We start from the raw sequence: 229,697 nt of genomic DNA, 5'->3' as shown, positions 1-229,697 counted from the left end.
GACGTGGTGCTCGCCGGCACCGACACCGTCGCCATCGGCCCGGCCGACCTGAACCTGAAGGAGGGCACCGCCACCATCGTCTACGCGATCGGCTCGGCCGAGGCGAAGAACCTGAGCGTGGTCGCCCAGACCGTCAACGGCCTGCACTCGGCGCCGGGCGGCGTGCCCAGCGGCACCGGCGGCCAGGCCGGCACCGGCGTGGACACCTGGTGGTACGTGCTGGCCGGAGCCGGCGTGCTGCTCCTGGTCGGCGGCGGGGCGCGGGTGGCGGCAACCGCCCGGGCCGGTCGCCGATGACGGTGCGCAACCGCGGGGCGCTGGCGGCGATGGCCGCCGGCGCCGCCGCGCTCACCCTGGCGACAGTGGTGGCGTGCGGCTCCGACAGCGCCGAGGACGTCGGCGGCGACGAGGTGACGGCCCTGGCCAGTGCCACGCCCACGCCGGCCCCGGTGGCGACCGGCGGCGGCTCGGTCCCGGTGAACCCGGGGACGCTGCCGGCCGACAGCGAGATCGTGCCGCCGGTGAAGCTGAGCATCCCGCCGATCCGGGTCACGGCGACCGTCAACCCGGTGGGCGTCAACGAGCGCACCGACGAGTTCGAGGTGCCGCCCAGCGTGGACCAGGTGGGCTGGTACCGCTACGGGCCCGGCCTGGAGGCCGGCGCCGGCTCGGTGGTGATCGCCGGGCACGTGGACAGCGCCGAGCAGGGCAAGGGGGCGTTCTTCCGGCTGCGTGAACTGGGCCAGGGGGACGAGCTGACCGCCACCGGCTCGGACGGCCGCGAGCGCTCCTACCGGGTGGTGGCCCGGGAGGAGTACCGGAAGTCGAAGATCCCGCTGGAGCGGTACTTCGCGCGCGACGGCAAGCCCCGTCTCACGCTGATCACCTGCGGCGGGCCGTTCGACGCGAAGACCCGCAGCTACCGGGACAACATCGTGATCACGGCGGTTCCCGCGTGATCACGGCCGTTCCCGCGTGAGCGGGCCGGACCGCCCCGGGTGGGACGGGGCGGTCCGGCCCCCGGCACCGGGTACGCAGGCCGTTAGGCTGAACCGTGATGGCATACCTTGATCACGCGGCGACGACCCCGATGCTGGACGAGGCACTCGAGGCGTACGTCGCTGTCGCCCGCGAGGTCGGCAACGCCTCGTCGCTGCACGCGGCGGGTCGCCGGGCCCGGCGACGGGTGGAGGAGTCCCGCGAGCGGGTGGCCGCCGCGCTCGGCGCCCGCCCCTCCGAGGTGATCTTCACCGGCGGTGGCACGGAGAGCGACAACCTCGCCGTGAAGGGCGTCTTCTGGGCCCGCCGCGCCGCCCGCGCCGACCGGGTCCGGGTGGTCTCCAGCGCGGTCGAGCACCACGCCGTCCTCGACGCGGTGGACTGGCTGGTCGAGCACGAGGGCGCGCAGGCCGGCTGGCTTCCGGTCGACGCGGCCGGGCGGCTCGACCCGGCGCGGCTGCGTGCCGAGCTGGCCGAGCACGGCGAGCGCGTCGCGGTGGTCACCGCCATGTGGGCCAACAACGAGGTGGGCACCGTCCAGCCGGTCGCCGAGCTGGCCGCAGTCGCCGCCGAACACGGGGTGCCGTTCCACACCGACGCCATCCAGGCGGTCGGGCAGGTGCCAGTCGACTTCGCCGCCAGCGGCGTGTCGGCGCTCACCGTGACCGGGCACAAGCTCGGCGGCCCGGCCGGTGTGGGCGCGTTGCTGCTGGCCCGCGACGTGGCGGCCACCCCGCTGCTGCACGGCGGCGGCCAGGAGCGCGACGTACGCTCCGGGACACTGGACACCGCGGGCATCGTCGCGTTCGCGGTCGCCGTCGAGAGCGCGGTCAAGGGCCAGCAGGAGTACGCCGCCCGCGTCGCCGCGCTCCGCGACGAGCTGGTCGAGCGGGTCCGGCAGGCCGTCCCCGAGGTGATCTTCAACGGCGACCCGGCCGACCGGCTCCCGGGCAACGCGCACTTCTCCTTCCCCGGCTGCGAGGGGGACGCGCTGCTGCTGCTCCTGGACGCCCAGGGCATCGCCTGCTCGACCGGGTCGGCCTGCTCCGCCGGGGTGGCCCAGCCCTCCCACGTGCTGCTGGCGATGGGCGCCGACGACGACCGCGCCCGGTCCTCGCTGCGCTTCACGCTCGGGCACACGAGCACCGGCGCGGACGTGGACGCGCTGATCGCGGCGCTGCCGGCCGCCGTGGAACGGGCCCGCCGCGCGGCCGCCCTCCGTACGCCCCGCTGACCCGGATACGCTCGGTGAGGACGAGGGGAGTGGGCCGGTGAGGGTTCTGGCGGCGATGTCGGGCGGGGTGGACTCCGCCGTCGCGGCGGCACGGACGGTGGAGGCCGGGCACGACGTGACGGGCGTGCACCTGGCGCTGGCGCGTAACCCGCAGACGTACCGCACCGGCGCTCGGGGCTGCTGCACACTGGAGGACTCCCGGGACGCCCGGCGCGCCGCCGACGTGCTCGGCATCCCGTTCTACGTGTGGGACATGGCCGACCGGTTCCACGACGACGTGGTGGACGACTTCGTGGCCGAGTACGCCGCGGGGCGTACCCCGAATCCCTGCCTGCGCTGCAACGAGAAGATCAAGTTTGCCGCGGTGCTGGACCGGGCCGTGGCCCTGGGCTTCGACGCGGTGGTCACCGGCCACCACGCCCGGCTCGGCGCCGACGGCCTGCTGCGGCGCAGCGTCGACGCGGCCAAGGACCAGTCGTACGTGCTGGCGGTGCTGACCCGCGCCCAGCTCGACCGGTCGATCTTCCCGCTGGGCGACTCGACGAAGGCCGAGGTGCGCGCGGAGGCCGCCCGGCGTGGCCTCGCGGTGGCCGACAAGCCGGACTCGCACGACATCTGCTTCATCGCCGACGGCGACACCCGCGGCTTCCTGGCCGAGCGGCTCGGCGAGGCGCCGGGGCAGGTGGTGGACGCGCTCACCGGCGCGGTGGTGGGCAGCCACAGCGGCGCCTACCAGTACACCGTGGGGCAGCGGCGCGGCCTGCACCTGGACCGTCCCGCACCGGACGGCCGCCCCCGCTACGTGCTGTCCATCACCCCGACCACGAACACCGTGACAGTCGGCCCGGCCGAGGCGCTGGAGGTCTCCGACGTGCGCGCCACCCGCCCGGTGTGGACCGGCGGGCCACGCCCGGACGGCCCGGTCGAGTGCGAGGTGCAGCTCCGGGCGCACGGCGACGTGGTGCCGGCCGCCGTCGAGGTCGACGCCGACGGACTGCGCGCGTCGCTGCGCCGCCCGGTCCGTGGGGTCGCCGCCGGCCAGGCGATCGTGGCCTACCGGCCGGACCCGGCCGGAGACGTGGTCCTCGGCTCCGCCACCATCACCGCCGCCTGACCGGCGACGGGCAGCGGATAGGCTGCGGCCGTGACTGAGCAGGCATGGCCCTGGCCCACCGGCGCGGCGACCGGAATCGGGTCGCTGCCCGGCACCGACATCGCCGAGGCGCAGCGGATCGTGCTCGGCGAGCTGCCCGCATTGCCGCACCTGCCCGAGCTGCCCGCCCGGGGGCCGGGCGCGGACATCGTCGGCCGCACCGCCGGTCTGCTCGTCGAACTCCCGGTCGAGCTGTACGCGGCCCGCTGGCGGATCGCCCCGCGCCCCGGCCGCGACCTGCGCCGCGCCCGCGACCTGATGGAACGCGACCTCGACCAGCTCGCCGAGCAGGCCGAGGAGTACGCCGGCCCGGTCAAGGTCCAGGCCGCCGGCCCGTTCACCCTCGCCGCCGCGCTGGAGCTGCCGATCGGCGGCCGGATGCTGCGCGACCCCGGAGCGGTACGCGACCTCGCCGGCTCGCTCGGCGAAGGGCTGCGCGGGCACGTCGAGGCGGTGGCCCGGCGGCTGCCTCGCGCCTCGGTGCTGCTCCAGCTCGACGAGCCGTCGCTGCCGGCGGTGCTGGCGGGCCGGGTGCCCACCGAGAGCGGCTTCGGCACCCACCGGCCGGTGGAGACCGAGGTCGCGCGGGCGCTGCTGCGCGACGTGATCGAGGCGGCCGGCGTCCCGGCGCTCGTGCACTGCTGCGCGCCGGACGCGCCGCTGGAGCTGATCCGCTCCACCGGCGCGGTGGGCGTCGCGCTCGACCTGTCGCTGGTCACCGACCTCGACCCGCTCGGCGAGGCGATCGACGCCGGGCTCGGCCTGCTCGCCGGCGCCGCGCCGACGCTGCCGCCGGCCTCCGGCCGGGCGCCGACGTCGGCCGAGGTCGCCGACCGCATCCGGCGCGTCTGGGACCAGCTCGGCTTCCCCCGCCGCCGGCTGGCCGAGCAGGTGGTGGTCACCCCCGCGTGCGGCCTGGCCGGCGCCACCCCGGGGTACGCCCGCGCGGTGCTCGCCGCCTGCCGCGACGCCGGCCGGCGGCTCGCCGAGGACTGACGTTTTTCCGTCGTACCCGCCGGGCACGATGACCGGCATGATTGGACGACTGCGTTCCACAGTGATCGACTGCCCCGATCCGCACGCGCTCGCCGCCTTCTACTCCGAGCTGCTCGGCCTGCCCCTGGTGGAGGAGGACTCCGACGGCGACGAGTGGGTGGTGCTCGGCGGCCCGCCCGGGCACCAGCCGCGGGTGGCCTTCCAGCGGGCGCCCGGCCTGCGCACCCCCGACTGGCCCGACCCGGCCCGGCCGCAGCAGTTCCACCTCGACGTGACTGTCGACGACATCGAGGCGGCCGAGAAGGCGGCGCTGGCGCTCGGCGCGCGACGGCTGCCGGGTGAGGGGGAGGGCTTCCGGGTCTACGCCGACCCGGTCGGCCACCCGTTCTGCCTCTGCTGGGACTGATCTTCCGCAAGTTGCGCGGCGGAGGCATGATCGCCACCGTGACCGCCTCCACCGCCACCGGCCGCGCCGCCGGTTCGCTGTTCGGCCTGGCCTTCGGCGACGCCCTGGGCAAGCCGACCGAGTTCCTCACCGTCACCGAGATCGTCCGGCGCTACGGCCCGGCCGGTCCGCGTGAGCTGACCGGCGATCCGGCCCTGGTCACCGACGACACTCAGATGGCGCTGGCCGTGGCGTGGGCGCTGCACGACGCGCCCGCGTACACGGCCGGTGCGGTGGAGCCGCTGCTGCGGCAGCGCTTCGTCGACTGGTCGGTCAGCCCGGAGAACAACCGTGCCCCCGGCATGACCTGCCTGCGGGCCTGCGCCGAGCTGGCCCGGGGCGCCCGCTGGCAGGAGGCCACGGTCGCCGATTCCAAGGGCTGCGGCGCGAACATGCGCGTCACCCCGGTCGGGCTGCTCGACGTCGACCTGGACACGATGGCCGGGCTGGCCCAGCTCCAGGCCGGTCTCACCCACGGCCATCCGACCGGGCTGGCGGCCAGCGAGCTGACCGCGTACGCGGTCCGGCTGCTGCGCGACGGCGCGGCGCTGCCGGAGCTGCCCGGTCTGCTCACCGAGCGGGCCCGGGAGCAGCGCACCGTCTACCGGGACGACTGGCTCGGTGACCTGTGGCGGCGGCCCGGCGACAGCGGCGTGGCCGAGTTCGTCGCCCGGGGCTGGGACGACTGCCTGCGCGTACTCGCCCGGCTGGAGGCGGCGCTGGCCCGCCCGGACGACGGCGGCGACCTGTGCCGGCTCACCGGCGAGGGGTGGATCGCCGAGGAGGCGCTCGCCACGGCGCTGCTCTGCGCGCTGCGCCACACCGACGACCCGGTCGGCGCGCTGGCCCGTGGCGCCACCACCGCCGGCGACTCGGACTCCATCGCCGCGCTGGCCGGCGCGTTCGTTGGCGCCGCGTACGGCACGGCCGCCTGGCCCGCCGGGTGGGCCGGCCGGATCGAGTACGCCGACCAGCTCACCGCGCTCGCCGCCGCGTTCGACCCGGAGGCGTCCGGCGCCGGCTCAGACGGTGGTCGGGGATCGTCGGCGTGACGTCGGCCCGGGTGAGGCGGGACGGCGGCGGCCCGCTCAGCCGGCGAGGTGGCTCAGCCGGCGCACGCCCCGCCACAGGTCGGGGTCGCAGGTGCCGGCCCGGTCGGCGAACGCGCTCAGCGGCACCGGGATCGGCTCGCTGACGTCCAGGTAGCTGTCGTGGTCGGCGCCCGGATCCCAGTCGCGGGTGGGGATCGGCAGGTGGTCGTCCCGGTCCGACTTGTCCTGGCTGGTGATCTTCAGCACCTCGGCGTCCCGGCCGTCGACCCGCAGCACCAGGCAGGGGCGCACCTTCGAACCGCTCCCGTCGGCGTAGGGCACGTCGGCCCACCAGATATCCCCGGGCCAGGGCTCGTCCCGATCGGCCCGTCCGGCGCCGCGCGGCCTCGGCGGCGTCGCGGTGCGGTCACCCCGCGGACCGGTGCCCGCCCGGTCACCGCGGCGTCCACCGCCGGGCCGGTCGGTGCCGGACCGGTCGCCGTCCGGTCCGCCGGTGCGGCTGCCACGTCCGGTGCCCGGCCGCCGTCCGTCGGCCCGGTCGCGTCTCCCGTCGGCCCGGTCGCGCGTCCCGGCGCGTTCGGCCGCGCGGCGGCGCCAGTCGTTCCACAGCCAGCCGGCCGCGACGCAGGCCACGATCACCAGCGCCCAGATCAGCCCGTCGCGCATCCGCCGCCCGCCTTCCGACAGTTGTCGCCCAGCACCGCCGACGCGATCGTCGCACGGCCGGGCCGCACCCGCCCGGGTGGCGCGACGAGCGCCGGTTCGCCCTGCTCGGCGCGGGTGGCCGGACGACTGTCACAGCCGACCGTTACGGTTCTCGGGTAGCACGAACACGGGAGGTCGACAGCGGTGTCCGAAGGCGGCGGCGTGTCCGAAGAAGCGGTTCCCCCAGCGGTCGACGCGGCCCAGGACGCGGCGGCGGGTGCCGAGCCGACCCCGGCGGCCCGGGAGCGGCACGCCACGCTCAGCCAGGAGCTGACCGAGCACCAGTACCGCTACTACGTGCTCGACGCGCCGACCGTCACCGACGCGGAGTTCGACAGGCAGCTGCGGGAGCTGGAGGCGCTGGAGGCCGAGTATCCGGCGCTGCGCACCCCCGACTCGCCCACCCAGCGGGTCGGCGGCACCTTCTCCACCGACTTCACGCCGGTCGCGCACGCCGAGCGGATGCTCTCGCTCGACAACGCCTTCGCCGACGAGGAGCTGGCGGCCTGGTCCGAGCGGGTCGAGCGCGACGCGGGCGGCCCGGTGCCCTACCTGTGCGAGCTGAAGGTCGACGGGCTCGCCATCAACCTGACCTACGAGAAGGGCCGGCTGGTGCGCGCCGCGACCCGGGGCGACGGCCGCACCGGCGAGGACGTCACCGCCAACGTGCGCAGCATCAAGGGTGTGCCGGCCCGGCTGACCCCGGCCGACGACTTCCCCGACGTGCCGGATCTGATCGAGGTGCGCGGCGAGATCTACTTCCCGGTGGCGGCGTTCGCCGACCTGAACGCGAGCCTGGTCGAGCAGGGCAAGGCGCCGTTCGCCAACCCGCGCAACGCCGCCGCCGGCAGCCTGCGGCAGAAGGACCCCCGGGTGACCGCCTCCCGCCCGCTGCGCCTGGTGGTGCACGGCATCGGCGCGCGCACCGGGTTCCGGCCGGCCGCGCAGTCCGAGTCGTACGCCGCGCTCAAGGCGTGGGGGCTGCCCACCAGCGACCGGTGGCGGGTGGTGGACGACCTGGCCGGGGTCGCGGAATACATCGCCTACTACGGCAAACACCGGCACGACGTCGAGCACGAGATCGACGGCGTGGTGGTCAAGGTCGACCCGGTCTCGATCCAGGGCCGCCTCGGCTCGACCAGCCGGGCGCCCCGCTGGGCGATCGCCTTCAAATACCCGCCGGAAGAGGTGAACACCAAGCTGCTCGACATCGACGTCAACGTCGGGCGCACCGGCCGGGTCACCCCGTTCGCCGTCCTGGAACCGGTCCGGGTGGCCGGTTCCACTGTCGCGCTGGCGACGCTGCACAACGCCCGCGAGGTGGAGCGCAAGGGTGTGCTCATCGGCGACACGGTGGTGCTGCGCAAGGCCGGCGACGTGATCCCCGAGGTGCTCGGTCCGGTGGTCGAGCTGCGCCCGGCCGACGCCCGCCCGTTCGTCATGCCGACCACCTGCCCGGCCTGCGGCACGCCGCTCGCGCCGGCGAAGGAGAGCGACGTCGACATCCGCTGCCCCAACGGGCGGGCCTGCCCCGGTCAGATCCGCGAGCGGGTCTTCTACCTGGCCAGCCGCAAGGTGCTCGACATCGAGGTGCTCGGCGAGAAGGGCGCGGCGGCGCTGCTGGACGCCCAGATCATCACAAACGAGGGTGACCTGTTCCAGCTCGACGCCGAGCAGCTGAGCCGGTCGCCGTTCTTCGTCAACAAGGACGGCAGCCTGGGCAGCAACGCCACCAAGCTGCTCGACAACCTCGCCGAGGCCAAGGAACGCGACCTGTGGCGGGTGCTGGTGGCGCTGTCCATCCGGCACGTCGGCCCGACTGCCGCCCAGGCGCTCGCCCGGCACTTCCGCTCGGTCGCCGCGATCGAGGCCGCCGGTGAGGAGGAGCTGTCCTCGGTGGACGGCGTCGGCCCGACGATCGCGGCGAGCGTGAAGGAGTGGTTCGCCGTCGACTGGCACCGCGACGTGGTGCGCAAGTGGGCCGAGGCGGGCGTACGGATGGCCGAGGAGGCCGCCGACGAGGGGCCGCGACCGCTCGACGGCGTGACAGTGGTGGTCACCGGCACGCTCAGCGGGTTCAGCCGCGACCAGGCGGCCGAGGCGATCCAGGTCCGGGGCGGCAAGGTGACCGGCTCGGTCTCCAAGAAGACCGGCTTCGTGGTGGTCGGCGACAATCCCGGCTCCAAGGCCGACAAGGCCGCCACCCTGAAACTGCCGATCCTCGACGAGGACGGCTTCCGCGTCCTGCTGGACTCCGGCCCGGAGGCGGCCCGCGAGGTGGCCCGGGTGGAGGACTGACAGGCTGGTCACAGCGATCGGCCGGCGGATACCAAGTTAATTACGACTACGACCGATTCGTGACTGTCGTGTCGGGGAAATCGCCTCGGAGGGCGTTTCATTGGCGTACGACGCGTGACGGTGCGCGCCAGGACGTTCCCCGGGAGGTGCGATGGAGACCGGCGATCCGCGTAACTCCGTCCCGCCCGGCCGGAGCGGGCCGTTCTTCGGCTTCGTCGGCGCGATCGGCGTGGTCGCCCTGGCGGTCTCGGCCGGGCCGCTCGTCGCGCTCGCCGACAGGTGGAGCGAGCTGCCGGCCGCGTTCTGGACCATGGCGGCGCTCGCCGTCGCGTGCGACGCGCGCCCGTTCGTCCCGCCCGGCCGGCGGCAGACGTCGGCGGTGTTCCCGTCGACCTGCTTCACCTTCGCCATCCTGCTCGGCTGGGGCTTCGGTCCGGCCGTGGCGGTGCAGGCCGTGGCGGTGGCGGTCAGCGGCTGGCGGCTCGGGTACGCGCCCTGGCGCACCGGCTTCAACGCGGCGCAGTACGCCTGCGCGCTCGCCGCCGCGTACGCGGCCACCCGGCTCGGCCCGGGTGAGCTGTTCGACGGCGGCCGGCTGCACTGGACCGACGTGGCGGCGGTGGGCGGCGCGACGATCGCCTGGTTCGTGGTCAACTACGGGCTGGTCAGCTCAGCGGTCCGGTTGCGTTTCGGCGACCGGTGGTGGCCCAGCGTCCGCAGTGGCCTGGCCTACGAGCTGCTCGCCACCGGCTCGCTGCTGCTGCTCGCGCCGGTGCTGGTGGCCGCCGCCCGGGCCAGCGCGGCGCTGATCCCGCTGGTGCTGGTGCCGCTGTTCGCGGTCTACCGGATGGCCCGGCTCTCCGCGGAACGGGAACAGCTCGCCGACGTGGATCCGCTCACCGGGCTGCCCAACCGCAAGGCGCTGCTGACCGAGGTGGCCGAGCAGGTGCACCTGCACGGCGACCGGGCCGCCCGGGGCGCGCCGGACGCGCATCTGGCGCTGCTGCTGCTCGACCTCGACCGGTTCAAGCACGTCAACGACGCGCTCGGGCACGCTGTGGGTGACCGCCTGCTGGTCGAGGTGAGCGCCCGGCTGATGGGCGCCGTGGACGGCGGTGACATGGTGGCGCGGCTCGGCGGCGACGAGTTCGCCATCGTCGTACCCCGGCTCACCGACATCGACCAGGCCCGCGAGCGGGCGGACCGGGTGGTCGCGGCGCTCGCCGAGCCGGTGCCGCTGGACGGGCTGCCGCTGGACGTGGGCGGCGCCATCGGCATCGCGCTCTACCCCGAGCACGGCGAGGACTTCGCCACCCTGATGCGTCACGCCGACGTGGCCATGTACGACGCGAAGCACCGCAACGACACGGTGGCGGTCTACGCGCCGGAGTCCGACCACAACTCGGCCGAGCGGCTGAGCCTGCTGGCCGACCTGCGCCGGGTGCTGGAGTCCGGCCCGTCCGCGCGGGGCGGGGAGACGGTCGGCGTACGCGGGGGTGACGGCGCCGCCCTGCAGCCGGCGCTGCCGGTCCGGGCCGACCGTCCGGCCCGCAACCAGCGCCCGGCGCGCGACGGCGGTCGCGGGCGGTCCGGCGACGGGCCGAACCGGTGGCTGCGGCGCCGCCGGGACCGGGCGGAGGAGCGGCACGACGACGACCTGATCGAGCGGATCCTCACCGGCGCCGACCCGATCCGCCGCCGGGCCGCCAACGCCGGGGCCGGACCGGCTGCGGGCCCGCTCGTGGTGGACGACGCGGATTTCACGCCGGCCACCGGGACCGCCGGCGGGGAGGTCACGCGCGACGCGGAGGCGGCGGTCAGCACCGGCGCGCCGGGTGTGATCGGGCCGACCGCCGACGGGAGCACGACGACCGCCCCGGACGACCAGGCGGGGGACCCGGGCGAGATCACCATGTACTACCAGCCGCAGATCGCCATCGCCACCGGCGAGGTGGTGGGCGTCGAGGCGCTGCTGCGCTGGCGGCACCCGCGCCGGGGCATGGTCGACCCGGGCGAGCTGATCCAGGTCGCCGAGCAGAGCGCGGTGATGCGGCTGCTCACCCGCCGCGTGGTGGACGACGTCGTGGAGCAGCTCGCCAAGTGGTCGGCGGCCGGGCTCACGCTGCGGGCCGCGCTCAACGTCAGCGTGCGTGACCTGCACACCGGCGAGATCGCCGACCAGATCGCCGACCGGCTGACCCGGTACGGCGTGCCGCCCGAGCGCCTCCAGGTGGAGATCACCGAGGGCGCGTTGATGGCCGACCCCCGGCGGGTGCTCGCCAGCATCACCCAGTTGCACCGGATCGGCGTCGGCATCGCGCTGGACGACTTCGGCACCGGCTACTCGTCGCTGCAGCACCTGCGCCGGCTCCCGCTGTCCGAGGTGAAGGTGGACCGGTCGTTCGTCCTCGGGATGGCCGACGACCCGGACGACGCGGCGATCGTCCGCTCGATGATCGAGCTGGCCGGCGCGCTCGGGCTGCGGGTGGTGGCCGAGGGCGTGGAGGACGAGCGCACCTGGCGGCTGCTGCACGCCGCCGGGTGCGACGTGGCGCAGGGCTGGTTCCACGCCCGGCCGATGCCGGCCGAGGACCTGGTGGCCTGGCTGTCCCGCTACCGTCCGGTGCGCCCGGCGGAGGTGGGGAGCCGCAGCGGTCCGGCGCCGGAGGGGGAGTCGAAGGCGTCGTCGTGACGGCGGGACAATAGACTCGCTCCGGTCACCGCGCGTCATGGAGCACGCCCGTACGCGCGGCCGGCCCACCGCAGACGTCTCAGGACAGCCACGAAGGGGGCACTGATGGCCGCCATCTCCCGCGAGGAGGTCGCGCACCTCGCGCGACTGTCGCGGCTCGCCGTCACGGAGGAGGAGCTGGACACCTTCGCCGGCCAGCTGGATGTGATCCTCCAGTCGGTCGCGCAGGTCGGCGAGGTCGCCGCGGCGGACATCCCGCCGACGTCCCACTCCGTGCCGCTGACGAACGTGCTCCGCGAGGACGTGGTGCGGCCGGGCCTGACCCCGCAGGAGGCGCTGTCGGGTGCCCCCGACGCCGAGGAGCAGCGGTTCCGCGTCCCGCGGATCCTGGACGAGGATGTGGCCTCATGAGCGAGCGCAGCGGGAGTGCCGGCATGACCGACCTGACCAAGTTGAGCGCCGTCGAACTCGCCGGGCTGGTGGCGAGCGGCGAGACCTCCGCGGTCGAGGTCACCCAGGCCCACCTGGACCGTATCGGCGCCGTCGACGACCGGGTGCACGCGTTCCTGCACGTCGACACCGAGGGCGCGCTGGCCGCCGCTCGTGCGGTGGACGAGCGCCGCGCCGCCGGCGAGGAACTGGGCCCGCTGGCCGGGGTGCCGGTCGCGGTGAAGGACGTCCTGACCACCAAGGGCGTGCCGACCACAGTCGGGTCGAAGATCCTGGAGGGCTGGCGCCCGCCGTACGACTCGACGATCGTCGAGCGGCTGCGCGCCGCCGGCACGGTGATGCTCGGCAAGACGAACATGGACGAGTTCGCCATGGGCTCCTCCACCGAATACTCGGCGTACGGGCCGACCCGTAACCCGTGGGACACCGACCGGATCCCGGGCGGCTCCGGCGGCGGCAGCGCGGCGGCGCTGGCCGCGTACGAGGCGCCGCTGTCGATCGGCTCGGACACGGGCGGCTCGATCCGCCAGCCCGGCGCGGTCACCGGCACCGTCGGCGCGAAGCCCACCTACGGCGGCACCTCCCGCTACGGCCTTGTCGCGTTCTCCTCGTCGCTGGACACACCCGGCCCGTGCGCGCGTACCGTGCTCGACGCCGCGTTGCTGCACCAGGTGATCGGCGGTCACGACCCGCGCGACTCCACCTCGATCCCGGCCCCGGTGCCGGACGTGGTGGCCGCGGCGCGGCGCGGCGCCGGCGGCGACCTGACCGGCGTGAAGCTCGGCGTGGTCACCGAGTTCACCGGCGAGGGCGCCGAGCCGGGCGTGATGGCCGCGTTCCGCGAGTCGGTCGAGGCGCTGGCGAAGCTGGGCGCCGAGATCGTCGAGATCTCCTGCCCGCACTTCAAGTACGCGCTGCCGGCCTACTACCTGATCGCGCCGAGCGAGTGCTCCTCCAACCTGGCCCGGTTCGACGGCGTCCGGTTCGGCCTGCGGGTCGGCGACGACGGCAACCGGTCGCTGGAGGAGGTCATGTCGCTCACCCGCGAGGCCGGCTTCGGCCCCGAGGTCAAGCGCCGGATCATGATCGGCACGTACGCGCTCTCGTCGGGCTACTACGACGCCTACTACGGCCAGGCGCAGAAGGTCCGCACCCTGATCACGCGGGACTTCACCAGTGCGTTCGAGCAGGTCGACGCGCTGATCTCGCCGACCACGCCGTTCGTGGCGTTCCCGATCGGGTCGCGTACCGCCGACCCGTACCAGATGTACCTGGCCGACCTGTTCACCATCCCGACGAACCTGTACGGCGGCCCGGCCATCTCGGTGCCGTGCGGCCTGTCCGACGGGCTCCCGGTCGGTTTCCAGATCATGGCGCCGACCATGGCCGACGACCGGATGTACCGCGTCGCCGCCGCGCTGGAGAGCGCCGTCGGCACGCTCACCCCGCCGGCGCTCTGAACGCCGGGGTACGGAGGCGGGCCGCCCGCCCCCGTACCCGGAAGTCGTCCCGCGCCCGGTGCGGTCACCACGACCGCGCCGGGCGCGGCTGTCGTCGCAGCGACACGGTGATCACCGATCAGTGGATTGTCCGGGGCCGCTGGCACTGGTCGAATAAACTCCGAGTCTGCTGGATCGACTGGACTGTGGCCCGCTGGCGGACGCGAGCGGTTCCGACCGAGAGCTGGATGTGCGATGGGGACACTTCGCCCGGTCATGGCCCTGACGATGGTTGCCGCTCTGCTGCTGGGCGCCGGTCAACCGGCCGCCGCGCAACCGGCCACCGCCGTCACGGAGGCCGTCACCATCACCTCGGGCAAGCCCCCGTCCGTCATGGTCATCGGGCAGGTCTACGCGATCCACACCGTCGAGGCGACAGGCGGCACCGGGCCGTACCGGTTGTCGGTGGTGTCGGGCGCTCTGCCGCCGGGGATGCTGGTGGTGGGGACGTCGCTCGGTGGCGCGCCGACGACGCCCGGCACGTACACGTTCACGTTGCGGATGACCGACCAGAACGACCTCTTCGACGAGCAGACGGCGACGATCGAGGTACGCGAGCCCAAGGTCGTCATCACGTCGGGCAAGCCCCGGTCGCCCATGTACCTCGGCCGGGTGTACGCGATCCACACGGTCGAGGCGACAGGTGGCACCGAGCCGTACCGGTTGTCGGTGGTCTCGGGCGCTCTGCCGCCGGGGATGCTGGTGGTGGGGACGTCGCTCGGTGGCGCGCCGACCACGCCTGGGACGTACACGTTCACGCTGCGGATGACCGACAAGAACGACCGCTTCGACGAGCAGAACGCCACGATCGTCGTCGCCGAGGCCGCGACCGCCTTCACCTCCGGCGAACCGCCCGCCGCCACCGTCGGTAAGCCCTACTCCTTCGGGTTCACCGCCGACGGCGACTCGGACATCACGTTCGCCCTGGCCGCGGGCGCCCTGCCCGGCGGTCTCACCCTCGACGAGGAGGGCCGGCTGCGCGGCACCCCGACCAGCGCCGGCACGTTCGCCTTCACCGTCGCGGCGAAGGGGTACAGCACCAGCGCCACGAAGCAGGTGTCGCTGACCGTCGCCGCCCGGACCCCGGGCACCGCCACGGCGACCCCGGCGGACCCGACCGCCACGCCCGTCCCGGCGGACCCGACGGCGACGCCGACGCCGGGCGATCCGGCCGCCACGCCGTCGGAGAGCAGCACTTCGACGCCCCGGCCGACGCCCTCGCCGTCGAAGGTGAGTGGCGCGTGGCTGCCGATCACCGGACCGGGCTCGCCGCTCGTACTCCTGCTGTTGAGCGTCGTGGCCTTCTCCGTCGGCGGCATCCTGCTCGTGCTGGCCTACAACCGTCGGCGGAGCTTCACCACGCCCGAGTGACGCCCGGCCGAGGCCGGGTAGACGGAGCGGTAGGCTTGGCGGCGTTGTGTCCGGATGCCGCCGTGGGCCGGCTACCGCCTGCAAAGCTGGAGTTCTCATGACCACGACGCTGCCCGCGTACGACGAGGTCGTCGCGCGCTTCGAACCGGTGATCGGCCTGGAGACCCACGTCGAGCTGGGCACGAACACCAAGATGTGGTGCGGCTGCCCGACCGACTTCGGCGGCGAGCCGAACACCCGGGTCTGCCCGGTCTGCCTCGGCCTGCCCGGCTCGCTGCCGGTGGCGAACAAGGCCGCCATCGAGGCGACCATCCGGATCGGGCTGGCGCTGAACTGCTCGATCGCGGAATGGTGCCGGTTCGCCCGGAAGAACTACTTCTACCCGGACATGCCGAAGAACTTCCAGATCAGCCAGTACGACGAGCCGCTGTGCTTCGACGGCTACCTGGACGTCGAGGTGAACGGCGAGCTGGTGCGCATCGGCATCGAGCGGGTGCACCTGGAGGAGGACACCGGCAAGACGCTGCACGTCGGTGGCGCCACCGGCCGCATCCACGGCGCCACCGAGTCGCTCGTCGACTACAACCGGGCCGGCATCCCTCTGGTCGAGATCGTCACCAAGCCCATCCCCGGCACCGGCGCGCTCGCGCCCGAGGTCGCCCGCGCGTACGTCGCCGAGCTGCGTGACGTGATCCGCTCGCTCGGCGTCTCCGACGTGCGGATGGAGGAGGGCTCGCTGCGCTGCGACGTCAACACGTCGCTGAACCGGCCGGGCGAGGAGTGGGGCACCCGCACCGAGACCAAGAACGTCAACTCGCTGCGCTCGGTCGAGCGGGCGGTGCGCTCGGAGATGCTGCGCCAGGCGTCGGTGCTGGAGGCGGGCGGCCGGATCACCCAGGAGACCCGGCACTTCCACGAGGACACGGGCGACACCACGCCGGGCCGGTCCAAGGAGACCGCCACCGACTACCGGTACTTCCCGGAGCCGGACCTGGTGCCGCTGGCCCCGGACACCGCGTGGGTGGCCGAGCTGAAGGCCGCCCTGCCGGAGCTGCCGCGGCTGCGTCGCAAGCGGATCCAGCAGGAGTGGGGCCTGTCCGACCTCGACATGCAGTCGGTCGTCAACGCCGGCGCGGTCGAGCTGATCGAGGCGACAGTGGCCGCCGGCGCCACCCCGGCCGCCGCCCGGAAGTGGTGGCTGGGCGAGCTGTCCCGCCGCGCCAACGAGACCGGCGTGGAGCTGGCCGACGTGGGCGCAACCCCGGCCCAGGTCGCCGAGCTGCAGGGCCTGGTCGACGCCGGCAAGCTCAACGACAAGCTGGCCCGTACCGTGCTGGAGGGCGTGGTGGCCGGCGAGGGCTCGCCGACCGAGATCATGACCAACCGCAACCTGGAGGTCGTCTCGGACACGGGCGCGCTCACCGCCGCCGTGGACGAGGCGATCGCGGCCAACCCGGACGTCGCCGACAAGGTCCGCAGCGGCAAGGTCGCGGCGGCCGGCGCGCTGGTCGGCGCGGTCATGAAGACCACCCGCGGCCAGGCGGACGCGAAGACCGTCCGCGAGCTGATCCTGGCGCGCCTCGGCGCCTGACGTACGTAAGGAAGGGCCCCTTCTTAACGCCTGGTGCATGGGAAGGGGCCCTTCCTAACGCCTCGCCACCCCTCCCCGGACAGGGCGTCAACGGCGACGCCCGGATGGAGTCACCGTGAACCAGCACGACCTCGACGTCCTCGACGAGATCCAGCGCCGGGTGCTCTGGCTCGCCACCCGCATCGTCGACGCGGCCAACCACGACCGCGACACCGGTGACGGGGTGAAGGTCGGCGGCCACCAGGCGTCAAGCGCCTCGCTGGTCACCGCGATGACAGCGCTCTGGTTCCACCACCTGGACGCCGAGGACCGGGTCGCGGTGAAGCCGCACGCCTCGCCGGTGTTCCACGCGATCCAGTACCTGCTGGGAAACCTCGACAAGTCGTACCTGCCGAAGCTGCGGGCGCGCGGCGGGCTCCAGTCGTACCCGTCGCGCACCAAGGACCCGGACGAGGTGGACTTCTCGACCGGGTCGGTCGGCCTGGGCGCCGCCGCGCCGCTGTTCGCCGCCGTCACCCGCCGCTACGTCGACGCGCACTTCGGCCCGCGCCCGCACTCCCGGTTCGTCGCCATCATCGGCGACGCCGAGCTGGACGAGGGCAACATCTGGGAGGCGGTCGCCGACCCGGCCACCACCGGGCTCGGCAACGTGATGTGGCTGGTCGACTTCAACCGCCAGTCGCTGGACCGGGTGGTACCCGGCATCCGGATCAACCAGTGGCGCGGCCAGTTCGAGGCGGCCGGCTGGCACGTCGTGGAGGTCAAGTACGGCCGGAAGCTCGCCGAGGCGTACGCCCGGCCGGGCGGCGCGGCGCTGCGCGACTGGATCGACCGGATGCCCAACGAGCAGTACCAGTCGCTGTTCGGGCTGGCCGGGCCGGCGCTGCGCAAGCAGTTCCTGGACGGCGCGCCGGCCGAGGTGGCCGCGTTCGTCGCCGACATCGGCGACGACGAGCTGGGCCCGCTCGTCACCGACCTGGGCGGGCACGACGCGCAGGCCATGCTCGACGCGTACGCCCAGTGCGACGCGGTCACCGACCGGCCCAGCGTCGTGTTCGCGTACACGGTCAAGGGCTGGGGCCTGCCGATCGCCGGAAACCCGCGCAACCACTCGGCGCTGCTCACCACCGAGCAGGTCGACGCGTTGCGCGCCGCGAACGGCCTGACCCCGGAGACCGAGTGGGACCGCCTCGACCCGGCGTCCCCGGCCGGCATCCGGGCCGGCGAGCGCCGGGAGGCGCTGTCCCGCCCGCCGCGCGAGCGTGCGCTGGGCGTCACCGTTCCGGAGACCACGCGGGTACGCGCGAACAAGCCGGTCTCCACCCAGGAGGTCTTCGGCCGGGTGCTCGTCGACCTGGCTCGCGATCCGCAGGTCGCGCCCTACCTGGTGACCACCGCGCCGGACGTCGCCACCTCGACGAACCTCGCCGGATTCATCAACAAGACCGGCGTCTTCGCCCCGACCGAGCAGCGTTCCTGGACCGAGGACCGGATGCTGCGCTGGACCGAGAGCCCCGCCGGGCAGCACATCGAGCTGGGCATCTCGGAGATGAACCTGTTCCTGCTGCTGGGCCAGCTCGGCCTGTCGTGGGACCTGTCCGGCCAGCCGCTGCTGCCGGTGGGCACGGTCTACGACCCGTTCGTGCTGCGCGGCCTCGACGCGTTCCTCTACGGCACGTACTCCGGCTCCCGGTTCGTGGTGGCCGGCACCCCGTCGGGCATCACGTTGGCGCCCGAGGGCGGGGCGCACCAGTCCACCATCACCGCCTCGGTCGGCCTGGAGCTGCCGGGGGTGACGTTCCTGGAGCCCGCGTACGCCGGCAGTCTCGACTGGCTGCTCTGCGACGCGCTCGGGCAGATCGCCGGTGGCTCCGCGCCGGCCGCGACCGCCGCGCCGGCCGAGGACGGGGCGTACTACTTCCGGCTCAGCACCCGGCCGATCGACCAGGCGCCGTTCGAGGCGGCGCGGGCGCGGCTCGGGGACGCGGTGCTGCGACGGCAGGTGGTGGCCGGCGCGTACCGGCTCGTCGACGCGCACCAGGCGTACCCCGATCTGGTTGACGCCCCGGTCGTGCAGATCGCCGCCTCCGGTGCGGTGCTGCCGGAGGTGCTCGCGGCCGCCGCGGAGCTGGCGGAGGAGGGCGTGGCCGCGCACGTGGTGGACGTGACCAGCCTGGACCGGCTCTACCGGGCGTGGCAGCGGACGCTGCGCCAGGGTGTGCGGACCGCGACCGTGCCGAGTGTGCCGGGCGCGCTGCGGTCGGCGTTCGCCGACCGGGTGCCGGTGGTGACCGTGCACGACGCGGCGTCGCACGCGATGGCCTGGCTGGGCTCGGCGGTCGGTGCCCCGGCGGTGCCGCTCGGCGTGGACGAGTTCGGTCAGTCCGGCAGCGTCCGGGAGCTGTACGAGCTGCACGATCTCCTGCCGGGCAGCATCGTCAACGCCGCGCTGGCCGCGATCGCGCTGCGCTGAGGCGCCTGTCTCGACCACGGGCGCTCGGCCCGGTGGCTCCTCGCGACCGGGCTCGTCCGGCTCGACTCCGGCACGGCGGTCCGCGTCGTGGTCGAGCCGGGTGGCGCGCGGTAGACGAGGTCCCTCACCGAACGTGATCGCCGACGTGGGTGCGGTGAGTAACCGCCGCTGAGGGTCGGAGGTGTTGCCTCTCGCGCCCTTTGCTCTGCAGCCATATCCGCAGCACCGCTCTGAGCTGGGGTGGAGCGGTACGCGCCGCCGCTCTGCAGCCACCCGCGCGGTGACTCTCGGTGCCTGCCGCGCCGATGGGTGCAGAGCAAAGGCGGCGGCGAGGCATCCCGGTGCCGAGCGGCTTCACAACGCCGAGTGACCGGGTTCCAGCGTGGGCGAGCCGCCGGGCGCGACGTGAGGGACCGGGAGAAGCAGGGGGACGGTCAGCTCGTGGGGGTGGGGCTCAGGGTGGTCGTACCCGGTGACGGCGACTCGGACGGGCCGCGGGTCGGCGTCGGGGTGACCGGCACCTGGTCGCCCTTGGCCGGGTCGCGGATGACGTGCCGTTCCAGGTTGACCTGCGACTGCCCGGTGCCGCCCACGGTGATCTCGTCGTACGCCTGGAGCAGCTTCTGCTGGTCGAAGTAGAGCACCGTCATGGTCAGCGGGGTCGGCTTCTCGCCCTCCAGGCCGCGCAGCCCGGCCCCACCGGTGGAGCCCTGCACCATCAGCGTGGTCGGCTGTTCGCCCTCGACCTGCGGCAGCTTCGACACCTGCCGGGAGTGGGTGTGCCCGGAGAGCACGAGCGGGCAGGTGCCGGACAGCGGACCGGCCGAGGCGGGGTCGTGGATGAGCGCGATGTCGACCTTGCGCGGTGACTTCTCGATCGTGCCGGCGAGCTGTTCGCCGGTGCCGATCACCTGGTCGGCGACGGCTGAGGTGAGGCCGCTGCCGGCCGGTGAGGTCTCCTTGTCCGGGGTGAAGCGGGGGTCGCCGATGCCGGCGATGGTCAGCCCACCCACCGTCGTGACCGAGTTGTTCAGCACGATCGCGTTCGGCTGCTGCGCCACGGCGGCGGCGGTGCGCGGCGAGTCGTGGTTGCCGCGGATGAACACGTACGGCTTCTTGAGCAGGCCGATCGAGCCGACGAACGATGCCTCCGGCTCGCTGCCCCAGTCGGTCATGTCGCCGGTGTCGACCACCACGTCGATGCCGAACTGCTCGACCACGGTACGGATCAGCTGCCACCCGGTCGGGTTGAGGTGGATGTCCGACACGTGCAGCACCCGGGTGGTGCCGGGCGACGGCTGCACCACGGGCAGGGCGGAGACCGTGGTGTAGAGCTTGCTGACGTTGCCGACCAGCCGTTGGAGCTGCTCGGCGTACTTGGTGTAGTCGTTCGCGATCCGCCGCGCGTCACCGACGATCGCGGGCGCGTTGACCAGCAGCCCCTCGTACCGCGGCTCCTCGATCGCCTGCGGGCGCAGGGTGCTCGCGGCGGCGCCGAGGCTGCCCGCGGTCACGACGAGCGCCAGGCCACCGGCCCAGGCGGTACGCCGGACGTCCCGGAAGACCAGCGCGGCAAGTAGCAGTGTGGCCAGCACGGCCGAGGCGAGCGTACGCAGCCCGAGCCGCATCACACCGTCGCGGACGTCCTGGACCGCCGACTGGCTGGCCCGGCTGATGCTGGCCGGGTCGTCGATGAGCGCCTCGGTGCGCCCCTGGTCCAGCGAACCCACCTCGACCGTGAGGTACGCCGGGCCGTCGTGGCTGTCCAGCAGCAGCGCGCCCAGCGGCGGGATGTCGACGGTGGTGCCGCCGGACAGCGACGGGCTGAGCTTCAGCTCCGCCCGGAACGGTCCGATGTCGGTGCCGACGTGACCGCCCGCGTACGTGCCGACCACGATGCCGCCGAGCGTGACCGCGAGCACAGCCAGCACGACACCCAGCCGGCGCAGCCAGTGACCGGGCCGCCACGCCGCCCAGCGGCGGGCGCGCCCGCGCTCCGGAGACGTCTCGTCCCCGGAGCGGTGCTGTTCGTTCTCGTGGCCGTCCATGCTGAGATCCTGACCTGCCCCTTGAGCGATCTTGACAAACCCGGTGGGCCGGATCAGCTCCGGCCGGCGCCCCCGTCGGCGAAGACGAGCCGCAGGATGCGGTCGTCCTCGGCGGTGGGCGTACCCCGCCCGTCGCGGTTCGAGGTGCTCACCCAGAGCGAGCCGTCCGGTGCCGCCGCGACGGCCCGTAGCCGACCGTACCGGCCGGTGAGCAGGTCGCGGGGCTGACCGAGGACGGTGCCGTTACCGGTCAGCTCCACCAGCCAGAGCCGCTGGCCGCGCAGGCAGGCGGCGACGAGCAGGCGGTCCGCCGCCGCCAGGCCGGAACAGGAGGCGTCACCGGTGGGCCACTGCGTGATCGGGTTCACGTAGCGCTTGTCGTCGCCGCGCCCCTCGACCCGGGGCCACCCGTAGTTGCCGCCCTTGTTGATCTGGTTGATCTCGTCCCAGGTGTTCTGGCCGAACTCCACCGCGTACATCTTCTTGTCCGGCGTCCAGGCGAAGCCCTGGACGTTGCGGTGACCGGTCGACCAGACCGGCGACCCGGCGGTGGGGTTGCCCGGCGCCGGTTTGCCGTCCGGGGTGAGCCGCAGGATCTTGCCGCCGAGGCTCTTGGCGTCCTGGGCGTTCTCGGTGCGCCCGGCGTCGCCGGTGCTCGCGTAGAGGTTGCCGTCCGGGCCGAAGCCCAGCCCGCCGCCGTTGTGCGTGCCGGACTTCGGGATGCCGGTGAGGATCGGCTTCGGCGCCTGCCCGAGCTGCATCTTCGCGATCCGGTTGTCGTCCTCGGTGGTGTAGTAGACGAAGACCGTGCGGTCCTGGGCGTACGCGGGGGAGACCGCGATGCCCAGCAGGCCGCCCTCCCCGCCGGCCGCCACGTCCGGCACGGTCTGCACCGGCCGGACGGCCAGCCCGTCCGGGCCGGACTCCGGGCCGACCTGGAGGATCCGTCCCTTGTCCCGCTCGGTCACCAGCGCCCCGCCGTCGGGCAGGAACGCGATGCCCCACGGCACCTCCAGCCCCTTGGCCAGCACGGTGGCCACGACCTGCTGGCCGGCCCCGCCGGGACTCGCGGTGGAAGACGGCGTCGGCAGGTTGGGCGGGGCGCCGGCCGGGTCCGGCTCGGGCTCGCCGAGGGCGCAGCCGGCGGTGCCCAGCAACAGCGCCGCGCAGGACGCCGCCAGCGCCGTCCGGAGGCGGCGCACACGGGGGTACGCAAGACGCGGGCTCACCCGCCCCAGCCTAGCCGGGCGGACCGGCGAACCTGGCGCGTCGCGCGTACGCCTGCCCGCGTCCGGCCGTTCGGGGGAGTGCCGGTTCAACCGGCCCGCAGCGCCAGCAGGGCCACATCGTCCTCCCACTGGTGCGCGGCGGCGAGCAGCCGGTCGCAGAGCAGGTCCAGCGGTACGCCCGGTCCGCCGGCCCGGAGGTGGGCGAGCAGGTCGGCCTGGCCCACGTCGATCGGCTGGTCCCGGCGCTCGATCAGCCCGTCGGTGTGCAGCAGCAGCGTGTCGCCGGGGGCGAGGGTCAGCGTGCGGCCGGTGCGCCGGGGCGGCCGGGCCAGGCCGAGCAGCGGTCCGCGGCCGTCCGCCACCGAGACCGTGCCGTCGGCCCGCACCAGCAACGGCGGCGGGTGTCCGGCGTTGCACCAGGAGACCGCCAGCCCGCCGGCGGCCGGGCGGGCCCGGGCCAGCACGGCGGTGGCGACAGTGGGCACCCGCAGCCCGCCCATGGCCCGGTCGAGGTGGGCCATCAGATCCTCCACCGGGTCGTCCCGCCCGTACGCGTTGCCCCGCACCAGGTTGCGCAGCTGGCCCATGGTGGCCGCCGCCTCGATGTCGTGCCCGGCGACGTCGCCGATCGCGGCGATCAGCTCGCCGTCGGGCTGGACGAAGGCGTCGTACCAGTCGCCGCCCACCTCCACCCGGTCGGCGGCCGGCAGGTAGCGGGCGGCCAGCTCGATCCCCGGCACAGCCGGCAGGGCGGGCAGCATGCTGTGCTGGAGGACCTCGGCGACGTGGCGCTGCTCGCCGTAGAGGCGACTGTTGCCGACCGCCTGTCCGGCGCGTACCCCGATGTCCTGCGCGGTGCGCAGGTCGCTCGCGTCGAAACCGCGCCGCCCCTGACGGTTGACCAGGGTGACGGCCCCGATCACCCGGTCCCCGGCGGCGGTGATCGGCACGGTCAGGTGGGAACCGACGCCGAGCCGGTCGGCGAGCGGCACCAGCTCCGGGTGCGTGGTGCCGCGCGCGACGTCGTCCAGGCCGGCCACGGCGCGCACCGCCGGCCGCCCGGTACGCAGCACCGCCCGGATCTGCGACTCCGTGCTGAGCCCGGTGGTCAGCAGCTCGGCGAAGCGCGCCAGGTCGGCCTCGCGCTCGGCGTCCCGGTGTACGCCGGTGACGGTGCGTGGCCGGCCGGCCGGGTCGACGAGCGTGATCAGGCACCAGTCGGCGAGCAGCGGCACCATCGCGTGCCCGAGCCGGTCGACGGCCGTGGCCACGTCGAGCGTGCCGCCGAGCATCTCGCTCATCCCGGCCAGCATGGCGAGCCGGTCGTGCGCCTCCTCCGCGCGGCGGCGGGCCTGCTCGGCGCCGCGGACCGCGATGCGCAGCCGCAGCTCCGAGGAGCAGGCGGCGGCCAGGTCGGCGAGCGTCCGCAGCTGTTCCTTCGTCCAGGCCCGGGGCTTGCTGTCGATGGCGCAGAGCGAGCCGAGCACCCGCCCGTCCAGGTCGGTCAGCGGCATGCCCGCGTACGCGACCACGCCCAGGTCCTCGACGGCCAGGTTGAGGCGTACCCGGGGGTAGAGGCGGGCGTCGGGCAGCACCAGCGGCATCTCGACGTCGACGACGTGCTGGCAGAACGAGTGGCTCAGTGGCGTCTCCCGGCGGGCCGCCCACGGTTCCGGGAGCCCTGTCGCGCCGGGGAAGAACTGACGGTCGGCGTCCACCAGGGAGACGAGCGCGACGGGCACGTCCAGCAGGTCTCCGACCAGACGCGCGAACCTGTCGAACGCCTCGTCCGGTACGGCGTCGAGCCGCGTCTCGTCGAGTGAACGCAACCGGTCGGGATCGGCGAGCGCCGGAATCGGCACGGACACCCGTCCCCGGCCGTGCTCGCTCATCGATATCGCCCCCCGGGAAACGGGAACGCCCGGCCGACGTTCCGCCCCCGGTTATACCCCGCTGGGGCGCCACTTCATTCCCGGCGCGGTGTTCGTCACGGGTCACGCCGCGCCGGCCGGTCCGGGACCGATATCGTCGGCGGTCGTGAAGGTGTGGATTCCGCATTCGGAGGGCCGCCGGTTGCTCGGTGAGCTACCGACCGGCGTAACCGTGGAGCTGCTGGACGACCCGCGTCGGCTCCCGTCGTCCCCGTCCGGGGTGCGGTTCTGGGTGCCACCGTTCCTGTCCGGCCCGGACGCCGGAGCGCTGCTGGCCGAGCTGCCCGACGTCGAGGTGGTGCAACTGCTCTCCGCCGGGGCGGACGCCTGGGTGGGACGGATCCCCGACGGCGTGACGCTCTGCGACGCCCGGGGCGTGCACGACTCGCCCACCGCCGAATGGGTGGTCGCCGCGATCCTCGCCTCGCTGCGCGGGTTCGCGCCACTGGCCCGCGCCCAGGCGCGGCGCGAGTGGGCGTACGACGAGGTGGCACCCACCGACGAGCTGGCCGGCAAGCGGGTGCTGATCGTCGGCGCCGGCTCGATCGGCACCGCGGTACGCGACCGGCTCGCCCCGTTCGAGGTGACCTTCACGCTCGTGGCCCGTACGCCGCGCCCCGACCAGGGCGTGCACGGGGTCGACGAGCTGCCCGCGCTGCTGCCGGAGGCGGACGTGGTGGTGCTGCTGGTGCCGCTGACCGAGCAGACCCGGGGCATGGTCGACGAGCGTTTCCTCGCCGCGATGCCTGACGGCGCGCTGCTCGTCAACGCCGCCCGGGGGCCGGTCGCCAGCACCTCGGCGCTGGTCGCCGAGCTGACCTCGGGCCGCCTGCGCGCGGCGATGGACGTCACCGACCCGGAGCCGCTGCCCGCCGACCATCCCCTGTGGGAGCTGCCGAACGTGCTTCTCACCCCGCATGTCGCGGGCTCGGTACGCGGGCTGCTGCCCCGCGCGTACCGCCTGGTGGGCGAGCAGTTGCGCCGGTACGCGGCCGGGGAGGAGCTGACGAACCGGGTGGTCGACGGCTACTGATCGCCGGTCTGCGGACCGCTGCCGGCGTCCGGTAGCTCCTGGCCGGTGACGGCGATCAGCCGGGGCAGTTCGGTGGCGCGTACCGCCGGCAGCACCAGCACCTCGCCGTCGTCGAGCCGGGCGACCGCGCGGCCCCGGGCGTCACCGGCGAGTTCGGCGACCCGGTTCCACGGCACCCGGCGCTGCCCGACGAGCGCCCGCAGCCGCAGCTCCCGGGCGTCGGCGTCGGTGCCGGCCCGCCACGCCCAGACCGCGACGGCGAGCGGCACGAGCAGCACCCAGAGCAGCCACCATCGAGCGGAGGCCAGGGGCAGCGCCCCGATGGTGGCGACGATTGCGGCGACCAGGATGGCCTGGTTGTGGCGGAAACGGACGGTATCGGCGCGGCTCACCCCCCGATGATCCCATCCGGCCAGTTCACGCCACCCCGCGGGCGTCCCCACACCCCGGTCGGGCCCTTCCGCGCCCGGCCACTGCGCCGCAGGCCGCCCCCTGGAGGCGAGCACGGGTGGGAGGTAGGGCTTGGGTGTGACGGACGTCACTGATGCGGTGACGTCACCGGGCGCTTCCGGGATCGTTTCTAGGCGTGGCCGCAGCGGTCCCCGCCGATGCGTCCCCGCCCGCTCCGACCCCGCACCGCGTACCGCAACCGCACCGCCCCGTGCCCCCTCACGAAGGCGACCGCCGTGCCCGTCCCCCCTCCCGCCGCTCCCCGCCGGCGATCAGTCCTGCCCGATGTCGCCGTGTCGCTCGCCGGCGCGGCCTTCCTCCTCGCCGGTGTCGCCGGTGCCCTGCCCGGCCCCGCCGCCGCCGCGCTCGCCGTAGCCGGCGGCTTCGCCCTCGCCTGCGTCCGGCTCGCCTGGCTGGCCGGAGCCGCCGCACCGACCAGCATTCCCGCAGCCATCGGTCGCCCCGCACCGACCGACATGCCTGCACCCGGGCGGCGAGCCGCCGAACCCGGACCGCAGCAGCCCGGACCGCAGCAGGCGGTCACGTTGCGGTGGCACGCCGGCGAGGCCACGGACACCGCCCCGGCGCACGGCGCAACGACGACCGGGCGGCGGGCGCGACGCGCTGCCCTGTCCCGTCGGGTCGCCGCCATCCTCGACAGCGCCGTCCTGGTCGCCGGGCTCACCGTCGCGGTGCTGCCGCTGAGCGACGTCGCCCACCGGCTGCCGATCGCGCTGGCCGGGCTGTGCCTCACCGGGGCGCTGCACGTGACGGCCCTGCTGCGCCTGCCCGGCCGGTCCCGGCTGTCCGGGCCGGAGCTGGTCCGTCGTACCGTCGACGTGCTGGCGCTCGGCGTCAGCCTGGTCTTCGCGGGCTGGATGCTGCTGCCGGGCGGCCCGGTCCCGGCCGTCGCCGGGATCGTCGCGGCTGGTGGCGCGGTGGTGCTCGCCGTGCTCGTGGTGGCGTCCGTCGCCGAACGCCGCCGCCGGCCCGGCGCCGCGCGCTGCCACGCCGGGGCCGCGCTGACGCTCGGCGGGCTGACGCTCCTCGTGGTGCTGCTGGCCTACGACGCGCCGGACCGGGCGCTGCCGCTCGTCGCGGCGCCACTGGTGGCCGGGGCGCTGCTCACCGCCGCCGGCGCCCGGCGTACCTCGGGCGGTGAACGACCGGGCCGGGACGTGGCACCGGCCGCCTGGCCCCGCCTCACCGCGCCGGCCGGGATCGCCGCGCTGGCCGCCGGGATCCACCTGGGTACGGCGGGGGAGTTCAGCACCGGCGCGATGGCTCTTGGCCTGGCGGTCATACCGCCGATCATGGCGGGTGAGCTGCTCGCCGCCGCCGACCAGCGCCGCCGGGTGCAACGGCTCGCGGCCCGTGAGGCGTGGTTGCGGCGCCGGCTCGGACCGGACGGCCGGAGGGTCGAGCCGCTGACGCGCGCGGAGCTGGTCACGACGATGGCGGAACGCAGTGGCGGCGCGCTGCTCGTCGTCGACCTGCACGGGGTGGGTGGCGCCGTGCCGGAGTCAGCGGTGCTCTGCGAGGCCGCGCGCCGGCTGCGGGCGGGCTCCGAGACGCACGATCTGGTGGCCCGGCTCGGCGACACGGAGTACGCCGTCCTCACCGATGCCGGGCCGGTGCTCGCGTACGCGCTCGGCCTGCGGCTGCTGGCGGCGCTGGGTGAGCCGTACCCCCGGCCCGGCGGTGCCGTCCGGCTGGGGGTGAGCGTCGGGCTGGCCGAGACCAACGGCGGTGATCCGGAGGACGTGCTGCGCCAGGCGGACCTGGCCCGTCGCCGGGCGGTGCAGCTCGGCCGGGACCGGGTGGAGTGGTACGACGCCTACCTGGAGGAGCAGCTGGTCCGGCGCCTGGATCTGGAGCGGGAGCTGCCCGGTGCGGTGGCGCGCGGTGAGCTGGACCTGGTCTACCAGCCGGTGGTGGCGCTCGCCGACCGGGTGCCGGTGGGCACCGAGGCGCTGTTGCGCTGGCGCAGCCCGGCGCTGGGCACCGTGCTCCCGGCCGAGTTGCTGCCGGTGGCGGCCGACCTCGACCTGACCGGCGAGATCGGGCGGTGGGTGCTGGACCGGGCCTGCCGGCAGCTCGCCGCGTGGTCGGAGGGCGGCCGTGAGCTGTGGATGGCGGTCAACGTGACACCGCGCGAGCTGGCCGCGCCGGACTTCGTGGCGCGTACCGCGACCGCGTTGGCCGCGTACGACGTGGTGCCGGAACGGCTGGTGGTGGAGGTGGCCGAGCCGGTGGTGGGCGCTGAGCTGTCCACTGTGGTGGCGCGGCTGGCCGGTCTGCGGTCGATCGGCGTGCGGATCGCGCTCGACGACTTCCGGGCCGAGCACGCCTCGCTCGCTCAGCTCCGCCGGTTGCCGATCGACCTGCTGAAGGTGGCGCCGCACCTGGTCGGTCCGGGCGGGGACGGGCAGCGTCCGCTGATCGACGTGGTGGCGAACCTGGCCGACCGGCTGGGCGTGGAGCTGGTGGTCGAGGAGTTGGAGTCGGAGGGGCAGGTGGCCGGCGCGCGGCGGGCCGGCTGCCGGTACGGCCAGGGCTTCGCGCTGGCCCGGCCGGCGACCGCCGAGCGGGTCGAGGCGTGGTTCGAGGACCACCCGTCGACCGCCCGGTGAGCTGAACCGGTTCAGCGAGCTGTCGTACGAGGTGGGGCGGTGCTGCCGCGCGGCGTCAGGTGCGCGGTCTCGTCCTGCACGACGGCGGCCGGTTCGCCCGCGATCACGGCCAGGAGCTGCCGGGCGGCGTGCGCGCCGTACGCCGGGATGTCCCGGCCCAGCGCCGTCAGCGGCGGGTGTACCAGCCGGCAGAGCGGTGAGTCGTCCCAGGCCACTATGGACAGGTCACCGGGCACTGTGAGGCCCATCTCCTGGGCCACGGAGAGCCCGGCGATCGCCATCACGTCGTTGTCGTAGATCACCGCTGTCGGCCGCCCGGCGGAGCTGAGCAGCCGGCGGGTGGCGCGCGCGCCCTCCTCGCCGGTGTAGTCGGACCAGACGGTGGTCGCCTCGTCCAGCCCGAGCCGCCGGCACACGCCGGTGAACGCCTCGGTGCGGATCTCGGTGTGCAGCAGCGAGGGCAGCCCGCCGACCCGGGCGATGCGCCGGTGGCCGAGCGCGACCAGGTACTCCACGGTCTCGACCAGGGCCGCCGCGTCGTCGGACCAGACGCTCGCCAGGCCCCCGGTGTGCCCGGGGCCGCCGATCACCACCGCCGGCAGTTGCAGTTCCTCCAGCGCCGGCACCCGCCGGTCGTCGGTGCGCAGGTCGCAGACGAGCACGCCGTCCACCCGGCGCTCGGCCCACCACCGCCGGTAGACGGCGATCTCGGCCTCCTGGTCGCTGACCACCTGGAGCATGAGCGCGTACGAACGGGCCGACAACTCGGCCTCGACGCCGCTGATCAGCTCCATGAAGAACGGCTCGATGCCGAGTATCCGGGCGGGGCGGCACAGCGCCAGCCCGACCGCCTTGGCGGTGGCGCCGGACAGCGCGCGGGCGGCGCTGCTCGGACGGAACCCGATCTCGGCGGCGATGGCGAGGATCCGCTGCCGGGTCGCCTCGGAGACGCCCGGCTGCCCGTTGAGCGCGTACGACACCGCGCCCTTGGAGACCCCGGCGCGCCGGGCGACGTCGGCGATGGTCGGCCGCTTCACCGCAGCGTTCCTCCACTGTGTCCGGCCCTCGCGGGCGTTCCGGTCCGCCGGATCACCGGCGTCTGGTGACGCTACTGCACGCCCCGCCGGGGCCGGGGGCCGCGGCAGCACCGGCGGACGGCATCCGGCGGGCCGTCGCTTGTGCGGTTCAGCTTAGAGCGCCGGCTACCCGGCACCTGCCCTGGACGGCGCGAACGACGGTCGTGAGCGGCGGCAAGGTTGCCGGACGGGCACTTCGGTAACCGGCCGTTGACAGTCATGAATGGGAACCGTACGGTGGCGTCACTTATCCGGTTCAGTCAACGTTCCTCGATATCGGGAGCGTTCCCATTCGGCGCGGAGGATGAGATGAGACGGTCCTGGACGCACCTGGCGCGGGTGGCCGCCGTCGGTGCCGTCAGCCTGGTCATGGTCGCCGCCTGCAGCGGCAGGAGCACCACCGGCGGCTCGGACTCGGCCGGTGGTCAGGTCACGCTGAAAATCAACTTCTGGGGCGACTTCGGCCTCCAGGACCTGAAGGCCAAGTACGAGGCCGAACACCCGAACGTCAGGATCCAGCTCAACTCGGGCGAGTACAACGCGCAGCACGAGGACCTGCAGAAGAAGCTCGTCGCGGGCAACGGCGCGCCGGACATCGCGGCGATCGACGAGGGCTTCATGGTCCAGTTCCGCAGCCAGTCCGACAAGTTCGTCAACCTGCTCGACAAGGGCGCCGGCTCGTACGAGAGCAAGTACCTGCAGTGGAAGTGGAAGCAGTCGCTGTCGGCCGACGGCAAGACGCAGATCGGGCTCGGCACCGACGTCGGGGGCCTGGCCATGTGCTACCGCACCGACCTGTTCAAGGCCGCCGGCCTGCCCACCGAACGCGACCAGGTGTCGGCGCTGTGGCCCACCTGGGACAGGTTCATCGAGGTCGGCCAGCAGTACACGGCGAAGACGAAGAAGAAGTTCATCGACGCCGGCACCAACCTGTTCAACCCGATCCTCGGCCAGCAGCCGGTCGGCTTCTACGACGAGCAGGACCAGCTCCGGATGGAGCAGGGCCCGAAGGTCGCGTTCGACTACACGGTCAGGGCGGTCGGGGCCGGGCTCTCGGCGAACCTGGTGAGCTTCCAGGCCGACTGGGACAAGGGCTTCACCAGCGGCGCGTTCGCGGTGCTCGCCTGCCCGGCCTGGATGCTCGGCCACATCAAGGACACCGCGCCGGGCACCGAGGGCAAGTGGGACGTCGCCGCGGTGCCGGGTGGCGGCGGCAACTGGGGTGGCTCCTTCCTGACGCTGCCCAAGCAGGGCAAGAACGTCGACGAGGCGTACAAGCTGCTGACCTGGCTGGTCGCGCCGGAGCAGCAGATCGAGATCTTCAAGAAGGTCGGCAACCTGCCGTCGCAGCCGGCGCTCTACACCGACCCGGCCATCGCCGACTTCAAGAACCCGTTCTTCAACGACGCCCCGGTCGGCCAGATCTTCCCGAAGATGGCGCAGGGCCTCACCCCGCAGTACCTGGGCCGCAAGAACGGTCCGACCCGGGTGGCCGTGGAGAACGTGATCCGGCGGGTGGAGAACAAGTCGCTCAAGTCCGACGCCGCCTGGTCCGAGGCGGTCAAGGAGGCCGAGAAGGCCGCCACGTCCTGATGTCCAGCACCCGTGCCGGGGCCGGCGACCGGCGGATGACCTGGCGCGACCGGCTGTACCGCTTCGACATGCGGTACATGCCGTACCTGATGATCGCGCCGTTCTTCCTGCTCTTCGTCGTGTTCGGGCTGTTCCCGCTGCTGTTCAACGCGGTCGTGTCGCTGCGCAACTACCGGCTGGACGACCCGACGCTGCCGTACTGGGCGGGCGTGGAGAACTTCAGCCGCCTGGTCGCCGACGAGGACTTCTGGAACGCCCTGGCCAACACGTTCGGCATCTTCCTGCTCTCCACGGTCCCGCAACTGCTGCTCGCGCTGCTCGTCGCGTCGCTGCTCAACCGCAAGCTGCGGGCGCAGACCTGGTGGCGGGTGGGCGTGCTGCTGCCGTACGTCACACCGATCGTGGCCTCGACGATGGTGTTCAGCGTCTTCTTCTCCCGCGACTTCGGCATGGCCAACTGGGCGCTCGGCCTGCTCGGCATCGGCGGCCCGGACGACCCGATCGACTGGCGGGCGGACAAGCTGCACGCCTGGATCGCCATCGCCACCATGGTCAACTGGAAGTGGATCGGCTACAACGCGCTGCTCTACCTGGCCGCCATGCAGTCCATCCCGCGTGACGTCTACGAGGCCGCCGCGATCGACGGCGCCGGGCAGTGGAAGCAGCTCTGGCGCATCACCGTGCCGATGATCCAGCCGGTGGTCCTGTTCACGGTCATCCTGTCCACCATCGGCGGGTTGCAGCTGTTCACCGAGCCGATGCTGTTCGACCCGAACGCGCAGGCCGCTACCGGCGGGCCGGACGGCGAGTGGCAGACCATCGCCCAGCTCATCTACAAGGTCGGCTGGAAGGACCTCAACCTGGGGTACGCCGCCGCGATGTCGTGGGCGCTGTTCCTGATCATCCTGGTCGTGGCCGGCGTCAACTACCTGCTGACCAACCGACTCTCCGGAGGCCGCCGGTGACGACGCGACGCGTGGTGGCCCGGGCGCCGCAGGACACCCCGGCCGGGCTCTGGACCTACCTGCTGCTCGCGGTGAGCATGCTGTTCGCCGCGTTCCCGCTCTACTGGATGTTCGTCATCGCCACCAGCGACGACGAGGCGCTGGCGAAGCTGCCACCCGCGGTTGTCCCCGGCGACCGCTTCCTGACCAACGTCGACGAGGTCTTCTCCCTCCAGGACGTCTACTTCGCCGCGTCTCTCGTCAACAGCGTCATCGTCTCCGCCGTGGTGACCGCCTCGGTGCTGTTCTTCTGCTCGCTGGCCGGCTTCGCCTTCGCCAAGCTGCGCTTCCGAGGCAGCCGCGCGCTGATGCTGTTCGTGGTGCTCACGCTCACCGTGCCCAACCAGCTCGGCATCGTCGCGCTCTACATCGTGATGGGCAAGCTCGGCTGGAACGGCACGCTGCTCGCCGTGATCGCGCCCGGCCTGGTCACCGCGTTCGGCGTGTTCTACATGCGGCAGTTCATCGTGAACACCGTCCCGGACGAGCTGATCGAGTCGGCCCGGGTCGACGGCGCCACGACCATGCGGGTGTACGCGACGATCGTGCTCCCGGCGATCCGCCCGGCCCTGGCGGTGCTCGGCCTGCTCACGTTCGTGGCCACCTGGAACGACTTCCAGTGGCCGCTGATCACGCTCAGCGGCACCGACTACCCGACGTCGATGGTGGCGGTCTCCGACCTGGCGAGCGGCAACTACGTGATCTACCGGCGGGTGCTCGCGGGGACGTTCATCGCCACCGTTCCCCTGCTGGTCATGCTGTTCATCGGTGGGCGTCAGATCGTCCGCGGAATCATGGAAGGCGCGGTGAAGTCGTGAGCCGTCGAACGCTGCTGCACGAGGGGTGGACGCTGCGGGCCGAGGCCGGCCCGGCGGTGCCGCCGGAGATCGCCGGGACGGCGGTGCCGGCGACGGTGCCCGGTTGCGTGCACACCGATCTGCTTGCGGCGGGCCTCATCCCCGACCCGTACCTGGACGACAACGAGAACCGCCTCACCTGGATCGGCCGCACCGACTGGGTCTACGAGACGACATTTCCCTGGCAGCGAGGCGACGGCGACCGGGTCGACCTGGTCTGCGCGGGCCTCGACACGGTCGCCACCGTCACGCTCAACGGCGTCGAGGTCGGCCGCACCGAGAACCAGCACCGCTCGTACCGCTTCGACGTCCGCGCGCTGCTGCGCCCGGACGGCAACACACTGGCCGTACGCTTCGACTCCCCCTACCGGTACGCCGAGGCGCACCGGGACCGGCTCGGCGACCGGCCGAACGCGTACCCGGAGCCGTTCCAGTTCATCAGGAAGACCGCCTGCAACTTCGGCTGGGACTGGGGACCGACGCTCGTCACCGCCGGCATCTGGCGCGAGATCGGCCTGCACGCCTGGTCCACCGCCCGGCTGGCCTCGGTCCGGCCGCTGGTCACAGTCGTCGACGGCACCGGCCGGGTGGAGCTGCACGTGGAGGTCGAGCGAGCCGCCGGCGAGCCGCTGACCGTACGCGCCGCCGCCGCCGGGGTCACCGCCGAGGTCGCCGTACCGGCGGGGGAGCGGACCGCCGTCGTGACGCTCACCGTCGCGGACCCCGCGCTGTGGTGGCCGATCGGGTACGGGGACCAGCCCCTGTACGACCTCGACGTGAGCCTGCACGGCGCCGACGGCCGGGAGCTGGACGCCGCGTCCCGCCGGATCGGCTTCCGTTCGGTCCGGCTGGACACCACGCCCGACGCGCACGGCACCCCGTTCGCGCTGGACGTCAACGACGTGCCGGTGTTCGTCAAGGGCGTCAACTGGATCCCCGACGACGCGTTCCCGAACCGGGTCACCCGGGAGCGCCTCGCGCAGCGGTTCGCCCAGGCAGCCGGCGCCAACGTCAACCTGCTGCGCGTGTGGGGCGGCGGCCGGTACGAGTCGGACGACTTCTACGAGCTGGCCGACGAGCTGGGCCTGTTGGTGCAGCAGGACTTCCTGTTCGCCTGCGCGGCGTACCCGGAGGAGGAACCGTTCCGCACCGAGGTCGAGGCGGAGGCGCGGGAGCAGGTGACGCGCCTCGCCGGGCACCCCTCGCTGGTGCTCTGGACCGGCAACAACGAGAACATCTGGGGCTGGCACGACTGGGACTGGCAGGAACCACTGGCCGGGCGCACCTGGGGACGCGGCTACTACCTGGAACTGCTCCCCGCTGTCGTCGGCGAGCTGGACCCGACGGTCCCGTACTGGCCGGGTAGCCCCTGGTCCGGCAGCGAGGACCTGCACCCCAACGACCCGGCACACGGCACCACGCACATCTGGGACGTGTGGAACACCGACGACTACACCCGCTACCGGGACTACGTGCCCCGCTTCGTGGCCGAGTTCGGCTACCAGGCGCCGCCCGCGTACGCGACGCTGCGCCGGGCCCTCTCCGACGACCCGCTCGCGCACGACTCGCCGGGCATGGCGCACCACCAGAAGGCGGCCGACGGGGACCGGAAGCTGCGGCGCGGGCTCGACGCCCACCTGCCGCCGCCCGCCGGCTTCGACGACTGGCACTACCTCACCCAGCTCAACCAGGCCCGCGCCATCCAGCTCGGCGTCGAGCACTTCCGCTCGCACCGGCCGGTCTGCACGGGCACCGTCGTGTGGCAGCTCAACGACTGCTGGCCGGTCACATCCTGGTCGGCCGTCGACGGCGACGGCCGGCGCAAACCCCTCTGGTACGCGCTGCGCCACGCCTACGCCGACCGGCTGCTGACGGTGCAGCCGCGCGACGGTGGGCTGGCCCTTGTCGCGGTGAACGAGACCGCCGACGCGTGGAGCGGGCCGGCCACCGTCACCCGGCTGACAGTCACCGGGGAGCCGAGGGCGAAGACCTCGGTCGACCTCCACGTCCCCGCGTACTCCTCGGTGGTGCTGGCGCTGCCGGCGGAGCTGGCGCGGCCGGACGACGGCCGCGCGGAACTGCTCGTCGCGGACGCCGGGGACGCCGCGGAGCGCGCGCTGTGGTTCTTCGCCGAGGACCGCGACGTGCGCTGGCCGGCGGCGGAGTGGGACGCGGCGGTCGAACCGGCGGACGGCGGCCGGCGGGTCCGGGTGACCGCACGGACGGTGCTGCGCGACCTGACGCTGTTCCCGGACCGCCTCGATCCGGCCGCGCAGGTGGATCGGGCCCTGGTGACGTTGCTGCCGGGGGAGAGCGTCGTCTTCACGGTGAGCACCACGCGCCCGCTCGATGCCGACGCGCTGACCTCCCGGCCGGTGCTGCGCTGCGTCAACGACCTGATCTGAGAGGCCCGGCCTCCATCTCCGTCGATTTGAAGATTTCTGCAAGTGCTAAAGTCTTCAGAGTCGTCGGAGGGGTGAGTCGTGTCGGTGCCGCTGTACCAGGCCAAGGCGGAGCTGTTCCGCACCCTCGGGCACCCCGTTCGCATCCGGGTGCTCGAACTGCTCCAGGACGGGCCCAAGCCGGTCCGCGACCTGCTCGCCGCCATCGACGTGGAGGCGTCCAACCTCTCCCAGCAACTCGCCGTGCTGCGCCGCGCCGGCATGGTCACCTCGTACCGCGACGGCCCCCTGGTCATGTACGCGCTCAGCACCCCCGACGTCGCCGACCTGCTCGCCGCCGGACGGCGCATCCTCGGCGCGGTCCTCACCGACCGGGACGCCCTGCTGGACGAACTAAGGGCCTCGGGGACGGACCGGTGAGCGCGGCGGCTGCCGCTCGCGCCGGTGACGTCGCACGGCAGGCGGGCCGGCTGTTCGGCGGACTGCTGCCCGGCCGGTCCGACTGGGCAGCAGTGCGCCGCTCGCCCCGGCGCGATCTGCTCGCCGGGCTCACCGTCGCGGTGGTGGCGCTGCCCCTGGCGCTCGCCTTCGGCGTCACCTCCGGGCTCGGCGCGCAGGCCGGCCTGGTCACCGCCGTCGTCGCCGGAGCCGTCGCGGCGGTCTTCGGCGGCTCCAACCTCCAGGTCTCCGGCCCCACCGGGGCCATGACAGTCGTGCTGGTGCCGGTGGTGCAGCAGTTCGGCGCCGGAGGCGTGCTGATGGTCGGCGCGCTGGCCGGGCTGATCCTGATCGCGCTGGCAGTGGCCCGCCTGGGCCGGTACGTCCGCTACCTGCCGGCCCCGGTGATCGAGGGCTTCACCGCCGGCATCGCCGTGGTCATCGCGCTGCAACAGGTACCGGCCGCGCTCGGCGTCACCGGCGCGCACGGCGAGAAGGTGTGGGCGGTGGCCGCCGACGCGGTCGCCCGGTTCGCCGCGCAGCCCCGGCCCGCCGCGATCGCCGTCGCGCTCGGCGTGGCAGCACTCATGCTGCTCGGCGGCCGGTGGCGGCCCGCCGTACCGTTCTCCCTGGTCGGAGTGGCCGCCGCGACTGTTCTCGCCGAGCTGGCCCCGATCGACCTGGCCCGGATCGGCGAGCTGCCGCAAGGGCTGCCCGCGCCGTCGCTGAGCTTCCTGGATCTCGGCGCGCTGGGCGTCCTGCTGCCGAGCGCCCTCGCCGTGGCCGCGCTCGCCGCCCTGGAGAGCCTGCTCTCCGCCACGGTGGCGGACGGCATGACGGTCGGCGAGCGGCACGACCCGGACCGGGAACTATTCGGCCAGGGCCTGGCCAACCTCGCCTCCCCGGTCTTCGGCGGCATCCCGGCGACCGCCGCCATCGCCCGTACCGCCGTCAACGTCCGCGCCGGTGCGTCCTCGAAGCTCGCCGCGCTCACCCACGCGGTAGCCCTCGCCGCGATCGTGCTCGCCGCCGCCCCGCTGGTCGGCCGCATCCCGCTGGCCGCGCTGGCCGGGGTGCTGCTCGCCACCACGGTCCGGATGGTGGAGGCGGCCTCCCTGCTCGCGCTGATGCGGGCCACCCGCGCCGACGCGGTGGTGCTGGTGCTGACGTTCGCCGTCACGGTGATCTGGGACCTGGTGACAGCCGTTGTCGTCGGGCTCGCCGTCGCTGCCGTGCTGGCGCTGCGCGCGGTGGCCCGCAGCGCCAAGCTGGAACAGGTGCCGCTGGACACCGGCGAGCACAGCGCCGAGGAGCACGCGCTGCTGGCCGAGCACATCGTGGCGTACCGCCTGGACGGTCCGCTCTTCTTCGCCGCCGCGCACACGTTCCTGCTGGAGCTGGCCGAGGTGGCCGACGTGCGGGTGGTGATCCTGCGGATGTCCCGCGTCTCCACCATCGACGCGACGGGCGCCCAGGTGCTCGGCGACGCGATCGCGCGGCTGCGGGCCCGGGGGATCACCGTGCTGCTCTCCGGCATCACCCCGGGCCACGACCAGGTGCTCAGCGCCCTCGGCGTCGCCGACGAGCTGCGCCGCGAGGGCCTGGTGTTCGGCGACACCCCGGCCGCGATCCGGTACGCCCGGGGTGTCGCCCTCGCCGCGAGCCCGGCCTAGGCTTCGGCCCCTTCGAGTGCCTGCCCGCGCACGCCCGCGTCCTCCGGCTGCCTGCGCACGCCGAGGACGATCAGGTAGCCGAGGATCCAGACCTCGCCCACGGTGGCCGGGACCACCAGCAGGTCCCCGACGATGCCGGCGCCGGGGGCGAGGTACGCGACGAACGTCATGAGCACGTAGCCGGCACCGCCGGCGACGAGGACCCAGCCCAGCGGCCGGGGCAGCCAGCCCGACCGGAGCACGCACCAGCCCATCGGCACCAGCCAGAGGCCGAAGAAGAGGCCGCCCACCTCCCACAGGTTCCCGCTGACCAGATAGAGCAGCTGGACGGTGCCGGCGTCGCCCGGCCCGGCGGTCGCGGCCTGCAGAGCCGTCGCGAGGACGGCGGCGCTGCCGAGGATCGCGACGGCGTTGACCAGCCCGAAGGCGGCGATGCTGCCCGCGGCGGTGCTGCCGACGGTACGGAACAGCCGGTAGAACCAGACGGCGGTGAGCGCCTGGGTGAGGACGACCAGCAGTTCGAGCGCGATGCCGGCGCGTGCCAGCGACTCGTGGGCCACCAGGTTGGCGAGCGTCGCGCCCGCGTCGTCCGCGTCGAAGATCATCGGGCGGACGGTGAGGAACCCCAGGGCACCGGTGACGGCGAGCCCGAGGTAGAACAGCCCGGTCACGCGGGCGGTACGGATCAGCTGGTGCATGGCGGCTCCTCGGGGGTGGGTCGACGTGCCGTGGCGGGGGTCGCCTTACGTAGTAAGGCCAACCGTACGTTGTAAGGTCAAGGGGAGATGGGAAGCCGGATGGGAGCGCGGAAACCTCGGGAGCCGCTGAGCCGCGAGCGAGCCCTGGCCAGCGCGATCGCCCTGGTCGACGCCGAAGGGATGGCCGCGCTCACGATGCGCCGGCTCGCCGCCGAACTCGGCGTCGAGGCCATGTCGCTCTACCACCACCTGCCCGGCAAGGCCGGACTGCTCGACGGCCTCGTGGACGCCGTCGCCGCGGAGATCACCTCAGCCGCCGAGCGGGCCGAGGCGGACGCGCCCGGCGCCGACTGGCGAACCCGGCTGCGGCTGCGCTTCCTCGCCGCGCGTGCCGTCATGCTGCGGCACCCGTGGGCCCCGGCGCTGCTCAGCTCCCGCCCCACCGTCCCCGCCGGGCTGTACGCCTACTACGACGGGATCCTCGCCACGCTCGTCGGCGGCGGCTTCTCGTACCGGATCGCCCACCGGGCGCTGCACGCCTTCGGCAGCCTGGCGCTCGGCTTCGCCCAGGAGGTGTTCCGGCCGGACGCGGGCGGGGAGGCGGACGCGGAGGCCGCGGAGGCCGAGATGGTGGCGCTGGCCGAACGGCTGCCGCACCTGGCCGCGATGGTCGCCGCCGAGACGCACGACATGGCGGATCCGACACTCGGGTGGTGCGACAGTCAGACCGAGTTCGAGTTCACCCTCGACCTGCTCTTCGACGGCCTGGAACGACACCTGCCGCGCGCCTGAGTCCGTCGGTGGAACGCATTCGCAGTCAGGTATCGGACTGATAAGCCGACCAGAGCCGAATTGATGACACCGGCTATCCGTCCGGCAGTCGGTTTCCACCGGGACGGATCGCTCGACATCCGACTGGTCAACTCTTTCCGTTCGTACGCGCCAGTTGTCGCGCCGCTTTCCGGCCGGGCTCGCGAGTAACTTCTCGTACCACCGCATTCACGAGGAGTCACTTTATGTCTGAGGAAACCTGGCTCGCGGCCCGCCTGATCCCCACTTCCGGGATCAACGGCGCGGAGGAGCAGGAACGCCGGGCGACCTCCGCCCTGCTGGCGGTGATGAGCGCGGTCCGGGAGTTCGGACGTGTCCTGACCCAGTCCGTCGGCGCGCCGGCCGGAGTGGTGCAGACCTTCATCGAGGTTCCCTTCAAACTCGGAAACCAGCAGCTATTCCCGGACGGTCTCATTCGCGTCACCAGGGGACAACGCCAGTGGACCGCACTCGTGGAGGTGAAGACCGGCAGTAACCCGCTGCGGTCCGAGCAGTTGGAGGCCTATCTGGACATCGCACGGGAGCAGGGATTCGACGCCCTCATCACGATCTCCAACGAGATCGCCCCCGTCCCGGGCCAGCACCCGACGACCGTCGACCGGCGGAAACTCCGCAAGGTCGCCCTGTACCACCTGCCATGGACGGAGATCCTCACCCAGGCGGTGATTCAGAAGGAATACCGCGGCGTCGCAGACCCGGATCAGGCATGGGTTCTGGGCGAGTTGATCCGATACCTCGAACACCCGCGCTCAGGCGCTCTTGAGTTCAGCGACATGGGGCCGGCGTGGGTACAGGTTCGGGATGGGGTGTCTGCCGGGACACTGCGGGCGGGTGACGGTGCGGCAGCGCAGGTCGCCGGACGCTTCGACGCCCTGATCCGTTACGCGTGCCTCCGACTCGGTCGACGGCTCGGTACCGACGTGACTCCCGCTCTGAGCCGCCGCGACCTCGCCGATCCGGCCGCGCGCACCCAGTCGCTCGCCAACCAGCTCGCCAGTGCAGGCACCCTGACCGGCAGCATCCGGATTCCGGGTGCGGTCGGCCACCTTCACGTCACCGCCGATCTGCGGGCAGGGCAGATCGTCTGCCACGTCGATGTCGACGCCCCACGCTCTGGCCGGCCGACAACCCGGGTGAACTGGCTGGTCCGTCAACTGAAGGACGCGCCGGACACGGTCCGGATCGAGGCATTCGTGATGCACGCCCGAGGCGGCGGCGCCACCGATCTCCTCCGCCAGATCCGCGCCGAGCCGACGACGCTCATCAGCGACCCCTCGCGCGAACTGCGGGCATTCCGCATCGCCCAGAGCACGACCGCGGGAACCAAGCGTGGCAGCGGTCGGGGCGCCTTCATCGACTCCGTGCTGCACGCCATCGACGACTTCTACGAGCAGATCATCCAGAACCTCAAGCCGTGGATGCCCGCGCCGCCCCGGTTGCGTACGTCGGAGGACGTAATTCCCGTACAGCCGGTCGCCTCCAGCCTCGTCTCCACCGCCATCTCCTCGCAGGACAGCCCTGAGTTCGACACCCGGGAAACGCCCGGCACCCCTGGATCGCCGGACCGCTCCGGCGAGTGACCCCACCGTTCCGCCCGTAGTGAGGTCGGTCGGCTGGACCCCTACCCGGCCGGGCCTGGTCGAGGCCTGGAAGACGGTCCGCCTCTGACGGACAGGCGCGGTCGACGGGCTGCGGCCGGGCGGGTTCGGGCGGCGGCCGGCGGGTACCAGGACGGCATGACTGATCCGGTTGAGCTGTCCGAACTGCACGCCGGAGGCGCCGACCCCGACGGCGTCACCCCGGACGAGCCGCACGCGGACCTGGACGGGACCGACGAGAACTCACCGGCGGAGTTCGGCCTGCCGACAGACGGCACCGCCCCCGCCGAGGAGAACCCCACCCAGTCCTGACGCGCGCCGCCGTCGTCGCCGCGCCGTGGGTGGAACGTCATGGGTGTCTACGGCCCCGTTTGACACCCATGACGTTCCACCGACGGTTGTGAGGGCTGAGAGCGCTAGTTGGGCAGGGCGGCGAGGCCGGCCAGCAGTTCCCACCGCTCGGCCTCGGTGAGCACCGCGTACGCCGGCTCGTCACGGCGGTCGGTGTCCGCCTCGATCGCCGTACGCTCCGGTCCGTCCGGCAGCGCCCGGATCTCGTCAGCGGTCAGTCCGGCGGCCCGCCACGCGGCACGGTGGGCGTCGGCCCGGTGGTGGCGCAGCGAGCCGAGCCGGGTGACCAGCAGCAGTGCCGGGGAGGCGCCCTTCGGCTCGTACGGCGGGGACATCGCCCGGAACACCGGCCCGCCGGTGGCCTGCGCGTGCGTCAGGACCCGGCCGACCAGGTCGGCGAGGCGGGGCACGATGTTGAGACCGGGCAGCACGCCGGGCAGCATCGTCCACAGTTCCTCGGCGGCCTCACCGGTGGCCCGCTGGGCGAACAGCGTCAGCTCGCGGCCGAGGTCGGTGAGGTGCCACGCGCCCTCGGCGTCCCGGACGACGATGCCCTGCTCCAGCTCCTCGTCCATGCTTCCGGAGGTGTAGATCAGGCCGTCGGCCAGCGCCTCGGCCGGCATCGGCCGGGCCAGCACCCCGGAGAAGAAGCTGTTCTCCGCGCCGAGTGTGCAGCCCCGCTCGGCGTAGAAGGCCTCCATCCGGGCGCGGGCGCCCAATCGGGTGCCCACATAGACCCGGTCGATCGCCGGCCGGACCAGTCGCGCGTAGCTCACCGTCGTCTCCACGCCGCCGGACCCTACCGGCGCGCGGGTGTTAAGAAGGGCCCCCTGCTCTACCGGAGGCGTTAAGAGGGGGCCCTTCCTTAACTCACTCCGGGACGCGGCGGTAGGCGCCGTCGCTGGCCGAGGTCGCCATCGACGCGTACGCGCGCAGCGCCGCCGACACCGGACGCTGCCTGTCGACCGGGGTGTACGGGCGGTCCCGCTTCTCCTCGGCCACCCGGCGCGCCTCCAGCTCGTCGGCGGGCACGTTCAGCTCGATCGACCGGCCCGGGATGTCGATGACGATCTCGTCGCCGTCGCGCACCAGCGCGATCAGCCCGCCCGAGGCGGCCTCCGGGGAGACGTGCCCGATGGACAGGCCGGAGGTGCCGCCGGAGAACCGGCCGTCGGTCAGCAGCGCGCAGGAACGGCCCAGCCCGCGGCCCTTGAGGAACGAGGTGGGGTAGAGCATCTCCTGCATGCCGGGGCCGCCCTTCGGGCCCTCGTACCGGATCACCACCACGTCGCCGGCGACGATCTCCTTGGCGAGGATCGCGGTCACCGCGTCGTCCTGCGACTCGTAGACCTTGGCCGGGCCGCGGAACGTCAGGCACTCCTCGGGCACACCGGCGGTCTTCACCACGCAGCCGGCCGGCGCGAGGTTGCCGTGCAGGATGGCCAGGCCGCCGTCCGCGCTGTACGCGTGCTCCAGGTCCCGGATGCAGCCGCCGGCCGCGTCGGTGTCCAGTGACGACCAGCGGTTGGTGGTGGAGAACGGCTCGGTGGTGCGCACCCCGCCCGGCGCGGCGTGGAACAGCTCGACCGCCTCTCGCGTGGCCGAGCCGCCCCGGACGTCCCAGTCGGCCAGCCACTTGTCGAGGTCGGGGGAGTGCACCGCGCGCACGTCGCGGTGCAGCAGCCCGGCGCGGTCCAGTTCGCCGAGGATGGCCGGGATGCCGCCGGCCCGGTGCACGTCCTCCATGTGGTAGTTCGGGGAGTTCGGGGCGACCTTGGCCAGGCACGGCACCCGGCGGGAGATCGCGTCGATGTCGGCGACGCCGAAGTCCAGCTCCGCCTCGCGGGCGGCGGCGAGCAGGTGCAGCACCGTGTTCGTGGAGCCGCCCATCGCCACGTCGAGGGCGATCGCGTTCTCGAACGCCTCCCGGCCGGCGATCGAGCGCGGCAGCACCGAGGCGTCGTCCTTCTCGTACCACTGCTTGGCGATCTCGACGACGGTGCGCCCGGCCTCGACGAACAGCGACCGCCGCGCGGCGTGGGTGGCGAGCGTCGACCCGTTGCCGGGCAGCGCCAGACCGATCGCCTCGGTGAGGCAGTTCATCGAGTTGGCGGTGAACATGCCGGAGCAGGAGCCGCAGGTGGGGCACGCGGAGCGCTCGATCTCGCCGAGCTGGTCGTCGGTGACCGCCTCGTTCGAGGAGGCGATCATGGCGTCGATCAGGTCGATCTTGGAGTGCACCACGCCCTCGATCGCCACCGTCTTGCCGGCCTCCATCGGGCCGCCGGAGACGAAGACGGTGGGGATGTTGAGCCGCAGCGCGGCCAGCAGCATGCCCGGGGTGATCTTGTCGCAGTTGGAGATGCAGACCAGGGCGTCCGCGCAGTGCGCGTTGACCATGTACTCCACCGCGTCGGCGATCAGCTCCCGGCTGGGCAGGGAGTAGAGCATGCCGCCGTGGCCCATGGCGATGCCGTCGTCCACGGCGATCGTGTTGAACTCCCGGCCGACGCCGCCGGCCTCCGCGACCGCGTCGGCGACCAGGCCGCCGAGGTCCTTGAGGTGGACGTGACCGGGTACGAACTGGGTGAAACTGTTCGCGATGGCGACGATCGGCTTGCCGAAGTCGTCGTCGGTCATCCCGGTGGCCCGCCAGAGGGCCCGGGCGCCGGCCATCGTCCGACCGTGGGTGGAGGTCCTCGACCGCAGCTCAGGCATGACAACCAGTCTGACACCATCCGCGCGGCGATCCCCCGGCGCGCACCCTGTGTCCCAACAGTTGCACACCCGGTGCCCCACGGGAGGCGCTCATCCGGCAGAGTTGACGCGTGCAGTCGTCCCCGGGGATGGTCACCGTCGCGGTGTTGAGCGGGATCGCCGCGGCCGGTGCCGCCGTGCTGCTCGCCGCGTCGGTGCGGCGCCCCACCGGCCCCCGCCGGCCGGCTCACCTGCTGCTCGCGGTCGCCGCCGGTGCCGCCCTGTTCAGCCTCCTGGTCGGTCTCGGCGGCCTGCTGGCCGCCGGTGACCACTGGGCGCACCGGCAGGGCCAGCGGACCGGGTGGGCGGTCCTCGTCGCCGTCGGTACGACGCTCGCCGCGCTCGGCCTCGGCGCCGCCGTCCTGCGGCTGCCCGGTGCCGCCGCGACCCGGGCCGCCACCGCCCGGCTGCTGCTCGACGGCCTGATCATGGGCAGCGCGCTCTGGTTCGTCGGCTGGGTGGCGTTCAGCGAACCGACCCGGCTGCTCGGCGACGCCACCCCCGTCGCCTGCCTGCCGATCGTGCTGGCCACCGTCAGCGCGGCGCTCACCACCGGGCTCACCGTGATCGTCGTGCTGCGGGTCGCGCCGCCGCGCGGGTGGCTGACGCTGCTCGCCGCCGGCGCGACAGCGGTGACGGCCGGCGGGCTGGCGGTGTCCGCCGGGCTCTGCCAGGCCGGCCCGGGCATGGTGCTCACCGGCGCGGTGCTGACCGCGGCCGGTCTGCTGGCCACCGCCGTGGCCGGGCGCCGGGCCGACCTGACGCAGCTCGACGTCGACTTCATCCGCCGCGACGGCGAGTACGCGTTCGTGCCGATGTTCGCCATGGCCGCCTCCGCGATGTACCACCTGGTGCAGGGCGGCGGGTTCGACGGCTACGCCATCGTCGCCGGCACCGTCGAGGGGTTCGCCCTGGTGACCCGGCAGTACCTCGCCCTCAACGACGTGCGCGGCTACGCGATCCGGCTGGCCGAGCGGGAGGCGCACTTCCGTGAGCTGGCGCACACCGACCCGCTGACCGGGCTGGCGAACCGGCGCGGGCTGCTGCGTGCCCTGCACCGCAGTGCCGAGGCGGGCGTGCCGTGCGTGCTGCTCGGGCTCGACCTCGACGGCTTCAAGAACGTCAACGACATGCGCGGGCACGACGTCGGCGACGCGGTGCTGGTCGAGGTGGGGCGGCGGCTGCGGGGCAACCTGCGCCCGGGTGACCTGGCCGCCCGGCTCGGCGGCGACGAGTTCGCGGTGCTGATGCACGGGTCGGCCGACCCCGGCCCGGTCGCCGACCGCCTGCTCGGGGTGCTCGGCCGCCCGTACGAGCAGGGGGACGGGCCGGTCTTCCTGTCGGTGAGCATCGGGGTGGCCGCCGGGCACGGTGAGCAGGACGTCGAGTTGCTGCTGCGCAACGCCGACCTGGCGCTGCGCTACGCCAAGCAGCGGGGCAAGAACCGGATCGAGCGCTACGACGCCACGTACGACCAGCTGCTGAGCCGGCGTACCCGGATGGAGCACGAGCTGCGCGGCGCGATCGAGCGCGACGAGCTGCGGCTGGTCTTCCAGCCGGTGGCGTCGCTGCCGTCGGTGCGGCCGGTCGGCGCGGAGGCGCTGCTGCGGTGGCGGCACCCGGAGCTGGGCAACGTCCGGCCGGACGAGTTCATCCCGCTCGCCGAGGAGTGCGGGATGATCGCCAAGCTCGGCGCGTGGGTGCTGCACCAGGCCTGCTACCAGCTCTCCCGCTGGCTGGCCGACGGCCACGACGTCTGGGTGTCGGTGAACGTGTCGCCGCGCGAGCTGCACGCCCCGGAGTACGTGGTCCAGGTCGCCGACGCGCTGCGCGCGCACCACGTGCCGCCGCAGCGGCTGGTGCTGGAGGTGACCGAGCACGCGGTCGCCACCGACCTGGACGAGCTGATCCGGCGGCTCACCGCGCTGCGGCTGACCGGAGTCCGGATCGCGCTCGACGACTTCGGCGCCGGTTACTCGTCGCTCGGCCAGCTCCGGCGGCTGCCGATCGACATTCTCAAGATCGACCACAGTCTGGTCGCCGAGCACGAGCCGGTGCGGCCGGTCGGGCGGGACGGCCCGGCGTTCGCCCCGATGGTCGACATCGTCATGCGCCTGGGTCACCAGCTGGGGCTGGAGGTGATCGCCGAGGGCGTCACCAACCCGACCGAGCTGGCCGCAGTGGTGGCCGCCGGCTGCCGGTTCGGCCAGGGCGCGCTGTTCGGCTGGGGCGTACCGGCGGAGCACCTGGAGGCGATGCTGGAGGCGGCCACCGCGCCCGGCAACCGGCACAGCGCGATGCCGGCGGTGCCGCCGCCCGCTCCGGCGCGCGCCCCGTCGCCGCTGCTGCCCCGGCTGCGCAACAATCCGCCCGCCGCGGTGCCCGCCCAGCGTCCCCCGTTTGAGGGATCTTCGCAGGCGGCACCGGTCGCGGAGGGGGTGCCGACGAGCGACACGCCCACGTCTGTGAACCAGAATGTGGGATCAGTTGACTCATCGCGTGAGATGCGTCAGGCTTAGCCGCATGTCGTCGAACCGGTCGCCGCGAGTACTTACCTGAGCGCACTCTCCCACCGAGAGTGCGCTGGCCCCGTGCATCCTGCACGTGGGCTTTTTTGTTGCCGTCGGACCATCGCCGGGACCCTGCCGTCCCATCCTGAGAAGCGCGTCACCCACTCACTTCCGAAGGCTTGAACCGCCATGACGAGACCCACGCCAGAGACCCTCGCCCACTCCGCCCGCCGTGCCCGCTCCGGCACCGGCGCGGCCGGTGACTCCGACCCCGCCGCCCGCCCCGGCCGTTCCGTCCCGGCGGCCGCCACCACCGAGACGCCCGTACGGGAGCCCGCCACCGCGCAGGTCTCGGGCGCCGGTTCGCTCGTGCGGTCGCTCGAGGCGCTCGGCGTCGACGTGGTCTTCGGCATTCCGGGCGGCGCGATCCTGCCCGCCTACGACCCGCTCTACGACTCCACGGTCCGGCACATCCTGGTCCGCCACGAGCAGGGCGCCGGGCACGCGGCCACCGGTTACGCGCAGGCCACCGGCCGGGTCGGCGTCTGCATCGCCACCTCCGGCCCGGGCGCGACGAACCTGGTGACGCCGATCGCGGACGCGTACATGGACTCGGTCCCGATGGTCGCGATCACCGGTCAGGTGGCCCGGCCGTCGATCGGCACCGACGCCTTCCAGGAGGCCGACATCCAGGGCATCACGCTGCCCATCACCAAGCACAACTTCCTGGTGCAGACCGCCGACGAGATCCCCCGCGTGCTGGCCGAGGCGTTCCACCTGGCCGCGACCGGCCGCCCGGGCCCGGTGCTCGTCGACATCCCGAAGGACGTGCTCCAGGCGCCGGCGACGTTCTCCTGGCCGCCCACGCTCGACCTGCCCGGCTACCGGCCGACGCTGCACCCGCACGGCAAGCAGATCCGCGAGGCGGCCCGGCTGATGACCTCGGCCCGTCGCCCGGTCCTCTACGTCGGCGGCGGCGTGCTCAAGGCCGGCGCCACCGAAGGGCTGCGCAAGCTGGCCGAGCAGACCGGCATCCCGGTGGTCACCACGCTGATGGCGCTGGGCGCGTTCCCCGACTCGCACCGCCAGCACCTGGGCATGCCCGGGATGCACGGCACCGTCGCCGCGGTCTACGGCCTGCAGAAGGCCGACCTGATCGTGGCGCTGGGCGCCCGCTTCGACGACCGGGTGACCGGCAAGCTGGACTCGTTCGCGCCGGACGCGGCAGTGGTGCACGCCGACATCGACCCGGCCGAGATCGGCAAGAACCGGCACGCCGACGTCCCGATCGTGGGTGACGCGCGGCACGTGATCGACGAGCTGATCGCCGCCGTCACCGCCGAGCAGGCCGCCCACCCGTCGGCCGACCTGACCGACTGGTGGACCCAGCTCGACGACCTGCGCGAGCGGTACCCGCTCGGCTTCGAGGAGCCGGCCGACGGCACGCTCTCCCCGCAGTACGTGATCAAGCGGCTGGGTGAGATCGCCGGCCCGGACGCGGTCTACGTGGCGGGCGTCGGCCAGCACCAGATGTGGGCCAGCCAGTTCATCTCGTACGAGAAGCCGCACACCTGGCTCAACTCCGGTGGCCTGGGCACGATGGGCTACGCGGTCCCGGCCGCGATGGGCGCCAAGGTCGGCAAGCCGGACACCACGGTGTGGGCGGTCGACGGCGACGGCTGCTTCCAGATGACCAACCAGGAGCTGGCCACCTGCGCGCTGGAGGGCATCCCGATCAAGGTCGCCGTGATCAACAACGGCAACCTCGGCATGGTGCGGCAGTGGCAGACCCTGTTCTACGGGGAGCGCTACTCCAACACCGAGCTGGGCACGCACAAGCACCGCATCCCGGACTTCGTCAAGCTCGCCGAGGCGCTCGGCTGCGTCGGGCTGCGCTGCGAGAACGCCGCCGACGTGGACAAGACCATCGAGGCGGCCATGGCGATCGACGACGCGCCGGTGGTCGTCGACTTCGTGGTCGGCAAGGACGCGATGGTCTGGCCGATGGTCGCCGCCGGCACCAGCAACGACGAGATCATGTTCGCCAGGGGTGTTCGCCCCGCGTTCGACGAGGACGAGTTGTAGTCATGACCGAATGCACCGAGCGCAGCGAGGGCCATGAGGGCATGACGAGGAAGGTGCCGGTCATGACCGAATGCACCGAGCGCAGCGAGGGCCATGAGGGCATGACGAGGAAGGCTCAGCAATGACCATGCACACGCTGTCCGTGCTGGTGGAGAACAAGCCGGGTGTCCTCGCCCGGGTCTCCGGGCTGTTCTCCCGGCGCGGGTTCAACATCGACAGCCTCGCCGTCGGCGAGACCGAGAACCCGGACGTCTCCCGCATCACCATCGTGGTCAACGCCGAGTCCTCGCCGCTGGAGCAGGTGACCAAGCAGCTCAACAAGCTGGTCAACGTACTCAAGATCGTGGAACTGGACCCGCAGGTGTCGGTGGCGCGGGAGTTGCTGCTGGTCAAGGTCCGCGCGGACCGCACGGCCCGCGCCCAGGTGCTGGAGACGGTCGGCCTGTTCCGCGCCCGGGTGGTCGACGTCGCGCCGGACACGCTGACCATCGAGGCGACCGGCACGCCGGACAAGCTCGACGCGCTGCTGCGCGACCTGGAGCCGTTCGGCATCAAGGAGATGGTCCAGTCCGGCACCGTGGCCATCGGGCGGGGTTCGCGGGCCATCACCGCCGGCCCGGCCCTGCGCGCCGCCTGATCCGTACCCACAAGTTTTTCGACGGGCCGACGGGCACCGCCGTACGAAAGGGAAGTCAATGAGCGTTGAGGTGTTCTACGACGACGACGCCGACCTGGGCCTGATCCAGGGCCGCAAGGTCGCCGTGATCGGGTACGGCAGCCAGGGCCACGCGCACGCGCTGTCGCTGCGCGACTCCGGCGTCGACGTGGTGATCGGCCTGCCCGCCGGGTCGAAGAGCCGGCCGAAGGCCGAGGAGCAGGGCCTGCGGGTGCTCACGCCCGCCGAGGCGGCGGCCGAGGCCGACGTGATCATGATCCTGGCGCCGGACACCGCCCAGCGGCACATCTACGCCGAGTCCATCGCGCCGAACCTGGCCGCGGGCAAGGCGCTGTTCTTCGGGCACGGCTTCAACATCCGGTACGGCCTGATCAAGCCGCCGGCCGACGTGGACGTGGCGATGGTCGCCCCGAAGGGCCCCGGTCACCTGGTCCGCCGCCAGTACGTCGACGGCAAGGGCGTGCCCTGCCTGGTGGCGGTCGAGCAGGACGCCAGCGGCAACGCGTTCGGCCTGGCCCTGGCGTACGCCAAGGCGATCGGCGGCACCCGGGCCGGCGCGATCCGGACCACGTTCACCGAGGAGACCGAGACCGACCTGTTCGGCGAGCAGGCGGTGCTGTGCGGCGGCGCGGCGGCGCTGGTGCAGACCGGTTTCGAGGTGCTCACCGAGGCCGGCTACGCGCCCGAGGTGGCCTACTTCGAGTGCCTGCACGAGCTGAAGCTGATCGTCGACCTGATGTACGAGGGCGGCATCGCCCGGATGCGCTACAGCATCTCCGACACCGCCGAGTACGGCGACCTGTCCCGCGGCCCGCGCGTGATCGACTCGCGGGTCAAGGAGGAGATGCGGAAGATCCTCGGTGAGATCCAGTCCGGCGAGTTCGCCCGCGAGTGGGTGGCCGAGGACGAGGCGGGCCGGCCGAACTTCGCCAAGTGGCGGGCCGAGGGCGCGGCGCACCCGATCGAGGAGACCGGGCAGAAGCTGCGCGCGATGATGAGCTGGGTCGACCGCCCGATCACCGAGACCGCCTGAGCTTCTCCCTCGTGCGGCCCGCGACCCGACGCTCTCCCCGGCGTCGGGCCGCGGGCCGCCGTTCGTTCACGTGCTGGGACACGGTGAGTAACGCCTCGTCCCGCACCGCCCCCGGTGAATCGGGGATGACAGGCGTGCGACAGGCCTGTGTGAGGGCGCTCACCCCGCAGTCCGGGACCCGGAGGGCGGACCGCCACCTACCATCCTTGGTGTGGTGCCCGAGCGCACCCGACGGCCGTGGCACGGATCGGCGCAGGGCGCAGCGCGGCGTCCCCGCGCCCCAGGCCGAACCATTACCGAGCGTCTACGAGGACCGATGAATCCTGTCGTACTGATCGCCGAAGAACTCGCCCCCGCCGCCATCGAGGTGCTCGCGCACGACTTCGACGTGCGCCACGTGGACGGCACCGACCGCCCCGCTCTGCTCTCCGCCCTCTCCGAGGCCGACGCGGTGATCGTACGCAGCGCCACCCAGATCGACGCCGAGGCGATCGCCGCCGCGCCGCGGCTGAAGGTGGTCGCCCGGGCCGGTGTCGGCCTGGACAACGTCGAGGTGCCGGCCGCCACCGCCCGTGGCGTCATGGTCGTCAACGCGCCCACCTCGAACATCGTCTCCGCCGCCGAGCAGGCCGTCGCGCTGCTGCTCGCGGTCGCCCGCAACACCGCCAGCGCCAGTGCCGCGCTCAAGGCGGGGGAGTGGAAGCGGTCCAAGTACACCGGCGTCGAGATCCAGGGCAAGACCGTGGGCGTGGTCGGCCTCGGCCGCATCGGCGTGCTCTTCGCGCAGCGCATCGCCGCGTTCGGCACCCGGCTGATCGCGTACGACCCGTACATCCAGCCGGCCCGTGCCGCGCAGCTCGGCGTCCGCCTGGTCGGGCTGGAGGAGCTGCTGCGGGAGAGCGACTTCATCTCGATCCACCTGCCGAAGACGCCGGAGACGGTCGGCCTGATCGGCGAGAAGGAGCTGGCGATCGTCAAGCCGGGCGTCCGGATCGTCAACGCCGCCCGCGGCGGGCTGGTCGACGAGCAGGCGCTCGCCGACGCGATCGCGGAGGGCCGGGTCGCCGGCGCCGGTGTCGACGTGTACGCGAAGGAGCCCTGCACCTCCTCGCCGCTGTTCGCCTTCGACAACGTGGTGGCCACCCCGCACCTGGGCGCCTCCACCAACGAGGCGCAGGACAAGGCCGGTCTCGCGGTGGCCAAGAGCGTCAAGCTCGCGCTCCAGGGCGAGTTCGTCCCGGACGCGGTGAACGTGCAGGCCGGCGGCGTGGTCGCCGAGGACGTCCGCCCGCTGCTGCCGCTGGCCGAGCGGCTGGGCCGGGCGTTCACCGCCCTGGCCGGCGGCGTGGCCGCCAGCGTCACCGTCGAGGTGCGCGGTGAGATCGCCGCCCACGACGTGTCGGTGCTCAAGCTCGCCGCGACCAAGGGGCTGTTCAGCTCCGTGGTGGAGGAGCAGGTCACCTACGTCAACGCGCCGCACCTGGCCGCTGAGCGGGGCGTCGAGGTCACGCTCGCCACGCCGGGCGAGACCGTCGACCACCCGAACCTGGTGACCGTACGCGGGGCGCTGCCGGACGGCCGTACCGTCCGCGTCTCGGGCACCGTGGCGCACGCCGGCACCCGGGACGTGTTCAAGCTGACCGAGGTGGACGGTTTCGACGTGGAGATCGGCGCGGAGGGCATCCTGGTCTTCCTGCGCTACGCCGACCGGCCCGGTGTGGTCGGCACCGTCGGCACGCTGCTCGGCGAGGCCGGCGTCAACATCGCCGCCATGCAGGTGGCCCGCCGTGAGGCCGGCGGCGAGACGCTGATGACGCTCACCGTCGACCAGGCGCTCGGCGCCGACCTGCTGACCTCCGCCGCCGACTCGATCGGCGCGGTCGCGGCCAGCGCGGCGGACCTGCGCGACGTGTAGTCCGAACAGGACACAGCGGGGCCCGGCCGGATCGGCCGGGCCCTTCGTCGTTCCGATGGGTCAGGAACGGACGCGGGCCGGTGGCGGGTAGACCGAGCCGTCCTGCGCGTCGAAGAGCATCAGGTCGTGCTCACCGGCCAGCCGCTCGATGTCCAGCAGGACCTGGTCCGGGCAGGTCGGATACAGGTTCATCTCGATGTGGTCGGCGGCCGTGTGCAGCGGCGCCACCTCCCACGGCGTACCGGGCCGGGCCGGCCGGTCCGGGTAGCTCGCCGTGATCGCCCGGTAGAAGGCGACGAGTCGCGGGTCGGGGTGCCGCTCGCCGTGCCGGCCCTCGCGGCACTGCCGCACGGCCGCCCGCACCTGCTCCGGTGTCGCCCCGTTCGGCAGGGCCCACACGCTCAGATCGAAACTCACGGCGGACAGCGTGCCATCCCGGGCCCGGCCCGTCACCTCTGCCCCACCGTGCGTTCACCGCTGATTGCCGACATCGTTCATCCGGCGTCCGCTGTGGAGACTCTTGCGTCGAGTTGCGTCGATTCGCTAGCGTACCGATGCGGTTTCCGCTGAGTCGATCCCCGGCCCGTCTTCGGGTGGCGCGGTCGGGCGCCCGGCCCCTCGGCCCGCACCCCTCGATTGCGCGAGCCACGCGCACTCGTCGCTGACCGGCCCTCACGGTCGTTGCCGAGACCGTGGGGGCCGATCGCGCTCCGCACCGAGTTGCGGGTCAGCGCCGGTGGTGGGCGAACAGCGGGCGGTAGTCCGCGTCGTGGCGGAACCAGGCCAGCCCGGCCGGTCCGGCGGCGTACAGGGCGGTGGCGTAGGCGTCCGCGACTGCGAGGTTCGGGCCGAGCACGGTGGCGGCCACCAGCCGGTCGGTCGGCTCGCCGGTGTGCGGGTCGACGACGTGGCCGCGCCGGCCGGTGACGCCGGACGTGCCGACCGCGCCGGTCGTCATCTCCAGCACGACCGGTGTCCGGCGGGTGTCGGTTGGGTGGTGCACCGCGACGCGCCACGGCCCGCCGTGCGCCGCGTGTCCGCGTACCGTCAGGTCGGCGCCGCTGAGCACGGCGTAGTCGTGGATGCCGGCGGCGCGCAACCGCGCCGCGGCCCGCTCCACCGCCCAGCCACCGAGCAGGCCGCCCGGGTCGAAGCCGCCGGGCACGGCCCAGGCGTCGAACCAGCCGTCGGTGGCTGCCCGCATCGCGGCGCAGAGGTCGATCAGGTCGGCCAGCGGGGGGTACGAGTCGGGGCTGATCTCGTCGCGGCGCAGCCGGGAGACGAGGCTGTCCGGCCGGTTCGGGCCGTAGGTGAGGTCGACGGCGCGCAGTTCGGCGACGGCGTCGCGCAGCGCCTCGCTCACCGCCCGGTGCCCGAACCACTCCGGCGCGTTGAGCAGCATGGTGTAGTCGGCGGTCGACGTGGTGACCGTGTGCCGGACGCTGATCCGGCCGGACGCCGCGGCGCCGGCCCGCTCCGCGCGGTGGTTCGTGGCGCCCAGGTGCAGGTCCGGGCGGGCCGGGCGGAACGCGGACTGGTCGACCCAGCGGGTGCGTGGCTGTTCGTCCGCCCAGCGGGCCCGCCGGTGCTCGATCCGCATGACACCTGCCCCCTCCGTGGTCGCCGCCGCGTCGCGGCGGTGCCGGATTCCGGGCCCCCGTCGACCCGGTGAACCGACCCTAAGCAGTGGAGATGACCGCACCATGAGTGCCGGCTGGGAGCCTGCTGTGATTCGTCGTCCCGGATGCTGGAAGATTCGTACCGGGGGGCGGGACGGCGACGTACGGTTGCGCCTAACGACAAGACGAGGAGCGTCAGGTGGCACACATCGCGGTGGTGGCCGGCGACGGCATCGGACCCGAGGTGGTCGCGCAGGCCCGCAAGGTCCTCGACGCGGTGGTGCCCGGGATCGAGGCCACCGAGTACGACCTGGGCGCGGCGCGCTACCACCGCACCGGCGAGGTGCTGCCCGACTCCGTCCTCGACGAGCTGGCCGGTCACGACGCCATCCTGCTGGGCGCGGTGGGCGACCCGACCGTGCCGCCGGGCGTGCTGGAGCGCGGTCTGCTGCTCAAGCTCCGGTTCGCCTTCGACCAGTACGTCAACCTGCGCCCGTCCCGGCTCTGGCCCGGCGTGGCCGGTCCGCTCGCCGCGGTCAAGCCCGGCGAGGTCGACCTCGTGGTGGTCCGCGAGGGCACCGAGGGGCTGTACGCGGGCGCCGGCGGCGCGCTGCACCGGGACACCCCGGCCGAGGTGGCCACCGAGGAGAGCCTGAACACCCGGCACGGCGTCGAGCGGGTGATCCGCGACGCGTTCGCCCGCGCCGCCCGCCGGGAGCGGCGCAAGGTCACGCTCGTGCACAAGACCAACGTGCTCACCCACGCCGGGTCGCTCTGGGCGCGCGCGTTCGCCGCGGTTGCCGCCGAGCACCCGGACGTGACCACCGAATACCAGCACATCGACGCCGCCGCGATGTTCCTGGTGACGAACCCGTCGCGCTACGACGTGGTGGTCACCGACAACCTGTTCGGCGACATCCTCACCGACATCGCCGCCGCCGTGACCGGTGGCATCGGGCTCGCGGCCAGCGGCTGCATCAACCCCGAGGGGCGCTACCCGTCGATGTTCGAGCCGGTGCACGGCTCGGCGCCGGACATCGCCGGCCAGGGCGTCGCCGACCCGGTCGCCGCTGTGCTGTCCGCCGCGCTGCTGCTGGACCAGCTCGGCCACGCCGACGCCGCCGCCCGGGTCACCGCCGCGGTCGGCACCGAGCTGGCCGGGCGTACGCCGGGAGCGCCGAGAAGCACCGAGGAGGTCGGCGACCGGCTCGCCGCGCTCTCCGTAGCCTGACCGGGCCGACCCTGCCGGCGGCCCGGTACCGGGCCGCCAGACCCGTCACCGGGCCCACCCGACCGTCCGACGCGTCGCTTCCGGCGCGTCGCTTCCGCCGGGGCGGAGCTATCCGCTGAACGACCGTTCGGGGTAAGTTTCTGGCACCAGTGACGTCGGCGTGCGATCCCGCATGCCGTGAACCCGCAGGGAGGTCAGCGCGATGAGCGGTGGTGACAAGCTCGATTTCGAGATCCGTCCGAATCCCGCGCCGGTAACCGCCGCCGACCGGGCCGCCCTGCTGGCGAACCCGGGCTTCGGCCGGGTCTTCACCGATCACATGGTCACCATCCGGTACGCCGAGGGCAAGGGCTGGTACGACGCCCGGCTGGAGGCGCGGGCGCCGATCCCGATGGACCCGGCCGCGGCGGTGCTGCACTACGCGCAGGAGATCTTCGAAGGGCTGAAGGCGTACCGCACCGGTGACGCGGTGACGATGTTCCGCCCGGAGGCCAACGCGGCCCGGTTCAACGCGTCCGCCCGCCGGCTGGCCATGCCGGAGCTGCCGGAGGAGACGTTCGTGGAGTCGCTGCGCCGGCTGGTCGAGATCGACCAGGCGTGGATTCCCGAGCACGAGGACGCCAGCCTCTACCTGCGTCCGTTCATGTTCGCCAGCGAGGTCTTCCTCGGCGTCCGCCCGGCGAACGAATACCTCTACTGTGTGATCGCCTCGCCGGCCGGGGCGTACTTCGCCGGTGGGGTGAAGCCGGTGACGGTGTGGGTCTCGCCGGACTACACCCGGGCCGCGCCCGGCGGCACCGGCGCGGCCAAGTGCGGCGGCAACTACGCCGCCTCGCTCGCGGCCCAGGCCGAGGCGATCGAGGCCGGCTGTGACCAGGTGGTGTTCCTGGACGCGGTCGAGCGGCGGTACGTCGACGAGCTGGGCGGGATGAACGTCTTCTTCGTCTACGACGACGGCAGCATCGTCACGCCGCCGCTGGGCGGCACGATCCTGCCGGGCATCACCCGCGACGCGATCCTCATGCTGGCCGCCGAGGCCGGGCACGAGGTGCGGGAGGCGCCGGTCAGCTTCGCCGACTGGCAGGCCGACGCGGCGAGCGGGCGGCTGCGCGAGGTCTTCGCCTGCGGCACCGCGGCCGTGATCACCCCGATCGGCGGCGTGCGCTTCCCGGACGGCGAGTTCCTCATCGGCGGCGGCGAGTCGGGCCGCGCCACCATGGCGCTGCGCCAGAAGCTCGTCGACATCCAGCGCGGCCGCGCCGCCGACCCCCACGGCTGGGTCACCCGAGTCCTCTGACCCCTGCGGTGATCAAGGAGTTCCCGTCCGGTTCCGGCGCGAACGAGGACACGAACTCCTTGATCACCGCTAGGTGGGGGTCAGTCCAGGAGGTGGGTGCGGAGGGACTCCAGCTGCGCCTCGGTGACGCCCGCGTGGGTCAGGTAGCCCTCGACCGACCCGTAGCCGGTGCGCAACTCGGCGAGGAACAGCTCCATCGTCTCGGCCGGTGACTCCAGGAACGGCGGTGGCGGTTCCTCCGCGTCCGGCAGCGTGGCCCGGACCCATTCCGTGAAGCGCCGCGACGCGGCGGTGCTGAGCGCGTAGTCGGCTACCACGTCCTCGTCGGGCACGCCGAGCACGGAGAGCGTGAGCGCGCAGACGATGCCGGTGCGGTCCTTGCCGGCGACGCAGTGCACCACCACTGGGGCGTTGGCGCTGTCCGCGATCAACCCGACCGCCGCGGCGAGCCCGGCGGTGCCGGTACGCGCCAGGTCGGCGTAGCGGTCGGCCAGGTAGCGGGCCAGGCTGACGCCGGAGGAGCCGAACGGGTTCGCGCCCCAGTCGGCGTGCTCGGGGTGGATGTGGCGGTAGGCCAGGCCGTCGTAGGCGGGCACCCGCCCGTCGCGTTCCACCTCGGACGGCCGGCGCAGGTCGATCACGGTGCGGATGCCGAGCGCCGTGAACGCGCTCCGGTCGGTCTCGTCGATGCGGTGCAGCGAGTCGGAGCGGTAGAGCCGGCCGCGGCGGACGGTGCGACCGTCCCGTGTGGCGTATCCGCCGACGTCGCGGAAGTTGAACAGGGCGGGGAAGGGGCTCTCCGGGGCGTCCACATCCGACACGGTAACGGCCGGCGGGGCGTTCCAGGTCCCCGCCGGCCGTCGACCGGGTGTCAGATGCGCGGCGGTACGTCCGGCGGCAGCGCGGAGTGGTTCTCGCCGTAGTAGCCGCCCAGCCGGTCCCGGTAGCCGGGGTCGGCGTGGCTGGACTCGTCGTACTCGGGGGCGGCCTTGATCTGGTCCTTCTCCCGGTCGACGTGCACGGTGCGGGCGTCGTGGTCGACGTGGTTCACGGTGCCGGCCGGGAGCATCACCTTCTTGCCGAAGATCCACGGCCCGGTGTCCACGACCAGGTAGCTGTCGTCCACCTCGTGGCTCGCCCGGTCGATCTTGCCGATGGCGCCGTCGGTGGCCTCGACCTTGTAGCCGGTCAGGTCGGCGCTCGCGACGCCCGCCTCGTCGCGGTAGCGCCACGGGTCGAAGGCGCCCGCCGGAGCGCCCCCGGCGACCGTGCCCCGGCCGTCGTCGAGGATCGGCTCGGTGCCGCCGTGCGTGGCGCGCGGGTCCAGTCCGTCCATGTGCCGCCTCCCGTCCCGTCGGCCGCGCCCGTCGCGGCACCGTCGTCCGTCGGGACGGTTACCCACACTGCCCGGACGCCAACCGCCGAAGGGCCGGCGGCCGACCCGCCGACGCCGAGGGGCCGGCGCCACGGTGGTGACGCCGACCCCTCGGTTCGTCGGCCCGGGCGGTGCCGGTCGGCGCGCGCGGGCCGGTGGATCAGGCCAGTGCGGCCTCCGCGTCCAGGGTCACCGCGGCGGCGTGCACGACGGCGGCGATCCGCAGCCCCTCGTGCACCTGCTCACGGCTGAACCCGGCGGCACGCAGCGTCTTCTCGTGCGACTCCAGGCAGACGCCGCAGCCGGTGATCGCCGAGACGGCGAGGCACCACAGCTCGAAGTCGGTCTTCTCCACGCCGGGGCGGGCGATGATCTGCATCCGCAGCCGGGCCGGCAGCGACGCGTACTGCTCGTCGCCGATCAGGTGCTTGGCCCGGTAGTAGACGTTGTTCATCGCCATGACCGCAGCCGCGCCCTTGGCCGCCTCGACCGCCTCGGGCGTGAGGTGACCGGCCGCCTCGGCGGCGATCTCCCGCAGCACCACCGGGTTGCGGGCCGCCACCGCGCAGGCCAGCGCGGTGCCCCACGCCTGCTCCGGCTTCAGCGTCGAGGTGGTGATGGTGGAGCCGAGGTTCAGCCGGATGTCCTTGGCGTACTCGGGCAGGCCCGCCTTGATCGCGTCCAGACCCATGTCAGGCCCCGGCGCCGGCGAGGAGCGCGTTGGCGTCGAGCGTCGCCCCGCCCTTGTTCCAGTTGCACGGGCACAGCTCGTCGGTCTGGAGCGCGTCGAGCACCCGCAGCACCTCGGAGACGTTGCGGCCGACCGAGCCGGCGGTCACCATGACGAACTGGATCTCGTTGTTCGGGTCCACGATGAAGGTGGCCCGCTGCGCCACACCGTCGGAGCCGAGCACGCCGCACGCCTCGGTCAGCTCACGCTTGATGTCGCTGAGCATCGGGAAGGGCAGCTCGCGCAGGTCCGGGTGGTCCTTGCGCCACGCGTAGTGGACGAACTCGTTGTCGACGGAGACGCCGAGCACCTGGGCGTCGCGGTCGGCGAACTCGCCGTTGAGGCGGCCGAACTCGGCGATCTCGGTGGGGCAGACGAAGGTGAAGTCCTTCGGCCAGAAGAACACGACGCGCCACTGGCCCTCGTGGGACTTGTGGTTGATCGTCTCGAACGCCTTGTCGGCGTCGAGCGACACGCAGGCGGTGAGTTCGTACTCGGGGAAGTGGTCACCGACAGTGAGCACGGGTCCTCCTTGGGCGTGACCCGGCAGCACCGCCGGGCCAGTAACTGGATCTGTTCAAGATCCTTCCGTAGTCCCGTTGGCGCTCGTGGCGGGCGTGCCCGCGTGTGAAGGCGATCACCGGTCGGGTCGTCGTCCCGGAATATGGGTTTCGCCTCCCAAAACCGAGGGCGGAGTGGCAGAGTACGGGTCGTGACCAGCTTCGTCCTGATCATTAGCAGCTAGCGCGCCGGCCCTTCCCTCGCCGAGCGCGCAGACCTCCCGCATCCGCGGGGGGTCTTTTTGTTTGCTCCCCCAGGGCACGAGAAGAGGACTCCGATGACGTTCCAGGTGTACGACACGACGCTGCGCGACGGCGCGCAGCGCGAAGGGCTCACGTACTCGGTGGTCGACAAGCTGGCGGTGGCCCGCCTGCTGGACGACCTCGGAGTCGGCTTCATCGAGGGCGGCTGGCCGGGCGCGGTGCCCAAGGACACCGAGTTCTTCCGCCGCGCCCGCACCGAGCTGGAGCTGCGGCACGCGATCCTGGTCGCCTTCGGGGCCACCCGCAAGGCCGGGCTCGCGGTCGAGGACGACCCGCAGGTGCGCGGCCTGCTCGACGCGCAGACCCCGGCCGTCGCGCTGGTCGCCAAGGCGGACCTGCGGCACGTGGAGCGGGCGCTGCGCACCACCGCCGAGGAGAACCTCGCCATGGTCCGGGACACCGTCTCGTACCTGGTGGCGCAGGGGCGGCGCGTCTTCGTCGACGGGGAGCACTGCTACGACGGGTTCCGGTTCGACCCGGGCTACACCGCCGCCGTCGCGGAGACCGCGCTCGCCGCGGGCGCCGAGCGCTTCGTGCTCTGCGACACCAACGGCGGCATGCTGCCCTCCCAGGTCACCGCCGTGATCGAGGGACTGGTGGCGCGGACCGGGATCGCGCCGGAACGGCTCGGCATGCACGCGCAGAACGACACCGCCTGCGCGGTCGCGAACACGATCGCCGCGGTCGAGGCGGGCGTCCGGCACGTGCAGGGCACCGCCAACGGGTACGGCGAGCGCCCCGGCAACGCCGACATCTTCGCGATCGTCGCCAACCTCCAGCTCAAGCTGGGCATGCCCGTCCTACCGGAGGGCTGCCTGGAACAGATGGTGCGGGTCTCGCACGCCATCGCCGAGATCGCCAACATCGCCCCCGACACCCACCAGGCCTACGTCGGGGCCGCCGCCTTCGCCCACAAGGCGGGGCTGCACGCGAGCGCGATCAAGGTCGACCCGTTGCTCTACAACCACGTGGAACCCACAGTGGTGGGCAACGACATGCGGATCCTGGTGACCGAGATGGCCGGCCGGGCCAGCATCGAGCTCAAGAGCCGCGAGCTCGGTCTGGACCTGGCCGGCCATCCGGACGCCCTGTCCCGGGTCACCGGGCGGGTCAAGGAGCTGGAGGCCGACGGCTGGTCGTTCGAGGCCGCCGACGCCTCGTTCGAGCTGCTGGTCCGCTCCGAACTGCCGGACGCCGCGCCGGCCCGGCCGTTCGCGCTGGAGTCGTACCGGGTGATCGTCGAGCACCGCGAGGACGGCGCCGTGGTCTCCGAGGCCACGGTGAAGATCCGGGTACGCGGCGAGCGGGTGATCGCCACCGCCGAGGGCAACGGCCCGGTCAACGCGCTGGACGAGGCGCTGCGGGTGGGCCTGGCCCGGCACTACCCGGAGCTGCGGGAGTTCGAGCTGGCCGACTACAAGGTCCGCATCCTGGAGGGCAGCCACGGCACCGGCGCGGTCACGCGCGTGCTCGTGGAGACCGCCGGCGCCGGCCGCGACTGGACCACTGTGGGCGTGCACCCGAACGTGGTCGAGGCGAGCTGGCACGCCCTGGTCGACGCGCTCACCTACGGCCTGGACCGGGCCCGGGTGCCGGGCGGGACGGCGGCCTGACTCACCCGGCCGGCAGGCGCAGCTCGGCCAGCAGCGCGCGGTGGTCGCTGCCCGGCACCGGGTGGGTGCCGGCGGCGCGCACCGCGATGCGCCGGTCCACCAGTACGTGGTCGATGGTGACCGGCGGGAGCGGGTCGCCGTCGTACGGGCCCCAGGTGCCGCCGAACCCGGCTCCGGCCGCGTCCGCCGCGTCGGTGTAGCCGGTGGCGACCAGGTCCCGCAGTGCCGCGTGGTCGAGCGTGGCGTTGAAGTCCCCGGCCAGCACGCTCAGCCCGCCGTCCGGGGTGGCCGGTGGCTGGGCGCGCTGGTCGGTCCACCAGTCCGGCACCACGTCCGGGGCGTACGGCGCGGCCGGGTGCGCCGACTCCACCCGCAGCGGCGGCGCGCCGGGCACAGTCACAGTGGCGTACGCCTGGGTGAAGAAGAAGCCCTTGTTGCGCCGGTGACCGGCGTCGCGCAGCGGGTGCCGGGCGTACACGCCGGAGCCGGTCGAGCCGACCTCGGGGGTCAGTGACCGGTGCGGCAGCAGCGCGGCCAGGCCGAGCCGGTCCAGCTCGGCCGCCAGCGGCGGGGTGAGTTCCTGCACCGTGAGCACGTCCACCCGCCGCGTCCGGACCAGGTCCACGAGCGCCGCCGGATCGGCCGAGCCGAGGCGCAGGTTGGCGGTGAGCAGCCGCAGCGTCGGCCCGTCGGCGACGGGCCGGTCGCCGGGGATCGCGCGTGGCGCCACCGCGCCGACCAGCGCCAGCGCGGCGAGGGCCGCGACCACCGCCGGGGCGCGGCGCCGCAGGGCGAGCGCCGCCACCGCCACGACCGGGGTCACGGCGGCGACGTACGGCGTGAACGCGATCGCCTGCACCAGCGGGCCGCGTTCCAGCCCGGCCAGGCGTACCAGTGCCCACGCGGCGACCGGCGCGGCAGCGAGCCAGCACGCGACGGTGGCCGGGCGGCCGCCGCGGGTGCCGGCCCGGGGCAGGCGCGGCAGGGTGATCATGACGGTGAGGCTACCCGGATCCGGGCCGGCGCGATGCCCTCCGAAACAATTTCGTGAATTGTTTCTCGCAATTTTCGGGCACCTTTGCGGATCGCTCGGACACGCAATAACACTATTGACCGCCCGCATTTTTCGGTGCTAGGTTCCACCTGGTTGAGACGTCGCGACTCTCTGTAGTAAGACCAGCTCACGAGCGGTGCGCTCCCGGCGGATACCCGATGATCCGCAATTTGACGCGCGCAGTCGCCGTATCACCACGGTCTACCAAGGGAGAACTCATGGCCACATTCTTCAAGCGCAAGGCGACGGTGGTGGCGCTCGCCGCGCTGTCGCTCAGCCTGGCCGGTGGCGGGATCGCCGCGGCCGCCCAGCCGGAGGCGAAGCCGCAGCCCGGCGCCCGGCATTCGACGGCGCAGCCGCCGGTGACCGCCGTCGAGCGGCAGGCCGCCCGGACCGCCATGCGGGCCACCCTCGCCCCACCGGCCCCGGGGCAGGTCGCCTGGGCCGTCGTGGCGGCCAACGGGACGCTGCTGCAGCACTCCGGCAACGTGGTGTCCTCGTTCCGGTTCACCCCCGGCACGGGCGTGACCGCCGGGCAGTACCAGGTGCTGCTGGACTACAACGTGTCCGCCAAGGCGTACGTGGCCACCATCGGCACGAACGACCCGGCGAACGTGCCGCCGGCCGGTGAGGTGTCGGTCGCGCCGCGCACGCTGACCCCGAACGCGGTCTTCGTGCAGACGCGCAACTCCACCGGGGGCGCCGCGGACCGGCCGTTCCACCTGGTCATCGCCAACTGACCCGTCCCGCCCCGCACCGGCCCCCGCTCCGGCGGGGGCCGGTGTCGTGTTCCGTACCGGTCCGGCCGGTGCCGCGCCGCTTCGCGCCGTTCCCGCCCGGCTGGGGAGAACCGGCACGTCCGGGCCGGTCACCACCCCCCAGGGGCCGATAATCCGACGTTTGTCGCCGGTCCGGCACGGGAAGCAAGCACCGTGACGGACATCTCGGACACCCCGGCCAGCGTGCTCACCCCGGTCGACGCCGACGCGAGCGGCGTCGAGCTGGAACAGACCCTCGCCGAGGTCAAACGCGTGATCGTCGGGCAGGATCGGCTCGTCGACCGCCTGCTCACCGCCCTGATCGCCGACGGGCACTGCCTGCTGGAGGGCGTACCGGGTGTGGCCAAGACGCTGGCCGCCCAGACACTCGCCACAGTGGTCGGTGGCACGTTCTCCCGGATCCAGTTCACCCCCGACCTGGTCCCCTCCGACATCGTCGGCACCCGCATCTACCGCGCCTCCACCGAGCAGTTCGACGTGGAGCTGGGGCCGATCATGGCGAACCTGGTGCTCGCCGACGAGATCAACCGGGCCCCGGCCAAGGTGCAGTCGGCGCTGCTCGAGGCGATGGCCGAGCGGCAGGTCTCGATCGCCGGCCGGAGCTGGCCGGTGCCGGACCCGTTCCTGGTCCTGGCCACCCAGAACCCGATCGAGTCCGAGGGCGTCTACCAGCTCCCCGAGGCGCAACGCGACCGCTTCCTGATGAAGGTCGTGGTCGACTACCCGAGCGACGCCGACGAGCTGGCCATCCTCTACCGGATGAGCACCGAGCGGCCCACCGCGCGTACCGTGCTCGACCCGGTCCGGCTGCGCGAACTCCAGCGCCGCGCCACCGACGTGTTCGTCCACCACGCGCTCGCCGAGTACGTGGTCCGCCTCATCCTCGCCACCCGCGACCCGGAGCGCTTCGGCCTGCCCGACGTCGCGCCCCTGCTGGCGTACGGGGCCAGCCCACGGGCCACGCTCGGCCTGGTGGCCGCCGCCCGCGCGCAGGCGCTCATCCACGGCCGGGACTACGTGCTCCCCGAGGACATCCGGGAACTGGCGGTGGACGTGCTGGCGCACCGGCTCGTGCTCTCGTTCGACGCGATCGCCGACGGCATCTCCGGCGAGGACGTGGTGCGCCGCGTGATCGAGGCGGTGCCGCCGCCCCGGCTGGTGAACGGGCCGACCGAGACGGTGAACGACCTGGCGGCGGCATGACCGGCGCGGCCGAACCCGGGCTCGCCGATCTCGCCCCGGACCAGCGGCTGCGCCGGCTGGAGCTGACGGTGACCCGGCGGCTCGACGGCCTGCTGCACGGCCGGTACCGCGGCCTGCTGCCGGGACCCGGCAGCGAGGCGGCCGGCAGCCGCGAGTACCGCCCCGGCGAGGACGAGGTACGCCGGATGGACTGGGCGGTCACCGCCCGGACCACGGTCCCGCACGTACGCGAGGTCGACGCGGACCGGGAACTGACCACCTGGCTGCTCGTCGACGCCAGCCCCAGCATGGAGTACGGGACGTCCACGCTGGACAAACGGGAACTCGCGGTAGCCGCCGTGGCGGCGATCGGCTTCCTCACCGCGGGAGTCGGCAACCGGCTCGGCGCCCAGGTTCTCACCCCGGCCGGGCTGCGCCGGTTCCCGGCCCGCAGCGGGCGTACCCATCTGCTCGGGCTGCTCCGCGCGCTGCTCGGCGCCCCGCGTACCGGAGACCGGCCGGACTCCGGCGGCGCGGGCGCGGCCGGCGCGGGCCGGATCGACGCACTGCCCGGCCTCGTCGACGGGCTGGACGGCCTCCAGCGCGTCGCCACCCGGCGCGGGCTCGTGGTGATCGTCTCCGACTTCCTCGACGAGCTGCCCGACGACCCGGACGCCGCGCCGCCGCCGTGGGCCGCGGCGCTGCGCCGCCTCGCGGTTCGGCACCAGGTGCTCGCGGTCGAGGTGACCGACCCGCGCGAGCTGGAACTGCCCGACGTCGGCCTGATCACGCTCGTCGACCCGGAGAGCGGCCGGCACCGCGAGGTGTGGACCGGCGACCCGGGCCTGCGTGAGCGGTACGCGCGTGCCGCCGCCGAGCAGCGCGACCAGGTACGCCGCACGCTGCGTCGGGCCGGCGCGACCCACCTGGCGCTGCGCACCGACCGGGACTGGTGCGCTGACGTCGTCCGGTACGTGCACGAGCAGCGCCGGCTGGCCATGGTGCCGGCCGCGGCTCGCGGAGGTGTCGCATGACCTGGCAGTCACCCGCCCGCCTCTGGCTGCTGCTCGTCGTCGTCGCGCTGGTCGCCGGCTATCTGGTGCTGCAACGGCGGCAGAGCCGGTACGCGGTGCGCTTCACCAACCTGCGCCTGCTCGACCGGGTCGCCCCGCGCCGTCCGGCCTGGCGGCGGCACGTCCCGGCGGGCCTGTTCCTCGCCATGCTCGCGCTGCTCGTGGTCGGGTTCGCCCGGCCCGAGGCGGAGGTGCGGGTGCCCCGGGAACGGGCGACGGTAATGGTCGCGGTGGACGTCTCCACCTCGATGCTCGCCGGTGACGTGGACCCGGACCGGTTGAGCGCGGCCAAGGAGGCGGGCCGGCGGTTCGTCGACGGGCTGCCGGACGAGTTCAACGTCGGCCTCGTCGCGTTCGCCGGCAGCGCGGCGGTGCTGGTGCCGCCGAGCACCGACCGGGAGGCGCTGCACGACGGCATCGGGCGGCTGGCCGAAGGCATCACCGGCGTGCAGGGCACCGCCATCGGCGAGGCGATCAGCACCTCGCTCGGCGCGGTCAAGAGCCTGGACGCCACCGCCGCCAAGGATCCGCCGCCGGCCCGGATCATCATCCTCTCCGACGGCGCGAACACCTCCGGCATGGACCCGATGGAGGCCGCCGACCAGGCGGTCGCCGCGAAGGTGCCGGTGCACACCATCTCCTTCGGCACCCCGGGCGGCTCGGTCGACCGGGGTGGCCGGGCGATCCAGGTGCCGGTGGACGGCCAGACGCTGCGGGCGGTCGCCGAGCAGACCGGTGGCGGGTTCCACGAGGCGTCCACCACCGCCGAGCTGAAGGACGTCTACGAGGACATCGGCACCTCGGTCGGCTACCGCACCGAGCGGCAGGACGTCTCGGCCCGCTTCATCGGCCTCGGGCTGGTCCTGGCGATGGGCGCCGCGGCCGGCTCGCTGCGGTGGTTCTCCCGGCTGCCCTGACCCGCACACCACTACCGCACGACATGTGAGGAGCCAGGCATGGCAGTGCAGACCGGACTCGGCGAGCCACGCGGACCGTGGTTCGTCTCGCCGGAGCTGGACCCGGACGGGCGCGGCCACCGGGACGTACCCGGGGGCGGGCCGGAGGCCGGGCGGCGCAGCCTGCGGCACCGGCTGCTGAGCGTGGCGGCGGTGGTGGCGCTGTCCACCGTCTCCGGCGCGGCGGCCGGCACCTGGGCAGCCGACCGGGGTGCGCCGGGACCGACGGCCGCGTCCGCCGCGCCGGTGCCGGCCGAGCTGGTCACCGCCGCCGGCAAGACGGTGCCCGGGGTGGTCTCGGTGATGGTCGGGGGCCGCTCCGGCGCGTCCGCGTCCGGCTCCGGTTTCGCCATCGACAACGAGCAGCACATCGTCACCAACGACCACATCCTGGCCCGGGGCGGCTCCGGCGCGGTGACCGTGGAGACCTCGGACGGGCGGCGCTTCCCGGCCGAGGTGGTGGGCCGGGAACCGGCCAGCGACCTGGCCGTGCTGAAGGTGCCCGCGTCGGCCGGATTGCCGCCGTTGCCGCTCGCAAAGGCGAACTCGACGCGGGTGGGGGAGCCGGTGCTCGCGGTCGGGTCGCCGCTCGGGCTCGCCGGGACGGTCACCGCGGGCATCGTCAGCGCGCTCAACCGGCAGGTACGCATCGGCAACGGCAGGCACACGGCGGTGCAGACCGACGCCTCCATCAACCCGGGCAACTCCGGCGGGCCGCTGGTGAACGCGCGCGGTGAGGTGGTCGGCGTGAACACCGCGATCGCCACCATCGACGGCAACGGGTCGATCGGCATCGGCTTCGCCATCCCGATCGACCAGGTCCAGCAGACCGCCGACACCATCATCGGCCGGGGCGGCTGAGGCGCGGTTGCCTGCGCGGGGCCGGCCCGGTGCGCCGCGCTGACCTGCACGAGCGCCGCAAGATCGGTGCGAAGTGTCGGATATCCGGCGTGGAATCATTGGGGCATAGAAATATTACGCTGAGTATGGATACTGGCGGAGGTGGAGCAAGCTGTCATTGCGGCCCTCCTCGTGGTGGGCCTGATCATCGGCGCCGGTGTCGGCGCGTCCTACGCGCGTGCCAAACGCGGCTGGACGGATTACCAGACGATCCGGACCAGCGTCCCCGGTGCCCGGCGCAACGCCTGGCTCGCGATCCGGGGCGTGGTCGTCAAGCTCGCGGTGGTCGCCCTGCTGCTCGTCGGCGCGGCCGCGTACGCGGCGTCCGGCGGCGGTGAGGAACGAGCCGATCCCACGCCGAGCGCCACCCCCACCCCGAGTCACCGGGCCGGGCGCTAGCCTCGGGGAGTGGACGACGGACTGCGGGTCACCGACCGGCTCGTGGTGCCCGCCGCCGAGCTGCGGGAACGGTTCTCCCGCTCGTCCGGCCCGGGCGGACAGGGGGTCAACACCACCGACTCCCGGGTGGAGCTGAGCTTCGACCTGGGCGGCTCGCCGAGCGTGCCGGAGGCGCTGCGGGAACGGGCGCTGGCCCGGCTCGCCGGCCGCCTGGTCGGTGGCGTGCTGACGGTCACCGCCAGTGAGCACCGCGCCCAGCTGGCGAACCGGGAGGCCGCCCGCGAGCGGATGGCCGCGCTGCTGCGCGAGGCCGTCGCGCCGCCGCCGAAGGCGCGCCGCCCGACGCGTCCCTCCCGCGGCGCGAAGGAACGTCGCCTGGCCGAGAAGAAGCGACAGTCCCAGCGCAAACGCGACCGCCGGGTGGACGGCGACTGACCGAAAATCCGTTGAGCCGCCACTCGCGCCGCCCGGAGAATTCCGCCACGTGATCGACTTCTCCGTCAAGCCCACGCTCACCGGCGAACTCGTGGTGCTGCGCCCGTTCCACGACGACGACCTGCCGGCGCTCGCCGAGATCCTGGCCGATCCGGAGGTGGCCCGGCTGACCGGCAGCCCGCCCGGCGAAGGCTTCGAGCCGACCCGGCTGCGGGCCTGGTACGGCACCCGCAACAGCCAGGACGACCGGCTCGACCTCGCGGTGGTCGACCGCGCAACCGGCGCGTGCGTCGGCGAGGTGGTCCTCAACGAGTGGGACCGGGTCAACGCGAGCTGCAACTTCCGCACGCTGATCGGCCCCGGCGGCCGCGACCGCGGCCTCGGCACCGAGGCGGTCCGGCTGATCGTCGGGTACGGCTTCGAACAGCTCGGCCTGCACCGCATCGGGCTGGAGGTGTTCGCGTTCAACCCGCGTGCCCGGCGCGCCTACGAGAAGGTGGGTTTCGTCGCCGAGGGGACGCTGCGGCAGGTGCTGCGCGACGGCGACGACTGGGTGGACGCCACAGTCATGTCGATCCTCGCCCCGGAGTGGAACCGCCACCGCGGGCACCCGGAGGGTTAGGCCTGCACGGCCCGGTCCAGCGCGGCCAGCAGCCGGGCCCGCAACCCGGCCGCACGCTCGGCGAAGCCGCGCTGGGCGGCGGCGTACTCGGCCCGGCCCTCCGGCGTCTCCACCCGCACCGGCGGATAGCCCAGGTCGGCCAGGTCGTACGGGCTGGCCCGCATGTCCAGCGCCCGGATCTCCCGCGCCAGCGCGAAACAGTCCGCCACCAGCTCCGACGGCACCAGCGGGGACAGCTTGTACGCCCACTTGTAGAGATCCATGTTCGCGTGCAGGCAGCCCGGCTGCTCCAGCGCGTGCTGACCCTCCCGGGTCGGCTGGAGCACGTTGAGCGGCCGGGCCGGCGCGGTGAAGAACCGGAACGCGTCGAAGTGGCTGCACCGCACGCCGCGCTCCTCGACCACAGCCGCCGTCGCCGCCGGGCTCAGCCGCAACGGCCAGGCGTTGTGCCGTACCTGCTCCTGGGTCTGCCGGTAGACCATCGCCCACTCGTGCATGCCGAAGCAGCCGAACTGCGCCGGGCGTCCGGCGGTCGCCGCGAGCAGCGTACGGATCCAGGCGATCGACTCGGCGCGGCGCGCGCGTACCCGATCGGTGTCGAGAGTGAGCCCGGCGGCGCCGGCGGTGTAGTCCGGGCCGAACCCGGCCGGGTCGGCGTCGCGCAGCACCACGCCCGCACCCGGGTGCCAGCGGCGCAACTGCGCCGGGCGGTGCGAGTAGTAGGTGAACAGAAAGTCCTCGACCGGGTGCTTCACCCCGGTGCGGCGGCGGGCCAGGTGCGGCGTCAGCCAGGCGTCCACCCGCGTCTCGTGGGCGTGCCGGCGCGCCTGCCAGTCGGCCAGGTCGAGCGCGGGGGCGAGGGCGGCGGTCACACACCCCAGGGTACGACCGCCGCCCGTGCCCGGATCACGCCACGTCCACCCGCACGCCCGCGGAGAAGACGCCGCTGCGCAGCTCCAACCGCTTCGGCGGCTCGTCGCCGCGCATGGTGAACACCAGCGGCAGCAGCACCCGCCGCCCGGCGGCCACCGGCTGGGAGAAGACGTCCCGGCCCAGGTTCGCCACCCGGGTCGCGTCCTCGTCGGCGGCCACCCAGTTGCCGCTCGGCAGGTACGCGCGCTGCAACTGTCCGTGCCAGGTCTGGTCCTCGTTTGTGAGGTTGCGCACCCCGACAGTGGCCAGGCACGGCCGGCCGCCCCCGGGCGACGGTGGCAGGACGTCGGCGCCACAGCTCACCCGGTAGACGGTGAACTCGAACGCGGTCTCGCGCAGCGGCTGGCCCAGCGCGCCGGTGACGCTGCTGCCCACCCACGCGCCGCTCGTCGGCTGCTTGGTGGTGTCCATCGCGGCCACCCGCTGCGTCGCCGACCAGGCCGCCGCGCCGACCACACCGGCGAGCACCGCCGCCGCCACGCCGACCACGAGCCAGACCGGCGGCCGCCGACGACGGCTCGCGGGCGACGGCACCGCCGTACGCGGATAGACGGTGCCGCGCTCGGGCGGTCCTTGGCCCGGTCCGGCTCCGCCCGGCATGCCTCCGCCGGGCACAACGCTTCCAAGGCCGCCGGTGTGCATGGTGCCGCCCACGGGCGTACCGGTGGGCGTCGCGCCGCCTCCGGGGGCGCCCGTCCCGCCGCGGGCCATGGTGCCCGGCGCGGCGCTTCCCGGCGCCGTGCGCCGACGGCGGCGCCACAGCGCCCACCACACCACACCGGCGGTGACCACCAGCAGCGCGGTGAACGCGGCCAGCAGCACCGGCGGCCGCCGCCAGGCCGGGGCGGCGGTGACCTGCGCCGCCGGGGCCGTCGCGGCGCCCACCCAGGTCGCCGTGGCGCAGTCGAACGGGCGGGTGCCGTCCGTGCCGTAGACGCAGGTGGGTGCGGTCACCGAGCGGCCCGGACCGGGGACCGACAGCGCGGTGTGCAGCGTGGTGGTGCTCTTGCCCGGCAGCCGCAGCCGCCAGGTCACCTCACCGGCGCTCATCCCCGCGGGCCGGCTGGTCCGGCCACCGCCGGTCACAGTGGTGGCCCGCGAACCGTTCGGCAGTTCCTGCCGGACCATCGTGTCGACGGGTGCCGAGCCGGCGTTGCGGACCTCGATCCGGTAACCCGGCGCCGGTGTGCCCGACGCGCCCACCGCCACGCTCACCGGGGGCATCGACGGCCGGACCGGGGCCGGCCCGGTGGTCGGCACCGCCGGGGGCACCGCCGGCACGCCGGTCGGGATCGGGGTGGCCGCGGCACCGGGGATGACCGCCGGTGCCGGGGCCGGATGGGCGGGGGCGGCGACCGCGTGTGGCGTCGCCGGGGACAGCGCCGGTACGGCGGCGATGACGCCGAGGCAGTTCACGAACACTGCCAGGGCCCTGTGGTGTCGTCTCGATGCAGGCATACCAACGAACCTCCGGACCCGAAGCTATGGTCCGGGGCCCGCCGGGCGGGTACGAAGCCGCCATTCCCGCCCCGTCCGGCGCGGTCGCGCGTACCCTGTCCGGCTCCGGCCGGTCCGGTGCCGCCGGCGGCACGGGAGGGTGGGGCCCGCTGCGGCCGGGGCGTGCCGACTGCCGGTGTCCGCCGGGCGGCCGGCGGACGGGGATAGATTGGCCGGGTGCGTATCGCTCGTTTCGCTCATGCCAAGGGAATGTCGTTCGGGGTCGTCGAGGGCGAGCCGGAGGCCGGGCCGCAGGGCCTGACCATCGCCGAGATCGAGGGCCACCCGTTCGGGCAGATCCAGTTCTCCGGCGCCCGCTGGGCGCTCTCCGACGTCCGGCTGCTGTCGCCGATCCTGCCCAGCAAGGTGGTCTGTGTCGGCCGTAACTACGCCGAGCACGCCGCCGAGCACGGCAGCGAGGTGCCGAAGGAGCCGTTGCTCTTCCTCAAGCCGTCCACCTCGGTGATCGGCCCGCGCGACGCCATCCGGCTGCCGATCTTCTCCAAGCAGGTCGAGCACGAGGCGGAACTCGCCGTCGTGATCGGCGCCCCGGGCGCCCGCCGGGCCGACCGGGCCGCCGCCGAACGGGCCATCTTCGGCTACACCTGCGCCAACGACGTCACCGCACGTGACCTCCAGCGCTCCGACGGGCAGTGGACCCGCGCCAAGGGCTTCGACTCGTTCTGCCCGATCGGGCCGTGGATCACCACCGGGCTCGACGTCAGCGACCTGGAGATCCGGTGTGAGGTGGGTCGCAACCCGGAGGAGATGGAGGTACGCCAGCTCGGCCGGACGAAGGACATGGTGTTCGACGTTCCGGGTCTCGTGTCGTACATCTCGCACGTGATGACGCTGCTGCCCGGCGACGTGGTCCTCACCGGCACGCCGGCGGGGGTTAGCCCGCTCACCGAGGGGGATACGGTCACCGTGCGGATCCAGGGGATCGGGGAGCTGAGCAACCCGGTCGTCCCTGTCGCCTGATCGCTCCGGTGCCTCGTTTCCGCTGGTCAGATGGGTTTCGAGGGATTGGATTTGGCCTGTCGGCACCGGGAGGGTAAAGTTCATTCCCGGCGCCGCAAGGGGCCAATGGGGTATGGGGTAATTGGCAGCCCGACTGATTCTGGTTCAGTTAGTCTAGGTTCGAGTCCTGGTACCCCAGCGCAACCGCGGGTTCGCGAGAACCCGCGGACGCTGGATTCCGGCAGTTCACGCTGGCGGAGTGCAATGAAGGTTCTGGCCCCGTCGTCTAGCGGCCCAGGACGCCGCCCTCTCAAGGCGGTAGCGCCGGTTCGAATCCGGTCGGGGCTACAGCACCGACAGCCCGTCCCGTCTTCCGGGGCGGGCTTTCTGCTGTCCGGTGCGCGTACGCAGGGGGTGACCCCCCTCCGTGGTGCCGGACGGGATGCCGCTAGACTACTGCCACGCCGCCCGGCAGGGTGGTGAAGCAGGAAAAGTGCCTGGCCCCGTCGTCTAGCGGCCCAGGACGCCGCCCTCTCAAGGCGGTAGCGCCGGTTCGAATCCGGTCGGGGCTACGTTCCACGAACGGCCCGTCTCGCTCCGCGAGGCGGGCCGTTCCGCATTCCCGCCTCCCCGCGCCTCCCCACCGCTGGCCGGCCCTGCCGCTCCGCCCCGTTGATCATGAAGTTGGCGGCAGTCGGGGAGATCAAAAATGCCGCCAACTTCATGATCAACGGGAGTGGTTGGGGTGGGTGAGGGTCGGGGGGTCAGAGGCCGGAGAGGCGCTGGCCGGCTCGGACCACTGCCATGGCGTGGCGTTCGCCGGGGCGGCGGCCGAGGCGCTCGATCGGGCCGGAGATGCTGATCGCGGCGATCACCCGCCCGGTCCGGTCGCGGATCGGCGCCGAGACGCTCGCCACACCCGCCTCCCGCTCCGCGACGCTCTGCGCCCAGCCGCGCCGGCGCACCTCGGCCAGCGTGCGGCCGGTGAACTTGGAGCGGGGGAGCAGCGGCATGACCGCCTCCGGCGGCTCCCAGGCGAGCAGGATCTGCGCCGCCGAACCGGCGGTCATCGGCAGCACCGAGCCGACCGGGACGGTGTCCCGCAGGCCGCTGGCACGCTCGGCGGCGGCCACACAGATCCGCTCGTCGGCGCGGCGCAGGTAGAGCTGGGCGCTTTCGCCGGTGGCGTCCCGTAGCGCGGCGAGCAGCGGCTCGGCGGCGGTCAGGAGCACGTCCGGGGCCGCGTTGGCCAGCTCGCCCAGGCGTGGACCCGGGCGCCAGCGCCCCTGGGTGTCCCGGACGAGCATCCGGTGGATCTCCAGCGCCTGTGCCAGCCGGTGCGCGGTGGCCCGGGGCAGCTTGGTGCGTTCAACGAGTTCGGCCAGGCTGGCGCCGTCGACACAGGCGGCCAGGATGACCACCGCCTTGTCGAGAACGCCGACACCGCTCATACTGTGTCCCACAAGCCGAAATTTACCTCCCAGAATTTAGGATGTCCAGATGGTGGGAGTCACTCAACCGAGGACCCTGGCCGAGAAGGTCTGGGACGCACACGTGGTCCGCTCCGCCGCGGGCGAGCCGGACCTGCTCTTCATCGACCTGCACCTGCTGCACGAGGTGACCAGCCCGCAGGCGTTCGACGGGCTGCGTCTGGCCGGGCGCGGGGTTCGCCGTACCGACCTGACGATCGCGACCGAGGACCACAACACCCCGACCGGGTACGACGACCCGGCGTTCCGCTCCCGGCGCGGCGACCTGCTCACGATCGCGGACCCCACCTCCCGCACCCAGATCGAGACGCTGCGCCGCAACTGCGCCGAGTTCGGCGTCCGCCTGCACCCGCTGGGCGACGAGAACCAGGGCATCGTGCACGTCATCGGCCCGCAGCTCGGCCTCACCCAGCCCGGCATGACGATCGTGTGCGGCGACTCGCACACCGCCACCCACGGCGCGTTCGGGGCTCTGGCGTTCGGCATCGGCACCAGTGAGGTCGAACACGTCCTGGCCACGCAGACGCTGCCGCAGGCCCGCCCGAAGACCATGGCCGTGAACGTCGTCGGCGAGCTGGCGCCCGGCGTCACCGCCAAGGACCTGGTGCTCGCGCTGATCGCGCAGGTCGGCACCGGTGGCGGGCGCGGTCACATCGTCGAGTACCGGGGCGAGGCGATCCGCGACCTCTCGATGGAGGGGCGGATGACGATCGCGAACATGTCCATCGAGTGGGGCGCCAAGGCCGGCATGATCGCGCCGGACGAGACCACGTTCGCGTACCTGAAGGGCCGGCCCAACGCGCCCCAGGGCGACGACTGGGACGCGGCGCTGGAGTACTGGCGGACGCTGCCCACCGACGAGGGCGCGACGTTCGACACCGAGGTCACGCTCGACGCGAGCCGGATCACGCCGTTCGTCACCTGGGGCACGAACCCCGGGCAGGGCGTGCCGCTGGGCGCCACCGTGCCGGACCCGGAGGACTTCGTCACCGAGCCGGAGCGGGTCGCCGCCCGGCGCGCGCTGGAGTACATGGACCTCACCCCGGGCACCCCGCTGCGCGACCTCGCCGTGGACGTGGTGTTCGTCGGCTCCTGCACAAACGGCCGCCTGGAGGACCTGCGCGCCGCCGCCGAGGTGCTGCGCGGGCGGCGGGTCGCCGACGGCGTACGCATGCTCGTGGTCCCCGGCTCCGCCGCGGTCCGCGAGGCGGCCGAGATCGAAGGGCTGGACAAGGTCTTCACCGACGCCGGCGCCGAGTGGCGCTTCGCCGGCTGCTCCATGTGCCTGGGCATGAACCCGGACACGCTGAAGCCGGGCGAGCGCTCCGCCTCGACCTCCAACCGCAACTTCGAGGGCCGCCAGGGCCGGGGCGGGCGTACCCACCTGGTGTCCCCGCCGGTCGCCGCCGCCACCGCCGTGGTCGGCCGGCTGGCCGCCCCCGCCGACCTGTAGAAGGGCAGCCGACAGATGGACAAGTTCACCACCCACACCGGCACCGCCGTGCCGCTGCGCCGATCCAACGTGGACACCGACCAGATCATCCCGGCCGTGTACCTCAAGCGGGTGACCCGGACCGGATTCGCAGATGGTCTGTTCAACGCGTGGCGGGAGGACCCGTCATTCGTCCTCAACGATCCCGTCCATTCGGGTGCGTCGATTCTGATCGCCGGCCCCGAGTTCGGTACGGGATCCTCCCGGGAGCACGCCGTCTGGGCGCTGCGGGACTGGGGCTTCCGGGCCGTCATCTCGCCTCGCTTCGGTGACATCTTCCGCGGCAACGCGCTCAAGGAAGGTCTCCTTCCGGTCGAGCTGGAATTGAAAGCCGTGGAAGAACTGTGGGATCTCGTGGAATCGGAGCCGACCACGCCGATCACTGTCGACCTCGCCGCCCGTCAGGTCCACGCCGGTGACGCCACCTGGGCGTTCCCGCTGGACGACCACAGCCGTTGGCGGCTGATGGAGGGCTTGGACGACATTGGACTCACCCTCCGGCACGAGGCCGAGATCAGCGCGTACGAGGCCACCCGGCCGGCGTTCCTGCCCTCGATCGCCTGACTTCCAGCGCTATTCGCCCCCACCGGTGCATCCGGTGGGGGCGAATCCGTTGCGACACAAGGGCTTTTTTCGACCGAATGTTTGTGTCCAGGCAGCACAGGGCATACCGTGCGCGCAGAATGGCTCGCGTCGAGTCAGTTGCACAATCGGGAGGAAGTCGTGAACAAGGCCGAGCTCATCGAGGCGCTCGCCGTTCGCCTGGGGGACCGGAAGACGGCGACGGCCGCGCTCGACGCGGTTCTCGCTGAGGTCCAGGCGGCGGTCACCAAGGGCGAGAAGGTGGCGATCACCGGTTTCGGAGCGTTCGAGAAGCGCGTCCGGGGAGCCCGAACAGCGCGCAATCCGCGGACCGGCGAGGCGGTGAAGGTCAAGAAGACCTCCGTCCCGACGTTCCGGGCGGGCGCGGGCTTCAAGGAGATGGTGGCCAGCGGCAAGGTGCCGAAGGACACCGCCGCCGCGAAGAAGACCACCGGGGCCGCCAAGGCCACCGGCGGCCGGACCACCGCCGCCGCCAAGAAGACCACGGCGGCGAAGGCCACCAAGACCACCGCGACCAAGAAGGCCGCGCCGGCGAAGAAGGCCGCCGCGACCAAGACCACGGCGGCGAAGAAGACGACCGCGGCGAAGTCCACCGCGGCGAAGAAGACCACCACCGCCAAGAAGACGACCGCGGCGAAGTCCGCCACGGCCAAGAAGACCACGGCGGCGAAGAAGGCGCCCGCGAAGAAGGCGCCGGCCAAGAAGGCCGCCACCCGGCGCTGACCGGACGGCCCACGAAAGGGCGCCCGCCGTTCGCGGTGGGCGCCCTTTCGCATGGGTACGCGTTGACCGCCCGCCGCCGTGCCCCGCAGAATCGCCGTGCCGAAAACCCCCGTCGGTCACGAGAAGAGGCGCCCGTGCGGCACCGTCACCTCTCCACCCTGGCGCTCGCGCTGGGCATCGCGATTCTGCTGGACGTGCTGCGGGTCTGGCTCCCGTCGATCATCACCTTGTTCGGCCGGGCCGCCGAGACACCGGCCGAACTGCTCGGCGCGTTCGCGCTCGGCTGGTTCCTGCTCGCCCTCGCCGCGCCCACGCTCGTTCGCCGCATGGGCGCCCGCCCGGTCGGGCTCGCCGCCGCGGGCGTGCTGGCGGTGGCCCGGCTGGCGTTGACCGCGCAACCCGGCGGCCCGGCCCAGCTCTGGCTGGCCTGCGCCGGGCTGTTCGCGGGCCTGGTCTGGCTCGCCGCCGTCGCCGCGTCCGTGCCCCGCCCCGTCGCCGGGCTGGCGCTCGGCCTGGCCGGGAACGCGGTCGGGCACGCCCTGCTCGGCACCGAGGATCTGGTGTGGCGCGGCGGTGTGCTCGCCTGGAGCCTGAGCGTCCTGCTCGTGTCGGCGTTCCTGGCCGCGTCCGTGGCGGTACGGCGGGAGCGGGCAGTCGCTCCGGCAGGCGGCGACGCGGCGCGGACGGCCGCGCCGGTGGCCGGCGTGGCGGACGGCGACGCCAGGGGGCGCGTGCCTACGCCGGGACGCCGGGCCTGGTTGCTGTGCGGGCCGGCGTTGTTGCTGGCCGGTCAGGTGGCGCTCGCCCCGGCGATCTGGAGCGCCGCCGCGGGCACCGGATCGCCTGACTTCCCCGGTCTCGCCCGCCCGGCCGGCGGATCGCTGTGGGGCGTGCTCGCGGTGCTGCTGTTCCTCGCGGCGGCACTGTTCCGGGCACCGGCGCGTGTGGCCCGAGGGCTGTGGCCGTTGGCGCTGCTCGCCGGGTCGGTGCTGTTCGTGACCGGGCGTCTCGTCCCGGCGTACCTGCTCACCGCCGCCGGTCTCGGCGGCTGCCTGGCGCTCACCGACGCGGCCGCCGACGGCGACCGGGCCGCCGCCACCGGCGGACGAGGCGCGGACGACGGACGGGCGGGGGCGCGGCGCGGGCGGGCGGCGGTGCTCGGGATGCTGGTGTTCGCGGTGGCCACGGTGGCCTACTACGCCGCCTACGACCTGGGGTACCCCAACGGTTGGGCACCGCTCGCCACGGCCGTCCTGGTGGCTCTGGTGGCGGCTACGGCACCTGTCCGCTCCGCTCCCACGGCACCTGGCGCGGCGTCACCCGGCCCGGTGTTGCCCGCCCCGGTCCGGGTCGCGGTCCTGGCGGGCCTGACCGCGCTGGCCGGGCTCGCCGCCGCGCTGCACGTGCCGCCCGGGCAGGCCCGGGCCACCACCGCACCGGCGGCGGTACGCGTGGCCGCGTACAACATCCGGATGGGGTTCGGCCTGGACGGCCGGCTGGACCTGGACGCGCTGGCCCGGGAGTTGCGCGGCGCGGACGTGGTGCTGCTCAGCGAGGTGGACCGGGGCTGGTGGCTCAACGGCGGCCACGACACGCTGGCGTTGCTGGCCGGGCGGCTGGGGATGCCGTACGTCTTCGCGCCCGCCGCCGACCCGGTCTGGGGCGACGCGGTGCTCAGCCGCTTCCCGATGCGCTCCGGGCAGACCCGGCGGCTGACCGCGCACGGCGCGCCGACCGGGGCACAGGCCCTCGGCGTCACACTCGACCTCGGCGGGCGGGAGCTGGCCGTTGTCGCCACGCACCTGCAACCGCCGCCCGGCCGGGATCCGGTCGAGCAGGCGGGCGAGGTGGCCGCGTTCTCCGGCCGGTACGCGAACGGCCGTCCACTGGTGCTCGGCGGTGACCTGAACACCGAACCGGACGACCTGGCGTTCGCCGAGTTCACCCGCGCCGGTCTGGTGGACGCGCTGGCCGCGGCCCGGCCGCTGCGGACCAGCCCGGCCGACGATCCGCGCACCCAGATCGACCACGTCTTCGTGTCGCCGGGTCTGACCGCCGGCGAGGTACGCGCGCCGCGCACCGAGGCCAGCGACCACCTCCCGGTGACGCTCACCGTCACGCTGCCCTGAACCGCCGCCGCGCGACCGGTACCCCGCCGCGCGGCCGCGGCCCGCCTCACAGCCGGTCCGGAAGGACCAGCCGGTCACCGGCGAACGGCAGCAGCCAGCCGCCGCCCTTGGCGGTGGTGAAGTCCTCGTCCACGCGGCCGGTGAGCCGTTCCAGCGCGCCCGGGATCACCTTGCCCTGACTGCACACCGCGACCGTCCCGACGGCCTGCGCCAGCGCGGTCAGCCGCGCCGCGGCGGCGAGCGCGCACTCCTCGGCCTGCTGGCCCGGCACGGGCTCGTCGAAGTCGCCGCAGACCTCGATCGGCAGGTCCAGCCGGGCCGCCGCCGGGTCCAGCGTCTGCACGCAGCGGCGGGCCGAGGCGGAGAACAGGCGGGCCGGGCGGACCAGCGCCACCAGCGGGACCAGCAGACGTGCCTGCGCCCACCCCTGCTCGTCCAGTGGGCGGCCGTGGTCCGGGCCGGTCCAGGTGCCGCGCTTGCCGGCGTGCGCGTGCCGGACCAGCAGCACCGTCGCGGTGACCGGCGGCAGCGCCGCGAACGCGGCGATCACCTCGGCGTCGTGCGGGTAGCTGACCCGGCGTACCGCGTCGTCGACCGGGAACCAGGCCACGTCGTCGACCTCGGTGCCGGGCTGGAACCCGCCGGTGCCGGCCGCCCGCATGGACCAGTAGTCGACCGCCTTGGCGAGGCCCTCGCTGCGGTAGCGGGCGGTGGGCAGGCGTACCTGCGGCACGGCGCGTACGTCGGTCTCCTCGGCGACCTCGCGGACGGCGGCCACGAGCGGATGCTCGCCGCGGTCCAGCTTGCCCTTCGGCAGCGACCAGTCGCCGTACCGGGGGCGGTGCACGAGACAGACCTCGACGCCGGCCGGACCCGGGCGCCACACCACGCCACCGGCGGCCCGGATCCGCACCGGTTCGTCGTCGCTCACCCGCTCACCGTATGCCCGCCCGGCACGCGCCACGGCCCGGTCAGTCCGCCCGCCCGCCGACCCGGCGCAGCAACAGATCCTGGAGGTGGGTCAGCGGCACGTCGCCGGTACGCCGGTGCCAGGTGCCGTCCGCGGCCAGCTCGAACGCGTCCACGTCGGGATCGAACGCGGCGGCGAGGACGTGGTCCAGCTCGGCCCGGGCCACCGGGTCGCTCACCTGCACCAGCGCCTCCACCCGGCGGTCCAGGTTGCGGTGCATCAGGTCGGCCGAGCCCATCCAGAACTCGGCGTCGCCGTTGTTGCCGAACCGGAAGATCCGCGAGTGTTCCAGGAACCGGCCGAGGATCGAGCGGACCCGGATGTTCTCCGACAGCCCCGGCACGCCCGGCCGCAGTGTGCACATGCCGCGGATCAGCAGGTCCACGTGCACGCCGGCCCGGGACGCCCGGTAGAGCGCGTCGGTGATCTCCTCGTCCACCAGGGAGTTCACCTTGAACTGCACGAGCCCCGGCATGCCCAGCCGGACGTGCTCGATCTCCCTGTCGATGCGTTCGATCAGGCCGCTGCGGATGCCCTGCGGCGCCACCAGCAGCCGCCGGTACGCGGTCTGCCGGCTGTAGCCGGTGAGCACGTTGAACAGGTCGGTCAGGTCGGCGCCGATCTCCGGGTCGGCGGTGAGCATGCCGAAGTCCTCGTAGAGCCGGGCCGTCTTCGGATGGTAGTTGCCGGTGCCGATGTGGCAGTAGCGCCGGATCTGGTTGCCCTCCTGGCGGACCACGAGCGCGGTCTTGCAGTGCGTCTTGAGTCCCACCAGGCCGTACACCACGTGACAGCCGGCCCGTTCCAGCGTGCGCGCCCAGCCGATGTTCGCCACCTCGTCGAAGCGCGCCTTCAGCTCGACCAGCACCACCACCTGCTTGCCGGCGGCGGCCGCGTCGACGAGCGCGTCCACGATCGGGGAGTCGCCGCTGGTGCGGTAGAGCGTCTGCTTGATGGCGAGCACGTTCGGGTCGGCCGCGGCCTGCTCGACGAAGCGCTGCACGCTGGTGGCGAACGAGTGGTACGGGTGGTGCACCAGCACGTCGCCGTCGCGCAGCGTGGCGAAGACGCTGCGCGGCACCTCGCCCTCGGCCAGGCGCGGATGGGTGGCCGGCACGAACGACGGGTCCTTCAGGTCGGGCCGGTCGGCCTCGCCGTAGACCTGCCAGAGCGCGGACAGGTCGAGCAGTCCGCGCACACGCAGCACGTCGTGGCCGTCCATGTCCAGCTCACGGACCAGCAGCTCCAGCATGTGGTCGGAGATGGAGGCGGCGACCTCCAGGCGTACCGGCGGGCCGAACCGGCGCCGGGCCAGCTCCCGCTCCAGCGCCTGGAGCAGGTCCTCGTCGCGGTCCTCGTCCACCTCCACCTCGGCGTTGCGGGTCACCCGGAACAGGTGGCACTCGACCACCTGCATGCCGGAGAACAGCTGGCCGAGGTGCACCGAGATGAGGTCCTCGACCGGAAGGAACCGCACGCCCGGCTGGTCACGATGGACCCGGACGAACCGGGGCACGTTGTTCGGCACCTTGACCCGCGCGAACAGCTCCGAGCCGCCGTCCGGGTCGCGTACCGAGACGGCCAGGTTCAACGACCGGCCGGAGATGTACGGGAACGGATGCGCCGGGTCGACCGCCAGCGGGGTGAGCACCGGGAAGATGTGCTCCCGGAACCAGGTGCGCAACCGCTCCCGCTCGGCGTCGTCCAGGTCGCTCCAGCGCAGTATGCGGATGTCCTCGGCGGCGAGCTTCGGCAGCACGTCGTCGACCAGGCAGGCGGCGTGCCGGGCGACCAGGCCGGCGGCCTTGGCGGTGACGAGGTCGAGCTGGGTGCGCAGCGGCAGCCGGTCACCGCCGCGTACCGGCAGGCCGGCGGAGAGCCGCCGCTTCAGCCCGGCGACCCGGACCATGTAGAACTCGTCCAGGTTGCTGGCGAAGATGGCCAGGAACTTCGCCCGTTCCAGCAGCGGGGTGCGCGGGTCCTCGGCGAGCGCCAGCACCCGGGCGTTGAAGTCGAGCCAGGACAGCTCCCGGTTGAGGAAGCGGTCCTCCGGCAGCGGCGGCGCAGTCGGCGGGGCGGCGTCCGCTGCGGTCTCGTCGGCCGGGCCGGGGCCCTCCACCGGGTCGAGCGGTTCGTCCAGCCCGGCCGCGCCGGCCGCGTCCGGATCGGCGCCGAGACGCTCCTCCGGCGGGCGGGGCTGGCGGAACCGCCCGTCCGGGCCGCGGGTGGGGCGGCCGTTGCGGGGCGTGCCGGGGTCGAGGATCGGCGGCGGGCCGTCGGGTTGCTCGCGAGGGGTGCTCACCACCTCATGATTCCCCGATAAGGGTGAACGGAAAATGAACTCGGGCCAGGTTGTTCACGCCATCGTCGGCAAGGTCACCCGGACCACCTCGCCGTCGGCGTCCCGCTCGATCCGGACACGCTGCCCCAACCGGAGCAGCCGCAGCCCGGAGGCGTCGAACGCGCGGGCCGGGAACGCCAGCTCGGTGCCGTCGTCGAGCAGCAGCACCCCGCTGCGGGTCGACGCGTCGTAGGTCGCCACCGTCCCCTGCATGCCAGCACCGTACTCCACCGCTGCGGCGACCCGGGCCAGCAGCGCGGCCGTGCGCGAACCCACGCCCAGCCCGGCGGCGTCGGCCAGATCCGCCGGGGTGTCCACGTCCCGGCGCAGGCTGGGCCACTCCCCGGCGAGCGGCAGCGCCCCGCTCGCCGCGTGCGCGGCGGCCGAGTCCGCCCCGAACCGCGGCGCCAGCGGCGTACCGGCCGGCGCGGCGAGCAGCACCGTGCCCGCGCCGGGGGCGTCCGCCACGAACCCGCGTACCCCCGCGGTGGCCCGCAGCGCGGCGGCCAGGTCGGCCGGTCGCAGCGCCGGCAGGTCGGCGGTCAGGCCGGCCACCTCGGCCCGCGGCCCGGCGACTGCCGCGCCGTGCCGGAACGCCGCGTTCAGCCCGCCGCCGGGGTCGGCGGTGACGCGGGCGCCGACCACGCCGGCCGCCGCGGCCACCCGCGGGTCGTCGGTCACCACGAGCACCCCGGCGACCGCCGGGCACGCCCGCACCGCGCGCAGCGTGTCGGCCACCAGGGCGAGCGCCAGCTCCTCATGGGGTACGCCGGGCAGCGCGCCCCGCAGACGGCTCTTCGCCGCCGCAAGGCGCTTCACCGGCATCACCACGGTCCAGCGGGCCTCAGACACGCCGACCATCCTGCCAGCGAGGGCGCCGGTACCCGCACTGGCCGCAGCGGGGGCGAACAGGCATGATTCTGTGCCGGGGCGCGAGGGCGGATCGAGGAGGCAGAGTGGCACGGCGGAGGCTGGGGTTCTGGCGACGGCTCGCCGTGGTGCTGGTGAAGCCGCTGATGACGGTCTGGACCCGGCGCACCTGGCGGGGCATGGAGCACCTGCGCCACGACGGCGGCGTGATCCTCGTGCCGAACCACATCTCGCACGCCGACCCGCTCGTGGTCGCGCACTACATCTACGACGCCGGGCGCTGGCCGCGCTTCCTCGGCAAGGCCAGCGTGTTCCGGGTGCCGGTGGTCGGCTGGATCCTGCACCGGTGCCAGCAGATCCCGGTCGAGCGGGGCACAGTCGAGGCGGTCAAGTCGCTGGACAAGCTGGTCGCCGCGCTGGCCGAGGGCGGCGCTGTGGTGATCTACCCGGAGGGCACCACCACCCGGGAGCCGGACCTGTGGCCGATGAAGGGCAAGACCGGCGCGGCCCGGCTGGCGCTGGCCACCGGCGCCCCGGTGGTCCCGATCGCCATGGTCGGCCCGGAACTGATGTTCGACCCGCGTACGGCCCGGTTCGGGCTGCGCCCGCGTACCCCGGTGACGGTGATCGCCGGTCCGCCGGTGGACCTGAGCCGCTGGGCCGGCGCCACGCCGACCCGGCCGATCCTGGAGGAGATGACGGACACCATCATGCTGCGCATCCGGGATCTGGTCGCGGAGATCCGCGGCGGCACACCACCGCCGCTCTGGGAGCGGCCCGCCCGCACCGGCACCCGGGAGGTCAGCGAATGAGCGGGCACGTGGCCGTGCTGGGCGCCGGATCCTGGGGGACCGCGTTCGCCAAGATCCTCGCCGACGCCGGCCGGGACGTCACGGTCCTGGCCCGCCGGTCGGCCGTGGCCGAGGCGATCCGGACCGGCCGGGGGAATCCGGAGTACCTGCCGGGCGTACGCCTGCCGGAGCGGGTCACCGCCACCGGCGACGCCGCCGAGGCGATCGAGGGCGCCGAGGTGGTGGTGCTGTCGGTGCCGTCCCAGACGCTGCGCGGCAACCTCGCCGACTGGACGCCGTACCTGGCGCCGGACGCCACGCTGGTGTCGCTGATGAAGGGCATCGAGCTGGGCACCACCAAGCGGATGAGCCAGGTGATCACGGAGACCGCCGGGGTGCCCGCCGACCGGGTGGTGGTCGTCTCCGGGCCCAACCTGGCGCCGGAGATCGCCGCCGAGCAGCCGGCCGCCACTGTCGTCGCGGGCACCGACAGCCGGCGTACGGCGCTGGTGCAGGCGTCCATCCGGACGCCGTACTTCCGTCCGTACACCAACGACGACGTGATCGGGTGCGAGCTGGGCGGCGCGGTGAAGAACGTGATCGCGCTGGCGTACGGCATCGCCACCGCGATGGGCTTCGGCGACAACACCCGGGCCATGCTGATGACCCGCGGCCTGGCCGAGACCGCCCGGCTGGGCGTGGCGCTCGGCGCCGACCCGATCACGTTCGCCGGGCTGGCCGGCATGGGCGACCTGGTCGCCTCCTGCTCGTCGCCGATGGCCCGCAACCGCACCTTCGGCGAGCACCTGGGCCGGGGGGAGACGCTGGAACAGGCCCAGGCGGCCACCCGGCAGACCGCCGAGGGCGTCAAGAGCTGCCTGGCCATCCGCGACCTGGCCCGGGCGCACGGGGTGGAGATGCCGATCACCGAGCAGATCGAGCGGATCTGCCACGAGGGGATGGATCCGCGCCTGGCGGTGGACGCGCTGATGAGCCGCACCGCCAAGCCCGAGTCGTACGAGTGAGCGGAGCCGAGATGACCGACGAGCACTGGGGTGACGGCACGCGCAGCGTGCACGCGGGCCTGCCGGACGCCGTACCGGGGCAGCCGTTCCTGCCCGGCCCGGTCTTCGCCGCGCCGTACCACCTGGACCCGGAGCACGGTCCGTCCGCGGCGACGAACGGGTACGGACGGCCGGACAACCCCACCCGGCGGCTGCTGGAGACCGCCGTCGGCGAGCTGGAGGGCGGCGACTGCCGGGTCTTCGCCAGCGGCCAGGCCGCCATCACCGGGCTGCTGCTGACACTGCTGCGCCCCGGCGACACGGTGCTGCTGCCCGCCGACGGCTACTACTCGGTGCGCTCGTTCGCCTCGGACACGCTGGAGCAGCTCGGCGTACGCGTGGTGCTCGTGCCGACGGCCGGGCCGTACCCGTCGTTCGAGGGGGTCCGGCTGGTGCTGCTGGAGACCCCGGCGAACCCCGGCCTGGACGTCGTCGACGTGCGGGCGGTGGCCGCCGCAGCGCACGCCGCGGGCGCGCTGGTGGCGGTGGACAACACCACGGCGACGCCGCTCGGGCAGCGCCCGCTGGACCTCGGCGCGGACGTGGTGGTCGCCTCCGGCACCAAGGCGCTGACCGGCCACTCCGACCTGCTGCTGGGCTACCTGGCCACCCGCGACGCCGGTCTGCGGGACGCGGCGACCACGTGGCGCAACGCCACCGGCGGGGTGCCCGGCGCGTTCGACTGCTGGCTGGCCCACCGTTCGCTGGCCACGCTCGACCTGCGGCTGGCCCGGCAGACCGCGAACGCGGGGGCGCTGGCCGAACTGCTCGCGGCCCGCCCGGACGTCACCGGGGTGCGCTGGCCCGGACGGCCGGAGGACCCGGCGTACCCGGTGGCGTCGGCCCAGATGCGGCGCGTACCGGGTGTGCTCTCGTTCGACCTGGGCGACGAGCGCCGGGTGGCCCGGTTCCTCGGCGCCTCCCGGCTGGTGGCCGCCGCCACCTCGTTCGGCGGCCTGCACACCACAGCCGACCGGCGGGCACAGTGGGGCGACGCCACGGCCCCGGGCTTCGTGCGCTTCTCCTGCGGCGTCGAGGACACCGCCGACCTGCTCGCCGACGTGACGTCGGCGCTCGACGCGGCGGGCTGACGGCGTATCGGCCGCTGGGCTATCGTGACGGGCAGCCACGGCCCGTGGGCCCCGACCCGAGGAGGTGAGTCCGATCCACAAGCAGAGGACCGGCGCTCCCTCCGAGTCCGCGTCGCCTCGGGGCTGAGGCGACGCCGGGGGCGCCGACGAGCGCTTCCCGAAAGGCTTGCCATGGCATCCACCGTGTTCACCCCCGACCGTCCCGCCCTCGTCCGGCGGCTGCGTGCCGCCGGTTGCGTCTTCGCCGAGGACGAGGCGGACCTGCTGATCGCCGCCGCCGACTCGGCGCAGTCGCTGACCCGGCTTGTCGACCGTCGCGTCGCCGGCCTGCCGCTGGAGCACCTGCTCGGCTGGGCCGAGTTCTGCGGCCTGCGGATCGCCGTGCACCCGGGGGTCTTCGTGCCGCGCGGGCGTACCGCCCTGCTCGTCGACACGGCGACGGCGCTCGCCGGGCCTGCGCCGGTGGTGCTCGACCTGTGCTGCGGGTCCGGCGCCGCCGCCGTGGTGCTGCACCAACGGCTGGCGCCCCGCTGGCTGGCCGCCGCCGACATCGACCCGGTGGCGGTGGCCTGCGCCCGGCGCAACCTCGAACCGCTCGGTGTCCCGGTCTACCAGGGTGATCTGTTCGACGCGCTGCCCGCCGGGCGGCGCGGGACGCTGGACCTGGTGGTGGCGAACGCGCCGTACGTGCCGACGGCCGCGGTGGCCTCGCTGCCGGCCGAGGCGCGCCTGTACGAGGCGCCGGTGGCGCTGGACGGTGGCACGGACGGCCTGGCCGTGCTGCGCCGGGTCGCCTCGGGCGCGGCGCAGTGGCTCGCCCCGGGCGGGCACGTCGTGGTCGAGGCGAGCGCCGCGCAGGCCCCGGAACTGTGCTGTGTGTTCACCGCCGCCGGGCTGGACCCGGCTGTGGTACGCGACGAGGAGCGGGAGGCCACAGCGGTGACCGCCCGCCGCCCCGGCTGACCGCGCGGGGGAGTCCGCGCCGGGGCGTGGCGGGTGGGCCGGGCGGGAACTAGCCTCGGGGCAGGCGCGGCGGGAGGCGGTGGCGGTGGGCAGCGCAGGTGTGCCGGTGGTGGTGGGGCTGGACAACGGGGGCACGAGCGACAACGCCACGGTGCTCACAGTCGACGGCCGGTTCCTGGTGGACGGGCTTTTGGAGATCCCGAGCGAGGTGGGCGCCGGGCCGGAGGCGGCGGTGGAGGCGCTGGCGCGGGCGTTCGACGGCGTACTGGCCCACACCGGCGTGCCGCGTGAACTGGTCCGCGCGGTCGGCCTGGACACGCCCGGCCCGGCCAGCGCCACCGGCGTCATCTCGTCGCGCGGCTCGACGAACTTCTCCCAGCCGGCCTGGCGGGGCTTCGACGTGCGTACCGCGTTGGAGCGGCGGCTGGGCCTGCCTGTGGTGTACGCCAACGACGGCAACGCCGCCGCGCTCTACGCCCACCACGTGCACTTCGGTGCCGAGGCGATGGCGCGGTCGTCGGTGTCCGCGATCGTCGGCACCGGGCTCGGCGGGGGAGTGGTGGAGTCGGGGCGGGTGGTCCGCGGCGCGGCCGGCATGGCGGGCGAGTTCGGGCACGTGCACATCCCGCTGGACGGCCTGGTCGAGCCGGACCAGGCGGCGCCGGTCTGCGCCTGCGGCTTCACCGGGGACGCGGAGAGCGTCGCCTCACTGACCGCGATCCGGCGCAACCTGCTGCCGTACTGGCTGGCCCGGCACCCGGAGCATCCGCTCGCGGCGGAGGAGCCGGACCGGGCGGCGAAGCTGCTGCGCGGCTACGCCGAACGCGGCGACCCGCTGGCCCGCCTGGTGTTCGGCCAGCAGGCCAAGGCGCTGGGCCGGCTGTTCACCATCGCGGCCAACTTCACCGACCCGCACGCGTACTTCGTCGGCGGGGGTGTGGTGGAGGCGGCGCCGGAGTTCCGGGACTGGTTCCTCGCCGCCGTCGCCGAGCACACGGTGCTCCGGGAGGAGCAGCGGGCGGTGGCCACCTTCGCGCTGGTGCCGGACCGGGACATGGCCGGGGCGCGCGGGGTGGCCATCGCGGCGCTGGAGGCGGTACGCGGCACCGTCACCGCCGCCGCCCCGCTCGGCTGACGGGCCGAGCGGGCGGCGTCACGCCAGGTGGGCGGCGGGCCGCTCAGGCGTGCGGCGGCGCGGCGGTGAACGCGGCCCAGGCGTGCGGCGGGAACACCAGCACCGGGCCGGCGGGGTCCTTGGAGTCGCGGACCGCCACCGCGCCGGGCAGCGGCGCCATCTCCACGCACGCGCCCTCGTCGCCACTGTGGCTGCTCTTGCGCCAGCGGGCCGGCGTGGGGTTCGTGCGGTTCGTGCCGTTCATCTGGTCACCTCTCGTTCAGCAGGCGGAGGAGCTGGTCCCGACTGGCCGCCGGGCTCAGCGCCACGGTCCGCAGGTGCTCCATGATCTTGCCGCAGGTCCGCAGTTCACCCGGCCGGTCGAGGACCATCTGCCCGGCGACTGTCTCCACCGAGGCGATGATCGGGTCCTCCGGGTCGGCGAACTCCAGGATGTGCAGCGATCCCCGGGTGCCCCGGTGGTAGCCGGCGGCCAGCGGGATGACCTGCACCGTGACGTTCGGCAGCTCGGCCATCTTCAGCAGGTGCTGGAGCTGGCCGGACATGACCGAGCGGTCACCGACCGGGCGCAGCAGCGCGCCCTCGTCGATGATGGCGTCGAGGATAGGCGGCTCGGCGCCGGAGAGCCGCTGCTGGCGGTCCAGCCGTAGCTGGACCCGCTGCTCCACCTGCTCGTCGGTGAGCGTGTGCGGCCCGCCGCGCATGACCCCGCGGATGTAGTCGGCGGTCTGGAGCAGACCGGGCACCACCGACGGCTCGAAGTTCGCGATGCCGGTGGCCTCGGCCTCCAGTGCGATGAAGTCGATGGTGCGCTGGTCCAGCAGGTACGAATAGGACACCCACCAGCCCGGCTTGCGGGCGTCCTTCGCGAGCTGCACCGCCGCGGCGATGTCCGCCGGGCCCACGCCGTAGCTGGTCAGCAACGCGCGCACGGTGGCGGGACTGACGAGCGTCTGCGCGTTCTCGTAGCGGGACAACGTGCTCCGGGTGCTGTTGATCTCGTCGGCCGCGGCCTCCAGGGTGAGGCCGGCGGCCTCCCGGTGGGTCCGCAGGGCGATGCCGAGCCGTCGGGCCCGGGCGGTCTTCGGCGCCATGCATCGATGGTTGCACATCCCGCGGGAGAACGGGCATGAGAGAACGCCGATGAGAGTTGCATTCATGGCGGTGAACCTGTCAGTGTGTGACGGCGTCCTCACCACCGGTTGTCGTGGCGACGGTGGTGGTGAGCGACCGGAGGGGATGGGGCGCGCGGTGGTCGGATTCTTCACTCCCCCACGATCCGACCGCCGCGTGCCGCTACCGGGCCACGAGACGGGGAGGGGTTCCGCGGTGACCAGGTTCCTGGTGGTCCTGACCGACGTGCGTCCACCGGACGGCACCCGGCGTGACGAACGGACCAGCCCGGAACGCCGCCGCCAGGTGGTCGGCGCGAGCAGCCGGGAGGCGGCCGACCGGATCGCCGGCGCGTTCATGGCGCTGGGCATGGTGCGGGCCGGCCGGCAACGGGTGAAGGTCATCGCGGTCGGCCGCCGGCCCCGCCACCCGGCCTCCTGAGGCACACCGTTCCGTTACTCCCTGTAGATGTCACCTTGACCGTTTGCCACACGACTCCGCGTCTCCCCGGGTAACGACCACCGCTTGCGGCAACGCACAGTAAGGTCAGTCGGGTGAGCGCCACCGGCGAGCACGGCCAGCCGCAGTCGCGAACGATGAGGTGACCATGACCACCCCAGGCAAGACCCGTGTGGCGATCGTCTTCGGCGGCCGCAGCCCCGAGCACGGCATCTCCTGCGTCAGCGCCGGCAGCGTGCTGGCCGCGCTCGACCCGGACGAGTTCGAGGTGGTCCCGGTCGGCATCACCCGGCAGGGCCAGTGGGTGCTCGCCAGCGGCGACCCGAGCCGGCTCGCGATCGCCGACCGCAAGCTTCCCGAGATCACCGCCGGCTCCGGCGCCGAACTGGTGCTGCGCGCCGACCCCGCCGTCGGCGGCCTGATGGTGCTCGACCCGGCCCAGGGGCCGGTCGCGCTGGCCGACGTGGACGTGGTCTTCCCGGTGTTGCACGGCGCCTACGGCGAGGACGGCACCATTCAGGGGATGCTGGAGATGGCCGACATCCCCTACGTCGGCGCGAACGTCTTCGCCTCCGCCGCGGCGATGGACAAGGAGTTCACCAAGAAGCTCTGCGCCGCCGAGGGCATCCCGGTCGGCCCGTACGCGGTGCTGCGCACCGGTATGTCGCTGAGCGAGGAGGACAAGGAGCGCCTCGGGCTGCCCGTCTTCGTCAAGCCGTCCCGGGCCGGCTCCTCGTTCGGCATCACGAAGGTCGACGACTGGGCGGACCTGGACGCCGCGCTCGTCACCGCCCGCGAGATCGACAGCAAGGTGCTCGTCGAAGGCGCGGTGGTCGGCCGCGAGATCGAGTGCGGCGTGCTGGAGGGGGAGGCCGGTGGCGCGCCCGAGGCCTCCGTGCTCGCCGAGGTCCGGATGATCGGCGACCGCGACTGGTACGACTTCGAGGCCAAGTACATCTTCGCCGACGAGGTCTGCGAGTACGACGTGCCGGCCGACCTGCCCGAGCCGGTGGCCCGGCAGGTGCGCGACTACGCCACCCGGGCCTTCACCGCGCTCGACTGCTCCGGCCTGGCCCGGGTCGACTTCTTCGTGACCCCGCAGATGGACGTCTACCTCAACGAGATCAACACGATGCCGGGCTTCACCCCGACGTCGATGTTCCCGCGGATGTGGTCGGCCAGTGGGCTGGAGTACCCGAAGCTGGTCAACCGCCTGATCCGTACCGCCCTGCACCGCCGCGCCGGCCGCTGACCGCCCGCACCGCCCGGCCGGCTGCCGAGCCGGCCGGGTGTCAGGCGGAGCAGCCGGAGGGGGCCTGCTTCGCCGAGGGGACCGAGCTGACGATCGTGTCGGAGATCGAGGTCACCCACTGAAGCGGCGTCTCGTACGACTTCGGCACCCGGACCCGGATCGGGGTCTCCCGATCGACTGTGGTCAGCACCGTGGCGTCGGCCTCCTCGGCGGCGTGCCAGCAGACCTTGTTGACCGTCCAGACCTCGTCGGTGGGCGGGAACTGCGCCGGGCTGCCGCCGCAGGCCACAGTCAGCGCCGGGTCGCCGTACGCGGCGTTCTGCTCCGGGCCCGCAGTGACCGGGCGCTGCGGCAGGTCACGCACGCTGTCCGGGAGCTGCGACATCAGGGCCCGGCAGAGCACGGTCGGGCGCTCGGCCAGCGCCGGGGCGGGCATCTCGACCGGCGCGCTGGACTGCGCCCGGGGACTCGCCGACGCGCTCGGCTCGGCGTCCGGCGACTCCGGGGCCAGCTTGGCGAACGTGAACCCGGCCACCGCCAGGGTCACCGGCACCGCGACGAGCGTCGCCCAGAGCGCGGCACGGCGGGTGGCGCCGTCCCGGCGGGGGGAGGTGTCCTTCTCGTCCACTTACAGCCGCACCACCGAACACGTGAGGGTCCGGGTGATGCCGGGCACCATCTGCACCTTGCTGACGATGAGTTTGCCGAGCTCGTCGACGGTGTTCGCCTCGGTGAGCACCACCACGTCGTACGGCCCGGTGACGGCGTCGACCCGTACCACGCCGGCCAGGTCCGCGATCAGACCGGCCACGTCACGCGCCCGGCCGACCTCGGTCTGGATGAGGATGTACGCCTGTACCACGACTCGACCTCCGTCCGTCGCCTCCGGGCGACCCGAAGGGTGAAACTACCGTACTGAGCGGCCGTGATCCCTATCGGTTGCCGGTCGGACGCGGTGAGCGAGCACACGCCGGTACGGACAGGGGTGGGACGTGCGGAACGACGCAGCGGAGCGAGGGGACGGAATGACTGTCACTGATGTCGGCGAGTTCGGCCTGATCGATCGGGTGACCGCCCGGCTGGCGCAGGGACAGAGCTGCCTGCTCGGCCCCGGCGACGACGGCGCAGTGGTGGCGGCGCCGGACCGGCGGGTGGTCGCCTCCACCGACGTGCTGGTGGAGGGGCGGCACTTCCGCCGGGACTGGTCGTCGGCGCGGGACGTGGGGCACCGGGCGGCGGCGGCGAACCTCGCCGACATCGCCGCCATGGGCGCCACCCCGACCGCGCTGCTCGTCGCGCTCTGCATGCCGGCCGAGCTGGACCCGGCCTGGGCCGAGGAGCTGGCCGACGGGCTGGGCGCGGAGGCGGCGCTCGTCGGCGCGAGCGTGGCCGGCGGGGACATGTCCGGCAGCCCGACGCTCACCGTCGCGGTGACGGCGCTCGGCGACCTGGCCGGCCGGGCCCCGGTGGTCCGCTCCGGCGCCCGCCCCGGCGACGTGGTGGCGCTGGCCGGTCGTACCGGGTGGTCGGCGGCCGGCTACACCGTGCTGTCCCGGGGTTTCCGCACGCCCCGGCTGCTGGTCGAGGCGTTCCGCCGCCCCGAGGTGCCGTACGCCGCCGGACCCGCTGCCGCCGCGGCGGGGGCCACCGCCATGATCGACGTGTCGGACGGGCTGCTGGCCGACCTCGGGCACGTGGCGACCGCCAGCGGCGTGGCGATCGACCTGAGCCGTGAGGCGTTCGAGGTGCCCCGGCAGATGCGGGACGCGGCGCAGGCGCTCGGCGTCGACCCGTACACCTGGATCCTGGGCGGCGGCGAGGACCACGCGCTGGCGGCGACGTTCCCGGCGGACGCCGCGCTGCCCGACGGGTGGCGGCCGGTCGGGCGGGTGGCGGCCGGCGCCGGGGTCACCGTCGACGGCGCCGCCTACACCGGCCCGCGCGGCTGGGACCACTTCCGCAGAGCGGAATAGCCGGCCCGGCCGGCGGACGGCGGAGTGATCTGCGTCCGACCCCGGGCGGCCGGGCCGGGCCGGGGCCGGCGGCGGTCGTAACCTGGCACGGTGAGCGAGATCGAGATCCGGGAGCGGCGCTTCGACGCGCCCGAGTCGCAGGCGTTGATCCGGGCGGCGCTGGCCGACCTCGGCGCCCGGTACGGCGGCAGCGGCGACGAGACCCCCGTCGACGCGGCCGAGTTCACCCCGCCGGACGGCGCGTTCCTCGTCGCCTACCTCGACGGGCGGCCGGTGGGCTGCGGCGGCTGGCGCAGCCACGGCGAGGACGGGGACACGGCCGAGCTGAAGCGGATGTACACCGACCCGGCGGCCCGGGGCCGGGGCGTGGCCCGCACGGTGCTCGCCGCGGTCGAGCGGTCCGCGCGTGACCACGGCCGCAAGCGGATCGTGCTGGAGTGCGGCGACAAGCAGCCCGAGGCGATCGCCATGTACACCTCGGCCGGCTACGAGCGGATCCCGAACTTCGGCTTCTACAAGGACGCCCCGGGCTGCCTGTCGTACGGCCGCACGCTCTAGCCGACCGTGATGCGGATCGCCCCGGCGGCGCGGCGCGCTGCGTCCGCGGCCTCGTCCGGGGTGGCGCCCCAGGCCATCAGGTGCCCGCTGCGGTGCGCCGAGGAGAGCAGCTCCGGCACGGTCTGACCGACCTTCGTCTCCACCTGAACGTCGAGCACACCCGGCACGCGCAGCGCGTCGCGCCTGCCGTCCACGGCGGTCACCCGGCCGGGCGGCGCGATCAGGAACTCGATCGCCGCCGCGCCGGTCGCCCGCGCCGGCAACGCCGGCCGTTCGCCGCGCAGGATCCGCAGGTACGCCTCGATGACGTCGCGCTCGTAGGCGATCGAGATGAGCGCGGTGATCATGTCGCCGGGCATCCGGGCGGCGCACTCCACGAGCGTCGGCACGCCGTCGGCCAGGATCCACTCGCTGTGCAGCATGCCGCTGCGGAAGCCGGCCGCCTCGGCGAGACGTACCGCGGCGGCGCGCAGCGCGTCGTGCGCGTCGGCGGGCAGCGCGGACGGCACCGTGTGGCCGGTCTCGACCGGATAGCGGCCACCGGCGATCCGCTTGTCGGTGACGTTCGCGAAGACCACATCGCCCTCGGCCACCAGCAGCTCCACGCTGTGCTCGGAGCCGACCAGCAGCTCCTCGACCAGCACGCCGGTGGGCAGGCCGCGCTCGGTGGCCTCGGCCGGGTCCGGCGGGGTGGCGCTCGCCGCCCAGCGGGCCGGCACCTCCGCCGGGTCGCTGATCAGCTGTACGCCCAGGCTGCCCGAGCGGCGGGTGGGCTTGAGCACGCACCGGCCGCCGTGCGCCTCCGCGAACTCCACCGCCCGCGCCGGGTCGTCGACCAGCTCGTACGCCGGGTTGGCCAGCCCGATCCGGTCGGCGAGCACCCGCATCCGGTGCTTGTCGGAGAAGACGTCGGCGGCCTCGACTCCGGCGCCGGGCAGCCCGAGGCGTTCGGCGAGCCGGGCGGTGGCGCCGACCGAGTACTCCAGGCCGGGCAGGACCAGCCGGGCGTCGGCGAGACCGGGCTCGCGGGCGAGCAGGGCGTCCGGGTCGAAGCCGGTCTGGTACTCGGCCGCGACGAGGCGCCCGATCATCGGCAGCCGCTCGGCGAACCCGGCCAGGCCGCGGCGGGCGATCACGTCCGGCTCCTCGACCAGCACCACGCTGCCGGCCGGCAGTTCCTGGTCGAACCAGCTCAGCGAGCCGAACGACGCGCCCACCACCACCAGTTGCTCGCGACCCAGATCGAGGTCCACCGGTCACCCTCCCCACGGCTCGCGCCGGAACCGGACGGCCGGCGCAGCAGCACCCTAACCGGCCGGTACCAGCCGGTCGCCGTACGGTCGGTCAGGGGTGCGGGGGCGGGTCGGCCGATACCGAGGGCGGGTCGGCCGGACACGACAGAAGCCGGCGGACCCCGAAGGGATCCGCCGGCGACCGACGATGTTCCGGTGGCGCTACCGCGTCAGGCGCGGGTGACCTTGCCGGCCTTGATGCACGAGGTGCAGACCTGCAACTTCTTGGTGGTGCCACCACCGGCCGGGGTACGCACCGACTGGATGTTCGGGTTCCAGCGGCGGTTGGTCCGCCGGTGCGAGTGGGACACGTTGTGGCCGAAGCCCGGCCCCTTGCCACAGACGTCGCACACGCTAGCCACGGGATACTCCTGGGATTGAAACGTTCATGAGGTCGCCGCCAGGCGCTGCCCGGGCAACCTGGTCAGGTTACCCGATGACAGTCGGTACGCCCAACCGGCCCTTTCGCGAGCCCACCCAGCGTACCGGCGTGCCGGCCGGGCCGTCGGCCGGGGCGGACACGCGGCGGACGACCCCGGCGCGTGTCGGTGCGCGCCAGTAGGCTTCCCGACGTGCTGGAGACCCTCGACGCCGCAGCGGTACGCCGCTGGTGCGCGAGCGGGCTGACCGCCCTCCGGGCCCACCAGGGCGAGATCGACGACCTGAACGTCTATCCGGTGCCCGACGGCGACACCGGCACCAACCTGGTGCTCACGCTCACCTCGGCCCAGCAGGCCCTGGCCATGGACCTCGGCACGCTCCCCGACGACGGGCACACCCCGCACGGGCACGCGTTGCGGCTGATGGCGCGGGGCGCGCTGCTCGGGGCGCGTGGCAACTCCGGCGTGATCCTCTCGCAGATCCTGCGCGGTCTCGCCGACACGCTCGCCGCCGCGCCCGCGGTGCGTGGGCGGCAGCTCGCCGACGCCCTGGCCGACGCCACCACCGCCGCGTACGCCGCTGTCGCCCGGCCGGTCGAGGGCACGCTGCTGAGCGTGGTGGCCGCCGCGGCGCAGGCGGCCCGCCGGGCGGACAGCGACGACCTGCGCGCCGTCGCGCGGGCCGCGTCCGAGGCGGCGGCGCACGCGCTGGCGCGTACCCCCGAGCAGTTGCCGGAGCTGGCCCGCGCGGGCGTGGTCGACGCCGGCGGGCGCGGCCTGTGCCTGCTGCTGGACGCGCTGGTCGAGGTGATCACCGGGGAGAGCCCGGGGCAGCCGGCGCCCGCGCCGCCCGCCCGCCGCGCGTCGGCCACCGCCGTGCGGGAGAGCGGCTCCGACGCGTACGCCTACGAGGTGCAATATCTGCTGGACGCCACCGACGAGGCGGTGGCGCGGCTGCGCGCCGAGCTGGACGCGCTCGGCGACTCCCTGGCCGTCGTCGGCGACGGCGACGGCACCTGGAACGTGCACGTGCACGTCAACGACATCGGAGCGGCCGTCGAGGCGGGCGTGGTGGCCGGCCGCCCGCACCGGATCAGCGTGACCCGCTTCGCCGACCAGACCGCCCCGGCGCTCGCGCCGCAGGTGGCGCGCCCGGACGGCCGGGCCGCCGTGGTGGTGGCCACCGGCGCGGGCATCGCGGAGCTGTTCGCCGCCGAGGGCGCCGTTGTGGTGCCCGCCAACCCGTCCACCGGTGAGCTGCTCGACGCGATCCGCGCCACCGGCGCCGCCCGGGTGGTGGTGCTGCCGAACGACCCGAACACCCAGTCGGTGGCGAGCGCGGCGGCCAGGGAGGCGCACGGCCTCGGCATCAAGGTGAGCGTGGTGCCGACCCGCTCGCCGGTGCAGGCGCTCGCGGCGCTCGCCGTCCGCGATCCGAAGCGGCGGTTCGAGGACGACGTGATCGCGATGGCCGAGGCGGCCGGCGCCTGCCGGTACGCCGAGGTCTGCCACGCCGCCCGGGAGGCGCTCACCGTCGCCGGCCCGGCCCGCCCGGGTGACGTGCTGGCCCTGGTCGAGGGCGAGGTGCACCTGATCGGGCAGGATCTGACCGACACCTGCACGGCGGTGGTGGACCGGATGCTCGGCGGTGGCGGCGAACTGGTCACGCTGCTCTGCGGCGCCGACGCGCCGGCCGGGCTGGCCGACCGGGTCCGCGCCCACGTCGAGCGGGCCTGGCCGTTCGTCGAGGTGCAGGCGTACGAGGGCGGGCAGCCGCACTATCCGCTCCTGCTGGGGGTCGAATGACGAGCGAGGCGGCCACTGTGGACACGCCGCTGAAGAAGCTGGTCGGCGAGCGCACCGCGAAGGCGCTGGCCGGGCACCTCGACCTGCACACCGCGGGCGACCTGATCTACCACTTCCCGCGCCGGTACGACGAGCGCGGCGAGCACACCGACATCCGCTCGCTCGACGTGGGGGAGCAGGTGACAGTGCTGGCCCAGGTGCAGCGCACCGCGGTCCGCCCGATGCGCCAGCGGCGCGGCAACCTGCTGGAGGTCACCGTCGGCGACGGCTCCGGCGGTGTGCTCACCTGCACGTTCTTCGGCAACCAGGCGTGGCGGGAGCGGGAACTGCGGCCCGGCCGGTGGGGGCTGTTCGCCGGCAAGGTGACCGAGTTCCGCGGCAAGCGCCAGCTCAACGGCCCGGAGTACGTCCTGCTGGGCGAGGGCGGCGAGGGCGAGGCGGCCGCAAACGAGGAGGTCGAGGAGTTCGCCGGGGCGCTGATCCCGGTCTACCCGGCCGCGGCGGCGGTGCCGACCTGGGTGATCGCCCGCTGCGTACGCGTCGTGCTCGACACGTTCACCCCGCCCGAGGATCCGCTGCCGGCCACCGTGCGGGCCGCCCGCAACCTGATCGACATCGGCACCGCGCTGCGCGAGATCCACCGCCCGACCAGCAAGGAGGCGCTCTACCGGGCCCGCCGCCGGCTGAAGTGGGACGAGGCGTTCGCCGTGCAGCTCACCCTGGTGCAGCGCAAGCACCGGGCGGCGGCGTCGCCGGGGCGGGCCCGGCCGGCGAAGGCGGGCGGCCTGCTGGACGCGTTCGACGCACGGCTGCCGTACGAGCTGACGTCCGGCCAGCAGGTCGTCGGGCGGGAGATCGCCGCCGACCTGGCCCGGGCACACCCGATGCACCGGCTGCTCCAGGGCGAGGTGGGTTCCGGCAAGACGGTGGTGGCGCTGCGCGCCATGCTCCAGGTGGTCGACGCCGGTGGGCAGGCCGCGCTGCTGGCCCCGACCGAGGTGCTCGCCGCCCAGCACCACAGGGGCATCCTCGATCTGCTCGGCCCGCTCGGCCGGGCCGGTGAGCTGGGCGCGGCCGAGGACGCCACGCGGGTGGAGCTGGTCACCGGCTCGCTCGGCGCGGCAGCCCGGCGCCGGGCACTGGCCGAGGTGGCCGAGGGTCGCGCCGGCATCGTGCTCGGCACGCACGCCCTGCTCTACGAGGGCGTCGACTTCCACGACCTCGGCCTGGTGGTGGTGGACGAGCAGCACCGCTTCGGCGTGGAGCAGCGCGACGCGCTGCGCGCCAAGGCCGAGCAGCCGCCGCACGTGCTGGTGATGACAGCCACGCCGATCCCGCGCACCGTCGCCATGACCGTCTACGGCGACCTGGAGACCTCCACGCTGTCCCAGCTTCCGCAGGGCCGCTCGCCGATCGCCTCGCACGTGGTCCCGGCCGCGGAGAAGCCGGCGTTCCTCGACCGGGCCTGGCGCCGGCTGCGCGAGGAGGTCGCGAAGGGCCACCAGGCGTACGTGGTGTGCCCGCGCATCGGTGAAGGCCCGGTGTCCGACGAGGAGGCGCCGCGGGAGGACGACAGCGGCCGGCGTCCGCCGCTGGCGGTGACCGAGGTGGCCCCGCTGCTGGCCGAGGGGCCGCTGCACGGGCTGCGGATCGGGGTGCTACACGGGCGGCTGCCGGCCGACGAGAAGGACGCGGTGATGCGCGCGTTCGCCGACGGTGAGCTGGACGTGCTGGTCGCGACCACTGTGGTCGAGGTCGGCGTGAACGTGCCGAACGCGACGGTGATGATCGTGCTGGACGCCGACCGGTTCGGCGTCTCCCAGCTGCACCAGCTGCGCGGCCGGGTCGGCCGGGGCTCCGCCGCCGGTCTGTGCCTGCTGGTCACCGAGGCGGCCGAGGGTTCGTCGGCGCGGGAGCGGCTGGACGCGGTCGCCTCCACCACCGACGGCTTCAAGCTCGCCGAGCTCGACCTGGAGCAGCGCCGGGAGGGTGACGTGCTGGGCGCGACCCAGTCCGGCCGGCGCTCGCACCTGCGGCTGCTGTCGCTGCTGCGCGACACCGAGCTGATCCGTGACGCGCGGGCCGAGGCGATCGAGCTGGTCGAGGACGATCCGGAACTGGCCCGGCATCCGGCGCTGGCGGCGTCGGTCGCCGCGCTGGTCGACGAGGAACGCGCCGAATACCTGGAGAAGGGCTGACCCCCCACCAGCTCGGCGGGGCGGTGACGGATCACGGGACTGCGGCGCGCGCGTCGCGTGCCTAGGCTCGCGCAGATGTCGACACCATTCCTCGAACGCGGTGTGCTGCTGCTGGCCCGAGGTGACGATCTCCTCGTGGACCGGGTCGTCGGCGCGGCCGACGAGACGTCAGGCCGGCCGTGCATCCCGGCGACCCGGTTCCAGATCGCCTCGATCAGCAAGCAGATGGCCGCAGTGGCGGTGTTGCTGCTCGCCGAACGTGGTGTGCTGCGCCTGACCGACCCCGTCACCCGATGGCTGCCCGGCACGCCGCCGCCGGAATGGTCCGGCATGACGCTGCACCACCTGCTCACTCACACCTCCGGGCTGGGCCACTCGGAGGAGTACCCGGCGATCGACCTGCACGGGCCGGCCGAGCCCGACGAGCTGCTCGACCGGTTCGCGGCGCTGCCACCGCTGTTCCCGGCCGGAGCCGGGTGGCACTACAGCAGCCCCGGCTACGTGCTGCTGGCCCGGGCCGTCGAGCGGGCGGCCGGTCGGCCGTACGCCAAGTTCCTCGCCGAGGAGGTCTTCGCGCCGCTGGGCATGACTGGCAGCTTCGCCGGTTCCGGCGACGGCCGGCCGGACCTGGCGGTCGGGCACGAGGGCGGCCGTCCGGTGCCGTCCTGGGACCTGGCGACCGTCAGCATGGGCGCGGGCGACGTCTGGTGCACCGCTGCGGACCTGCTGACCTGGTTGGACGTACCGCGCCGGGGCCGGCTTCTCGCCCCGGCCTCGGTGGCGGCGCTGACCGCACCGCACGCACCGACCGGGCGGCCGGACGAGGCGTACGGCTACGGCTTCTTCGTCGGCCCGCTGGCCGGGCGGCGGGCGGTGCACCACTCGGGGGACAACGGCGGCTACAAGGCGTTCGCCGCCTGGCTGCCCGACTCGGACGAGCGGCTCGTCCTGCTGGCCAACCAGGCCGAGGTGAACCCGGCCGCTGTCACGTCGGTGCTCGACGCGGTCTGACCGGCGGCGCACGCACGGCGAGGGCGCGCCGACCGGGTGGTCGACGCGCCCTCCTTGTGCATCAGCGGATCGGCGGATCAGCCAGATCGGCGGATCAGGCGGATCAGGCGGTGAAGCGGATCCGGCGGCGGCGGGCCAGTACGAACAGCACCGCGCCGGCGGCCAGCAGCAGCGCCGCGCCACCGGCGATGGCACCCGCGGCCGGGCCGGTGACCGGCAGGCCACCACCCTGGCCGGAGCAGTCATCCGGCTGGGCGTACGGGATGGTCTCGGCGTCCTCGACCACGTCGTACTTCACAGTGACCTTGAGGCCCGGGTAGGCGTCGAACTCGGCGGAGCTGGTCCTGCCGGGCTCGGAGACGAGCTTCCTGGTGACGCCCTTCTCGCTGGTCAGCGTGGCGGTGAAGGGCACGCCGCCGGCCGGGTTCTCCACGACGAAGGTCATCGAGTCGCAGTCCTGGTCCAGCTTGAAGATCGGCTCCGCCGGCTCGGCGGGAGAGCTGGGCGTCGCGGGCGGGGCGGTCGGGCTCGGCGGCACGGACGCCGACGGGGTCGGGGTGGCCTGCGGCGGCGTGCTCGGCGAAGGGCTGGCGCTCGGCGGCGTGCTGGGCGACGGCGACGGGCTCTGGGTCCCGCAGTTGCCCCCCGGGCGGGCCGTCACGGTCCGCTCTCCGTCGTGCGACTTGCGGCCCCGCTCCCAGTGCGCCCCGACGGTCAGCTTCAGCTCCGGGATCGCGCCGGCGAACGTGTGGGTCTGGGTGCCGGTCAGCGGGCCCTGACCGGCCGGCTTCAGTTCCGCGCCGACCGCCAGCCCACCGCTGATCGCGCCCGGCACCGTGGATTCGATCTTGGTGATGCGGCCGGAGATGTCGGTCTCGCTGCTGATCACGGACCAGGTCACCGTGACGGTGCCGTTCCCGGCGGCGCAGTAGCTGCCGGACGGCTCGGGGTGGTGGGCGGCGGCCGGGCCGGCGACTGTGGCGACGCCCGCGAGGCCGAGGAGCGTGCCGGCGGTGAGGACGGCGGCACGCCGGAGGTGGAGACGCTTCACGCCTACTCCTGACGAGGGGGAGGATGGGAGACACCGGGCGGAGGGGCCGAAGCCGCGCGTCCGTCCGGCAATCGGGCCAGACCCTAGCGAGATCGACAGTGCGGGCGTCACCGTGATCGAAGGGTCGTAAAGGGTCCGTTATGCATCTGAGATCATTGATGTACGTCGAGTCACGGATCGTCGCGCCGGGTACTTCGTCCACGCCTCGGGGCGTCGCGTAGCGTCGGGGCATGCGCAGGGAGCGACGGTGACCCGGATCGTGGCCGGCACGCTCGGCGGGCGGCGGATCGCCGCGCCACCGGGTGCCGGCACCCGGCCCACCTCCGACCGGGTCCGCGAGGCGCTGTTCAGCGCCGTGCACTCCCACGCCGACCTGGACGGCGCGCGCTTCGCCGACCTGTACGCCGGTTCCGGCGCGGTCGGTCTGGAGGCGCTGTCCCGGGGCGCCGCCCACGTGCTGCTCGTCGAGTCCGACGCGCGGGCCGCCCGGGTGATCCGGGAGAACATCGCCGCACTCCGGGCCGCGCCGGCCGCGCGCCTGGTCACCGGCAAGGTCGCCACAGTGCTGGCGGCCGGGCCCACCGACGGGCCGTACGACGTGGTCTTCGCCGATCCGCCGTACGCGGTGCCGGACGCCGAGATCACCGCGATGCTGACGGCGCTGGTCGACGGCGGCTGGCTCGCCCCGGACGCCCTGGTGGTCGTCGAGCGGTCCAGCCGTACCGGACCGGTCACGTGGGTGGAAGGTGTCACTCCGGAGCGCAGCAGACGTTACGGCGAGACCACTCTTTGGTACGGTCGCCGATCATGAGACGTGCGGTCTGCCCGGGCTCGTTCGACCCGGTCACCAACGGACACCTCGACATCATCGGCCGGGCCAGCCGGCTGTTCGACGAGGTGATCGTCGGAGTGCTGGTCAACCAGTCCAAGCAGGGCCTGTTCACGGTCGAGGAGCGGATCGCCATGCTCCGCGAGGTGACCGCCTCGTACGACAACGTCCGGGTGGAGTCGTTCCGCGGCCTGCTCGTCGACTTCTGCCGTGCCCAGCAGGCGAGCGTGCTGATCAAGGGCCTGCGCGCGGTGAGCGACTTCGACTACGAGCTGCAGATGGCGCAGATGAACATCGGCCTGGCCGGCGTGGAGACGCTGTTCATGCCGACCAACCCGCTCTACTCGTTCATCTCGTCCAGCCTGATCAAGGACGTGGCGAAGTGGGGCGGCGACATCTCCGCCCACGTCCCCGACCTGGTCCGGGCCCAGCTCTCCGCCCGCCTCCGCCCCTGACCCCGCCCCTGCCCCTCGCCCTCTGACCCCCGCGATCTTGCACTTTCGGCCCGGCGTTCGTCCCCTACGGGAGGAATGTCCGGGCCGCAACTGCAAGATCGCCGGGGAGAGGGCGGGGGGCGGGGAGAGGGCGGGAGGGCGACGCGCCGGGTGGGGCGGGTGGGGTGTGGGTGGCCTTGGCGAGACATGATGTCTGCAGCGCCGAGAACGGGGCGCAGGCCGCATGATGGAGGGCGGCCGACGAAGACAGGAGTGAGGTACCGGTGGACCCGCTCGATCGCATCGACGAAATGATCGCCATGGTGGAGCAGGCCCGCTCCGTCCCGATGTCGCGCAACAACTGCATGGTCGACCGGGGCGAGATGATCGCCGCGCTCGACGAGCTGCGCGCGGAGCTTCCCGCGGACCTGCGCCGGGCCGCCGCGCTGCTGGAGGAGCGGGACAAGATCATGGAGGCCGGCAAGCGCGAGGCCGACCGGATCATCAGCGAGGGTGAGGCGGAACACGCCCGGCTGGTCTCGGTCAACGAGATCACCGTCTCGGCCGAGCACGAGGGCGCGCGGATCATCGCCGAGGCGCGGGCCGAGGCGCAGCGCCTCCGGGAGGAGGTGGACGACTACGTCGACACCGCGCTGGCGAACTTCGAGCAGTTCCTCACCCGGGCGCTGGCCTCGATAGAGCGCGGCCGCGACAAGATGCACGCGCTGCGCGAGATCGGCACCTTCGCCGGGGACGAGGCGGACCGCCCGCTACCCTTCTGAGCGGCGCGCAGGCCGGTCGCCGACAGCCGGCTGCCGTCGAGCCGGAGGTGAGCCCCGGTTCGACGGTCCGCCCACCTGGCAGGTAACCTTCTTTGTCGGCCTCTCAACGGCCGGAGTCTGACTATGCCCAAACACTCGCCAAGCACACTCGACCCCAGGTCGCCGCTGGTTCTCGACACGAGGGAACTGCCGCGCCGACCTGGCGCGTTGCGTACGCACAAGCGGGTCGTGCCGGCACCGGCGGACCTCGGCGTGGAGTTGATCGGCGTGCCGGAGGGCGCGGACCTCGACCTCGACCTGAGGTTGCAGTCGGTGTCCGAGGGCGTGCTCGTCTCCGGGACCGTCACCGGTCCCGTAAAGGGCGAGTGCGGGCGCTGCCTGCGCGAGATCGACGACTCGTTGGCCGTGACGATCCAGGAGCTGTACGCGTACGAGAACAGCACCACGGACGACACGACCGACGAGGACGAGGTGGGCCGGATGCAGGGCGATCTGATCGACCTGGAACCGGCGTTGCGGGACGCGGTGGTGCTGGCGCTGCCGACGAACCCGCTCTGCCGGGAGGACTGCCCAGGCCTGTGCCCCGACTGTGGGGTGCACTGGGACGATCTGCCGGCCGACCACAGCCATCAGCAGGTCGACCCGCGTTGGGCGAGCCTGACGCAACTGACCCGTACAGAGGAGTAAGAACCGTGGCCGTCCCCAAGCGCAAGATGTCGCGCAGCAACACCCGCGCCCGCCGGGCGAACTGGAAGGCCTCGGCGGTTGCGACCGTGGCCTGCCCGCAGTGCAAGTCGGCCAAGCTGCCGCACGCCGCCTGCTCCGTCTGCGGCACCTACAACGGCCGTCAGGTCCTTGAGGTCTGACCCGGCTGCCGAGTGACGTCCCCGACCACCGGTCGGGTGACGCGCGCACCAAGGCTCTCGCCCGGTGCCCCGGCTCCCGCCACCGCCGACCGGCTTCCGGCCGGCGGACCGTCGGAGCCGGGCACCGCGCGGATCGCCGTCGACCTCCTCGGCGGGGACGATGCTCCCGCCGTCGTGGTTGACGGCGCTCTGCGAGCGGTACGCACGGATCCCGCCCTGCACCTGCTGCTCGTCGGCCCGATCGAGGTGGCCGACGAGCTGATCGATGCGCTCGACCCGGCCCAGCGCGCCCGGGTCACGGTCCGCCCCGTGCGGACCGCCGTCGGCATGGCCGACCATCCCACCGCCGCCCGCGGCGAGAGCACGGTACGCACCGCCGTGCAGGCCGTCCGTGACGGACTCGCCGACGCGGTGGTCTCCGCCGGCTCGACCGGCGCCACAGTCACCGCCGCCGCGCTCGGCCTCGGCCGCTGGACCGGGATACGCCGGCCCGCGCTAGCCGCCACGCTGCCCGCCGTCGAGGGGCCGGTGGTGCTGCTCGACGTCGGCGGCACGCTCGAACCCGGCCCGGCCACGCTGGCCCGGCACGCCCTCCTCGGTGCCGCCTACGCGTCGGTGGCGCACGCCCTCACCGCACCCCGCGTCGGGTTGCTCTCCGTCGGCCTGGAGACGGGCAAGGGCGACCGGCTGCGCCGCGTCGCCGCGCCCGCACTCGCCGCCGCGCCGCTGCCCTGCGACGGCCGCTACGTCGGCCTGGTCGAGGGGTACGACATCTCGCTCGGCACCCGCGCCGACGTCGTGGTGACCGACGGCTTCACCGGAAACGTCCTGCTGAAGGCCATCGAGGGCGCGTACGCGATGGCCGGCGGCCCACCGTCACGCGGCGGCGCCCCGCGTGCCGCGGCCCTGCTCGGGGTGGGCGGCACAGTGGTCGTGTGCCACGGCGCGGCCGGATCCGAGGACGTCGCCTCCGGTATCGCGCTCGCGGCCCACCTGTGGCGCCGCGACGCCGCCGGGACGGTCCGCGCCCTGCTCGCCGACATTCCGCACGATCTCGTACCCGACCGACACGACACCGAGGTAGCACCATGACCAACGACAAGCGGCGGCGTGCTCCCGTCGGCCACCTGGAGGCGGCCTTCGGGGTGTCGCTCGACCCGGAACTGCTGGAGCGCGCACTGACCCACCGCTCGTACGCGTACGAGAACGGCGGCCTGCCCACGAACGAGCGGCTGGAGTTCCTGGGCGACTCGGTGCTCGGCGTGGTGATCACCACGGCGCTGTTCCACAACCACCCCGACCTGCCCGAGGGGCAGCTGGCGAAGCTGCGCGCCAGCGTGGTCAACATGCGGGCGCTCGCCGACGTGGCGCGTGGCCTCGGCCCGGACGGGCTGGGCGCGTACCTGCTGCTCGGCAAGGGCGAGGAGGCCACCGGCGGGCGGGACAAGGCGAGCATCCTGGCCGACACGCTGGAGGCGCTGCTGGGCGCCATCTACCTCCAGTACGGCCTGGACACCGCCGCCATCGTCATCCACCGGCTGTTCGACCCGCTGATGGCCGAGTCGGCGGGCCGGGGCGCGGCGCTGGACTGGAAGACCAGCCTCCAGGAGCTGACCGCCGCGCTCGGGCTCGGCGTGCCCGAGTACCGGATCGAGGGCACCGGGCCTGATCACCTCAAGACGTTCACCGCCTGGGTGGTGGTGGCCGGCAACCGCTACGGCGGCGCGGAGGGGCGCAGCAAGAAGGAGGCCGAGCAGCGCGCGGCCGAGTCGGCCTGGCGCACGCTCACCGAACAGGCCGAGGCGCAGGCGCAGGCCCAGGCGGACGCGGCGGCGCGCGCCCAGGACGCGACGACCCCGCAGGACGACACGACGGATGTCGAGGCGGGCGCCGGCCGTGCCTGAGCTGCCCGAGGTCGAGACCGTCCGGCTCGGACTCGCCCAGTGGGTGATCGGCCGGCGGATCGCCGCCGTCGAGGTACGCCACCCGCGGGCGGTACGCCGGCACGCGCCCGGTGGCGCGCACTTCGCCGACGTGCTCGCCGGACGGACGGTCACCGGCGTACGCCGCCGGGGCAAGTACCTGTGGCTGCCGCTGGACAGCGGCGACGCGGTGATCGGCCACCTCGGCATGTCCGGCCAGCTGCTGTTGCAGCCGGTCGGCGCGGCCGACGAACTGCACCTGCGGGTCCGGTTCCGGTTCGCCGACGACGGGCCGGAACTGCGCTTCGTCGACCAGCGCACGTTCGGCGGACTGTCCGTCTCCGAAGGTGGGGCGGAGCTGCCTGCCGAGATCGCCCACATCGCGCGCGACCCGATGGACCCGGAGTTCTCCGACGAGGCGTTCGTGGCGGCGCTGCGGCGCAAGCGTACGGAGATCAAACGCGCGCTGCTCGACCAGACGCTGATCTCCGGGGTGGGCAACATCTACGCCGACGAGGCACTGTGGCGGGCGAAGCTGCACGGCACCCGTCCGGCCGACGCGCTGACCCGCCCGGCCGCGCTGCGGCTGCTCGGGCACGTGCGGGACGTGCTCGCCGAGGCGATCAAGCAGGGCGGCACCAGCTTCGACGAGCTGTACGTGAACGTCAACGGCGAGAGCGGCTACTTCGACAGGTCGCTCAACGCGTACGGCCGGGAGGGCGAGCCCTGCCCGCGCTGTGGCGCCCCGATCCGGCGCGAGGCGTTCATGAACCGGTCCTCCTACAGTTGCCCGCGTTGTCAGCCGCGGCCCCGGGGCACCCTCCGGGGATGACCCCGAGCCGGTTCGGGGTTGCGCCGGTGTGCATCGCCCGGCCGTCCCCGGAGACGCGCCGGAGCGTACCCGGAGATGCCCTTTTCCACCCGGTCCGCGCGGCCGGTTCCGGCCGCGCGGACCCCGCCGCCCGGATCGGGGACGAGCGGGGGCCGTTCCCCGATGTCGGGGGCCCGCCTGCTGCCTAGCGTCATCTGGGGTCGGCACAGGGCCGGCATCAGGAGGGTGGAACCCGGGACATGGGCAGGCGACCGGTGACCGTGCGGCTGGCACGGTGGAGTGCGGAGCATCCGTGGCGCGCGATCGCGTTGTGGGTGGTCTTCGTGGCGGTGTGCTTCGTCGGCGGCAGCGCCGCCGGGCTGAACGAGGCCACCGACGAGGATCAGGCGATCGGCGAGTTCGGACGGGCGCAGCTCATCGTCGACAGTGGCGGGTTCGACCAGCCGGCGACGGAGAACGTGCTGATCACCGCCCGGTCGGGCTCGCTCGACCAGGCCGCGGCGGAGGCCGCAGCGCGGGACGCGGCGGACCGGCTGCGGCAGGTCGACGGCGTGGCGTCGATCGGTACGCCGATGCCGTCGCGCGACGGCAGCGCGCTGCTGGTGCCGATCACCATGTCGGGCGACCCGGGCACCGCCGGCGACCGGGTGCAGCCGCTGCGGGACACCACCGCGAAGGTGCAGGACGCGCACCCGCAGCTGCGGGTCGAGCAGGTCGGCGGCCCGTCCATCGACAAGGCGCTCGACGACACGCTCGGCAAGGACTTCAAGCGCGCCGAGCTGCTCAGCCTGCCGGTGACGCTGGCCATCCTGATCATCGCGTTCGGCGCGCTGATCGCCGCCGGGGTGCCGGTGCTGCTGGCGCTCTCCTCGGTGGCCGCCGCGATGGGCCTGTCCACGCTCGCCTCGCACCTGGTGCCGGCCACCGACACCACAGCGAGCGTCATCCTGCTGATCGGTATGGCGGTCGGCGTGGACTACTCACTGTTCTACGTGCGGCGGGAACGGGAGGAACGGGCGAAGGGCCGGTCCGGACTGGACGCGGTGGAGATCGCGGCGGAGACGTCCGGGCACGCCGTGGTGGTCTCCGGCACCGCCGTGATCATCTCGATGGGCGGCCTGCTGCTCGCCCAGGACGCGATCTTCTCCTCGCTGGCGGTCGGCTCGATCCTGGTGGTGGCGGTCGCCGTGATCGGCTCGCTCACAGTGCTGCCGGCGCTGCTGGCGAAGCTGGGCCGCTGGGTGGACCGGCCGCGGGTGCCGCTGCTGTGGCGCCTCACCGCGCCGCGCACCGGACAGGACGGCCGGCCGGCCCGGCCCCGGTTCTGGCCGGCGGTGCTCAAGCCGGCGCTGCGCGCACCCGTGGCCACGCTGCTGATCTCGGTCGCGCTGCTGCTCGCGCTCGCCGCGCCCGCGCTCGGCATGAAGCTGAAGTTCCCCGGCCCGGAGGACGTGCCGCGCAACACCGCGGCCATGCAGGCCTACGACCGGCTCACAGCGGCCTTCCCGAGCAACGGCACCAGCCACACCGTGGCCGTGCGGGCGCCCGCCGAGCAGGCCGACCGGGTACGCGCCGCGCTCACCGACCTGGCCGGCCGTACCGCCGCCGACCCGCTCTTCGCGCCGGCCGAGGGGGACGGCCCGGAGATCCAGGTGTCGGCGGACCGGCGGGTGTCGGTGCTGGAGGTGGCCACGCCGCATGCCAGCCGCTCCGACGAGGCGTCCCGGTCGCTGCACGAGCTGCGCGAGGACCTGGTCCCGGCCACGCTCGCCGGCATCCCGGGCGTGGAGTACGCGGTCGGCGGCGGCGTCGCCGCCAGCGAGGACTACGCCGCGCACATCTGGGCGAAGCTGCCGATCGTCGCGGCGTTCGTGCTGGCGCTGACGTTCCTGGTGATGGCGTGGACGTTCCGGTCGGTGGTGGTGGCGCTGACCTCGATCGTGCTGAACCTGCTCTCCGCCGGCGCCGCGTACGGGCTGCTGGTGCTGGTCTTCCAGAGCGACTGGGCCGAAGGGCTGCTCGGCTTCACCTCGATGGACGCGATCGTCACCTGGCTGCCGCTGTTCCTGTTCGTGGTGCTGTTCGGACTGTCGATGGACTACCACGTCTTCGTGGTCAGCCGGATCCGCGAGGCGGTCGACCGGGGGATGCCCAACCGGGAGGCGGTGGCGCACGGCATCACCTCCTCGGCCGGGGTGGTGACCAGCGCGGCGGTGGTGATGGTGGCGGTGTTCTCCATCTTCGCCACGCTCAGCATGATCGACTTCAAGCAGCTCGGCATCGGCCTGGCGGCGGCGATCCTGCTGGACGCCACGATCATCCGAGCGGTCGTGCTCCCCTCGGTGATGACGCTGCTGGGTGACGCGAACTGGTGGGCGCCGCGCTTCATGCGCCGCCGTACGGCCGCCCCGGCGGTCGAGCCGCCGCCCGCCCCGGCACCGGAGCTGGTCGGCGCCCGCTGACCGGGCCGCCCCGGCGGCGAGCGGTCTCCGCGACGTGCCCGAGAGCCACGGCTCTCGGGCACGTCGTTCTCCGGTTCTCCGCCGTGGATTAAGGGTCCTAGCTGCGGGGCATCTGGGCCGCCATGGACGAACAGCTATCGCCGGCGGCCCGTCGCGCCCCGGCCTCCGCATCCCACCGGCGGTCGTCGTGAGCACCGACGCCGCGACCGGCACCGTACGGACCAACGTCCCGGCCCGCCTCGACCGGCTGCCGTGGTCCCGCTGGCACTGGATGATCGTCATCGGTCTGGGCACGGTCTGGATCCTCGACGGCCTCGAGGTGACGATCGTCGGCAACCTCTCCGGCAAGCTCGCCGAGCCGGGCAGCGGCCTGGACATCACCCAGAGCCAGGTCACCGGCCTGGCCGCCGCGCTCTACGTCGCGGGCGCCTGTACCGGCGCGCTCCTGTTCGGGTGGCTCACCGACCGGTTCGGCCGCAAGAAGCTGTTCCTGCTGACGCTCGGGCTGTACCTGGTCGCCACCGCGCTCACCGCGCTGTCGTTCGACACCTGGTGGTTCTTCCTGTTCCGGTTCCTCACCGGCATGGGCATCGGCGGTGAGTACGCCGCCATCAACTCGGCGATCGACGAGCTGATCCCGGCCCGCCACCGCGGCCGCATCGACATCATCATCAACGGCACGTTCTGGCTCGGCGCGGCGCTCGGCGCGCTGCTGACCGTACCGCTGCTCAACGGCCTGCCGACGAACCTCGGCTGGCGGGTGGCGTTCGGGCTGGGCGCGGTGCTCGGCGTGGTGATCCTGCTGGTCCGCCGGCACGTACCGGAGAGCCCACGGTGGCTGTTCATCCACGGGCACGCCGACGAGGCGAACCACCTCGTGGACTCGGTCGAGGCCGAGGTGAGACGGGAGACCGGCAAGGACCTCCCCGAGGCGGACAACTACATCGAGATCCGGCAGCGCAGGAGCACGAACTTCCTGGAGATCGCCCGGACGCTGTTCCGCCGCTACCCGAAACGGGCCACCCTGGGCTTCGCGCTCTTCATCGGCCAGGCGTTCCTCTACAACGCGATCACGTTCGGCTTCGCGCAGATCCTGGAGACGTTCTTCGACGTCCCGACCGGCAACAGCGGCTACTACTTCGCGGTGATCGCCGTCGGCAACCTGCTCGGCCCGCTGCTGCTGGGCCGGCTGTTCGACACGGTGGGCCGGGTGCCGATGATCGCCGGGTCGTACATCGGCTCGGGTGTGCTGCTGCTCGGCACCGCCTGGCTGTTCCACTCCGGCGTGCTGAGCGCGGTGACCATGACCGCCTGCTGGTGCGCGGTGCTGTTCTTCGCCTCGGCCGGCGCGAGCGCGGCGTACCTGACGGTCAGCGAGATCTTCCCGATGGAGACCCGGGCCATGGCGATCGCGTTCTTCTACGCGATCGGCACCGCCGCCGGTGGCATCACCGGCCCGCTGCTCTTCGCCAAGCTGGTCGGCAGCGGCGAGGTCGGGCAGACAGTGCTGGCGTTCGTCATCGGCGCCACCGTCATGATCATCGGCGGGCTGGTGGAGCTCACGCTCGGCGTCAAGGCCGAGGGCAAGTCGCTGGAGGAGCTGGCCACCCCGCTGAGCGCGGAACACGCGGGGGTGCCGTCGCAGCGCGGCGGCGAGACCACCACCCCGGCCACCGGCGCGACCACCGGCTGAGCGCACCCCGGCGCCCCCGCTCCCCGACGGGCGGGGGCGCCGCGGTGTCAGGGCAGCACGCACGGCTCCCGCCAGGCGTCCAGTCGGCGGTCCTTGCGGATCGAGGCGAAGCCGTAACCGACCGAGGTGACGCAGAAGTCCGCCGGTTCGCCCGTGTACTCGACGTGGAAGACGGGCTTGCCGGCGTCGACGAACGGCAGCAGCTTCGCGCACCCGCGGCGGCGTACGCACTCCTGGTTGACCGCGAAGTCGAAGTCGGGTGCGAGCGCGGCCACCTGTGCCACGTCGTCGACCAGGCCGGGGGAGAGGTCGATCTTGCGGGCCAGCGCGGCCAGCCGGCGGTTGAACAACAGCTGGTCGTCGAAGTCCAGCGGGAAGCCGGAGCGGTGCCGGTAGCCGTCCGCGTCGGCGAACGCCACGGCGCCGAAGCCCTTGCCCCGACACAACCGGAACCGGTCGGCCAGCACCGGCGCGAGCGCGTCCCAGTTCCGTACGTCCAGGAATCGGCTTCCCGGCCGCCCCGGCGCCGCCGTGCCGCGGACGGCGGCGGGGAAGCGGGTGGCGTCCGGGTCGTCGGCGGCGTACGTGCCGACCCGGACGTGGCAGACCAGCCGGCGGCCCCGCTCGCGCAGCGCGGCGGTCTCGGCCGAGGTGGTCGCCACCGGGTCGAGGAGGAAGACGTCGGCGTCGACAGTGACGTCCACCGGGGTGGTGAGCTGCCACTGCCACCGCCAGCTGCCGGCCTGGGCGGCCGGCCAGGGTGTGGGCGCGCCGGGCGGCGTGATCGGCCGGCGGCAGGCCGGCACCGGGGCGAGCAGCAGCGCGGTCAGCGCGAGCGCCACGCCCCGGCGCGGGCCACGTCGGCGGACGTGGGCCGGCCGGGAGCGCGGCACGGCCCACACCGGCCGGATCCGCATCGACAGCTCCCCGGACGCGGGCGGCCCGACGCCGCCCCCGACCGGTCAACGAGCGCCGGGCCGGTCACGACGCGCGGTCAGCTCGGGGTGGCGAAGACCTGCGTCCAGTACGGCCCGTTGCTGCGCGCCACACCCACACCGATCTGGGTGTACGAGCAGTTGAGGATGTTCTTCCGGTGGCCTTCGGAGTTCATCCAGCCCTCCATGACCGCGGCCGGGGTCTGGTAGTTCCAGGCCACGTTCTCGCCCACCATGCGGTAGCTGTAACCGGCGGCCTTGACCCGGTCCCAGGGCTGGCTGCCGTCGCTGCCCGTGTGGTCCATCTTCTGGTGGTCGGCCTGGTCCTGGCTGTGCCGCTGGGCGGCCAGGTTCAGCTTGGCGTTGACGGTCAGCGCCTTGCAGCCCGCCTTCGCCCGCTCCTGGTTGACGATCGTGACGACCTTCTGGAGTTCGGCGCTGAGCCCGGTCGTGGCGGTGGCCTTGGTGCTCGTGGATCCGCCGCTGGATGCGCCACTGCTCGACCCGCCGCCGGGGGCGCTGCTGCGCTCCTGCTGCCGCGACGGGGCGGTGCTGCGGCTCGGCTTCGGGGTGGCCTTCTTCGGGCTCGGCGCGGCGGTGGTCGGTACGGCCGACGGGCTCGCCGACTCGGGAGTGAGCGCGTCGGCGGGCGCCTCCTCCGACCCCTCGGGCGCCTGCGGCGCGGCGGCCACCGGCGCGTCGGCCGAGGTGCGCTTCGTGCCCTGGTCGTCGCCCGGCAGCAGGACCGCGCCCACCCCGAGGCTCACCACGAGCGTCGCCGCGGCGGCGGCCCCGCCGATCACGAGCGGCCGGGACAGGCGCCGCTTCGGACGCCGCCGGTCGTCGGCCGGGGTGTCGGTCGCCGGCTGCCAGGTGGCGACGGGCTGCTCCCAGCCGCCGGCCGGCTGTTCCCGGCCCTGCCAGGCGGTCGGCTGGTCCTGGCCCTGCCACGCCGCCGGCTGCTCCTGGCCCTGCCAGGCGGTGGGCTGGTCCTGGCCCTGCCAGGCGGCCGCCTGCTCGTGGCCCTGCCACGCGGGCTCCTGGCCGTGCCAAGCTGCGGTCGGCTGCTCCTCGCCGTTCCACCGGTCCCGGGGCGGCGGGTAGGAGCCGGCGGGCGCCTGCTGCGCTCCGTCTCCGAACAGGTACGACGACCGCGGCTCGGGCCGGTCGCTGAGCCACGCCGGACCCTCGTCGGTCGGCGGCTCGGGACGCCGGCGGGCGCCCTCCGGTTCGATCGGGTCGTTCCAGCGGTACACGCCTGTCCCCTCCACGGGTCGGTTGCGGGCCCGGGTGACGCTACGGGCGCGCTCCAAGCTGCGGCAACGTGGCTAAGAAAGAGTTAAGGCGAAGCCGGTGGCAAGGACGAGTCGTTCACACATTTCCGGCGTACAGTAAAGGCGTCCGGACAGAGCGTGTCCGCGCCTTGTGGCAGCCCCCCGGCGAGTGGACCGGCCGACGTGGAGATGATCTACGGCCTTGGTCAACTTGACGAAGGAGGGGGTTTCGGCTCAATATATAGGTGTCGCCAGTCGCGCCCAGCCATGCCCCGATGCAGTGGGAATGGCAGCCGCGAACATCATGGGCGCGCGTTGGCCGGCCTTTCCGGCAGCGCACATCAAGGAGTCAGCATGGCGAAGGCCCTCTACGGCCACGTAAGTGCAGCGCCCGACCGGCGTCTGCTCGACGAGGTCACCCGACTGCGTGCCAGGGTTCAGGCACTGGAGTTCGAGATCACGCGTCTGCGCGCCGACAACGATCGGCTCGCGGCGGCAGCGGCGGAGGCGGACGACCTCCTCCGTCTGGCTGAGCCCGCACTGACCTGATCTCCAGTTGTCGGAAAACTGAATCGCACCACACCGAAAAGCGCGCCGACACTCAAGTGCCGGCGCGCAGCCATGTGCGTACCCCTTTTCGTCGCCGCCGCCGCAATTCTCGATCTTGCGGAACCGCCCGGAATTGCGCCCGGTAATTGTGATCATGCATTTCCGTTCCCTCCGCGACCACCGGGCGGAAAGCGGACAGCCGGGCCGGCGGGTGGGTCGCGTGGCGGCGGCGCCCCGGTCCCGGGTTAGTCTGCGGGTTCACCAGGTCCGCGCAGCCGGCGACGGTACGGCGGCCACCGGACGAGGATCGAGAAGGTGCATCTCAAGAGCCTGACGGTGAAGGGCTTCAAATCCTTCGCCTCCGCCACGACGTTGAAGCTGGAGCCCGGGATCACCTGCGTGGTGGGCCCGAACGGCTCCGGCAAGTCCAACGTCGTCGACGCCATCGCCTGGGTGCTCGGCGAGCAGGGCGCCAAGGCACTGCGCGGCGGCAAGATGGAGGACGTCATCTTCGCCGGCACCGCCGGACGGGCGCCGCTGGGCCGGGCCGAGGTCACCCTCACCATCGACAACACCGACGGCGCGCTGCCGATCGAGTACACCGAGGTCTCCATCACCCGCCGGATGTTCCGCTCCGGCGAGAGCGAGTACGAGATCAACGGCGACTCCTGCCGGCTGCTCGACATCCAGGAGCTGCTGTCCGACTCGGGCATCGGCCGCGAGATGCACATCATCGTCGGGCAGGGCCGGCTCGACGGCATGCTGCACGCCAAGCCGGAGGACCGGCGGGCGTTCATCGAGGAGGCGGCGGGCGTCCTCAAGCACCGCAAGCGCAAGGAGAAGGCGCTGCGGAAGCTCGACGCGATGCAGACCAACCTCAACCGCCTGACCGACCTCACCGCCGAGCTGCGCCGCCAGCTCAAGCCGCTGGGCCGGCAGGCCGAGGTGGCCCGCCGCGCCGCCGGGATCCAGGCCAACCTGCGTGACGCCCGGCTGCGGCTGCTCGCCGACGACCTGCACACGCTGCGGACCACACTGGACAAGGAGATCGCCGACGAGACCGCGTTGCGCGAGCGGCGCGAGCTGATCGAGGCCGAGCACGGCGAGGTGCAGGGCCGCCTCGGTGAGCTGGAGGCGGCGCTGGCCGAGGACGCTCCGCTGCTCGCCGCGGCGCAGGACACCTGGTACCGCCTCTCCGCGCTCCAGGAACGGTTCCGCTCGATCGAGCAACTGGCCCGGGAGCGGCTGCGTCACCTCAGCGCCGCCGGTGACGACGAGCGCCCCGGCCGAGACCCGGAGCAGCTGGAAGCGGAGTCGCGACGCGTACGCGAGCAGGAGGAGGAGCTGCGCGCCGCGCTCACCGAGGACCAGATCCGGCTGGCCGAGGCGGTCGAGCACCGCCAGGAGCTGGAACGGCAGCTCGCCGCCGCCGAACGGGAACTGGTCGCCGCCGCCAAGGCGATCGCCGACCGGCGGGAGGGGCTGGCCCGCCTGACCGGCCAGGTCAACTCCGCCCGGGCGCGGACCACGAGCGCCGGCGAGGAGATCGAACGGCTCGCCGCCGCGCACACCGACGCGATGGGTCGGGCCGAGAAGGCGCAGGCCGACCTGGACGCGGTCGCCGAACAGTCGACCGAGGCCGACCGGGACAACGCCGACCTGGACGCCCGGCACGACGAGGCGGTGGCCGTGCACGAGCGGGCTCAGGCGGCGGTGCGCAGCCTGGCCGACGGGGAGCGCGCCGCCGAGAAGGACGCCGCCACCTGGAAGGCCCGCGAGGAGGCGCTCGCGATGGGCCTGCGCCGCAAGGACGGCGCCGGGGAACTGCTCGCCCGCGCCGACCAGGTGCCCGGGCTGCTCGGCAGCCTCGCCGGACTGCTCACAGTCGCCCCCGGTGACGAGGCGGCACTCGCCGCCGCGCTGGGCGGCCTGGCCGACGCGGTGGCGGTCAGCGGCGTGGACGAAGCGGTCGAGGCGATGCGGCTGCTGAAGATCTCCGACGCCGGCCGGGCCGGGCTGCTCGTCGGCAGCCCCGCCGGACCGGGCATGGACGGCCCCGCCGACGCGCTGCGACCGAAGCTGCCCGAGGGTGCCCGCTGGGCCCCCGACCTGGTGGAGTGCTCGGCCGCGATCCGCCCGGCCGTGCACCGGGCGCTGCGCGACGTGGCGCTCGTCGACGACCTGGCCGCCGCGTCCGCGCTCGTCGCCGCGAACCCGGAGCTGCGCGCTGTCACCCCCGACGGCGACGTGGTCGGGGCGTACGCGGCGGCGGGCGGGTCGGCCAAGGCGCCGAGCTTCATCGAGGTGCAGGCCGCCGTCGAGGAGGCGCGGGCCAACCGGGCCACCGCCGAACGTACCGCCGCCGAGCTGCGGGAACAGCTCGCCGAGGCGCGCGCGGAGGTGGCCGCCGCCAAGGAGGCCGTACAGCACGCCGCCGCCGCCAAGCGGGAGGCGGAGAGCCACCGCAACGCCGCCGCGCGCCGCCTCGCCGAACTGGGCGCCGCTGCCCGCTCGGCGAAGGCGGAGACCGACCGGCTCGGCGAGTCCCGGGCACGCGCCGAGGCGGCCCGGGAACGGGACCTCGCCGCGCTCGCCGAACTGGAGGAACGGCTGCGGCTGGCCGAGGCCACCCCGATCGACGCCGAACCGTCCACCGAGGAGCGGGACCAGCTCGCCGCCATGGTGCCGCAGGCACGGCAGAACGAGATGGAGGTCCGGCTCGCGGTGCGTACCGCCGAGGAGCGGGTGGCCTCGATCGCCGGGCGGGCCGACTCGCTGGCCCGGCAGGCCACCGCCGAACGGGCGGCGCGGGAGCGCGCCGCGGCCCGGCGCGCGGCCCGCACGCGCGGCGCCCAGATCGCCCGGGCCGTGGTCGGCGGCGCCCGCGAGGCGCTCACCCGGCTCACCGTCTCCATCGCCCGGGCCGAGGAGCACCGCGACGCCGTCGCCCGCGAGCGCGCCGCGCGCGAGGCCGAGCTGTCCGAGGTACGTGGCGCGGCCAAGCGCCTCGCCGCCGAGCTGGAACGGCTCACCAGCCAGGTGCACCGCGACGAGGTGGCCCGCGCCGAGCAGCGGATGCGCATCGAGCAGCTGGAGGCCAAGGCCGCCGAGGACTTCGGGCTGGACGTGGCCACGCTCGTGGCCGAGTACGGCCCGGACCGGCTGGTCCCGCCCACCGACGCGGATGTGGCGCTCGCCGAGAAGGACGGCCGGCCGGTGCCCGAGCCGGTCCGCTACGAGCGGCCGGTGCAGGAGAAGCGGGCCGCCAAGGCGGAGCGGGAACTGGCCCTGCTGGGCAAGGTGAACCCGCTCGCGCTGGAGGAGTTCGCGGCGCTGGAGGAGCGCTACAAGTTCCTCTCCGAGCAACTGGAGGACCTCAAGGCCACCCGGCGTGACCTGCTCACAGTGGTCAAGGACGTGGACGACCGGATCCTGGAGGTCTTCGCCAGCGCGTTCGAAGACACCGCCCGGGAGTTCGAGCAGGTCTTCACAGTGCTGTTCCCCGGCGGCGAGGGCCGGCTGGTGCTCACCGACCCGGAAGACCTGCTCACCACCGGCGTCGAGGTCGAGGCCCGCCCACCGGGCAAGAAGATCAAGCGGCTCTCGCTGCTCTCCGGCGGGGAGCGGTCGCTCACCGCCGTGGCGATGCTCGTGGCGATCTTCCGCGCGCGCCCCAGCCCGTTCTACATCATGGACGAGGTGGAGGCGGCGCTCGACGACGTGAACCTGGGCCGCCTGATCACGCTGCTGGCACAGTTGCGGGAGAAGAGCCAGCTCATCGTGATCACCCACCAGAAGCGGACCATGGAGATCGCCGACGCGCTCTACGGAGTGACCATGCGCGCCGGCGTGACCCAGGTGATCAGCCAGCGGCTCAACCGGGCCGACGACGAGGAACAGGTGACAGACGAGTGAGTCGGGAACGCGCCACGGCGCTCCTGGTGGACTTCGACGGCGTGCTGCGCCGTTGGGATCCGGCGGTGGCCGCCGGTGTCGAGCGGGAGTACGGGCTGACCGAGGGCGTCCTCGGTGAGATCGCGATGTCCTGGGGTCTGCTCCAGCCGGTGCTGACCGGCCAGGTCAGCCACGCCCAGTGGATGATGAGCGTGGCTGACGCGCTGACCCCCGTAGTCGGCGCGGACCGGGCCCGTGCGGCCGTCCAGGAGTGGCAGAGCTACCGCGGCGAGGTCGACCCGGACGTGCTGGCGTTCGTCCGCGAGGCGCGGGCGGGCGGCATCCGGGTCGGGCTGGGCACAAACGCCACCGACCTGCTCGACGCCGACCTGGCCGCGCTGGGCCTGACCGACGAGCTGGACGTGATCGTCAACTCCTCGGTCGTCGGGGTGCACAAGCCGGCGAAGGAGTACTTCCAGGCCGCCTGCGAGGCGCTGGGGACGCCGCCGGGGCGGGTGCTGTTCGTCGACGACGAGGACCGCGCGGTGGCCGGCGCCCGGGTGGCGGGCCTGTCCGCGCACCGCTGGAGCGGCCCGGCCGACCTGCGGTACCTGCGGGCGGCGCTGGCGTACTGAGCCGGTTCAGGCCCCGGTGACGCCGTCGATGCGCTCCCGGATCAGGTCGGCGTGGCCGTTGTGCCGGGCGTACTCCTCGATCATGTGCACGTACACCCAGCGGAGGTTCATCTCGTCGGCGCCGCCGTCGGGCCGCCGGCACAGGAACGTGTGCTCCAGCGGCAGGTCGGCGGCGGCCTGGTCGGCCGCCTCGATCTCGGCCCGCAGGGTGGCGAACGCCTCGGCCGGGTCGGCGTCGGCGATGTCGTTGAGGTCGGCGTCCGGGTCGACGCTGCTGTCGTAGAGGTCGGGCAGATCCAGTCCGGCGGCGCGGTGACGGAACCACCACCGCTCCACGTCGGCCATGTGCCGGACCAGGCCGAGCAGGGTCAGTCCGGAGGGCTCCACGCTGGGCGTACGCAGTTGTTCGGCGGTCAGCCCGGCGCACTTGTGCTGCAGTGTGTCACGGTGGAGGTCGAGCCAGCCCTGCAGCATGGCGCGCTCGTCGGCGACGTAGGGCTCGTGGCGGCGGTCGATCTTGGGTGCGGTCCAGGTCATGGGCGCAGATGTTAAGCGGGGGCCCCTTCACCTCGCGAGGCGTTAACAGGGGCCCCCTCCTTACATCTCAGGGCACCACGACGACGGGCCAGCGGCCGGTGCGGACCAGCCGGGTGGCGACCGAGCCGACCAGCTTGTGCCCGGCCTGCTCGGAGGAACCGACCACCACCATGTCGGCCCGGTGCTCGTCGGCGGCCCGGCACAGCTCGGTGTAGGCGTCGCCGCGCCGGGACAGGAAGGTCACCGGCAGGTCCAGCTCCTCGGCCCCGCGCCGGCACTCGGCGCGCAGCTCGTCGGCCAGCTCGTCGTGGGTCTGCTGGACCGCCCCGGCCACCACGCCGGAGAGCATCACGCTGTACGAGGTCGGCGAGCTGACGAACACCGCCACCAGCGTGGCGCCCTGCCGCCGGGCGAGTCCGGCGGCGTACGCGGCGGCGCGCATCGAGGTGCGGCTGCCGTCCACGCCGACGAGCACCACCCGGGGCCCGTCCGTACCCCGCTCGTAGGGCAGCGGACGGGTCCGGGGGCCGTACCGCTCACGTTCCGCGGCGTCCATCGTCAGTCCCCCGCTCCGGCCGGGACCGCCTCGGCCGTCTCCCGCCCGGCGGGGACCGGCTCGGCGTTGGAGCGGCGCAGCGGCACCTCCCGGATGAGGACCACAGCGACGAGGGCGAGCAGCCCGAACGGTGCGGCGGCCAGGAAGATGTCACCGGCGGCGTGCCCGTACGCGGCCTCGACCACGGTGCGGATAGGGCCGGGAAGCGTGTGCACGTCCGGCAGTCCGCCGCCACCCGACCCGGAGGCGGGGATGCCGAGGCGGCTGAGGCCGTCGGCCATGTAGCCGGTGACCCGGTGCCCGAGCACCGCGCCGAGCGCGCTCACGCCGATCGCGCCGCCGAGGCTGCGGAAGAACGCCACCACCGAGCTGGCCGCACCGAGTTCGTCCGGGCGGACGGTGTTCTGCACGGCGAGCACCAGGTTCTGCATGGACATGCCGACGCCCAGGCCGATCAGCGCCATGAAGACGGCGAGGTGCCAGTACGGGGTGTCGGCGCGCATGGTGCCCATCAGCGCGAAGCCGGCGGTGAGCAGCACCGAGCCGATGACCAGCCAGCTCTTCCAGCGGCCGGTGGCGGTGATGATCCGGCCGACCACCGTCGAGGAGACCAGCAGGCCGCCGATCATCGGCAGCGTCATCAGGCCGGACATGGTCGGGCTGGCGCCGCGGCTGATCTGGAAGTACTGCCCGAGGAAGACCGAGGCGCCGAACATGCCGACCCCGACCGCGATGCTGGCGATCACGGCGAGCGTGATGGTGCGGTTGCGGAACAGGTGCGGCGGGATCATCGGGTCGGTGGCGCGCTTCTCGACCCGTGCGGCGAGCACGCCGAGCAGCGCGGCGCCGGCCACCATCACCCCGCTCTGCCAGGAGATCCAGTCGTACTTGTCACCGGCCAGGGTGATCCAGACGAGCAGCAGCGAGACGGCGGCGGTGATGAGCGTGGCGCCCCACCAGTCGATCTTCACGTCGCGCTTCACCACCGGCAGGCGCAGCGTCCGCTGGAGCACGATCAGGGCGAGCACGGCGAACGGCACGCCGACGTAGAAGCACCAGCGCCAGCCGAGCCAGGAGGTGTCGACGATGACGCCGCCGATGAGCGGGCCGCCGATGGTGCCGACGGCCATGACCGCGCCGAGGTAGCCGCTGTACCGGCCGCGCTCGCGCGGGGCGATCATCGTCGCCATGATCACCTGGGCGAGGGCGGTGAGGCCGCCCGCGCCGACGCCCTGCACGACCCGGCAGGCGATCAGCCCGCCGGTGGTGTGGGCCTGCCCGGCGAGCACCGAGCCCAGCACGAAGACCACCAGGGAGATCTGGACCAGCAGCTTCTTGCTGAACAGGTCGGAGAGCTTGCCCCAGATGGGCGTGGTCGCGGTGGTCGCCAGCAGCGTCGAGGTGACCACCCAGGTGTACGCGGACTGGCCGCCGCGCAGGTCGGTGATGATCCGCGGCAGCGCGTTGGAGACGACCGTGGAGGAGAGGATCGCGACGAACATGCCCAGCAGCAGTCCGGAGAGCGCCTCCAGGATCTGCCGGTGGGACATGTCGACGCCGGTCGCCCGGGCGGGCGCAGTCGCCTGAGTCATCGTGGATTGCCTCCGGAACGGGGGAGATAGGTTGCCTCGGGCAACCGCAGAAGTCGTTGCCTTGAGCAACAACCTGGGCCGGGCCGGGATTGTTCCCCGCACTACCGGGTCAGAACGACTCGTTGAACCTGTGCATCAGCCGGGCGAGGTCCGCCACGTCCTCTTGCGGCCAGTTCTCCAGCGAGCGTCGTATTTGTCCGAGTCGTGCCGCCCGGGCCGCGTCGAAGCGCCGGGTGCCCTCCTCGGTAAGGCTGAGCTGGGCCGCCCGCCGGTCCGTCGGGTCCGGGTCGCGGCGGACCAGGCCCAGCGCCTCCAGCCCGCCGATCTGGCGGCTGAGCGTGCCCTTGCCGATGCCCAGCTTTGCGGCCAGGTCGGTGAGCCGGATCGAGCCCGAGCGGCGCAGCCAGAGCAGCAGGCCGTACGCGTTGGGCTCCAGGTTGGGGTGGACCTCGCGGGCGATCTCCCAGGACAGCGCCCGGCCGCGGCGCAGCAACGCGGTCAACTCGTGCTCCACTGCGCGCAGCGTCTCGTCCACGCTCAGAGGGTACTCAGTCCTCGTCGCTGAGTTGCTGTCGCGCCACCGGCCGCAGCTCGCCCTCACTGGTCGTGCCCTCGATCACCACGGCGGCCCGGCGGCCCTGGTGGGTGAGCGTGGCCACCGCGTTGCCGAAGTAGGGTCCGGCCAGCTTCCGCCACCGCACCGGCGGGCGCCGTACCCCGGCCGAACGTGCCAGCGCCCGGGCCGCCCCGGCCGGGCCGGGATTCCAGCCGAGCGTCATCAGCGGGCGCATGGCGGCCGGCACCTGGTTGTGGATCGGCGAACAGGTGAGCTGGTGCACGGGCGTACGGACGTCGCGGTCGGCGAACCGCGCCCGGGCCACGTACGAGTGGTGCACGTCACCGGAGAGCACGCTGATCGACGCCGGCCGCGCGTACGCCGGCCCGGCGCCCACCCGCGCCCCGGTTCGTGGCGCGGTACCGCTGCCCAGCCGTGCGAACAGCTCGCCCAGCGCCTCGAACGAGCGCCGGAACGCCGCCCAGTGCTCCAGGTCCCAGGCCCGGCGCATCTGCTCGGCCAGCCGCGCCACCCAGGGGCGGCCGGAGTCGGCCAGGCGCTCGTTCCACGACTCGACGTGGTGGATGCCCGGCGGCAGCAGCCACGGCAGCGAGCTGCCCACCACCAGATGGTCGTAGGTGCCGTGGGCCTGGTCGAGGAACCACGACCACTCGCCCGGCGGCAGCATCGCCCGGTTGCCCGGCAGGAGCACCCGGCTGGAGCGGTTGTCCAGCATGACCAGGCGGGTCCGGCCCAGGTCCAGCGCGTAGCTCCACTGGTACTGCACGGCCCGCCAGCGCTCGGTGTCGTGCGCCAGGTCGGCCTCCTTGTCGACCCGCTCACCGAACTCGTGCAGCACACCGGTGGCGTCCTCGGCGGCCATCACCTTCGCGTACACCGGGTCGGCGGCGATCTCGTCCGGGCTCAGGTTGCCCAGGTGCTGGTAGACCCAGTAGGAGGCGAGGCCGCTGCGGATCCGCTCGGCCCACCACGGCTGCTCGCGCATGTCCGCGCGCCACGACTGCGAGGTGTTCCAGTCGTCGATCACCTCGTGGTCGTCGAAGATCATCACGCTCGGCACCGTGGAGAGCAGCCAGCGGATCTCCGGGTCGCGCCACGACTCCAGGTAGAGCTTCGTGTACTCGTCGAAGCTGACCACCTGCGTCGCCGGGGCGGCCTTCGGCCGCCGCCGGCGCCGCTTGAGCAGCCGCCGCACCGTCGGCGAGGTCTCGTCCGCGTACACCTGGTCGCCGAGCAGCACCAGCAGGTCGGGCAGTGCGGCCTCATCGGGCGCGGCCATCACCCGCCGGGCGTACGCGTCGAGCGCGTCCGGCGGCAGCTTCCGCGCGGTGGAGTGCTGGGTGGTCTCCCGGCAGGAGCCGAACAGCAGCCGCACCGGCTGGTCGGCGTCGTCGAGCGCGCGGGTCCGGATCACGCTGGGCGGGAACGACGAGTCGGGCAGCGGCCACGCCACCTCGTCGTCGATCAGCACCTCGTAGGTCGTGGCGCTGTCCGGCGTGAGCCCGGTCACCACGACGATCGCGTAGTGGTGGTCGTACGCCGAGAAGGTGGGCGCGCTGCCGGTGGCGCCGTCGGCCGTGCGGACGGTGACCACGGCGGGCGAACTGGTCTCCACCCAGACGGTCGCCCGCGTGTCGACGACCCGGCGCAGCAACGGGCCGATGAGCAGGCGGGAACCGGGCACGACGTACACCTCCGACAAGATCGTTTCGGTTGTTCCCTACCCGGCCGGCGGTTGCGGTACGCCTTCCGGTGCGAGCGTACCCGCAGGTTGTTCGCGTGCCGAGGCGGTGAGTGGGACGCCGTCGCCGCCATCTGACAGGATTTCGGGCATGACGGAATACCTCCTCGTCGCTCTCGCCCTGCTCGGCGTGCTGATCATCGGCGGCCTGAGCCTCGTGGTGCCCCGGCTGCGCCGGCGCCCGCAGCCGCCGCTGCCGCGCACGGAGGTCGACACCCGGACGGAGGAGGACCTGGCCGGCCCGCCGGTCGAGGCCCCGGAGGCGGAACTCACCACCGGCGTGGTGGTCGAGGCGCCACCGGCCCCTCCGGTCGAGGTGCCGCAGGTCGAGGTCCCCGAGCCCACCGCCGGCCGGCTGGTCCGGCTGCGCTCGCGGCTGTCCCGCTCGCAGAACGTCTTCGGCAAGGGCCTGCTCGGCCTGCTCAGTCGCGACCGGCTGGACGAGGACACCTGGGAGGAGATCGAGGACAGCCTGATCACCGCCGACGTCGGCATCGACGCCACCCGGGAGATCGTCGACCGGCTGCGCGAGCGGACCCGGGTGCTCGGCACCCGTACCGGGGACGAGCTGCGGGCGCTGCTCGCCGCCGAGCTGGTCAACGCGCTCGACCCGGGCCTGGACCGCGCGCTGCGTACCGCGCCCAAGGAGGGCGTCCCGGCGGTGGTGCTCGTGGTCGGCGTCAACGGCGCCGGCAAGACCACCACCTGCGGCAAGATCGCCCGGGTGCTCGTCGCGGACGGCCGCAGCGTGCTGCTCGGCGCGGCCGACACGTTCCGGGCCGCCGCCGCCGACCAGCTGGAGACATGGGGCGGCCGGGTGGGTGCCGAGACAGTCCGCGGGCCCGAGGCCGCCGACCCGGCGAGCGTCGCGTTCGACGCGGTCAAGCGCGGCATCGACACCGGCGTGGACACCGTGCTCATCGACACCGCCGGCCGGCTGCAGAACAAGGTCGGCCTGATGGACGAGCTGGGCAAGGTCAAGCGGGTGGTGGAGAAGCACGGCCCGATCGACGAGACGCTGCTGATCCTGGACGCCACCACCGGCCAGAACGGGCTGGAGCAGGCGCGGGTCTTCACCGAGGCGGTGAACGTCACCGGCGTGGTGCTGACCAAGCTCGACGGGACGGCCAAGGGCGGCATCGTGATCGCCGTCCAGCGCAAGCTCGGCATCCCGGTCAAGCTCGTCGGCCTCGGCGAGGGCAAGGACGACCTGGCCCCGTTCGACCCGGCACAGTTCGTCGACGCGTTGCTCGGCACCGAGCCGCTCGCCCGGGACGCGTAGCCTCTCCCGTGACGACTGACGATCGCGCCTACGCGGGGTGGCGCGACCCCAGCCACCCGTCGCCACGCCTCGGGAGACCGTACGTGACTTCGCAGGAGATCCCGCTGCACGGCGGGAACGTCAGCACAGTGGTCCGTGTGGGAGACACGGTCCGGCGCAACGCCGGCCCGTGGACGCCCTCCGTGCACGCGCTGCTGCGCCACCTGGAGTACGTCGGCTTCACCGGCGCGCCCCGGGCGCTCGGCATGGACGAGCGCAACCGGGAGGTCCTGTCGTACCTGGAGGGGGAGTGCGGGGAGTACCCGCTGGCCCCGCACTGGGTCACCGACGAGGCCCTGGTGACGGTGGCCACCATGCTGCGGATGTTCCACGACGCGCAGTACGGCTTCACCCCGCCGCCCGGCGCGGTGTGGCGCTCGTTCGGGCCGCCCCCGCCGGACACCGAGGTCATCTGCCACCACGACGCCGCGCCGCACAACGTGATCTGGCGGCCGGACGGCACGCTCGGGCTGATCGACTTCGACCTCGCCTCCCCCGGCGCCCGCATCTACGACGTGGCGTACGCCGCCTGGACCTGGGTGCCGATCTTCTCCGACCGTGACTCGATCACGCTCGGCTGGAAGCACCCCGACCGGCCGCGCCGGCTGCGGCTGTTCGCCGACGCGTACGGGCTGATCCCGCGCGACCGGCACCGGCTCATCCGGACCATCCGCAAGCGCATCGTCGACCACGTCGAGGGCATCCGGCGGATGGCCGCCGCCGGTGAGCCGGCGTTCGTCCGGATCGTCCACAAGGGCCACCTGCGTCGCCCTATGCGTGACCTGCGGCTGCTCGACTACGAGCGGCACCAGCTGGAGGCGGCGCTCCGCTGACCAAGATCGGCGTTCTTCACACGCCGGAAACAACCCGTCACGCGTCGGAAATCGCGCGGTGTCGCTGAAGGAAACAGCCGGCGACAAAGCTTCCGCGCAACCGGCTGACGGGCGATGCTGCCAGGTCTCAGTCGGAGGGAGGAATACGACAACGAGAGGAGGCAGCGTGGAGATCGACACCGGGAACACTGCCTGGTTGCTTGTCTCGACTGCCCTCGTGCTGCTCATGACCCCCGGTCTCGCGCTGTTCTACGGCGGGCTGAACCGGTCCAAGGGCGTTCTGAACATGATGATGATGAGCTTCTCGTCCATCGGGCTCGTCAGCATCCTGTGGCTTTTCTACGGCTTCACTGTCGCCTTCGGCGAGGGCGGCAAGTTCTGGGGTGACCTCGGCCAGTACCTGGGCACCAAGACCTTCGTCGGCGAGAACGACCTGTGGGGCGAGACCGGCATCCCGATCTACGTCTTCATCGCCTTCCAGATGATGTTCGCGGTCATCACCGTGGCACTGATCAGCGGCGCGCTGTCCGACCGGGTGAAGTTCGCCGGCTGGCTGCTGTTCGCGTTCGGCTGGGCCACGCTGGTCTACTTCCCGGTCGCCCACATGGTCTGGGGCGGCGGGCTGATCGGCGGCGACATCGGCGCGCTGGACTTCGCCGGTGGAACCGCTGTGCACATCAACGCCGGTGCCGCGGCGCTCGCGCTGGTGCTGGTGCTCGGCAAGCGGGTCGGCTGGCCGCGCGAGAGCATGAAGCCGCACAACGTCCCGATGGTCGCCCTCGGCGCCGCGCTGCTGTGGTTCGGCTGGTTCGGCTTCAACGCCGGCTCCGAGCTGACCGCCGACGGGGTCACCGCGCTGGCGTTCATCAACACCCAGGTCGCCACCGCCGCCGCGCTGCTCGGCTGGATCGTGGTGGAGTGGCTGCGTGACGGCAAGCCGACCCTGGTCGGCGCCTCGTCCGGTGCCATCGCCGGTCTGGTCGCGATCACCCCGGCCTGTGCGTTCATCACCCCGGCCGCAGCGGTGCTGCTGGGCGTGGTGGCCGGTGCGGTCTGCGCCCTCGCGGTCGGCCTGAAGTACCGGCTCGGCTACGACGACTCCCTCGACGTGGTGGGCGTGCACTTCGTCGGCGGCTGGATCGGCTGCCTCTGGATCGGCCTGTTCGGCACCGCCTCGGTCAGCTCGCTGGTGGAGACCGACGGCCTGTTCGTCGGCGGCGACGCCACGCTGCTCGGCAAGCAGGCGATCAGCGCGCTGATCGTCAGCGTCTACTCCTTCGTGGTCGCCTTCGCCCTGGGCTTCGTGATCGACAAGACGATCGGCCTGCGGGTCTCCGCCGAGGCCGAGGTCGACGGCATCGACATCGCCGAGCACGCGGAGAGCGGCTACGACCTGTCGCCCACCACGGGCAGCAGCGGTGGCGCGTTCGCGATGGCCGGGATCGGCGCCGGCAAGCCGGCCGCGGAGCCCGCCGTCGAGACCGACGAGTCCGCGCCGGTCAGCGAGAAGGTCGCCGGTTAACGTTCCTGGGATGGAGGGGTTGGACATGAAGCTGGTGACCGCGGTCATCAAGCCGTACCAGCTGGACGCGGTGAAGGAGGCCCTGCACGCGCTCGGCGTGGCCGGGCTGACCGTCAGCGAGGTCCAGGGCTACGGCCGGCAGAAGGGGCACACCGAGGTCTACCGGGGTGCCGAGTACACGGTCGAGTTCCTGCCCAAGATCCGGGTCGAGGTGCTCACCGACGAGATGGACGTCGACAAGATCGTGGACGCGATCGTCGGCGCCGCCCGGACCGGCAAGATCGGCGACGGCAAGGTCTGGGTGACCGGCGTCGAGGAGGTCGTCCGGGTGCGTACCGGCGAGCGCGGGCTCGACGCCCTCTGATCGCCGGATCCGCCGACATGACCTCGTTGACCACTGCCACCGGCCCCTCCGAGGGCCAGGCGGTGGTCAACGAGGTCGTCGGCGTACCCGGGGGCATCGGCGCGGCCGCCCGGTCCGCGCGGGCCGACGCGCTCGACGCCTGGCTGTGCCGGGCCTTCCCGGACCGGGACGGCGTCGCGCTCGTCGCGGTGGGCGGGCTGGGCCGCCGCCAGTGCGCCCCCTACGGCGACCTCGACCTGGTGCTGCTGCACGCCGGGGTACCCGGCATCGACGAGCTGGCCGCGTCCCTGTGGTACCCGATCTGGGACGCCGGGCTGCGGCTGGACCACTCGGTACGCACCGTCGCCGAGGCACTGTCGGTGGCACACGACGACGTCAAGGTCGCGCTCGGCCTGCTCGACGCCCGGCACGTGGCGGGCGACCCGGCGCTCACCGACCAGCTCGCCCGTACCGCCACCGACCACTGGCGGCGGACCGCGATCCGCCAGCTCCCCGGCCTGCGCGAGATCACCGCCGCCCGCTGGGAGGCCCACGGCGAACTGGCGTTCCTGCTCGAAGGCGACCTCAAGGAGGCAGCCGGCGGGCTGCGCGACGTGGGCATCCTGCGTGCCATCGCCACCGCCGGGGTCACCGACGCGCTCCGCCCCGCCGTGTACGCGGCACACCGGCGGCTGCTGGACACCCGCGACGCGCTGCACCAGCAGGTGGGCCGCCGGGTCGACCGCCTGGTCGCCCAGGAACGCGACGGCGTGGCACGCCTGGTCGGCGCCGAGGACGGCGACGCGCTGCTGCGGCTGGTCGCCGGCGACGCCCGCACGGTGAGCCACGCCCTCGACGACGCCTGGCGGGCCGCCGACCGGCTCCGCTCCGGCCGGCACCGCGCCGCGCCCGGCCGTCCGCTACGCCGGCCGGTCGCCCGGGACGTGGTGGAGCAGGACGGCGAACTGGTGCTCGCCCGTACCGCCATCGGGGCCCGCCCCGACCCGAGCCTGTCGCTGCGCGTGGCCGCCGCTGCCGCCACCACCCGGCTGCCGATCGCGCGGGCCACCTGCGAGTGGCTGGCCGCGTACTGCCCGCCGCTGCCCGCGCCCTGGCCACCGGCGGCCCGCGACGCGCTGATCACCCTGCTCGGCGCCGGCCCCGGCCTGGTGCCCGCCTGGGAGACCTGCGACAGGTACGGCCTGATCGATCGCTGGCTGCCCGAGTGGACCCGGATGCGCAGCCTGCCCCAGCACAACCCGGTGCACCGGTTCACGCTCGACCGGCACCTGGTGCAGACCGCGTACGAGGCGAGCCGGCACACCCGCGACGTGGAACGGCCCGACCTGCTGCTGCTCGGCGCGTTCCTGCACGACATCGGCAAGGGACTGGACGGCGACCACTCGACGGTGGGCGCGCCGCTGGCCGAGGCGGTCGCCACCCGGGTCGGGCTGCCGCCGGACGAGGCGGCGCTCATCGGCACGCTGGTCCGGCTGCACCTGCTGCTGCCCGACGTGGCGACCCGGCGTGACCTGTCCGACCCGAAGACCGTCGCCGGGGTGGCCGAGCGGGTCGGTGACACAGGCACGCTGGAACTGCTGCACGCGCTGGTCCGCGCCGACGCCGCCGCCACCGGCCCGGCCGCCTGGTCCGGCTGGAAGGGCCGGCTGATCGCCGAACTGGTGAGCCGGGTGCGCACCACCCTGGACACCGGCGTGGTGCCCGCCCCGCCGGCCCCCGACCCGGCGCTCGTGGCCGGGCCGCTGCCTGTCGTACACCTGGGGGAGGACCGGGTGTCGGTGGCCGCAGCCGACCGGCGCGGGCTGCTCGCCACCGTCGCCGGCTGCCTGGCCCTGCACCGCCTGGAGGTGATCTCCGCGGACGCCGCCACAGTCGACGGCCGGGCCCTGGTGCAGTGCCGGGTGCAGCCGCGCTACGGGTTGGCCCCGGAACCGATCGCGCTCAGCGCCGACCTGCGCCGCGCGGTCGGCGGCGACGTCTCGGTCATCCAGCGGCTGCGCGGCCGGGCGCTCGCCGCGCGCAGCCAGGGCGCGGCGCCGCGGGTGGTCTGGCACCGGGAGGCGGCCACCGACGCGGTCCTGCTGGAGCTGCGGGCGGCGGACGCGGCCGGACTGCTGTACCGGGTCACCTGCGCGCTGGACGACGCGGGCGCCCAGGTGCGGGCGGCCCGGATCTCGACGCTGGGCGGTGACGTGGTGGACGCCTTCTACCTGGTCGGCGGCTGGCCCTCGGACGAGGAACGGGCCCGGATCGAGGCCGCCGTGCTCGCCGCCGTGTAAGGAAGGGCCCCCTCTTAACGCCTCCGGTAGAGCAGGGGCCCCTTGTTAACGCAGCTACGTCCGCTGACGTACGCCGGGAGCCGCCGCCGGGCCGACGCGCCGCGCGGTCGTCGGCGCGACGCTCGACGGCATGAACCTGCCAGTGCAGACCCAAGGGCTCAGCAAACGGTACGGCGGCCTGACCGCCGTACGCGATCTCGACCTGACCGTCCGGGCCGGCGAGGTGTACGGCTTCCTCGGCCCCAACGGCGCCGGCAAGACCACGACGCTGCGCATGCTGCTCGGCCTGGTCCGGCCCAGCGCGGGGACGGTGCGGCTGCTCGGCCGCACGCCCGGCGCGGGGCGGCTCACCGGCGTCGGCGCGCTGATCGAAGGGCCGGCCTTCTACCCGTACCTGTCGGGCCGGGACAACCTGCGCGTGCTGGCCCGCTACGCGGGGGTCGGCGCGGACCGGATCGGGACGGTCCTCGACCTGGTCGACCTGACCGATCGCGCGGGTGACCGGTACACCGGCTACTCGTTGGGCATGAAGCAGCGGCTCGGGGTGGCCGCCGCGCTGCTGAAGGACCCGCGCCTGCTGATCCTGGACGAGCCGACGAACGGCCTCGACCCGGCCGGCATGGCCGACATGCGGACGCTGATCCGGCGGCTCGGCGCGGCCGGCTGCACTGTGCTGTTCTCCAGTCACCTGCTCGGCGAGGTCGAGCAGATCTGCGACCGGATCGGCGTGATCGCCGGAGGCCGGATGGTGGCCGAGGGCAGCGTCGCCGAGCTGTGCGGTTCGGCCGGTCTGCGGGTGCTCGCCGACCCGCTTGACGAGGCGGTGAGCCGGGCCCGGGAGCTGGTCGGCGTCGACCGGGTCCGCGTCGTCGACGGCGGGCTGGACCTGTCGGTGGAGCCGGACCGGGCGGCCTGGCTGAACGCCGAACTGGTCGGCGCCGGGCTGGCGGTGCGCGAGCTGCGGCACCGGGACCGGGATCTGGAACAGGTCTTCTTCGAGCTGGTGGAGAGGGGTACGGCCGATGTCGCGTAGCTTCTCCGCCGAACTGGTCAAGCTGGTCCGGCGTCCGGCCGCCTGGCTGCTGCTGGGCATCACGCTGGCGCTGTCGTTGATCTTCACCTACGTCTTCCCGTACGCCGGGGTCGCCGGCGGCACGGACGGCCCGAACACGGACCGGGCCCTGCCCGCCATGCTCCCCGACCACCTGGTCGGCAACTCGCTGGGCGGCCTGCCGGTGTTCCTCGGCGCGATCCTGCTGATCCTCGGTGTGCTCACGGTCGGCGGCGAGTACGCCTGGGGGACCTGGAAGACGGTGCTCACCCAGGGACCCACCCGGCTCCAGGTGTACGTGGGCAAGCTGCTCGTGCTCGCGGTCGCCGCGCTCGCAGTGGTGCTGGCCGTGTTCGCGGTCGGTGCGGTGGCGTCGGTGCTCGTCGCGTCCGCCGAGGCGCAGCCGGTGCGCTGGCCGTCGGCCGGCGACCTGCTCACCGGCGTCGGCGCGGGGTGGCTCATCGCCACGATGTGGGCCATGCTCGGTGCCGTGATGGCGGTAGCGCTGCGCGCGGTGGCGCTGCCGGTCGGGTTGGGCCTGGTGTGGATGCTCGCCGTGCAGAACCTGCTCGCCGCCATCGCCGCCCCGCTCGTCGACTGGGTGGCGACCGCACAGGAAGGGCTGCCCGGCCCGAACGCCGGGTCGCTGGCCGCCGCGCTCGGCGCGCCCGGGGACACGCCCGGTGTCGCCGCCGTCGTCTCCGGCGGACGGGCGGCCCTGGTGGTGGCCGTGTACCTGGTGGTCTTCGCGTCGGCCGGTGCGGCGCTGCTGCGGCGGCGGGACATCGGCTGAGCCGGGACGGGGGAGGGGACATGGACCGGGAACGGCGGTGGCCGGACGCCCTGCTCGCACTGGCCCTGCTGGCGATCGGGCTGGTCGGCACCGCGCCGGCCGGCGTGAACCAGGGGGTGGACGCGGAACCCGGCGCCTACCCGCTGGTGGTGGTCGCCGCGCTCGCGGTCGCCGTGCGCCGGCGCCGGCCGCTGGTCACGCTCGCCGTGGTCACGGCGGCGACCACGGCGTACCTGATGCTGGGCTACCCGTACGGCCCGATCCTGCTCTCGTTCTTCGTCGCGGTCTACACGGTGGCCGCGTACCGGCCGGTGCGCGACGCGGCGGTGGCCGGCGCGGGCGCGCTGGCGGCGCTGCTGGCCTACGTCCTGTTCGGCGCGCGCTCGCCCGGCCTGGTCGGGCTGATGCCGGTGGCCGCGTGGGTGGTGGTGCCGTTCGCCGCCGGGGTCACCGCGCGGCTCAGCCGGGAGGCCGCCGCCCGGAACCGGACCGACGAGGCCCGCCGGCTGGCCGACGTGGAGCGGCTGCGGGTGGCCCGCGAGGTGCACGACGTGGTGGGCCACGGGCTCGCCGCGATCCACCTGCAGGCCGAGATCGCCCTGCACCTGCTGGACCGTAGGCCCGAGCAGGCGGAGGCGGCGCTCACCGCGATCAGCCGGACCAGCAAGGAGGCGCTGGACGAGCTGCGGGTGACGCTCACCGTGGTCCGGCGCGAGGAGGCCGCCGACGAACGCGCGCCGGCCCCGGGGCTGGACCAGCTGCCGCAGTTGCGCGAGCGGCTGGCCGGCGCCGGGGTCCCGGTCACCGTCGAGGTGACCGGCGCGCCGCTCGCCCTGCCGGTGGCGGTGGACCTGGCCGCGTACCGGGTGGTGCAGGAGGCACTGACGAACGTCCTGCGGCACGCGGGCCCGGCCTCCGCCGCGGTTCGCGTCGGGTACGCCCCGGGCGAGGTGACGGTGGAGGTGACGGACACCGGCCGGGGCGGGGACGCCGTGCCGGAGCCGTCCGGCGGGTCCGGTCTCGCCGGGATGCGCGAGCGGGTCACCGCGCTCGGCGGTACGTTCAGCGCCGGGCCGGCCGCGCCCGGTGGCTTCCGGGTGCACGCCACGCTGCCGCTGCGGGAGGCCGCATGATCCGCGTACTGCTCGCCGACGACCAGGACCTGGTCCGGATCGGCCTGCGCGCCCTGGTGGACAGCGAGGACGACCTGTCGGTGGTCGGTGAGGCCGCCGACGGGCTGGCCGCCGTGGAGACGGCCCGCCGGGAACGCCCCGACGTGGTGCTGATGGACGTGCGGATGCCCGGCGTCGACGGCATCGAGGCCACCCGCCGGATCGTCGGCGACCCGGCGCTGGCCGGTACCCGGGTGGTGGTGCTGACCACGTTCGAGCTGGACGAGTACGTCTTCGACGCGCTCCGGCACGGCGCCAGCGGCTTCCTCACCAAGGACACCCGCCCGGCGGATCTGCTGCGGGCGATCCGCCTGGTCGCCGAGGGGGAAGCGCTGCTGTCCCCGTCGGTGACCCGCCGGGTGGTCCGGGAGTTCGCCACCCGGCCGGCCCGGGTGCCGCGCCCGCATCCCCGGCTGGGGTCGCTCACCGACCGGGAACGCGAGGTGGTGGCGCTGGTGGGCGAGGGCCTGAGCAACGCCGAGATCGCCGGGCGGCTGATGGTCAGCCCGGCGACGGCGCGTACCCACGTGAGCCGGGCCATGGTCAAGCTCGGCGCCCGGGACCGGGCCCAGCTGGTGGTGTTCGCGTACCAGTCGGGCCTGGTCGTGTCCTGACCCCGGCCGGCCGGTCCTCGGAAGGGAGCGGGCGCGTGGGCGGCCGGGCCGGAGCGGGGGGTGCGGGCGGCGGGCTACCCTAACGGTGGGCTGGACCACCGGCCCGGCAGCATGTGCCCGCCGAAAACGACAAACGGGATGTTCGCGTGTTTGACACCTTGAGTGACCGCCTGTCCGGGATCTTCACCAAGCTCCGCGGCAAGGGCCGGCTCACCGACGCCGACATCGACGCCACCGCGCGCGAGATCCGGATGGCGTTGCTGGAGGCCGACGTCGCCCTGCCGGTGGTCAAGGGCTTCATCGCGAACGTCAAGGAGCGGGCGCGCGGCGCCGAGGTCTCCCAGGCGCTCAACCCGGCGCAGCAGATCGTCAAGATCGTCAACGAGGAGCTGATCAACGTCCTCGGCGGCGAGGGGCGGCGGCTCCAGTTCGCCAAGAACCCGCCGACTGTGATCATGCTGGCCGGCCTCCAGGGCTCCGGCAAGACGACGCTCGCCGGCAAGCTGGCCCGCTGGCTCAAGAGCCAGGGCCACCAGCCGCTGCTCGTCGCCGCCGACCTCCAGCGTCCCAACGCCGTCGGGCAGCTCCAGGTGCTCGGCGGCCGGGCCGGCGTCGAGGTGTACGCCCCGGCGCCCGGCAACGGCGTCGGCGATCCGGTCCAGGTGGCCCGCGACTCGATCGAGCACGCCCGCCGCGCCGCCCGCGACATCGTCATCGTCGACACCGCCGGCCGGCTCGGTATCGACACCGAGATGATGCAGCAGGCCGCGAACATCCGCGACGCGGTCCAGCCCGACGAGGTCATCTTCGTCATCGACGCGATGGTCGGCCAGGACGCCGTGCGTACCGCCGAGGCGTTCCGCGACGGCGTGGGCATCACCGGCGTGGTCCTGTCCAAGCTCGACGGCGACGCCCGCGGTGGTGCCGCGCTCTCCGTCCGCGAGGTCACCGGCCAGCCGATCCTGTTCGCCTCCACCGGCGAGAAGCTGGAGGACTTCGACGTCTTCCACCCGGACCGGATGGCCAGCCGGATCCTCGGCATGGGCGACGTCCTCACTCTGATCGAGCAGGCCGAGGCGGCCTTCGACACCGATCAGAAGGAGAAGATGACCGCCAAGCTGATGGGCGGGGAGACCTTCACGCTGGAGGACTTCCTCGATCAGCTCATCGCGGTCCGGCGGATGGGTCCGATCGCCAACGTGCTGGCCATGATGCCGGGCATGGGGCAGATGAAGGACCAGCTCGCCGAGCTGGACGACAAGCACTTCGACCGGGTCACAGCGATCATCCGGTCGATGACCCCGGCCGAGCGCACCAACCCGAAGATCATCAACGGCTCCCGCCGGGCCCGGATCGCGAACGGCTCCGGCGTCACTGTCATGGACGTCAACCAGCTGCTCAACCGCTTCGCCGACGCGCAGAAGATGATGAAGCAGATGGGCGGCATGATGGGCCTGCCCGGCGGTGGACGGCGCAAGGCGACCAAGTCGCCGAAGAACAAGCGCAAGGGCACCAAGGGCGGCGGGCGGCCGCGTACCGGCGCCGGGATGCCGGGCGGCTTCCCGGGCGGCATGCCGCAGCTCCCGCCGGGCCTGGACCCGGGCGACCTGGCCGGTGGGCAGGGCCTGCCGCCGGGCTTCAAGCTCCCGAAGATCGACTTCAACAAGCTGGGCAAGGGCGGGGACAAGGGCCCGCGCTAGCGTGTCGGTGACGGTGGGCGACATCGCTGTCTCTTAGGTGATGTCGCCCCCTGGAAGGAGATGTCAATGACCGCCGCCCCGATCCTGCCGGAGCGGCACGAGTGGACGGTCGACGACCTGGGCGAGCTGCCCAAGGACCTTCCGTACGAACTGATCAACGGAAGGTTGATCGTGCCGTCGCCCACTCTGCTGCACCAGGACATGTGCGTCGAGTTGCTGCTCGCGCTTCGCGTCAACTGCCCGAAGGAGTACCAGGTCGGGATCGACCTGTCGATGCGGGTCGACCACCGGAACGAGCCCCGGCCGGACGTCGTCGCGGTCGTGCGGGGCAACGCCAACCGGAGCCCGTTGCCGGTCGAGGACGCGGTGCTCGCCGTGGAGGTCATCTCGCCGACCTCCACCTTCCGCGACATGTACGACAAGGCCAGGGTCTACGCGTACGCGGGCGTCCGCTCCTACTGGGTGCTCGACCCCATCAAGGAGAAGATCACGCTGACCGAGTACGCGCTCGGCGCCAATCTCGAGTACAAGCAGGTCGGTCAGACAGACGATGTGTTCGTCACCGAGCGGCCCTGGAAGGTCTCGATCGACCTGCCGGCCCTGACCGCGCGCCGCAACGACCTGCTCGCCGGCGAGGAGGGCTGATCGGGTAGGACTGTGCACATGGCTCTGCACGTGCGCGGTGTGTTCCTTCCCGACGACGAGGTCCGGGACGTCTGGCTGGTCGGCGACCGGGTGACATTCGAACCGGTGCCCGGTGCCGAGACGGTGGCCGACGGCGGCTTCGTGCTGCCCGGCCTGACCGACGCGCACTGCCACATCGGCATCGCCCGCGGCGGCAGCCCGATCACCTCGCTCGACCAGGCCCGGGACCTGGCCCGGATCGACCGGGACGCGGGCGTGCTGGCGATCCGCGACGCCGGCTCGCCGTACCCGTACCCCGAACTGGAGGACGAGCCGGACCTGCCGCGACTGGCCCGCGCGGGCCGGCACGTCGCGCCCCCCAAGCGCTACCTGCGCGACATCGGCGTGGAGGTCGGCGCGGCGGAGGTGGCCGCGACGGTGGCCGCGCAGGCCGCGGCCGGCAACGGCTGGGTCAAGCTGGTCGGCGACTGGATCGACAGGGGGGTGGGCGACCTGGCGCCGGCCTGGGACGCCGACACCATGACCGCCGCGGTCGCCGCCGCGCACGCCGCCGGGGCACGCGCGGCGGTGCACACGTTCTCCGAGTCGGCCGTGGAGATCATGGTGCGGGCCGGGGTGGACTCGGTGGAGCACGGCACCGGGCTGAGTCTCGACCTGATCGACCTGATGGCCCGGCAGGGCACCGCGCTGGTCCCCACGATGATCAACATCAAGACCTTCGGCCACATCGCGGAGCAGGCCCGGCCCAAGTTCCCCGGGTACGCCGACCACATGCTCGCCCTGCGCGACCGCTTCCCCGAGGTGGTGCGCGCCGCGCACGAGGCGGGCGTGCCCATCTACGTCGGCACCGACGCGGGCGGCGGCATCGACCACGGCCTGGCGGCCGAGGAGATGCTGCTGCTGCACGAGCAGGCCGGCATGTCCGCCCCGGACGTACTGGCGGCCGCCTCCTGGCGGGCTCGCGAGTGGCTCGGCTTCCCCGGGCTGGTCGAGGGCGGCCTCGCCGACCTGGTGGTCTACCCCGAGGACCCGCGCCGCGACCTGCGCGTGGTCCGGGCGCCCAGCCGGATCGTGCTGCGCGGTCGGGTCGTCCGCTGACGGGCCGGGTCGTCCGCTGACCGGCCGCGCTCGTCGTCGGCGGCCCTAGCGGGTCGTCGCCGCCATCAGGAACAGGCGCACCGCCAGGTCGGCCAGCCGGTCGGCGGTCTCGTCGACCGGGCCGCCGGGCAGCACGATGTGGCTCACCACCAGGCGTACGACGCTGTCCGCCGCGAACGCCAGCGCCGCCGGGTCGGCGTCCGGCAGGCGGTGCCCGGTCCACTCCAGCAGCGCCGCCGCGGCCTCGGCGAGCACCAGCTCGGACCGGGTGGTCAGATACGGCAGCAGCTCCTCCGAGCCGCCCCGGGTGCTGGTCAGCACCGCCCGGACCAGTGGGTTCTCGGCAGCCGAGGCGAGCGTGCGGTGGATCGCCGCGTACGCGGCCGCGCGTACGTCGGAGTCGTGCTCGTCGAGCGCGGAGCGGACCTGACCGACGAACCGGTCCACCTCGTGCCGGGCCAGCGCATCGCCCAGGCCCGCCTTGGTGCCGAACTCGTTGTAGACGGTCTGCCGGCTCACCCCGGCCGCGCTCGCGACGGCGCCCATCCGGACCCCGGCCCAGCCGGTCGTGACGGTCAGCGAACGGGCGGCGTCGACGATCGACTCGCGCACCGGTGTGACATTCCTCGGCTTAGGCATGGTGATCGAAGTCTACGGGCGGGCACGCCCGGCTGCGCCGGCCCGTCGCGGGACGCATAGGATGTGCGGTCATGGCACGCGTGCTCACTCCCCGTGCGGAGGACTTTCCCCGCTGGTACCAGGACCTGATCGCCAAGGCGAAGCTGGCCGACAACGGCCCGGTCCGGGGGACCATGGTGATCCGACCGGCCGGCTACGCCATCTGGGAGCGGATGCAGGCCGAGATGGACGCCCGGATCAAGGCGGCCGGCGCGGAGAACGCGTACTTCCCGCTGTTCATCCCGGAGAGCTACCTCAAGCGCGAGGCCGAGCACGTCGAGGGCTTCTCGCCGGAGCTGGCGGTGGTCACGCACGGTGGCGGCAAGCAGCTCGCCGAGCCGGTGGTGGTGCGCCCCACGAGCGAGACGGTCATCGGCGAGTTCATGGCCAAGTGGATCGACTCGTACCGCGACCTGCCGCTGCTGCTCAACCAGTGGGCCAACGTGGTCCGGTGGGAGCTGCGCCCGCGGATCTTCCTGCGCACCAGCGAGTTCCTCTGGCAGGAGGGGCACACCGCGCACGCCACCCGCTCCGACGCCCGCGCCTACGCCCGGCGGATCCTGCACGAGGCGTACGAGGACCTGATGGTCAACGTGCTCGGCATCCCGGTGGTGGTCGGCCTGAAGACCGCCCGGGAGCGCTTCGCCGGCGCCACCGCCACGTACACGTGCGAGGGCATGATGGGCGACGGCAAGGCGCTCCAGCTGGGCACGAGCCACGAGCTGGGCCAGAACTTCGCCAAGGCGTTCGACATCAGCTACTCCTCGGCCGAGGGCGGCCGGGAGCACGCGTGGACCACCTCCTGGGGCACGTCCACCCGGATGCTCGGTGGCCTGATCATGTGCCACGGCGACGACAACGGGCTGCGGGTGCCGCCGAAGCTGGCGCCGGTCCAGGCGTACGTGATGATCGTCAAGGACGGCGACGGCGTCGGGGAAGCGGCGCGCAAGCTCAGCGACGCGCTGCGCGACGCCGGGGTGCGGGTGGCGCTGGACGACCGGACCGACACCGCGTTCGGCCGCCGCGCCGTCGACGCCGAGCTGCGCGGCTACCCCGTACGCGTCGAGGTCGGCCCGCGTGACCTCGCCGCCGGCAACGCCGTTGTGGTCCGGCGTACGGACGGCTCGAAGGCCCCGACGCCCGTCGCCGACGTGGTCGGCGCGGTCCTGGCCGCGCTGGAGGCCGACCAGCGGGCGCTGCACGACCAGGCGCTGGAGTTCCGCCGGTCCCGCACCGTCGAGGTGTCGACGCTGGCCGAGGCGATCGAGGCGTCCGCCACCGGCTGGGCGCGGGTGCCGTGGTCGGCGGTCGGCGTCGAGGGCGAGGCCGAGGCGAACGGTCAGGGCGTGACGGTCCGCTGCCTGGTGCGCGTCGACGGCTCGGTGCCGGACTCGGAGGACGAGCCCGACCTGGTGGCGATCCTCGCCCGCGCCTACTGAGGTGTAAGGAAGGGCCCCCTCTTAACGCATTCTGCATAGGCGGGGGCCCTTGTTAACACGACGGCGGGGGTGGGCATGCGGTTCGAGCCGGGGCGGCTGATCATGCACCGGAACGTGCGGCACGGCCGGATCGGCTGGGTCCGGTCGGCCCGGGTGGTTTCCGACGACGAGCGCGGCCTGCTGCTCTGGGTGGCGCGGACAGCACCAGTCGCGCACGAGGTGACAGAGGCCGGCCTGGGCATGCGGGCCGTGCCGTTCGCCGAGTGGGTGACGTCGTCCTACCGGCTCGCGCAGGGCCGGTGGAACGGTCCGCCGGTGCTGAAGTTCCTGCCCACCGACGCGGCCCACTCGGTCTGGTGGTTCCGCGACGCGGCGGGCCGCTTCCAGAACTGGTACGTGAACCTGGAGGAGCCCGGCGTCCGCTGGGACGACGGCGCGGTGGCCGGGGTCGACATGGTCGACCAGGACCTCGACGTGGTGGTGTACCCGGACCTGAGCTGGGAGTGGAAGGACGAGGACGAGTTCGCCGAGCGGCTGGCGTTCCCGGAGCACTACTGGGTGACCGACGAGAAGGCGGTACGCGCCGAGGGCGAGCGGGTGATCCGGATCGCCGAGGCGGGCGAGTTTCCGTTCGACGGAACCTGGTGCGACTTCACGCCGCCAGCGGAATGGGACGTACCGGACGAACTTCCGCCGGGTTGGGACCGCCCGCCGGTGCGCTGAACCGGTGTCCTCCGTCACGGCCCGACCCGCCCCGGGCGTGGTGTCCGGGTCCGGTGTGAGAGTTCCGGGCCGGATCTGGCAGAATGGTTCGCTGGTATCCGGCGCGCGTCCGGCGCCCTCTAACCCGGGCGCGTCGCCAGTTCACCGAGCAGTCTCCGGCCCAAACCCCACTGTGCCGGTCGGCGCTCACCCGCCACACCGCCCGTACGGGCCGGTGAGATCGCAACAGGAGCGAAACAACTGTGGCCGTAAAGATCCGGCTCCTGCGGATGGGCAAGATCCGCAACCCGCAGTACCGCATCGTCGTCGCCGACTCGCGCACCAAGCGTGACGGTCGCGCGATCGAGTTCGTCGGTGTGTACCAGCCGAAGGAAGACCCTTCGGTGATCGAGGTCAAGTCGGAGCGGGTCCAGTACTGGCTCTCGGTCGGCGCCCAGCCGAGCGAGGCCGTGCAGCGCCTGCTGGAGCTGACCGGTGACTGGCAGAAGTTCAAGGGCCTCCCCGCCCCGCCGCCGCTGAAGGTCGCCCCCGAGCGGGCCGACCGCAAGGCGGCGTACGAGGCCGAGGCGAAGGCCGCCGCCGGCGTGGCGGACACCCCGGCCAAGCCGGCGAAGAAGGCCGCCGCCAAGGCGGAGGAGCCGAAGGCCGAGGCCAAGGCCGAGGAGCAGACCGGTGCCGAGTCCGGCGAGCAGGCCTGACATGCCGCTGCGTCCCGCTCTGGAGCACCTGGTCAAGGGCATCGTCGACCACCCGGACGACGTCCGGGTGCGCATGGTCGACTCCCGTCGGGGCAAGCGCCTCGAAGTCCGCGTGCACCCCGAGGACCTCGGCACGGTGATCGGGCGGTCCGGCCGGACCGCCAAGGCGCTGCGCCAGGTGATCGGCTCCATCGGCGGGCGTGGGGTACGCGTCGACATCGTCGACTCGTACTGATGCTTCTCGTCGTCGGCCGGATCGGTAAGCCGCACGGCATCCGCGGTGAGGTCACCGTGGAAGTGCGTACCGACGAGCCCGAAGCACGGTTCGCCCCCGGTTCGGTGTTGACCACCGAGCCGGGGGTCACCCCGTCGGAGCCCGGCGCCTGGCGGGTGCCGCCGACACTCACCGTCGAGTCGGCCCGCTGGCATCAGGGCCGCCTGCTGGTCGCCTTCGAGGGCGTGCTGGAGCGCGACGTCGCCGAGGCGCTGCGCAACACGCTGCTGGGCGTGGACAGCGCCGACGTCGCCCCGCCGGAGGACCCGGAGGAGTTCCACGACCACCAGCTGGTCGGGCTCGCCGTGGTCACCCGCGACGGTGAGCACGTGGGCGAGGTCACCCGCATCGACCACGCGCCCGCGTCCGACATGCTGGTGCTGCGGCGTCCCGAGGGGCGTACCGCGCTGGTCCCGTTCGTCAAGGCGATCGTGCCCGAGGTGGATCTGGCCGGCGGTCGCGTCGTCGTCGACCTGCCGGGTGGCCTGCTCGACCTCTAGCTCTCGACCTCCGGCTGGAGCCGCCGCATGCGCGTCGACATCGTGTCGATCTTTCCCGAGTACTTCGCCCCGCTGGATCTCTCGCTCATCGGCAAGGCCCGGGCGAACGGCACGCTGCGGCTGGCCGTACACGATCTGCGGACCTGGACCCACGACGTGCACCGCACCGTCGACGACACGCCCTACGGCGGCGGTCCGGGCATGGTCATGCGCCCGGAGCCGTGGGGTGAGGCGCTGGACGCGCTGGCGCCCGGCGAGCTGAGCCCGGACGGGCACACGCTGCCCCGGCTGCTCGTGCCGTCGCCCGCGGGCGTCCCGTTCACCCAGGCCCTGGCGCACGAGCTGGCCGCCGAGTCGCACCTGCTGTTCGCCTGCGGCCGGTACGAGGGCATCGACCAGCGGGTGCTGGACCACGCCGCGACCCGGATGCCGGTGACCGAGGTCTCCCTGGGTGACTACGTGCTGTTCGGCGGCGAGGTGGCCGTGCTGGTGATCCTGGAGGCGGTCACCCGGCTGCTGCCCGGTGTGCTCGGCAACGCCGGGTCGCTGGACGAGGAGTCGCACGCGCACGGGCTGCTGGAGGCTCCGCTCTACACCAAGCCGGCGAGCTGGCGCGGGCTGGACGTGCCCGAGGTGCTGCGCTCCGGCGACCACGCCCGGATCGACCGCTGGCGGCGGGACGAGTCGTTGCTGCGCACCGCCGCCCGGCGCCCCGACATGATCGGCGCGCTGGCACCGGAGGCGCTCGACAAGCGGGACCGGGCGACGCTGGACCGGGGCGGATTTTCCTCGCCACCGGGGCATGTGGCAGAGTAGAGGGGTTGCCGCATCCGTCCGCGCCGTGGGCGGTTGCGAGGACCCTCGACCGGGGCCGGCCCCGCCGGTCACCACCCGGGGGTCAGAATCACCCATCCGCGCATCGACTGACGATGCGCCGTGAGCCTCACGAGGACGCAGCGATGAACATCCTGGACGCCCTTGACGCCCAGTCGAAGCGTACCGACCTGCCCGACTTCCGTGCCGGTGACACCGTCAAGGTGCACGCGCGGGTCGTCGAGGGCAACCGGTCCCGGGTCCAGATCTTCCAGGGCGTCGTCATCCGCCGCCAGGGTGACGGTCTGCGCGAGACCTTCTCGGTCCGCAAGGTCAGCTTCGGTGTCGGCGTGGAGCGGACCTACCCGCTCAACGGCCCGGGCATCGACCGGATCGAGGTCGTGACCCGCGGTGACGTGCGTCGCGCCAAGCTCTACTACCTGCGTGAGCTGCGCGGCAAGAAGGCCAAGATCAAGGAGCTGCGGGAGAAGCAGCCGGCGAACTGACTTCCGTACGCCACGCCGCCCGAGCTGCGCGGATGTCGTATCGACCAGACCGCACTACCCTGGTCGGTACGGGCGCAGCCGGACGGTGCGAAACGGTCCACTACCGCCCGTGGGGTCTCCGAGGGGACTCCCGGGCGGTAGTGTCGTTTCCGCGGACCGGAGAGTGGCATGGTGCAGATGGTTGACGAGGACGGCGCCGTCGATCCCTGGCGCCGGCGGGCCCGCCGTGGCCGCCGCCAGATGCCGCTCTGGCAGGAGCTGCCGCTGCTGCTGATCGTGGCGTTCTGCCTCGCTGTGCTGATCCGCACGTTCCTGCTCCAGGCGTTCTTCATCCCCTCCGGGTCGATGGAGAACACGCTGCTAGTAGGCGACCGGGTGCTGGTCAACAAGGTCGTCTACGACGTCCGCGACCCGGTCCGCGGCGAGGTGGTGGTGTTCCGGGGCACCGACCGCTGGGTCGCCCAGGAGGCGCCCACGCCGCCGGCCAACTTCGCCGGACGGGTCGGCCGTACGCTCGGCGACCTGGTGGGCGTGAGCCGCCCCGGCGAGAAGGACTTCATCAAGCGCGTCATCGGCGTACCGGGCGACAAGATCTGGTGCTGCGACGACGGCCGGGTGGTCGTCAACGGGGTGCCGCTCGACGAGCAGGAGTACGTCTCCGAGGACTCGCCGGTCGAGCTGCCGCCCAACCCGAAGGAGTGCCGGTCCCGGCAGTTCACCGAGGTGGTGGTGCCGCCGGGGCAGATCTTCGTGATGGGTGACCACCGGCTGGTCTCGCAGGACGCCCGATGTCAGGGGCCGGTGCCGATCGAGAACGTGGTCGGCCGCGCCTTCATGATCGTCTGGCCGTCGCAGCGGTGGACCTCTCTGCCCGTACCGGAGACGTTCACCAGCGTGCCCCGCGCGGACGCCGCGCCCGCGGGGCCGGCGCCGGTGGATCCCGACCCGGTCGGCGGCGTCGTCCTGATCCTCCCGGTCGCGGCGACGCTCACCGTTCTGGCGGGTTCGGGGCGACCGCGCCGTACCCGGCGACGTAGGCTCCACCCGTGATCGACGAGCAGACCGAGAAGCCCCGCAGCTCCTTCTGGAAGGAGCTGCCCATCCTCCTGGGCGTGGCGATCCTGGTCGCGGTGCTGGTGCGTGCCTTCGTGCTGCAGACCTTCTTCATCCCGTCGCCGTCCATGGAGAACACCCTCAAGATCGACGATCGGGTGCTTGTCAACAAGCTTGTCTACGACTTCCGCTCGCCGCACCGGGGTGAGGTGATCGTCTTCAAGGCGCCCACCGAGTGGAGCGGCAACCCCGACGGCGAGGACTTCATCAAGCGGGTGATCGGCGTCGGGGGCGATCACGTGGTCTGCTGCGACCGCACCGGCGGCCAGGAGCGGCTGGTCATCAACGGCAAGCCGATCGACGAGCCGTTCATCTTCCCCGGCAACAAGCCCGCCGACCAGGACTTCGACGTCACGGTGCCGAAGGGGCGGCTGTGGGTCATGGGTGACCACCGGGAGGCGTCCGGCGACTCGCTGGAGCACTGGCAGCAGTCGGGCGAGGACATCAACGTGGCAACCATCCCCGAGGGCGAGGTCGTCGGCCGGGCCTTCACCATCTTCTGGCCGGTCAGCCGCGCGACCTGGCTCAGTGTTCCCGAGCAGTTCGCCGGGATCCCCAATCCCTGAGCCGGCCCGCGCCACGCTCCGGCACGCCGGCCCCGGCTCGACAGCGGGTGGGCGTGGTCGTTCGTCGCAGGCGTCTGGCAGGCTGGTGCGGTGACCGTCTACACCCCTCGTCGCGCGGCCCGGGTGCTGCTGGTCGACGCGTCCGACCGGGTGCTGCTCTTCCACGGCAGTGATCCGGCCCGGCCGGGTCACCGCTACTGGTTCACCCCCGGCGGCGGGCTGGACCCGGGGGAGTCCCCGGCTGACGGCGCCGCACGGGAACTGGCCGAGGAGACCGGCCTGCGGCTGGCGCCGGCCGAGCTGGGCGCACCGGTCTGGGCGGAGACCGTCGAGTTCCCGTTCGACGGCGTCTGGTACCGCCAGGAGCAGCAGTTCTACCTGGTCCGGGTGGCGGGCTGGGAGGTCGACACGGCCGGCTTCAACGACGTCGAACGGGCGAGTGTGCACGGGCACCGCTGGTGGCCGGTGGCCGAGCTGGCCGCCTCCGCCGAGCGCTACTACCCGCCGGACCTGCCCGGCCGGCTCGGCGCCGTGCTGGCGGGAGGCGGCGCATGCTGACCCCGCCGCGCACAGTGGTACGCCGCGACGGCGGCCTCTACGCGCTGGAGCGCGCCCTGCAGCGGCGCGGTTTCCGGCACGTGGCGGGCGCCGACGAGGCCGGTCGCGGCGCCTGCGCCGGCCCGCTCGTGGCCGCCGCCGCGGTGCTGCCCGAGGGCCGGCGCGGCGAGATCGACGAGCTGGCCGACTCGAAGCTGCTCACCCCCGCCGCCCGCGAGCGCGTCTACGACGAGGTGGTGGCACGAGCCCTGGCGTACGCCGTGGTGGTCATCCCGGCCGAGGAGGTCGACGCCCGCGGGCTGCACGTGTGCAACCTCGCCGCGATGCGCCGCGCGCTCGCCTCGCTCACCACCCGCCCGGAGTACGTGCTGACGGACGGTTTCGGCGTCGACGGGCTGGACGTGCCGGGCCTGGCGGTCTGGAAGGGCGACCGGGTGGCCGCGTGTGTGGCGGCGGCGAGCGTGCTGGCAAAGGTCACCCGGGACCGGATCATGGTGGAACTGGACGGGCGGTTCCCCGGCTACGGCTTCGCCGAGCACAAGGGCTACATCACCGCCGAGCACAGCGCCGCCCTGCGCGCGCTCGGGCCCTGCCGGGAACACCGCTTCTCGTACGTGAATGTGGCCGCCGTCTCCGGACGGGACGGCCGGCCTCCCCGCGCCCGCCGCCCGGCGGGCGCAGACGTGGCGTCGCCCGAGCTCGCGGCCGGGCTGCCGGGTCTCGGGCCGGGAGCGTTCGCCGGGCGCCCGGACGAGCCGATGGGGCACTGCGGCGCGTCAGGGGGTACCGTCGGCGTGGCGTTGGGCGAGCAGCCGCGACCTCCGGCGTCGGTGGGGGAAGATGTGGTCATGGAAGGCGGAGTGCGATGAGCGCGGAAGATCTCGAGAAGTACGAGACCGAGATGGAGCTGCAGCTCTACCGGGAGTACCGGGACATCGTCCGCCAGTTCTCCTACGTGGTGGAGACCGAGCGCCGTTTCTACCTGGCCAACCAGGTCGACCTGCACGTGCGCAACTCCGACGGCGAGGTCTACTTCGAGGTCGAGATGCACGACGCCTGGGTGTGGGACATGTACCGTCCTGCCCGTTTCGTCAAGAATGTTCGAGTGATGACGTTCAAGGACGTCAATGTGGAAGAGCTCGAAAAGCCCGACATCTCGCTTCCCGCAGATTCCGGATTCGGGAGCTGACCACGGGCGGCTGAACGCCCCCGATCACTCCGCCGGCACGACCACCTCGACCCGCTGCACCAGGTTGTTGGCGAACCCGCCCCGGTTCCACGGCTGCTCGACCGGCTGGGTACGCCCCGACGCGTCCGTCGCCCGGGCACCGAGCACGTACCGCCCCGGCGTCGCCGTCCAGCTCACCGACCACCGGCGCCACGCCCACTCGCCCCCGGCCGGCTCGTCCAGGACCGCGGGCGTCCACGTCCCGCCGCCGTCCACGGTCACCTCGACCGAGGTCACCGGCGCGTGGCCGGACCAGGCGCGGCCGTCCAGAGTGCACGGCCCCGGCCGCAGCACCCGGGTGCGGGACATGAAGTCCGGGAAGCCGGGCGGACGCACCAGCGCACGCGGCTCGATCCGGGTCACCGGCACGCCCGGGTCGTCGGCGTCGCGCCGCAGCCGGTAGGCCACCGCGTTCTGGTAGCCGTCGAACGGCTCGGTCGTCACAGTGATGTCGCGCAGCCACTTCACGTGCGCCATGCCGTACCAGCCGGGCACGATCAGGCGCAGCGGCGCGCCGTGCTGCGGCAGCAGGGGTGCGCCGTTCATCTCGTACGCCAGCAGCACCTCCTCGCGCAGCGCGTCGGCAACCGGCAGCGCCCGCTGGTAGTCCTGCTCGACGCCGCGCTCCACCCCGTGGTCCGCGCCGGTGAACACGACGTCCACCGCGTCGCCGGACAGGCCGGCCTCGCGCAGCAGCGGCGCCAGCGGCGTACCGGTCCACTCGGCGTTGCCCACCGCCTCCACCAGCCACGGCTGGCTGACCGGACGGGGATGCAGCAGCGCCCGGCCGTTGCCAGCGCACTCCAGCGTGACCCGATGGGTCACCCGGGGCCGGTCGCGCAGCGCCGCCAGGTCCATGCGAAGCGGACGCTCGACCGCGCCGGACACGCTCAGCGCGTACGCGGACGGGTCGACGTCCGGGATGTCGTAGTGGATGAGCAGGTAGTGCAGGCCCGCCGGGGTCACGTCGTACCGCAGCGCCTCCAGCGGGATGCCGTGGTTACGCGCGGCGAGCTGAAGCTCCTCGGCGCTGATCCCCTCGTCCGGCCCGGCCACCCGGGAAGGCCGGCTGACGTCGTCCACAGTGGTCATGACTGCTCCGTCCGCTCCAGCACGTCGTAGCCCACGAACTCGAACATCCGCGCCCCCGGCGCCAGCGGACGGGGCGTGCCGGTGAAGCGGTGCGCGCCGACGCCCACACCGTCGGCCGGGCTGTTCACCGCGACCGGCTCGAAGCCCTCCTCGGCGAACCACTCGCAGATGACGGGCACCAGGTCCGGCTCCCGGCGGTGCCGCGTCCACAGCACAGTGCCGCCGGTGGCGCAGAGCGAGGCGCAGTACCGCACCGTCGCCCGGATTTCGTCGTCAGTGATGTTGCCGAAGATGCCGCAGACCAGCACCAGATCCGCCGGGACCAGATCGGCGTAGCGGTCGGTCAGCGAGGCGTCCCCGGTCACCACCTCCACACCGGTGAGCCCAGCGTCGGCGGCGGCGCGGCGGGCCAGGTCGGCGTTGCGCGGGTCCAACTCGACCAGGCGGGCGGTCACGTCGCCGCCGCGGGGGTGGGCGGCCAGCACCGGGATCAGGTCGCGGCCCTGACCCGCGCAGAGACTCAGCGCGCGCAGCGGGCCGGGTGGCGCCGCGTCCAGCGCGTCGGAGACACGTTGCCGCACCTCGGCGAGCCGCCGGGCCAGTGCGGACTCGGGCTGGTCGTAGTCGCTGTGCCAGGCGTACCAGTCCTTCGTCACCGGGCCAGCATAGGCGTCCGGGCCGTAGCAGATCGGCCCCGATTTCGGCGCTCGTCCACAGTCGGTGCGTCGTCCACAGGACGGTCGGATAGGGCGCGCGAGACGGTGCTCGGGGTGGGCAGGGTGTCCGGCGTGCGTTCCTCCATCTCTCACGCCGGTCGGGCCGGGCTGGTGGTGCTGTTCCTCGCGGCTTGCCTGCCGGGCGTCTCCGCGCCGTCCCGGGCGGCGCTGCCGTCCTCGGCCGCGCCGGTGTCGTCCTGGGCCGGTGCCCATTCGTTCGTGGCCGGGCCGCTCTCCGGTTCCGCGGCGGGTGCCTATTCGTCCGTGGTCGGGCCGTCCTCCGCTTCGGCGGCGGGTGCCTCGGCAGCCGGTGGCCCGACGGCGGGTGTCCCGGAGGCGGAGATGCGGGGTGCGCCCGCTGGGCGTTTCCGGTGGCCGCTGCCCGGCGCGCCCCGGGTGGTGCGGCGGTTCGACCCGCCGCCGCAGCCCTGGCTGTCCGGGCACCGGGGCGTCGACCTCGCCGCCCCGCCCGGTGTGCCGGTGCTGGCGGCGGGCGGCGGAACCGTCCTGTTCGCCGGCACCGTCGCCGGTCGGCCGGTGCTGACCGTCGGACATTCCGGCGGGCTGCGCACCACCTACGAACCGGTCCGCTCCCGGCTCACCGCCGGTACCCCTGTGGACGCCGGCACGCCGGTCGGCGACCTGCTCGCCGGGCATCCGGGCTGCGCCGAGGCGGCCTGCCTGCACTGGGGGCTGCGACGGGAGGCTGAATACCTCGATCCGCTGGTTCTGCTCGGGCTCGGTCGCGTCCGGTTGCTACCGCTGCACCCAGTCGACGTCGCCGGATGATCGGGTACGGCGCCGGTGAGCTGCGGGTGCGCCGCTCAGCCCTGGGCGAGCAGCGTGGGCAGCCGGACGGCCAGCCGGTCGTACTCGTCGGGGGTGTTGTAGACCTGCCCGCACAGCCGCAGGTAGCCGCGCCCGTTCCAGCCCGCGATCGACACCTCGGCGGAGAGCCGGTCGGCGATCCGGCTTCGAAGCTCCCGGGCCGCGTCGAGCGTCGTCGCGACACCGGGCGGCAGCGGCACGAGCCGCATGGCGACCGCCGGTCCGCCGGGCTCCGGCAGCCGCTCGGGCGCCACACCGAGCGCGTCCCCGACGACCCGTTGCCCGTACGCGGCCAGCGCGGCGTTGTGCGCGCGTACCCGGTCCACGCCGAGGCTGCGCAACGTGAACAGGCCCACCGGGGCGGCCAGCCAGCCGGTGTAGTCGAGCGTCGCCTGCCACTCGACACGGACCGGGAACCCGCTGTCCTGCTCCCACGAGACGACGAGCGGCTGGATCTTCTCCCGCCACTGCGGCGCCACCACGAGCACTGCGGTGCCACGCGGCGCGTACGCCCACTTGTGCAGATTGCCGACCCAGAAGTCGGCGCCGACGGACGCGACGCTGGCGGGCAGCATGCCCGGCGCGTGGGCGGCGTCCACCAGCACCGGCACGCCCTGCTCCCGGGCCACCGCGACGATCGCCGCGGTGGGGAACAGCCGGGCGGTCGGGGAGGTGAGCTGGTCGACGATCAGCAGCTTGGTACGCCCGGGGCGCAGCCCGTGGCGGATGATCTCGACCACCTCCTCGTCGGTGGCGGTCAACGGCACCGGCAGGGTGCGGGACACCGCTTGGGTGCGGGCGCACTCCCTGGCGATCGACAGCGCCACCGCCCCGTACCCGTGGTCGGTGGTCACGATCTCGTCGCCGGGGCGTAGTGCCAGCGACTGCAACACGACGGCCGCACCGGTGGTGGCGTTGCCGACGAGCGTGGTGCCGTCCGGGTCGGCGCCGAGGAACGTGGCCAGGTGCCGCCGGGCGTGGGCGATCCGGTCGACCAGGCCCTGCGTGAAGAACCGCAGCGGGTTTGCCTCCATCTCGTCGCGCAGGCGCTGCTGGGCGCGTTGCACGGCGATCGGAACGGCACCGAACGAGCCGTGGTTGAGGTGGCTGACGGACGGATCGAGGGAGAAGAGCAGCCGAGCCCCGGGAATCGGCTCGGGTGGCTGCGGCACCGTCATCCGTCGATCCTAGCCGGAGACTGATCATGCGCTGGCCGGATTCCGCCCGCCCGCCCGGTCGGATCCGGGCTCTGGGTGGAACGCGGTGGGTGTCTCCCGGCCCCGGAGACACCCGTGACGTTCCACCGACGCTGACTGCGCGCCTTCGACGGTCAGGCGCGGGGGTGCGCCTGCCGGTACGCGGCGCGGAGCCGCTCCACCGAGACGTGCGTGTAGATCTGCGTGCTGGCGAGCGACGAGTGCCCCAGCAACTCCTGCACGGCGCGCAGATCCGCGCCCCCTTCGAGCAGATGCGTCGCGGCCGAGTGGCGCAGCCCGTGCGGCGTCACCCGCGGCACCCCGGCAGCGCCGGCCCAGCCGGACACGATCCGCCGCGCGGTGGTCGGGTTCAGCCGCCCGCCCCGCGCCCCGAGCAGCAGCGCCCGGCCCGATCCCGGGGTCAGCAAAGAAGGCCGGCCGTCGCGCAGCCAGGCGTCGAGCGCCCGCTGGGCCGGCACTCCGTAGGGCACCGACCGCTCCCGCCCGCCCTTGCCCAGCACCCGTACCACCCGGCGGGCCTGGTCGACGTCGGTGACGTCCAGGCCGCACGCCTCGCTGACGCGCACCCCGGTGCCGTAGAGCAGTTCCAGCAGCAACCGGTCGCGCAGCAGCACCGCGTCGGACGGTCCGTCGCCGGTCGCCTCGGCTGCCGTTGCGTGGTCGCGTCCGAGCCCGGCGCCGTCGGGGTGGACCGTCGAGCGGTCGGCCCCGGGCGGGCCGGGACGCTGCCGCGACGGGGCCTCCACCAGGGCGGCGGCCTGGTCCGCGCGCAGCACGCCGGGCAGCTCCCGCCGTGCGCGAGGGCTGGCCAGCGGGGCCGCCACGTCGTCGGCGAGCAGACCGGTCCGGTGCGCCCAGGCGCTGAACGTCCGGGCCGCGGCGGCGCGCCGCGCCATCGTCGTCCGGGCCGCGCCCATGGTCCGCTGCTTCGCCAGCCAGCTGCGCACCACGGCGAGGTCCAGCTCCGGCAGTTCGGCGCAGCCCATCCGGACGGCGTGGTCCAGCAGCGACACGAGATCCGTGACGTACGCCCGGACGGTGTGGACGGAGCGGTTGCGCACCCGCGACAGGTGGTCGGCGAAGTCGTCCACCGCCTCGCGCATCGAGGCAGGCAGTTCCTCGTGCGCGTCCCGGGTACCGCGTTGCCGCTTGCTCACCGCGGCACCCGGTCCGGGCGCACGCGGTCCCGGCGGCGGAGGCGAACGGCGATCACCGTCCCAGCGTAAGGCCGGAGCGCCGCCCGTCGTCGCCGCCCGCCGCTTCGCCCTGCCGCCGCCGGTCGCTTCGCCGGGCCGCCGCCGGTCGCTTCGCCGTGCCGCCCGGCTGTCGCGCCCGCCTTCGCGGCGGGTCGGCCGTCGCCCGTGGGTTGTGCCGTCCGCCACGTCGTCCGCGTCCTTCCGGTGCGGACAGGGGCCGACGCGCTGAGTGGGGGTGGCAGAAGCGGGTCTGGACAGGGGAAACTCATGCTGCGGCACGCTCCGGTGCGGCGACCGGCGGGCAGCGTGGCCGAGCCGGCCCCGACGGAGGGTCGATCCGGCCGCGATCAGGCGAACGCGTCCCCGTGACGGTGACGCCGGTACGAGGAGGGCCGAGAGTGGGAGTGGACGCCGTCCTCTACCGGCAGGTGTCGGCAGGTGACAGTCGTCGCCGGCCCGTGTACGTCTCGATCGAGGTCGTCGCGGACCCGCAGGACGTGCTGCTCGACCTGCTCAAGCGTATCCGTGGCGGTGGGCGGACCCCACTGCTGGACCGCGTCGACCCGCTCGGTGAGCTGACCGTGGGCGCCGAGCGGATGTCGCAACTGCTCGCCGAGCTGCGGTGCCTGGCCGAGGTCGCCGGGGTGCCGGCCGAGGTCGACCACGTCCACCGGCTGGCCCGGCTCGTCCGCCGGTGCGCGGAGCGCCGCGACGCCGAGATCCGGTTCGAGGGCGACTGACGCGTTCACGTGCGGGCGGCCGGTGGTGGCGGTGCGAGCGCGTAACCGTCGTCGCGGCGTACCACCATTGCCAGTTCCTCCAGCATGGACAGCTTGCGCATGGCGGTACGCAGGTCCACGCCCGCGCGCGCCGCGACGCTCTCCAGGTCGAGCGTTCGGCGGCGGGGCAGCGCCTCCAGCACCTGGGTGGCCTCCTCGTCGAGCCGGTCCCGGGGGCGCTCGGGCGCCCGGGCGGGCGGGGCCAGGTCGTACCCGATGCGCCCCACCTCCTCCAGCACGTGCGCGACGCTCGTGACCAGCCGGGCCTCCGGCCGTTCCCGCAGTACCTCGTGCCCGCCGACCGACATCGCCGAGGTGACCGGCCCGGGCACCACCATCGCCGGGCGGCGCAGGCCGAGCGCCCGGTTGAGCGTCTGGGTGGCGCCGCTGCGGGCGGCAGCCTCGACCAGCACCGTGCCGCTCGTCGCCGCCGCGATCACCCGGTTGCGGATGAGGAACCGTGGCCGTAGCGGCTCCGCGCCCGGAATCCACTCGCTCACCAGGAGGCCGGTCTCGGCGATCCGGTCGAACAGCGCGGCGTTGCCCATCGGGTACGGGCGGTCCACGCCGCAGGCCAGCACGGCCACGGTGCGCCCGCCCGCCGTCAGCGCCCCGCGATGCGCGGCGGCGTCGATGCCGAACGCCCCACCGGACACGACTGTCCAATCCCGGTCGGCGAGGCCATAGCCCAGCTCGGTGGCGACGTGCGCGCCGTAGGGGGTGGCCGCCCGGGCGCCGACCACCGCCACCGAGCGCGCCAGCGCCTCATCGAGCGGCCACGCTCCGCGAACCCAGAAGCAGAGCGGCGGGTCGGTCTCCACGTCGACCCGCCGGGTGGCCCCGGACAGCGCCAGCCGGCGCAGGTCGCCGACCTGGGCGGGCCATTCGTCGTCCTCCGGCGTGACCAGCCGGGCGCCGAGCCGTTCGCCACGGGCCAGTGCGTCGGCCGCGACCGCCCGGGCGTCGGCGGAGACGCCGCGCGCCGCGACGGCCGAGCGAAGTGCCCGCTCCGGCGCCTCGCCGGACAGCAGCAGGTCCAGCGCGGCGACCGGGCCGATCCGCTCGACCAGGGCGTACACCGACCGGGTGCCGGGCTCGGCGAGCCAGGTGAGCGCGACCCGCGCCAGCCGGCGGTCGTCGGCGCTCACGCGACCTCCCCGGTGCGGAGCTGGACGGCTTCCGCGACGTCGTCGTGGCCTGGCCGGTCCCGTCCGTCCAGGTCGGCGATGGTCCAGGCGAGCCGGAGTACGCGGTCGTAGCCGCGCGCGGACAGTGAACCGGTGTCGAGCCGGCGGCGCAGATCCGTGGTGACCCGGGCCGGCAGGTGCCACGGCGGGCGGCGCAGGTACGGGCCGGGGACGTCGGCGTTCACCCGGTGGCCGGTGGACGCCCAGCGGTCGGCGGCGGCGTGCCGCGCGGCGACGACCCGGGCGGCGACGGTGGCCGAGGACTCGTACGCGGCGTCGGTGCTCAGCAGCTCCGCCGCGCGTACCGCCTTCAGCTGGACCTGCACGTCCACCCGGTCGAGCAGCGGACCCGACAACCGCCCCAGGTAGCGTCGCCGGGCCAGCGGCGGGCACTCGCAGTCGACGTCGCCGGAGGGTTTCGCGCAGGGGCAGGGGTTGGCCGCCAGCACCAGTTGGGTTCGGGCCGGGTACTCGGTGGCACCCCGGGTACGCGCCACCCGCACCTGGCCGCTCTCCAGCGGCTGCCGCAACGCCTCCAGCGCGCCCTTGCTGAACTCGGGCGCCTCGTCCAGGAACAGGACCCCGCGGTGGGCGAGCGACACCGCGCCCGGCCGGGCCAGCCCGGAGCCGCCGCCGACGAGCGCGGGCACAGTGGCCGTGTGGTGCGGCGCCTGGAACGGGGGACGGCGCAGCAGCCCGCCGCCGGGTGGCAGCAGACCGGCGATCGAGTGCAGCGCTGTCACCTCCAGGGCTGCCTCGTCGTCCAGTGCGGGCAGGATCGACGGCAGCCGCTCGGCGAGCATGGTCTTGCCGGCGCCGGGTGGACCGAACAACGCGAGGTGGTGGCCCCCGGCGGCGGCGATCTCCAGGGCACGCCGCCCGAGTGGCTGCCCGGCCACGTCGCCGAGGTCGGGCCCGGCCGGGCCGTCGGCCGGGACGTGGGCCGGTGGGGCGAGCAGAGGGCTGCCGTCGCGCACGTGGGCGACGAGCCGGTGCAGGGTGTCGACAGCGTGCACCCGTACGCCCGGGATGACTGCCGCCTCGGCGGCGTTGCCGGCGGGTACGACGACGCGGGTGTGCCCGGCGCGGGCGGCGGCGGCGACCATGGGCAGCGTGCCTCGGACGGGGCGTACCGCGCCGTCGAGGCCGAGTTCGCCGAGCACGACTGTGGCGTCCAGGGCGACCGGTGGCAGCTCGCCCGAGCCGGCCAGGACGGCGAGCGCGATGGCGAGGTCGAACGCCGAGCCGTACTTGGGCAGGGTGGCGGGGAGCAGGTTGAGGGTGATGCGGCGGTTGGGCCACTTCTGGCCGGAGTTGACGATCGCGGCGCGGACCCGGTCGCGCGCCTCGTGCAACGCGGTGTCCGGCAGGCCGGAGATGATCACAGCGGGCAGCCCGGGCGCCAGGTCGGCCTCGACCTCGACGAGGTGCCCGGCGACTCCGGCCAGGCCGACGCTCAGCACTTTCGCGTACCCCATCTCAGAACGCGCCGCGGAGGTGTTCGACGCGGGCGGGGCCGGTGAGCGGGAGGCGGACGGAGAGCACGTCGAAGCGGACCTCGGCGGCGGTGGTGCCGGTCTCGGCGAGCCAGCGGGCGGCCAGGCCACGCAGCCGGCGGGCCTTGGCGTGCACGACGGCCTCGGCGGGGGAGCCGAACTGCTCGCCACGGCGGGTCTTGACCTCGCAGATGGCGAGGACCGGGCCCTCCCAGGCGATGATGTCGATCTCGCCCTCGGGACAGCGCCAGTTGCGGGCGACCGGGCGCAGGCCCGTCTCGATCAGGTGGCGTAGCGCGCACCGCTCGCCGTACGCCCCGACGGCTCGGTTCCGGTTCGTCATGCCGGCCAGGATGCGACCGGCGTCCGTGATCAGGAGTGGTTCGGCCCGGTCGCCTGTGGACAGGGGTGGGCCTGTGGACGGAACGACGATCATGATTCCGATCTGTTATGGGCCGGTCCGGTGGAGGCATGATGAGCGGTCCGACAGCGAGGGGGAGTGCGGTGACGGCTCGGAGCGCGTCGTTCGATGCGTCTGCCTGCGGCATCTGCGGGCAGACGCCCGACGCCCGTCATGACCGTGACGGACACGGCGCCGGCCGGAGAGTCGACTACGTCGTGGTCGGCACGCGGGGCGGGATCGCGGAGTTCCGCGAGGCGGACGCCGATCCAGGGTTCGGAGGACGGATGCGGCGGTGCTCGCCCTGAATACTGGCCGGCAGTGGAGCGCTCGGTCGCCTTCGCGCTCCCCGGCGACTACAAGGATCTCGTCGACCGGTACGTCACGCCGCACGGCTACTGACCGTGTCCCGGCCGCGACCCGGCGGCGTCGGCGCTGACCTGGGCCGATCCCCGGGTGACCCGAATGGCGCGGCTGGAGCCGGTCGCATACCGTGCCGGTCGTGGACGGACGACGGAGCTATTCCGAGGATGAGCAGGGGTCGCGATGGGGCGACCGGGGATACGAGTCGGACTGGCGCGCCGCGGGCGAGCCCCGCTACCGCGACGACGACTACCGCACGCCCGAGCAGCGCGCCGGTGAGAACCGGTACGCCGAGCCGGGCCGGTACTCCGCCGCCGATCCGCTTGTGGACGACACGAGCAGCTGGCGGTCGCAGCGGCCGGACGACCCGGAGGTCTCCGGTGAGCTGCCCGGGTCGCGGGCCGGCCGTCGCGCGGCGCGGGAGTCGACCGCCGATCCGCTCGGCGCGGTGTCCCGCAGCGGCGTCGACGCGCTCGGCACCGCCGCGCACGGGAACCCGCTGTCGGGTTCGCTCGGTACGCCGGCGGCCGCCCCGCTGACCGGCGCAGCCCCGCTGACCGGCGCGAACCCGGCGGGCACCGACCCGTACGGCCTCATCGCCCACGGCAGCGACCCGGCCGGTGGTGCCGGCGTTGACGCCCGCAGCGCTGTCGGCGGCGTCGACAAGCCCCGGCTCAGCCCGATCGGCGGCTACCCGGTCGTCGAGCCGGCGCCGGGTACCGACGGCGGAGCCGAAGCGGCCGCCGCGGCCCGGCTGAGCCCCGGCGAGGCCACTCCGCTGCGGATCGGCGAGCGTCCGGGCGGCCCGGCCCAGCCGGCGGCGGCCCCGAACCCGCTGGAGATGCCGACCGGCCCGATGCCCGCGGTGCTGCCGCGTCCGGACGGGCCGCCGCCCGGTGACGGCGTCTACCGGACCCGGCGGCCGGCGCTGGCGGTGCTGCTGGCGGTGATGGTGCTGGTGCTGGAGGTGCCGGCGGTGCGGGTGTTGCTGCACGGCCTGTTCGGCGACCCGGTGTCGACGTCGCACGTGGTGGTGGGCATCTTCCTGGTGGTCGGTCTGCCGATCTTCGGCACCGGCCTGTACGGGCTGCGCACCGGCGGGCTGGCGCTGGCCGACGGCAGCCGGGGCTGGCTGCGCCCGCCGACGGCGTACCTGACCGTCGGCCTGGTGCTGTTCCTCGCCGCCGCCCTCGCCGCCGGCTGACCGCGGGGCCGCGGTCCGCACACCGCAGCCCGGACACCGCGGGCGCTCTCCGCACCCGGGGGCCGGGCAGCGGGGAGGGCGCGTACACTGGTCGACTGGCGACCGCCTCGCGCGGTCGACCTCGCGTGCCCTCTCCACGGTCTCCTCCGTGGGGCGACGGCCTCCCTGGTCCCGGTCTCCTTACCGGGCCCACCCTGGCCGGCGACCGGGCGCCAGGCGTCCGGCCGCCGGCCGGACGGACAACCAGGGACAAAGTAGGAGTAACCCACCATGGCCGTCGTGACCATGCGTCAGCTGCTGGAAAGCGGTGTGCACTTCGGGCACCAGACCCGGCGCTGGAACCCGAAGATGAAGCGCTTCATCTTCACCGAGCGCAACGGTATCTACATCATCGACCTGCGCCAGACGCTCGACTACATCGAGAAGGCGTACGAGTTCGTCCGCACCACCGTCGCCGGTGGCGGCAGCATCCTGTTCGTCGGCACCAAGAAGCAGGCCCAGGAGGCCATCGCCGAGCAGGCGACCCGGGTCGGCCAGCCGTACGTCAACCACCGCTGGCTCGGTGGCATGCTGACCAACTTCCAGACCGTGTACAAGCGGCTGCAGCGGATGAAGGAGCTGGAGGCTCTGGGTGACCTGAGCGGCACCGCCGCCGGTTACACCAAGAAGGAGACGCTCCAGCTCTCCCGCGAGAAGATCAAGCTCACCAAGACCCTCGGTGGTCTGCGGGACATGCAGAAGCTCCCGGCCGCGGTCTGGATCGTCGACACCAAGAAGGAGCACATCGCCGTCGACGAGGCCCGCAAGCTGGGCATCCCGGTGATCGCGGTGCTCGACACCAACTGCGACCCGGACGAGGTCGACTTCCCGATCCCGGGCAACGACGACGCCATCCGCTCGGCCGAGCTGCTGACCAAGGTCGTCGCCGCCGCCGTCGCCGACGGTCTGATCGCCCGTTCCGGCCGTAACCGGGGCGCGGACGAGAAGCCCGAGGCCGGCCAGGTCGGCGCCGACGAGCCGCTGGCCGAGTGGGAGCGCGAGCTGCTCGAGGAGCCGAAGAAGGCCGACGAGCAGCCCGCCGCCGCCGAGCAGCCGGCCGCGCCGGCCGCCGAGCAGCCGGCGACCGCCGCCGCGGAGTGATCTCGCCGTCGCGTCCCCACCGTCGGCGATTCCCGGCGGTGGGGCGCGACGGGTACGCCGGGCAGAACCGGCCCGGAACCGGGTAACGAGCACCCCAGACCACCTCACTGACACCGAAGAGAGAGTCATGTCCAACTTCACCGCCGCGGACGTCAAGAAGCTCCGCGACCTCACCGGCGCCGGCATGATGGACTCCAAGAAGGCGCTGACCGAGGCCGAGGGCGACTTCGACAAGGCCGTCGAGATCCTGCGCGTCAAGGGCGCCAAGGACGTCGGCAAGCGGGCCGGGCGCACCGCCGCCAACGGCCTGATCGCCCACTCCGGCCAGGCGCTGCTCGAGCTCAACTGCGAGACCGACTTCGTCGCCAAGAACGACGCCTTCATCGCGCTGGCCCAGCAGCTGGTCGAGCACGGCGTGGCCAGCGGCGCCACCAACGCCGAGGAGCTGCTCGCCAGCAGCATCGACGGCAAGAGCGTGGCCGACCTGATCCAGGAGCAGTCCGCCAAGATCGGCGAGAAGCTGGTGCTCAACCGCTTCGCCAAGCTGGACGGCACCACCGCTGTCTACATGCACCGCAAGAGCCAGGACCTGCCCCCGGCCGTCGGCGTGCTGGTCGAGTTCACCGGCAAGAGCGACGAGGCGGCGGACGCCGACGCCCGCGCCGTGGCCATGCAGATCGCCGCGATGCGGCCGAAGTACCTCACCCGTGACGAGGTGCCGGCCGAGACCGTCGAGTCCGAGCGGCGCATCGCCGAGCAGACCGCCCGTGAGGAGAACAAGCCCGAGGCGGCGCTGCCGAAGATCGTCGAAGGCCGGGTCAACGCCTTCTTCAAGGACTTCGTCCTGCTGGAGCAGGCGTCGGTCGCCGACAACAAGAAGACCGTCAAGCAGGTGCTGGCCGACGCCGGCATCGAGGTGACCCGCTTCCTGCGGTTCGAGGTCGGCCAGGCCTGAGCCGCCGCACCGGGCCGTCCGGCCCGGGCACAGGGGAGAACGTCGACGAGGAGGCCGCCGGTGTACGCGACAGGCACCGCGGCCTCCTCGTCACATAGGGTCGGCAGGGGCAGGTACGCGACGCTCGCGCGATGCGCGGGGAGAAGGGGCGGGGCGGATGACGCAGGTTGTGAGTGACCGGAGCCTGGCGGCGGAGGACCCGACCGCCCCTCCGCCCGGTCGGTCCCGCCGGGTGGTGCTGAAGCTCTCCGGTGAGGTCTTCGGCGGCGGCGCGATCGGCGTCGACCCCGACGTCGTGCAGGGCATCGCCCGCCAGATCGCCACAGTGGTACGCCGCGGCGTACAGGTCTCCGTGGTGGTCGGCGGCGGCAACTTCTTCCGCGGCGCCGAACTGCAGAAGCGCGGCATGGACCGGGCCCGCGCCGACTACATGGGCATGCTCGGCACGGTCATGAACTGCCTGGCCCTCCAGGACTTCCTGGAGAAGGAGGGCATCGAGACCCGGGTGCAGAGCGCCATCACCATGGCCCAGGTCGCCGAGCCGTACATCCCGCTGCGCGCGATCCGCCACCTGGAGAAGGGCCGCGTGGTCATCTTCGGCGCCGGCGCCGGCATGCCGTACTTCTCCACCGACACGGTGGCCGCCCAGCGGGCGCTGGAGATCCGCGCGGACGTGGTGCTGATGAGCAAGAACGGCGTGGACGCGGTCTACACCGCCGACCCCCGGATCGACCCGACCGCGAGCAAGCTCGACTCGATCACCTTCTCCGAGGTGCTGCGCCGTAACCTGCGGGTGGCCGACGCCGCCGCGTTCAGCCTCTGCATGGAGAACGGCCTGCCGATGCTGGTCTTCGGCGCCCAGGGCGACGACACCATCGTCCGGGCCGTCGGCGGCGAGAAGATCGGCACCCTGATCACCGCCTGACCGGCCCGCCGGACCGGCAGCGGTCCCTCTGCCACGGCAGCACCCGCACCACACACGACGAGCGACAGAAGGAGGCGAGGAGACCGGTGATCGACGACACCCTCCTCGAGGCGGAGGAGAAGATGGAGCGTGCCATCGAGCACGCCAAGGAGGAGTTCGGCGGCATCCGTACCGGACGCGCCAACGCCGCCATGTTCTCCCGGATCGTCATCGACTACTACGGCAGCCCGACCCCGCTGCCGCAGATGGCGTCCATCGCGGTGCCCGAGCCGCGCATGGTGATCATCAAGCCGTACGACAACTCGCAGCTGGGCGCCATGGAGAAGGCGATCCGCGACTCGGACCTCGGGGCCAACCCGAACAACGAGGGCAACCAGCTCCGCATCGTCCTGCCGCAGATGACCGAGGAGCGGCGCCGCGACATGATCAAGGTCGCCCGGCAGAAGGGCGAGGAGGCCAAGGTCGCCGTCCGCAACATCCGCCGCAAGGCCAAGGAGGAGCTGGACCGCCTGGTCAAGGACGGCGAGGTCGGCGAGGACGAGGGCCGGCGCGCGGAGAAGGAGCTGGACGACCTGACCCAGCGCTTCGTCGCCAACGTGGACGAACTGGTCAAGCACAAGGAGAGCGAGCTGCTCGAGGTCTGAGCACCCGCGTACCTCGGACGGCACCGCGCCGCCGTCGCCCGCCCGGGCGGCGGCCCTGTGCCGTCGTCGTGCCCGGCGGCGCACACCCTCGGCGTCGCGGCGGGTGCAGTAGGCTCGGCACGATTCCCGACCACCACGGGTGAACGGCGGGAGTCGCCCGGCCGTCGGTCGGTAAACAGGAAGTCTCACGCCGGTAGGGGATGGTCTTGGTCTTGCGTCATGTGGTGGCTCTCGTACCGGCTGCCGGTGCGTGATGTCCCACCCCGACCCCTACGGCAACACCGAGTCGCGTGGCTGGGACCGCCCGGCCGCCCCGGCCCTGCCCTGGCCGGACACCGATTTGGAGCCCGGCCCCTGGCGGCCCGGCCCGGCCGCGCACACCCACCCCGCCGAGCCGGACACCTACGCCCGACCCGGGGCAGGCCCGGACACGTACGCCGCTCCGGACACGTACGCCGGGCCGTACCCGACGACCTCGCGGCACCACGACGGCCCGGGCCGGTACGACGGGCCGCCGGCCGGCGACCGCGCCCGGCCGGACGGGCCGGAGCACGACGGCCCCTGGGCCGAGCCGGCCCGCGACGGCGACTACCCGACCGCGCAGATCGCGCCGGTCCGGGACGAGTCCACCGACCAGATCCCGGCGGTACGCGACGAGCCCGCCCTCACGCCCGAGCCGTCGACCGGCCGCCGCGGGCCGGGCCGGCGACGGGCGAGCGCCGAGCGTCCGCCGACCACCGCGCCGACGACGTCCCGGGCCGGGCGCAACCTGCCGGCCGCGATCGGCGTCGGGGTGGCCCTCGGCGCGGCGGTGGTGGTGCCGCTGTTCTTCTTCATGCCGGCGTTCCTCGCCGTGCTCGCTGCCGCTGTGGGGATCGGCATCTGGGAGATGGCCCGTGCGGTACGCCGCAGCGGCGCCCACCCGCCGCTTGCGCCGCTCGTCGCCGGTGGCGTGATCACCGTGGGCCTGGCCTGGTACGCGGGCCCCGACGCGCTCTGCCTCGGGCTGCTGGTCACGGTGCTGGGCACGATGATCTGGCGGCTGGGCGACGGGCCCGGCAACTATCAGCGCGACCTGACCGCTGCGACCCTGATCGCGGTGTACGTGCCGTTCCTCGCCGGGTTCGCGGCCATGCTCGCGGCGGCGCCCGACGACGGACACCTGCGGGTGCTGGTGACGCTGGCGGCGGTGGTGCTCTCCGACACCGGCGGCTACGCCGCGGGCGTGTCGTTCGGCAAGCGCCCGATGGCGCCCACGATCAGCCCGAAGAAGTCCTGGGAGGGCTTCGCCGGCTCGGTGGCCGCCGCGGCGGCGGGCAGCGCGGCGCTGCTGTGGGCGTTGTTCGACGTGGCCCCCTGGTGGGGTGCGCTGTTCGGGATGGCGATCTCGGTCTCGGCGGTGCTCGGTGACCTCGCCGAGTCGATGATCAAGCGGGATCTGGGCGTCAAGGACATGAGCAACCTGCTGCCCGGGCACGGCGGCCTGATGGACCGGCTCGACTCGATCCTGTTCGCCGTGCCGGTGGCCTACCTGCTGCTCGCCGTCTTCGTCCCGGTGGTGAACTGAGGCATGCGTCACGGCGGCGACCCGCGGTGGGCCGGGTGGCCGGGGGCGATTCGACACGTACGGACGGGTGCGTCCGGGCGGGAGCGTGTCAGACTGGACGCGCCATGACGAGTCTTCCGCTGATCTCCGTAGACCCCGACGCCCGCGGCCGCCGGCCCGCGATGCCTCCCCGCCACCTCGCCGACCTGGACCTGCCGGGCCGGCAGGCGCTCGTCACCGAGCTGGGTGAGCCCGCGTTCCGCGCCAAGCAGGTCTCCAACCACTACTTCGGCCGCCTGGTGCGCGACCCGGAGCGGATGACCGACCTGCCGGCGGCGACCCGGGAGCGGCTGGCGGGCGAGCTGCTGCCCAACCTGCTGACCCCGGTACGCGAGCTGGCCTGCGACGACGGCGCGACCCGCAAGGCGCTCTGGCGGCTGCATGACGGCTCGCTGGTGGAGAGCGTGCTGATGGGCTACCCGGACCGGGTGACGGTCTGCATCTCCAGCCAGGCCGGCTGCGGCATGGCCTGCCCGTTCTGCGCCACCGGCCAGGCCGGGCTGACCCGGAACCTGTCCACCGCCGAGATCGTCGACCAGGCGGTCTACCTGGCCGGGGTGGCCGCCTCCGGCGCGGTCGCCGGGGCGCCGCCGCGGCTGTCGCACGTGGTGTTCATGGGCATGGGCGAGCCGCTCGCCAACTACTCGCGGGTGGTGGCGGCGATCCGCCGGCTGGTCGCCCCGGCGCCGGAGGGGCTGGGCCTGTCGCAGCGGCACATCACCGTCTCGACTGTCGGCCTGGTGCCGGCGATCCGCCGACTGGCCAGCGAAGACCTCTCGGTGACCCTTGCGTTGTCGCTGCATGCCCCCGATGATGAGCTGCGCGACGAACTCGTCCCGGTCAACCAGCGCTGGAAGGTGTCCGAGGTGCTGGACGCGGCGTGGGACTACGCGGCCACGACGGGGCGTCGCGTGTCCATCGAATACGCGATGATCAAGGACGTGAACGATCAGCCGTGGAGAGCCGATCTGCTCGGGCGGCTACTGGCCGGCAAGCTGGCCCACGTGAACCTGATCCCGCTCAACCCGACTCCGGGCAGCCGCTGGGACGCCAGCCCGAAGCCGGTCGAGCGGGAGTTCGTCCGGCGGTTGCGCGACGCCGGGGTGTCGACCACGGTGCGCGACACCCGGGGACGCGAGATCGACGGGGCCTGTGGGCAGCTCGCCGCCGCCGGGGACACGGACGGCGACTCACGCGCGGCAACGGCGTAGCGGTACGAGACCAGGAGACATAGTGGCGAGTCAGGGTCAGCGTTTCCGGCGTAAGGCGCTCCGCCGGGGCTACAAGGTCGACGAGGTCGATGCCTTCCTGGACCGGGTCGAGGCGACACTCGACGGCCAGCCGATCGGCGCGCCCGTGGCCTCCCAGGAGGTCCACGACGTCGTCTTCCGGGTCCGGTTCAACGGCTACGACGAGTGGCAGGTCGACCTGCACCTCGACCGGGTCGAGCGGCAGCTCGCCGAGCTGGAGGAGCGCGGTGGCGCACCGGCCGGACGCGGCGGCGATCCCCGGATGGCCGACCGGCTCGGCCCGCCGATGCGCGACGACCGGGGCATGTCGCCGGTGCCGCAGCCGCCGATGCCGCCCCGGCAGATGCCCGCTCAGCCCGGCCCGCCGGCCGACCGGTACGGCAACCGCTACGACGAGCCGACCGGCGCGTTCGCCGGTGGCTACGACGGCCCGCGCGGCGGCTACGACGGCCCCCGCGGCCCGGGCGGCCCCGGCCCGATGGGCCCGGGCGCGCCGATGGGGCACGGCGGCCCGCCGCCGCGCGGCCTGCCGCCCGGCCCGGGCGGTTACGGTCCGCCGGACAACGGTCCCGGCGGTTACGGTCCGCCGGACAGCGGCCCCGGTGGGTACGGTCCCCCGGACAGCGGCCCCGGTGGGTACGGCCAGGAGGAGCGCTTCGACGGGTTCGAGGCCGGCCGGCGCGGGCGTGCCGACATGACCGCCGAGATCCGCATGCCCGAGCGGGAGCTGCGTGGTCGTGGTCCGGGCGGTCCGCCGGCGCTGCCGCAGCAGGGCTACGGCGCCCCGGAGCCCGGCTACGGCCCGCCCGACCCGGGTTACGGTCCGCCGGACCAGGGCTACGGCCCGGGCCCCTCGATGACCGGCCCGCCGCTCGTGGGCCCGCCGGTCGCCGGTCCGCCGATGGTGGGACCGCCGATGGCCGGTCCGCCCGGCAGTGACCTGCACCGGGTCGACCAGATCCGGCGCAGCTTCCAGGTCCGGCGGTTCGGCAGCGGGTACGACCCGGACCAGGTCGACCGGTTCTTCGAGACGTTGCTCGGCGGCATGCAGGGGCGCAACCCGATGCCGGTGAACCCGAAGGAACTCGACACGCTGCGCTTCGGGCTGGTGCCCGGCGGCTACTTCGAGGCCGAGGTCGACGCCGCGCTCAAGGACGTGCAGGACATCCTGCTCGGCCGCTGACGACGGCCGCGAGACGACGAAGGGCCCGCCCCTCACCGGGGGCGGGCCCTTCGCGCACTACCGTGGGCGCCGCGCGTCAGGACCGCAGGCCGTTGCGGCGCAGCACGGCGTCGCCGATGACGATGGCGATCAGCAGCCCGGCGATCCCGAACAGCCAGATGTGCTCCACCCGGCCCTCCTCGATCCCGCAGAACGCCATCAGAACCAAGGCCAACGCCGACAGCACCGCACCGATCCGTCCGGACTTGCGGTGTCCGGGCTTGTGCTGATCTGGCGCGGTTACCGGCTCGTCTCCTGCCACTGTCGGTCCTTCCCTCGCGATCGGATCTCCGATCAGTCTGGCACGCGCCCAACCGGGCCCGGCGCAGGGTCCGGCCTCCTGTGCCGGGGATGACCCGGGCGGGCGACAGCGGGCGGCCCGGCCGGGCCGGGTCGTTGGTCCCGTACCGGTGGGGGCGGATGGCCACTACCGGCGTCGCGGGACGGCGAGCACACTGCCTCCGGTAGCGTCTTGACGTACACCTTGATGCCTTTTTGAGGAGGACTGCGGTGCGAGTGACCGGTACGGGGCATGCCAGCATGCGGATCGACACGCCCGCGGGCAGCATCCTGTGCGACCCGTGGGTCAACCCCGCCTACTTCGCCTCGTGGTTCCCCTTCCCGGACAACTCGCTGCTCGACTGGGCGACGCTCGGCCAGGTCGACTACCTGTACGTGTCGCACCTGCACCGGGACCACTTCGACGCGAAGCACCTGCGTGACTTCGTGTCCAAGGACGCCACGGTCCTGCTGCCCGAGTTCCCCACCTCGGAGATGGAGGACGAGTTCCGGGAGCTGGGCTTCACCAAGTTCCTCAAGGCCCCGAACGAGCAGGTGGTGGAGCTGCCCGGCGGCCTGAAGATCATGATTCAGGCGCTGACCAGCCCGACCGACGGCCCGATCGGCGACTCCTCGCTCTGGGTCGAGTACGACGGCGTCCGGCTGCTCAACCAGAACGACGCCCGGCCGACCGACCTGAGCGTGTTCGCCGAGCTGGGCCACGTGCACGCGCACATGCTCCAGTTCTCCGGCGCGATCTGGTACCCGATGGTCTACGAGCTGCCGCAGGCGGCGAAGACCGCGTTCGGCAAGCAGAAGCGGGACCGGCAGTTCGACCGCACCTGGCGCTACATCGACGACCTGAAGGCCGACCACGTCTTCCCGATCGCCGGCCCGCCGTGCTTCCTCGACGACGAGCTGTGGCAGTTCAACGACATCTTCGGCGACGAGGGCAACATCTTCCCCGACCAGTCGGTGTTCCTGGCCGAGTACGCCAAGGTCGGCGGCACCAACGGCATCGTGCTGCTGCCGGGCAGCGTCTCGGAGATCACCACCGAGGGCGCGACCACCACGCACCCGGTGCCGGTGGAGGAGTTCTTCGCCAACAAGGTCGCCCACCTGGAGGAGATGCGGGAGCGTAAGCGCCCGGTCATCGAGGCCGAGAAGGCGTCCTGGCGGCACCCCGAGGTCGACGTGCTGGGCGAGATGAAGCGCCGGATCGAGCCGCTGCTGGACGAGTCGATCTACCTGGCCAAGGGCGTCGGCGGCCCGGTCCGCTTCGACCTGGTCGGCTACGACGGAGAGAGCGTCGAATCCATCGTGGTGGACTTCCCGGGCAAGGAGGTCCGGCCGTACGCGGACGAGAAGGTCCGCTACCGGTTCCGTACCGAGCGGGCGCTGATCGAGCACCTGCTGCACATCGGCGAGGTGGACTGGGTCAACTCGCTGTTCCTGTCCTGCCGGTTCTCCGCGGCCCGCATCGGCCAGTACAACGAGTTCGTCTACGCCTTCTTCAAGTGCCTGTCCGAGGAGCGCCTCCAGTACGCCGAGGGCTGGTACGACGAGCACGAGCGGGCGGTCGACGCCGAGGACATCACGCTCGACGGTTGGGTGGTGCAGCGGCGCTGCCCGCACCTGAAGGCGGACCTGAGCCGGTTCGGCATCGTCGACGGCGACCAGCTCACCTGCCAGCTGCACGGCTGGAAGTTCGACCTGGCCAGCGGGCGTTGTCTGACCAGCGTCGGGCACAAGATCCGCGCGCACCGCGCCGACGCGGAGACCCCGGCGCCGGCCGGGGAAGCGGCCATCTGACGGGTTCCGCCCCGTCCGCCGCCCCCGGCACGCGACCATCGGTCGTGAGGGGGCGGCGTGACGGGTGCGGACAGGGAACCGGCGTACCGGTTCGGGCGCGGCAACGAGATGGCGCGCGACGCCTCCCGGGTGGAGGCGTTCAGCGACGCGGTGATCGCCATCGTGCTCACCCTGATGGCCGTCGAGCTGCTGTCGTTCGACCCGGACACCCCGCAGGACGACGGGCTGCCGGCCGCGCTGCTGCACGAGTGGCGCGCCTACCTGGCGTACGTGATCACGTTCGCCATCGTCGGCCAGGTCTGGCTGACCCACCACAACATGTGGCGCTACGTCCGCCGGGTCGACCAGATGCTGCTGGTGCTGAACCTGCTGCTGCTGATGTTCGTGGCGGCGATCCCGTTCACCGCGGACCTGCTCGCGGACAACCTGCGCGGCACCGTCGGCGACCAGCGGCTGACTGCCGCGCTGTACGCGGGCGTGGTGCTCGGTGAGGCGCTGTTCTTCAACCTGAGTTGGTGGTGGGCGCGCCGCCGCGGGCTGCTGCACCCGGGCCTCGACCCGAGGCTGGCGCAGGCGGTGGCCCGCCGGTTCCGCCTCGGTCCGCTGCTCTACCTGGTCGCGTTCGCGATCGTGTTCGTCGACCCGGTGCTGAGCCTGCTGGCGTACCTGCTGCTGGTCGGCGTCTACCTGGTGCGCGGTCCGGGCGACCTCCCGCCCGCCGGCCAGGAGGCGCCCGACACGCCGTGAGGGGTGTTAAGAGGGGACCCTTCCTCTACCGGAGGCGTTAAGAAGGGGCCCTTCCTTACAGGTCGGCGAGGATGCGCCGGGCGGCGTTGTGCCCGGCCGCGCCGATCACGCTGCCCGCCGGATGGCAGCCGGCGCTGCCCGCGTACAGGCCGTCCACGCCCGTCGCGTACGGCATCCGGTCGGTGAACGACACCGTGTTGTCCACGTGGTGGATGTGCCCGCCGGTGATGCCGAAGTGCGCCTCGATCCCGGGCGGCGGCAGCGGCACCGCGTCCGCGACCAGGTCACCGGCGCCCGGGGCGTACCGCTCGCAGATCGCGATCAGCCGCTCCACGTAGCCCGGCAGAGCCGCCTTCCAGGTGGTGCCGGCCAGCTCGTAGGGGACCGACTGCACGAACAGCGCGGACGAGTGGTGCCCCGCGTCGTCGGACAGCGACGGGTCGACAGTCGTGTGCAGGTACCACTCGATCGTCGGCTCGTCCGGCAGCCGCCCGGCCCGCACGTCCGCCCACATGCCGCGCAGCGCGGCCATGGGCGACTCGCCGCCGTCGCCGACGAGCGAGGCCGAGCCGGGCAGCAGGTGGATGGTCGACCCGAACGGGCTCGGCGCGTCGTCCGGCAGGCAGGAGAAGCGCGGCAGCCCGGTCAGCGCCAGGTCGAGCTTGAGCGTGGTGCCGGGGCGGCGGACCGCCGCCATCCGCGCGCCCAGCTCCGCCGGGAGCGCGCCGTCGGGCAGCAGCTCCATCAGCCGGTACGGGTCACAGGCGCCGAGCACCACGGAGGCGTCCACCTCCCGTCCGTCGGCGAGCGTCACCCCGGCGGCGGCACCGGAGGCGAGCCGGATCGCGGTCACCGGCGCGTCGGCCACGATCCGCGCCCCGGCGCGCACGGCGGCCTCGGCGAACGTGCGGGACACAGTGCCCATGCCGCCCCGGGTGATCATCCAGGTGCCGTCCGCTCCGGGCAGCCGGCACATGTTGTGCACCAGGAAGTTGTGGCCGGTGCCCGGGTCGTCCGGGCCGGCGTTCAGCCCGGACAGGCCGTCGGTGACCGCGTACATGCTGACCAGCAGCTCGGAGCGGAAGTCGAAGCGGGCCAGGTGATCGGCGACCGAGCCGCGCACCAGGTCGACGAAGACCTGCCGCAGCGCGGGCCGCACGTAGCGCTCGGCGGTCTGATCGACCGGCAGCGGCTCGGCGAGCCACGCCGGGGCGAGATCCTCCCGCAACTGGGCCAGCTCGGCGTGCAGCGCGTCGTCGGCTGCCACGTCGGCGGGGGAGAACATCTCCGCGAGCTGTCGCCGGCTCGCCGCGACGTCGCTGCCGGCCAGCAGGTGCGGCGAGCCGAGCCCGCCCGGCGTGGGCAGGAAGTAGTGCGGGTCGCGGCGCAGCACCGGGATGGTCACGTCGAGCGTCGCCAGCAGTTCCGGCGGCATCAGTCCGAGCAGGTACGACCCGGTGGAGTGACGCAGCCCCGGCACCTTCGGGAACGGGTTCTCGGTGCGGGTCGCCCCGCCGATCATCGCTGACGCCTCCAGCACGAGGACGTCCAGGCCGGCGCGGGCCAGGAGGATCGCCGAGACCAGTCCGTTGTGCCCGGCACCGACCACGACGACGTCGGCGCGGGACGGCAGCTCGCTCGCGTCGCTCATGGGACCGGAGCGTAGCGGCGGCGGCTCCCGCGCGGGAGGGTTCGCGTCGGGACGCTACCGTGGCCGCCATGTCCCCGGCTGTCCAGATCGCGCTCGCGGTGGCGCTCGTCGTGGTGGTGCTTCTCCTGCTGCTCGTGCTGCGGCGCGACCGTCCCCGGAATCTGGTCGCCCCGAACCGTCCGGCCGGCGACGGGCAGGCCGAGGTGCTCCGGCTGGCCCGCGCGGGGCGTACCGTCGAGGCGGTCAAGGTGCTGCGCGAGCAGACCGGGCTGTCGCTGCTGGACGCGAAGCGGGCGGTGGACGCGCTGGCGTCCGGCGGAACCTGGTCGCCCGGCCCGCCGGCACCGGGGAAGGGCGTCGACGACGCGGTGCGGGCCGAGGCCGCGCGGCTGCTGTACCAGGGGAAGAAGATCCAGGCGATCAAGGTGGTGCGGGAGCACACGCACATGTCGCTCGCCGACGCCAAGCGGTACGTCGAGGGCCTCTGACGCCGGACGGCCGTCACCCCGCGTTCACCCTATAGTGGCAGTTGTCGATGCATTTTCGTCCTACCGTCGACGGGACACCCACCGCCTCCGGGAGGTAATCCCCGATGGATCGTCGTACCGTCCTGCGCGCCACAGCCGCCGGTGGCGCCGCCGCTCTCGCCGGTGGCCTCTGGGCCGCCGCGGCCGCCCCCGCCCAGCCCGCCCAGCCCGGCCCCGGCCCGTACGGCGACCTGCTGGCCGCCGACGCCAACGGCCTCCAGTTGCCGGCCGGCTTCACCAGCCGGGTGATCGCGCGTTCCGGCCAGCGGGTCGCGGGCACCTCGTACACCTGGCACCCGGCGCCGGACGGCGGCGCCTGCTTCCCGGCCGGCGACGGCTGGATCTACGCCTCCAACTCGGAGGTCCCGCTCGTCGGCGGCGCCTCGGCGGTGCGGTTCGCCACCGACGGCGCGATCGCCGCCGCGTACCGGATCCTCGGCGGCACGAACGTCAACTGCGCCGGTGGGCCGACCCCGTGGGGGACGTGGCTGTCCTGCGAGGAGGTGCCGCTGGGCCGGGTCTTCGAGACCTGGCCCGAGGGCGGCCGGTCCGGCGAGGAGCGGACCCGGATGGGCCGCTTCAAGCACGAGGCGGCGGCCTGCGACCCGGTGCGGCGGGTGGTGTACCTGACCGAGGACGAGGGCGACGGCTGCTTCTACCGCTTCGTCCCGGACACCTGGGGCGACCTGCGCACCGGCCGGGTGCAGGTGCTCTGCGCCCCGGACGGCCAGGTGACCGGGCCGGTGACCTGGCGGGACCTGCCGGACCGCGACGGGTTCCCGGTGCCCACCCGCTACCAGGTCGCCGCGGCGCAGACGTTCGACGGCGGTGAGGGGTGCTGGTACGCCGACGACACCTGCTGGTTCACCACCAAGGGCGACAACCGGGTGTGGGCGTACGACGCGGTGAACCAGCGGCTCGACCTCGCGTACGACGACTCGCTGGTGCCGGCCGGGGCCGCGCCGCTGACCGGCGTCGACAACATCACCGGCACCGCCGGCGGTGACCTCTACGTGGCCGAGGACGGCGGCGACATGGAGATCAACGTGATCACGCCGGCCGGTGTGGTGGCCCCGTTCCTGCGGCTGCTCGGGCAGTCCGAGTCGGAGATCACCGGGCCGGCGTTCTCCCCGGACGGCAGCCGGCTCTACTTCTCCTCGCAGCGCGGCACCAGCGGCGCGCGGGCCGGCACCGGCGGCATCACGTACGAGGTGCGGGGCCCGTTCCGGCGCTGACCCCCAGCCGTCAGGCGCGGGCCGCCTCCCGGGTGGCCCGCCACCGGCTCGCCGCCAGCGTGGCCGAGTAGCCGGACAGCACGATCACGTGGAACAGGTACAGCCAGAGCAGCACCGCCACGCCGCCGCCGATCTCGTCGAACCCGCCGAACGGCACCCCCAGGTCCAGCGGCAGCGAGCAGAACAGCACGAAACCGTGCAGGAAGCCGGACAGGTTCGCCGCGGTGAACGAACCCAGGCCCACTGTGACGAGCCAGTCCGGGGAGGCCGGGCCGACCACCCGGAACACCCAGATCAGCACCGGCGTGAGCACCAGCCACACCGCGAGGAACGACAGCACCACGCCGAGCGCGCCGAGCCAGCCGCCCTGGCGTACCAGCCGGGTGGTCATCGGCAGCCCGAGCAGGATCGACAGCAGCAGCGCCGGGGCCGGCGCCAGCAGCGGGAGCAGCAGCAGGCGGCCCCGCCAGCCGACCAGCGCGCCGGACTCGGCGCGCGGCTCGGCCACCGAGACGAACGCGCGGCGCAGCCCTTCCCCGTAGAGGGAGGCCGGCAGCAGCGAGGCCAGCGCCAGCAGCGGGGTCAGGCCCAGCCCGGCCTCGACCAGCGCGGCCGCCGCCCGGTGCGCGCCGATCTCGGTGGGCAGCGTGTCGATGGCGTACCCGGTCAGCCGTCGCACCCGGTCCGCCCCGGCGAGCAGCCCGGTCAGCCAGATCGCCAGCAGCGCCACCGGCACCACGGCGATCGCGCCGTAGAAGGTGATCGCGGCGGCGTGCAGCGACAGGTCACGGCCACGGACCGGCCGGAACGCCGCAGCCGTGATCCGCTTCGTCCGCTCCCACCCGTCGCCCATCGCCCCTCCGTTCCCCGTACGACCCCGCGCCACGCATTACGATCCGGCGGCATGACGATCGCCACGACCGACCGGCTGGTGCTGCGGGACTGGACCGAGTCTCCGGACGACCTGGCCCGGGTCTACGACATCTACTCCCGGGACGAGGTGATGCGCTGGCTGGGCGGCGGGAAGGGGCGGATGACCGACCCGTCCGAGGCGCGCGAGCGGGTCCGGTCCTGGCGGGAGCGCTGGGCGCCGTACGCCGGCCGGTGGGGCCTGTGGGCGATCGAGCCGCGCGACGGCGGGCCGGTGGCGGGGAGCATCCTGCTCAAGCCGCTGCCGGGACGCGACGGCGTCACGCTGACCGACGACATCGAGGTCGGCTGGCACCTGCACCCCGACGCCCAGGGCCGCGGCTACGCGACCGAGGCGGCCCGCGCGGTGCTGGAACGCGAGTTCGCCACCGGCACCCCGAGGGTGTACGCGGTGGTGATGGCCGGGAACGCCCCGTCGACGGCGGTGGCCCGGCGCCTCGGCATGACGCACGTGGGTGTGCGCACCGACTGGTACGGCGGCACCGAACTGGAGACCTTCGTCCTGGACCGCCCCGCCTGACCGTCCGGCGGAGCTGGCTGAGTGGAGACGGACAACGTGTGCGAGCAGGGCGGAACGGGACAGCGCCGCTAGGGTGAGGGGTAGCACGATTACCCGCTGAGGGGGTGAGCCTGATGGCCCAGGCCGCGTTCGCGCCCGAGCCGGCACCGCAGCCGGCCGAGCCGTCGTTCGACGTGCTCCGCTGGCGCGACGAGCCCTGGACCGCGCAGCTCGCTCTCGATCTCCTACCGGAGACCAACGGCCCGAAGGTCGAGGTCCTGAGCGGAAGCGTGATCGTGACACCACATGCCGGCATCGACCATCAGTCGGTCGAACGCGAGTTGCCGTATCGGCTGCACCGGGCCGCCCGGCGTAACGGGCTCTGGGTCTACCCCGAGATCAATCTGGTTTCCGGCAAGGATCTGTTCATCCCCGACATCGCCGTGCTGCGGTCCTCGGGCGGTGGTCGATCCGCCGTCGACATCGGCCAGGCCGTGCTCCTCGGTGAGATCGTGTCACCCGGCAACCGGCGCAAGGACGTGATCGACCGGCCGCGGGAGTACGCCGCCGCCGGTGTGCCGTACTTCCTCCGGGTTGACCTGCGCAACCGGGTGCCCGCGCTCGCCCTCTACGAACTGGTCGAGGATGAGTACCGTCCGCTGGCCGCCGCGGCCGCCGGTACGACGTTCGTAATGCGGGAGCCGTTCGAGTTCAGCGTCGACCCGGCCGACCTGCTCGACGAGGAGGCGCCGCAGGCGTGATCCACACCGGTTCGCCTCAGTGGTGGCATCGCGGCAACCCTGATGCCGCCACCTCGGCGAAGTGGAGTCGATCATGTCGCCGGGCACTCCGGGACGAACCGGGGTGAGGCGCTGGGGAACAATGGTCCGGTGACCACTCCCCGAGACCTCGTGCTGCTCGGTTCGACCGGCTCGATCGGCACCCAGGCCATCGACATCGTCAAGCGCAACCCGGACCGCTTCCGGGTGGTTGCCCTCGGCGCGGGTGGCGGCAACGTGGACCTGCTCGCCACGCAGGCGCTGGAGCTGGGCGTGGAGGCCGTCGGCGTGGCCCGCGCGTCCGCCGCGCAGGACCTCCAGCTCGCGTTCTACGCCGAGGCGAGCCGGCGTGGCTGGGCCACCGGCGACTTCAAGCTGCCCAAGATCGTGGCCGGGCCGGACGCGATGACCGAGCTGGCGCAGTGGCCGTGCGACGTGGTGCTCAACGGCGTGGTCGGCTCGCTGGGCCTGCCGCCGACGCTGGCCGCGCTGCACGCCGGGCGTACCCTCGCGCTCGCCAACAAGGAGTCCCTGGTGGCCGGCGGCCCGCTGGTCAAGGCCGCGGTGACGCGGCCGGGGCAGATCGTCCCTGTCGACTCCGAGCACTCGGCGCTGGCGCAGTGCCTGCGCGGCGGCGCCCGGGGCGAGGTGCGGCGGCTGGTGGTCACCGCCAGCGGCGGCCCGTTCCGGGGGCGGCGGCGCGACGAGCTGACCGCCGTGACGCCGGAGCAGGCGCTGGCGCACCCCACCTGGAACATGGGTCCGGTCGTCACGATCAACTCCGCCACGATGGTCAACAAGGCGCTCGAGGTGATCGAGGCGCACGAGCTGTTCGACGTGCCGTACGCCGACATCGAGGTGATGGTCCACCCGCAGTCGGTGATCCACTCGATGGTCGAGTTCACCGACGGCTCCACGCTCGCGCAGGCCAGCCCGCCGGACATGCGGCTGCCCATCGCGCTGGGTATCGGCTGGCCGGAGCGCGTGCCGGGCGCCGCCGCGGCGGTGGACTGGACCACTGCACACACCTGGGAGTTCTTCCCGCTCGACGACGCCGCGTTCCCGGCTGTCGCGCTGGCCAAGGCGGCGGGCGAGGCGGGGCGCTGCCGCCCGGCGATCTACAACGCGGCGAACGAGGAGTGCGTGGCCGCGTTCGTCGCGGGCCGGCTGCCGTTCCTCGGCATCGTCGACACCCTCCAGCGGGTGCTGGAGGACGCTCCCGATTTCGACGAACCAGGTACCGTCGAGGACGTGCTCGCCGCCGAGTCGTGGGCACGGGCGCACGCCCAGGAGATCATCGTCGGGTCGGTGGAAGGAGCTCGATGAGCTATCTGCTCGGGGTGGTGCTGTTCGCCCTGGCGATCCTCATCTCGGTGAGTCTGCACGAGGCGGGTCACATGCTGACCGCCAAGGCGTTCGGGATGAAGGTCACGCGCTTCTTCGTCGGCTTCGGCCCGACGCTGTGGTCGTTCAAGCGGGGCGAGACCGAGTACGGCATCAAGGGCATCCCGCTCGGCGGCTTCTGCAAGATCGTCGGAATGACCCCGCAGGACGACGACGTCGAGCCCGGTGACGAGAAGCGCGCGATGTGGCGCTACCCGGTGTGGAAGCGGACGATCGTGATGTCCGCCGGTTCGATCACCCACTTCGCCCTGGCGCTGATCGCGCTCTGGATCATCGCTGTCACCGCCGGCCTGCCGAACCCGAAGTTCCCTTCCACCGAGGAGGGCTTCAAGGCGGAACCGGCGGTGATCGCACTGGCCCCGTGCGTGGTGGTGGAGAACGCCGCCCGCGCCTGCCAGAGCGGCGACCCGGCCAGCCCGGCCGCCCAGGCCCAGCTCAAGGACGGTGACCGGATCACCGCGGTGAACGGCAAGCCGGTCTCGACCTGGGGCGACATGCTCGACGTGGTCCGCGCCACCCCGCCCGGCACGGCCACCGTCGCCTTCGTGCGCGACGGCAAGCCGGACGAGGCGCGGGTCGACCTGGCCTCGGTGCAGCGTCCGCCGCTGGACGACCCGAAGGGCGCCACCTCGTCGGTCTCCGCGCTCGGTGTGGCGCTGCAACCCAGCACGCCGCCCCGGGTGGAGTACGGGCCGGTCGCGGCGTTCGGCGCGACCGCAGACTTCACCGGCACCATGGCGGTGCAGACCGCGCAGGCGATGCAGCGCATCCCGCAGAAGGTGCCCGCGTTGTGGAACGCGATCACTGGCGGCGAGCGCGACGTGGACACCCCGATCAGCGTGGTCGGCGCCAGCCGGCTCGGCGGCGAGGCCGTGGAGAACAACGCCTGGCTGGTGTTCTTCATGCTCTTCGTGTCGCTGAACTTCTTCATCGGCGTGTTCAACCTGCTGCCGCTGCTCCCGGTGGACGGCGGCCACATCGCCATCGCCTGGTTCGAGCGGGCGCGGTCCTGGCTGTACGCCCGCATCGGCCGCGCCGACCCAGGCCGCGTCGACTACCTCAAGCTCATGCCCTTCACGTACGCGGTGATCCTGATCGGTGGCGCGTTCACGCTGCTGACCATCACCGCTGATGTCATCAACCCCATCACGCTCTTCTCAAGGTGAGTGCCTGAAGTGACCGCTGTCAGTCTCGGTATGCCCCCCGTACCGCCGCCGCCGCTGGCCCCGCGCCGGGCCAGCCGCCAGATCATGGTCGGTTCGGTGCCGGTCGGTGGGGGCGCGCCGGTCTCGGTGCAGTCCATGACCACCACCCTCACCGCCGACGTCAACGCCACGCTCCAGCAGATCGCCGAGCTGACCGCGTCCGGCTGCCAGATCGTCCGGGTCGCCGTGCCGTCGCAGGACGACGTGGAGGCGCTGCCCGCGATCGCGAAGAAGTCGCAGATCCCGGTGATCGCCGACATCCACTTCCAGCCGAAGTACGTCTTCGCGGCGATCGACGCCGGCTGCGCCGCGGTCCGGGTGAACCCGGGCAACATCCGGCAGTTCGACGACAAGGTCAAGGAGATCGCGCGGGCCGCGGGCGACGCGGGCGTGCCGATCCGGATCGGCGTCAACGCGGGCTCGCTGGACAAGCGCCTGCTGGCCAAGTACGGCAAGGCCACCGCCGAGGCCCTGGTGGAGTCGGCGCTGTGGGAGTGCTCGCTGTTCGAGGAGCACGGCTTCCGGGACATCAAGATCTCGGTCAAGCACAACGACCCGGTGGTGATGATCCGGGCGTACCGGCTGCTGGCCGAGAAGTGCGACTACCCGCTGCACCTGGGTGTCACCGAGGCGGGCCCGGCGTTCCAGGGCACGATCAAGTCGGCGGTGGCGTTCGGCGCGCTGCTGGCCGAGGGGATCGGCGACACCATCCGGGTCTCGCTGTCCGCCCCGCCGGTCGAGGAAATCAAGGTCGGCACCGCGATCCTGGAGTCGCTGGGCCTGCGTGAGCGGGGCCTGGAGATCGTCTCCTGCCCGTCCTGCGGCCGGGCACAGGTCGACGTCTACAAGCTGGCCGAGGAGGTCACCGCCGGCCTGGAGGGCCTGCCGGTGCCGCTGCGCGTCGCGGTCATGGGCTGCGTGGTGAACGGCCCGGGCGAGGCCCGCGAGGCCGACCTGGGCGTGGCCTCCGGCAACGGCAAGGGCCAGATCTTCGTCAAGGGCAAGGTCGTCAAGACCGTGCCCGAGGCGCAGATCGTGGAGACGCTGATCGAGGAGGCGCTGCGCATCGCCGACGAGATGGGCGCCGAGATCCCCGAGGAGCTGCGTGACCTGGTGCCGGGCGGCGCCACCGTCACCGTGCACTGATCCGCTTCCGCGTCACCGTGCGGCCGTCCCCGGCATCGGGGGCGGCCGCACGCGCGTTCGCGGGCCGGCACGCACGGTGTCACCGCGCGCCGGGAGTGACCGGGAGGCCCCGCCCGGCGTTCACTCGGACTCGGCGAGGATGGCGTAGAGCTTGCGCCGGGTCTCGTCGAGCACCTGGGCGGCCCGGGCGCGCTGGTCGTCGGTTCCGGTGGTCATCACCTGCCGCAGCGCCTGCATGGCCTGCGCGCCGGCGTCGCGGATGTCGTGCCAGCTGTTGACCGTCTGCTCGGCGAACTCCGCCCAGGGCGGGGTCTGTGCCGCGCCGGTCGCTTCGGCCTGGCCCGCCTCGGTCAGCGCGAACCGCTTGCGCCCGCCCTCGGAGTCGGCGGCGGTGGCGATGAGCCCCTCGTCCTCCAGCAGTTGGAGCGTCGGGTAGATCGAGCCGGGGCTGGGCCGCCAGGCCCCGCCGGTGCGGGCGTCGATCTCCTGGATCATCTCGTAGCCGTGCATCGGCCGTTCGGTGAGCAGGGCCAGCACGGCCCCGCGCACGTTGGGCCGCCGGCCGCGTCCTCGTCCGCCCCGGCCCCGCCCGTGACCGTGGGGTCCGGGGGAGAAGGGCGGCGGACCCGGGGGTACGGGCGGGAAGCCGAAGCCGCCACGGCGGCGCATCTCGTCGTGCATGGCGTGCATGCGTCGATGGAAACCCATCGGTTCTCCTTCTGTCGTGGTATCACTGATGCATCAACGATATATCGGCAATGCATCGCCGACAAGGCGTCGAACAAACCGGGCTGAAAACCGTACGTACGTCTTGCTAAGGTGCCGAGGTGCGCCTGCTTCCCGAACCGGGCCCGTCCCGGACCCTCGCGATCTCCACGCTCGTCAACACCGTCGGGCGGGGCACCTGGCTCACCGCCAGTGCGCTGTTCCTCACCCGGTCGGTCGGGCTCTCGGTGACCCAGGTCGGCGTGGCGCTCACGCTCACCGCGCTGGTCAGCCTGGTGGCGAGCACGCCGATGGGCTACCTCGCCGACCGTCTCGGCCCGCGCGGGCTCCAGATGGCCGCGCTGCTCGCCTCCGCCGGGTGCACGGCCGCCCTGGTGGCGGTGCGCTCGTTCACCGGCTTCCTGGTGGTCGGCGTGCTGATGGCGGTCGCCGACGCGGGCACCCGTGGTGCCCGGGGCGCGCTGATCGCCGGCGCCGTCCCACCCGGCCAGCGGGTCCGCACCCGCGCCTACCTGCGCGCGGTCACCAACGTCGGCATCTCGGTGGGCACGGTGCTGGCCGGGTTCGCGCTCGCCGCCGACACCCGCGGCGCGTACGTCATGCTGATTCTGCTCGACGCCGCCACCTACGTGCTGGCGGCGGCGGTGCTGCTCCGGCTCCCGCCGGTGCCGCCGATGCCCGCCCCGGCGCACGGTCCGCGGCTGATCGCGCTGCGGGACCGCCCGTTCCTCGCCTTCACCGTGCTGGACGGGCTCATGTCCATGCACTTCTCGCTGATCAACATCGCCCTGCCGCTCTGGATCGCCGGGCACACCACGGCGCCGAACTGGCTGATCTCCGCGTGCCTGCTCGTCAACACCGTGGTGGTGATCCTGTTCCAGGTCCGCGCCTCGCGGGGCACCGAGGACCTGACCGGCGCGGGCCGGGCCGCCCGCCGGGCGGGTGTTCTGCTCGCTGTCGCCTGCGCGCTGTTCGCCGCCGGTGGCGGCGTGCCGGTCGCGGTGGCGGTGCCGTTGCTGCTGGCCGGCGCGCTGGTGCACGTCGTGGGGGAGCTGTGGCACGCGGCGGCCGGATGGGGCATCTCCTTCGGCCTGGCCCCGGCACACGCGCACGGGCAGTACCAGGGCGCGTACGGGATGGGCATGCAACTGGGCTCGATGGTCGCCCCGGTGGTGGTGACCACGCTCGCGATCGGCTGGGGCGTGCCCGGCTGGCTGGTGCTCGGCGTGGTGTTCCTGCTGCTCGGCGCGCTGGTGCCGCCGGTGGTGCGCTGGGCCGCCCGGACCCGGCCGGCCGTGCCTGAACCGGTGCCGGCGCCAGCGGCCTGAGCGCCGTCCATCCGGGTGCCCGGTCGGCCCGCGCACGCCGGGGTGGATCTGGCAGGCTGGTAGCCGTGCTCACGGTGCCGGTACGCCAACTCGGGGAGTCGGAGCGCCGCGCGGTCGAGCGGCTGCTCGACCTCGACCCGTACGCCGGCGCGCAGGTCGCCGAGCGGGTGGCGGCACGCGGGCTGGCGTGGTGGCGGGCCGAGGCGCGGATCCTCGGGTACGGCTCCCGCCGGCACCTGGAGTCGATCTGCTGGCTGGGCGGCAACCTGACCCCGGTGCTCGCGTCCGAGTCGGCGGTGACCGCGTTCGCCGACCAGTTGAGCGCCGAGGAGCGGCTCTGCTCCTCGATCGTGGGCCGCGCCGACGCGGTGCTCGGGCTCTGGGACCGCCTCTCCGCGCACTGGGGGCCGGCTCGGGACGTACGCCCGAACCAGCCGCTGCTGGCGACTGACGCGCTGCCCGCCGTGGCGCCCGACCCGCACGTGCGCCGGGTACGCGGCAGCGAGATCGACCTGCTGTTCCCGGCGGCGGTGGCGATGTACACCGAGGAGGTCGGGGTGTCGCCGCTGGCCGAGGACGGCGGGCGCGGCTACCGGCGGCGGGTGACCGAGCTGGTGCGCGCCGGCCGCGCCTACGCCCGCTTCGTCGACGGGCGGGTGGTCTTCAAGGCGGAGCTCGCGGTGGTGACCCGCCGGACCGCGCAGGTGCAGGGCGTCTGGGTGGCGCCCGAGTGGCGTGGCCGGGGCATCGCCACCGCCGCGATGGCCGCCGTGGTCCGCGACGCGCTGGAGCGGGTGGCGCCCACCGTGAGCCTCTACGTCAACGACTTCAACCTGCCTGCCCGCCGGGTCTACGAGCGCTGCGGCTTCCGCCCGGTCGGCACGCTCGCCACAGTGCTGTTCTGAGGATCACTCCCGCCACACGTCCCGAACCGGACACCCGACGCTATGCTGGGCATGTTTTTATACTGACTAGTCAGTTCGGAATCCGGGGTCGGAATGAACATCGTCGAGGCCAGCGGCCTGGGCCTGCGCACCCGCCGCGGCTGGGTCTACCGGGACGTCGACCTCACCGCCGCGAGCGGTGAGCTGCACGCCGTCACCGGCCCGCCCGGCAGCGGACGCACCTCGCTGCTGCTCGCGCTGGCCGGGCGCTTCCCGCACAACCACGGCGAGCTGCGCCGCCGCGGCCCGGCCGCGCTCGGCCAGGTGGCGGGCGTGCACGAACCCGACCCGACGCTCACCGTCGCCGAGCACATCACCGAACGCCTGCTGCTGCTCGGCCCGGTGCCACGCCGCCGGCGCCGGCTGGTACCGGTCACCGCGGTCCGGGCCCGCCGGGCCTACCGCCGCGACGCCTACGCCGCCGCGATCGCCGGTGCCGGGCTCACCGACGCGCCGCTGGACCCCGACCGGTACGGCCGCGACCTCACCCCGGTCGAGCGCCAGGTGCTCGGGCTGGTGCTGGCCAGCCTGAGCGGCCCGAACCTGATCGTCGCCGACGACGTGGACGCCGGCGCCGACCGCCCCGAGCGGGAGTGGATGTGGGGCGCGCTGGAACGCCTCGCCGACCAGGGGTACGCGGTGGTCGCCAGCGCCCGCGCCGTCGAGCCCGGAGTCGCCGCCACCGTGCACCGCATCGGCGACCCGGCAGTGCCCGTCCCCGCCCTGACCGTTCCCGCCGAGTCCGCCGAGGTGCCCGCATGAGCGTCCTGCGACTGGCCCTGTTCGAGCTGCGCCGGATGACCCGGGGCCGGCTGCCACGCGCCGCGCTCGCGGTGCTCACCATCGTCCCGCTGCTCTACGGCGCGCTCTACCTGTACGCGTTCTGGGATCCCTACGGGAAGATGGACCGCATCCCGGTCGCCCTGGTCAACGCCGACCGCCCGGCCACCGCCGGTGACGGCAGCGAGGTGCACGCCGGCCGCGACCTGACCGAGGAACTGCTCGACCGCAAGGTGTTCGGCTGGACCGTGACCGACCAGGCCGACGCGGCCAAGGGGCTGCGCGACGGGCGCTACCACCTGGTCTTCTCCATCCCGGAGGACTTCTCGGCCACGCTCGCCGCCGGCCCGGAACCGGACCGCCCGGCCCGGCAGGGCGAGCTGAAGGTCGTCAACGACGACGCCACCAACTACCTGTCCGGCCTGCTCGCCCGGTCGGCGTTCAGCGAGATCCGGGCCGCCGCCGCGCAGAGCACCGCCGCCACCTACTTCGACAAGATGCTGATCGGCTTCACCGACGCCAAGGCCGAGACCGGACGCGCCGCCGACGGCGCCGGGAAGATCGCCGACGGGCTCGGCAGCTCCCAGCGGGGCGCCGACCAGCTCGCCGACGGGCTCGGTGACGCCGGAAACGGTGCCGGGCAGCTCGCCGGTGGACTGAACCAGTCGGTCCAGGGCGCGGACAAGCTCGCCAAGGGCCTCGACCAGCTGCGTACCGGCGCCGCCCAGCTCGCCGACGGCGCCGGGCGCGCCGCCACCGAGACCAAGGCGGCGGCGGCCACCGTGAACGCCGCCGCCGACAAGTACGAGCCGGTGCTGCGCCGCAACGCCGACAAGATCGAGAAGGCGGCCACGCTCGTCGCCGACGGCGCCCAGCAACTCGCCGCCGGACTGGACGTGCTGCCGGGCCGGGCCGCCGAGGTGGTCGCGAGCGCCGAGGAGGTCCGCGACCGGCTCGACGCGGTAGCGAAGGAACACCCCGAACTGGCGGACGATCCCGGATTCGCCGCCGCCCGCAAGGCCGCCGACCGGGCCGTCACGCAGGCCCGCTCAGTGGTGGCCGCCCTGGACAAGACCGACATGGCCGCGCTGCGCAAGCAGATGACCGACGTGTCGAAGACCGCCCGCGAGGTGGCCGCCGCCGCGCCGCACCTGGCCGACGACGTCGCCTCCGCCCGCGCGAAGGTCAACGAGTTGGCCGGCGGGCTCGCCACGCTGGCCCAGGGCAGCGCCAAGCTCCGCGACGGGCTGGGCGACGCGTCGACCGGCGCGCACGAGCTGCGCGGCGGCCTCTACCGGCTCGCCACCGGCGCCCGCCAGCTCGACGGCGGCCTGGCCCAGCTCGGCAGCGGCAGCAACCGCCTGGTCGACGGGCTGACCCGGCTGGAGGGCGGCGCCGGCGACCTCGCCGACGGGCTCGCCGCCGGGGAGCGGAAACTGCCCGGGTACGACGACGCGGCCACTCGCGCCGGCGTGCTCGGCGACCCGGTCGGCCTGATCCGCGACTCGCAGAACCCGGCCGGCTCGTACGGCGTGGGCTTCGCCCCGTACTTCCTGTCGCTGGCGCTCTGGGTCGGCGCGATGATCACCTACATGCTGTTGCGGCCGGTCAACCGGCGGCACGTGATGTCCGGCGCGCCCGGCTGGCGGGTCGTGCTCGCCGGGTGGCTCCCGGCCGCCGGGATCGGCCTGGCCCAGGTCGCGGTGCTCTACACGGTGGTGACGCTCGGGCTCGGGCTCGACCCGAGGCACGGCCCGGCCACGTTCGGGCTGCTCGCGCTCACCTCGCTGGCGTTCACCGCGATCATGCAACTGCTCGGCGTGGCGCTCGGCCCGGCCGGCCGGCTGGCCGCGCTGGCGCTGCTGATGCTCCAGCTCACCTCGTCCGGCGGCACCTACCCGGTGCAGACCTCGCCCGGCTTCTTCCAGGCGATCCACCCCTGGCTGCCGATGACGTACGTGGTGGACGGGCTGCGGCACACCATCAACGGCGGTACGACAGCACCGGTGGTCACCGGCGCGCTGGTGCTGCTGGCGTTCGGGCTGGGTGCCATGGTGCTCACCGTCGGCGCGGCCCGCCGCTCCCGGCGGCTGACCCCGGCCAAGCTGCATCCCGAACTGACCATGTGAGGATGAGCCGGTGACGGACGGACGGACACGCCGGCGCGAGGACACCCGCCAGCGCCTCTTCGTGGCCGCGGTGGACCTCATCGCCGAGCAGGGCTTCTCGGCGACCACCGTGGACGACATCGCGGCCCGGGCCGGCGTGGCGAAGGGGACCGTCTACTACAACTTCGAGTCCAAGACGGTCCTGTTCGAGGAACTGCTGCGGCACGGCATCGGCCTGCTCACCGCCGAGTTCCGGGCCGCCGTCGACGGGCTGCCGCCGCTGGAGGCGCTCGGCGCGTTGGTCCGCGCCCAGCTGGAGTACATCCGTCGCTACCGCGCCTTCGCCCAGCTCCTGCTCTCGGAGATGTGGCGGACCAACCGGGAGTGGCAGCAGACGCTGCGGCTGCTGCGCGGCGAGGCCATCGCGGTGATCGCCGACACGGTGCGGGCCGGGGTGGACAGCGGCGACCTCCCGGCCGACCTGGACGTGCGGACCGCCAGCTCGGCGCTGTTCGGCGTCGGGCTCGTGGTGGCGGTGGACTGGCTGGTCTTCTCGCCGGAGCGGCCGATCGACGAGGTGCAGGAGTCGCTGCTCGGCATCGTCCGGCGGGTCGCCCGGACCTGACCGGCGGTCGGTAATTCGGTTGATTCCGGGCCGCCGGAAGGGTGAGGCTGACGGCACCGCCCCCACCGATCCGAGTCCGGAGGACCTTCCATGCGCCTGCTCCGAGATCTCTGGGCCACGGCGCCCCGGCGGATGGCGGCGGTCCTGCTGCTGATCGTGCTCGGCGCCGGTGGCCAGGCCGCCGCCTCCGCGCTGGCCGGACCGGTGCTGGTGCACCGCTCCTCCGGCTGGTTCGTCGCGCTCGCCGTGGCGCTCGTCGCCGCTGTCGTCACCGACCTCCTGATCGGCCTGATCATGGCCCGGCTCACCGCCGACTGGTCGGCCGACGTGCGGCGGCGCCTCTGCCGGGTCGCGCTCGGTCAGGACCTGCCCACCCTGGAGACCACCCCGGTCGGCGAACTGCTCGACCGGATCGACAACGACGTCTACCAGGTCGCCGCCGAGATGCGGAACACCGGCGTACGGCTGGCGCAGGGCCTCGCGGTCTGCGCCCTCGCGACGGTGAGCGCGCTGATCGTCTGGTGGCCCGCCGGTGTCGGCATGATCGTGCTCACCTCGCTGCTCGCGGTGACGCTGCGCCGCCCGACCGCCCGGATCGCCCCGGCCCGGATGGCCGAGGAGGAGGCGTGGTCCGACCTCGCGGCTGTGATGGAGGAGGCGGTGCACGGGCAGGACGACGTGCGCACCAGCCTCGCCCGGCCGTACGTGCTGCGCCTCTACGCCCGCCGCGCGGCCGAGGTGATCGCCCGGTGCGTCCGGGTGTTCCGGCTCTCCGCCCAGGTCACCGCGGCCGCCGCCGGCGCGGTCCGGGTCGGCATCGCCGGCGTGGTGCTGGGCGGCGCGTGGGCGCTCGCCACCGGCCGGGTCGACGCCGCCCGGCTCACCGCCATCTGGCTGCTGGCCATCGCGTTCGGCGCGACGGTCGAGCACATCGCCCGCTGGGTGCCGCACCTGCAGCAGGCGTTCGGCGCGTGGGGCCGGGTGCAACTGCTGGCCGGCTCGCCCCAGGAGCCGGACGGCGGGGCCACCCCGGTCGACGGCGACCTGACCGTGCGCGGGCTCACCTACCGTTACCCGGCCGGCGGGGACGACCGTGGGCCGGCGCTGCGCGACGTGCACCTGGACTTCGTCCGCGGCCGCTCGTACGCGCTCGTCGGGCGTACCGGCTCGGGCAAGTCGACGCTGGCCAAGGTGCTCACCCGGGCGGTGGACGTGCCGCGCGGCACGGTCTTCCTCGGTGGCACCGACCTGGTCGACCTGGACGTGGAGGAGCTGCGCCGGTGGATCGCCGTGGTGCCGCAGCGCACCGAGATCCTGGCCGGCACGCTCGCCGAGAACGTGGCGCTGTTCGACCCGGAGCTGCTGGACGCCGCCGAGCGGGCGCTGGCCGAGCTGGGCCTGGCCGGCTGGATCGCCGAACTGCCCGACGGCGTGCACACCCGGCTCGGCGACGGCGGGTACGTGCTCTCCGCCGGGCAGGAGCAACTCGTCGCGTTCGCCCGCATCCTGGTCCGCGACCCGCACGTGGTGATCCTCGACGAGGCCACCGCGCGGCTCGACCCGGTCACCGAGAACCGGGTACGCGAAGCCACCGAACGGCTGCTCACCGACCGGATCGGCATCGTCATCGCGCACCGGCTCTCCTCGGTGCGCCGCTGCGACGAGGTGGTCGTGATGGCCGACGGCGCGGTGCTGGAGGCCGGTCCGCTGCGCGAGTCGGCCCGCTTCGCCGAACTGCTCGCCACCAGTCACGCCGGGGCGTACGCCGGTGTGGGCGCCCGGCGCGGCGGCGTGGACCTGCTCGACGCGCCCGCCTGGGACGACGCGCCCGCCACGCCGACCGCGCCCGCGACGCGGCCGGCCGCCGTGCCGCGCACCGACCCGCCACCCGCGCCGCCCGCACCTCCCGCGCGGACCATGCGGGAGATCCTCCGGCTCGGCACCAACGACCCGCGGTACGGCCTGCTCTCGGTCGCCCTGTTCGTCGTGATGACGGTGCTCGGGATGGACGGCGCGGTGCTGCCCTGGCTCTGGGCCGACCTGGTCGGCGGCGGCGACCCGTGGCTGCCGGCGCTGGGCATCGTGGCGGCGCTGCTCGTGGTGCTGCCGCTGCCGTACCTGACGAACCTGTGGTTCCCGCAGTGGTGGATCCGGCAGATGCTGCGGATCAGCGCCCGGCTGGTGCACGGGCAGACCGGCGCCCGCCGGGTCAGCGGGCACACCCCGGCCGAGGTGGTGGCACAGGGCGGCGACACCGACCGGGTGGTGCACCTGGCCGACAACCTGATGGACCAGTTCATCTCGCTGGTCATCGTGGTCACCATGACGCTGGTGACCGGCAGCTTCGTGCCGGCGCTGTTCTTCGTCGGCACGATGGTGGTCTCCGGGCTGGCGGCGACGCTGTTCGGGCCGCGGCTGGAACGCACCGCCGCCGGCACTGTGAAGGCGCGCGCCGCGTTCGCCACCGCGCTGGTGTCCGCGCTGTCCGCCGCCCGTACGGTGAAGCTGGCCGGCGCGACCCGCCCGGTGCTGCGCCACCTCGCCCGGCTGGACGAGGTACGCAGTGAGCGGCAGCGACGCGAGATCGCCATGCAGGTGTGGGCCCGGTCCACCCCGTCGGTCGCCAGTGGCCTGCTGCCGATCGGCGCGTGGGCGCTCTACCTGGCCGGTGAGCTGTCCGCCGGCGCCACGCTCGTGGCCGTCTCCACCCTGGGCGCGGCCCGCTGGTTCGCGTGGACCACCGCGTCACTGGTGTCGCAGTACCCGTCGGCGCGGGTGTGGACCAAGCGGACGGTGGCGATGACCGGCGAGGCCGTGTACGCGGCGCCGGTGCCCGGCCTCGACATGGTCGCCGGCACCGCGCCCGCGCCTGAGCCGCCGCCCCGGCACCCGCTGCGCCGCCTGGAGCTGGCCGGCTTCGGCGCGCTGCACTCCGACGGCACGCTCGCGGTCCGCGACGTCGACCTGGTGGTCGAGCGCGGGCAGTTGGTGCTGGTCGTCGGCCCGGTCGGGTCCGGCAAGTCGTCGCTGCTGCGCGCGCTCGCCGGGATCGTCCACCACGTCGGTGAGCTGCGCTGGAACGGCGACCCGGTGACCGAGCCGGAGATGTTCCTGCGCCCCAACCAGGTCGGGTACGTCGGTCAGCTACCCCGGGTGCTCTCCGGCACGGTGGCCGACAACATCGCGCTCGGCCACCAGGTGGACGCCGCCGGGGCGGTCTCGACCGCCCAGCTCGAACACGACCTGGCCGCGGCCGGGGGCGGGCTCGGGCTGCTGATCGGCCACAAGGGCACCCGGCTGTCGGGTGGTCAGCTCCAGCGGCTGGCGCTGGCCCGCGCGCTCGCCCCGCGTACCGAGCTGCTGGTGGCCGACGACGTGTCGTCGGCGCTGGACGTGAGCACGGAGCTGGCGCTGTGGGCGGCGCTGCGCGAGCACGGGGTGACAGTGGTCGGCTCTACCGCGAAGCGGGCCGCGCTGGTGCGGGCCGACCACGTGGTGGTGCTGATCGACGGCACCGTGGCCGACCAGGGCACCTGGGCCGACCTGGAACCCCGCTGGAACCACCTGGCCGGCTGACCCCTCGGGGGTCCACCCGGTCAGAAGGCTCGGGCGTACTGGTCGGGCCAGGCGGGGGTGGCACCGAGCTTGGCGGCGGCGCGGCGCGGCCAGTACGGGTCGCGGAGCAGTTCCCGGCCCAGCAGCACCAGGTCCGCCTCGCCACCGGCCACGATCTGCTCGGCCTGCTCGGGCTCGACGATCAGCCCCACCGCTCCGGTGGGCACCCCGGCGTCGCGGCGGATGCGGGCGGCCAGCGGCACCTGGTAGCCGGGTCCGACGGGGATGGACGCCCGGGCCGCCGCGCCGCCGGAGGAGGTGTCGACCAGGTCGACTCCGGCGGCGGCCAGTTCCCCGGCGAGCACCACGCTGTCCTCGACGGTCCAGCCGCCGTCGGTCCAGTCGGTGGCGGAGATCCGGGTCAGCACCGGCACCGACTCGCCGACTGCGGCGCGTACCGCGCGGGCCACCTCCAGGGTGAGCCGCATCCGGGCGGCCCGGTCGCCGCCCCAGCCGTCGGTGCGCCGGTTGGTCAGCGGGGACAGGAACTCGTGCAGCAGGTAGCCGTGCGCGGCGTGGATCTCCACGGCGGCGAACCCGGCGTCCAGCGCCCGTCCGGCGGCGGTGGCGAAGGCGTCCACCACGGCCGCGATGCCCGCCTCGTCGAGCGCGGTCGGGGTGCGGTAGTCCGGGACGAACGGCTGGTCGCCCGGGCCGACAGGGGTCCAGCCGCCCTCGGCGTCCGGCACGCCGCCACGGGCCGGCGCCCACGGGCGGTACGTGGACGCCTTGAACCCGGCGTGCGCGAGCTGTACGGCCGGCACCGCGCCGTGAGCGGCGACGAACGCGGTGATGGGCCGCCACGCGTCGACGTGCGCGTCGGACCAGAGGCCGGTGTCCTGCGGGCTGATCCGGCCCTCGGGCACGACTGCGGTCGCCTCGGTGATGACGAGGCCGGCCCCGCCGACGGCGCGGGAACCCAGGTGGACGCGGTGCCAGTCGGTGGGCAGGCCGTCCGGTCCGGCGCTGTACTGGCACATGGGCGCCAGCGCGATCCGGTTGGGCAGGGTGACGCCGCGCAGGGCGAGCGGGGTGAACAGGGCGCTCATTCTCGGATCCTCCGGTCAGGGCAACGGGTGCGCCTCCTTGTGGGAGACGCACCCGTTGGAGTGTGGATCAGGCGGGTACGGGGTCGAGCCGCTCGGTCTCGACCGGCTCGATCAGGTCGCGCTTGCCGGCCGAGTCGTACGCGGCCCGGTCGAGCGTGCCCTCCCGGGCGGCCACGATGGTCGGCACGACGGCCTGCCCGGCCACGTTCGTGGCGGTACGGATCATGTCCAGGATCGGGTCGATGGCCAGCAGCAGGCCGGCCCCGGCCAGCGGCAGGCCCAGCGTGCTCAGGGTCAGCGTGAGCATGACGATCGCGCCGGTCAGGCCGGCGGTCGCGGCCGAGCCGACCACCGAGACGAACGCGATGAGCAGGTAGTCGGTGACGCCCAGGTTCACGCCGAACACCTGCGCCACGAAGATCGCGGCGAGCGCCGGGTAGATGGCGGCGCAGCCGTCCATCTTCGTGGTGGCGCCGAACGGCACCGCGAAGGACGCGTACTCGCGGGGGACGCCGAGGCGCTCGACCGAGCGCTGGGTCACCGGCATGGTGCCCACCGAGGAGCGGGAGACGAAGGCCAGCTCGATGGCGGGCCAGGCGCCGGCGAAGAAGCGCAGCGGGTTGAGCTTGCCGGCCACCGCGAGCAGCACCGGGTAGACCACGAACAGCACCAGGGCGCAGCCGACGTAGACGGCTGTGGTGAACTTCGCGAGCGGGGCCAGCAGGTCCCAGCCGTACGAGGCGACGGCGTTGCCGATCAGGCCGAGCGTGCCGATCGGGGCGAGCCGGATGACCCACCAGAGCGCCTTCTGCACGATCGACAGCAGCGAGCGGTTGAGCGCCACGAACGGCTCGGCGGCGTCGCCGACCAGCAGCGCGGCGGTGCCCACCACCAGGGCGAGGAAGACGATCTGGAGGACGTTGCCCTCGACGAACGCGCCGACCGGGTTGGTCGGGACGATGCCGGTGAGGAAGTCGATCCAGGAGCCGGTGGTCTTCGGCGCGGTGGCGCCGGCCGGGTCCAGGTTGACGCCCCGGCCGGGGTCGGTGAGCAGGCCGAGGCCGATGCCGATGCTCACCGCGATCAGCGCGGTGACGGCGAACCAGAGCAGAGTCTTGACTGCCAGCCGGGCGGCGTTGGCGACGCCGCGCAGGCTGACCACGCTGACCACGATGGCGGTGAAGACCAGCGGCGGCACGGCGAGCTTGAGCAGCTGGACGAAGAGGCCGCCGACGGTGTCGAGCGTGCTGGTCAGCCAGGCGAGGTCGGCGGCGCGGGCGAGGAAACCGAGCGCCACGCCGAGCACGAGGCCCAGCAGGATCTGGACGGAGAAGGGGATTCTGCGCAAGGCGGAGGTCATGGGGACGAATCCAAGGTCTGGAGAGGGAAGGCGGGCGTCGGGGCGTGGAACTAGGCCGGACAGACGCCGCTGGCCTGCCGTCGGAGATCGACGTACAGGCGCTCGGTGAGGCACCAGACATTGGTCATCGTCGCGATACGTTACTCCCCTCCCGGGCCGGAACGGAAGGACCGTCGCCGGTGAGGCTCCTTACAGCCAGGTAGCCGGCGGTGGCCAGCCCCCAGGCGGCGGCCACGACCAGCAGCACCCGCTCCGACACCCCGAGCAGGCTGCTGCGCCCGACCAGCAGCAACGCCAGCGCGACCACGACGGCCACCGGCAGCGCCAGCGCCGCGCCGACCGCGGCGATCCGCCGCAGCCCCTGGTCCGCAGCCGGGGAGAAGAGCAGCACCAGCATCGCGAGCACCACCGCGGCGGTCGCCACGATGCTGGCCCCGCCGTGCACCACGTCGGCCACAGTGGTCGCCTCGAACGGCGGCAGCGGGCAGCCCACGCTGCACGTCACCGCGCCGGATACCACTGTGGCGACCGCGCCGGCGCCGAGCAGCCCGGCCGCCGCGCGCAACCCCGGTGGCAACGCCCCGGCGAGCAGCAGCAGCGACGCGGCCACCGAGAAGATCCCCATCCGGTACGCCCCGGCGTACCCGCTGTCCGTGATGCCCGCTTCGCTCACGTACCCGGTCGGACCGGGACCGGGACCGGCGACGACCGCGACCGTCACCGCTGCCACGCCGGCGGCCAGGCAGACGGCGGCGAACGCGGCGGCGATCCGGCGGGCTGTGTCCTCAGCCACGTCCGTGCGGGGCGGTCCAGCCGGACTCATCCGGCCCCAGCGGCACGATCCGGGTCGGGTTGATCATGTCGTGCGTGCCGTAGTAGTGCCGCTTGATGTGGTCGAAGTCCACCGTCTCGCCGAAGCCCGGCGTCTGGAACAGGTCCCGCGCGTACGCCCAGAGCACCGGCATCTCGGTGAGCTTGCGCTCGTTGCACTTGAAGTGCCCGTGGTACGCCACGTCGAAGCGCACCAGCGTGGTGAACAGCCGCACGTCCGCCTCGGTGATCGCGTCGCCCATCAGGTAGCGCCGCCCGGCCAGCCGCTCGCTCAGCGCGTCGAGGCGGGCGAACAGCGCGGTGAACGCCTCGTCGTACGCCTCCTGCGAGGTGGCGAAGCCGCACCGGTAGACGCCGTTGTTGACGTCCCGGTGGATCTCCGCCATCAGCGCGTCCATCTCCGGGCGCAGCTCGACCGGGTACAGATCCGGCGCGTCCGGCGCGTGGAACCGCCGCCACTCGGTCGAGAAGTCGAGCGTGAGCTGCGGATAGTCGTTCGTCACCACCCGGCCGGTGAGCGTGTCCACGAGCGCCGGCACCGTCACCCGGCCGGTGTAGTCCGGATCGGTGGACAGGTACGCCTCGGACAGGAAACCGATGCCGAGCACCGGGTCGAAGCCGTCCGGGTCGAGCGCGAACCGCCAGCCCCGCTCGTCCCGGATCGGGTCGACGGTGCCCAGCGAGATCACCTCGTCCAGCCCGAGCAGGCCACGCACGATCCGGGCCCGGTGCGCCCACGGGCAGGCCCGGCACCAGATCAGCCGGTAGCGGCCCGCCTCCAGCGGCCAGCGTCCCTGCTCGTCCGGCCCGCCGCCCTCCGGTGACGTGGAGTGCGGGGTGACCCGCCCGGTGAACCGGTTGGGCTGGCGGACGAACGCGCCGCCGCCGCTGGTCTCTGCGCTGAACTGAGCCCCGGACATGCGGCAAACCTATCCGCTCCGGTCACGGATATCCTGACGCCGGGTACCCCCGCGACCCGCCGACCGCCCCTTCCCACCCCCGAAGGACGTACGCGCGATGACAGTGGCCTATCTCGTTGCCGGAGTCCGCACCCCGATCGGCCGGTACGCCGGCGCGCTGGCCGGGGTCCGCCCCGACGACCTGGCCGCGCACGTCGTCCGCGAGCTGGTGACCCGCCACCCGTCGGTCGACTGGGCCCGCACCGACGACGTGATCCTCGGCTGCGCCAACCAGGCCGGCGAGGACAACCGCAACGTGGCCCGGATGGCCGCGCTGCTCGGCGGCCTGCCGGAGGAGGTGCCGGGCAGCACCGTCAACCGGCTCTGCGGCTCCGGCCTGGACGCGCTCGCCTCCGCCGCCCGCGCGATCGTCGCCGGGGAGGCCGACCTGGTGGTGGCCGGCGGCGTGGAGAGCATGAGCCGCGCGCCGTTCGTCATGCCGAAGGCGGCCACGCCGTTCGCCCGCACCGCCGAGGTGTACGACACCACGATCGGCTGGCGGCTGGTCAACCCCCTGATGAAGAAGGGGTGGGGCATCGACTCGATGCCGGAGACGGCGGAGAACGTGGCAGCCGAGTTCGGCGTGGACCGGGCCGCGCAGGACGCCTTCGCGTACCGGTCGCAGCAGCGGGCCGCCAAGGCGCAGGCCGACGGCCGGCTGGCCGAGGAGATCGTCCCGGTGACGGTGCCCGTGGGCCGGCGCGAGACGAAGCTGGTCGAGGTCGACGAGCACCCGCGCGAGACGTCGCTGGAGAAGCTCGCCGCGCTGCCCACCCCGTTCCGCGAGGGCGGCACCGTCACCGCCGGGAACTCCTCCGGCGTCAACGACGGCGCCGTCGCGCTGCTCGTCGCCTCCGCGGCCGCCGTCGAACGCTACGGCCTCACCCCGCTGGCCCGGGTACGCGGTGCCGCGTCGGCGGGCGTACCGCCGCGGATCATGGGCATCGGCCCGGTCCCGGCGACCCGGAAGCTGCTCGACCGGACGGGCCTGGCGCTCACCGACGTGGACGTGATCGAGCTGAACGAGGCGTTCGCCGCGCAGTCGGTGGCGGTGCTGCGCGAGCTGGGCCTGCCGGAGGACGCCGAGCACGTCAACCCGGGCGGCGGGGCGATCGCGCTGGGTCACCCGCTCGGCGCCAGCGGCGCCCGGCTGGCGCTGACCGCCGCGCTGGAACTGCGCCGCCGGGGCGGCCGGCGGGCGCTCGCCACCATGTGCATCGGCGTCGGCCAGGGCATCTCGCTGCTGCTGGAATCGGCCGACTGACCCGGGGCGGCAGCATCGCCCGCTGTGGATCTCCCGTACCCGGCCGTACCGGCCTAGAGTGGTCTGGACCACATGATCCGCCATCGACGGCGGACGACGACCTGGGGGACCGAGCGATGCAGACGCCGGAGAGCCTGCCCACCGAGATCGACCTGAGCCGGCCGAGCGCCGCCCGGGTCTACGACTACTTCCTTGGTGGGGCGCACAACTTCGAGATCGACCGGCAGCTCGCCGAACAGATCGCGGCCATGACGCCGAACCTGGCCGCCACCATGCGCTCCGGGCGGGAGTTCCTGCGCCGGGCCGTACGGGTGCTGCTCGACGCCGGCATCGACCAGTTCCTCGACATCGGCTCCGGCATCCCCACCGTCGGCAACGTGCACGAGGTCGCGCAGGCCGCCAACCCGGACGCCCGCATCGTGTACGTGGACATCGACCCGGTCGCCGTGGCGCACAGCCACGAACTGCTCGCCGGCAACGACCGGGCCACCGCGGTCCTGGCCGACCTGCGCGAGCCGAAGCTGATCCTGGACCACGCCCGCGCCAGCGGCCTGATCGACTTCGACCGGCCGCTGGGCATCCTGCTCGCCGGCGTGGTGCACTTCGTGCCCGACGCCGACCGCCCGGCCGACATCCTGGCCACGCTGCGCGCCGCCGCCGCGCCCGGCAGCTACCTGGTCATCTCCCACTCCACGTTCGAGGACCAGCCGCAGGAGATGCTGGACGCGCAGCGGCTGTCGGCGCGTACCGCCACCGAGATCACGCTGCGCTCGCGGGCCGAGATCACCGGCTTCTTCGGCGACTGGACGATCCTCGAACCGGGCGTGGTGCACATGCCGCTGTGGCGGCCCGACTCCCCGTCGGACGTGGACGAGCATCCGGAACGGTTCGGAGCCTTCGGCGGCGTCGCCCGGCACGACCGCGCCGCCGGCTGAGCCCATGCGCGCCCCGGACAGCGACGGGGGAGACGTCAGCCGGCCCGGCGCCGCCGCGTACGCCGCCGAGTGGGCTCGCGCGGTGCGCCGCATCGGGTTCGTGCCGCTGAGCGCGGCCGAGACCGAGCGCCTGCTGGTGCCGCTCACCGAGCGGCTCGGCGAGGCCCTGCTCGCCCCCACCTTCTCCGCCCGCCCCGCGGAGGAGGTGGGGCGTGCCCTGGTCGAGGCGCACCTCACCGAGCCCGGCGTGCTCGACTGGTCGGTGCAGGCGCTCGGCGACCGGTTCCTGCCCTGGGTGCTGCCGTCGCGGACCGAGTCGCCCGAGCTGCGCGAGCGGGTCGCGCTGCTCCAGGGCGCGTTCGCCGCCGGGTTCGCCCGCGCGCTGCGCGACCGGGTCTTCAGCCAGCAGGAGCGGATCGCCCGGTCCGCGTGGCAGGCCCGGGACACCGTCGAGCAGGCGCTGCGGGACAGCGAGGCGCGTTTCCGGGCGGTCTTCACCGGCGCCGCCATCGGGATCGGCATCGCCGGTGTGGACGGGCGGATCATCGAGGTCAACCAGTCCTTCGCGGACATGCTCGGCTACACAGTCGCGGAGATGCGGCGGATGAACGTGTCGGCGCTCGCCTACGCCGACGACGCGGCCGGGATGTGGGAGCTGTACCAGGAGCTGATCGAGGGCAAGCGGGACAGCGCCCGGGTGGAGAAGCGCTACTACCGCAAGGACGGCAGCGTGGTCTGGACCGACCTCGCGGTCTCGCTGATCCGGCACGACGACGGGCGTCCCCGGTTCACAGTCGCCATGGTGGAGGACATCACCCAGCGGTACGAGTTGCAGAAGCGGCTGCGCTTCCAGGCGCTGCACGACCCGCTGACCGGCCTGCCCAACCGGACGCTGTTCTTCGAGTCGCTCGGCGACGTCTTCGACCGTGCCGGTCCGGACCAGCGTGTCGGGCTGTGCTTCATCGACCTGGACGGCTTCAAGGCGGTGAACGACAGCCTCGGCCACGACCTGGGCGACCGGCTGCTCAAGGTGATCGCCCGCCGGCTCAGCGACTGCGTGGCCGGCCGGGGTCACCTGGTGGCCCGGATGGGCGGTGACGAGTTCGTGATCCTGGTCGACTCCGACGGCGGCATCGACGACGCGGTGGAGGTCGCCGAGCTGGCGCTGGCCGCGGTGTCCGCGCCGGTGCACGTCGGTGACCAGCAGCTCGCCGTGTCGGCGAGCATCGGCATCGTGGAGTGCCCGGCGGCGGAGACGAGTGTCGGCGACCTGATGAAGGCCGCCGACACCACGCTCTACTGGGCCAAGGCGGAGGGCCGGGGCCGCTGGGCGGTGTACGACCCGGAGCGCAGCGCCGCCGACATCGCCCGTTCCGCGCTGGCCGCCAACCTGCCCGCCGCGCTGGACCGGGGCGAGTTCGTGCTGCACTACCAGCCGATCGTGTCGCTGCTGGACGGCACCATGGTGGCGGTCGAGGCGCTGGTGCGCTGGCAGCACCCGGAGCTGGGGCTGATCGGGCCGGACCGGTTCATCGGACTGGCCGAGGAGACCGGCCTGATCGTCCGGCTCGGCGCCTGGGTGCTGCGTCAGGCGTGCCGCGACGCCGAGTCGTGGCGGCGCGCGTACCCGGACACCACGCCTGTGATGAGCGTCAACCTGGCCGCCCGGCAGGCCGACGACCCGGCCATCGTGGAGACGGTGGCCGAGGCGTTGCAGCACACCGGCCTGCCGGCCGAGCTGTTGCAGCTGGAGCTGACCGAGAGCGCCGTCATGGGCAGCGCCGGCGAGCCGCTGCGGACGCTGCACCAGCTCGCCGGGCTCGGGCTGCGGCTGGCCATCGACGACTTCGGCACCGGCTACTCGAACCTCGCGTACCTGCGGCGGCTGCCGATCCACTGCGTGAAGCTGGCCGGCCCGTTCGTCGAGGGGATACGGGGTGACGGCGCCGACGCGGTCGCCGACCACCGGGACGAGCGGATCGTGGACGCGCTGGTCCGGCTGGCACACGCCCTGGAGCTGTCGGTGACGGCCGAGGCGGTGGAGACCGAGGTGCAGGCCGAACGGCTGCGGGCGCTGCGGTGCGACACCGGTCAGGGCCGGCTGTTCGGCGCCCCGATGCCGGCCGACGGCATCCGCGCCCGCCTGGGCGGGTAAGGAAGGGCCCCCTCTTAACGCCTCCGGTAGAGGAGGGGGCCCCGCTTAACACCTCCCGCGCACGCGGCAGGCGAGGAAGGGAGAACGGTGAGCCTCACCGATTCGCAGGCCGTGGTGTCGGTGGTCGCCGCGCTGGCGATCGTCGCCGGCCTGGCCGGGGTGATCGTGCCCGGGTTGCCGGCACTGCCGCTGTGCTGGGGCGGCGTGCTGGTGTGGACGCTGTTCGGCGACGCCGGACCGGGCCGCTGGGCGGTGCTCGCCGCCGCCACGGTGATCGCCGCCGGCGGCACCGTGCTCAAGTACCTCTGGCCGGGGCGGAACCTGAAGCGGACCGCGGTGCCCACCACGTCCCTGCTTGCGGGCGGACTGCTCGGCCTGGTCGGGTTCTTCGTGATCCCGGTGGTCGGGCTGCCGATCGGCTTCGTCGGCGGGATCTTCGGCGCGGAGCGGCTGCGGCTGGGCGACACCCGCCTGGCCTGGCCGGCGACTGTGCAGGCGCTCAAGGCGGCCGGGTTGTCGATGGTGCTGGAGTTCACCGCCGGCCTGATGATCGCCGCGCTGTGGGTCGCGGGGTTGCTGTTCGTCTAGAGGTGCGGCGGCGCGGGGCGTCCGGAGGGTACGGCCGATCGCCGTACATCAGTGAGAGAGAGGTGGACGCCGCGCGCCGCCGCGGACCGGGCGTTGCCGAGCGCCCGGTGCCGGCCCGTCGGGTCGGGCCTGGTCACGCCCACAATGATGCCCCGGGTGGGATCGGGCGACAACGCAATTTCCGGGGTACGTATTGACCCCCTTGATCGGCCGGGAGCACACTGCGAGCACTCGCACGAGCATCGCCTCGAGGAGGTGTGCAGTGGCCACGACGCCCGCGCCGACCGCCGAGCAGCCGATGGACGACGACGCCCGGCGACTCGCCGAACTCGGCTACAAACAGGAGTTGCGCCGCAAGTGGAGCGGCTTCTCCAACTTCGCGATCTCGTTCTCCATCATCTCGATCCTGGCCGGCTGCTTCACCACGTTCGGCCAGGCGTGGAACAACGGCGGCCCGGTGGCGATCTCCTGGGGCTGGCCGCTGATCTCGCTGTTCATCCTGATCATCGGCTTCTGCCTGGCCGAGCTGGTGTCGGCGTACCCGACAGCGGGCGGGATCTACTGGTGGGCGGCGACGATGGGCCGGCCGGTGCACGGCTGGTTCACCGGCTGGCTCAACCTGATCGGGCTGGTCGCGGTGACCGCGTCGGTCGACTACGGCTGCGCCACGTTCCTCAACCTGACGCTGTCGGCCCTGTTCGACGGCTGGGCCGGCACCGGGCACCAGACGTTCGGGCTGTTCGTGGTGATCCTCGCGCTGCACGGGCTGATCAACATCTACGGGCACCGCATCATCGACGTACTCCAGAACGTCTCGGTCTGGTGGCACGTGGCCGGCGCGGCCGCCGTGGTGCTGATCCTGGTCCTTGTCCCGGACAATCACCAGAGCTTCCAGTTCGTCTTCACCGAGCGGTTCAACAACTCCGGCTTCGGTGACGGCGACACCGGCGGGCTGGCGTTCTGGTTCTACGTGTTGCCGCTGGGCTTCCTGCTCACGCAGTACACGATCACCGGCTTCGACGCCTGCGCGCACGTCTCCGAGGAGACCCGGGGTGCCTCCAAGGCCGCCGCGCAGGGGCTGTGGCGGTCGATCTTCTACTCCGCGGTGGGCGGCTGGATCCTGCTGCTGGCGTTCCTGTTCGCGGCCACCGACGTGGACGCGATAAACGAGGCGGGCGGCTTCTCGGGGGCGATCTTCGAGTCCGCGCTGACGCCGTTCTTCTTCAAGGTCGTCATCATCATCTCCACCATCGGGCAGTTCTTCTGCGGCATGAGCTGCGTGACCTCGATGTCGCGGATGGCGTACGCGTTCAGCCGGGACCGGGCGGTGCCCGGTTGGCGGCTGTGGTCGAGGGTGAACCGCAACGGCACGCCGGTCAACGCCATCATCGGGGCGACGCTGGCCGGGCTCGTGCTCACGCTGCCCGCGCTCTACCAGCGCGGCGGCATCCCGGTCGCGTTCTACGCGGTGGTGTCGGTCGCGGTGATCGGGCTGTACCTGTCCTTCATCATCCCGATCTTCCTGCGGCTGCGGATGGGCGACCGGTTCACCCCGGGCCCGTGGACGCTCGGCCGGCGCTACAAGCTGCTCGGCTGGATCGCGGTGGTCGAGATCGCTGTCATCTCGGTCTACTTCGTGCTGCCGATCGTCCCGGCCGGTGTGCCCGGCAACCCCGACTTCAGCTGGACGGCTGTGAACTACGCGCCCATCGCGATCGGCGGCGTGCTGCTCGGCGTCGCCGTCTGGTGGTACGCCTCGGCCCGCAAGTGGTTCACCGGCCCGCGCCGCACCGTCGACCAGGCCGAGCCCGAGCCCGAACCCGCCGAGCCGTCGTGACGTGTCGGTGCGGCCTGCCATGATCCGGCCATGGACTCGGAAGCGGTGGTACGCGCGTTGTGGGATCGCATGCAGGCCCGGGACTGGACCGGCGTCGGCGAGGTGCTGGCCGACGACGTGGTGGTCGAGTGGCCGGTAAGCGCCGAGCGGATCGTGGGCCGCGAGAACTACGTGAAGATCAACGCCGAGTACCCGGAGGGCTGGTCGATCCGGGTGCTCCGGGTGGTGGCAGCGGGCGACACAGTGGTGTCCGAGGTGGAGGTGCCGCACGAGGGGATGGGCGTGCACCGGGTCGCATCGTTCTGGACGGTGCGCGACGGGCGGATCGTCGACGGCCGTGAGTACTGGACGAGCCTCGGCACGGACCCGTCCCCGCAGTGGCGGTCCGCCTGGGTCCAGCCGATGTGACGCCGCCGGCTGTCCGCGTACCCCCGGGGTCAGATCGTGGGGCGGCGGTGGGTGAGCGGGAAGCGGAGGATGCGGTCGTCGCCGGCCGCCGGCGTGCCGCGGCCGTCGCGGTTGCTGGTCGCGACCCACAGCGCGCCGTCGGGCGCCACCTCGACGGTACGCAGGCGGCCGTAGGTGCCGGCCAGCTCCGCCACCGGTACGCCGACGCGGCCGGCGGCGTCGACGGGCACCGCCCAGAGCCGGTCGCCGCGCAGCGCGGCGACGTAGAGCGTGCCCCTGGTGAACGCGGCGCCGCTCGGGGACGCCTGCGCGGGCGGCCAGACGACGACCGGGTCGCGGAACCGGGGGTCACCGGCGACGCCCTCGACGAGCGGCCAGCCGTAGTTGCCGCCGGGCACGATCCGGTTCACCTCGTCCCAGGTGCTCTGCCCGAACTCGGTGGCGAACAGCCGGCCGTGCCGGTCCCAGGCGAGACCCTGCACGTTGCGGTGGCCGTAGCTGTAGACGAGCGAGCCGGGGAACGGGTTGCCCGCCGGCACGCCGCCGTCCGGCCGGATCCGCAGGATCTTGCCGTTGCGGCTGGTCAGGTCCTGCGCGCGGGCCGCCACCCCGGCGTCGCCGATCCCGGCGTAGAGCATGCCGTCGGGCCCGAACGCGATCCGGCCGCCGTCGTGGACGGCGCTGCGGGCGATGCCGCTGACCAGCACCTGCGGCGCACGCGACGAGCCGAGGCGGAACCGGACGATCCGGATGTCGGCCGCCGTGGTGTAGGCGGCGTAGACCCACCGGTCCCGGCGGTACCGGGGGGAGACCGCGAGCCCGAGCAGGCCCGCCTCGCCGCCGGCGGCCACGTCGGCGATCCGGGCCACCTGCCGGGCCGGGCGTCCCGGGCGTACGCGCAGGATCGTGCCCTGGTCCCGCTGCGCGACCAGGGCGCTGCCGTCGGGCAGGAAGTCCAGCCCCCACGGCGCCTCCAGCCCGGTCGCGACGACGCGGGGGCGGGTCAGGTCGTAGCCGGACCAGCCGGCGCGCCCGTCGAAGCCGCGCAGGTCGAGCGCGACCGGGCGCTGTCGCGCGTCGGCGGGGACCGGCCGGGCCGGGCCGTCCGCCGGTCGCCGCTCGGTGGGCCGGTTGCCCGCGTGGGCGTCGGTCGCGGCCAGCACGATCGCGAGGACGGCGGCGACGACCGCGACGGTACGACGGCGCATGTGTGCTCCTCGGTTTCGCCACCGGCCCCGCCGGGGCATTGACGGTGATCCGGTTTGCCAGTAGACCTTGGTCATGGAGGCCCCTGATGAAGCAAACGCCGCTCTCGCTGGAACAGTTGCGGGTCGCCGTCACCGAGGGTGAGATCGACACGGTGGTGCTCGCCCTCACCGACATGCAGGGCCGACTGCAGGGCAAGCGGTTCCACGCGCCCTACTTCCTCGACCAGGTGGTCACGCACGGCAGCGAGGGCTGCAACTACCTGCTCGCTGTGGACGTCGACATGAACACGGTCGACGGGTACGCGATGTCGAGCTGGGAACGCGGCTACGGCGACTTCGCCATGCGCCCCGACCTGGACACGCTGCGCCGGACGCCCTGGCAGCCCGGGTCCGCGCTGCTGCTGGCCGACCTGGAGTGGCTGGACGGCTCCGGCCCGGTGGTCGCCTCACCCCGGCAGATCCTGCGCCGCCAGCTCGACCGGCTGGCCGCGCACGGGCTGACCGCGTACGCCGGCACCGAACTGGAGTTCGTGCTCTACCGCGACTCGTACGAGGAGGCGTGGCGGCGCGGCTACCGCGACCTGACCCCGGCCAACCAGTACAACGTGGACTATTCCCTGCTCGGTACCGCGCGGGTCGAGCCGCTGCTGCGCCGCATCCGCACCGAGATGGCCGGGGCCGGGCTCACGCCGGAGAGCGCCAAGGGCGAGTGCAACCTCGGCCAGCACGAGATCGCGTTCCGGTACGACGAGGCGGTGCGCTGCGCCGACCACCACGTCATCTACAAGAACGGCGCCAAGGAGATCGCCGCCCAGGAGGGCATGGCGATCACGTTCATGGCCAAGCCGAACGAGCGGGAGGGCAACTCCTGCCACATCCACTTCTCGCTGCGTGACGCCTCCGGCTCGTCGGCGATGCTGGGGGACGGGCCGGCGCACCTGAGCGTCACCGGGCAGCGGGTGCTGGCCGGGCTGCTCGCCACCATGCGCGAGTTCAGCCTCTTCTTCGCGCCGAACATCAACTCGTACAAGCGGTACCAGCCCGGCTCGTTCGCGCCGACCGCGCTTCGCTGGGGCACCGACAACCGCACCTGCGCGCTGCGGCTGGTCGGGCACGGGCAGGGGATGCGGGTGGAGAACCGGGTGCCGGGGGCGGACGTCAACCCGTACCTGGCGATCGCCGCGCTGGTGGCCGGGGCGGTGCACGGCATCGAGAACGAGCTGGAGCTGGCGGAGGAGTGCACCGGCAACGCGTACGACGACCCGGACGCCGAGCGGGTGCCCACCACGCTGCGTGACGCGCTTGACCTGTGGCAGCGCTCGGAGGTGGCCCGGGAGGCGTTCGGCGACGAGGTGGCCGCCCACTACGCCAACCAGGCCAAGGTCGAGCTGACCGCCTTCGACGCCGCGGTGACGGACTGGGAGCTGACCCGTGGCTTCGAACGCCTCTGACCCCGCCGCCCTCCCTCGCCCCCGCTCCCGCTCCCGCCCCCGCGATCTTGCACTTGCGGCCCCCGGATTGGGCGTTATGCGGGTTTCGCCGGGGCGCCAACTGCAAGATCACCGGGGTGAGAGGGAGAGGGGGAACCGTGGGTGAGGTGATCTCGCCTGTTGACGGGGCGGGGATCGGGGTTGTTCCGGGGTGCTCGGTCGACGACGTGGATGCCGCGATCTCGCGGGCGGCTGTCGCGTTCGAGTCGTGGCGTCATGTGGCGCCGGGGGATCGGGGGCGGCTGCTGCGGCGGTTCGCGGCAGCTGTCGACGCGCACCTGGAGGAGCTGGCCCAGCTGGAGGTGCGCAACGCCGGGCACACCATCGGCAACGCGCGCTGGGAGGCGGGCAACGTCCGCGACGTGCTCGACTACTACGCGGGCGCGCCGGAACGACTGACCGGGCACCAGATCCCGGTGCCCGGCGGGCTCGACGTCACGTTCCACGAACCACTCGGCGTGGTCGGGGTGATCGTGCCGTGGAACTTCCCGATGCCGATCGCCGGCTGGGGTTTCGCCCCGGCGCTCGCCGCCGGCAACACGGTGGTGCTCAAGCCGGCCGAGCTGACCCCGCTGACCGCGTTGCGCCTGGCCGAGCTGGCCCGCGACGCCGGCCTGCCCGACGGCGTGTTCACAGTGCTGCCCGGTCGGGGCAGCGTGGTCGGCGAGCGGTTCGTCACCCACCCGGCGGTCCGCAAGATCTGCTTCACCGGCTCGACCGAGGTCGGCACCCGGATCATGGCCGGCTGCGCGGCCCAGGTGAAGCGGGTGACGCTGGAGCTGGGCGGCAAGTCGGCCAACATCGTCTTCGCCGACGCGGACCTGGAGAAGGCGGCGGCCACCGCGCCGTACGCGGTCTTCGACAACGCCGGCCAGGACTGCTGCGCCCGCTCCCGGATCCTGGTCCAGCGCCAGGTGTACGACAGGTTCCTGGAACTGCTCGAACCGGCCGTACGGGCGCTGCGGGTGGAGGACCCGGCCCGGGAGACGGCCGAGATGGGCCCGCTCATCTCCGCCGGGCACCGGGACCGGGTCGCCGGCTACGTCGACGGGGCGGACGTCGCATTCACCGGCTCCTGCCCCGACGGCCCCGGCTTCTGGTACGCCCCGACGGTGCTGCTCGCCGACTCCCCGGCGGACCGGCACTGGCAGGAGGAGGTCTTCGGCCCGGTCGTCTCGGTCCTGCCGTTCGACGACGAGGCGGACGCGATCCGGCTCGCCAACGACACCGAGTACGGGCTCTCCGGCTCGATCTGGACCCGGGACGTCGGGCGCGCGGTGCGGGTGGCCCGCGCCGTCGAGTCGGGCAACCTCAGCGTCAACTCGCACTCCTCGGTGCGCTACTGGACCCCGTTCGGCGGGATGAAACGCTCCGGCCTGGGCCGGGAGCTGGGTCCGGACGCGCTGCACGCCTTCACCGACGTCAAGAACGTGTTCATCGGCACCGAGGAGTGATCACAGTGCAGGGACGGCTTTCCGACCGGGTGGCAGTGGTGACCGGCGCGGGCAGCGGCATCGGGCTGGCCACCGTACGCCGCTTCGCCGCCGAGGGCGCCCGGGTGGTGTGCGTGGACATCGACGCCGACGCCGGCACCCGGGCGGCGCAGGAGGTGGACGGGGAGTTCGTCGCCGCCGACGTGGCCGACGAGACGGCGGTCCGCGACCTGTTCGACGGGGTGGTCGAGCGGCACGGACGGGTGGATGTGTCGTTCCACAACGCGGGCATCTCGCCGCCGGACGACGACTCCATCCTGGAGACCGGGCTGGACGCCTGGGAGCGGGTGCTGCGGGTGAACACCACGAGCGTCTACCTGTGCTGCAAGTACGTCATCCCGCACATGCGCCGGCAGGGCAAGGGCTCGATCATCAACACCGCGTCGTTCGTGGCGCTGATGGGCGCGGCCACCTCGCAGATCGCGTACACGGCGAGCAAGGGCGGGGTGCTGGCGATGACCCGGGAGCTGGGCGTGCAGTTCGCCCGCGAGGGCATCCGGGTCAACGCGCTGTGCCCCGGGCCGGTGGCGACGCCGCTGCTGCTGGAGCTGTTCGCCAAGGACCCGGAGCGGGCCGCCCGGCGGCTGGTGCACGTGCCGATGGGCCGGTTCGGTGACCCCGCCGAGATCGCCGCCGCGGTGGCGTTCCTCGCCAGCGACGACGCCTCGTTCATGACCGCCGCGCAGTTCGTCGTCGACGGCGGCATCACCGGCGCCTACGTCACTCCGTTATGAGGCCGGTCATCGGCATCACCGCGTACGTCGAGCCGGCCGGCTGGGCCGGTGTGGCGGGACGTGCCGGCGACGCTCGTGCCGCACGCGTACGTCCGGGCGGTCACCGCGGCGGGCGGCCGGGCCGTGGTGCTGCCCCCCGACGACGCCGACGCCGACGTGCTGGGGCTGCTGGACGGGCTGCTGCTCGCCGGCGGCGCGGACGTCGGCCCGGAGCGGTACGGCGAGCCGCCGGACCCGCGTACCGAGAGCCGTCCGGACCGCGACGCCGGGGAGATGACGCTGCTCACCGCCGCGCTCGCCGCCGACCTGCCGGTGCTGGGCGTGTGCCGGGGGATGCAGTTGCTCGCGGTGGCGTACGGCGGCGCGCTGCACCAGCACCTGCCGGACGTGGTCGGGCACGACGGGCACCGTCCCGCGCCGGGCGTGTACGGGGCGCACCCGGTGCGCTTCGCCCCGGACACCCTGACCGGGCTGGTCATGGCCGGGGTGGAGCGGGTCAACTCGTACCACCATCAGGCGGTGGCCGACCCCGGCGGCCTGGCGGTGACCGGCTGGGCCGACGACGGGGTGATCGAGGCGGTGGAGGACCCGGCGCGGCGCTTCGTGCTCGGCGTGCAGTGGCATCCGGAGAACGAGGCCGACCCGCGGCCGGTGGCCGCGCTGGTCCGCTCCGCGATGTCGGCCAGATCACACACCCGCGTTTCGTAGGTGGGGCAAAAGGCGAATCCGCGGCCCGGTCAACCGGCGAGGACTGCCCGACTCGCCCCGGCCCGCCGGTTACGCCAGGATGAGGCGTAGGTAAGCAGCGTCGAACGGTGCGGGTGCGTTACGTTGCTCCTCCGTCGGGGTAGTAGGCGGGGACGGTCGGCGGAGAATCGCCGGCCGTCGTGATCATGCCGGAGCGGGAGGCTGCATGGGCTCGGCCCTGGGGGGCGGGGACGATGATCGTTCGTTCCCGGCGGCCGGCGAGGCGTCACTACCGCCGTTGCTGACCGCGGCGTTCGCCGCCGGTGGCGAGATGGGCGAGCGGCTGCGCCGCTTCGACTGGTCGACCACCGCCCTCGGCAGCCCGGACCGCTGGCCCGCCGCGTTCTCCCACGCGGTGAGCACGATGCTGTCGTCCCGCGCCCAGATCGTCATCTTCTGGGGTGACGAGCACCTCGCCTTCTACAACGACGCCTACCGGCCGACGATCGGCGAGAAGCACCCGGCCGTGATCGCCCAGTCCGCACGGCGGTACTGGGCGGAGACCTGGGACGTGCTCGGCCCGCTGCTGGAAGGCGTACGCCGCACGGGTGTGGCCTACCGGGGCGAGAACCATCCCTTCGTGCTGAACCGGCACGGATTCCTGGAGGACGTCTACTTCGACATCTCGTACGACCCGATCCGCAGCGCCGACGGCACCGTCGGCGGCGTGTTCTGCTTCGTGAACGAGACCACCGGCCGGGTGCTCGGCGAGCGCCGGCTGCGCGCCCTCGCCGAGCTGGGCAACGAGCTGGGCGACGTGCCCGGCCTGCTCGAACTGGGTCAGGCCGTCACCCGGGTGCTCGACGCCCATCGCGCCGACGTGCCGTTCAGCGCGCTGTGGTTCCAGGGTGAGGGCGGGTCGCTCGTGCCGGGCGGCTGTTCGGGCGTGGACCCGGCCACCGTCGCCGGCCCGCCGCCCGGACTGCCCGACGGCGGGCCGTTCACCGAGCCGCGCTGGATCGCCACCGCCGACCTGCCGGGCGCGGTGCCGCCGGACGCCGCCGACCGGGCGCTCCTGCTGCCGCTGACCGCCACCAACGAGCCGGCCGGCGTGCTGCTGCTCGGCGTGTCGCGCCGGCTGCCGTTCACCGACGACTACCGCGACTTCGTCGACCTGGTCGCCGCGCAGGTGTCCCGGGCCGTGGGCAAGCAGCGGGCGTACGAGCAGGAACGCGCCCGCGCCGCCGAGCTGGCCGCGCTGGACCGCGCCAAGACCAACTTCTTCGCCAACGTCAGCCACGAGTTCCGTACCCCGCTGACGCTGGTCCTCGGGCCGCTCGAGGAACTGCTCGTCGACCGGGAAGTGCCCGACCGGTACCTCGACCGGCTGACCGTCATGCACCGCAACGGGTTGCGCCTGCTCAAGCTGGTCAACACGGTGCTCGACTTCTCCCGGCTGGAGTCCGGTCGGCTGGCCGCCCGCTACCAGCCCACCGACCTGTCCGACTACACCTCACGGCTGGCCAGCACGTTCCGCTCGGCCACCGAGCGGGCCGGGCTGCGCCTGGTGGTGGACTGCCCGCCGCTGCCCGCGCCGGTCTACGTCGACCGGGACATGTGGGAGAAGATCGTCCTCAACCTGGTGTCGAACGCGGTCAAGTTCACCTTCGACGGCGAGATCCGGGTCCGGATGCGTGCCGCTGACGGGACCGCCGTGCTGGAGGTCACCGACACCGGCGTCGGCATCGCGCCGGAGGAACTGCCGCAGGTCTTCGAGCGGTTCCACCGGGTGGCCGGCGCCCGCTCCCGTACCCACGAGGGCACCGGCATCGGGCTCGCCCTGGTCCGCGAGCTGGTCGAGATGCACGGCGGCACGGTGACCGCGCACAGCGTCGTCGACCGGGGTACGACGTTCACAGTGACCATGCCCTTCGGGTACGCGCACCTGCCCGCCGACCGGGTGTCCGCCCTCTCCCCGATGTCGCTGGGTGAGCCGGCGCAGGCCCGCCTGTACGTCGCCGAGACGGCGCTCTGGACCGACGAGGTGGCCCGGCCCGTCGGGCTGCCCGAGGCGAACGGCACGACCGGCGGCGCGGGCCGGATCCTGTTCGCCGACGACAACCCCGACCTGCGCGAGCACGTCGTGCGGCTGCTCTCCCCGGCGTACGAGGTGGTGGCCGTGCCGGACGGCGCGGAGGCGCTGCGGCTGGCCGTCAAGACCCCGTTCGACCTGGTGCTGACCGACGTGATGATGCCCCGGCTGGACGGCTTCGGGCTGGTCACCGCGTTGCGTTCCGACCCGGCCACCCGGCACGTGCCGATCGTGCTGCTCTCCGCGCGGGCCGGTGCCGCCGAGGAGGTCGCCGGTCTGTCCACCGGCGCCGACGACTACTTGACCAAGCCCTTCTCCAGCCAGGAGCTGGTGGCCCGGGTCCGGGCCAACGTCGAGCTGGGCCAGTTGCGCGGGCAGATCATCCGCCGTTTGCGGGCACTCGCCGACGCCGCCGTGGAGATCAACACCGCCCGGTCCACAGCCGAGGTGGTCCGGGTGGCCGCCCGGCACGCGCTGCGCCTGGCCGAGGCCGGACGCGTCCGGGTCACCGCCACCGGCGCCCGCCACGAGGAGGACGCCGGCGGCGACCTGCCCGCCGAGCCGACAGTGGTGCTGCCGCTGACCGGCACGTCCGGCGAGCAGCTCGGTGAGCTGCGCGTGTGGCGCCGGGAGGGCGGCGGCACCGAGGAGGCCGCGCTCACCGAACTGGCCCGGCTGATCGGCGTACGGCTGGAGAACGCCCAGCTGTACGAGGCCGAGCACCACATCGCCACCACGCTCCAGCACAGCCTGCTGCCACGTACGCTGCCGCAGTTGCCCGGCGCGGTGGTGGCCAGCCGTTACCTGCCCGGCAGCGCCGACGTGGAGGTCGGCGGCGACTGGTACGACGTGATGGCCACCGCCGACGACGACCTGGTGCTGGTCATCGGCGACGTGGTCGGCAAGGGCGTGCGGGCCGCCGCGGCGATGGGCCAGCTCCGCAACGCGCTGCGGGCGTACGTCCTGGAGGGCTACGACCCGGGCGAGGCGCTGACCCGGCTCAACCGGCTGGTCCACTCCGCCGGCAGCGGCTCCTTCGCCACTGTGGTCTGCCTCGGCTTCTCCCCGCGCACCGGCCGTATCAGGTACGCCAGCGCGGGCCATCCCTCACCCCTGCTGATCCGAGGAGACGACGTGGCTTTCCTGCACGATCGGGCCCTCGGACCGCCGATCGGGGCCATTCCCGGCGCCGTCTACCCGGCCACCGAGGGAGAACTCGCCCCGGGCAGCCGGCTCCTGCTCTACACGGACGGCCTGATCGAGGACCGGTCCGCGGGCATCGACGCCGGGCTGGGCCAGTTGCGGGCGGACGCGACGGCGCGCGCCGCGCACGTGGCGGACCTGGTCGACGCCGTGGTCGAGCGGGTCGCCGGGCGGTCCCGGCACGACGACGTGGCGGTGCTCGCGCTTGAGGCGGCCGAGCTGAACCGTTTCGCGCTGCGCCTGCCCGCCGACCCGACCCGGCTCAGCGTGCTGCGGAAGCGGCTGGAGGACTTCCTCGTCGCCCACCACGTCGGCGAGACCGACCTGTTCGACCTGACGGTGGCCGTCTCCGAGGCGGCGGCGAACGCGATCGAGCACCCGGTCGACCCGGCGGACCCGACGATCGAGGTCGAGGTGACGATCGCCGACCGTACTGTCACCGCGACCATCCGGGACAGCGGGCGCTGGCGGGAGTCGAGCGGGTCGAGCTTCCGGGGGCGCGGGCTGACGCTGATCCAGGCGCTGGCGGAGATGACCGTGACCCGGACCGCGAACGGCACCGAGCTGACGCTGCGCCGCCGGCTGGCCGACCGGGACTGAGCCAGCGATCTACGGACAGTCGATGCCGAGCACGTTCGCGGCACGGCGGTATGCGGCGAGTCCGGCCCGGAGAAACAATGCGAGAACGTCATCGGCGGGCCGGGGGCTGTCAAGCCCCAGTCGGAACCAGCCGGTGTCACCCGCCTCGGCATAGAGGACGCCCGCCTCGGCCTCAAGGATCCCGCCGGTCCAGGCGTCGAAGTCGTTCCAGTCCACGCCGTGCGTCCATGTCGACTCCTCGGGCCAGGACAGGTGCCACGTCGGGACGAGGCGACCCTCCGAGCTGAGGTCGGGTGCGCCGTCCGGCGTGAACTCGGCGAGGCTGACGTCCAGGCTGACAGTGCCGTCGACCAGCAGGTACTCGCGCAGACGCGCGGACGGACGGTCCGCGTCAGCAGGCTGGGACCGTTCGGCACCGGGAAGTATGGGCAGGGACTCGGGTATCGCGGCCACCACCTCCGCGACGAGCGGCCGTCGGGCCAGGTCGCGAACGGTATAGCTGAACTGGCCGTCGTCGATGTCGGTGGGCGGAAGGCCGGGAACCAGGCATGCCAGCAGCCACGCCCGCCGGAGCGGTTCCTCGTACGCGCGTTTGCGGTCGGCTGCGGCGAGGCTCCAGGCGACGGTGTCCCGGACCGCGGCCGCGCGGGCCGTCGGGTCGTGCTCGACGTTCCCCCAAGCCGCGATGATCTCGGGCAACTGCGGGTCGACCATGGGCCACATCGTAACGACGGTCGATGCGGGCCGCCCTGACGACGCCGCCCGGGCGGGTCAGGCCCCGGCCAGCCACTCCTGGTCGCCCAGGCCGGAGATGTCCAGTACGCGCCGGACCTGCGGGGACGGCAGCACGGTGAGCGCGTCCGGGAACCGCTGGGCGAGCCGGACCACCGCGTGGATGGCGGCCGAGTCGAAGAAGGTGACCGCCCGCAGGTCGAGCGTGAGCCGCTTGGCGGGCTCGCGGAGCGCGGTCTGGAACATGGTGTCGGCGGTCGCCATGTCGACCTCGCCGGTCACCTGGACGCGCACCTGGTCGCCGTCGGCCTGCGCCGTCACGGAGAAGACGGGTGCCGCGCCCCCTTGATCCACGGAGCAACAATGGCACAGCGTTTGCGGCACGGCAACAACCTGCCCGGCGGGCCTGTGGCGAGGGGCACACCGCCCCCGGCGATAGGCTTGGACCATGACCGTCCGTGAGCCGCTGACCCCCGGCACGCTCTCCCCGTGGCGAGCGGTCCCCGCCCACATCCCGCGCCCGGAGTACGTGGGTAAGAAGCGCCCGCAGGAGTGGCGCGGCTCGCACGTGCAGACGCCGGAGACCATCGAGAAGATGCGCGTGGCGGGGCGTCTGGCCGCCCAGGCCACCCAGCTCGCCGGTGAGCACTGCAAGCCCGGGGTGACCACCGACGAGATCGACAAGGTGGTGCACGAGTTCCTCTGCGACCACGGCGCCTACCCGTCGACGCTCGGCTACCGGGGCTTCCCCAAGTCGTGCTGCACCAGCCTCAACGAGGTGATCTGCCACGGCATCCCGGACACCACCGTGCTCCAGGACGGCGACATCATCAACGTCGACGTCACCGCGTACCTGAACGGCGTGCACGGCGACACCGACGCCACGTTCTGCGTGGGCGAGGTGAGCGAGGAGGCCCGCCTGCTGGTCGAGCGGACCCATACGGCGATGATGCGCGGCATCAAGGCCATCGCCCCGGGGCGGCAGATCAACGTCATCGGCCGGGTGATCGAGTCGTACGCCAAGCGCTTCGGCTACGGCGTGGTCCGCGACTTCACCGGGCACGGCATCGGCGAGGCGTTCCACAGTGGCCTCTACGTGCCGCACTACGACAGCCCGCGCCCCACCGACGTGATGGAGCCCGGGATGACGTTCACCGTCGAGCCGATGATCACGCTCGGCACCTACCAGTACGACATGTGGGACGACGGCTGGACGGTGGTCACCAAGGACCGCAGGTGGACGGCTCAGTTCGAGCACACCATCGTCGTGACCGACGACGGCTACGAGATCCTGACGCTGCCGTGACCGACACCCCTGCCGCGCTGCGCGAGGCGCACCACGCGGACGTCTCCGGCGGCTGGCTGCGTCCCGCGGTCTTCGGTGCGATGGACGGTCTCGTCACCAACATCGCGCTGATCGCCGGTGTGGGCGGCGGCGGGGTGTCCCCGCGCAGCGTGGTGCTCACCGGCACGGCCGGCCTGGTGGCCGGCGCCATCTCGATGGGCCTCGGCGAGTACACGAGCGTCCGGTCCGCCAACGAGCAGGTAGCCGCCGAGGTGGCCAAGGAGCGGCGCGAACTGGAACGCCACCCGGAGGCCGAGGCCCGGGAGCTGGCCGACGCCTGGGTCGCCCGCGGACTGCCCCGCGAGCTGGCGACGCAGGTCGCCGAGGCGGTACGCGCCAACCCGGAGGAGGCACTGCGGGTGCACGTGCGGGAGGAGCTGGGCGTCGACCCCGACGACCAGCCCAGCCCGTGGGCCGCCGCGATCTCGTCGTTCGTCTGCTTCTCCGTCGGCGCGCTGGTGCCGCTGCTGCCGTACCTGCTCGGCTTCACCAGCCTCTGGCTGGCGCTCGCCGTCGGCGGGGTGGGGCTCTTCGTGGCCGGCGCGATCGTGGCCCGGTTCACCAACCGCGCCTGGTGGCGAAGCGGGCTGCGGCAGTTGCTGCTCGGCGCGCTGGCGGCCGGCGCCACCTACCTGATCGGCGCGCTGATCGGCGTCGGCGGCGGCATCGGCTGACGCTGAGCCGTCCGCGACGGTCAGCCGTCGGCGGGCCGTCAGCCGGACAACAGGTCGTCGATCGTGCCGTCGACCGGGCGCCCCCGGGCGGCCAACTCCTCGGCCTGGCGGGCCAGCACCGCACCCACCTCGGTCATGTCCGCCCCGGCCAGCCCGGTGCGCCGCACCGCGTCCCCGGGGTCGCGGAAGTAGGTGCGGCTGAACAGCCCCTGCACTGTGGCGGCGGCCAGCCGCGCCTCGCCGAGCATGAGCAGCGCCTGGTCCGTCTCGTACCACTCGGCGAGCCGCAACGCCCGGGCATGTGCCGCGCTGCCCCGGTACCACGCCTGCCGCGCGGCGCTCGTGAACTCCGCCGGCCGGGCCCGGGCCAGCCGCGCCAGGTGCTCGTCGCGCAGCTTCGGCAGCCAGTCGGCCGGGTCGTGCAGGGCGCGCGTGGTGACGTACCGGTCCGCGGCCAGCGGCCAGCGGGACGTGATCGTCGTCGCCCGGCGCAGGTATTCGTCCGCCCCGGCCACTGTCAGGTCGACGAGCACACCGTCCACCCGCCGGGTGGCGGGCGGCGGTCCGGCACCGGGCCGGTAGGTGACGACCAGCAGGCCGACCTCGCGGTCTCCGCCGCCGTCGTCGTCGCCGTGCGCGAGCGGACCGTGTACGGCGACCGCCAGCACGTCGGCCGGGAACCGCCGCAGAACGGCGTCACCGACCCGCTCGGCCACCTGCCACCGTGGATCGTCGAGACGCCGCTCGGCGTTCACGTCGACAGCCACGGTGCACCCCCCCCGTCCGACAGGTCGCCTACGGCAACCCTAGCCAGACCGGGGCGGGTGGCCCCGGCGGCGCGGATGTCGGATTGTGCACGGCGGCGGGCCGGCGGCGGGCCGCCGCCGCGTCTGCGGTCAGGCGTTCGGGACCAGCCGGAACACGCGGATCTCGCGGCCACCGGCCCGCTCGACGTACGTGCGGTACGCGGGCCACTCCTGCACCAGCCGCTGGAACAGCCGTTCCCGTTCCTCGCCGGTGACCTGCTCGGCGGTGACCGGAATCCGGCGGCCCTTGACGTCCACCTCGGCACCCGGGTGGGCCATCAGGTTGAACGTCCACGACGGCTGGTGCTGCTGCCCCCAGTTCGAGCCGATCACCACGTAGGCGTCGCCGTCGGGGACGTACACCAGGGGGTTGCTGCGGGGTTTGCCGGAGCGGCGGCCGGTGGAGGTGAGCACCAGCGTGGGCACGAGCCCGAAGGCGACCACGCGGCCCTTCGTCATCCGCCCGACCAGCCGGTCGGCCGGGACGAGCAGGCGCATGGTGGCGCCGAACCAACGCTGGTGGCCGAGACGGCGGGTGAGGGATCCCAGGGCGGACACCTGACCAGTGTGCCGCCCGCGCCGCGCCCCGTCACCCCTCCGGACGGGCGCTCAGTCGAGCCGACGTTCGATCGGCAGGCGGGACCGGGTGAACAGCGCCGCGCCGCCCATCGCCACCAGCGGCACCACGACCAGCGCGGCGAGCGTCACGCCGGGCACCGTCACCGGGTACGGCGCCTGCACCGGCCAGGCTTCCGCGTACCGCTGGTTGAGCGCGGCCAGGACGACGACGGCGGAGCCGAGCCCGGCGACGATGCCCAGCGCCGAGCCGAGCACCGCGATGACCCCGGCCTGACAGAGCGACAGCAGGCGGCGTACCCGGGGATCCGCGCCGACCGCGGCGAGCGTGGACAGGTCCCGGCGGCCCTCGGCCGCGGCGAGGCCGGTGGCGACCGCGGCGGCGCCCAGCGTGATCACCCCGGAGGCCACTGCGAGCAGGAGCAGCATCGGGCGCTGGTCCGACGGCGGGTCGGCGGTCGCCACCTGCGCGGACATGGGCCCGAGGTCGAACAGCTCGTCGGTCAGCATCTCGACCTGCCGTTCGGTGGGTGAGCCGGCGGTGTCCAGCAGGTAGCCCAGTGGTACGGCGGTCAGGCCGAGCGCGTCGGCGGCGGCGGGGGAGAGCACCAGCCGGTCGACTTCGAGACCGCCCCGCAGCGCGTACCCGGGCAGGAGACGCCCGGTGGGCGGGCCGCCGGAGTTGTAGTTGACCTCCACCTGGACCTGCCCGTCCGTCACCCGCCGGGGGTCGGTGACCACCACGCCGCCGGCGGCGAGCGTCCGGCGCGCGGCGGCCAGCTCGCCGGCGGGCGCTCCGGTGACCGCGGCCAGCGCGCCGCCGTCGTCCACGAGCGTCGGCAGGTAGACGTCGACCGGTTCCTGGAAGGGGCTCACGCAGCGCGGATCGCGCCGGGCCGAGTCGGGGACCGGGCCGGAGGAGGCGTACGGGCAGCGCTGCTCGGGCGGAACGACCGCGTACGCGGCGCAGTCGTCCTTCTCCCGGACGCTGACGGCGCAGCCGGGGATCGCGACGGGCGTCACCGTGGCGTCGGGCAGGACCGCGCGGGCCCGGGTCGCGACGACGTCGGCCGACGGCGGGTCCGCCGGGATGTCGCCGGAGTGGGTGAGCAGCACGTTCCCCGGCGGCAGGCCCGGCTGCCAGAGTTCCCGGGAGCGGGTCTCGTCACTCGCCACGTAGACGCCGATCGCGACGCTTCCGGCGACCGCCGCCATCACCGCCGAGATGGCGGGCGCGGCCGACGACCGGTTGCGGCTGGCGTCGCGCAACGCGAGCCGGGGGGTCAGCGGCAGCAGCCGGCCGGCCCGGCCCAGGACGCCGACGAGAGTCGGGGTGCAGAACACCAGCCCCAGCTCACCCAGGGCGACGCCGGCCAGCACACCTGTCTGCGAGGTACGGCCGGCGGCGAACGCGGCGATCGCGGTCCCGGCGACGGTGAGCGCCAGCCCGATCAGCAGCCAGCGGCGGCGGGGCCGGCTCGCGTCGCGCCGGCCGGCCAGGCCGGTCGCCACGTCCTGCCGGGCCGCCGTCCAGGCCGGCGCCATCGCCGCCAGCACGCCGGCCAGCACCGCCGTCGCGGCGATCGCCACCAGCGCGCCCGGGAAGATCCGGTACGCCCCGAGGCGCTCCCCGAGCAGGTACTGCTCGACGAGCGGGCGGCCGGCGAACGCGGCGCCGATGCCGAGCAGCAGGCCGAGGGCGGCCCCGCCGGCGCCGAGCACCACCCCGTCGGCGAGCACGATCCGGCGCAGGTGGGAGGCGTCGCCGCCGGCCACCGCGACGAGCGCGAGGTCGCGCCGCCGGCGGCGGACGCTCACCGCGAAGGCCGGGCCGACCAGCAGCACCACCTCCAGCAGGCCCAGCCCGCCGACCACTCCGACGACGCCGGCCTCGTCGGCGTCCGGCATGCGCATCCCCCGGGAGAACTCCTCCCGTCCCGGCAGCGGCTCGCGGGCGACGACCTGGACGCCCTGCGCGTTCAGCCGGTCGACCAACCCCGGGTCGAGCGGGCCGGGCAGGTCCACCAGCCAGGTGTCGCTGCCGGCCGCGCCCTCCGGCGTCACCCCGGGCAGCGTGATCACGTCCCGGAGGTTGTCCGGGTACTCCACCACTCCGACCACCCGGTAGGTGGTGCCGTCGACGGTGCGTACCGGGTCGCCGATGCGGGTCTCCAGCCGGCGCAGCGCCGCCGGGCTGACGGCGATCTCGTCGGGGCGCACCGGCGGGCGGCCGTCGAGGACCCGGGCCAGCGGCCGGGTCAGCGGGTCGGTCAGGTCCAGGGCACGCGCCTCGATCGATTCGACGTGCCGGCCCACCCGCGTCGAGAACGTCATCCACCAGCGCGTGCGGGCGACCCGGCTGCCCTCGGGCAGCAGCGCGCGCACCTCCTCGCCGGTCGCCGGACGGGTCCGGCCGACCCATTCGCCCTGGACCGGCCACGCCGACTCGCCCCAGGCGTCCTGCGTCACCGGCGTCAGGCTCTCCCAGCGCAGCGCGACGTCGCCGCCGCCGAGCTGGCGCTCGATGCGCTCGGCGCGGGTCAGATCCCCCATGTCGTAGCTGACCGCGGCGAAGCTGAGGCCGAGCACCGGCAGCGCGATCATCACCAGCACCAGCAGCGTGCGCCGCCGTGACCGCCGGGCCTCCCGGCGGGCGATCCGCAGCGCGGTCCGCCACGACCCGCGTACGGCGGCGAGGCGGCCGCCGGTCACCGGATGCTGCCGCTGAGCAGGTGGTCGACGCCGATCAGCGGGGCGGTCGAGTCGACCATCACCCCGTCGCGCAGGAAGACCACCCGGTCCGCCCAGCCGGCGTGTCGCGCCTCGTGGGTGACCAGCACCCCTGCCGCTCCGGCGTCCACCCGCCGGCGCAGCAGATGCAGCACCGCCTCGCTGGTCTGGGAGTCCAGCGCGCCGGTCGGCTCGTCGGCGAGGACCAGGCGGCGCTCGCCGACGAGTGCCCGGGCGATCGCCACCCGCTGCTGCTGGCCGCCCGACATCTGGTCCGGGAATCGGTCGGCCAGGTCCTCCAGGTCGACCTCGCGCAGCGCGGCCAGCGCCAGCTGGCGGGCCGCCCGTACGCCGGTGCCGTCCAGTTCCAGCGGCAGCGCCACGTTCTCCACTGCGGTCAGGCTGCCGAGCAGGTTCAGGTCCTGGAAGACGTACCCGATCCGGCGGCGGCGCAGCCGGGCCAGCTCGCGGGCGGACAGCCCGACCAGCGCCTCGCCCTCGACCACCACCTCGCCGCCGGTGGGCCGGTCCAGGCCGCCGGCCAGCGCCAGCAGCGTGGACTTGCCGGACCCGGAGGGGCCCATCACCGCCACCAGCTCACCGGCCCGCACGGTCAGGCTCACGCCGCGCAGCGCGTGCACGGCGGCCTCACCGGCGCCGTGGGTCCGGCGTACGTCACGCAGCTCCAGCACCCCGTCGATCGGGTCCATCAGCGCCTCCCGTGCCGGGTCACCGGCGGGCTTCGTCGCCGGCCCGGTCCACCGCCTCGGGGTGGTCGACCGCCCGGATCGGCGCCGGGCGGTGCCGGACCAGGCTCGTCTCACAGTGGTCGAGCCACCGCACCTCGGCCTCGGTCTGGAAGATCATCGCGTCCAGCACCAGCCGCCAGGGTAGATCCTCCGGCTTGTCGCTCGTGTACTTCAACCGGGTGAACTCCTGGAGCGCGCGCATGGTGGCGGTGCGCTGGGTCTGCACCACCGACCGCACGTCGACGCCGGGGGTGGTCAGCGCCAGCGCCAGTTTGATGGACAACTCGTCGCGGGGGCGGTCGGCGCGGCTGATCGGCGTGGCGAACCACAGCGCCAGGTCCGCCCGACCGGCGTCGGTGATCTCGTACGGCCGCTGCCCGCTCTCGTTCTCCGGCAGCGGGCGGACCAGTCCGTCCCGCTCCAGCCGCGCCAACGTGGTGTAGACCTGTCCGATGTTCAGCGGCCAGGTCGACCCGGTGGACTCCTCGAACGCGGCACGGAGCTGGTAGCCGTACATCTGGCCGCGTTCGAGCAGGGCGAGCAGGCCGTGACGGATGGACATGACCGCGAGTATGCATACCTGGTATGCGCTACGCAACCGGAGGGTTCCGCCGGGTGACCGGCGTCGCGCTCAGGCGGGGCGGCCCGGGAACGGAACGGTGACCGGCGTCACGCCCGCAGTACGACGCCAGCGGGTGGCGCGCAACGCGCAGTCGGTGAGCGCGGCGAGCGCGGTGTTCCGGTCCGCGCCGGTGGTGTGCGGCAGCGCGGCCCGCCAGTGCCCGGCTGTCCGCTCCTCGATCTCCACCGCCAGGCGCAGCGCGCTCGCCCGATCAGTCACCGGATAGGGCAGCGCGTAACCGGCCCGGTCGGCGGGCACCTGCCCGGAGCCCTCGGCGAGTTGCAGCAGCAGCGCGTCCCGGCGGGACCGGTGGGCCGCCTCGGCGGCACGGGCGGCCGTGCGCGCCGCCTCGGTCAGGTGCACGCCGATCACCCCGTACGCCCAGACGGCCGCGTACTCGGCGGCGAGCGCGTCGGCGAGGGCCGAGGCCGGGCCGGTCGTCGGATTCACGCTGCGCCGGCCGGGCGTGCCCTCACGGCCCTCGCTCCGCTCGGTGCGTTCGTTCACTTCAGGGCCTCCACGTGAGTGGCCCGCGCGGCGGCGATCGAGCCGAGCAGCGCGGCCCGCTCGGCCGGCGCCTCGGCGCACGCCTTGGCCGCGTTGGTCCGGCCCTCCTGCTCGGCCCGGCGCAGCTCGGTGAGCACGGCGTCGGGCGCGGGCGCGCTCGCCGAGCCGGCGGCCCCCGGGGTGCCGGACGGCGCCGGACGGCCGATCACGCGGCGTAGCTCCTCGGCGTGCGCCCGGTGCGCGTCGGCGATCGGGGTGAGCCGCTCGGCCAGCGCCGGCGCGGCGGTGGCGGCGGCCCGGTAGCGGGCCTCCAGCGCGAGCGCCTCGGCGGCCAGCGGCTCCAGCGCGTCAGGTGCCGGTGGCTCCTTGTCGCGGTCGAAAAGATCACAACCGGTCAGCGGCGCTGTTGCGCCGCCGAGCGCCACGACCCCACCGGCGCGCAGCAGCCAGCGCCGGGAATGCCCCGCTCTGACCTGGTCGGATGGTGTTCTGCCGATCCCCACCTGACAGAGTCAACACCATCCGCGCCGCCTCGTGGGGCAGGGTCTCGGTGCGCCGCCGGGTCCGTCGACGGCCACAAGCGTTACGCTCTGCGCAACCACCGGGCGCGGACGCCCCGGTGGCGCGCCGGTATGGCGGGCCGATCGCCCGCACCGGCCGAGGACAACACGGCCCACGGGTCGTGGCAACAGCAGGAGAGGTGCGCGCAATGACGCAGCGTGGCCGTGCCACCCGGTCGACGGGGCCCGCCGGGCGGCCCCGCCGGGCCGACGGGCCCCGCGGCACGGACCGGAGCGGCGCACCCCGCGGCGATCTCGCCGCCCGCCGCAACCGGCTGCGCGAGGTGATCGAACCGGTCGTCACGGCGGCCGGTTACGACCTGGAGGATCTCTCCGTGTCCCGCGCCGGCCGGCGGCACGTGGTCCGGGTGATCGTGGACGCCGACGGCGGGATCAACCTGGACGCCGTGGCGGACGTCTCCCGCGCGGTCTCGGCGGCGCTGGACGCGGCCGAGGAGGCCGGCGGCGACATCGTGGCCGGCGAGTACCAGCTGGAGGTCAGCTCGCCCGGCGTGGACCGCCCGCTCACCCTGCCCCGGCACTGGCGGCGCAACGCCGGGCGGCTGGTCAAGGTCACCGTCCGCGGTGACGCGGGGGACCGGCAGCTCACCGGCCGGATCACGGCCGCCGACGACGAACGCGTGGTGCTGGAGACCGACGCCGGCCCCGCCGAACACCCGTACGCCGAGCTCGGGCCCGGCCGGGTCCAGGTGGAGTTCAACCGCCTGGACGACCTGGCCGACGAGGACTTCGGTGACGACACCGACGACGACGAAGATCTGGAGGACGAGGAGAGGTGAACATCGACCTCGCGGCGCTGCGCGCCCTGGAGCGCGAGCGGGAGATCCCGTTCGACACGATCCTCGCGGCGATCGAGACCGCGCTGCTGACCGCCTACCGGCACACCGAGGGCGCCGAGTCGCACGCCCGGGTGGAGATCGACCGCAAGAGCGGGGCCGCCTCGGTCTACGCGCAGGAGCTGGACGCCGACGGCACGGTGACCCGGGAGTGGGACGACACCCCGCACGACTTCGGGCGGATCGCCGCCATGACCGCCAAGCAGGTGATCCTCCAGCGGCTGCGGGAGGCCACCGACGAGGTGCACTTCGGCGAGTACGTCGGCCGCGACGGTGACCTGGTCACCGGCGTGGTGCAGGCGCACGAGACCCGCCGCGAGAAGGGCATCGTCAGCGTCGACCTGGGCAAGCTGGAGGGCGTCCTGCCGCAGTCCGAGCAGGTCCCCGGCGAGCGGTACGAGCACGGCGAGCGGATCCGCTGCGTGGTCGTGCACGTCGCCAAGGGCATGCGCGGCCCGCAGATCACGCTGTCCCGGTCGCACCCCGCGCTGGTGAAGAAGCTGTTCGCGCTGGAGGTGCCGGAGATCGCCGACGGCACCGTGGAGATCGGCGCGATCGCGCGTGAGGCAGGTCACCGTACGAAGATCGCCGTGCGCTCGACCACCTCCGGCGTCAACGCCAAGGGCGCCTGCATCGGCCCGATGGGCCAGCGGGTCCGGGCCGTGATGAGCGAGCTGCACGGCGAGAAGATCGACATCATCGACTGGTCGGACGACCCGGCGACGTTCGTCGGCAACGCGTTGTCGCCGGCCAAGGCGCTGCGGGTCGAGGTGGTCGACCTGGCCACCCGTACCGCCCGGGTGACCGTGCCGGACTTCCAGCTCTCGCTCGCGATCGGCCGGGAGGGGCAGAACGCCCGCCTCGCGGCCCGCCTGACCGGTTGGCGCATCGACATCCGGTCCGACGCGGAGACCGCCGCCCCGGGCGGCGGCCGGGGCGGAGCTGATCACGTACCGGAGCCGGGCGGAGCGATCTCGAGCAGCTAGGGGTAGACTTTCTCAGTGGCACGACGCGCGATGCCGGAGCGCACCTGTGTGGGCTGCCGGAAACGAGCGCCGGCCAGCGAGTTGTTGCGGGTCGTCGCGATCGGTGACGAGGCTGGTCACACCAGTCTCCGGCCCGATCCGGCCCGCAGACTGCCGGGTCGGGGAGCGAACCTGCATCCTGATCCGGCCTGCTTCGCGCAGGCGGTGCGGCGTCGCGCCTTCGGGCGGGCACTGCGCCTCACCGGGGTCCCCGACCACGGTGCGCTTGCCGAGCACGTCGACGCGCAACCCCCGACGACCGGTCAATCCCGATCGGTCGAGGGTCGCTAGCAAGGTAGGACGACCGACATGAGCACACGATGAAGTCCCTGAAATGACCAGGCTTCAAGTGCAGGAGTGAGGTCGCTGCGGGTGCTGCCCGCACGACCTCGGAGTGAGGAGTGCAGTGGCAGGAAAGGCCCGCGTACACGAGCTTGCCAAGGAGCTCGGGGTCGAAAGCAAGACCGTTCTCGCCAAGCTCAAGGAAATGGGCGAGTTCGTGAAGTCCGCGTCCAGCACCGTCGAGGCGCCAGTCGCCCGGCGGCTGCGTAGCGCGTTCGTAGCCGGTTCGTCGGCGCCAGCCGGCCCGCCGGCTGCCGCGCCGAGTGGCCCGGCGCCGACCCCGACGCCCACCCCGACCCCGGGTGCCCCCCGGGTCTCGGCCAAGCCGATGCCGCCCCGGCGTCCGGCCGCGCCGACCCCCGGACCGAAGCCCAAGGGCCCGGTCCCCGGCCCGCCGCAGCCGGCGACCCCGGTCGCCAAGCCGGCGAGCGCGCACGACATCGAAGTGGCGGCCGCCGAAGCGCGTGCCGCCGCCCTCAAGGCTGAGCAGGAGGCCGCGGTCAAGGCCGCCCAGGCCGCCCGCCAGCAGCAGCGCGAGACCGTACGCCGGGAGCCTCCGGCCGAGGGCGGTCCCCGTCCCGGCCCGCGTCCCGGCCCGAACGCCATGCCGCCGCGCCCGGGTTCCCCGGCCGCCGGTCGTCCCGGCGGTCCGGGTCAGGGTCAGGGCCCCGGCGCCCGGCCCGGCGGTCGTCCGCCGGCGCGCGGCGCCGGTAACAACCCGTTCGGCATCCAGGGCGGCCAGCAGCAGCGGCCCCCGGCCGCCGGTGCGGGCGGTCCCCGTCCCAGCCCGGCCGGCATGCCGCCGCGGCCCAGCCCGGCGTCGATGCCGCCGCGGCCGAGCCCGGCCTCGATGCCGAGCCAGCGCCCGACCACCGGCCGCCCCGGCGGCCCCGGTGGCGGTCGCGGCGGACCCGGCGGCGGCGCCGGTCGTCCCGGCGGCGGTGGCGGTGGCTACCGCGGTGGACCCGGCGGTGGCGGCGGCGGTGGCGGTGGCTACCGCGGCGGTCCCGGCGGCGGTGGCGGCGGTGGCGGTGGCTACCGCGGCGGTCCCGGCGGCGGTGGCGGTGCTCCCGGCGGTGGTTTCCGTCCGGGTGGTCCGGTCGGCGGCGGTGGCCGTCCCGGCGGCGGTGGTCGTGGCCGTGGCGGTGGCGCGGCGGGTGCCTTCGGGCGTCCGGGCGGCCGGCCGACCCGCGGTCGCAAGTCCAAGAAGCAGCGCAGACAGGAGTTCGACAACCTGTCGGCCCCGACCATGTCCTCGGGCGCGCCCCGCGGCCAGGGTCAGGTCGTCCGGTTGTCCCGTGGCGCCTCGCTGTCGGACTTCGCCGACAAGATCAACGCCAACCCGGGTTCGCTGGTCCAGGAGATGTTCAACCTGGGCGAGATGGTGACCGCGACCCAGTCGTGCTCCGACGAGACCCTGCAGCTGCTGGGTGAGCACCTCGGCTTCGACGTGCAGATCGTCAGCCCGGAGGACGAGGACCGCGAGCTGCTCGCGCAGTTCAACATCGACCTCGACGCCGAGGTCGCGGCGGACCGCCTGGTCAGCCGTGCGCCGGTGGTGACCGTCATGGGTCACGTCGACCACGGTAAGACCAAGCTGCTCGACGCGATCCGCAAGGCGAACGTGGTGGCCGGCGAGGCGGGTGGCATCACCCAGCACATCGGCGCCTACCAGGTCCACGTCCCGCACGAGGGCGAGGACCGCGCGGTGACGTTCATCGACACCCCGGGTCACGAGGCGTTCACCGCCATGCGTGCCCGTGGTGCCCAGGTCACGGACATCGTGATCCTGGTGGTCGCGGCCGACGACGGCGTCATGCCGCAGACCATCGAGGCGCTCAACCACGCCAAGGCGGCGGACGTGCCGATCGTGGTCGCGGTCAACAAGGTCGACAAGCCCGAGGCGAACCCGGACAAGGTCCGCCAGCAGCTGACCGAGTACGGCCTGGTCGCCGAGGAGTACGGCGGCGACACCATGTTCGTCAACGTGGCGGCCAAGCCCGGCATCGGCATCGAGGAACTGCTCGAGGCCGTGCTGCTGACCGCCGACGCGTCGCTGGAGCTGACCGCTCCGATCGACGGGCCGGCGCAGGGTGTGGCGATCGAGGCGCACCTGGACAAGGGCCGCGGCGCGGTGGCGACCGTGCTGGTGCAGAAGGGCACCCTGCGTGCCGGTGACTCGATCGTCGCCGGTGGGGCGCACGGCCGCGTGCGGGCCATGCTGGACGAGAACGGCAAGCCGGTCGATTCGGCCGGTCCGGCGCGTCCGGTCATGGTGCTGGGTCTGACCACGGTGCCGGGTGCGGGTGACACCTTCCTGGCCGCCGAGGACGACCGCACCGTGCGGCAGATCGCCGAGCAGCGTCAGGCGCGGAGGCGGGCGGCGTCGTTCGCCAACTCCCGTGGCCGGGCCACTCTCGAGACGCTCATGGAGCAGCTCAAGGAGGGCGAGAAGACCTCGCTCAACCTGGTGCTCAAGGGCGACGTCTCCGGTTCCGTGGAGGCGCTCGAGGACGCGCTGTTCAACCTCGACATCCCGGAGGAGGTCCAGCTTCGGATCATCCACCGGGGCGTGGGCGCGATCACCGAGAGCGACGTCATGCTCGCGAGCGCCTCGTCCGAGGCGGTCACGATCATCGGCTTCAACGTGCGGGCCTCGAACAAGGTCCGCGAGATGGCCGACCGCGAGGGCGTGGAGATCCGGTACTACACCGTCATCTACCAGGCCATCGAGGAGATCGACGCCGCGCTCAAGGGCCTGCTCAAGCCGGAGTACGAGGAGGTCGAGCTGGGCACCGCGGAGATCCGCGACGTCTTCCGCTCGTCCAAGATCGGCAACATCTCCGGCTGTATCGTCCGGTCCGGTCTCATCCGCCGCAACGCCAAGGCGCGGCTGCTGCGGGACGGCGCGGTCGTGGCGGACAACCTCACGATCAGCTCCTTGAAGCGGTTCAAGGACGACGCGACCGAGGTCCGAGAGGGCTTCGAGTGTGGTCTGACGCTGGGCGGCTACAACAACGTCCAGGTCGGCGACGTCATCGAGACGTTCGAGATGCGCGAGAAGCCGCGCGCCTGACAACCACGCGTACGACCGGTCGGCGGCCGGGGGCCTTCGGGCCCCGGCCCGCCGCCGTTTCCGCAGGCTGCGACAATCTCCGGCGTGATCCGGTACGCACTGCTCCTCGCGCCCTCGGCCAACCGCGTCTACGCCGACGCGGCGGCCCGGCTGGCACGCGCCGAACTGGCCGTGTTCGCCGGTTCCGGCGTGCTCGACGTGGCACCGGGCGACGCGGAGGTGACCGGGATCGGCGGCGTGGAGTACCTGACGTTCACCACCCCCGACCCCGGGCTGGGCGACCGGGACCTGGCCCACCTGGCGAACCTGTCGGCCGCGTACGCGCTGTTCGAGCGCGTCGGCGACGACCTGCTCCGGCCGGTGCCGCTGCGCCCGCTGGCCCGGTACGACTCCGACCTGATCACCATCCCCAAGTACGCCGGCAAGACCAACGAGCAGTTCACCCGGCTGCTGCTGAACGTCACGGTGCTCGCCTCCGCCGCCGCGCCGCGGATGCTGGACGGGCCGGTGGTGGTGCTGGACCCGCTCTGCGGCCGGGGCACCACGCTCAACCAGGCGCTGATGTACGGCTACGACGGCATCGGCATCGAGCGTGACAGTCAGGACGTGGAGGCGTACGCGGCGTTCCTGCGCACCTGGATGCGCCGCAAGCGCCTCAAGCACACCGCCGAGTCGACGTCGGTGCGCCGGGACCGCAAGCTGGTCGCCCGCCGCTTCGAGGCGGTGCTGGCGCCGTCGCGGGACGAGCACCGGGCCGGGGCCGTCCAGCGCGTCACAGTGCTCAACACCGACACCGTGCGGGCCCGTGAGGCGTTGCGCGCCCGCTGCGCCGACGTGATCGTCACCGACGCGCCGTACGGGGTGGCTCACGGCAGCCGTACCGACCACGGGTTGTCCCGCAGCCCGCTGGAGCTGCTCACCGCCGCCGTGCCGGTGTGGCGGGAGCTGCTGCGTCCGGGCGGCGCGCTCGGGCTGTCCTGGAACACCCACGTGGCGCCGCGGGCGCAGGCGGAGGCGGTGCTGGCCGACGCCGGTCTGCGGGTGCTCGGCGGCCCCGGCTTCGGTGACTTCACACACCGGGTCGACCAGGCGATCGAGCGGGACGTGCTGGTGGCTGTCGCGCCTTAATCGCGTGCCGGGGTGCGCCACCCGGCGTACCGTTGCTCGCCGTGTATACCGGAACCGCGCTGTTCGACCTGTTGCTCCCGGGTGACTCCCGGTCCCTGAAGGCCAAGCGGTCCTACGTCCGGCCGATCGTCGCCGCGCTGCGCAAGTTCGAGGTCTCCGCCGCCGAGGTGGGGGCGCTGGACCTGCACGGCCGGGCCGAGATCGGGGTGGCGGTGGTGGCCGCCGAGCCGGCCCACGTCCGCGAGGTGCTCGACTCCTGCGAGCGGCTGGTCGCCGCCCGCCCGGAGACCGAGCTGCTGTCGGTCCGCCGCCGTCTGCACGGCGAGGACGACTGACGGCGCGTCGCGCGGCACTCCGGCCGTGCCGCGCGACGCCCGGCCGGGCGCGGGTAGTGTTCTTCAGCGTTGGGCGGTCGGACCCGGCGGCGCCCACGCGCCCGCCGTCTCCGGCCGACGGCCCGGATCGCCTGGTGATCCGGTGCCGTCATTGGTACAGGTGATCCCGGAGGTGGGGGACATGTCGGATCCGGCCAAGGTACGCAGGCACGCGGAGCGCATCCGGGAACTCGTCGCGTCGGTGGTGCGCAGCCAGATCAAGGACCCCCGGCTCGGCATGATCACGATCACCGACGCCCGGATCACCGCCGACCTGCGCGACGCCACCGTCTTCTACACGGTGCTCGGTGACGCGGCGGCCCAGGCGAGCACCGCCGCCGCGCTGGAGAGCGCCAAGGGCATGCTGCGCAGCACCGTCGGCAAGGCACTCGGGCTGCGGCACTCGCCGACCCTGACCTTCGTCCTCGACGACGTGCAGGACCAGGTCAAGCACATCGACGACCTGCTCGCCGCCGCGCGTACCGCCGACGCCGAGGTGCAGCGGCTGGCCGCCAAGTCCTCGTACGCGGGTGACGCCCAGCCGTACCGGGTCGAGGAGGACGACGAGGACTCCGAGGAGGCCTCCGCGGAGGACGAGGACGACGACGAGCCGCGCGCCGGCGAGCGCCGGTGACCGAGGCGGCCGGGCCCACCGAGACCGCGTGGGCGGCCGCCGTCGCGGCGGTACGCGATCTTTCCGCCGACGCGCGGGTGCTGCTGATCTGCCACGTGAACCCGGACGGGGACGCGCTGGGCAGCATGCTCGGCTTCGGGCTGGGCCTGCGCCGGCTCGGCGTACGCGATCTCCAGGCGACCTTCCCCGGCCCGCCGGAGGTGCCCGAGCCGTTCCGGTGGATGCCCGGCGTGGACCTGCTGGTGCCGCAGGACGACGCGTACCGGGCTCCGGACCTGGTGATCTGCTTCGACGCGGCGAGCGAGTCCCGGCTGGGCGACCTGGCCGACCGGCTGGACACGGCGGGCACGTCGCTGGTGCTCGACCATCACGCCTCGAACAGCGGGTTCGGCCGGATCAACCTGGTCGACCCGCACGCCGCCGCCACCTCGGTGGTCGCGCTGGAGCTGCTGGACCGGCTCGGCGTGACGCTGGACGCCGAGATGGCGACCGGGCTGTACGTCGCGCTGACCACCGACACCGGCTCGTTCCGCTTCGAGGCGACCACCCCGGCCGTGCACGAGATGGCCGCGCGCCTGGTCGCCACCGGCCTCCGGCCCGGCGACATCTCCCGGCGGATCTTCGACACCCGCCCGTTCGGCGCCGTCCGCCTGTTCGGCGAGGTGCTGGGCCGGGCCACGCTGGAACCGGCGGCCGCCGCCGGGCACGGTCTCGTCTGGACGTACGCGACCCGCGACGACCTGGTCCGCCACGACCAGCCCGCGTACGTGCTGGAGGCGTTGATCGACTCGGTGCGCTGCACCGCCGAGGCGGACGTGAGCTGTGTGGTCAAGCAGGCCGGCGAGGCCGAGTGGGCGGTGTCGCTGCGCAGCAAGGGCGCTGTCGACGTGAGCCGGGTGGCGGTGACGCTCGGCGGCGGCGGGCACCGGTTCGCCGCCGGCTTCACCGGCCGGGGAGCGCTCGACGAGGTGGTCGGGCGGATCCGCGCCGAGCTGGCCACCGGCACGCTCTAGCCCTTAGGGCTGGAATTGCCCCGATATTCCTGCCGCGCCGAGGCGCGGCGGCGATCTGAGGTGTGAGCTGATCGGCGGCTTTTCCAGGGATTACGAGGCGTGCCAGCCTTTCCGCCGTCCGTGACGCTGGGGACAATCGGGTGATGGATCATCCCCGTGAGCTCACCGTCGAGGCGCCCCGGGCCTGGGACCGGCCGGTCGTCTCCGTGCCGGTGCTGATCTGCCTCTCCCTGGTCGGCGGCCAGATGCCGTCCTTCTCGACCGCCGCGAACCTCTACATCCTCACCACCGGCGGGGGGTTGATCTGGGTCGGCCTGAACAACCGGGTGCCCCGGCGTCCGGCGCCGCGCCGGCTGCCGTCGGTCGCGCTCTGGTGGCTGGTCCCGGTGACCGTCTTCGGGGTCTTCGAGGGGGCGACGTTCGTGATGGCGGCCGGTGACGACTTCCCCACCTTCTCCCGGCTGGCCGATCCGCTGCTGGAGGACAGCCTGGCCCGCTCGGCGGCCTGGTTCGCGTGGCTGTCCGCGTTCTGGGGACTGGTGCGCCGATGATGCGGGCACTGGCGATCGGCGGGTTCGGAGTCTCGATCGTGCTGTTCGCCGTCGTGGAGTGGGCCGCCCGCCGGGAGGGGTCGCGGATCCCGTCGCTGGCCGACGTCTGCGCGTTCGTGATGCGGTACGAGGTGGGCCCGGTGCCGGTCGGCCGGATCGGGCTGTTCGGTTTCTGGTGGTGGCTGGGCTGGCACTTCCTGGCCCGCTGACCACCTCGCCGGGCCGGGGCGACGACATTGATCTTTCCGCATTTCGGGAACAGTGGGCAGCATCTGGAAAGTGAACGTTAATTTGGGTGCGGGACCGGCGCTTCGCGGCGCTGGTCACGGGCGGTGGTGCCGCACCCGGCGTCGCCTCCCTCCAGGGTCAGACCGACCCGGGCTCCCGCTGCCAGGCGAGCCGCTCCGGTGATCCCGGACCGCTGCCGGGCGCTCAGCCGCCGACGACTTCCGGTCGCGGCGCGACCCGTCGTCGCGCCGAGCCGGAGCGCCGGGCGCCCGTAGGACCGCCACGTCCCGGCGGTCCGCACCCTGGAAGGACCTCAGATGCCCAGCAAGCGCAAGCCGCAGACCGAGACCACCACCGACGAGGCGCGCGAGCAGATGCGCCGCGCGCTGCAGACCTCGATGGACACCCGTCAGTGACGTACGCCGTCCGGCGGTGACGCCGGCCGGGCCGCACCCGCGGTCCGGCGCCGACGTCACCGCCGCGCGGGGACCCGCTCCCGCGCTACCGTCGCCCGGTGCGACGCATCCTCGTGGTCGGCAGCTCCGGCGCCGGCAAGAGCACGCTCGCCGGTGAACTGGCCCGGCGACTCGACCTTCCCCTGATCCACCTCGACCGGCACTACTGGCGCCCCGGCTGGACCGCCTCCTCCCCGGCTGACTTCCGCGCCGAGGTGGCCGCGCTCGCCGCCCGCCCGGCCTGGGTGATGGACGGCAACTACGCGAGCACGCTCGACCTCCGGCTGCCCCGCGCCGACCTGCTGGTGCTCTGCGACACCTCCCGGCTGCGCTGCCTGGTCCGGATCGTCCGCCGCCGGTGGGCACATCGCGCGGCGGCCCGCCCCGACCGGCCCGAGGGCTGCCCGGAGCGGCTCGATCTCGACTTCCTGCCCTACGTCTGGCGTTACCCCCGCGACTCCCGGCCCCGGGTGCTTGCCGCGCTGTCCGAGCACGCCCCCGGACTGCCGGTGCGCCGCCTGCGCGGGCACCGTGACACGGCCCGGTTCCTGGCCGACGTAAGTAAGTAGTCCCCCGCCTTGCGGACCTTACGGGGCGCGTGCCAGGATCGGCGGCGATGAGCACCACTGCCGCCCCAGCCGTCACCGCCTCGCCGCGGCGGATCGCCGCGCTCGCGCTGCCCGCCCTCGTGGTGCTGGCGGCCGAGCCGCTGTACGTCCTGGTCGACACCGCCGTGGTCGGTCACCTCGGCCGGGTGCCGCTGGCCGCGCTGGCCGTCGGCGGCACCGTCATGACGCTCACCGCCTGGGTCGGCACCGTCGTCGCGTACGGCACCACGGGCCGCTCGGCCCGCCGCTTCGGGGCGGGGGACCGGGCCGCCGCGGTGGCCGAGGGCGTCCAGGCGTCCTGGCTCGCGCTCGCCACCGGAGTGCTGGTGGCGGTCGGCATCGGCATCGGCGGTGGCGCGCTGGCGCGTACCCTCGCCGGCGGCCCCGGCGAGGTGGCCGACGCCGCCGCCGGATGGCTGCGGATCGCGGCGCTCGGCGCGCCCGGCCTGCTGCTCGCCGCCGCCGGCAACGGCTGGCTGCGCGGCATCCAGGACACCCGCCGCCCGCTGCTGTTCGTGCTCGGCCCGAACCTGCTCTCCGCGCTGCTCTGCCCGCTGCTGGTCTATCCGGCCGGGCTCGGCCTGGTCGGCTCGGCGGTGGCGAACACGGTCGCGCAGACGCTGTCCGGGGTGCTGTTCGCGGCGGCGCTGGTACGCGAGCGGGTCTCGCTGCGGCCCCGGCCCCGGGTGATCGGTCAGCAGCTCGTGCTCAGCCGGGACCTGCTCGTGCGTGGTGTCGCGTTCCAGGCCAGCTTCCTGTCCGCCACGGCCGTCGCGGCCCGATTCGGGGCCGCCGCGGTCGGCGCCCACCAGATCGCCGTACAGCTGTGGTTCTTCACCGCGCTGGTGCTCGACGCGCTGGCCATCGCCGCGCAGTCGCTGGTCGGCGCTGCGCTCGGCGGCGGCGACGCGGCCGGCGCGCGGTTCGTGGCCCGCCGCGTCGCGCTGCTCGGCGGGCTGTGCGGCGTGGCCTTCGCGGTGCTGATCGCCGCCGGCGCCGGTGTGGTGCCGTCGTGGTTCAGCTCCGATCCGCAGGTACGCGAGCAGGCAATGACGGCCTGGCCCTGGTTCGTCGCGCTCCAGCCGATCGGCGGCGTGGTGTTCGCGCTCGACGGGGTGCTGATCGGCGCGGGCGACGTGCGTTACCTGCGCAACCTCACGATCGTGTGCGCGTTCGGCGGGTTCCTGCCGGCGATCTGGCTGGCCTACGGGTTCGACCTCGGGCTGGGCGGGATCTGGGCCGGGCTGACGCTGTTCGTGGTGCTGCGGCTGGCCGGCCTGCTGCTGCGGATGCGTTCGGGCGCGTGGGCCGTGGTCGGCGCGGTCCGCTGACCGCTCGTCAACAGGAGACCGGCAGCTCGATCGGGTGGTCCGGGTCGTACAGCCTGTCGGGGTCCCCGGGGAAAGGGGTGACGGTCGGGTCCAGGCCGCCGGGGCGGATCAGCCCGAGCTTCACGGCGTCGCAGTCCACGCCCCACCCGTAGCTCGACATCCGGTGCAACCAGAGCCCCCGGTCCGCCCGTGCCACGTCGCCGGCGTGCGGCAGCCGCCAGACGATCTCGTCGTGCAGCACCACCACCGAGTGACCGGACCGGGAGCCGAGGTCGCGGAACCCGTAGACCCAGACGAAGTTGCTGGTCACCTCCAGCATCCGTACGCCGTCGGCCTGCCGGACGGCGCGGTAGGTGAACCGGCCCTTCGTCCGCGGCTGGTCCGGGGTGAGCCGGGCGTCCGGGGCCAGCCTGGTCGCGTACGTGCCGATCGTCTCGGTGGACCAGTCCTTCCGCACCGACTCCCGGGCAGCCGGCGCGAAGTGACGCAGCAGCGGGGTCGGGCTGCCGCCGGCCATGAACGCGCGGTCCAGGCGGGCGGTCAGCATCGCGGCGCGGACCCGGGTCAGCCCGGCGGACACCTCGGCGCCGGTGAAGCCGCCGGTCGGCCGGGCCGGAGGCAGCACGATTCCGGCCGCCCCCGCCGGCCAGTTCGCCGCCGGTGTGTCGGCGAAGACGTCCGGTGGGGCCGTCGGTCCGGCGGTCGCCGGAGCGCCGGTGACGGCCGGGGGCGGCGCGGCTGCCGGACGCCGGAGCTGCCGGTAGCCGTAACCGGCGGCGCCGGCCGCGGCGGCCAGCAGCAGCACCACGCCGAGCGCGGCCGTCAGCCGGCGGGCGCGCCGCCGGCACCAGATCCGCAGGCGTACGGCGAGGCTCGGGCGGATCTCCCGCTCCAACCGGTCCAGCCAGTCGGGGTAGCCGTCCCGCTCGGATCCCGTCGGGCTCAGCACGGGTCCGCGACCTTCAGCGAGCGGTCCAGGTCGTACACGGCGTCCGGGTGTTCCCCGGCGCTGCCGGCGTTCCCGTAGGTCGGCGTGATCTCCAGCTCCAGGAGGCCCTTGCTCAGGCCGGCGCACTCCACGTTCGTCACGTAGGAGCTCGCGTCCCGCATCCACAGACCTCGGGAGCCGGTGATGACGTCCGCCGGGAGGGGCACCTCCCAGATCACCGTGTCGTGCACCAGGATGACGTCCGAGACGGACGGGGCGTGGGTGCTCCGGACGGCGTAGACCCAGACGAAGTTGGTGGTGATCTCCAGTACGCGGATGTCTTCCGCATCCCGGGTGGCGCGGTACGAGATCCGTCCCTGCACCCGGGGCGGGTCGTTCGTCAACCGGGTGCGGGGCCCGAGCCGGGTGGCGTAGTTGGCGGCGCCGCCGGCCGTGAAGTCCTCCCGGATGTGGGAGCGGGTGTCCGGGGCGAACTGGCGCACCAGCCGATCCGGGCTCTTCTCGGTGAAGAACGTGCGGTCCAGCCGGGCGGTGACGAGGGCCTTGCGGACCTTGGCCAGACCGTCGGCCACCTGCTTCTCGGTGAACGGGCCGGTCCGCTTGGCCCGGGGCAGCGCGATCCCGGCCGCGCCCTCCGGGAAGCCGGCCGCGGGGGTGCCGTCGAACGGGCCGGCGGCCGGCGGGGGCGACGCGGAGGTGACCGCCTGCTCGCCGCTCGGCGGGCTCGTCGTCGGGTATGCCGTCGAGATCTCGCGCCAGCGCTGGAAGCCCTGGTAGCCGAGGCCACCGACGAGCCCGAAGAACGCGAGCAGCGCCAGCACGACCACGCCGCCGAGCAGCTTGCCGGAGTGCCCGCCGAGCGCGATCCGCAGGCGGTCGGCGCGGCCGGGCGGCACCTCCGGCGCGGGCTGGCGCAGCCACTCGGGCACCCGTCCCAGCGTGTCCTCCGGCGCGCGGCCGGCGGAGTAGGGGTGGGGGGCGGAGCGGTGATCGGTCATCGGACTTCCCGGGCAGACGGGGGCGGGGGCGCACGATCTTGACACCCCGCCGAAGCTGGGCGGTATCCCCCGCAGGGCCGATCACCGCCGTCTGGCAGGCTTGGCGGTCGTGAGCGCAGACGGTCTGATCGTGGTCGACAAGCCGGGCGGCATGACGTCGCACGACGTGGTGGCCCGCATCCGGCGGCTGGCGCGTACCCGCCGCGTCGGCCACGGCGGCACGCTCGACCCGATGGCCACCGGCGTGCTGGTGATCGGGGTGGGCCGCGCGACCCGGCTGCTCACGTACGTGATCGGCGCCGGCAAGAGCTACGCCGCGACGATCCGGCTGGGCCAGTCCACGGTCACCGACGACGCCGAGGGCGAGGTGGTCGCCACCACCCCGGCCGGCGCGGTCACCGACGACGGGGTACGCGCCGCACTGGCCACGCTCACCGGCGAGATCGACCAGGTGCCGAGCGCGGTGAGCGCCATCAAGATCAACGGGCAGCGGGCGTACAAGCGGGTCCGCGACGGCGAGACGGTCGAACTGCCCGCCCGCCGGGTCACCGTGTCGCAGCTGGACGTACGCGCGATCCGCCGGGACGTCCCGGACGTGGTGGACGTGGACGTGGACGTGACCTGCTCGTCCGGGACGTACATCCGGGCGCTGGCCCGCGACGCGGGCGCGGCGCTCGGCGTCGGCGGTCACCTGACCGCGCTGCGCCGGACCGCTGTGGGCGGGTTCACGCTGGCCGAGGCGGCCACGCTCGACCAGCTCGAG

209 protein-coding genes, 3 tRNA genes and 3 pseudogenes (2 of these 215 running past the window's edge) are annotated in these 229,697 nt (G+C 73.5%); 150 read left to right on the top strand and 65 right to left on the bottom strand.

Annotated features, from left to right (window positions below; genetic code table 11):
* From Q3W68_RS02110 to Q3W68_RS02080, 7 genes are all read left to right on the top strand, one after another.
* On the top strand, positions 1–297 hold the final stretch of the coding sequence (locus Q3W68_RS02110; RefSeq protein WP_302903836.1) for a DUF4397 domain-containing protein. The gene continues 537 nt to the left of window position 1, outside the view; 297 of the gene's 834 nt are visible here — the last part of the coding sequence; the start codon falls outside the window, past its left edge; its stop codon occupies positions 295–297.
* Entirely contained in the window at positions 294–959 is a 666-nt protein-coding gene (locus Q3W68_RS02105) for a class F sortase (protein ID WP_302903835.1), read from the top strand. Before Q3W68_RS02110 ends, Q3W68_RS02105 begins: the two co-directional genes overlap by 4 nt.
* A 98-nt stretch (positions 960–1,057) precedes the next feature.
* Positions 1,058–2,233, top strand: coding sequence for a cysteine desulfurase family protein (locus Q3W68_RS02100; protein ID WP_302903834.1), 1,176 nt, complete (start codon positions 1,058–1,060; stop codon positions 2,231–2,233).
* Positions 2,234–2,270: 37 nt separating this feature from the next.
* The gene (mnmA, locus tag Q3W68_RS02095; protein WP_302903833.1) at positions 2,271–3,347 is read left to right on the top strand and encodes a tRNA 2-thiouridine(34) synthase MnmA; all 1,077 of its coding nucleotides are present in this window, start codon (positions 2,271–2,273) and stop codon (positions 3,345–3,347) included.
* A gap of 30 nt (positions 3,348–3,377) precedes the next feature.
* Positions 3,378–4,382: a methionine synthase gene (locus Q3W68_RS02090; RefSeq protein WP_302903832.1), complete on the top strand. Its 1,005-nt coding sequence runs from the start codon at positions 3,378–3,380 to the stop codon at positions 4,380–4,382.
* Positions 4,383–4,419: 37 nt separating this feature from the next.
* Positions 4,420–4,788 carry a VOC family protein gene (locus Q3W68_RS02085; protein WP_302903831.1) on the top strand — a complete coding sequence of 123 codons (369 nt, stop codon included), beginning with the start codon at positions 4,420–4,422 and terminating at the stop codon, positions 4,786–4,788.
* A 29-nt stretch (positions 4,789–4,817) separates the two neighbouring features.
* On the top strand, positions 4,818–5,879 hold the full coding sequence (locus Q3W68_RS02080) for an ADP-ribosylglycohydrolase family protein (RefSeq protein ID WP_302904935.1): 1,062 nt from the start codon (positions 4,818–4,820) through the stop codon (positions 5,877–5,879).
* 36 nt (positions 5,880–5,915) lie between these two features.
* Here the strand turns inward: Q3W68_RS02080 and Q3W68_RS02075 are convergent, their stop codons facing one another.
* Positions 5,916–6,545, bottom strand: a complete 630-nt coding sequence (locus Q3W68_RS02075; protein WP_302903830.1) for a type II toxin-antitoxin system PemK/MazF family toxin — start codon at positions 6,543–6,545, stop codon at positions 5,916–5,918.
* Between the two features lie 201 nt (positions 6,546–6,746).
* On the opposite strand from Q3W68_RS02075, the gene ligA reads away from it, so the two are divergent.
* From ligA to Q3W68_RS02040, 7 genes are all read left to right on the top strand, one after another.
* Positions 6,747–8,882, top strand: a complete 2,136-nt coding sequence (gene ligA / locus Q3W68_RS02070; RefSeq protein WP_302903829.1) for an NAD-dependent DNA ligase LigA — start codon at positions 6,747–6,749, stop codon at positions 8,880–8,882.
* Positions 8,883–9,033: 151 nt separating this feature from the next.
* Positions 9,034–11,574, top strand: a complete 2,541-nt coding sequence (locus Q3W68_RS02065) for a bifunctional diguanylate cyclase/phosphodiesterase (protein ID WP_302903828.1) — start codon at positions 9,034–9,036, stop codon at positions 11,572–11,574.
* A gap of 105 nt (positions 11,575–11,679) precedes the next feature.
* Positions 11,680–11,985: an Asp-tRNA(Asn)/Glu-tRNA(Gln) amidotransferase subunit GatC gene (gene gatC / locus Q3W68_RS02060; RefSeq protein WP_013284468.1), complete on the top strand. Its 306-nt coding sequence runs from the start codon at positions 11,680–11,682 to the stop codon at positions 11,983–11,985.
* Positions 11,986–12,008: 23 nt separating this feature from the next.
* The gene (gene gatA / locus Q3W68_RS02055) at positions 12,009–13,484 is read left to right on the top strand and encodes an Asp-tRNA(Asn)/Glu-tRNA(Gln) amidotransferase subunit GatA (protein WP_302904934.1); all 1,476 of its coding nucleotides are present in this window, start codon (positions 12,009–12,011) and stop codon (positions 13,482–13,484) included.
* A 255-nt stretch (positions 13,485–13,739) separates the two neighbouring features.
* Complete coding sequence (locus Q3W68_RS02050) at positions 13,740–14,894, top strand: putative Ig domain-containing protein (RefSeq protein WP_302903827.1); 1,155 nt, start codon at positions 13,740–13,742, stop codon at positions 14,892–14,894.
* A 97-nt stretch (positions 14,895–14,991) separates the two neighbouring features.
* Entirely contained in the window at positions 14,992–16,485 is a 1,494-nt protein-coding gene (gene gatB, locus Q3W68_RS02045; RefSeq protein WP_302903826.1) for an Asp-tRNA(Asn)/Glu-tRNA(Gln) amidotransferase subunit GatB, read from the top strand.
* 115 nt (positions 16,486–16,600) lie between these two features.
* Positions 16,601–18,958: a pyruvate dehydrogenase gene (locus Q3W68_RS02040; RefSeq protein ID WP_302903825.1), complete on the top strand. Its 2,358-nt coding sequence runs from the start codon at positions 16,601–16,603 to the stop codon at positions 18,956–18,958.
* Between the two features lie 434 nt (positions 18,959–19,392).
* Here the strand turns inward: Q3W68_RS02040 and Q3W68_RS02035 are convergent, their stop codons facing one another.
* The 3 genes from Q3W68_RS02035 to Q3W68_RS02025 form a co-directional block, all read right to left on the bottom strand.
* Positions 19,393–21,006, bottom strand: coding sequence for a metallophosphoesterase (locus Q3W68_RS02035; RefSeq protein ID WP_302903824.1), 1,614 nt, complete (start codon positions 21,004–21,006; stop codon positions 19,393–19,395).
* Between the two features lie 53 nt (positions 21,007–21,059).
* Complete coding sequence (locus Q3W68_RS02030) at positions 21,060–22,235, bottom strand: sorbosone dehydrogenase family protein (RefSeq protein WP_302903823.1); 1,176 nt, start codon at positions 22,233–22,235, stop codon at positions 21,060–21,062.
* An 86-nt stretch (positions 22,236–22,321) separates the two neighbouring features.
* Positions 22,322–24,127, bottom strand: a complete 1,806-nt coding sequence (locus Q3W68_RS02025) for a SpoIIE family protein phosphatase (protein ID WP_302903822.1) — start codon at positions 24,125–24,127, stop codon at positions 22,322–22,324.
* 145 nt (positions 24,128–24,272) lie between these two features.
* Between Q3W68_RS02025 and Q3W68_RS02020 the strand changes: the two genes are divergently transcribed.
* Complete coding sequence (locus tag Q3W68_RS02020; RefSeq protein WP_302903821.1) at positions 24,273–25,199, top strand: 2-hydroxyacid dehydrogenase; 927 nt, start codon at positions 24,273–24,275, stop codon at positions 25,197–25,199.
* Here the strand turns inward: Q3W68_RS02020 and Q3W68_RS02015 are convergent.
* Positions 25,193–25,591, bottom strand: coding sequence for a PH domain-containing protein (locus Q3W68_RS02015; RefSeq protein ID WP_302903820.1), 399 nt, complete (start codon positions 25,589–25,591; stop codon positions 25,193–25,195). The two genes, Q3W68_RS02020 and Q3W68_RS02015, sit on opposite strands and share 7 nt — an antisense overlap.
* Before the next feature lie 294 nt (positions 25,592–25,885).
* Here Q3W68_RS02015 and Q3W68_RS02010 point away from each other — a divergent pair, with 294 nt between their 5' ends.
* The gene (locus Q3W68_RS02010) at positions 25,886–28,282 is read left to right on the top strand and encodes an EAL domain-containing protein (protein ID WP_302903819.1); all 2,397 of its coding nucleotides are present in this window, start codon (positions 25,886–25,888) and stop codon (positions 28,280–28,282) included.
* 11 nt (positions 28,283–28,293) lie between these two features.
* Here the strand turns inward: Q3W68_RS02010 and Q3W68_RS02005 are convergent, their stop codons facing one another.
* The gene (locus Q3W68_RS02005) at positions 28,294–29,319 is read right to left on the bottom strand and encodes a LacI family DNA-binding transcriptional regulator (protein ID WP_302903818.1); all 1,026 of its coding nucleotides are present in this window, start codon (positions 29,317–29,319) and stop codon (positions 28,294–28,296) included.
* Between the two features lie 348 nt (positions 29,320–29,667).
* Here Q3W68_RS02005 and Q3W68_RS02000 point away from each other — a divergent pair, with 348 nt between their 5' ends.
* From Q3W68_RS02000 to Q3W68_RS01975, 6 genes are all read left to right on the top strand, one after another.
* Positions 29,668–30,951: an ABC transporter substrate-binding protein gene (locus Q3W68_RS02000; RefSeq protein WP_302903817.1), complete on the top strand. Its 1,284-nt coding sequence runs from the start codon at positions 29,668–29,670 to the stop codon at positions 30,949–30,951.
* Positions 30,951–31,916, top strand: a complete 966-nt coding sequence (locus Q3W68_RS01995; protein WP_302903816.1) for a carbohydrate ABC transporter permease — start codon at positions 30,951–30,953, stop codon at positions 31,914–31,916. Before Q3W68_RS02000 ends, Q3W68_RS01995 begins: the two co-directional genes overlap by 1 nt.
* Entirely contained in the window at positions 31,913–32,773 is an 861-nt protein-coding gene (locus Q3W68_RS01990) for a carbohydrate ABC transporter permease (RefSeq protein WP_302903815.1), read from the top strand. The genes Q3W68_RS01995 and Q3W68_RS01990 overlap by 4 nt, the downstream gene beginning before the upstream one ends.
* Complete coding sequence (locus Q3W68_RS01985; RefSeq protein ID WP_302903814.1) at positions 32,770–35,217, top strand: glycoside hydrolase family 2 protein; 2,448 nt, start codon at positions 32,770–32,772, stop codon at positions 35,215–35,217. Before Q3W68_RS01990 ends, Q3W68_RS01985 begins: the two co-directional genes overlap by 4 nt.
* Positions 35,218–35,295: 78 nt before the next feature.
* On the top strand, positions 35,296–35,634 hold the full coding sequence (locus Q3W68_RS01980) for a helix-turn-helix transcriptional regulator (protein ID WP_013284484.1): 339 nt from the start codon (positions 35,296–35,298) through the stop codon (positions 35,632–35,634).
* Positions 35,635–35,684: 50 nt separating this feature from the next.
* On the top strand, positions 35,685–37,325 hold the full coding sequence (locus tag Q3W68_RS01975) for a SulP family inorganic anion transporter (RefSeq protein ID WP_302904933.1): 1,641 nt from the start codon (positions 35,685–35,687) through the stop codon (positions 37,323–37,325).
* Here Q3W68_RS01975 and Q3W68_RS01970 read toward each other — a convergent pair.
* Positions 37,322–38,023, bottom strand: a complete 702-nt coding sequence (locus Q3W68_RS01970) for a DUF4386 domain-containing protein (protein WP_302903813.1) — start codon at positions 38,021–38,023, stop codon at positions 37,322–37,324. The genes Q3W68_RS01975 and Q3W68_RS01970 overlap by 4 nt on opposite strands.
* An 87-nt stretch (positions 38,024–38,110) precedes the next feature.
* Between Q3W68_RS01970 and Q3W68_RS01965 the strand changes: the two genes are divergently transcribed.
* The 3 genes from Q3W68_RS01965 to Q3W68_RS01955 all read left to right on the top strand — a co-directional run bounded on the left by Q3W68_RS01965 (position 38,111) and on the right by Q3W68_RS01955 (position 40,764).
* Positions 38,111–38,815, top strand: coding sequence for a TetR/AcrR family transcriptional regulator C-terminal domain-containing protein (locus tag Q3W68_RS01965; RefSeq protein ID WP_302903812.1), 705 nt, complete (start codon positions 38,111–38,113; stop codon positions 38,813–38,815).
* A gap of 224 nt (positions 38,816–39,039) precedes the next feature.
* A complete protein-coding gene (locus Q3W68_RS01960) occupies positions 39,040–40,434 on the top strand; it encodes a stress response protein (protein ID WP_302903811.1) in 1,395 nt (464 codons plus the stop codon).
* A 156-nt stretch (positions 40,435–40,590) separates the two neighbouring features.
* Entirely contained in the window at positions 40,591–40,764 is a 174-nt protein-coding gene (locus Q3W68_RS01955) for a hypothetical protein (RefSeq protein ID WP_302903810.1), read from the top strand.
* A gap of 104 nt (positions 40,765–40,868) precedes the next feature.
* Here the strand turns inward: Q3W68_RS01955 and Q3W68_RS01950 are convergent, their stop codons facing one another.
* Positions 40,869–41,591 (bottom strand): hypothetical protein, encoded by a 723-nt coding sequence (locus tag Q3W68_RS01950; protein WP_302903809.1) that lies wholly within the window; start codon positions 41,589–41,591, stop codon positions 40,869–40,871.
* An 82-nt stretch (positions 41,592–41,673) separates the two neighbouring features.
* Positions 41,674–43,521 (bottom strand): dihydroxy-acid dehydratase, encoded by a 1,848-nt coding sequence (ilvD, locus tag Q3W68_RS01945; RefSeq protein ID WP_302903808.1) that lies wholly within the window; start codon positions 43,519–43,521, stop codon positions 41,674–41,676.
* A gap of 110 nt (positions 43,522–43,631) precedes the next feature.
* On the opposite strand from ilvD, the gene Q3W68_RS01940 reads away from it, so the two are divergent.
* From Q3W68_RS01940 to serA, 6 genes are all read left to right on the top strand, one after another.
* Positions 43,632–46,079, top strand: coding sequence for a bifunctional diguanylate cyclase/phosphodiesterase (locus Q3W68_RS01940; RefSeq protein ID WP_302903807.1), 2,448 nt, complete (start codon positions 43,632–43,634; stop codon positions 46,077–46,079).
* A gap of 180 nt (positions 46,080–46,259) precedes the next feature.
* Complete coding sequence (locus tag Q3W68_RS01935) at positions 46,260–48,155, top strand: acetolactate synthase large subunit (RefSeq protein WP_302903806.1); 1,896 nt, start codon at positions 46,260–46,262, stop codon at positions 48,153–48,155.
* A 2-nt stretch (positions 48,156–48,157) separates the two neighbouring features.
* Complete coding sequence (locus tag Q3W68_RS01930) at positions 48,158–48,280, top strand: hypothetical protein (protein WP_258545305.1); 123 nt, start codon at positions 48,158–48,160, stop codon at positions 48,278–48,280.
* Positions 48,277–48,792: an acetolactate synthase small subunit gene (ilvN, locus tag Q3W68_RS01925; protein WP_018786257.1), complete on the top strand. Its 516-nt coding sequence runs from the start codon at positions 48,277–48,279 to the stop codon at positions 48,790–48,792. The genes Q3W68_RS01930 and ilvN overlap by 4 nt, the downstream gene beginning before the upstream one ends.
* Positions 48,793–48,850: 58 nt before the next feature.
* A complete protein-coding gene (ilvC, locus tag Q3W68_RS01920; RefSeq protein WP_302903805.1) occupies positions 48,851–49,864 on the top strand; it encodes a ketol-acid reductoisomerase in 1,014 nt (337 codons plus the stop codon).
* 316 nt (positions 49,865–50,180) lie between these two features.
* Positions 50,181–51,779, top strand: coding sequence for a phosphoglycerate dehydrogenase (gene serA / locus Q3W68_RS01915; protein ID WP_302903804.1), 1,599 nt, complete (start codon positions 50,181–50,183; stop codon positions 51,777–51,779).
* 60 nt (positions 51,780–51,839) lie between these two features.
* Here the strand turns inward: serA and Q3W68_RS01910 are convergent, their stop codons facing one another.
* Both Q3W68_RS01910 and Q3W68_RS01905 read right to left on the bottom strand, forming a co-directional pair.
* Positions 51,840–52,196, bottom strand: a complete 357-nt coding sequence (locus tag Q3W68_RS01910; RefSeq protein ID WP_302903803.1) for a hypothetical protein — start codon at positions 52,194–52,196, stop codon at positions 51,840–51,842.
* A gap of 310 nt (positions 52,197–52,506) precedes the next feature.
* Positions 52,507–53,379: an FAD:protein FMN transferase gene (locus tag Q3W68_RS01905; RefSeq protein WP_302903802.1), complete on the bottom strand. Its 873-nt coding sequence runs from the start codon at positions 53,377–53,379 to the stop codon at positions 52,507–52,509.
* Positions 53,380–53,597: 218 nt separating this feature from the next.
* On the opposite strand from Q3W68_RS01905, the gene Q3W68_RS01900 reads away from it, so the two are divergent.
* Together Q3W68_RS01900 and Q3W68_RS01895 are read left to right on the top strand one after the other, a co-directional pair.
* On the top strand, positions 53,598–54,629 hold the full coding sequence (locus tag Q3W68_RS01900; RefSeq protein WP_302903801.1) for a 3-isopropylmalate dehydrogenase: 1,032 nt from the start codon (positions 53,598–53,600) through the stop codon (positions 54,627–54,629).
* A gap of 202 nt (positions 54,630–54,831) precedes the next feature.
* Complete coding sequence (locus tag Q3W68_RS01895) at positions 54,832–55,926, top strand: branched-chain amino acid aminotransferase (protein WP_302903800.1); 1,095 nt, start codon at positions 54,832–54,834, stop codon at positions 55,924–55,926.
* An 80-nt stretch (positions 55,927–56,006) separates the two neighbouring features.
* Here Q3W68_RS01895 and Q3W68_RS01890 read toward each other — a convergent pair whose 3' ends face one another.
* The 4 genes from Q3W68_RS01890 to Q3W68_RS01875 all read right to left on the bottom strand — a co-directional run bounded on the left by Q3W68_RS01890 (position 56,007) and on the right by Q3W68_RS01875 (position 58,554).
* On the bottom strand, positions 56,007–56,747 hold the full coding sequence (locus tag Q3W68_RS01890; RefSeq protein WP_302903799.1) for a tyrosine-protein phosphatase: 741 nt from the start codon (positions 56,745–56,747) through the stop codon (positions 56,007–56,009).
* 50 nt (positions 56,748–56,797) lie between these two features.
* On the bottom strand, positions 56,798–57,262 hold the full coding sequence (locus tag Q3W68_RS01885) for a PRC-barrel domain containing protein (protein ID WP_120571231.1): 465 nt from the start codon (positions 57,260–57,262) through the stop codon (positions 56,798–56,800).
* A 199-nt stretch (positions 57,263–57,461) separates the two neighbouring features.
* Positions 57,462–57,992 carry a carboxymuconolactone decarboxylase family protein gene (locus tag Q3W68_RS01880; protein ID WP_013284513.1) on the bottom strand — a complete coding sequence of 177 codons (531 nt, stop codon included), beginning with the start codon at positions 57,990–57,992 and terminating at the stop codon, positions 57,462–57,464.
* Position 57,993: 1 nt separating this feature from the next.
* A complete protein-coding gene (locus Q3W68_RS01875; protein WP_302903798.1) occupies positions 57,994–58,554 on the bottom strand; it encodes a peroxiredoxin in 561 nt (186 codons plus the stop codon).
* A 315-nt stretch (positions 58,555–58,869) separates the two neighbouring features.
* Here Q3W68_RS01875 and cimA point away from each other — a divergent pair, with 315 nt between their 5' ends.
* The gene (cimA, locus tag Q3W68_RS01870; protein WP_302903797.1) at positions 58,870–60,468 is read left to right on the top strand and encodes a citramalate synthase; all 1,599 of its coding nucleotides are present in this window, start codon (positions 58,870–58,872) and stop codon (positions 60,466–60,468) included.
* Position 60,469: 1 nt separating this feature from the next.
* Here cimA and Q3W68_RS01865 read toward each other — a convergent pair whose 3' ends face one another.
* Entirely contained in the window at positions 60,470–61,462 is a 993-nt protein-coding gene (locus tag Q3W68_RS01865; protein WP_302903796.1) for an endonuclease/exonuclease/phosphatase family protein, read from the bottom strand.
* Positions 61,463–61,740: 278 nt separating this feature from the next.
* Between Q3W68_RS01865 and Q3W68_RS01860 the strand changes: the two genes are divergently transcribed.
* From Q3W68_RS01860 to Q3W68_RS01825, 8 genes are all read left to right on the top strand, one after another.
* A complete protein-coding gene (locus tag Q3W68_RS01860) occupies positions 61,741–62,262 on the top strand; it encodes a hypothetical protein (RefSeq protein ID WP_302903795.1) in 522 nt (173 codons plus the stop codon).
* 192 nt (positions 62,263–62,454) lie between these two features.
* On the top strand, positions 62,455–63,504 hold the full coding sequence (locus Q3W68_RS01855) for a MoxR family ATPase (RefSeq protein WP_302903794.1): 1,050 nt from the start codon (positions 62,455–62,457) through the stop codon (positions 63,502–63,504).
* Positions 63,501–64,517 carry a DUF58 domain-containing protein gene (locus Q3W68_RS01850; protein WP_302903793.1) on the top strand — a complete coding sequence of 339 codons (1,017 nt, stop codon included), beginning with the start codon at positions 63,501–63,503 and terminating at the stop codon, positions 64,515–64,517. Before Q3W68_RS01855 ends, Q3W68_RS01850 begins: the two co-directional genes overlap by 4 nt.
* Positions 64,514–65,473 carry a VWA domain-containing protein gene (locus Q3W68_RS01845; RefSeq protein WP_302903792.1) on the top strand — a complete coding sequence of 320 codons (960 nt, stop codon included), beginning with the start codon at positions 64,514–64,516 and terminating at the stop codon, positions 65,471–65,473. The genes Q3W68_RS01850 and Q3W68_RS01845 overlap by 4 nt, the downstream gene beginning before the upstream one ends.
* A gap of 39 nt (positions 65,474–65,512) precedes the next feature.
* On the top strand, positions 65,513–66,373 hold the full coding sequence (locus Q3W68_RS01840; RefSeq protein WP_302903791.1) for a S1C family serine protease: 861 nt from the start codon (positions 65,513–65,515) through the stop codon (positions 66,371–66,373).
* A 141-nt stretch (positions 66,374–66,514) separates the two neighbouring features.
* Positions 66,515–66,811, top strand: coding sequence for a hypothetical protein (locus Q3W68_RS01835; protein ID WP_302903790.1), 297 nt, complete (start codon positions 66,515–66,517; stop codon positions 66,809–66,811).
* A gap of 9 nt (positions 66,812–66,820) precedes the next feature.
* The gene (gene arfB / locus Q3W68_RS01830) at positions 66,821–67,246 is read left to right on the top strand and encodes an alternative ribosome rescue aminoacyl-tRNA hydrolase ArfB (RefSeq protein ID WP_120571223.1); all 426 of its coding nucleotides are present in this window, start codon (positions 66,821–66,823) and stop codon (positions 67,244–67,246) included.
* Between the two features lie 49 nt (positions 67,247–67,295).
* Positions 67,296–67,868 carry a GNAT family N-acetyltransferase gene (locus Q3W68_RS01825; RefSeq protein WP_302903789.1) on the top strand — a complete coding sequence of 191 codons (573 nt, stop codon included), beginning with the start codon at positions 67,296–67,298 and terminating at the stop codon, positions 67,866–67,868.
* Here the strand turns inward: Q3W68_RS01825 and Q3W68_RS01820 are convergent.
* Together Q3W68_RS01820 and Q3W68_RS01815 are read right to left on the bottom strand one after the other, a co-directional pair.
* Complete coding sequence (locus Q3W68_RS01820) at positions 67,865–68,740, bottom strand: 3-methyladenine DNA glycosylase (RefSeq protein WP_302903788.1); 876 nt, start codon at positions 68,738–68,740, stop codon at positions 67,865–67,867. The genes Q3W68_RS01825 and Q3W68_RS01820 overlap by 4 nt on opposite strands.
* A gap of 34 nt (positions 68,741–68,774) precedes the next feature.
* Positions 68,775–70,259 (bottom strand): hypothetical protein, encoded by a 1,485-nt coding sequence (locus Q3W68_RS01815; protein ID WP_302903787.1) that lies wholly within the window; start codon positions 70,257–70,259, stop codon positions 68,775–68,777.
* A 216-nt stretch (positions 70,260–70,475) separates the two neighbouring features.
* On the opposite strand from Q3W68_RS01815, the gene Q3W68_RS01810 reads away from it, so the two are divergent.
* The 4 genes from Q3W68_RS01810 (at position 70,476) to Q3W68_RS01795 (ending at position 71,830) form a co-directional block, all read left to right on the top strand.
* On the top strand, positions 70,476–71,279 hold the full coding sequence (locus tag Q3W68_RS01810) for a fumarylacetoacetate hydrolase family protein (RefSeq protein WP_013284528.1): 804 nt from the start codon (positions 70,476–70,478) through the stop codon (positions 71,277–71,279).
* A gap of 106 nt (positions 71,280–71,385) precedes the next feature.
* A tRNA-Gln gene (locus Q3W68_RS01805) sits at positions 71,386–71,457 on the top strand.
* A gap of 76 nt (positions 71,458–71,533) precedes the next feature.
* Positions 71,534–71,606 (top strand) — tRNA-Glu (locus Q3W68_RS01800).
* Between the two features lie 151 nt (positions 71,607–71,757).
* Positions 71,758–71,830: transfer RNA gene (locus Q3W68_RS01795), tRNA-Glu, on the top strand.
* 192 nt (positions 71,831–72,022) lie between these two features.
* Here Q3W68_RS01795 and Q3W68_RS01790 read toward each other — a convergent pair.
* Positions 72,023–72,709 (bottom strand): IclR family transcriptional regulator, encoded by a 687-nt coding sequence (locus Q3W68_RS01790; protein WP_013284529.1) that lies wholly within the window; start codon positions 72,707–72,709, stop codon positions 72,023–72,025.
* 49 nt (positions 72,710–72,758) lie between these two features.
* Here Q3W68_RS01790 and leuC point away from each other — a divergent pair, with 49 nt between their 5' ends.
* The 4 genes from leuC (at position 72,759) to Q3W68_RS01770 (ending at position 77,695) form a co-directional block, all read left to right on the top strand.
* Positions 72,759–74,201 (top strand): 3-isopropylmalate dehydratase large subunit, encoded by a 1,443-nt coding sequence (gene leuC / locus Q3W68_RS01785; RefSeq protein WP_302903786.1) that lies wholly within the window; start codon positions 72,759–72,761, stop codon positions 74,199–74,201.
* Positions 74,202–74,216: 15 nt separating this feature from the next.
* A complete protein-coding gene (gene leuD, locus Q3W68_RS01780) occupies positions 74,217–74,804 on the top strand; it encodes a 3-isopropylmalate dehydratase small subunit (RefSeq protein WP_302903785.1) in 588 nt (195 codons plus the stop codon).
* A gap of 159 nt (positions 74,805–74,963) precedes the next feature.
* Positions 74,964–75,566, top strand: a complete 603-nt coding sequence (locus Q3W68_RS01775) for an HU family DNA-binding protein (protein ID WP_368045714.1) — start codon at positions 74,964–74,966, stop codon at positions 75,564–75,566.
* A 134-nt stretch (positions 75,567–75,700) separates the two neighbouring features.
* Entirely contained in the window at positions 75,701–77,695 is a 1,995-nt protein-coding gene (locus tag Q3W68_RS01770; protein ID WP_302903783.1) for an endonuclease/exonuclease/phosphatase family protein, read from the top strand.
* Positions 77,696–77,741: 46 nt separating this feature from the next.
* On the opposite strand, the gene Q3W68_RS01765 is transcribed toward Q3W68_RS01770, so the two are convergent.
* The 4 genes and pseudogenes from Q3W68_RS01765 to cofC form a co-directional block, all read right to left on the bottom strand.
* Positions 77,742–78,659, bottom strand: coding sequence for an NUDIX hydrolase (locus Q3W68_RS01765; protein WP_302903782.1), 918 nt, complete (start codon positions 78,657–78,659; stop codon positions 77,742–77,744).
* A gap of 7 nt (positions 78,660–78,666) precedes the next feature.
* Positions 78,667–80,805, bottom strand: coding sequence for an RNA degradosome polyphosphate kinase (locus Q3W68_RS01760; protein ID WP_302904932.1), 2,139 nt, complete (start codon positions 80,803–80,805; stop codon positions 78,667–78,669).
* 216 nt (positions 80,806–81,021) lie between these two features.
* Complete coding sequence (locus tag Q3W68_RS01755) at positions 81,022–81,219, bottom strand: cold-shock protein (protein WP_043330566.1); 198 nt, start codon at positions 81,217–81,219, stop codon at positions 81,022–81,024.
* Between the two features lie 39 nt (positions 81,220–81,258).
* Positions 81,259–81,867: pseudogene (cofC, locus tag Q3W68_RS01750) on the bottom strand (2-phospho-L-lactate guanylyltransferase); the annotation flags it as partial.
* Between the two features lie 95 nt (positions 81,868–81,962).
* Here cofC and Q3W68_RS01745 point away from each other — a divergent pair.
* From Q3W68_RS01745 to Q3W68_RS01725, 5 genes are all read left to right on the top strand, one after another.
* Positions 81,963–82,688, top strand: a complete 726-nt coding sequence (locus Q3W68_RS01745) for a 1-acyl-sn-glycerol-3-phosphate acyltransferase (RefSeq protein WP_302903781.1) — start codon at positions 81,963–81,965, stop codon at positions 82,686–82,688.
* Positions 82,685–83,692, top strand: coding sequence for an NAD(P)H-dependent glycerol-3-phosphate dehydrogenase (locus Q3W68_RS01740; RefSeq protein ID WP_302903780.1), 1,008 nt, complete (start codon positions 82,685–82,687; stop codon positions 83,690–83,692). Before Q3W68_RS01745 ends, Q3W68_RS01740 begins: the two co-directional genes overlap by 4 nt.
* 11 nt (positions 83,693–83,703) lie before the next feature.
* A complete protein-coding gene (locus Q3W68_RS01735; RefSeq protein WP_302903779.1) occupies positions 83,704–84,822 on the top strand; it encodes a cystathionine gamma-lyase in 1,119 nt (372 codons plus the stop codon).
* Between the two features lie 171 nt (positions 84,823–84,993).
* Positions 84,994–85,785 (top strand): putative protein N(5)-glutamine methyltransferase, encoded by a 792-nt coding sequence (locus Q3W68_RS01730; RefSeq protein WP_302903778.1) that lies wholly within the window; start codon positions 84,994–84,996, stop codon positions 85,783–85,785.
* 85 nt (positions 85,786–85,870) lie between these two features.
* Complete coding sequence (locus tag Q3W68_RS01725; protein WP_302903777.1) at positions 85,871–86,920, top strand: ROK family protein; 1,050 nt, start codon at positions 85,871–85,873, stop codon at positions 86,918–86,920.
* 43 nt (positions 86,921–86,963) lie between these two features.
* Here the strand turns inward: Q3W68_RS01725 and Q3W68_RS01720 are convergent, their stop codons facing one another.
* Both Q3W68_RS01720 and Q3W68_RS01715 read right to left on the bottom strand, forming a co-directional pair.
* Entirely contained in the window at positions 86,964–87,164 is a 201-nt protein-coding gene (locus Q3W68_RS01720; protein WP_302903776.1) for a DUF397 domain-containing protein, read from the bottom strand.
* Between the two features lie 4 nt (positions 87,165–87,168).
* Positions 87,169–88,014 (bottom strand): helix-turn-helix transcriptional regulator, encoded by an 846-nt coding sequence (locus Q3W68_RS01715; RefSeq protein ID WP_302903775.1) that lies wholly within the window; start codon positions 88,012–88,014, stop codon positions 87,169–87,171.
* Positions 88,015–88,249: 235 nt separating this feature from the next.
* Between Q3W68_RS01715 and Q3W68_RS01710 the strand changes: the two genes are divergently transcribed.
* Entirely contained in the window at positions 88,250–88,474 is a 225-nt protein-coding gene (locus Q3W68_RS01710; protein ID WP_302903774.1) for a hypothetical protein, read from the top strand.
* A gap of 166 nt (positions 88,475–88,640) precedes the next feature.
* The gene (locus Q3W68_RS01705; RefSeq protein ID WP_302903773.1) at positions 88,641–89,744 is read left to right on the top strand and encodes a D-alanine--D-alanine ligase family protein; all 1,104 of its coding nucleotides are present in this window, start codon (positions 88,641–88,643) and stop codon (positions 89,742–89,744) included.
* Positions 89,745–89,784: 40 nt separating this feature from the next.
* Here Q3W68_RS01705 and Q3W68_RS01700 read toward each other — a convergent pair whose 3' ends face one another.
* Together Q3W68_RS01700 and Q3W68_RS01695 are read right to left on the bottom strand one after the other, a co-directional pair.
* Complete coding sequence (locus Q3W68_RS01700; RefSeq protein ID WP_302903772.1) at positions 89,785–90,372, bottom strand: DUF3515 domain-containing protein; 588 nt, start codon at positions 90,370–90,372, stop codon at positions 89,785–89,787.
* Positions 90,373–90,606, bottom strand: a complete 234-nt coding sequence (locus Q3W68_RS01695) for an Lrp/AsnC ligand binding domain-containing protein (RefSeq protein ID WP_013284547.1) — start codon at positions 90,604–90,606, stop codon at positions 90,373–90,375.
* Between the two features lie 163 nt (positions 90,607–90,769).
* Between Q3W68_RS01695 and Q3W68_RS01690 the strand changes: the two genes are divergently transcribed.
* Entirely contained in the window at positions 90,770–91,717 is a 948-nt protein-coding gene (locus Q3W68_RS01690; RefSeq protein WP_302903771.1) for a thiamine-phosphate kinase, read from the top strand.
* A 90-nt stretch (positions 91,718–91,807) separates the two neighbouring features.
* Complete coding sequence (locus Q3W68_RS01685; protein ID WP_302903770.1) at positions 91,808–92,275, top strand: GNAT family N-acetyltransferase; 468 nt, start codon at positions 91,808–91,810, stop codon at positions 92,273–92,275.
* On the opposite strand, the gene Q3W68_RS01680 is transcribed toward Q3W68_RS01685, so the two are convergent.
* Complete coding sequence (locus Q3W68_RS01680) at positions 92,272–93,528, bottom strand: ATP-grasp domain-containing protein (protein ID WP_302903769.1); 1,257 nt, start codon at positions 93,526–93,528, stop codon at positions 92,272–92,274. The two genes, Q3W68_RS01685 and Q3W68_RS01680, sit on opposite strands and share 4 nt — an antisense overlap.
* A 209-nt stretch (positions 93,529–93,737) precedes the next feature.
* The gene (rpmB, locus tag Q3W68_RS01675; RefSeq protein ID WP_013284551.1) at positions 93,738–93,929 is read right to left on the bottom strand and encodes a 50S ribosomal protein L28; all 192 of its coding nucleotides are present in this window, start codon (positions 93,927–93,929) and stop codon (positions 93,738–93,740) included.
* Positions 93,930–94,139: 210 nt separating this feature from the next.
* Here rpmB and Q3W68_RS01670 point away from each other — a divergent pair, with 210 nt between their 5' ends.
* The 3 genes from Q3W68_RS01670 (at position 94,140) to Q3W68_RS01660 (ending at position 98,962) form a co-directional block, all read left to right on the top strand.
* Positions 94,140–95,753 (top strand): DAK2 domain-containing protein, encoded by a 1,614-nt coding sequence (locus Q3W68_RS01670; protein WP_302903768.1) that lies wholly within the window; start codon positions 94,140–94,142, stop codon positions 95,751–95,753.
* The gene (gene recG / locus Q3W68_RS01665; RefSeq protein WP_302903767.1) at positions 95,750–97,951 is read left to right on the top strand and encodes an ATP-dependent DNA helicase RecG; all 2,202 of its coding nucleotides are present in this window, start codon (positions 95,750–95,752) and stop codon (positions 97,949–97,951) included. The genes Q3W68_RS01670 and recG overlap by 4 nt, the downstream gene beginning before the upstream one ends.
* Positions 97,952–98,026: 75 nt before the next feature.
* Entirely contained in the window at positions 98,027–98,962 is a 936-nt protein-coding gene (locus Q3W68_RS01660) for a serine hydrolase (protein WP_302903766.1), read from the top strand.
* A 103-nt stretch (positions 98,963–99,065) separates the two neighbouring features.
* Here the strand turns inward: Q3W68_RS01660 and Q3W68_RS01655 are convergent, their stop codons facing one another.
* Complete coding sequence (locus tag Q3W68_RS01655; protein WP_302903765.1) at positions 99,066–100,013, bottom strand: cell wall anchor protein; 948 nt, start codon at positions 100,011–100,013, stop codon at positions 99,066–99,068.
* Positions 100,014–100,260: 247 nt separating this feature from the next.
* Here Q3W68_RS01655 and rsmD point away from each other — a divergent pair, with 247 nt between their 5' ends.
* The 10 genes from rsmD (at position 100,261) to Q3W68_RS01605 (ending at position 109,833) form a co-directional block, all read left to right on the top strand.
* Entirely contained in the window at positions 100,261–100,824 is a 564-nt protein-coding gene (gene rsmD / locus Q3W68_RS01650) for a 16S rRNA (guanine(966)-N(2))-methyltransferase RsmD (RefSeq protein ID WP_302903764.1), read from the top strand.
* The gene (gene coaD / locus Q3W68_RS01645) at positions 100,821–101,297 is read left to right on the top strand and encodes a pantetheine-phosphate adenylyltransferase (protein ID WP_128138481.1); all 477 of its coding nucleotides are present in this window, start codon (positions 100,821–100,823) and stop codon (positions 101,295–101,297) included. The genes rsmD and coaD overlap by 4 nt, the downstream gene beginning before the upstream one ends.
* Positions 101,298–101,560: 263 nt before the next feature.
* Complete coding sequence (locus Q3W68_RS01640) at positions 101,561–102,058, top strand: hypothetical protein (RefSeq protein WP_269701534.1); 498 nt, start codon at positions 101,561–101,563, stop codon at positions 102,056–102,058.
* A 123-nt stretch (positions 102,059–102,181) separates the two neighbouring features.
* A complete protein-coding gene (locus Q3W68_RS01635) occupies positions 102,182–102,745 on the top strand; it encodes a DUF177 domain-containing protein (protein ID WP_302903763.1) in 564 nt (187 codons plus the stop codon).
* A 5-nt stretch (positions 102,746–102,750) separates the two neighbouring features.
* Positions 102,751–102,924, top strand: coding sequence for a 50S ribosomal protein L32 (gene rpmF, locus Q3W68_RS01630; protein WP_030500827.1), 174 nt, complete (start codon positions 102,751–102,753; stop codon positions 102,922–102,924).
* A 132-nt stretch (positions 102,925–103,056) separates the two neighbouring features.
* Positions 103,057–104,016, top strand: a complete 960-nt coding sequence (locus tag Q3W68_RS01625; protein WP_302904931.1) for a phosphate acyltransferase PlsX — start codon at positions 103,057–103,059, stop codon at positions 104,014–104,016.
* A complete protein-coding gene (rnc, locus tag Q3W68_RS01620) occupies positions 104,013–104,828 on the top strand; it encodes a ribonuclease III (RefSeq protein WP_302903762.1) in 816 nt (271 codons plus the stop codon). Before Q3W68_RS01625 ends, rnc begins: the two co-directional genes overlap by 4 nt.
* Positions 104,821–105,678 (top strand): bifunctional DNA-formamidopyrimidine glycosylase/DNA-(apurinic or apyrimidinic site) lyase, encoded by an 858-nt coding sequence (mutM, locus tag Q3W68_RS01615; RefSeq protein ID WP_269701529.1) that lies wholly within the window; start codon positions 104,821–104,823, stop codon positions 105,676–105,678. Before rnc ends, mutM begins: the two co-directional genes overlap by 8 nt.
* A 239-nt stretch (positions 105,679–105,917) precedes the next feature.
* A complete protein-coding gene (locus Q3W68_RS01610) occupies positions 105,918–108,140 on the top strand; it encodes an MMPL family transporter (RefSeq protein ID WP_302903761.1) in 2,223 nt (740 codons plus the stop codon).
* A 187-nt stretch (positions 108,141–108,327) separates the two neighbouring features.
* The gene (locus tag Q3W68_RS01605) at positions 108,328–109,833 is read left to right on the top strand and encodes an MFS transporter (protein ID WP_302903760.1); all 1,506 of its coding nucleotides are present in this window, start codon (positions 108,328–108,330) and stop codon (positions 109,831–109,833) included.
* A 47-nt stretch (positions 109,834–109,880) separates the two neighbouring features.
* Here the strand turns inward: Q3W68_RS01605 and Q3W68_RS01600 are convergent, their stop codons facing one another.
* Positions 109,881–110,750: an endo alpha-1,4 polygalactosaminidase gene (locus tag Q3W68_RS01600; protein WP_302903759.1), complete on the bottom strand. Its 870-nt coding sequence runs from the start codon at positions 110,748–110,750 to the stop codon at positions 109,881–109,883.
* 77 nt (positions 110,751–110,827) lie between these two features.
* Positions 110,828–112,024, bottom strand: coding sequence for a CAP domain-containing protein (locus tag Q3W68_RS01595; protein WP_302903758.1), 1,197 nt, complete (start codon positions 112,022–112,024; stop codon positions 110,828–110,830).
* Positions 112,025–112,396: 372 nt separating this feature from the next.
* Here Q3W68_RS01595 and Q3W68_RS01590 point away from each other — a divergent pair, with 372 nt between their 5' ends.
* From Q3W68_RS01590 to Q3W68_RS01580, 3 genes are all read left to right on the top strand, one after another.
* Positions 112,397–112,591, top strand: a complete 195-nt coding sequence (locus Q3W68_RS01590; protein WP_013284566.1) for a hypothetical protein — start codon at positions 112,397–112,399, stop codon at positions 112,589–112,591.
* 315 nt (positions 112,592–112,906) lie between these two features.
* A complete protein-coding gene (gene smc / locus Q3W68_RS01585; protein ID WP_302903757.1) occupies positions 112,907–116,506 on the top strand; it encodes a chromosome segregation protein SMC in 3,600 nt (1,199 codons plus the stop codon).
* Positions 116,503–117,120: an HAD family hydrolase gene (locus Q3W68_RS01580; protein WP_302903756.1), complete on the top strand. Its 618-nt coding sequence runs from the start codon at positions 116,503–116,505 to the stop codon at positions 117,118–117,120. The genes smc and Q3W68_RS01580 overlap by 4 nt, the downstream gene beginning before the upstream one ends.
* 6 nt (positions 117,121–117,126) lie before the next feature.
* Here the strand turns inward: Q3W68_RS01580 and Q3W68_RS01575 are convergent, their stop codons facing one another.
* The 5 genes from Q3W68_RS01575 to Q3W68_RS01555 all read right to left on the bottom strand — a co-directional run bounded on the left by Q3W68_RS01575 (position 117,127) and on the right by Q3W68_RS01555 (position 122,066).
* Positions 117,127–117,657: a DinB family protein gene (locus tag Q3W68_RS01575; protein WP_302903755.1), complete on the bottom strand. Its 531-nt coding sequence runs from the start codon at positions 117,655–117,657 to the stop codon at positions 117,127–117,129.
* Between the two features lie 67 nt (positions 117,658–117,724).
* Complete coding sequence (locus tag Q3W68_RS01570; RefSeq protein WP_302903754.1) at positions 117,725–118,213, bottom strand: universal stress protein; 489 nt, start codon at positions 118,211–118,213, stop codon at positions 117,725–117,727.
* 2 nt (positions 118,214–118,215) lie between these two features.
* Entirely contained in the window at positions 118,216–119,805 is a 1,590-nt protein-coding gene (locus tag Q3W68_RS01565; RefSeq protein WP_302903753.1) for an MDR family MFS transporter, read from the bottom strand.
* Between the two features lie 109 nt (positions 119,806–119,914).
* Positions 119,915–120,340 carry a MarR family winged helix-turn-helix transcriptional regulator gene (locus Q3W68_RS01560; protein WP_302903752.1) on the bottom strand — a complete coding sequence of 142 codons (426 nt, stop codon included), beginning with the start codon at positions 120,338–120,340 and terminating at the stop codon, positions 119,915–119,917.
* A 13-nt stretch (positions 120,341–120,353) separates the two neighbouring features.
* Positions 120,354–122,066 (bottom strand): alkaline phosphatase D family protein, encoded by a 1,713-nt coding sequence (locus Q3W68_RS01555; RefSeq protein ID WP_302903751.1) that lies wholly within the window; start codon positions 122,064–122,066, stop codon positions 120,354–120,356.
* 148 nt (positions 122,067–122,214) lie between these two features.
* Here Q3W68_RS01555 and ftsY point away from each other — a divergent pair, with 148 nt between their 5' ends.
* The 12 genes from ftsY (at position 122,215) to Q3W68_RS01495 (ending at position 135,515) form a co-directional block, all read left to right on the top strand.
* Complete coding sequence (gene ftsY / locus Q3W68_RS01550) at positions 122,215–123,405, top strand: signal recognition particle-docking protein FtsY (RefSeq protein ID WP_120571183.1); 1,191 nt, start codon at positions 122,215–122,217, stop codon at positions 123,403–123,405.
* Positions 123,406–123,413: 8 nt separating this feature from the next.
* Positions 123,414–124,277 (top strand): aminoglycoside phosphotransferase family protein, encoded by an 864-nt coding sequence (locus tag Q3W68_RS01545; RefSeq protein ID WP_269701506.1) that lies wholly within the window; start codon positions 123,414–123,416, stop codon positions 124,275–124,277.
* Between the two features lie 166 nt (positions 124,278–124,443).
* On the top strand, positions 124,444–125,799 hold the full coding sequence (locus Q3W68_RS01540) for an ammonium transporter (RefSeq protein WP_302903750.1): 1,356 nt from the start codon (positions 124,444–124,446) through the stop codon (positions 125,797–125,799).
* Between the two features lie 25 nt (positions 125,800–125,824).
* Positions 125,825–126,163, top strand: a complete 339-nt coding sequence (locus Q3W68_RS01535; protein ID WP_013284578.1) for a P-II family nitrogen regulator — start codon at positions 125,825–125,827, stop codon at positions 126,161–126,163.
* Positions 126,164–126,180: 17 nt separating this feature from the next.
* A complete protein-coding gene (locus Q3W68_RS01530) occupies positions 126,181–128,442 on the top strand; it encodes a [protein-PII] uridylyltransferase (RefSeq protein WP_302903749.1) in 2,262 nt (753 codons plus the stop codon).
* 130 nt (positions 128,443–128,572) lie between these two features.
* The gene (locus Q3W68_RS01525; RefSeq protein WP_302903748.1) at positions 128,573–129,475 is read left to right on the top strand and encodes an ABC transporter ATP-binding protein; all 903 of its coding nucleotides are present in this window, start codon (positions 128,573–128,575) and stop codon (positions 129,473–129,475) included.
* Positions 129,465–130,286 (top strand): ABC transporter permease, encoded by an 822-nt coding sequence (locus tag Q3W68_RS01520; protein WP_302903747.1) that lies wholly within the window; start codon positions 129,465–129,467, stop codon positions 130,284–130,286. Before Q3W68_RS01525 ends, Q3W68_RS01520 begins: the two co-directional genes overlap by 11 nt.
* Positions 130,287–130,306: 20 nt before the next feature.
* Positions 130,307–131,419, top strand: a complete 1,113-nt coding sequence (locus tag Q3W68_RS01515; protein WP_302903746.1) for a sensor histidine kinase — start codon at positions 130,307–130,309, stop codon at positions 131,417–131,419.
* Entirely contained in the window at positions 131,416–132,072 is a 657-nt protein-coding gene (locus Q3W68_RS01510) for a response regulator transcription factor (RefSeq protein ID WP_302903745.1), read from the top strand. Before Q3W68_RS01515 ends, Q3W68_RS01510 begins: the two co-directional genes overlap by 4 nt.
* 146 nt (positions 132,073–132,218) lie before the next feature.
* Complete coding sequence (gene ffh, locus Q3W68_RS01505; protein ID WP_302903744.1) at positions 132,219–133,772, top strand: signal recognition particle protein; 1,554 nt, start codon at positions 132,219–132,221, stop codon at positions 133,770–133,772.
* Between the two features lie 66 nt (positions 133,773–133,838).
* Positions 133,839–134,417, top strand: coding sequence for a Uma2 family endonuclease (locus Q3W68_RS01500; RefSeq protein ID WP_269701498.1), 579 nt, complete (start codon positions 133,839–133,841; stop codon positions 134,415–134,417).
* 18 nt (positions 134,418–134,435) lie between these two features.
* On the top strand, positions 134,436–135,515 hold the full coding sequence (locus Q3W68_RS01495) for an amidohydrolase family protein (protein ID WP_302903743.1): 1,080 nt from the start codon (positions 134,436–134,438) through the stop codon (positions 135,513–135,515).
* A gap of 45 nt (positions 135,516–135,560) precedes the next feature.
* Here Q3W68_RS01495 and Q3W68_RS01490 read toward each other — a convergent pair whose 3' ends face one another.
* On the bottom strand, positions 135,561–136,154 hold the full coding sequence (locus Q3W68_RS01490) for a TetR/AcrR family transcriptional regulator (RefSeq protein WP_302903742.1): 594 nt from the start codon (positions 136,152–136,154) through the stop codon (positions 135,561–135,563).
* Positions 136,155–136,225: 71 nt separating this feature from the next.
* Between Q3W68_RS01490 and proS the strand changes: the two genes are divergently transcribed.
* The 12 genes from proS (at position 136,226) to Q3W68_RS01430 (ending at position 144,572) form a co-directional block, all read left to right on the top strand.
* Positions 136,226–137,632 carry a proline--tRNA ligase gene (gene proS, locus Q3W68_RS01485; protein ID WP_302903741.1) on the top strand — a complete coding sequence of 469 codons (1,407 nt, stop codon included), beginning with the start codon at positions 136,226–136,228 and terminating at the stop codon, positions 137,630–137,632.
* Positions 137,633–137,707: 75 nt separating this feature from the next.
* A complete protein-coding gene (locus tag Q3W68_RS01480; protein ID WP_302903740.1) occupies positions 137,708–138,355 on the top strand; it encodes a DUF402 domain-containing protein in 648 nt (215 codons plus the stop codon).
* Positions 138,356–138,597: 242 nt separating this feature from the next.
* Positions 138,598–139,053, top strand: a complete 456-nt coding sequence (rpsP, locus tag Q3W68_RS01475) for a 30S ribosomal protein S16 (RefSeq protein ID WP_269701490.1) — start codon at positions 138,598–138,600, stop codon at positions 139,051–139,053.
* Entirely contained in the window at positions 139,028–139,288 is a 261-nt protein-coding gene (locus tag Q3W68_RS01470) for an RNA-binding protein (protein WP_026268109.1), read from the top strand. The genes rpsP and Q3W68_RS01470 overlap by 26 nt, the downstream gene beginning before the upstream one ends.
* Positions 139,288–139,827 carry a ribosome maturation factor RimM gene (rimM, locus tag Q3W68_RS01465; RefSeq protein ID WP_302903739.1) on the top strand — a complete coding sequence of 180 codons (540 nt, stop codon included), beginning with the start codon at positions 139,288–139,290 and terminating at the stop codon, positions 139,825–139,827. Before Q3W68_RS01470 ends, rimM begins: the two co-directional genes overlap by 1 nt.
* A 27-nt stretch (positions 139,828–139,854) precedes the next feature.
* On the top strand, positions 139,855–140,643 hold the full coding sequence (trmD, locus tag Q3W68_RS01460; RefSeq protein WP_302903738.1) for a tRNA (guanosine(37)-N1)-methyltransferase TrmD: 789 nt from the start codon (positions 139,855–139,857) through the stop codon (positions 140,641–140,643).
* A gap of 143 nt (positions 140,644–140,786) precedes the next feature.
* The gene (gene rplS, locus Q3W68_RS01455; protein WP_013284591.1) at positions 140,787–141,146 is read left to right on the top strand and encodes a 50S ribosomal protein L19; all 360 of its coding nucleotides are present in this window, start codon (positions 140,787–140,789) and stop codon (positions 141,144–141,146) included.
* Between the two features lie 168 nt (positions 141,147–141,314).
* On the top strand, positions 141,315–142,196 hold the full coding sequence (gene lepB / locus Q3W68_RS01450; RefSeq protein ID WP_302903737.1) for a signal peptidase I: 882 nt from the start codon (positions 141,315–141,317) through the stop codon (positions 142,194–142,196).
* On the top strand, positions 142,193–142,825 hold the full coding sequence (gene lepB, locus Q3W68_RS01445) for a signal peptidase I (RefSeq protein WP_302903736.1): 633 nt from the start codon (positions 142,193–142,195) through the stop codon (positions 142,823–142,825). Before lepB (Q3W68_RS01450) ends, lepB (Q3W68_RS01445) begins: the two co-directional genes overlap by 4 nt.
* A 90-nt stretch (positions 142,826–142,915) precedes the next feature.
* Complete coding sequence (locus Q3W68_RS01440; protein ID WP_302903735.1) at positions 142,916–143,383, top strand: NUDIX hydrolase; 468 nt, start codon at positions 142,916–142,918, stop codon at positions 143,381–143,383.
* On the top strand, positions 143,377–144,252 hold the full coding sequence (locus Q3W68_RS01435) for a ribonuclease HII (RefSeq protein ID WP_302903734.1): 876 nt from the start codon (positions 143,377–143,379) through the stop codon (positions 144,250–144,252). Before Q3W68_RS01440 ends, Q3W68_RS01435 begins: the two co-directional genes overlap by 7 nt.
* On the top strand, positions 144,249–144,572 hold the full coding sequence (locus Q3W68_RS01430; RefSeq protein ID WP_011905215.1) for a DUF2469 domain-containing protein: 324 nt from the start codon (positions 144,249–144,251) through the stop codon (positions 144,570–144,572). The genes Q3W68_RS01435 and Q3W68_RS01430 overlap by 4 nt, the downstream gene beginning before the upstream one ends.
* A gap of 24 nt (positions 144,573–144,596) precedes the next feature.
* Here Q3W68_RS01430 and Q3W68_RS01425 read toward each other — a convergent pair whose 3' ends face one another.
* On the bottom strand, positions 144,597–145,703 hold the full coding sequence (locus tag Q3W68_RS01425; protein WP_302903733.1) for a sulfite oxidase: 1,107 nt from the start codon (positions 145,701–145,703) through the stop codon (positions 144,597–144,599).
* Positions 145,700–146,359, bottom strand: a complete 660-nt coding sequence (locus Q3W68_RS01420) for an SAM-dependent methyltransferase (RefSeq protein WP_302903732.1) — start codon at positions 146,357–146,359, stop codon at positions 145,700–145,702. Before Q3W68_RS01420 ends, Q3W68_RS01425 begins: the two co-directional genes overlap by 4 nt.
* A 324-nt stretch (positions 146,360–146,683) precedes the next feature.
* Here Q3W68_RS01420 and Q3W68_RS01415 point away from each other — a divergent pair, with 324 nt between their 5' ends.
* Positions 146,684–147,208: a M23 family metallopeptidase gene (locus Q3W68_RS01415; RefSeq protein ID WP_302904930.1), complete on the top strand. Its 525-nt coding sequence runs from the start codon at positions 146,684–146,686 to the stop codon at positions 147,206–147,208.
* Between the two features lie 35 nt (positions 147,209–147,243).
* Here the strand turns inward: Q3W68_RS01415 and Q3W68_RS01410 are convergent, their stop codons facing one another.
* Together Q3W68_RS01410 and Q3W68_RS01405 are read right to left on the bottom strand one after the other, a co-directional pair.
* Positions 147,244–148,425, bottom strand: coding sequence for an aminotransferase class V-fold PLP-dependent enzyme (locus Q3W68_RS01410; RefSeq protein WP_302903731.1), 1,182 nt, complete (start codon positions 148,423–148,425; stop codon positions 147,244–147,246).
* Positions 148,426–148,577: 152 nt separating this feature from the next.
* Positions 148,578–149,567, bottom strand: a complete 990-nt coding sequence (locus Q3W68_RS01405) for a tyrosine recombinase XerC (protein ID WP_302904929.1) — start codon at positions 149,565–149,567, stop codon at positions 148,578–148,580.
* 491 nt (positions 149,568–150,058) lie between these two features.
* Between Q3W68_RS01405 and Q3W68_RS01400 the strand changes: the two genes are divergently transcribed.
* On the top strand, positions 150,059–150,400 hold the full coding sequence (locus tag Q3W68_RS01400) for a hypothetical protein (protein WP_302903730.1): 342 nt from the start codon (positions 150,059–150,061) through the stop codon (positions 150,398–150,400).
* Positions 150,401–150,405: 5 nt separating this feature from the next.
* On the opposite strand, the gene Q3W68_RS01395 is transcribed toward Q3W68_RS01400, so the two are convergent.
* Genes Q3W68_RS01395 through Q3W68_RS01385 form a run of 3 tightly spaced genes read right to left on the bottom strand, consistent with a single transcriptional unit; the run spans position 150,406 to position 153,465 of the window.
* Entirely contained in the window at positions 150,406–151,587 is a 1,182-nt protein-coding gene (locus tag Q3W68_RS01395) for a DNA-processing protein DprA (RefSeq protein WP_302903729.1), read from the bottom strand.
* Entirely contained in the window at positions 151,584–153,104 is a 1,521-nt protein-coding gene (locus tag Q3W68_RS01390) for a YifB family Mg chelatase-like AAA ATPase (protein WP_302903728.1), read from the bottom strand. The genes Q3W68_RS01395 and Q3W68_RS01390 overlap by 4 nt, the downstream gene beginning before the upstream one ends.
* 1 nt (position 153,105) lies before the next feature.
* Positions 153,106–153,465, bottom strand: a complete 360-nt coding sequence (locus tag Q3W68_RS01385; RefSeq protein WP_302903727.1) for a YraN family protein — start codon at positions 153,463–153,465, stop codon at positions 153,106–153,108.
* A 559-nt stretch (positions 153,466–154,024) separates the two neighbouring features.
* On the opposite strand from Q3W68_RS01385, the gene Q3W68_RS01380 reads away from it, so the two are divergent.
* From Q3W68_RS01380 to Q3W68_RS01345, 8 genes are all read left to right on the top strand, one after another.
* Complete coding sequence (locus Q3W68_RS01380; RefSeq protein ID WP_302903726.1) at positions 154,025–155,089, top strand: hypothetical protein; 1,065 nt, start codon at positions 154,025–154,027, stop codon at positions 155,087–155,089.
* Positions 155,090–155,359: 270 nt separating this feature from the next.
* Positions 155,360–156,229: a 30S ribosomal protein S2 gene (rpsB, locus tag Q3W68_RS01375; RefSeq protein WP_302903725.1), complete on the top strand. Its 870-nt coding sequence runs from the start codon at positions 155,360–155,362 to the stop codon at positions 156,227–156,229.
* A 127-nt stretch (positions 156,230–156,356) separates the two neighbouring features.
* Entirely contained in the window at positions 156,357–157,184 is an 828-nt protein-coding gene (tsf, locus tag Q3W68_RS01370; RefSeq protein ID WP_030269902.1) for a translation elongation factor Ts, read from the top strand.
* Between the two features lie 157 nt (positions 157,185–157,341).
* Positions 157,342–158,109, top strand: coding sequence for a UMP kinase (gene pyrH, locus Q3W68_RS01365; RefSeq protein WP_013284607.1), 768 nt, complete (start codon positions 157,342–157,344; stop codon positions 158,107–158,109).
* A gap of 86 nt (positions 158,110–158,195) precedes the next feature.
* Complete coding sequence (gene frr / locus Q3W68_RS01360) at positions 158,196–158,753, top strand: ribosome recycling factor (RefSeq protein ID WP_091419619.1); 558 nt, start codon at positions 158,196–158,198, stop codon at positions 158,751–158,753.
* A gap of 253 nt (positions 158,754–159,006) precedes the next feature.
* Entirely contained in the window at positions 159,007–160,320 is a 1,314-nt protein-coding gene (locus tag Q3W68_RS01355) for a phosphatidate cytidylyltransferase (protein ID WP_302903724.1), read from the top strand.
* A 104-nt stretch (positions 160,321–160,424) separates the two neighbouring features.
* Entirely contained in the window at positions 160,425–161,570 is a 1,146-nt protein-coding gene (rlmN, locus tag Q3W68_RS01350) for a 23S rRNA (adenine(2503)-C(2))-methyltransferase RlmN (protein ID WP_302903723.1), read from the top strand.
* A 22-nt stretch (positions 161,571–161,592) separates the two neighbouring features.
* The gene (locus tag Q3W68_RS01345; RefSeq protein ID WP_302903722.1) at positions 161,593–162,792 is read left to right on the top strand and encodes a DivIVA domain-containing protein; all 1,200 of its coding nucleotides are present in this window, start codon (positions 161,593–161,595) and stop codon (positions 162,790–162,792) included.
* A 76-nt stretch (positions 162,793–162,868) separates the two neighbouring features.
* Here Q3W68_RS01345 and Q3W68_RS01340 read toward each other — a convergent pair whose 3' ends face one another.
* Positions 162,869–163,093, bottom strand: coding sequence for a hypothetical protein (locus tag Q3W68_RS01340; RefSeq protein ID WP_081635946.1), 225 nt, complete (start codon positions 163,091–163,093; stop codon positions 162,869–162,871).
* Between the two features lie 248 nt (positions 163,094–163,341).
* Between Q3W68_RS01340 and Q3W68_RS01335 the strand changes: the two genes are divergently transcribed.
* Together Q3W68_RS01335 and Q3W68_RS01330 are read left to right on the top strand one after the other, a co-directional pair.
* On the top strand, positions 163,342–164,922 hold the full coding sequence (locus Q3W68_RS01335) for a Rieske 2Fe-2S domain-containing protein (protein ID WP_302903721.1): 1,581 nt from the start codon (positions 163,342–163,344) through the stop codon (positions 164,920–164,922).
* A gap of 108 nt (positions 164,923–165,030) precedes the next feature.
* Positions 165,031–165,669 carry a TMEM175 family protein gene (locus Q3W68_RS01330; protein ID WP_302904928.1) on the top strand — a complete coding sequence of 213 codons (639 nt, stop codon included), beginning with the start codon at positions 165,031–165,033 and terminating at the stop codon, positions 165,667–165,669.
* A 55-nt stretch (positions 165,670–165,724) separates the two neighbouring features.
* Here Q3W68_RS01330 and Q3W68_RS01325 read toward each other — a convergent pair whose 3' ends face one another.
* On the bottom strand, positions 165,725–167,320 hold the full coding sequence (locus Q3W68_RS01325; protein WP_302903720.1) for an NAD(P)/FAD-dependent oxidoreductase: 1,596 nt from the start codon (positions 167,318–167,320) through the stop codon (positions 165,725–165,727).
* A 68-nt stretch (positions 167,321–167,388) separates the two neighbouring features.
* On the opposite strand from Q3W68_RS01325, the gene Q3W68_RS01320 reads away from it, so the two are divergent.
* Both Q3W68_RS01320 and Q3W68_RS01315 read left to right on the top strand, forming a co-directional pair.
* Complete coding sequence (locus Q3W68_RS01320) at positions 167,389–167,808, top strand: ribosomal protein L7/L12 (protein ID WP_302903719.1); 420 nt, start codon at positions 167,389–167,391, stop codon at positions 167,806–167,808.
* Between the two features lie 104 nt (positions 167,809–167,912).
* Positions 167,913–169,082, top strand: a complete 1,170-nt coding sequence (locus Q3W68_RS01315; protein WP_302903718.1) for an alkaline phosphatase PhoX — start codon at positions 167,913–167,915, stop codon at positions 169,080–169,082.
* A gap of 10 nt (positions 169,083–169,092) precedes the next feature.
* Here the strand turns inward: Q3W68_RS01315 and Q3W68_RS01310 are convergent, their stop codons facing one another.
* The gene (locus Q3W68_RS01310) at positions 169,093–169,935 is read right to left on the bottom strand and encodes a YhjD/YihY/BrkB family envelope integrity protein (protein WP_302903717.1); all 843 of its coding nucleotides are present in this window, start codon (positions 169,933–169,935) and stop codon (positions 169,093–169,095) included.
* A 51-nt stretch (positions 169,936–169,986) separates the two neighbouring features.
* On the opposite strand from Q3W68_RS01310, the gene Q3W68_RS01305 reads away from it, so the two are divergent.
* From Q3W68_RS01305 to ispG, 5 genes are all read left to right on the top strand, one after another.
* Entirely contained in the window at positions 169,987–170,532 is a 546-nt protein-coding gene (locus Q3W68_RS01305; protein ID WP_302903716.1) for a GNAT family N-acetyltransferase, read from the top strand.
* A 113-nt stretch (positions 170,533–170,645) separates the two neighbouring features.
* Positions 170,646–171,272, top strand: a complete 627-nt coding sequence (locus Q3W68_RS01300; RefSeq protein WP_302904927.1) for a Uma2 family endonuclease — start codon at positions 170,646–170,648, stop codon at positions 171,270–171,272.
* A gap of 129 nt (positions 171,273–171,401) precedes the next feature.
* The gene (dxr, locus tag Q3W68_RS01295) at positions 171,402–172,616 is read left to right on the top strand and encodes a 1-deoxy-D-xylulose-5-phosphate reductoisomerase (RefSeq protein WP_302903715.1); all 1,215 of its coding nucleotides are present in this window, start codon (positions 171,402–171,404) and stop codon (positions 172,614–172,616) included.
* Positions 172,613–173,860 (top strand): RIP metalloprotease, encoded by a 1,248-nt coding sequence (locus tag Q3W68_RS01290; RefSeq protein WP_302903714.1) that lies wholly within the window; start codon positions 172,613–172,615, stop codon positions 173,858–173,860. Before dxr ends, Q3W68_RS01290 begins: the two co-directional genes overlap by 4 nt.
* 9 nt (positions 173,861–173,869) lie before the next feature.
* On the top strand, positions 173,870–175,045 hold the full coding sequence (ispG, locus tag Q3W68_RS01285) for a flavodoxin-dependent (E)-4-hydroxy-3-methylbut-2-enyl-diphosphate synthase (protein ID WP_302903713.1): 1,176 nt from the start codon (positions 173,870–173,872) through the stop codon (positions 175,043–175,045).
* A 120-nt stretch (positions 175,046–175,165) separates the two neighbouring features.
* On the opposite strand, the gene Q3W68_RS01280 is transcribed toward ispG, so the two are convergent.
* Complete coding sequence (locus Q3W68_RS01280; RefSeq protein WP_302903712.1) at positions 175,166–175,753, bottom strand: PadR family transcriptional regulator; 588 nt, start codon at positions 175,751–175,753, stop codon at positions 175,166–175,168.
* Positions 175,754–175,872: 119 nt separating this feature from the next.
* Between Q3W68_RS01280 and Q3W68_RS01275 the strand changes: the two genes are divergently transcribed.
* The 6 genes from Q3W68_RS01275 (at position 175,873) to Q3W68_RS01250 (ending at position 185,132) form a co-directional block, all read left to right on the top strand.
* A complete protein-coding gene (locus Q3W68_RS01275) occupies positions 175,873–177,099 on the top strand; it encodes an MFS transporter (protein WP_302903711.1) in 1,227 nt (408 codons plus the stop codon).
* Positions 177,100–177,164: 65 nt separating this feature from the next.
* On the top strand, positions 177,165–178,004 hold the full coding sequence (locus tag Q3W68_RS01270) for a DUF4081 domain-containing GNAT family N-acetyltransferase (protein WP_302903710.1): 840 nt from the start codon (positions 177,165–177,167) through the stop codon (positions 178,002–178,004).
* Between the two features lie 93 nt (positions 178,005–178,097).
* Positions 178,098–178,805 carry an ATP-binding cassette domain-containing protein gene (locus Q3W68_RS01265; protein WP_302903709.1) on the top strand — a complete coding sequence of 236 codons (708 nt, stop codon included), beginning with the start codon at positions 178,098–178,100 and terminating at the stop codon, positions 178,803–178,805.
* The gene (locus tag Q3W68_RS01260) at positions 178,802–180,952 is read left to right on the top strand and encodes a YhgE/Pip family protein (RefSeq protein ID WP_302903708.1); all 2,151 of its coding nucleotides are present in this window, start codon (positions 178,802–178,804) and stop codon (positions 180,950–180,952) included. Before Q3W68_RS01265 ends, Q3W68_RS01260 begins: the two co-directional genes overlap by 4 nt.
* A gap of 10 nt (positions 180,953–180,962) precedes the next feature.
* Positions 180,963–181,556 (top strand): TetR/AcrR family transcriptional regulator, encoded by a 594-nt coding sequence (locus tag Q3W68_RS01255; protein ID WP_302903707.1) that lies wholly within the window; start codon positions 180,963–180,965, stop codon positions 181,554–181,556.
* A gap of 90 nt (positions 181,557–181,646) precedes the next feature.
* Entirely contained in the window at positions 181,647–185,132 is a 3,486-nt protein-coding gene (locus tag Q3W68_RS01250; protein WP_302903706.1) for an ABC transporter ATP-binding protein, read from the top strand.
* Between the two features lie 20 nt (positions 185,133–185,152).
* Here the strand turns inward: Q3W68_RS01250 and Q3W68_RS01245 are convergent, their stop codons facing one another.
* The 4 genes from Q3W68_RS01245 to Q3W68_RS01230 form a co-directional block, all read right to left on the bottom strand.
* Positions 185,153–186,220: an NADH:flavin oxidoreductase/NADH oxidase gene (locus tag Q3W68_RS01245; RefSeq protein ID WP_302903705.1), complete on the bottom strand. Its 1,068-nt coding sequence runs from the start codon at positions 186,218–186,220 to the stop codon at positions 185,153–185,155.
* Between the two features lie 67 nt (positions 186,221–186,287).
* Positions 186,288–187,568, bottom strand: a complete 1,281-nt coding sequence (locus tag Q3W68_RS01240; protein ID WP_302903704.1) for a dicarboxylate/amino acid:cation symporter — start codon at positions 187,566–187,568, stop codon at positions 186,288–186,290.
* 136 nt (positions 187,569–187,704) lie between these two features.
* Positions 187,705–188,373 (bottom strand): DUF998 domain-containing protein, encoded by a 669-nt coding sequence (locus Q3W68_RS01235; RefSeq protein WP_302903703.1) that lies wholly within the window; start codon positions 188,371–188,373, stop codon positions 187,705–187,707.
* The gene (locus Q3W68_RS01230; protein WP_302903702.1) at positions 188,366–189,331 is read right to left on the bottom strand and encodes a glutathione S-transferase family protein; all 966 of its coding nucleotides are present in this window, start codon (positions 189,329–189,331) and stop codon (positions 188,366–188,368) included. The genes Q3W68_RS01235 and Q3W68_RS01230 overlap by 8 nt, the downstream gene beginning before the upstream one ends.
* Positions 189,332–189,428: 97 nt before the next feature.
* On the opposite strand from Q3W68_RS01230, the gene pcaF reads away from it, so the two are divergent.
* The 6 genes from pcaF to Q3W68_RS01200 all read left to right on the top strand — a co-directional run bounded on the left by pcaF (position 189,429) and on the right by Q3W68_RS01200 (position 196,557).
* Positions 189,429–190,634 carry a 3-oxoadipyl-CoA thiolase gene (gene pcaF / locus Q3W68_RS01225; RefSeq protein ID WP_302903701.1) on the top strand — a complete coding sequence of 402 codons (1,206 nt, stop codon included), beginning with the start codon at positions 189,429–189,431 and terminating at the stop codon, positions 190,632–190,634.
* Positions 190,635–190,750: 116 nt separating this feature from the next.
* On the top strand, positions 190,751–191,569 hold the full coding sequence (locus Q3W68_RS01220) for an SAM-dependent methyltransferase (protein WP_302903700.1): 819 nt from the start codon (positions 190,751–190,753) through the stop codon (positions 191,567–191,569).
* Positions 191,570–191,573: 4 nt separating this feature from the next.
* Positions 191,574–193,724, top strand: coding sequence for a bifunctional diguanylate cyclase/phosphodiesterase (locus Q3W68_RS01215; protein WP_302903699.1), 2,151 nt, complete (start codon positions 191,574–191,576; stop codon positions 193,722–193,724).
* 87 nt (positions 193,725–193,811) lie between these two features.
* On the top strand, positions 193,812–194,312 hold the full coding sequence (locus Q3W68_RS01210; protein ID WP_302903698.1) for a DUF456 domain-containing protein: 501 nt from the start codon (positions 193,812–193,814) through the stop codon (positions 194,310–194,312).
* 262 nt (positions 194,313–194,574) lie between these two features.
* The gene (locus Q3W68_RS01205) at positions 194,575–196,149 is read left to right on the top strand and encodes an amino acid permease (RefSeq protein WP_302903697.1); all 1,575 of its coding nucleotides are present in this window, start codon (positions 194,575–194,577) and stop codon (positions 196,147–196,149) included.
* A gap of 30 nt (positions 196,150–196,179) precedes the next feature.
* Positions 196,180–196,557 carry a nuclear transport factor 2 family protein gene (locus tag Q3W68_RS01200; protein WP_302903696.1) on the top strand — a complete coding sequence of 126 codons (378 nt, stop codon included), beginning with the start codon at positions 196,180–196,182 and terminating at the stop codon, positions 196,555–196,557.
* A 29-nt stretch (positions 196,558–196,586) separates the two neighbouring features.
* Here Q3W68_RS01200 and Q3W68_RS01195 read toward each other — a convergent pair whose 3' ends face one another.
* Positions 196,587–197,765, bottom strand: a complete 1,179-nt coding sequence (locus tag Q3W68_RS01195; protein ID WP_302903695.1) for a sorbosone dehydrogenase family protein — start codon at positions 197,763–197,765, stop codon at positions 196,587–196,589.
* Between the two features lie 86 nt (positions 197,766–197,851).
* Here Q3W68_RS01195 and Q3W68_RS01190 point away from each other — a divergent pair, with 86 nt between their 5' ends.
* The 5 genes and pseudogenes from Q3W68_RS01190 to Q3W68_RS01170 all read left to right on the top strand — a co-directional run bounded on the left by Q3W68_RS01190 (position 197,852) and on the right by Q3W68_RS01170 (position 206,064).
* On the top strand, positions 197,852–199,216 hold the full coding sequence (locus tag Q3W68_RS01190; RefSeq protein WP_302903694.1) for a glutamine synthetase family protein: 1,365 nt from the start codon (positions 197,852–197,854) through the stop codon (positions 199,214–199,216).
* A 137-nt stretch (positions 199,217–199,353) separates the two neighbouring features.
* Positions 199,354–200,709 carry an aldehyde dehydrogenase gene (locus Q3W68_RS01185; protein ID WP_302903693.1) on the top strand — a complete coding sequence of 452 codons (1,356 nt, stop codon included), beginning with the start codon at positions 199,354–199,356 and terminating at the stop codon, positions 200,707–200,709.
* Between the two features lie 5 nt (positions 200,710–200,714).
* On the top strand, positions 200,715–201,482 hold the full coding sequence (locus Q3W68_RS01180) for a 3-oxoacyl-ACP reductase (RefSeq protein ID WP_302903692.1): 768 nt from the start codon (positions 200,715–200,717) through the stop codon (positions 201,480–201,482).
* Positions 201,479–202,190 (top strand): annotated as a pseudogene (locus tag Q3W68_RS01175) (gamma-glutamyl-gamma-aminobutyrate hydrolase family protein). The gene Q3W68_RS01180 and the pseudogene Q3W68_RS01175 overlap by 4 nt, the downstream one beginning before the upstream one ends.
* A gap of 205 nt (positions 202,191–202,395) precedes the next feature.
* On the top strand, positions 202,396–206,064 hold the full coding sequence (locus Q3W68_RS01170; RefSeq protein ID WP_302903691.1) for a SpoIIE family protein phosphatase: 3,669 nt from the start codon (positions 202,396–202,398) through the stop codon (positions 206,062–206,064).
* 9 nt (positions 206,065–206,073) lie between these two features.
* Here Q3W68_RS01170 and Q3W68_RS01165 read toward each other — a convergent pair whose 3' ends face one another.
* Positions 206,074–206,778, bottom strand: a complete 705-nt coding sequence (locus Q3W68_RS01165; protein ID WP_302903690.1) for a hypothetical protein — start codon at positions 206,776–206,778, stop codon at positions 206,074–206,076.
* 57 nt (positions 206,779–206,835) lie between these two features.
* Entirely contained in the window at positions 206,836–207,150 is a 315-nt protein-coding gene (locus tag Q3W68_RS01160) for an STAS domain-containing protein (protein WP_302903689.1), read from the bottom strand.
* A gap of 94 nt (positions 207,151–207,244) precedes the next feature.
* Here Q3W68_RS01160 and map point away from each other — a divergent pair, with 94 nt between their 5' ends.
* The gene (map, locus tag Q3W68_RS01155) at positions 207,245–208,102 is read left to right on the top strand and encodes a type I methionyl aminopeptidase (protein WP_302903688.1); all 858 of its coding nucleotides are present in this window, start codon (positions 207,245–207,247) and stop codon (positions 208,100–208,102) included.
* Positions 208,099–208,815, top strand: coding sequence for a VIT1/CCC1 transporter family protein (locus tag Q3W68_RS01150; RefSeq protein WP_302903687.1), 717 nt, complete (start codon positions 208,099–208,101; stop codon positions 208,813–208,815). The genes map and Q3W68_RS01150 overlap by 4 nt, the downstream gene beginning before the upstream one ends.
* 38 nt (positions 208,816–208,853) lie before the next feature.
* Here the strand turns inward: Q3W68_RS01150 and Q3W68_RS01145 are convergent, their stop codons facing one another.
* From Q3W68_RS01145 to Q3W68_RS01115, 7 genes are all read right to left on the bottom strand, one after another.
* Positions 208,854–209,582, bottom strand: a complete 729-nt coding sequence (locus Q3W68_RS01145; protein WP_302903686.1) for a nucleotidyltransferase domain-containing protein — start codon at positions 209,580–209,582, stop codon at positions 208,854–208,856.
* Between the two features lie 129 nt (positions 209,583–209,711).
* Positions 209,712–210,179, bottom strand: coding sequence for a nitroreductase family deazaflavin-dependent oxidoreductase (locus tag Q3W68_RS01140; protein WP_091044182.1), 468 nt, complete (start codon positions 210,177–210,179; stop codon positions 209,712–209,714).
* Positions 210,180–210,230: 51 nt separating this feature from the next.
* Entirely contained in the window at positions 210,231–212,909 is a 2,679-nt protein-coding gene (locus Q3W68_RS01135) for an ABC transporter permease (RefSeq protein ID WP_302903685.1), read from the bottom strand.
* Positions 212,906–213,637 (bottom strand): ABC transporter ATP-binding protein, encoded by a 732-nt coding sequence (locus Q3W68_RS01130; protein WP_302903684.1) that lies wholly within the window; start codon positions 213,635–213,637, stop codon positions 212,906–212,908. The genes Q3W68_RS01135 and Q3W68_RS01130 overlap by 4 nt, the downstream gene beginning before the upstream one ends.
* A gap of 19 nt (positions 213,638–213,656) precedes the next feature.
* Entirely contained in the window at positions 213,657–214,238 is a 582-nt protein-coding gene (locus tag Q3W68_RS01125; RefSeq protein ID WP_013284661.1) for a PadR family transcriptional regulator, read from the bottom strand.
* Between the two features lie 69 nt (positions 214,239–214,307).
* Positions 214,308–214,748 carry a ferritin-like domain-containing protein gene (locus Q3W68_RS01120; RefSeq protein WP_302904926.1) on the bottom strand — a complete coding sequence of 147 codons (441 nt, stop codon included), beginning with the start codon at positions 214,746–214,748 and terminating at the stop codon, positions 214,308–214,310.
* A gap of 53 nt (positions 214,749–214,801) precedes the next feature.
* Entirely contained in the window at positions 214,802–215,251 is a 450-nt protein-coding gene (locus Q3W68_RS01115; protein ID WP_302904925.1) for a hypothetical protein, read from the bottom strand.
* Between the two features lie 263 nt (positions 215,252–215,514).
* Between Q3W68_RS01115 and rimP the strand changes: the two genes are divergently transcribed.
* From rimP to Q3W68_RS01055, 12 genes and pseudogenes are all read left to right on the top strand, one after another.
* Positions 215,515–216,165, top strand: coding sequence for a ribosome maturation factor RimP (gene rimP, locus Q3W68_RS01110; protein WP_120571118.1), 651 nt, complete (start codon positions 215,515–215,517; stop codon positions 216,163–216,165).
* Positions 216,162–217,208 (top strand): transcription termination factor NusA, encoded by a 1,047-nt coding sequence (nusA, locus tag Q3W68_RS01105; RefSeq protein WP_302903683.1) that lies wholly within the window; start codon positions 216,162–216,164, stop codon positions 217,206–217,208. Before rimP ends, nusA begins: the two co-directional genes overlap by 4 nt.
* Before the next feature lie 15 nt (positions 217,209–217,223).
* Positions 217,224–217,560 (top strand): annotated as a pseudogene (locus Q3W68_RS01100) (YlxR family protein).
* Between the two features lie 93 nt (positions 217,561–217,653).
* Complete coding sequence (infB, locus tag Q3W68_RS01095; RefSeq protein ID WP_302903682.1) at positions 217,654–220,665, top strand: translation initiation factor IF-2; 3,012 nt, start codon at positions 217,654–217,656, stop codon at positions 220,663–220,665.
* An 84-nt stretch (positions 220,666–220,749) separates the two neighbouring features.
* Positions 220,750–221,793: a TRM11 family methyltransferase gene (locus tag Q3W68_RS01090; protein ID WP_302903681.1), complete on the top strand. Its 1,044-nt coding sequence runs from the start codon at positions 220,750–220,752 to the stop codon at positions 221,791–221,793.
* A 41-nt stretch (positions 221,794–221,834) separates the two neighbouring features.
* Positions 221,835–222,128: a DUF503 domain-containing protein gene (locus tag Q3W68_RS01085; protein WP_043325814.1), complete on the top strand. Its 294-nt coding sequence runs from the start codon at positions 221,835–221,837 to the stop codon at positions 222,126–222,128.
* Between the two features lie 181 nt (positions 222,129–222,309).
* A complete protein-coding gene (gene rbfA / locus Q3W68_RS01080; protein WP_302903680.1) occupies positions 222,310–222,801 on the top strand; it encodes a 30S ribosome-binding factor RbfA in 492 nt (163 codons plus the stop codon).
* A complete protein-coding gene (locus Q3W68_RS01075; RefSeq protein ID WP_302903679.1) occupies positions 222,798–223,814 on the top strand; it encodes a bifunctional oligoribonuclease/PAP phosphatase NrnA in 1,017 nt (338 codons plus the stop codon). The genes rbfA and Q3W68_RS01075 overlap by 4 nt, the downstream gene beginning before the upstream one ends.
* Positions 223,815–223,957: 143 nt before the next feature.
* The gene (locus Q3W68_RS01070) at positions 223,958–224,365 is read left to right on the top strand and encodes a hypothetical protein (RefSeq protein ID WP_302903678.1); all 408 of its coding nucleotides are present in this window, start codon (positions 223,958–223,960) and stop codon (positions 224,363–224,365) included.
* Entirely contained in the window at positions 224,365–224,574 is a 210-nt protein-coding gene (locus tag Q3W68_RS01065; RefSeq protein ID WP_175438725.1) for a DUF6186 family protein, read from the top strand. Before Q3W68_RS01070 ends, Q3W68_RS01065 begins: the two co-directional genes overlap by 1 nt.
* A gap of 533 nt (positions 224,575–225,107) precedes the next feature.
* On the top strand, positions 225,108–225,617 hold the full coding sequence (locus Q3W68_RS01060; protein ID WP_302903677.1) for an adenylate kinase: 510 nt from the start codon (positions 225,108–225,110) through the stop codon (positions 225,615–225,617).
* 47 nt (positions 225,618–225,664) lie between these two features.
* A complete protein-coding gene (locus Q3W68_RS01055) occupies positions 225,665–226,987 on the top strand; it encodes an MATE family efflux transporter (protein WP_302903676.1) in 1,323 nt (440 codons plus the stop codon).
* Between the two features lie 7 nt (positions 226,988–226,994).
* On the opposite strand, the gene Q3W68_RS01050 is transcribed toward Q3W68_RS01055, so the two are convergent.
* Positions 226,995–227,936, bottom strand: coding sequence for a hypothetical protein (locus Q3W68_RS01050; protein WP_302903675.1), 942 nt, complete (start codon positions 227,934–227,936; stop codon positions 226,995–226,997).
* Positions 227,930–228,934, bottom strand: coding sequence for a hypothetical protein (locus Q3W68_RS01045; RefSeq protein ID WP_302903674.1), 1,005 nt, complete (start codon positions 228,932–228,934; stop codon positions 227,930–227,932). The genes Q3W68_RS01050 and Q3W68_RS01045 overlap by 7 nt, the downstream gene beginning before the upstream one ends.
* 109 nt (positions 228,935–229,043) lie before the next feature.
* On the opposite strand from Q3W68_RS01045, the gene truB reads away from it, so the two are divergent.
* Positions 229,044–229,697, top strand: the 5' portion of a protein-coding gene (gene truB / locus Q3W68_RS01040) for a tRNA pseudouridine(55) synthase TruB (protein ID WP_302903673.1). The gene runs 231 nt beyond the window's last position; the window shows 654 of its 885 coding nt (coding positions 1–654); the start codon lies at positions 229,044–229,046; its stop codon lies off the right edge, out of view.

The organism is Micromonospora sp. C28ISP2-4, assembly GCF_030519385.1.
Classification (GTDB): domain Bacteria; phylum Actinomycetota; class Actinomycetes; order Mycobacteriales; family Micromonosporaceae; genus Micromonospora; species Micromonospora tulbaghiae.
The sequence above is the reverse complement of the archived record's forward strand: the minus strand, read 5'-3'. Positions and strand labels throughout refer to the sequence as shown.

Excerpts from the sequence above, each read along its gene's own strand:
- Q3W68_RS01130 (WP_302903684.1), bottom strand. The coding sequence starts at position 213,637 with ATGGACCCGATCGACGGGGTGCTGGAGCTGCGTGACGTACGCCGGACC.
- Q3W68_RS01705 (WP_302903773.1), top strand. The coding sequence starts at position 88,641 with ATGACCACCCCAGGCAAGACCCGTGTGGCGATCGTCTTCGGCGGCCGC.
- Q3W68_RS01510 (WP_302903745.1), top strand. The coding sequence starts at position 131,416 with ATGATCCGCGTACTGCTCGCCGACGACCAGGACCTGGTCCGGATCGGC.
- Q3W68_RS01930 (WP_258545305.1), top strand. The coding sequence starts at position 48,158 with ATGACCGAATGCACCGAGCGCAGCGAGGGCCATGAGGGCATGACGAGG.
- Q3W68_RS01590 (WP_013284566.1), top strand. The coding sequence starts at position 112,397 with ATGGCGAAGGCCCTCTACGGCCACGTAAGTGCAGCGCCCGACCGGCGT.
- Q3W68_RS02025 (WP_302903822.1), bottom strand. The coding sequence starts at position 24,127 with ATGAGCGAGCACGGCCGGGGACGGGTGTCCGTGCCGATTCCGGCGCTC.
- gatB (WP_302903826.1), top strand. The coding sequence starts at position 14,992 with ATGACCACGACGCTGCCCGCGTACGACGAGGTCGTCGCGCGCTTCGAA.
- Q3W68_RS01325 (WP_302903720.1), bottom strand. The coding sequence starts at position 167,320 with ATGAGCGACGCGAGCGAGCTGCCGTCCCGCGCCGACGTCGTCGTGGTC.
- Q3W68_RS01570 (WP_302903754.1), bottom strand. The coding sequence starts at position 118,213 with ATGGACGCCGCGGAACGTGAGCGGTACGGCCCCCGGACCCGTCCGCTG.
- Q3W68_RS01425 (WP_302903733.1), bottom strand. The coding sequence starts at position 145,703 with ATGACCACTGTGGACGACGTCAGCCGGCCTTCCCGGGTGGCCGGGCCG.
- rimM (WP_302903739.1), top strand. The coding sequence starts at position 139,288 with ATGCTTCTCGTCGTCGGCCGGATCGGTAAGCCGCACGGCATCCGCGGT.
- Q3W68_RS01995 (WP_302903816.1), top strand. The coding sequence starts at position 30,951 with ATGTCCAGCACCCGTGCCGGGGCCGGCGACCGGCGGATGACCTGGCGC.
- Q3W68_RS01170 (WP_302903691.1), top strand. The coding sequence starts at position 202,396 with ATGGGCTCGGCCCTGGGGGGCGGGGACGATGATCGTTCGTTCCCGGCG.
- Q3W68_RS01720 (WP_302903776.1), bottom strand. The coding sequence starts at position 87,164 with ATGAACGGCACGAACCGCACGAACCCCACGCCGGCCCGCTGGCGCAAG.
- ilvC (WP_302903805.1), top strand. The coding sequence starts at position 48,851 with ATGAGCGTTGAGGTGTTCTACGACGACGACGCCGACCTGGGCCTGATC.
- Q3W68_RS01860 (WP_302903795.1), top strand. The coding sequence starts at position 61,741 with ATGGCCACATTCTTCAAGCGCAAGGCGACGGTGGTGGCGCTCGCCGCG.
- gatA (WP_302904934.1), top strand. The coding sequence starts at position 12,009 with ATGACCGACCTGACCAAGTTGAGCGCCGTCGAACTCGCCGGGCTGGTG.
- Q3W68_RS01190 (WP_302903694.1), top strand. The coding sequence starts at position 197,852 with ATGAAGCAAACGCCGCTCTCGCTGGAACAGTTGCGGGTCGCCGTCACC.
- Q3W68_RS01280 (WP_302903712.1), bottom strand. The coding sequence starts at position 175,753 with ATGGGTTTCCATCGACGCATGCACGCCATGCACGACGAGATGCGCCGC.
- Q3W68_RS01310 (WP_302903717.1), bottom strand. The coding sequence starts at position 169,935 with ATGGGCGACGGGTGGGAGCGGACGAAGCGGATCACGGCTGCGGCGTTC.
- Q3W68_RS01220 (WP_302903700.1), top strand. The coding sequence starts at position 190,751 with ATGCAGACGCCGGAGAGCCTGCCCACCGAGATCGACCTGAGCCGGCCG.
- Q3W68_RS01635 (WP_302903763.1), top strand. The coding sequence starts at position 102,182 with ATGCCCAAACACTCGCCAAGCACACTCGACCCCAGGTCGCCGCTGGTT.
- Q3W68_RS01955 (WP_302903810.1), top strand. The coding sequence starts at position 40,591 with ATGACTGATCCGGTTGAGCTGTCCGAACTGCACGCCGGAGGCGCCGAC.
- rplS (WP_013284591.1), top strand. The coding sequence starts at position 140,787 with ATGAACATCCTGGACGCCCTTGACGCCCAGTCGAAGCGTACCGACCTG.
- tsf (WP_030269902.1), top strand. The coding sequence starts at position 156,357 with ATGTCCAACTTCACCGCCGCGGACGTCAAGAAGCTCCGCGACCTCACC.
- Q3W68_RS01490 (WP_302903742.1), bottom strand. The coding sequence starts at position 136,154 with ATGCCTAAGCCGAGGAATGTCACACCGGTGCGCGAGTCGATCGTCGAC.
- Q3W68_RS02085 (WP_302903831.1), top strand. The coding sequence starts at position 4,420 with ATGATTGGACGACTGCGTTCCACAGTGATCGACTGCCCCGATCCGCAC.
- Q3W68_RS01525 (WP_302903748.1), top strand. The coding sequence starts at position 128,573 with ATGAACCTGCCAGTGCAGACCCAAGGGCTCAGCAAACGGTACGGCGGC.
- Q3W68_RS01960 (WP_302903811.1), top strand. The coding sequence starts at position 39,040 with ATGTCTGAGGAAACCTGGCTCGCGGCCCGCCTGATCCCCACTTCCGGG.
- Q3W68_RS01715 (WP_302903775.1), bottom strand. The coding sequence starts at position 88,014 with ATGGCGCCGAAGACCGCCCGGGCCCGACGGCTCGGCATCGCCCTGCGG.
- leuC (WP_302903786.1), top strand. The coding sequence starts at position 72,759 with ATGGTGGGAGTCACTCAACCGAGGACCCTGGCCGAGAAGGTCTGGGAC.
- ilvD (WP_302903808.1), bottom strand. The coding sequence starts at position 43,521 with ATGCCTGAGCTGCGGTCGAGGACCTCCACCCACGGTCGGACGATGGCC.
- Q3W68_RS02035 (WP_302903824.1), bottom strand. The coding sequence starts at position 21,006 with ATGGACGGCCACGAGAACGAACAGCACCGCTCCGGGGACGAGACGTCT.
- Q3W68_RS01330 (WP_302904928.1), top strand. The coding sequence starts at position 165,031 with ATGGCGCGCGACGCCTCCCGGGTGGAGGCGTTCAGCGACGCGGTGATC.
- Q3W68_RS01660 (WP_302903766.1), top strand. The coding sequence starts at position 98,027 with ATGTCGACACCATTCCTCGAACGCGGTGTGCTGCTGCTGGCCCGAGGT.
- gatC (WP_013284468.1), top strand. The coding sequence starts at position 11,680 with ATGGCCGCCATCTCCCGCGAGGAGGTCGCGCACCTCGCGCGACTGTCG.
- Q3W68_RS01125 (WP_013284661.1), bottom strand. The coding sequence starts at position 214,238 with ATGTCCATCCGTCACGGCCTGCTCGCCCTGCTCGAACGCGGCCAGATG.
- Q3W68_RS01215 (WP_302903699.1), top strand. The coding sequence starts at position 191,574 with ATGCGCGCCCCGGACAGCGACGGGGGAGACGTCAGCCGGCCCGGCGCC.
- Q3W68_RS01265 (WP_302903709.1), top strand. The coding sequence starts at position 178,098 with ATGAACATCGTCGAGGCCAGCGGCCTGGGCCTGCGCACCCGCCGCGGC.
- Q3W68_RS01165 (WP_302903690.1), bottom strand. The coding sequence starts at position 206,778 with ATGGTCGACCCGCAGTTGCCCGAGATCATCGCGGCTTGGGGGAACGTC.
- Q3W68_RS01300 (WP_302904927.1), top strand. The coding sequence starts at position 170,646 with ATGGCCCAGGCCGCGTTCGCGCCCGAGCCGGCACCGCAGCCGGCCGAG.
- ilvN (WP_018786257.1), top strand. The coding sequence starts at position 48,277 with ATGACCATGCACACGCTGTCCGTGCTGGTGGAGAACAAGCCGGGTGTC.
- Q3W68_RS01865 (WP_302903796.1), bottom strand. The coding sequence starts at position 61,462 with ATGATCACCCTGCCGCGCCTGCCCCGGGCCGGCACCCGCGGCGGCCGC.
- Q3W68_RS01970 (WP_302903813.1), bottom strand. The coding sequence starts at position 38,023 with ATGCACCAGCTGATCCGTACCGCCCGCGTGACCGGGCTGTTCTACCTC.
- rimP (WP_120571118.1), top strand. The coding sequence starts at position 215,515 with ATGACGCAGCGTGGCCGTGCCACCCGGTCGACGGGGCCCGCCGGGCGG.
- Q3W68_RS01530 (WP_302903749.1), top strand. The coding sequence starts at position 126,181 with ATGACCTCGTTGACCACTGCCACCGGCCCCTCCGAGGGCCAGGCGGTG.
- Q3W68_RS01730 (WP_302903778.1), top strand. The coding sequence starts at position 84,994 with ATGGCATCCACCGTGTTCACCCCCGACCGTCCCGCCCTCGTCCGGCGG.
- cimA (WP_302903797.1), top strand. The coding sequence starts at position 58,870 with ATGACGTTCCAGGTGTACGACACGACGCTGCGCGACGGCGCGCAGCGC.
- Q3W68_RS01320 (WP_302903719.1), top strand. The coding sequence starts at position 167,389 with ATGTCCCCGGCTGTCCAGATCGCGCTCGCGGTGGCGCTCGTCGTGGTG.
- Q3W68_RS01390 (WP_302903728.1), bottom strand. The coding sequence starts at position 153,104 with ATGGGGTACGCGAAAGTGCTGAGCGTCGGCCTGGCCGGAGTCGCCGGG.
- Q3W68_RS01515 (WP_302903746.1), top strand. The coding sequence starts at position 130,307 with ATGGACCGGGAACGGCGGTGGCCGGACGCCCTGCTCGCACTGGCCCTG.
- Q3W68_RS01690 (WP_302903771.1), top strand. The coding sequence starts at position 90,770 with ATGACTGTCACTGATGTCGGCGAGTTCGGCCTGATCGATCGGGTGACC.
- Q3W68_RS01070 (WP_302903678.1), top strand. The coding sequence starts at position 223,958 with ATGGATCATCCCCGTGAGCTCACCGTCGAGGCGCCCCGGGCCTGGGAC.
- Q3W68_RS01385 (WP_302903727.1), bottom strand. The coding sequence starts at position 153,465 with ATGACGAACCGGAACCGAGCCGTCGGGGCGTACGGCGAGCGGTGCGCG.
- Q3W68_RS01195 (WP_302903695.1), bottom strand. The coding sequence starts at position 197,765 with ATGCGCCGTCGTACCGTCGCGGTCGTCGCCGCCGTCCTCGCGATCGTG.
- Q3W68_RS01965 (WP_302903812.1), top strand. The coding sequence starts at position 38,111 with ATGGGAAGCCGGATGGGAGCGCGGAAACCTCGGGAGCCGCTGAGCCGC.
- Q3W68_RS01840 (WP_302903791.1), top strand. The coding sequence starts at position 65,513 with ATGGCAGTGCAGACCGGACTCGGCGAGCCACGCGGACCGTGGTTCGTC.
- Q3W68_RS01850 (WP_302903793.1), top strand. The coding sequence starts at position 63,501 with ATGACCGGCGCGGCCGAACCCGGGCTCGCCGATCTCGCCCCGGACCAG.
- rpsB (WP_302903725.1), top strand. The coding sequence starts at position 155,360 with ATGGCCGTCGTGACCATGCGTCAGCTGCTGGAAAGCGGTGTGCACTTC.
- serA (WP_302903804.1), top strand. The coding sequence starts at position 50,181 with ATGAATCCTGTCGTACTGATCGCCGAAGAACTCGCCCCCGCCGCCATC.
- Q3W68_RS01200 (WP_302903696.1), top strand. The coding sequence starts at position 196,180 with ATGGACTCGGAAGCGGTGGTACGCGCGTTGTGGGATCGCATGCAGGCC.
- Q3W68_RS01355 (WP_302903724.1), top strand. The coding sequence starts at position 159,007 with ATGTCCCACCCCGACCCCTACGGCAACACCGAGTCGCGTGGCTGGGAC.
- Q3W68_RS02105 (WP_302903835.1), top strand. The coding sequence starts at position 294 with ATGACGGTGCGCAACCGCGGGGCGCTGGCGGCGATGGCCGCCGGCGCC.
- Q3W68_RS01435 (WP_302903734.1), top strand. The coding sequence starts at position 143,377 with ATGCTGACCCCGCCGCGCACAGTGGTACGCCGCGACGGCGGCCTCTAC.
- Q3W68_RS01480 (WP_302903740.1), top strand. The coding sequence starts at position 137,708 with ATGCGGTTCGAGCCGGGGCGGCTGATCATGCACCGGAACGTGCGGCAC.
- Q3W68_RS01410 (WP_302903731.1), bottom strand. The coding sequence starts at position 148,425 with ATGACGGTGCCGCAGCCACCCGAGCCGATTCCCGGGGCTCGGCTGCTC.
- Q3W68_RS01790 (WP_013284529.1), bottom strand. The coding sequence starts at position 72,709 with ATGAGCGGTGTCGGCGTTCTCGACAAGGCGGTGGTCATCCTGGCCGCC.
- rbfA (WP_302903680.1), top strand. The coding sequence starts at position 222,310 with ATGTCGGATCCGGCCAAGGTACGCAGGCACGCGGAGCGCATCCGGGAA.
- coaD (WP_128138481.1), top strand. The coding sequence starts at position 100,821 with ATGAGACGTGCGGTCTGCCCGGGCTCGTTCGACCCGGTCACCAACGGA.
- Q3W68_RS01610 (WP_302903761.1), top strand. The coding sequence starts at position 105,918 with ATGGGCAGGCGACCGGTGACCGTGCGGCTGGCACGGTGGAGTGCGGAG.
- Q3W68_RS01755 (WP_043330566.1), bottom strand. The coding sequence starts at position 81,219 with ATGCAGGGGACGGTGGCGACCTACGACGCGTCGACCCGCAGCGGGGTG.
- proS (WP_302903741.1), top strand. The coding sequence starts at position 136,226 with ATGGCACGCGTGCTCACTCCCCGTGCGGAGGACTTTCCCCGCTGGTAC.
- Q3W68_RS01290 (WP_302903714.1), top strand. The coding sequence starts at position 172,613 with ATGAGCTATCTGCTCGGGGTGGTGCTGTTCGCCCTGGCGATCCTCATC.
- Q3W68_RS01575 (WP_302903755.1), bottom strand. The coding sequence starts at position 117,657 with ATGACCTGGACCGCACCCAAGATCGACCGCCGCCACGAGCCCTACGTC.
- Q3W68_RS01740 (WP_302903780.1), top strand. The coding sequence starts at position 82,685 with ATGAGCGGGCACGTGGCCGTGCTGGGCGCCGGATCCTGGGGGACCGCG.
- Q3W68_RS02100 (WP_302903834.1), top strand. The coding sequence starts at position 1,058 with ATGGCATACCTTGATCACGCGGCGACGACCCCGATGCTGGACGAGGCA.
- rnc (WP_302903762.1), top strand. The coding sequence starts at position 104,013 with ATGACCAACGACAAGCGGCGGCGTGCTCCCGTCGGCCACCTGGAGGCG.
- Q3W68_RS01735 (WP_302903779.1), top strand. The coding sequence starts at position 83,704 with ATGACCGACGAGCACTGGGGTGACGGCACGCGCAGCGTGCACGCGGGC.
- Q3W68_RS02000 (WP_302903817.1), top strand. The coding sequence starts at position 29,668 with ATGAGACGGTCCTGGACGCACCTGGCGCGGGTGGCCGCCGTCGGTGCC.
- Q3W68_RS01260 (WP_302903708.1), top strand. The coding sequence starts at position 178,802 with ATGAGCGTCCTGCGACTGGCCCTGTTCGAGCTGCGCCGGATGACCCGG.
- Q3W68_RS01935 (WP_302903806.1), top strand. The coding sequence starts at position 46,260 with ATGACGAGACCCACGCCAGAGACCCTCGCCCACTCCGCCCGCCGTGCC.
- Q3W68_RS01845 (WP_302903792.1), top strand. The coding sequence starts at position 64,514 with ATGACCTGGCAGTCACCCGCCCGCCTCTGGCTGCTGCTCGTCGTCGTC.
- Q3W68_RS01600 (WP_302903759.1), bottom strand. The coding sequence starts at position 110,750 with ATGCGGATCCGGCCGGTGTGGGCCGTGCCGCGCTCCCGGCCGGCCCAC.
- Q3W68_RS01905 (WP_302903802.1), bottom strand. The coding sequence starts at position 53,379 with ATGCGGATCGAGCACCGGCGGGCCCGCTGGGCGGACGAACAGCCACGC.
- Q3W68_RS02075 (WP_302903830.1), bottom strand. The coding sequence starts at position 6,545 with ATGCGCGACGGGCTGATCTGGGCGCTGGTGATCGTGGCCTGCGTCGCG.
- Q3W68_RS02050 (WP_302903827.1), top strand. The coding sequence starts at position 13,740 with ATGGCCCTGACGATGGTTGCCGCTCTGCTGCTGGGCGCCGGTCAACCG.
- Q3W68_RS01565 (WP_302903753.1), bottom strand. The coding sequence starts at position 119,805 with ATGACTCAGGCGACTGCGCCCGCCCGGGCGACCGGCGTCGACATGTCC.
- ftsY (WP_120571183.1), top strand. The coding sequence starts at position 122,215 with ATGACGGAATACCTCCTCGTCGCTCTCGCCCTGCTCGGCGTGCTGATC.
- Q3W68_RS01880 (WP_013284513.1), bottom strand. The coding sequence starts at position 57,992 with ATGGGTCTGGACGCGATCAAGGCGGGCCTGCCCGAGTACGCCAAGGAC.
- Q3W68_RS01535 (WP_013284578.1), top strand. The coding sequence starts at position 125,825 with ATGAAGCTGGTGACCGCGGTCATCAAGCCGTACCAGCTGGACGCGGTG.
- trmD (WP_302903738.1), top strand. The coding sequence starts at position 139,855 with ATGCGCGTCGACATCGTGTCGATCTTTCCCGAGTACTTCGCCCCGCTG.
- Q3W68_RS01305 (WP_302903716.1), top strand. The coding sequence starts at position 169,987 with ATGACGATCGCCACGACCGACCGGCTGGTGCTGCGGGACTGGACCGAG.
- Q3W68_RS01405 (WP_302904929.1), bottom strand. The coding sequence starts at position 149,567 with ATGCGCGAGGCGGTGGACGACTTCGCCGACCACCTGTCGCGGGTGCGC.
- Q3W68_RS01885 (WP_120571231.1), bottom strand. The coding sequence starts at position 57,262 with ATGGACGGACTGGACCCGCGCGCCACGCACGGCGGCACCGAGCCGATC.
- Q3W68_RS01250 (WP_302903706.1), top strand. The coding sequence starts at position 181,647 with ATGCGCCTGCTCCGAGATCTCTGGGCCACGGCGCCCCGGCGGATGGCG.
- Q3W68_RS01430 (WP_011905215.1), top strand. The coding sequence starts at position 144,249 with ATGAGCGCGGAAGATCTCGAGAAGTACGAGACCGAGATGGAGCTGCAG.
- pyrH (WP_013284607.1), top strand. The coding sequence starts at position 157,342 with ATGACGCAGGTTGTGAGTGACCGGAGCCTGGCGGCGGAGGACCCGACC.
- Q3W68_RS01495 (WP_302903743.1), top strand. The coding sequence starts at position 134,436 with ATGGCTCTGCACGTGCGCGGTGTGTTCCTTCCCGACGACGAGGTCCGG.
- Q3W68_RS01315 (WP_302903718.1), top strand. The coding sequence starts at position 167,913 with ATGGATCGTCGTACCGTCCTGCGCGCCACAGCCGCCGGTGGCGCCGCC.
- Q3W68_RS01815 (WP_302903787.1), bottom strand. The coding sequence starts at position 70,259 with ATGCCTGCATCGAGACGACACCACAGGGCCCTGGCAGTGTTCGTGAAC.
- rlmN (WP_302903723.1), top strand. The coding sequence starts at position 160,425 with ATGACGAGTCTTCCGCTGATCTCCGTAGACCCCGACGCCCGCGGCCGC.
- Q3W68_RS01895 (WP_302903800.1), top strand. The coding sequence starts at position 54,832 with ATGAGCGGTGGTGACAAGCTCGATTTCGAGATCCGTCCGAATCCCGCG.
- Q3W68_RS01065 (WP_175438725.1), top strand. The coding sequence starts at position 224,365 with ATGCGGGCACTGGCGATCGGCGGGTTCGGAGTCTCGATCGTGCTGTTC.
- recG (WP_302903767.1), top strand. The coding sequence starts at position 95,750 with ATGACGAGCGAGGCGGCCACTGTGGACACGCCGCTGAAGAAGCTGGTC.
- pcaF (WP_302903701.1), top strand. The coding sequence starts at position 189,429 with ATGACAGTGGCCTATCTCGTTGCCGGAGTCCGCACCCCGATCGGCCGG.
- Q3W68_RS01045 (WP_302903674.1), bottom strand. The coding sequence starts at position 228,934 with ATGACCGATCACCGCTCCGCCCCCCACCCCTACTCCGCCGGCCGCGCG.
- lepB (WP_302903737.1), top strand. The coding sequence starts at position 141,315 with ATGGTGCAGATGGTTGACGAGGACGGCGCCGTCGATCCCTGGCGCCGG.
- Q3W68_RS01245 (WP_302903705.1), bottom strand. The coding sequence starts at position 186,220 with ATGAGCGCCCTGTTCACCCCGCTCGCCCTGCGCGGCGTCACCCTGCCC.
- leuD (WP_302903785.1), top strand. The coding sequence starts at position 74,217 with ATGGACAAGTTCACCACCCACACCGGCACCGCCGTGCCGCTGCGCCGA.
- Q3W68_RS02065 (WP_302903828.1), top strand. The coding sequence starts at position 9,034 with ATGGAGACCGGCGATCCGCGTAACTCCGTCCCGCCCGGCCGGAGCGGG.
- Q3W68_RS01520 (WP_302903747.1), top strand. The coding sequence starts at position 129,465 with ATGTCGCGTAGCTTCTCCGCCGAACTGGTCAAGCTGGTCCGGCGTCCG.
- map (WP_302903688.1), top strand. The coding sequence starts at position 207,245 with ATGACCGTCCGTGAGCCGCTGACCCCCGGCACGCTCTCCCCGTGGCGA.
- Q3W68_RS01055 (WP_302903676.1), top strand. The coding sequence starts at position 225,665 with ATGAGCACCACTGCCGCCCCAGCCGTCACCGCCTCGCCGCGGCGGATC.
- Q3W68_RS01230 (WP_302903702.1), bottom strand. The coding sequence starts at position 189,331 with ATGTCCGGGGCTCAGTTCAGCGCAGAGACCAGCGGCGGCGGCGCGTTC.
- Q3W68_RS01500 (WP_269701498.1), top strand. The coding sequence starts at position 133,839 with ATGACCGCCGCCCCGATCCTGCCGGAGCGGCACGAGTGGACGGTCGAC.